The sequence below is a fragment of the Spongiivirga citrea genome, assembly GCF_010671565.1.
Taxonomy (GTDB): Bacteria; Bacteroidota; Bacteroidia; order Flavobacteriales; family Flavobacteriaceae; genus Spongiivirga; species Spongiivirga citrea.
Genome location: NZ_JAABOQ010000003.1, coordinates 346,029 through 576,714, shown reverse-complemented (window position 1 = coordinate 576,714; position 230,686 = coordinate 346,029). Strand labels below are relative to the sequence as shown.

205 protein-coding genes and 3 tRNA genes (2 of these 208 only partly in view) are annotated in these 230,686 nt (G+C 36.0%); 95 read left to right on the top strand and 113 right to left on the bottom strand.

What is annotated here, in order from left to right; all coding sequences use genetic code 11:
* Positions 1–359, top strand: the 3' portion of a protein-coding gene (locus tag GWK10_RS09250; protein WP_164031848.1) for an OmpH family outer membrane protein. Its footprint begins 151 nt before the window's first position; only the last 359 of its 510 coding nucleotides appear in the window; the start codon falls outside the window, past its left edge; it ends in the stop codon at positions 357–359.
* A gap of 1 nt (position 360) precedes the next feature.
* Here GWK10_RS09250 and GWK10_RS09245 read toward each other — a convergent pair whose 3' ends face one another.
* The gene (locus GWK10_RS09245) at positions 361–759 is read right to left on the bottom strand and encodes a DoxX family protein (RefSeq protein WP_164031846.1); all 399 of its coding nucleotides are present in this window, start codon (positions 757–759) and stop codon (positions 361–363) included.
* Between the two features lie 3 nt (positions 760–762).
* On the bottom strand, positions 763–1,911 hold the full coding sequence (locus GWK10_RS09240; RefSeq protein WP_164031844.1) for a DNA polymerase III subunit: 1,149 nt from the start codon (positions 1,909–1,911) through the stop codon (positions 763–765).
* Positions 1,912–2,007: 96 nt separating this feature from the next.
* Between GWK10_RS09240 and GWK10_RS09235 the strand changes: the two genes are divergently transcribed.
* Positions 2,008–3,198, top strand: coding sequence for a phosphoglycerate kinase (locus GWK10_RS09235; protein WP_164031843.1), 1,191 nt, complete (start codon positions 2,008–2,010; stop codon positions 3,196–3,198).
* A gap of 83 nt (positions 3,199–3,281) precedes the next feature.
* Here the strand turns inward: GWK10_RS09235 and GWK10_RS09230 are convergent, their stop codons facing one another.
* Both GWK10_RS09230 and rnr read right to left on the bottom strand, forming a co-directional pair.
* Positions 3,282–3,572, bottom strand: coding sequence for a GIY-YIG nuclease family protein (locus GWK10_RS09230; protein ID WP_164031841.1), 291 nt, complete (start codon positions 3,570–3,572; stop codon positions 3,282–3,284).
* A gap of 156 nt (positions 3,573–3,728) precedes the next feature.
* Positions 3,729–5,936, bottom strand: coding sequence for a ribonuclease R (rnr, locus tag GWK10_RS09225; RefSeq protein WP_164031838.1), 2,208 nt, complete (start codon positions 5,934–5,936; stop codon positions 3,729–3,731).
* Positions 5,937–6,189: 253 nt separating this feature from the next.
* On the opposite strand from rnr, the gene GWK10_RS09220 reads away from it, so the two are divergent.
* The 6 genes from GWK10_RS09220 (at position 6,190) to GWK10_RS09195 (ending at position 10,786) form a co-directional block, all read left to right on the top strand.
* Positions 6,190–6,369: a hypothetical protein gene (locus tag GWK10_RS09220; RefSeq protein WP_164031836.1), complete on the top strand. Its 180-nt coding sequence runs from the start codon at positions 6,190–6,192 to the stop codon at positions 6,367–6,369.
* Positions 6,370–6,399: 30 nt separating this feature from the next.
* Positions 6,400–6,639, top strand: a complete 240-nt coding sequence (locus tag GWK10_RS09215; protein ID WP_164031834.1) for a DUF2007 domain-containing protein — start codon at positions 6,400–6,402, stop codon at positions 6,637–6,639.
* 759 nt (positions 6,640–7,398) lie between these two features.
* Positions 7,399–7,836 (top strand): ribose 5-phosphate isomerase B, encoded by a 438-nt coding sequence (gene rpiB, locus GWK10_RS09210; protein WP_164031832.1) that lies wholly within the window; start codon positions 7,399–7,401, stop codon positions 7,834–7,836.
* 56 nt (positions 7,837–7,892) lie between these two features.
* Entirely contained in the window at positions 7,893–8,816 is a 924-nt protein-coding gene (locus GWK10_RS09205; RefSeq protein WP_164031830.1) for a cation diffusion facilitator family transporter, read from the top strand.
* Positions 8,817–9,275, top strand: a complete 459-nt coding sequence (locus GWK10_RS09200) for a GNAT family N-acetyltransferase (RefSeq protein ID WP_204263110.1) — start codon at positions 8,817–8,819, stop codon at positions 9,273–9,275. It abuts the gene before it with no gap.
* On the top strand, positions 9,272–10,786 hold the full coding sequence (locus GWK10_RS09195; protein WP_164031828.1) for an FG-GAP repeat domain-containing protein: 1,515 nt from the start codon (positions 9,272–9,274) through the stop codon (positions 10,784–10,786). The genes GWK10_RS09200 and GWK10_RS09195 overlap by 4 nt, the downstream gene beginning before the upstream one ends.
* A 104-nt stretch (positions 10,787–10,890) precedes the next feature.
* On the opposite strand, the gene GWK10_RS09190 is transcribed toward GWK10_RS09195, so the two are convergent.
* From GWK10_RS09190 to GWK10_RS09165, 6 genes are all read right to left on the bottom strand, one after another.
* Positions 10,891–12,528, bottom strand: coding sequence for a S41 family peptidase (locus tag GWK10_RS09190; protein ID WP_164031826.1), 1,638 nt, complete (start codon positions 12,526–12,528; stop codon positions 10,891–10,893).
* Positions 12,495–13,328 carry a DUF4349 domain-containing protein gene (locus tag GWK10_RS09185; RefSeq protein ID WP_164031824.1) on the bottom strand — a complete coding sequence of 278 codons (834 nt, stop codon included), beginning with the start codon at positions 13,326–13,328 and terminating at the stop codon, positions 12,495–12,497. The genes GWK10_RS09190 and GWK10_RS09185 overlap by 34 nt, the downstream gene beginning before the upstream one ends.
* Positions 13,329–13,356: 28 nt before the next feature.
* Positions 13,357–13,743 (bottom strand): ribonuclease P protein component, encoded by a 387-nt coding sequence (gene rnpA, locus GWK10_RS09180; RefSeq protein WP_164031822.1) that lies wholly within the window; start codon positions 13,741–13,743, stop codon positions 13,357–13,359.
* Positions 13,744–13,818: 75 nt separating this feature from the next.
* Positions 13,819–15,693 (bottom strand): M1 family metallopeptidase, encoded by a 1,875-nt coding sequence (locus GWK10_RS09175; protein ID WP_164031819.1) that lies wholly within the window; start codon positions 15,691–15,693, stop codon positions 13,819–13,821.
* A 17-nt stretch (positions 15,694–15,710) separates the two neighbouring features.
* Positions 15,711–17,297: a S8 family peptidase gene (locus GWK10_RS09170; RefSeq protein ID WP_164031817.1), complete on the bottom strand. Its 1,587-nt coding sequence runs from the start codon at positions 17,295–17,297 to the stop codon at positions 15,711–15,713.
* A 6-nt stretch (positions 17,298–17,303) separates the two neighbouring features.
* Positions 17,304–18,164 (bottom strand): MBL fold metallo-hydrolase, encoded by an 861-nt coding sequence (locus GWK10_RS09165; RefSeq protein ID WP_164031815.1) that lies wholly within the window; start codon positions 18,162–18,164, stop codon positions 17,304–17,306.
* Positions 18,165–18,324: 160 nt separating this feature from the next.
* Between GWK10_RS09165 and GWK10_RS09160 the strand changes: the two genes are divergently transcribed.
* A complete protein-coding gene (locus GWK10_RS09160) occupies positions 18,325–20,184 on the top strand; it encodes a cation:proton antiporter (RefSeq protein WP_164031813.1) in 1,860 nt (619 codons plus the stop codon).
* A 96-nt stretch (positions 20,185–20,280) separates the two neighbouring features.
* On the opposite strand, the gene lepA is transcribed toward GWK10_RS09160, so the two are convergent.
* Together lepA and GWK10_RS09150 are read right to left on the bottom strand one after the other, a co-directional pair.
* Positions 20,281–22,077: a translation elongation factor 4 gene (gene lepA, locus GWK10_RS09155; protein ID WP_164031811.1), complete on the bottom strand. Its 1,797-nt coding sequence runs from the start codon at positions 22,075–22,077 to the stop codon at positions 20,281–20,283.
* Between the two features lie 96 nt (positions 22,078–22,173).
* Positions 22,174–23,277: a TolB family protein gene (locus tag GWK10_RS09150; protein WP_164031809.1), complete on the bottom strand. Its 1,104-nt coding sequence runs from the start codon at positions 23,275–23,277 to the stop codon at positions 22,174–22,176.
* 35 nt (positions 23,278–23,312) lie between these two features.
* Here GWK10_RS09150 and GWK10_RS09145 point away from each other — a divergent pair, with 35 nt between their 5' ends.
* The gene (locus tag GWK10_RS09145; protein ID WP_164031807.1) at positions 23,313–24,548 is read left to right on the top strand and encodes a M28 family peptidase; all 1,236 of its coding nucleotides are present in this window, start codon (positions 23,313–23,315) and stop codon (positions 24,546–24,548) included.
* 131 nt (positions 24,549–24,679) lie between these two features.
* Positions 24,680–25,672, top strand: coding sequence for a tRNA dihydrouridine synthase DusB (gene dusB, locus GWK10_RS09140; protein WP_164031805.1), 993 nt, complete (start codon positions 24,680–24,682; stop codon positions 25,670–25,672).
* Here dusB and GWK10_RS09135 read toward each other — a convergent pair.
* Both GWK10_RS09135 and rbfA read right to left on the bottom strand, forming a co-directional pair.
* Entirely contained in the window at positions 25,669–26,880 is a 1,212-nt protein-coding gene (locus GWK10_RS09135) for an ABC transporter permease (RefSeq protein WP_164031802.1), read from the bottom strand. The genes dusB and GWK10_RS09135 overlap by 4 nt on opposite strands.
* Positions 26,881–26,882: 2 nt before the next feature.
* On the bottom strand, positions 26,883–27,275 hold the full coding sequence (rbfA, locus tag GWK10_RS09130) for a 30S ribosome-binding factor RbfA (protein WP_164031800.1): 393 nt from the start codon (positions 27,273–27,275) through the stop codon (positions 26,883–26,885).
* A gap of 129 nt (positions 27,276–27,404) precedes the next feature.
* On the opposite strand from rbfA, the gene mce reads away from it, so the two are divergent.
* Complete coding sequence (gene mce / locus GWK10_RS09125; protein ID WP_164031798.1) at positions 27,405–27,824, top strand: methylmalonyl-CoA epimerase; 420 nt, start codon at positions 27,405–27,407, stop codon at positions 27,822–27,824.
* A gap of 113 nt (positions 27,825–27,937) precedes the next feature.
* Positions 27,938–28,011 (top strand) — tRNA-Ile (locus tag GWK10_RS09120).
* Between the two features lie 341 nt (positions 28,012–28,352).
* On the opposite strand, the gene GWK10_RS09115 is transcribed toward GWK10_RS09120, so the two are convergent.
* The 11 genes from GWK10_RS09115 to GWK10_RS09065 form a co-directional block, all read right to left on the bottom strand.
* Positions 28,353–28,577: a hypothetical protein gene (locus GWK10_RS09115; RefSeq protein WP_164031796.1), complete on the bottom strand. Its 225-nt coding sequence runs from the start codon at positions 28,575–28,577 to the stop codon at positions 28,353–28,355.
* 116 nt (positions 28,578–28,693) lie between these two features.
* Positions 28,694–30,013 carry a glycosyltransferase family 2 protein gene (locus GWK10_RS09110; protein ID WP_164031794.1) on the bottom strand — a complete coding sequence of 440 codons (1,320 nt, stop codon included), beginning with the start codon at positions 30,011–30,013 and terminating at the stop codon, positions 28,694–28,696.
* 1 nt (position 30,014) lies between these two features.
* On the bottom strand, positions 30,015–31,400 hold the full coding sequence (locus tag GWK10_RS09105; RefSeq protein WP_164031792.1) for a TackOD1 domain-containing metal-binding protein: 1,386 nt from the start codon (positions 31,398–31,400) through the stop codon (positions 30,015–30,017).
* A gap of 33 nt (positions 31,401–31,433) precedes the next feature.
* On the bottom strand, positions 31,434–32,798 hold the full coding sequence (locus GWK10_RS09100; protein ID WP_164031789.1) for a nucleotide sugar dehydrogenase: 1,365 nt from the start codon (positions 32,796–32,798) through the stop codon (positions 31,434–31,436).
* Between the two features lie 128 nt (positions 32,799–32,926).
* Positions 32,927–33,979: an HlyD family secretion protein gene (locus GWK10_RS09095; protein WP_164031787.1), complete on the bottom strand. Its 1,053-nt coding sequence runs from the start codon at positions 33,977–33,979 to the stop codon at positions 32,927–32,929.
* A gap of 5 nt (positions 33,980–33,984) precedes the next feature.
* Complete coding sequence (locus GWK10_RS09090; RefSeq protein WP_164031785.1) at positions 33,985–35,511, bottom strand: hypothetical protein; 1,527 nt, start codon at positions 35,509–35,511, stop codon at positions 33,985–33,987.
* Positions 35,512–35,606: 95 nt separating this feature from the next.
* A complete protein-coding gene (locus GWK10_RS09085) occupies positions 35,607–36,308 on the bottom strand; it encodes a LytR/AlgR family response regulator transcription factor (protein ID WP_164031783.1) in 702 nt (233 codons plus the stop codon).
* A gap of 8 nt (positions 36,309–36,316) precedes the next feature.
* Positions 36,317–36,637 carry an Hpt domain-containing protein gene (locus GWK10_RS09080; protein ID WP_164031780.1) on the bottom strand — a complete coding sequence of 107 codons (321 nt, stop codon included), beginning with the start codon at positions 36,635–36,637 and terminating at the stop codon, positions 36,317–36,319.
* The gene (locus GWK10_RS09075) at positions 36,634–38,223 is read right to left on the bottom strand and encodes a PAS domain-containing sensor histidine kinase (protein WP_164031777.1); all 1,590 of its coding nucleotides are present in this window, start codon (positions 38,221–38,223) and stop codon (positions 36,634–36,636) included. The genes GWK10_RS09080 and GWK10_RS09075 overlap by 4 nt, the downstream gene beginning before the upstream one ends.
* Entirely contained in the window at positions 38,223–38,762 is a 540-nt protein-coding gene (locus GWK10_RS09070; RefSeq protein WP_164031775.1) for a heme NO-binding domain-containing protein, read from the bottom strand. Before GWK10_RS09070 ends, GWK10_RS09075 begins: the two co-directional genes overlap by 1 nt.
* Positions 38,763–39,173 (bottom strand): response regulator, encoded by a 411-nt coding sequence (locus tag GWK10_RS09065; RefSeq protein ID WP_164031774.1) that lies wholly within the window; start codon positions 39,171–39,173, stop codon positions 38,763–38,765.
* Positions 39,174–39,351: 178 nt separating this feature from the next.
* Here GWK10_RS09065 and GWK10_RS09060 point away from each other — a divergent pair, with 178 nt between their 5' ends.
* On the top strand, positions 39,352–40,119 hold the full coding sequence (locus tag GWK10_RS09060; RefSeq protein ID WP_164031770.1) for a LuxR C-terminal-related transcriptional regulator: 768 nt from the start codon (positions 39,352–39,354) through the stop codon (positions 40,117–40,119).
* A 393-nt stretch (positions 40,120–40,512) separates the two neighbouring features.
* Here the strand turns inward: GWK10_RS09060 and GWK10_RS09055 are convergent, their stop codons facing one another.
* The 3 genes from GWK10_RS09055 to GWK10_RS09045 all read right to left on the bottom strand — a co-directional run bounded on the left by GWK10_RS09055 (position 40,513) and on the right by GWK10_RS09045 (position 43,476).
* Positions 40,513–41,613, bottom strand: a complete 1,101-nt coding sequence (locus GWK10_RS09055; RefSeq protein ID WP_164031768.1) for a slipin family protein — start codon at positions 41,611–41,613, stop codon at positions 40,513–40,515.
* A gap of 1,264 nt (positions 41,614–42,877) precedes the next feature.
* A tRNA-Gln gene (locus tag GWK10_RS09050) sits at positions 42,878–42,949 on the bottom strand.
* 5 nt (positions 42,950–42,954) lie between these two features.
* Positions 42,955–43,476: a tetratricopeptide repeat protein gene (locus tag GWK10_RS09045; RefSeq protein ID WP_164031766.1), complete on the bottom strand. Its 522-nt coding sequence runs from the start codon at positions 43,474–43,476 to the stop codon at positions 42,955–42,957.
* A gap of 236 nt (positions 43,477–43,712) precedes the next feature.
* Between GWK10_RS09045 and GWK10_RS09040 the strand changes: the two genes are divergently transcribed.
* Positions 43,713–43,868, top strand: coding sequence for a hypothetical protein (locus GWK10_RS09040; protein WP_164031764.1), 156 nt, complete (start codon positions 43,713–43,715; stop codon positions 43,866–43,868).
* A gap of 644 nt (positions 43,869–44,512) precedes the next feature.
* Here the strand turns inward: GWK10_RS09040 and GWK10_RS09035 are convergent.
* Positions 44,513–45,898 (bottom strand): RtcB family protein, encoded by a 1,386-nt coding sequence (locus tag GWK10_RS09035; protein WP_164031762.1) that lies wholly within the window; start codon positions 45,896–45,898, stop codon positions 44,513–44,515.
* On the bottom strand, positions 45,895–46,395 hold the full coding sequence (locus GWK10_RS09030) for a barstar family protein (protein ID WP_164031760.1): 501 nt from the start codon (positions 46,393–46,395) through the stop codon (positions 45,895–45,897). Before GWK10_RS09030 ends, GWK10_RS09035 begins: the two co-directional genes overlap by 4 nt.
* 182 nt (positions 46,396–46,577) lie before the next feature.
* On the opposite strand from GWK10_RS09030, the gene GWK10_RS09025 reads away from it, so the two are divergent.
* Both GWK10_RS09025 and GWK10_RS09020 read left to right on the top strand, forming a co-directional pair.
* On the top strand, positions 46,578–47,192 hold the full coding sequence (locus GWK10_RS09025; RefSeq protein ID WP_164031758.1) for an HD domain-containing protein: 615 nt from the start codon (positions 46,578–46,580) through the stop codon (positions 47,190–47,192).
* Positions 47,193–48,209 carry a helix-turn-helix transcriptional regulator gene (locus GWK10_RS09020; RefSeq protein WP_164031755.1) on the top strand — a complete coding sequence of 339 codons (1,017 nt, stop codon included), beginning with the start codon at positions 47,193–47,195 and terminating at the stop codon, positions 48,207–48,209. It begins immediately after the preceding gene.
* 139 nt (positions 48,210–48,348) lie between these two features.
* On the opposite strand, the gene GWK10_RS09015 is transcribed toward GWK10_RS09020, so the two are convergent.
* Positions 48,349–49,698: a sensor histidine kinase gene (locus GWK10_RS09015; RefSeq protein WP_164031753.1), complete on the bottom strand. Its 1,350-nt coding sequence runs from the start codon at positions 49,696–49,698 to the stop codon at positions 48,349–48,351.
* Positions 49,695–51,062, bottom strand: a complete 1,368-nt coding sequence (locus GWK10_RS09010; protein ID WP_164031751.1) for a sigma-54-dependent transcriptional regulator — start codon at positions 51,060–51,062, stop codon at positions 49,695–49,697. Before GWK10_RS09010 ends, GWK10_RS09015 begins: the two co-directional genes overlap by 4 nt.
* A gap of 397 nt (positions 51,063–51,459) precedes the next feature.
* Here GWK10_RS09010 and GWK10_RS09005 point away from each other — a divergent pair, with 397 nt between their 5' ends.
* From GWK10_RS09005 to GWK10_RS08925, 17 genes are all read left to right on the top strand, one after another.
* Positions 51,460–52,818 (top strand): TolC family protein, encoded by a 1,359-nt coding sequence (locus GWK10_RS09005; protein WP_164031749.1) that lies wholly within the window; start codon positions 51,460–51,462, stop codon positions 52,816–52,818.
* On the top strand, positions 52,818–54,068 hold the full coding sequence (locus GWK10_RS09000; RefSeq protein ID WP_164031747.1) for an efflux RND transporter periplasmic adaptor subunit: 1,251 nt from the start codon (positions 52,818–52,820) through the stop codon (positions 54,066–54,068). Before GWK10_RS09005 ends, GWK10_RS09000 begins: the two co-directional genes overlap by 1 nt.
* 16 nt (positions 54,069–54,084) lie before the next feature.
* Positions 54,085–54,747, top strand: a complete 663-nt coding sequence (locus GWK10_RS08995; protein WP_204263109.1) for a hypothetical protein — start codon at positions 54,085–54,087, stop codon at positions 54,745–54,747.
* Positions 54,744–55,448: an ABC transporter ATP-binding protein gene (locus tag GWK10_RS08990; RefSeq protein ID WP_164031743.1), complete on the top strand. Its 705-nt coding sequence runs from the start codon at positions 54,744–54,746 to the stop codon at positions 55,446–55,448. Before GWK10_RS08995 ends, GWK10_RS08990 begins: the two co-directional genes overlap by 4 nt.
* A gap of 229 nt (positions 55,449–55,677) precedes the next feature.
* On the top strand, positions 55,678–58,068 hold the full coding sequence (locus GWK10_RS08985) for an ABC transporter permease (protein WP_164031740.1): 2,391 nt from the start codon (positions 55,678–55,680) through the stop codon (positions 58,066–58,068).
* A 21-nt stretch (positions 58,069–58,089) separates the two neighbouring features.
* Positions 58,090–60,504, top strand: a complete 2,415-nt coding sequence (locus tag GWK10_RS08980) for an ABC transporter permease (protein WP_164031738.1) — start codon at positions 58,090–58,092, stop codon at positions 60,502–60,504.
* Positions 60,505–60,558: 54 nt separating this feature from the next.
* Positions 60,559–62,943 carry an ABC transporter permease gene (locus GWK10_RS08975; RefSeq protein ID WP_164031736.1) on the top strand — a complete coding sequence of 795 codons (2,385 nt, stop codon included), beginning with the start codon at positions 60,559–60,561 and terminating at the stop codon, positions 62,941–62,943.
* Between the two features lie 71 nt (positions 62,944–63,014).
* Positions 63,015–65,450 carry an ABC transporter permease gene (locus tag GWK10_RS08970; RefSeq protein ID WP_164031734.1) on the top strand — a complete coding sequence of 812 codons (2,436 nt, stop codon included), beginning with the start codon at positions 63,015–63,017 and terminating at the stop codon, positions 65,448–65,450.
* Positions 65,451–65,478: 28 nt separating this feature from the next.
* Positions 65,479–67,839: an ABC transporter permease gene (locus tag GWK10_RS08965; RefSeq protein ID WP_164031732.1), complete on the top strand. Its 2,361-nt coding sequence runs from the start codon at positions 65,479–65,481 to the stop codon at positions 67,837–67,839.
* Between the two features lie 25 nt (positions 67,840–67,864).
* Positions 67,865–70,282 carry an ABC transporter permease gene (locus GWK10_RS08960; protein ID WP_164031730.1) on the top strand — a complete coding sequence of 806 codons (2,418 nt, stop codon included), beginning with the start codon at positions 67,865–67,867 and terminating at the stop codon, positions 70,280–70,282.
* A 45-nt stretch (positions 70,283–70,327) separates the two neighbouring features.
* The gene (locus GWK10_RS08955; RefSeq protein WP_164031728.1) at positions 70,328–72,751 is read left to right on the top strand and encodes an ABC transporter permease; all 2,424 of its coding nucleotides are present in this window, start codon (positions 70,328–70,330) and stop codon (positions 72,749–72,751) included.
* Between the two features lie 32 nt (positions 72,752–72,783).
* A complete protein-coding gene (locus GWK10_RS08950; RefSeq protein WP_164031726.1) occupies positions 72,784–75,168 on the top strand; it encodes an ABC transporter permease in 2,385 nt (794 codons plus the stop codon).
* A 205-nt stretch (positions 75,169–75,373) separates the two neighbouring features.
* Positions 75,374–77,824 (top strand): ABC transporter permease, encoded by a 2,451-nt coding sequence (locus GWK10_RS08945; protein WP_164031724.1) that lies wholly within the window; start codon positions 75,374–75,376, stop codon positions 77,822–77,824.
* 30 nt (positions 77,825–77,854) lie between these two features.
* The gene (locus GWK10_RS08940; protein WP_164031723.1) at positions 77,855–80,266 is read left to right on the top strand and encodes an FtsX-like permease family protein; all 2,412 of its coding nucleotides are present in this window, start codon (positions 77,855–77,857) and stop codon (positions 80,264–80,266) included.
* A 37-nt stretch (positions 80,267–80,303) separates the two neighbouring features.
* Positions 80,304–82,673, top strand: a complete 2,370-nt coding sequence (locus GWK10_RS08935) for an ABC transporter permease (protein ID WP_164031721.1) — start codon at positions 80,304–80,306, stop codon at positions 82,671–82,673.
* 64 nt (positions 82,674–82,737) lie between these two features.
* Positions 82,738–85,140, top strand: a complete 2,403-nt coding sequence (locus GWK10_RS08930; RefSeq protein WP_164031719.1) for an ABC transporter permease — start codon at positions 82,738–82,740, stop codon at positions 85,138–85,140.
* A 68-nt stretch (positions 85,141–85,208) separates the two neighbouring features.
* A complete protein-coding gene (locus GWK10_RS08925; protein WP_164031717.1) occupies positions 85,209–85,871 on the top strand; it encodes an ABC transporter ATP-binding protein in 663 nt (220 codons plus the stop codon).
* A 68-nt stretch (positions 85,872–85,939) separates the two neighbouring features.
* On the opposite strand, the gene GWK10_RS08920 is transcribed toward GWK10_RS08925, so the two are convergent.
* The 3 genes from GWK10_RS08920 to trxA form a co-directional block, all read right to left on the bottom strand.
* A complete protein-coding gene (locus GWK10_RS08920) occupies positions 85,940–87,016 on the bottom strand; it encodes a hypothetical protein (protein ID WP_164031715.1) in 1,077 nt (358 codons plus the stop codon).
* Between the two features lie 127 nt (positions 87,017–87,143).
* The gene (locus tag GWK10_RS08915) at positions 87,144–87,380 is read right to left on the bottom strand and encodes a hypothetical protein (RefSeq protein WP_164031713.1); all 237 of its coding nucleotides are present in this window, start codon (positions 87,378–87,380) and stop codon (positions 87,144–87,146) included.
* A complete protein-coding gene (trxA, locus tag GWK10_RS08910; protein WP_164031711.1) occupies positions 87,380–87,676 on the bottom strand; it encodes a thioredoxin in 297 nt (98 codons plus the stop codon). Before trxA ends, GWK10_RS08915 begins: the two co-directional genes overlap by 1 nt.
* A gap of 742 nt (positions 87,677–88,418) precedes the next feature.
* Between trxA and GWK10_RS08905 the strand changes: the two genes are divergently transcribed.
* The 3 genes from GWK10_RS08905 to GWK10_RS08895 all read left to right on the top strand — a co-directional run bounded on the left by GWK10_RS08905 (position 88,419) and on the right by GWK10_RS08895 (position 91,284).
* The gene (locus GWK10_RS08905; RefSeq protein ID WP_164031709.1) at positions 88,419–89,093 is read left to right on the top strand and encodes a response regulator; all 675 of its coding nucleotides are present in this window, start codon (positions 88,419–88,421) and stop codon (positions 89,091–89,093) included.
* 152 nt (positions 89,094–89,245) lie between these two features.
* Positions 89,246–89,917 carry a response regulator gene (locus GWK10_RS08900; protein ID WP_164031707.1) on the top strand — a complete coding sequence of 224 codons (672 nt, stop codon included), beginning with the start codon at positions 89,246–89,248 and terminating at the stop codon, positions 89,915–89,917.
* A 299-nt stretch (positions 89,918–90,216) separates the two neighbouring features.
* The gene (locus tag GWK10_RS08895; RefSeq protein WP_164031705.1) at positions 90,217–91,284 is read left to right on the top strand and encodes a gliding motility-associated C-terminal domain-containing protein; all 1,068 of its coding nucleotides are present in this window, start codon (positions 90,217–90,219) and stop codon (positions 91,282–91,284) included.
* A gap of 478 nt (positions 91,285–91,762) precedes the next feature.
* Here the strand turns inward: GWK10_RS08895 and GWK10_RS08890 are convergent, their stop codons facing one another.
* Complete coding sequence (locus GWK10_RS08890; protein ID WP_164031703.1) at positions 91,763–92,233, bottom strand: succinylglutamate desuccinylase/aspartoacylase family protein; 471 nt, start codon at positions 92,231–92,233, stop codon at positions 91,763–91,765.
* A gap of 158 nt (positions 92,234–92,391) precedes the next feature.
* Between GWK10_RS08890 and GWK10_RS08885 the strand changes: the two genes are divergently transcribed.
* Positions 92,392–92,883, top strand: coding sequence for a hypothetical protein (locus tag GWK10_RS08885; protein ID WP_164031701.1), 492 nt, complete (start codon positions 92,392–92,394; stop codon positions 92,881–92,883).
* A gap of 142 nt (positions 92,884–93,025) precedes the next feature.
* Here the strand turns inward: GWK10_RS08885 and GWK10_RS08880 are convergent, their stop codons facing one another.
* From GWK10_RS08880 to GWK10_RS08865, 4 genes are all read right to left on the bottom strand, one after another.
* Positions 93,026–93,778 carry a 3-keto-disaccharide hydrolase gene (locus GWK10_RS08880; protein WP_164031699.1) on the bottom strand — a complete coding sequence of 251 codons (753 nt, stop codon included), beginning with the start codon at positions 93,776–93,778 and terminating at the stop codon, positions 93,026–93,028.
* Positions 93,779–93,839: 61 nt separating this feature from the next.
* Positions 93,840–95,189, bottom strand: coding sequence for a Gfo/Idh/MocA family protein (locus GWK10_RS08875; RefSeq protein WP_164031697.1), 1,350 nt, complete (start codon positions 95,187–95,189; stop codon positions 93,840–93,842).
* Complete coding sequence (locus tag GWK10_RS08870; RefSeq protein ID WP_164031695.1) at positions 95,186–95,800, bottom strand: 3-keto-disaccharide hydrolase; 615 nt, start codon at positions 95,798–95,800, stop codon at positions 95,186–95,188. The genes GWK10_RS08875 and GWK10_RS08870 overlap by 4 nt, the downstream gene beginning before the upstream one ends.
* Positions 95,801–95,948: 148 nt before the next feature.
* Entirely contained in the window at positions 95,949–96,788 is an 840-nt protein-coding gene (locus GWK10_RS08865) for a M57 family metalloprotease (RefSeq protein ID WP_164031692.1), read from the bottom strand.
* 337 nt (positions 96,789–97,125) lie between these two features.
* Here GWK10_RS08865 and GWK10_RS08860 point away from each other — a divergent pair, with 337 nt between their 5' ends.
* Positions 97,126–99,945: a S8 family serine peptidase gene (locus GWK10_RS08860; protein WP_164031691.1), complete on the top strand. Its 2,820-nt coding sequence runs from the start codon at positions 97,126–97,128 to the stop codon at positions 99,943–99,945.
* 105 nt (positions 99,946–100,050) lie between these two features.
* Here the strand turns inward: GWK10_RS08860 and GWK10_RS08855 are convergent, their stop codons facing one another.
* Both GWK10_RS08855 and GWK10_RS08850 read right to left on the bottom strand, forming a co-directional pair.
* Complete coding sequence (locus GWK10_RS08855; protein ID WP_204263108.1) at positions 100,051–100,431, bottom strand: hypothetical protein; 381 nt, start codon at positions 100,429–100,431, stop codon at positions 100,051–100,053.
* 210 nt (positions 100,432–100,641) lie between these two features.
* The gene (locus GWK10_RS08850; RefSeq protein WP_164031686.1) at positions 100,642–101,229 is read right to left on the bottom strand and encodes a riboflavin synthase; all 588 of its coding nucleotides are present in this window, start codon (positions 101,227–101,229) and stop codon (positions 100,642–100,644) included.
* A 62-nt stretch (positions 101,230–101,291) separates the two neighbouring features.
* Here GWK10_RS08850 and pdxA point away from each other — a divergent pair, with 62 nt between their 5' ends.
* From pdxA to GWK10_RS08775, 15 genes are all read left to right on the top strand, one after another.
* A complete protein-coding gene (gene pdxA, locus GWK10_RS08845; RefSeq protein WP_164031684.1) occupies positions 101,292–102,344 on the top strand; it encodes a 4-hydroxythreonine-4-phosphate dehydrogenase PdxA in 1,053 nt (350 codons plus the stop codon).
* Between the two features lie 29 nt (positions 102,345–102,373).
* Entirely contained in the window at positions 102,374–103,513 is a 1,140-nt protein-coding gene (locus GWK10_RS08840) for a hypothetical protein (protein WP_164031683.1), read from the top strand.
* A 175-nt stretch (positions 103,514–103,688) separates the two neighbouring features.
* Positions 103,689–103,853: a hypothetical protein gene (locus GWK10_RS08835; RefSeq protein ID WP_164031681.1), complete on the top strand. Its 165-nt coding sequence runs from the start codon at positions 103,689–103,691 to the stop codon at positions 103,851–103,853.
* 116 nt (positions 103,854–103,969) lie between these two features.
* On the top strand, positions 103,970–105,181 hold the full coding sequence (locus GWK10_RS08830) for a carboxypeptidase-like regulatory domain-containing protein (protein ID WP_164031679.1): 1,212 nt from the start codon (positions 103,970–103,972) through the stop codon (positions 105,179–105,181).
* Positions 105,182–105,277: 96 nt separating this feature from the next.
* Positions 105,278–105,694 carry a hypothetical protein gene (locus GWK10_RS08825; protein WP_164031677.1) on the top strand — a complete coding sequence of 139 codons (417 nt, stop codon included), beginning with the start codon at positions 105,278–105,280 and terminating at the stop codon, positions 105,692–105,694.
* Between the two features lie 141 nt (positions 105,695–105,835).
* Positions 105,836–106,369 carry a YceD family protein gene (locus GWK10_RS08820; protein WP_164031675.1) on the top strand — a complete coding sequence of 178 codons (534 nt, stop codon included), beginning with the start codon at positions 105,836–105,838 and terminating at the stop codon, positions 106,367–106,369.
* Positions 106,370–106,378: 9 nt separating this feature from the next.
* Positions 106,379–106,576: a 50S ribosomal protein L32 gene (gene rpmF / locus GWK10_RS08815; RefSeq protein ID WP_164031674.1), complete on the top strand. Its 198-nt coding sequence runs from the start codon at positions 106,379–106,381 to the stop codon at positions 106,574–106,576.
* A gap of 221 nt (positions 106,577–106,797) precedes the next feature.
* Entirely contained in the window at positions 106,798–107,793 is a 996-nt protein-coding gene (locus tag GWK10_RS08810) for a beta-ketoacyl-ACP synthase III (RefSeq protein ID WP_164031672.1), read from the top strand.
* Between the two features lie 30 nt (positions 107,794–107,823).
* Positions 107,824–108,318, top strand: coding sequence for an acetyl-CoA carboxylase biotin carboxyl carrier protein (accB, locus tag GWK10_RS08805; protein ID WP_164031670.1), 495 nt, complete (start codon positions 107,824–107,826; stop codon positions 108,316–108,318).
* Between the two features lie 75 nt (positions 108,319–108,393).
* Positions 108,394–109,746 (top strand): acetyl-CoA carboxylase biotin carboxylase subunit, encoded by a 1,353-nt coding sequence (gene accC, locus GWK10_RS08800; protein ID WP_164031668.1) that lies wholly within the window; start codon positions 108,394–108,396, stop codon positions 109,744–109,746.
* Positions 109,747–109,877: 131 nt separating this feature from the next.
* A complete protein-coding gene (locus GWK10_RS08795; protein ID WP_164031667.1) occupies positions 109,878–110,993 on the top strand; it encodes an NAD(P)/FAD-dependent oxidoreductase in 1,116 nt (371 codons plus the stop codon).
* A gap of 41 nt (positions 110,994–111,034) precedes the next feature.
* Positions 111,035–111,391: a hypothetical protein gene (locus tag GWK10_RS08790; RefSeq protein ID WP_164031665.1), complete on the top strand. Its 357-nt coding sequence runs from the start codon at positions 111,035–111,037 to the stop codon at positions 111,389–111,391.
* 123 nt (positions 111,392–111,514) lie between these two features.
* Positions 111,515–112,177 carry a hypothetical protein gene (locus GWK10_RS08785; RefSeq protein WP_164031663.1) on the top strand — a complete coding sequence of 221 codons (663 nt, stop codon included), beginning with the start codon at positions 111,515–111,517 and terminating at the stop codon, positions 112,175–112,177.
* A gap of 112 nt (positions 112,178–112,289) precedes the next feature.
* Positions 112,290–113,309 (top strand): phenylalanine--tRNA ligase subunit alpha, encoded by a 1,020-nt coding sequence (pheS, locus tag GWK10_RS08780; protein WP_164031922.1) that lies wholly within the window; start codon positions 112,290–112,292, stop codon positions 113,307–113,309.
* A gap of 1 nt (position 113,310) precedes the next feature.
* Positions 113,311–113,706: a hypothetical protein gene (locus GWK10_RS08775; RefSeq protein ID WP_164031661.1), complete on the top strand. Its 396-nt coding sequence runs from the start codon at positions 113,311–113,313 to the stop codon at positions 113,704–113,706.
* A 1-nt stretch (position 113,707) separates the two neighbouring features.
* Here GWK10_RS08775 and GWK10_RS08770 read toward each other — a convergent pair whose 3' ends face one another.
* The 3 genes from GWK10_RS08770 to GWK10_RS08760 form a co-directional block, all read right to left on the bottom strand.
* Positions 113,708–116,224, bottom strand: coding sequence for a hypothetical protein (locus tag GWK10_RS08770; protein WP_164031659.1), 2,517 nt, complete (start codon positions 116,222–116,224; stop codon positions 113,708–113,710).
* A gap of 220 nt (positions 116,225–116,444) precedes the next feature.
* Positions 116,445–118,883 carry a hypothetical protein gene (locus GWK10_RS08765; protein ID WP_164031657.1) on the bottom strand — a complete coding sequence of 813 codons (2,439 nt, stop codon included), beginning with the start codon at positions 118,881–118,883 and terminating at the stop codon, positions 116,445–116,447.
* 116 nt (positions 118,884–118,999) lie between these two features.
* A complete protein-coding gene (locus tag GWK10_RS08760) occupies positions 119,000–119,995 on the bottom strand; it encodes an NAD(P)H-dependent glycerol-3-phosphate dehydrogenase (protein ID WP_164031655.1) in 996 nt (331 codons plus the stop codon).
* Positions 119,996–120,119: 124 nt separating this feature from the next.
* Here GWK10_RS08760 and GWK10_RS08755 point away from each other — a divergent pair, with 124 nt between their 5' ends.
* A complete protein-coding gene (locus GWK10_RS08755) occupies positions 120,120–121,064 on the top strand; it encodes a nicotinic acid mononucleotide adenyltransferase (RefSeq protein ID WP_164031653.1) in 945 nt (314 codons plus the stop codon).
* Between the two features lie 70 nt (positions 121,065–121,134).
* Here GWK10_RS08755 and GWK10_RS08750 read toward each other — a convergent pair whose 3' ends face one another.
* The 8 genes from GWK10_RS08750 to GWK10_RS18635 all read right to left on the bottom strand — a co-directional run bounded on the left by GWK10_RS08750 (position 121,135) and on the right by GWK10_RS18635 (position 129,357).
* Entirely contained in the window at positions 121,135–121,485 is a 351-nt protein-coding gene (locus tag GWK10_RS08750; protein ID WP_164031651.1) for a hypothetical protein, read from the bottom strand.
* 89 nt (positions 121,486–121,574) lie between these two features.
* The gene (locus tag GWK10_RS08745) at positions 121,575–123,479 is read right to left on the bottom strand and encodes a T9SS type B sorting domain-containing protein (protein WP_164031649.1); all 1,905 of its coding nucleotides are present in this window, start codon (positions 123,477–123,479) and stop codon (positions 121,575–121,577) included.
* 24 nt (positions 123,480–123,503) lie between these two features.
* Positions 123,504–125,192 (bottom strand): single-stranded-DNA-specific exonuclease RecJ, encoded by a 1,689-nt coding sequence (gene recJ, locus GWK10_RS08740; protein ID WP_164031647.1) that lies wholly within the window; start codon positions 125,190–125,192, stop codon positions 123,504–123,506.
* 176 nt (positions 125,193–125,368) lie between these two features.
* Positions 125,369–126,178 carry a hypothetical protein gene (locus tag GWK10_RS08735; RefSeq protein ID WP_164031645.1) on the bottom strand — a complete coding sequence of 270 codons (810 nt, stop codon included), beginning with the start codon at positions 126,176–126,178 and terminating at the stop codon, positions 125,369–125,371.
* Positions 126,175–126,582: a DUF6326 family protein gene (locus GWK10_RS08730; protein ID WP_164031643.1), complete on the bottom strand. Its 408-nt coding sequence runs from the start codon at positions 126,580–126,582 to the stop codon at positions 126,175–126,177. The genes GWK10_RS08735 and GWK10_RS08730 overlap by 4 nt, the downstream gene beginning before the upstream one ends.
* Before the next feature lie 35 nt (positions 126,583–126,617).
* On the bottom strand, positions 126,618–127,250 hold the full coding sequence (locus GWK10_RS08725) for a hypothetical protein (protein WP_164031641.1): 633 nt from the start codon (positions 127,248–127,250) through the stop codon (positions 126,618–126,620).
* A 359-nt stretch (positions 127,251–127,609) separates the two neighbouring features.
* Positions 127,610–128,308, bottom strand: coding sequence for a LytR/AlgR family response regulator transcription factor (locus GWK10_RS08720; protein ID WP_164031639.1), 699 nt, complete (start codon positions 128,306–128,308; stop codon positions 127,610–127,612).
* Positions 128,309–128,331: 23 nt separating this feature from the next.
* Positions 128,332–129,357, bottom strand: a complete 1,026-nt coding sequence (locus GWK10_RS18635) for a sensor histidine kinase (RefSeq protein ID WP_164031637.1) — start codon at positions 129,355–129,357, stop codon at positions 128,332–128,334.
* 384 nt (positions 129,358–129,741) lie between these two features.
* Here GWK10_RS18635 and GWK10_RS08710 point away from each other — a divergent pair, with 384 nt between their 5' ends.
* A complete protein-coding gene (locus GWK10_RS08710) occupies positions 129,742–130,344 on the top strand; it encodes a carboxymuconolactone decarboxylase family protein (RefSeq protein ID WP_164031635.1) in 603 nt (200 codons plus the stop codon).
* Positions 130,345–130,385: 41 nt separating this feature from the next.
* Here GWK10_RS08710 and GWK10_RS08705 read toward each other — a convergent pair whose 3' ends face one another.
* The 5 genes from GWK10_RS08705 to GWK10_RS08685 all read right to left on the bottom strand — a co-directional run bounded on the left by GWK10_RS08705 (position 130,386) and on the right by GWK10_RS08685 (position 133,590).
* Positions 130,386–130,970, bottom strand: a complete 585-nt coding sequence (locus GWK10_RS08705; protein WP_164031634.1) for a uracil-DNA glycosylase family protein — start codon at positions 130,968–130,970, stop codon at positions 130,386–130,388.
* The gene (locus tag GWK10_RS08700) at positions 130,971–131,690 is read right to left on the bottom strand and encodes a M50 family metallopeptidase (protein WP_164031632.1); all 720 of its coding nucleotides are present in this window, start codon (positions 131,688–131,690) and stop codon (positions 130,971–130,973) included.
* Between the two features lie 165 nt (positions 131,691–131,855).
* Positions 131,856–132,530, bottom strand: coding sequence for a 16S rRNA (cytidine(1402)-2'-O)-methyltransferase (gene rsmI, locus GWK10_RS08695; protein WP_164031630.1), 675 nt, complete (start codon positions 132,528–132,530; stop codon positions 131,856–131,858).
* Positions 132,523–132,894 carry a DoxX family protein gene (locus tag GWK10_RS08690; protein WP_164031628.1) on the bottom strand — a complete coding sequence of 124 codons (372 nt, stop codon included), beginning with the start codon at positions 132,892–132,894 and terminating at the stop codon, positions 132,523–132,525. The genes rsmI and GWK10_RS08690 overlap by 8 nt, the downstream gene beginning before the upstream one ends.
* Before the next feature lie 24 nt (positions 132,895–132,918).
* Positions 132,919–133,590 carry a hypothetical protein gene (locus GWK10_RS08685; RefSeq protein ID WP_164031626.1) on the bottom strand — a complete coding sequence of 224 codons (672 nt, stop codon included), beginning with the start codon at positions 133,588–133,590 and terminating at the stop codon, positions 132,919–132,921.
* An 83-nt stretch (positions 133,591–133,673) separates the two neighbouring features.
* Between GWK10_RS08685 and GWK10_RS08680 the strand changes: the two genes are divergently transcribed.
* The 3 genes from GWK10_RS08680 to mscL all read left to right on the top strand — a co-directional run bounded on the left by GWK10_RS08680 (position 133,674) and on the right by mscL (position 135,919).
* Complete coding sequence (locus GWK10_RS08680) at positions 133,674–134,321, top strand: thymidine kinase (protein WP_164031624.1); 648 nt, start codon at positions 133,674–133,676, stop codon at positions 134,319–134,321.
* The gene (gene alr, locus GWK10_RS08675; RefSeq protein WP_164031622.1) at positions 134,321–135,427 is read left to right on the top strand and encodes an alanine racemase; all 1,107 of its coding nucleotides are present in this window, start codon (positions 134,321–134,323) and stop codon (positions 135,425–135,427) included. Before GWK10_RS08680 ends, alr begins: the two co-directional genes overlap by 1 nt.
* A 90-nt stretch (positions 135,428–135,517) precedes the next feature.
* Positions 135,518–135,919, top strand: coding sequence for a large conductance mechanosensitive channel protein MscL (gene mscL, locus GWK10_RS08670; protein ID WP_164031620.1), 402 nt, complete (start codon positions 135,518–135,520; stop codon positions 135,917–135,919).
* Between the two features lie 71 nt (positions 135,920–135,990).
* Here mscL and pbpC read toward each other — a convergent pair whose 3' ends face one another.
* Entirely contained in the window at positions 135,991–138,285 is a 2,295-nt protein-coding gene (gene pbpC / locus GWK10_RS08665) for a penicillin-binding protein 1C (protein WP_394351655.1), read from the bottom strand.
* A 65-nt stretch (positions 138,286–138,350) separates the two neighbouring features.
* Positions 138,351–138,923, bottom strand: a complete 573-nt coding sequence (locus GWK10_RS08660) for a hypothetical protein (protein ID WP_164031616.1) — start codon at positions 138,921–138,923, stop codon at positions 138,351–138,353.
* 48 nt (positions 138,924–138,971) lie between these two features.
* Here GWK10_RS08660 and GWK10_RS08655 point away from each other — a divergent pair, with 48 nt between their 5' ends.
* A complete protein-coding gene (locus GWK10_RS08655; RefSeq protein WP_164031613.1) occupies positions 138,972–139,256 on the top strand; it encodes a hypothetical protein in 285 nt (94 codons plus the stop codon).
* 84 nt (positions 139,257–139,340) lie between these two features.
* Here the strand turns inward: GWK10_RS08655 and GWK10_RS08650 are convergent, their stop codons facing one another.
* Positions 139,341–144,857, bottom strand: a complete 5,517-nt coding sequence (locus tag GWK10_RS08650; RefSeq protein ID WP_164031611.1) for an alpha-2-macroglobulin family protein — start codon at positions 144,855–144,857, stop codon at positions 139,341–139,343.
* 356 nt (positions 144,858–145,213) lie between these two features.
* On the opposite strand from GWK10_RS08650, the gene GWK10_RS08645 reads away from it, so the two are divergent.
* On the top strand, positions 145,214–147,601 hold the full coding sequence (locus GWK10_RS08645; RefSeq protein WP_164031609.1) for a hypothetical protein: 2,388 nt from the start codon (positions 145,214–145,216) through the stop codon (positions 147,599–147,601).
* Between the two features lie 54 nt (positions 147,602–147,655).
* Here the strand turns inward: GWK10_RS08645 and GWK10_RS08640 are convergent, their stop codons facing one another.
* Entirely contained in the window at positions 147,656–148,309 is a 654-nt protein-coding gene (locus GWK10_RS08640; RefSeq protein ID WP_164031607.1) for a DUF2461 domain-containing protein, read from the bottom strand.
* A gap of 6 nt (positions 148,310–148,315) precedes the next feature.
* Positions 148,316–149,392: an isoaspartyl peptidase/L-asparaginase family protein gene (locus tag GWK10_RS08635; protein WP_164031605.1), complete on the bottom strand. Its 1,077-nt coding sequence runs from the start codon at positions 149,390–149,392 to the stop codon at positions 148,316–148,318.
* Positions 149,393–149,582: 190 nt separating this feature from the next.
* Between GWK10_RS08635 and GWK10_RS08630 the strand changes: the two genes are divergently transcribed.
* The 4 genes from GWK10_RS08630 to GWK10_RS08615 all read left to right on the top strand — a co-directional run bounded on the left by GWK10_RS08630 (position 149,583) and on the right by GWK10_RS08615 (position 154,070).
* Complete coding sequence (locus GWK10_RS08630; protein ID WP_164031603.1) at positions 149,583–150,077, top strand: CAP domain-containing protein; 495 nt, start codon at positions 149,583–149,585, stop codon at positions 150,075–150,077.
* Positions 150,078–150,132: 55 nt separating this feature from the next.
* The gene (locus GWK10_RS08625; protein WP_164031601.1) at positions 150,133–150,669 is read left to right on the top strand and encodes a 3-hydroxyanthranilate 3,4-dioxygenase; all 537 of its coding nucleotides are present in this window, start codon (positions 150,133–150,135) and stop codon (positions 150,667–150,669) included.
* Positions 150,670–150,676: 7 nt separating this feature from the next.
* On the top strand, positions 150,677–151,111 hold the full coding sequence (locus tag GWK10_RS08620) for a DUF3995 domain-containing protein (RefSeq protein ID WP_164031599.1): 435 nt from the start codon (positions 150,677–150,679) through the stop codon (positions 151,109–151,111).
* Positions 151,112–151,229: 118 nt separating this feature from the next.
* On the top strand, positions 151,230–154,070 hold the full coding sequence (locus tag GWK10_RS08615; protein WP_164031596.1) for a leucine-rich repeat domain-containing protein: 2,841 nt from the start codon (positions 151,230–151,232) through the stop codon (positions 154,068–154,070).
* Positions 154,071–154,140: 70 nt separating this feature from the next.
* On the opposite strand, the gene GWK10_RS08610 is transcribed toward GWK10_RS08615, so the two are convergent.
* From GWK10_RS08610 to GWK10_RS08580, 7 genes are all read right to left on the bottom strand, one after another.
* A complete protein-coding gene (locus GWK10_RS08610; protein WP_164031594.1) occupies positions 154,141–154,635 on the bottom strand; it encodes a hypothetical protein in 495 nt (164 codons plus the stop codon).
* A 44-nt stretch (positions 154,636–154,679) separates the two neighbouring features.
* Positions 154,680–155,645, bottom strand: coding sequence for an alpha/beta hydrolase family esterase (locus GWK10_RS08605; protein WP_164031592.1), 966 nt, complete (start codon positions 155,643–155,645; stop codon positions 154,680–154,682).
* Positions 155,646–155,665: 20 nt separating this feature from the next.
* The gene (locus tag GWK10_RS08600) at positions 155,666–156,274 is read right to left on the bottom strand and encodes a DUF6515 family protein (protein WP_164031590.1); all 609 of its coding nucleotides are present in this window, start codon (positions 156,272–156,274) and stop codon (positions 155,666–155,668) included.
* Between the two features lie 11 nt (positions 156,275–156,285).
* Positions 156,286–157,725 (bottom strand): leucine-rich repeat domain-containing protein, encoded by a 1,440-nt coding sequence (locus GWK10_RS08595; RefSeq protein ID WP_164031588.1) that lies wholly within the window; start codon positions 157,723–157,725, stop codon positions 156,286–156,288.
* Positions 157,726–157,833: 108 nt separating this feature from the next.
* Positions 157,834–158,028, bottom strand: a complete 195-nt coding sequence (locus GWK10_RS08590) for a hypothetical protein (RefSeq protein WP_164031586.1) — start codon at positions 158,026–158,028, stop codon at positions 157,834–157,836.
* Positions 158,029–158,146: 118 nt separating this feature from the next.
* On the bottom strand, positions 158,147–158,893 hold the full coding sequence (locus GWK10_RS08585) for a LytR/AlgR family response regulator transcription factor (RefSeq protein WP_164031584.1): 747 nt from the start codon (positions 158,891–158,893) through the stop codon (positions 158,147–158,149).
* The gene (locus GWK10_RS08580) at positions 158,890–160,878 is read right to left on the bottom strand and encodes a tetratricopeptide repeat-containing sensor histidine kinase (protein ID WP_164031581.1); all 1,989 of its coding nucleotides are present in this window, start codon (positions 160,876–160,878) and stop codon (positions 158,890–158,892) included. Before GWK10_RS08580 ends, GWK10_RS08585 begins: the two co-directional genes overlap by 4 nt.
* Before the next feature lie 247 nt (positions 160,879–161,125).
* Here GWK10_RS08580 and amaB point away from each other — a divergent pair, with 247 nt between their 5' ends.
* A complete protein-coding gene (gene amaB, locus GWK10_RS08575) occupies positions 161,126–162,679 on the top strand; it encodes an L-piperidine-6-carboxylate dehydrogenase (RefSeq protein WP_164031578.1) in 1,554 nt (517 codons plus the stop codon).
* A gap of 55 nt (positions 162,680–162,734) precedes the next feature.
* On the opposite strand, the gene GWK10_RS08570 is transcribed toward amaB, so the two are convergent.
* The 10 genes from GWK10_RS08570 to GWK10_RS08530 all read right to left on the bottom strand — a co-directional run bounded on the left by GWK10_RS08570 (position 162,735) and on the right by GWK10_RS08530 (position 170,890).
* Positions 162,735–163,286 carry a hypothetical protein gene (locus GWK10_RS08570; protein ID WP_164031576.1) on the bottom strand — a complete coding sequence of 184 codons (552 nt, stop codon included), beginning with the start codon at positions 163,284–163,286 and terminating at the stop codon, positions 162,735–162,737.
* Between the two features lie 190 nt (positions 163,287–163,476).
* Positions 163,477–163,608 (bottom strand): hypothetical protein, encoded by a 132-nt coding sequence (locus GWK10_RS18565; RefSeq protein WP_262886646.1) that lies wholly within the window; start codon positions 163,606–163,608, stop codon positions 163,477–163,479.
* A 226-nt stretch (positions 163,609–163,834) separates the two neighbouring features.
* Positions 163,835–164,173 carry a n-acetylglutamate synthase gene (locus tag GWK10_RS08565; protein ID WP_164031574.1) on the bottom strand — a complete coding sequence of 113 codons (339 nt, stop codon included), beginning with the start codon at positions 164,171–164,173 and terminating at the stop codon, positions 163,835–163,837.
* 15 nt (positions 164,174–164,188) lie between these two features.
* Positions 164,189–164,917 carry a metallophosphoesterase family protein gene (locus GWK10_RS08560; protein WP_164031572.1) on the bottom strand — a complete coding sequence of 243 codons (729 nt, stop codon included), beginning with the start codon at positions 164,915–164,917 and terminating at the stop codon, positions 164,189–164,191.
* A complete protein-coding gene (locus GWK10_RS08555) occupies positions 164,914–166,002 on the bottom strand; it encodes a DNA helicase PriA (protein ID WP_164031920.1) in 1,089 nt (362 codons plus the stop codon). The genes GWK10_RS08560 and GWK10_RS08555 overlap by 4 nt, the downstream gene beginning before the upstream one ends.
* Before the next feature lie 117 nt (positions 166,003–166,119).
* Positions 166,120–167,259: an SPFH domain-containing protein gene (locus GWK10_RS08550; protein ID WP_164031570.1), complete on the bottom strand. Its 1,140-nt coding sequence runs from the start codon at positions 167,257–167,259 to the stop codon at positions 166,120–166,122.
* Between the two features lie 97 nt (positions 167,260–167,356).
* Positions 167,357–168,490: an ATP-binding protein gene (locus GWK10_RS08545; protein ID WP_164031568.1), complete on the bottom strand. Its 1,134-nt coding sequence runs from the start codon at positions 168,488–168,490 to the stop codon at positions 167,357–167,359.
* A gap of 16 nt (positions 168,491–168,506) precedes the next feature.
* Positions 168,507–169,181 carry a DUF4253 domain-containing protein gene (locus GWK10_RS08540; RefSeq protein WP_164031566.1) on the bottom strand — a complete coding sequence of 225 codons (675 nt, stop codon included), beginning with the start codon at positions 169,179–169,181 and terminating at the stop codon, positions 168,507–168,509.
* Between the two features lie 9 nt (positions 169,182–169,190).
* A complete protein-coding gene (locus GWK10_RS08535; protein WP_164031563.1) occupies positions 169,191–169,943 on the bottom strand; it encodes an SDR family NAD(P)-dependent oxidoreductase in 753 nt (250 codons plus the stop codon).
* Between the two features lie 83 nt (positions 169,944–170,026).
* Positions 170,027–170,890 carry an aldo/keto reductase gene (locus GWK10_RS08530; RefSeq protein WP_164031561.1) on the bottom strand — a complete coding sequence of 288 codons (864 nt, stop codon included), beginning with the start codon at positions 170,888–170,890 and terminating at the stop codon, positions 170,027–170,029.
* A gap of 104 nt (positions 170,891–170,994) precedes the next feature.
* On the opposite strand from GWK10_RS08530, the gene GWK10_RS08525 reads away from it, so the two are divergent.
* The 9 genes from GWK10_RS08525 (at position 170,995) to GWK10_RS08485 (ending at position 181,272) form a co-directional block, all read left to right on the top strand.
* On the top strand, positions 170,995–171,825 hold the full coding sequence (locus tag GWK10_RS08525) for a DUF4382 domain-containing protein (RefSeq protein ID WP_164031559.1): 831 nt from the start codon (positions 170,995–170,997) through the stop codon (positions 171,823–171,825).
* A gap of 184 nt (positions 171,826–172,009) precedes the next feature.
* Positions 172,010–173,011 carry an AAA family ATPase gene (locus GWK10_RS08520; protein ID WP_164031557.1) on the top strand — a complete coding sequence of 334 codons (1,002 nt, stop codon included), beginning with the start codon at positions 172,010–172,012 and terminating at the stop codon, positions 173,009–173,011.
* 82 nt (positions 173,012–173,093) lie between these two features.
* The gene (locus tag GWK10_RS08515; protein WP_164031555.1) at positions 173,094–173,960 is read left to right on the top strand and encodes a DUF58 domain-containing protein; all 867 of its coding nucleotides are present in this window, start codon (positions 173,094–173,096) and stop codon (positions 173,958–173,960) included.
* 151 nt (positions 173,961–174,111) lie between these two features.
* Positions 174,112–175,752, top strand: a complete 1,641-nt coding sequence (locus GWK10_RS08510) for a hypothetical protein (protein ID WP_164031553.1) — start codon at positions 174,112–174,114, stop codon at positions 175,750–175,752.
* On the top strand, positions 175,752–176,756 hold the full coding sequence (locus tag GWK10_RS08505) for a vWA domain-containing protein (protein ID WP_164031552.1): 1,005 nt from the start codon (positions 175,752–175,754) through the stop codon (positions 176,754–176,756). Before GWK10_RS08510 ends, GWK10_RS08505 begins: the two co-directional genes overlap by 1 nt.
* The gene (locus GWK10_RS08500; protein ID WP_164031549.1) at positions 176,757–177,791 is read left to right on the top strand and encodes a VWA domain-containing protein; all 1,035 of its coding nucleotides are present in this window, start codon (positions 176,757–176,759) and stop codon (positions 177,789–177,791) included.
* The gene (locus GWK10_RS08495) at positions 177,781–178,689 is read left to right on the top strand and encodes a tetratricopeptide repeat protein (RefSeq protein ID WP_239540731.1); all 909 of its coding nucleotides are present in this window, start codon (positions 177,781–177,783) and stop codon (positions 178,687–178,689) included. The genes GWK10_RS08500 and GWK10_RS08495 overlap by 11 nt, the downstream gene beginning before the upstream one ends.
* Positions 178,690–178,754: 65 nt before the next feature.
* Entirely contained in the window at positions 178,755–180,521 is a 1,767-nt protein-coding gene (locus tag GWK10_RS08490; protein ID WP_164031546.1) for a BatD family protein, read from the top strand.
* Position 180,522: 1 nt separating this feature from the next.
* Positions 180,523–181,272, top strand: coding sequence for an SH3 domain-containing protein (locus tag GWK10_RS08485; RefSeq protein ID WP_164031544.1), 750 nt, complete (start codon positions 180,523–180,525; stop codon positions 181,270–181,272).
* Between the two features lie 33 nt (positions 181,273–181,305).
* Here the strand turns inward: GWK10_RS08485 and GWK10_RS08480 are convergent, their stop codons facing one another.
* Complete coding sequence (locus GWK10_RS08480; protein ID WP_164031542.1) at positions 181,306–181,824, bottom strand: CvpA family protein; 519 nt, start codon at positions 181,822–181,824, stop codon at positions 181,306–181,308.
* A gap of 79 nt (positions 181,825–181,903) precedes the next feature.
* Here GWK10_RS08480 and GWK10_RS08475 point away from each other — a divergent pair, with 79 nt between their 5' ends.
* Positions 181,904–182,365, top strand: coding sequence for a 3-oxoacyl-ACP synthase (locus GWK10_RS08475; protein ID WP_164031539.1), 462 nt, complete (start codon positions 181,904–181,906; stop codon positions 182,363–182,365).
* Here the strand turns inward: GWK10_RS08475 and GWK10_RS08470 are convergent.
* The 7 genes from GWK10_RS08470 to GWK10_RS08440 all read right to left on the bottom strand — a co-directional run bounded on the left by GWK10_RS08470 (position 182,362) and on the right by GWK10_RS08440 (position 188,671).
* Positions 182,362–182,646, bottom strand: a complete 285-nt coding sequence (locus tag GWK10_RS08470; protein WP_164031536.1) for a hypothetical protein — start codon at positions 182,644–182,646, stop codon at positions 182,362–182,364. The genes GWK10_RS08475 and GWK10_RS08470 overlap by 4 nt on opposite strands.
* A 21-nt stretch (positions 182,647–182,667) precedes the next feature.
* A complete protein-coding gene (locus GWK10_RS08465) occupies positions 182,668–183,651 on the bottom strand; it encodes an ABC transporter ATP-binding protein (RefSeq protein ID WP_164031534.1) in 984 nt (327 codons plus the stop codon).
* 145 nt (positions 183,652–183,796) lie between these two features.
* Positions 183,797–185,947, bottom strand: a complete 2,151-nt coding sequence (locus GWK10_RS08460; protein WP_164031532.1) for a prolyl oligopeptidase family serine peptidase — start codon at positions 185,945–185,947, stop codon at positions 183,797–183,799.
* A 93-nt stretch (positions 185,948–186,040) separates the two neighbouring features.
* Positions 186,041–186,418: a DoxX family membrane protein gene (locus GWK10_RS08455; protein ID WP_164031530.1), complete on the bottom strand. Its 378-nt coding sequence runs from the start codon at positions 186,416–186,418 to the stop codon at positions 186,041–186,043.
* Positions 186,419–186,518: 100 nt separating this feature from the next.
* Positions 186,519–187,523, bottom strand: coding sequence for an aspartate-semialdehyde dehydrogenase (locus tag GWK10_RS08450; RefSeq protein WP_164031528.1), 1,005 nt, complete (start codon positions 187,521–187,523; stop codon positions 186,519–186,521).
* Positions 187,524–187,701: 178 nt separating this feature from the next.
* Positions 187,702–188,199 carry a YciI family protein gene (locus tag GWK10_RS08445; protein WP_164031526.1) on the bottom strand — a complete coding sequence of 166 codons (498 nt, stop codon included), beginning with the start codon at positions 188,197–188,199 and terminating at the stop codon, positions 187,702–187,704.
* A 1-nt stretch (position 188,200) separates the two neighbouring features.
* The gene (locus tag GWK10_RS08440) at positions 188,201–188,671 is read right to left on the bottom strand and encodes a CYTH domain-containing protein (RefSeq protein WP_164031524.1); all 471 of its coding nucleotides are present in this window, start codon (positions 188,669–188,671) and stop codon (positions 188,201–188,203) included.
* A gap of 107 nt (positions 188,672–188,778) precedes the next feature.
* On the opposite strand from GWK10_RS08440, the gene GWK10_RS08435 reads away from it, so the two are divergent.
* Positions 188,779–188,852 (top strand) — tRNA-Ala (locus tag GWK10_RS08435).
* 35 nt (positions 188,853–188,887) lie between these two features.
* Here the strand turns inward: GWK10_RS08435 and GWK10_RS08430 are convergent.
* Positions 188,888–189,562, bottom strand: coding sequence for an SGNH/GDSL hydrolase family protein (locus GWK10_RS08430; RefSeq protein WP_239540730.1), 675 nt, complete (start codon positions 189,560–189,562; stop codon positions 188,888–188,890).
* 385 nt (positions 189,563–189,947) lie between these two features.
* Here GWK10_RS08430 and GWK10_RS08425 point away from each other — a divergent pair, with 385 nt between their 5' ends.
* The gene (locus GWK10_RS08425; RefSeq protein WP_164031522.1) at positions 189,948–190,118 is read left to right on the top strand and encodes a DUF6747 family protein; all 171 of its coding nucleotides are present in this window, start codon (positions 189,948–189,950) and stop codon (positions 190,116–190,118) included.
* Positions 190,119–190,195: 77 nt separating this feature from the next.
* Here the strand turns inward: GWK10_RS08425 and GWK10_RS08420 are convergent, their stop codons facing one another.
* The 10 genes from GWK10_RS08420 to GWK10_RS08375 form a co-directional block, all read right to left on the bottom strand.
* Positions 190,196–190,669, bottom strand: a complete 474-nt coding sequence (locus tag GWK10_RS08420; RefSeq protein ID WP_164031520.1) for a hypothetical protein — start codon at positions 190,667–190,669, stop codon at positions 190,196–190,198.
* A 66-nt stretch (positions 190,670–190,735) separates the two neighbouring features.
* Positions 190,736–191,152 (bottom strand): hypothetical protein, encoded by a 417-nt coding sequence (locus GWK10_RS08415; protein ID WP_164031518.1) that lies wholly within the window; start codon positions 191,150–191,152, stop codon positions 190,736–190,738.
* Between the two features lie 18 nt (positions 191,153–191,170).
* Entirely contained in the window at positions 191,171–191,575 is a 405-nt protein-coding gene (locus GWK10_RS08410) for a DoxX family protein (protein WP_164031515.1), read from the bottom strand.
* A complete protein-coding gene (locus GWK10_RS08405; protein WP_164031513.1) occupies positions 191,568–191,957 on the bottom strand; it encodes an alkyl hydroperoxide reductase in 390 nt (129 codons plus the stop codon). Before GWK10_RS08405 ends, GWK10_RS08410 begins: the two co-directional genes overlap by 8 nt.
* A gap of 6 nt (positions 191,958–191,963) precedes the next feature.
* Positions 191,964–193,457, bottom strand: a complete 1,494-nt coding sequence (locus tag GWK10_RS08400; RefSeq protein ID WP_164031511.1) for a cryptochrome/photolyase family protein — start codon at positions 193,455–193,457, stop codon at positions 191,964–191,966.
* Positions 193,458–193,589, bottom strand: coding sequence for a DUF2256 domain-containing protein (locus GWK10_RS08395; protein WP_164031508.1), 132 nt, complete (start codon positions 193,587–193,589; stop codon positions 193,458–193,460).
* The gene (locus GWK10_RS08390) at positions 193,586–194,221 is read right to left on the bottom strand and encodes a flavin reductase family protein (RefSeq protein ID WP_164031507.1); all 636 of its coding nucleotides are present in this window, start codon (positions 194,219–194,221) and stop codon (positions 193,586–193,588) included. The genes GWK10_RS08395 and GWK10_RS08390 overlap by 4 nt, the downstream gene beginning before the upstream one ends.
* A 57-nt stretch (positions 194,222–194,278) precedes the next feature.
* On the bottom strand, positions 194,279–195,397 hold the full coding sequence (locus GWK10_RS08385) for an FAD-binding domain-containing protein (RefSeq protein WP_164031503.1): 1,119 nt from the start codon (positions 195,395–195,397) through the stop codon (positions 194,279–194,281).
* Positions 195,394–195,675 carry a TIGR03643 family protein gene (locus GWK10_RS08380; RefSeq protein WP_164031500.1) on the bottom strand — a complete coding sequence of 94 codons (282 nt, stop codon included), beginning with the start codon at positions 195,673–195,675 and terminating at the stop codon, positions 195,394–195,396. The genes GWK10_RS08385 and GWK10_RS08380 overlap by 4 nt, the downstream gene beginning before the upstream one ends.
* A gap of 2 nt (positions 195,676–195,677) precedes the next feature.
* Positions 195,678–195,848 carry a Lacal_2735 family protein gene (locus GWK10_RS08375; RefSeq protein ID WP_164031497.1) on the bottom strand — a complete coding sequence of 57 codons (171 nt, stop codon included), beginning with the start codon at positions 195,846–195,848 and terminating at the stop codon, positions 195,678–195,680.
* Between the two features lie 130 nt (positions 195,849–195,978).
* Between GWK10_RS08375 and GWK10_RS08370 the strand changes: the two genes are divergently transcribed.
* Positions 195,979–196,692 (top strand): SDR family oxidoreductase, encoded by a 714-nt coding sequence (locus tag GWK10_RS08370; RefSeq protein ID WP_164031494.1) that lies wholly within the window; start codon positions 195,979–195,981, stop codon positions 196,690–196,692.
* A 128-nt stretch (positions 196,693–196,820) separates the two neighbouring features.
* Here the strand turns inward: GWK10_RS08370 and GWK10_RS08365 are convergent, their stop codons facing one another.
* The 6 genes from GWK10_RS08365 to GWK10_RS08340 all read right to left on the bottom strand — a co-directional run bounded on the left by GWK10_RS08365 (position 196,821) and on the right by GWK10_RS08340 (position 207,191).
* Positions 196,821–197,558 carry an HNH endonuclease gene (locus tag GWK10_RS08365; RefSeq protein ID WP_164031491.1) on the bottom strand — a complete coding sequence of 246 codons (738 nt, stop codon included), beginning with the start codon at positions 197,556–197,558 and terminating at the stop codon, positions 196,821–196,823.
* Positions 197,559–197,618: 60 nt separating this feature from the next.
* The gene (locus tag GWK10_RS08360) at positions 197,619–198,458 is read right to left on the bottom strand and encodes an alpha/beta hydrolase family protein (RefSeq protein WP_164031489.1); all 840 of its coding nucleotides are present in this window, start codon (positions 198,456–198,458) and stop codon (positions 197,619–197,621) included.
* A complete protein-coding gene (locus GWK10_RS08355) occupies positions 198,448–201,228 on the bottom strand; it encodes a PD-(D/E)XK nuclease family protein (protein WP_164031486.1) in 2,781 nt (926 codons plus the stop codon). Before GWK10_RS08355 ends, GWK10_RS08360 begins: the two co-directional genes overlap by 11 nt.
* 98 nt (positions 201,229–201,326) lie before the next feature.
* Positions 201,327–202,679: an OmpA family protein gene (locus GWK10_RS08350; protein ID WP_164031484.1), complete on the bottom strand. Its 1,353-nt coding sequence runs from the start codon at positions 202,677–202,679 to the stop codon at positions 201,327–201,329.
* Positions 202,680–202,802: 123 nt separating this feature from the next.
* Positions 202,803–203,996 (bottom strand): glycine C-acetyltransferase, encoded by a 1,194-nt coding sequence (gene kbl / locus GWK10_RS08345; protein WP_164031481.1) that lies wholly within the window; start codon positions 203,994–203,996, stop codon positions 202,803–202,805.
* Between the two features lie 51 nt (positions 203,997–204,047).
* Entirely contained in the window at positions 204,048–207,191 is a 3,144-nt protein-coding gene (locus GWK10_RS08340; RefSeq protein ID WP_164031479.1) for a UvrD-helicase domain-containing protein, read from the bottom strand.
* A gap of 105 nt (positions 207,192–207,296) precedes the next feature.
* Here GWK10_RS08340 and GWK10_RS08335 point away from each other — a divergent pair, with 105 nt between their 5' ends.
* Positions 207,297–207,905: a superoxide dismutase gene (locus GWK10_RS08335; protein WP_164031477.1), complete on the top strand. Its 609-nt coding sequence runs from the start codon at positions 207,297–207,299 to the stop codon at positions 207,903–207,905.
* Between the two features lie 638 nt (positions 207,906–208,543).
* Here GWK10_RS08335 and GWK10_RS08330 read toward each other — a convergent pair.
* Genes GWK10_RS08330 through GWK10_RS08320 form a run of 3 tightly spaced genes read right to left on the bottom strand, consistent with a single transcriptional unit; the run spans position 208,544 to position 211,985 of the window.
* Positions 208,544–210,442, bottom strand: coding sequence for an amidophosphoribosyltransferase (locus GWK10_RS08330; protein WP_164031475.1), 1,899 nt, complete (start codon positions 210,440–210,442; stop codon positions 208,544–208,546).
* Positions 210,443–210,500: 58 nt separating this feature from the next.
* On the bottom strand, positions 210,501–211,427 hold the full coding sequence (locus tag GWK10_RS08325; protein WP_164031473.1) for a PfkB family carbohydrate kinase: 927 nt from the start codon (positions 211,425–211,427) through the stop codon (positions 210,501–210,503).
* A 60-nt stretch (positions 211,428–211,487) separates the two neighbouring features.
* On the bottom strand, positions 211,488–211,985 hold the full coding sequence (locus GWK10_RS08320) for an START domain-containing protein (protein ID WP_164031471.1): 498 nt from the start codon (positions 211,983–211,985) through the stop codon (positions 211,488–211,490).
* Between the two features lie 682 nt (positions 211,986–212,667).
* Between GWK10_RS08320 and GWK10_RS08315 the strand changes: the two genes are divergently transcribed.
* The 3 genes from GWK10_RS08315 (at position 212,668) to GWK10_RS08305 (ending at position 216,489) form a co-directional block, all read left to right on the top strand.
* Positions 212,668–212,964, top strand: a complete 297-nt coding sequence (locus GWK10_RS08315; protein WP_164031469.1) for a hypothetical protein — start codon at positions 212,668–212,670, stop codon at positions 212,962–212,964.
* Between the two features lie 61 nt (positions 212,965–213,025).
* Positions 213,026–213,793 carry a GLPGLI family protein gene (locus tag GWK10_RS08310; protein ID WP_164031467.1) on the top strand — a complete coding sequence of 256 codons (768 nt, stop codon included), beginning with the start codon at positions 213,026–213,028 and terminating at the stop codon, positions 213,791–213,793.
* Positions 213,794–213,831: 38 nt separating this feature from the next.
* Complete coding sequence (locus tag GWK10_RS08305; RefSeq protein WP_164031465.1) at positions 213,832–216,489, top strand: carboxypeptidase-like regulatory domain-containing protein; 2,658 nt, start codon at positions 213,832–213,834, stop codon at positions 216,487–216,489.
* A gap of 51 nt (positions 216,490–216,540) precedes the next feature.
* Here the strand turns inward: GWK10_RS08305 and GWK10_RS08300 are convergent, their stop codons facing one another.
* Positions 216,541–217,182: a ribonuclease H1 domain-containing protein gene (locus GWK10_RS08300; protein ID WP_164031463.1), complete on the bottom strand. Its 642-nt coding sequence runs from the start codon at positions 217,180–217,182 to the stop codon at positions 216,541–216,543.
* The gene (purN, locus tag GWK10_RS08295; protein WP_164031461.1) at positions 217,175–217,747 is read right to left on the bottom strand and encodes a phosphoribosylglycinamide formyltransferase; all 573 of its coding nucleotides are present in this window, start codon (positions 217,745–217,747) and stop codon (positions 217,175–217,177) included. The genes GWK10_RS08300 and purN overlap by 8 nt, the downstream gene beginning before the upstream one ends.
* Positions 217,748–217,921: 174 nt before the next feature.
* Here purN and GWK10_RS08290 point away from each other — a divergent pair, with 174 nt between their 5' ends.
* The 6 genes from GWK10_RS08290 to pyk all read left to right on the top strand — a co-directional run bounded on the left by GWK10_RS08290 (position 217,922) and on the right by pyk (position 223,855).
* Entirely contained in the window at positions 217,922–218,155 is a 234-nt protein-coding gene (locus tag GWK10_RS08290; protein WP_068590783.1) for an acyl carrier protein, read from the top strand.
* Positions 218,156–218,168: 13 nt separating this feature from the next.
* Positions 218,169–219,422 carry a beta-ketoacyl-ACP synthase II gene (gene fabF, locus GWK10_RS08285; protein ID WP_164031459.1) on the top strand — a complete coding sequence of 418 codons (1,254 nt, stop codon included), beginning with the start codon at positions 218,169–218,171 and terminating at the stop codon, positions 219,420–219,422.
* Between the two features lie 4 nt (positions 219,423–219,426).
* Complete coding sequence (rnc, locus tag GWK10_RS08280) at positions 219,427–220,164, top strand: ribonuclease III (RefSeq protein WP_164031457.1); 738 nt, start codon at positions 219,427–219,429, stop codon at positions 220,162–220,164.
* A gap of 17 nt (positions 220,165–220,181) precedes the next feature.
* A complete protein-coding gene (locus GWK10_RS08275) occupies positions 220,182–221,822 on the top strand; it encodes a sensor histidine kinase (protein WP_164031455.1) in 1,641 nt (546 codons plus the stop codon).
* A gap of 110 nt (positions 221,823–221,932) precedes the next feature.
* Positions 221,933–222,412, top strand: coding sequence for an IPExxxVDY family protein (locus tag GWK10_RS08270; RefSeq protein WP_164031453.1), 480 nt, complete (start codon positions 221,933–221,935; stop codon positions 222,410–222,412).
* Positions 222,413–223,855 (top strand): pyruvate kinase, encoded by a 1,443-nt coding sequence (gene pyk, locus GWK10_RS08265; RefSeq protein WP_164031451.1) that lies wholly within the window; start codon positions 222,413–222,415, stop codon positions 223,853–223,855.
* Positions 223,856–223,872: 17 nt separating this feature from the next.
* Here the strand turns inward: pyk and GWK10_RS08260 are convergent, their stop codons facing one another.
* On the bottom strand, positions 223,873–224,337 hold the full coding sequence (locus GWK10_RS08260; protein ID WP_164031449.1) for a PAS domain-containing protein: 465 nt from the start codon (positions 224,335–224,337) through the stop codon (positions 223,873–223,875).
* A 166-nt stretch (positions 224,338–224,503) separates the two neighbouring features.
* Positions 224,504–225,610 (bottom strand): DNA polymerase IV, encoded by a 1,107-nt coding sequence (dinB, locus tag GWK10_RS08255; RefSeq protein ID WP_164031447.1) that lies wholly within the window; start codon positions 225,608–225,610, stop codon positions 224,504–224,506.
* A 30-nt stretch (positions 225,611–225,640) separates the two neighbouring features.
* Between dinB and GWK10_RS08250 the strand changes: the two genes are divergently transcribed.
* Positions 225,641–226,306, top strand: coding sequence for an NAD(P)H-binding protein (locus tag GWK10_RS08250; protein WP_204263107.1), 666 nt, complete (start codon positions 225,641–225,643; stop codon positions 226,304–226,306).
* Here GWK10_RS08250 and GWK10_RS08245 read toward each other — a convergent pair.
* Entirely contained in the window at positions 226,303–227,094 is a 792-nt protein-coding gene (locus GWK10_RS08245) for a universal stress protein (RefSeq protein WP_164031444.1), read from the bottom strand. The genes GWK10_RS08250 and GWK10_RS08245 overlap by 4 nt on opposite strands.
* Positions 227,095–227,162: 68 nt before the next feature.
* Here GWK10_RS08245 and GWK10_RS08240 point away from each other — a divergent pair, with 68 nt between their 5' ends.
* From GWK10_RS08240 to GWK10_RS08220, 5 genes are all read left to right on the top strand, one after another.
* Complete coding sequence (locus GWK10_RS08240; RefSeq protein WP_164031442.1) at positions 227,163–227,666, top strand: GNAT family N-acetyltransferase; 504 nt, start codon at positions 227,163–227,165, stop codon at positions 227,664–227,666.
* Positions 227,663–228,994, top strand: a complete 1,332-nt coding sequence (locus tag GWK10_RS08235) for an MATE family efflux transporter (protein ID WP_164031441.1) — start codon at positions 227,663–227,665, stop codon at positions 228,992–228,994. The genes GWK10_RS08240 and GWK10_RS08235 overlap by 4 nt, the downstream gene beginning before the upstream one ends.
* Positions 228,995–229,038: 44 nt before the next feature.
* On the top strand, positions 229,039–229,809 hold the full coding sequence (locus GWK10_RS08230) for an enoyl-CoA hydratase/isomerase family protein (RefSeq protein WP_164031439.1): 771 nt from the start codon (positions 229,039–229,041) through the stop codon (positions 229,807–229,809).
* A 157-nt stretch (positions 229,810–229,966) separates the two neighbouring features.
* Entirely contained in the window at positions 229,967–230,416 is a 450-nt protein-coding gene (locus GWK10_RS08225) for a 6-pyruvoyl trahydropterin synthase family protein (protein WP_164031436.1), read from the top strand.
* Positions 230,417–230,484: 68 nt separating this feature from the next.
* On the top strand, positions 230,485–230,686 hold the 5' portion of the coding sequence (locus GWK10_RS08220; RefSeq protein WP_164031434.1) for a UDP-2,3-diacylglucosamine diphosphatase. The gene runs 554 nt beyond the window's last position; only the first 202 of its 756 coding nucleotides appear in the window; it begins with the start codon at positions 230,485–230,487; its stop codon lies beyond the right edge, outside the window.

Below are 230,686 nucleotides of genomic sequence, written 5' to 3'. Positions count from 1 at the left end.
CAAAAAGAAGAGATAGTGTTGTTCAAGCATATCAACTTGAAGAACAAGATTTCCGAATTAAAGCTCAAAAGATGAGCCAGAAACAGCAACAAGAAAATTATCAGTTGCTTGCACAGAAAGGTCAGATTCTTGGTCAGCAGTTTCAAAACGAACAACAACAAATACAATTAGAAGGGCAGCAACAAATTGATTCTTTAGTTAAAAAGGTTAAAGACTTTATTAAGGACTACGGTAAAACGAATGGTTATACCTATATATATGGTTCTAACCAAACCGGAAGTGTCTTATATGGTGTTGAAGAAAATGACCTTACTGCCGCACTACTAGTTGAGTTGAATAAGGCTTACAAGAAAGAGTAGTCTAACTCCTGAGTACAAACAAACCGATTACAATTACCATAAAATAACATACTATGGTAAGTGCACCCGCATAGTCTTTTGCGACTCGTTGTCCGAATAGCAACATAAGTAATGTAAGTCCAGATAATAAACTTGCATACACTGCCATAGTACTATCCCCTGCGCTTAGCAATTGATATATTCCTACAATCGCTAGTAGACCACAAATCAATTCTAGCACCAAAACAATTCCGAGCAATAACGGAACCGTTCCCGCTAGAATAGATTTAGAGAAATGCTCATTTAACCAACTTAGGTTTCCTTTCCAATCTACCACTTTATCAATACCTGATTGTAGAAATGTAATGATGATAAATAGCATTAGTAACAGTTCGATTCCGTTGTTCAGAATAGTATCCATATTCTATTGTTTTGCGTGAAGTAATCTAGTTAGTTTAATTGAAAGGTCAGTTAAAATAATTTTCGCATTGCCATTCCCTTGTACGTGATAAACAGCTTCTTCTAAATGAGCAATTAGTTCAACAATATTTCCATTATGAATAAATGGAGCAAACTTCTTCAGGTCAAAATCATTTCCTTCGAAATCAAAATACGACAAGGTTTCAACACCATAATTAATAAGCATTGCCTGCCTAAAAACTTCAGTACTATATATCAAGAATTCCTTTTGTGCTTGGCGTCCAGATGTGGCGATGCTTTCGCTCCAATCCACCAGATCATTAATCACTGACTTATTTCCTTTTGCTCTAAACGCATTACGAACCCAGGTGATAAACCATTCCTCGAACATAGAATCTTCTGAACGTCCTTCAACCAAATCAAGTGCTTTGTTAAAGTTTCCAGCTGATTGATGCGCTATTTTATTAGCCTTCATTTCAGGCACTCCTCTATTTACAAGTTCCTTTGTGATGCTTACTTCCGGCAATCCATTTAAGTGAATAACCTGACATCTAGATCGTATGGTACCAATCACATTTTCTTCAGATTTGGCAAGCAAAATAATTACTGTATTATCTGGTGGCTCCTCAATCGACTTTAATAGTTTATTAGCAGCCGCCTCGTTCATCGTATCCGCCATCCACATAATAACCACCTTATATCCCCCTTCATAGGGTTTCATACTCAAAAAATGATCAACACTCTTTGCTTCGTGAACATTGATAATTGTTTGCTTTTTCTCGACACCCATAAACCGTTGCCAATCCAATAAATTACCATACGGTTCTTCTTTAAGAAACTGAAGGAATTCCTGGTTAAAATCAGCCGACTTCGGATCTTTTTTTATTGCTGAAGTTGTTGTTACTGGAAATGAAAAATGTACATCAGGATGTGCGAACTTTTTGAACATCAAATTACAGTTATCCTTGCCTCCTTTATTATCATCACCCGTATTGGCACAAACCAAATATTGTGCATAGGCAATTGCCAGTGGCAATTTACCACAACCCTCTGGTCCTACGAACATCTGGGCATGAGGAACACGGCCATTATGCACACTTTTTATTAGGTGCTTTTTTACTATATCATGTCCTATTACTTGAGCAAACATCATGTAACAAATATAACTTATTTATAGGCACATGATTTTAAACATTGCCCTATCTTTGCGCCTCATTAATTAACAACTTACTACTAAATTACTTGACAAATGGCAACCATAGAAAACTTCAACTTTAAAGATAAAAAAGCACTAATTCGTGTCGACTTTAATGTTCCTTTAAACGACGAACAAGAAGTCACAGACACTACTAGAATTCGTGCTGCTAAACCAACTATTATTAAAGTTCTTGAAGATGGTGGAAGTGCAATTTTAATGTCGCATTTAGGTCGACCAAAGGGACAGGTAAATGCTGATCTTTCGCTTAGTCATATTGCCGATGCTGTATCCGAAATTATTGGTGTAAACGTCTTGTTTGTTGATGATTGCATTGGTGAAAAAGCTGAAGAGGCTGCCGCAAATTTAGAACCTGGTCAAATACTATTATTAGAAAATCTTCGTTTTTATAGTGAAGAAACTTCAGGTGATGAGCAATTTGCTCAGTCTCTTTCAAAACTAGGTGATGTTTATATAAATGATGCTTTTGGTACCGCACACAGAGCACATGCTTCAACCACAGTAGTTGCTAAATTTTTTGAAGGAAATAAATGTTTTGGTGATCTTTTAGCAAAAGAAATTGAAGCTATTGATAAGGTAATGACTAGTGGTGAAAAACCAGTTTTAGCAATTCTTGGTGGCGCAAAAGTATCTTCTAAAATTACCATTATTGAAAACATTTTAAGTAAGATTGACCACCTAATTATTGGTGGTGGTATGACCTATACATTTGTAAAAGCGCAAGGTGGAAAAGTTGGTGATTCTATTTGTGAAGATGATAAACAACAACTTGCTTTAGACATCTTACAAAAGGCTGAAGAATTAGGTGTAAAAATTCATTTACCTGTTGATGTTTTGGCGGCTGATTCATTTTCAAATGATGCCAATACCCAAGTGGTTGATGTAACCAATATTCCAGATGGTTGGCAAGGTCTAGATGCTGGTCCAGTTTCTATGCAGCGCTTTAAAGATGTTGTACTAGAAAGCAAAACAATTTTATGGAATGGTCCTTTGGGTGTTTTTGAAATGGAGAACTTTGCTAAAGGAACTATTGAGCTGGGTAACTTTATTGCTGAGGCTACTAAAAATGGGGCTTTCTCTTTAGTTGGTGGTGGTGATTCTGTTGCCGCTGTTAAGCAATTTGGCTTTGCTGATAAAGTAAGTTATGTTAGCACTGGTGGTGGCGCAATGCTAGAAAGTCTTGAAGGAAAAACCTTACCTGGGATTGCTGCTATTAGGTCTTAATATTTGAGGTAGGCTTTTATAAGGTTCTCGATACATTTCTATTTTCCCTCTCGGTTAAATAGAAACACTCGAATTGACACTTGTTATTTGAATTTCTTTTTAGCAAGATTAGGCAGCTTATCATATTCACTATTGATCAATGCTTCTTTCTTTGCTTTAGACCATTTTTTAATTTGTTTTTCAGTATCAATAGCAAAACCAACTTCTGTAAATTCACAATAATAAACTAATTCAATCGGTCTCCTATGGTAAGTGTAACTGTCAGCATTTTCTCCCGAATTATGCTCGAACAATCTTTTATTAAGATTAGAGGTTATTCCGGTGTAATAGGTTTCATCTGAACATAATAAGATATAGACATAATATATTTTCATAAATCAGATATCTAGCCAATTGTCAGTTCAAGTGGTTTTTCTGAGGTACGAAAGAAAAATTGTATCGAGAACCTTGTTATTATCTATTTGTTCTCGATACAATTTCATTTTCCTTGTCATTCAAATGAAACCACTCGAACTGACATTAGCAATAAATTAATCCTCCTTCTTTCCAATCAACGTAAAGTCCAAATGCCTTTTTATTAAATCGGCGTTTTTGACTTTTACATATACTTCATCTCCTAATTGATAGGTGTTTTTTGTTCGCTCTCCTACTAAGGCATATTGGCGTTCGTCGAAACTATAATAGTCATCTTTGATCTCACGAATTCTGACCATACCTTCGCACTTATTAGATATAATCTCTACATAAATTCCCCATTCAGTAACTCCAGAAATAACACCTAAGAATTCTTCATCCTGGTGATTTTGCATGAACTTTACCTGCATATATTTTATTGAATCTCTTTCTGCCCTAGCAGCTAGATTTTCCATATTTGAAGAATGCTGGCACTTTTCTTCAAATACTTTCTCGTTAGCGGTCTTATTTCCGTCTAAATAGTACTGAAGCAATCGATGTACCATTACATCGGGATAACGTCGTATAGGCGATGTAAAGTGGGTGTAGTAATCAAAAGCAAGGCCATAATGACCAATATTATGTGTAGTATACTCTGCCTTACTCATACTTCGTATGGCTAAAGTGTCTACTAAATTCTGCTCTTTTTTCCCATTTACTTCTTGTAAAAGGTCATTTAATGAAGAAGTAATTGTCTTACGAGATTTCATATTAACGCTATATCCAAAACGGGATATGACGTTATTCAGATTCATTAATTTTTCTTCATCTGGTTCGTCGTGCGTACGATATACAAATGTCTTTGGCTTACCTTCTTTTCCTTTTTTCTTACCTATAAATTCTGCTACTTTTCTGTTGGCCAGTAGCATAAATTCTTCAATAAGTTTATTGGCATCTTTTGATGTTTTAAAGAAAATTCCTGCTGGTTCATTTTCTTTATCTAACATGAATTTTACTTCAACTTTATCAAAAGAAATAGCACCTGCACCCATACGCTGCGATCGCATTTTTTTTGCAAGACGATCTAGAGTCAAAGTCGCATTTTTTATGTCATCACTTACTTCATATCCTCCACCTTCTCTAATAGAAATTTCTTCTGATATCTTATTTCCTTCAGTTTCTATGATATGCTGAGCTTCTTCATAAGCAAAACGCTCATCAGAATAGGTAACTGTTCTACCAAACCACTGATCCAGCACCTTTGCATTTTTATCCATTTCAAACACAGCAGAAAAGGTATACTTTTCTTCATGTGGTCTTAAGGAGCAGGCTCCGTTTGAAAGAATTTCTGGAAGCATTGGCACTACCCTATCAACCAAATAAACTGAGGTTGCACGATCATAAGCTTCATCATCTAAGATGGTGCCTTCTTTTAAATAATGAGATACATCTGCAATGTGAATTCCTATTTCATAATTCCCATTTTCTAGTTCTTTAAATGAGAGAGCATCATCAAAATCTTTCGCATCTTTCGGATCGATTGTAAAGGTTAATGTATCGCGCATATCGCGACGTTTTGCAATTTCATCTACAGTAATACTTGTATCTAGTTTATCAGCAAACAATTGTACATCATCCGGAAATTCGTAAGGTAGCCCATACTCAGCTAAAATGGAATGAATCTCTGTATGATGTTCTCCAGGTTTTCCTAGTACTTGTATTACTTTACCAAAAGGTGAATCAGCTTTTTCAGGCCAATCTTCCAATCGAACTACTACTTTATCTCCGTCTTCAGCATCACCTATCTTATTCTTAGGAACAAAAACATCGGTATACATCTTCGGACTTGATATGTTGACAAATCCGTAGTTCTTTGTAAGCTGAAGTACGCCAACAAATTCCGTTTTATTTCGTTTTATTATTTGAACAATTTCACCTTGAAGTTTATCGCTTCGGCGGCGCTTATATACATAGACTTCTACTTCATCACCATTTAGTGCTTTATTGATATTGTTACTTGTTATAAAAATATCCGAATCAAAAGCATCAGTAATTACATAACCATTACCATTGCTGGTAAGATCTAAAATTCCACGATAATACTCTGTTGAAATTATTGCTTTGAACTTTCCTCGTTCAACCTCTTCTATTTGTTTCTTTTCTTTTAACTGCTGAAGTTTTTTAATAATTTGATTTCTTCCGCTAGCATCGGTAACACCTAGTTTAGCTGCAATCTGTTTGTAGTTAAAAGTTTGATTTCTATCTTTTTTAAGAATACTAAAGATAGTGGCAGTGAGGTTGGATATCTTATTATTACTGCCTTTTCGTTTTTTTCTTTTTGCCATTTTCTATAGCTGCACCTACCATCTTCTCATAATTCATGGGGCTTACAAAGTAGGTTTTCATTTCTAAATTTTAGTAAAGGTACTGTTTAATAACTAAATAGATACTAGAAGCTATTTAACTTTCGTTAACTAGTAAGGATACCGAAATGCTAACGTCTACTTAAAAAAAGTTAAAAAAAATATAATTTTTGTGTAACAAAAGCGAAAATCGAACGTCTTTATATAACAATCATCAATCAATCAATCTCAAATCGTGAAACGAGTTCATAAAATAATCGTCTTATTTGTCATCATTTTCTTGATAGGTCTCGGCGTGTTTGTGTCCTACATAAACACTTCACTTACCGACGAAACCAATACGCATAAGGAAAATGTCATCAAACAATCGGAAAAAGTAACCTTGCAAAAAGTAGTTCTTCCAAAAATTTCATAACTTCCTTTTTGAATATTACAAAATCCTGTTATGCAAAACTTTATAGTTGTTGCCACCTACACATATCCTTTTGAATATGTGCTACTAAAAGCGCGTTTACAAGAAGAAGCTATTCCTCATATTTTTCAAAATGAAACAATGATTCAAGTAGCACCTTTTTATTCAAATGCATTAGGAGGTATTCATCTAAAAGTACACAAGGACTACGCAGACTATGTAAAGCAACTTATCACAGATTTTGAGAATAGCTCTCCACTAAATATTGTTTAGGTTTTATTAGAAGCAAGAAAAAAGAGCAAAGAGAATAGATTTTCTTTTTTAAAGTTTCCCCTCAAAAGAAGTGAATAAGAACATATTAGTTAAGAATCAGATTAAGTAGTATACAATTAGCAATTTGTTATTCATCTTTCAAAAGACACAAAGGTTATCAACACTATTAAATATCAATTCATTTTTTCTTTTTAAAATTTAAAATAAAATGATGGTTATTATAGGGTGTTCATATGTGGCATATCTTTTCTAGAATAAGCTTGATAGTTTCACTTATTAAAAAAGGTAAACAGTAATTAACAAGATATTTATAATTTAACTGCTTGGTTTTAGGTAGATTTCAAATCCTATCAACAATTGTTCACAACCAAATTGAACAATTAAAATTTAATAAAAAACCAGATTTTTTTAGTTGATAAAATGGTGGTTTAATGCTCATTTCGAACTCATAAATAAGCATTAAAAAATTTGGAAGCAGCTTATAGAAGCCTGCTTATAAATATTCCTTTAAAATCAAAAAATACTTTTCCAAATTCATCATTAAATATAAACAATGGGCTGTCCTTAGTTATTAACTAACTATTAACTGTGGGTAAAATAATTACTTTTTAAGAATTATATAATTGGTTAAAAAGTACCTTTGTTGTTCACAACTAGAGCATAAAAAAATGAAATGAGCCATAGCAGTTAAGTTGATATCAACCGAAATGCTCCATGGCGAATTACATCTGACAAATAAAAAATAATAAAAAAGAACAGATGAAAATAGCTATTGGTAACGATCACGCGGGTACTGAGTACAAATTAACCATTGTTGAAAAGTTGAAAGAACAAGGTTATGAAATAACGAACTACGGTACGAACGAAAATAGTAGTGTTGATTATCCTGATTTTGTACACCCAGTAGCTAGTGATGTACATGAGGGGAAAGCGGATTTTGGTATTCTTATTTGTGGTAGTGGTAACGGTGTTGCTATGACAGCCAATAAATATGCAAAAGTACGAGCAGGTTTATGTTGGACGAAGGAAATCGTTGAACTTACTAGACAGCATAACAACGCAAATATATTATGTGTTCCCGCTAGGTATACTTCTTTACCTCAAGCAGTAGCAATGGTCGAAACATTTTTTAAAACGAACTTTGAAGGTGGTCGACACGAAAATCGCGTAAAAAAAATCAGCGAACTTTCTTGCTAGAAAAATGACTAGTAACGTCATAATTAAGCCGTTTTATCCTAATTTTAGAGGATACTATGGCTCACACCCACGAACATAATCACGGTCACTCACATCGTCATGGAGATCTAAAGGGTAGAAACCTATTAATCTCCATTTTCTTGAATATTCTTATTACTGCAGCTCAAGTAGTAGGCGGAATTATTTCAGGAAGTTTGGCGCTGTTATCTGATGCACTACATAATTTTAGCGATGTTCTTTCCTTAATTATTAGTTATATAGCTAATAAACTTTCCGGGAAAAAGGCATCAACTAACAAGACTTTTGGATATAAACGGGCCGAGATTATTGCGGCTTTTGTAAATGCCGCCACATTAGTTGTGGTTGCTGTTTTATTAATTATTGAAGCAATAAAAAGGTTTCAAAACCCTGAAGAAATAGGCTCAAACCTAGTGATATGGTTAGCGTTACTGGGAATCATAGCTAACGGATTTAGTGTATTATTGATAAAAAAGGATGCTGATGTTAATATGAATATGAAATCGGCCTATCTTCATTTATTAACCGATATGATGGCCTCAGTTGCAGTTTTGATTGGTGGAGTACTCATGAAGTTTTTTGGTGTTTTCTGGATCGATAGTTTGTTGACATTGTTAATAGGTGTTTATCTTATTTATATGGGATATGATCTGCTACGCTCATCTACTAGAGTATTAATGTTATTCACGCCAGAGGATATCAATATTAAGAAGATTGTTGCAGCCGTTGTTAATATTCCATCAGTAAAGAACATGCATCATATTCACGTTTGGCAGCTTAATGAAGATGAAGTACACCTAGAAGCACATATCGATTTTGAAGAAGATATTAACTTGTCAGAATTTGATCGCATTTTAAATACCATTGAAGAGCTATTGTTTCACGATTTCGATATTAACCATGTAAACATTCAGCCAGAGTTTGGTAAATGCGACGCAAAAGATGTTATTGTACAAGATTAGATGGGTACAACTATAAATTTTAAGGTTAAACGTTTCGACGAGCTTAGCTTGAACGAACTATATGCAATACTTCGATTAAGAGCTGAAGTTTTTGTGGTCGAACAAGATTGTGTGTATCAAGATGTCGATGGAAAAGATGAGAAGGCATTGCACCTTATAGGATATAAGAACGAAAAAATAATCGCATATACACGCATTTTTAAAGGCGGAGATTATTTTGAATGTCCGAGTTTTGGTCGTGTTGTGGTTCAAGAAAATGAGCGAAAGTATGGCTATGGTCACGATTTGGTTAAAGAGAGCGTAAAGGCTATTAAAGATCATTTCGGTAAGTCGACTATTAAAATATCAGCACAAACCTATTTAAAGAAGTTTTATAGTACCCACGGTTTTCATCAAGAAGGAGACGAATATCTAGAAGATGGAATACCGCATATAGCAATGACCAAACAAATTACATGATAAAATTTACAATTCGCCATTTAGTGGTAATGATTCTCATTACCTCCTGCCAGCAACCAGACCAAACCAAAAACCAACAAGCTTTATACAAAACCTATTGTGCTAGTTGCCATATAGCACCCTCAATACAATCACTTCCAAAAGACCTTTGGGCAAATGCTATTTTACCTGATATGGGTGCAAGAATGGGAATAAAAGATAGCACCTATAATAAGTATGAAGGATTATCTTTTGCCGATATAGAAGCTGTAATGAAAACGGGAATCTATCCGCTTAAACCGATGTTGTCTAATGAAGATTGGGATTTGTTAAAGGATTATATCATCGAAAACGCGCCGGATTCTCTAGTGTCAACAGCACCGGAAATAACGACTTCTGAATTGAATTTATTTGAGCCAAAACCAATTGCTTTAGATGAAAATCCGGGAACATTTATTACTCATTTAGAATACAACATTTCAGATAATACTTTGAAGAATGGAACGATCATGGGCGGTTTATTTGAGTATGATTTTGAAGAAGAGACCAACACTAGGCTTGGTAATTTTCAAACAGGAGTAGTAGATTATGACATAAAAGATGATGTGGCCTATGTTACCGAAGTTGGAAAGCTAGATCCGTCCGATATCCCGACCGGCGCTATAATAAAAAAGAAAGGGCCTTCGGAAATTCGGCTTAAAAACGTATTACACAGACCTGTACATACCAGTCTGTATGACTTAAATAAGAATGGAAAAGATGAGCTTGTGGTCTGTGAATTTGGGAACTTGGTCGGTGAATTATCTGTTTTAGTTGAAAATGAACAAGGCGAATACGACAAACAAACACTTTTAGCACAACCAGGTTCGATACGAACAATTCTAGAAGACATAGACAATAATGGTTGGGTTGATATTGTTGCGATTACCTCTCAGGGTGATGAATCAATCACAATTATTTACCAAGATGGGCCACTGGATTTCCGACCGGAAAAAGTAATTCGCTTTAGTCCGATATACGGCAGCAGTTGGTTCGAGCTAGTTGATTATAATGGTGACGGATTTAAGGACATTATTACAGTTAATGGTGATAATGCTGATAAATCATACGTTCATAAGCCTTATCACGGAATGCGCATTCATATTAATGATGGAAAGGGCCATTTTGAAGAAACCTATTTCTATCCACTCAATGGTGCTACACGGCTTTTAGCTCGAGATTTTGATCAAGACCAAGATATTGACATAGCACTTATTTCTACTTTTCCTGATTATGACAATAAACCTGAGCTGTCTTTTGTGTATTTAGAAAATGAGAACGCTGCCAATTACCAATTTAAAAGTTACACCTTAAAAGACCACGCTCTAGGCCGATGGTTTTTAATGGATGCTGGTGATGTTGATCAAGATGGTGATCAAGATATTATTTTAAGTTCTTTTTCTTATGTGTTTACACCTGTACCAGATGCGCTTTCAAAACAGTGGAACGAGGGCAAGGTTGACCTGATGTTACTAGAAAACAAGCTTTTTTAACTTTTGTGAAGTATTCTAAAACCTGTTTGAGTTATTCTTTAAATAGAAAAGCCTTAAAGTAGCTAAGACCTTAAGGGTTTGATTTTCTATTTATTTCGACCTGATTACTCTAAAATCGCTAAATACTTGCTTTCATCACTTAAAAGCTCCGCAGCCTTACTAACGGTTTCGTCGTTTTTAAGGTGGTAGCTAAAAAGCCCTTCACGATATTCATACCGCTTCACGATTTCATCAGTCAACTCTTTTTTAATGACTTTTTTGTAATCATCTAAGGCATTAATTTTACTGCTTGCTAAACTGCTAAGCATATCTTTATAATCCTTTTTTACCGCAGACTCCAGCTTTTCCGCTTTTGCGGACTCTAATAAGGCTTTTAATCGCTTTTCAGTAACTGTTTCATAGTCGATACCCTTATTAGCTACAAAGGTTTTAAAAGCAGCATAATCAGCATCAGTAAACACAAAACTATTCATATTCTTGGACGGATTGTCATAATAGAACTTGGTCGCATAATCGAATATCACATAATTAGCAATTAACGACTTCACCAAAGGAGAGGTTTCTGAACTTATCATTTTTACATCAGGCTCAATTCCTCCACCATCGTAAACAGACCTGCCCTTTTTTGTTTTAAAGGCTTTGTAGTCTTTTTCATCAGTTCTAGTTGCATTACCAAACTCATCACGATTCCAATAGTCTAATGCTTGAATACATCTTCCTGACGGTGTGTAGTACCTAGAGATAGTTACTTTAAGTTGTGTGCCATAAGTAAGTTTTTTTGGCCGTTGCACGAGCCCTTTTCCAAAACTTCTATTACCAACGACTACCGCTCGATCAAGATCTTGTAAAGCACCTGAAACAATCTCAGAAGCCGAGGCACTTCGATCATTTACCAACACGACCAATGGAATCTCAGTATCTAATGGCTGCATTTTACTTTTATATTCTTTGTTGTACTTTTTAATATGCGATTGCGTGCTCACAATAACCTGACCTTTATCGACAAATAAGTTGACAATTTTAATGGCTTCATTTAATAATCCGCCGGGGTTGCTACGTAAGTCTAATACCAATTTTTTAGCGCCATCTTCTTTCAAAGTGATAACGGCCTCTTTGGTCTGTGCGAATGCTTTTCTATTAAATTTAGCCAGCACAATATAACCCGTGTCATCATTCATCATTTTATAAAATGGGACGGCGTCGATCTCAATATCACTGCGTTTAAGCGATGTTGTTTGTGTTTTTCCTTGACGCTTGTAGGTTATTTGAACCTCGCTATTGGTTGCACCTTTTAAAAGCTCGCTTGTCTCATCTTTAAAATCGGCAATTACAACATCACCCACTTTTATGACCTCATCACCGGCCTTTAATCCCGCTTTATCTGCTGGGTAGTTTTTGTAAGGCTCAACAATCATCATCTTGTTGTTAAAACGCCTTACCAACGCACCAATACCGGAATATTCTCCGCTATTTCTAATCTTACTAGCTTCAACATCCTGCTCATTATAGTACTGCGTATACGGATCGAGATTACCCAGCATCCCTTTAATGGCATTATCCATCAACTCAGCCGGATTAGTCTCATCGACATAGTTCATATTAAGTTCCTTGAACAGAGTTGTGAAGATTTCTATCTGTTTAGCGATCTCAAAAAAGTCTGATTTAAATGAGGAACCAGTAAAGAGAATTACGACGGCAAGAACCGGAACTACGATTCTTTTTTTGAACGAGATTTTTTCCATTTTTTTCTGATATAATAGGTTAAGATAGTAACAATAATAAGGAATGGCCAGATGTTTAACAAAAACAGGAAGAAAGTTGAGATACCATCAAAGCCTGATTTGATAGCATTCCACATTTTTGAACCATAAGAAACAGTAACGCCTGTTTCGCTTGTTATTTTGTAAAATTCAATGGTAAGCGTACTCATTGAAACTTTATTTTCAAGGTATTTTAGTCGACCATGTTTTGCTTCTATTTCTTCTCTGATCTTTGAGAGTTCACGCTCGATATCCAGAATTTCTTTGACGTTTTTAGCTTTTGAAAGTATCTGCAGATAACGCTCTTCCAAGGTTCTTTTTGCTTTTAACCGAGCTTCTAAATCAATAAATTCTTCGGTGACATCTTTAGAGGAAATATTTTTAGAATCGAAATACTCAACATCATTATCAATATCATTTACAACGGTATTAAAGTTTTTGACAGGTATGCGAACAATGAGTGTTCGAGTGAGCTGATTGTAACTTTTATCTGAGCGATCACTTTGTATAAAGCCACCACTTCGCTTTACGTAGGATGCAATGTTTTGAAATGTCGTATCGATATTTAGGGTTTGAAATCGAAGGTAGGCTTCGCGGATCAACTTTGGAGGAATTGGTTTGGCTGCCATTTCCTGCGATGAGGCTATATCATATTCGGCTTCTTCAGAAAAATTGTTTAAAAGCCCAGATACTCTAGAATTTTCAGGAACGGGCTCTTTAGAATATTCCCCCTCACAAGAGAAAACGAATAATAGCAGAACGAACCAAACGCACTTTTTCATAAAACAATAGATTTTAAAGTTGATATAACTAGCCTGGTTGGTCCGACTTTTCTTTTTCTAAAAACTTTGTAAAAAGCTTTTGTGTTGTTATTTGAAGAGCCCCAAAATCAGGTTCTTCTTTGCCAATATACAAAATCATACAAGCGTAGGATGTTGGCAAGTTGTTAAAAATAAGATGCTTATTTAAGCGATAGGATTCACGCATTAATCTTTTTATCCGATTTCGGGTAACAGCATTTTTGAATTTTCGCTTTGGTGCTGATACGCCAACTTGAAGAGGACTATCACTATTTAATTCTACAGGCAAATACACCATTTTTAAAGGAAACTGACTCACAGATTTTCCTTCAGCAAAGATTTTTTCGATGAGCTTACGACTCTTGAGTTTTTCTTTATGTGGGTATTTTTGGTTCAATAGAAATTAAGGATATGGTCAAAAATAAGAAATCCGCCACTAGGCGGATTCTTATTCTTATTGAATTAGTAATTACTATTGTTGGATAAAGTTGTTTCGTTTATCAATATCTGCCATTAGTTCTGATGGGTCAATAACAATGGTTGCAATGCTGCTTTTAGGCTTGTTTATTTCAAAAGAATAGGTTGGGTACGCCCATGGCCAATCTTCTAAAACAGTTCGACTAATCGCGGGATATGGATTTTCTTTTTCTCCGCGCATCATTCGCAATGGTGCGTAAAAAGATTCTCTTGTTCCGTCTTTATAAATAACAACCACATCTATTGGCATTGGCATTAGGCCTATACGCTCTAAAGTAACCTTCGTTTTGCCATTTATATCATCTAATGATTTAATTCCGTAGTCAATAGTGTTAGTGGTCTGAGTCCAATCAGTTAAATACCAGTCTAAATGAATTCCAGAAACCTTTTCCGCAGTTCGCTTAATATCGTTTGGTGTTGGATGCTTGAATTTGAAGTCATTGTAATATTTCTGTAGTGTCTTCATCAAGTTTTCCTGACCAATAACATAGCCTAACTGAGCAAGAAAGACAGCTCCTTTACTGTAGGCTGATCTACCGTATGCAAAGTTATTTTCAAAACGATCGGCATGGGTCGTTTGTGGCATTTCCTTACCAGATGCTACAAGACTAAAGTAGCCGCGGTAAGTTCCTTCAAAGGGGTTTGATTTGTTAGCTCCAGTAATTTTATCTTCGGCTAATTCAGATATAAACGAAGTGAAACCCTCATCCATCCACTCGTGTTTTGACTCGTTAGTTGCCAAAACAAATTGAAACCAGGAGTGGGCCATTTCATGAGCCGTAACACCAAATAGACTTCCGTATCTGCGTTCTCCGGTTATTAATGTGCACATGCCATATTCCATACCGCCATCACCACCTTGAATAACCGAATATTGTTTGTATGGATATTCACCTACGTTCTTATTAAAAAAGTCAAGCAACTTGGCAGTATCCGGCTGTAGCTTCTTCCAGTTAGCTGTAAAAGAGGTATCGTCTTTCTTGTTTTTATAAAAGAAATGAAGCACAACTCCGTTAGACGCAGTTAGTCTATCATGCACATATTCTGGGTCTGCCGCCCAGGTAAAATCGTGTACATTGGGTGCTTTAAAATGCCAAGTCAAGGTTTTACCCCTGCGCTTTTTCACTTTTACACCTTCATCTTCGTAACCGTGACCAATTTCATTTGGGTTTTGAAGGTATCCAGTACCTCCAATTGTATAATTCTTATCCAAGGTGATTTTCACATCGAAATCGCCCCAAACACCATGAAACTCTCTCGCGATATAAGGTGAAGTATGCCACCCCTCGAAATCATATTCGGCCAGTTTAGGGTACCATTGCGCCATTGATAATGCGACCCCTTCTTTATTATTTCTACCAGCGCGACGAATATGTGTAGGCACTTGTCCTTTGAATTCCATATTCAATTTTGTCGATTCTCCTGGATTAATTGGAGTCGCTAGGTCGACCTCTAAAACGGTTCCCGCCTCTTCAAACTGCACTTTTTGCCCGTCTTGTGTAAGACCAACAGCATGCATATATCCGGTTTCTTCAGGAGATAGTTTACTAATACGACTTACTTTATTTGGGTTCTCTTTGGTTCCAAGATTTTCAGTCATCCGCCCGTCAGGATCGGCAATATTTTGAAGCCTAATATCCATTTCACTGCCCGGCTGAAAGGCATTATAGTACAAATGATAATATACTTTATTCAATACGTCAGGCGAGTTATTAGTATACACCAATTCTTGCGTTCCTGTATATTGAAAGGTTTTCACATCCATCTTCACATCCATTTTATAGTCAACATGTTGCTGCCAATAAGTTGTTTGTGCATTAGTCCCAATTGTTGTGATAACAAAAACCGCTAAAAGAATTTTTTTGATCATTCTGATTTTTTTAAATACTATTTTGTTTTGCTTGCTAATACAAGTGCATTATATGCATTGACCATTTTTCCTGAAGATGAAATATCAGAAAACGGTTTTGCTTCTTTTGCTTCACCCACAACCACTTTGGTCGCAACAGGAAGCCCCGATCGCATAATAATATCTTTTACCTGTGAAGCTTTTAACTTAGGGTAATGCGAGCGTATTAAAGCAGCCACACCCGCGGTTGCAGGAGCTGCCATTGAGGTTCCGCCTTGATACTCATATTCATTTTCTGGCATGGTTGAATATATATCATCTCCTGGCGCAAAAACATCAACATTAATTTTTCCGTAATTAGAAAAACTAGCAACCATTTCACCACCATATTTATTTGCTAATGCGCCTACACTTAAAAAGTTATTTGCAATTTCCTTGCCATTTGCCACCTGATCATTTGGGAAAACCGTTTTAGAGGTGTCGTCTAAATCATAAGATTCATTTCCTGCGGCATTAACAATAAGCACATCTTTAGATGCTGCATATTTAATTGCGTCGTATACCCATTCGGCATTTGGCGAAAAGTATTTTCCGAAACTCGTATTAATCACTTTTGCTCCATTATCAGCGGCATAGCGAATTGCTAACGCGATATCTTTATCATATTCGTCCCCATTCGGTACTGCGCGAATTGCCATAATTTCAACATTATTTGCAACGCCGTTTACGCCCTTTCCGTTATTTCGTTCTGCAGCGATAATACCAGCAACATGAGTCCCGTGACTTTCGGTTCTTTTTACTGGTTTTACATTCCCATTTCCGTAGCTAGTATCATTAAAATCATAGGGGTTGTCGCCAACTGGAGTACGGCCGTTAAATTCTTTTTTAAGGTTGTAGTTTAATCTATCAGCAAAGTCAGTAGCCGCATCTAATAGTTTTTGACGATTCAATCCGTTTTCATATAAAAACATATAGAACCCCTTTGACTGCATGACCGCTTGATCAGTAGAAGTGATCTTTTTTACTTCTTCTTCTGTAAAATTATCTTTGCCAAGATGTTTTTTTAAGACAGCCGAAGCTTGTGGTTCAATTTGAACCAACTGATCAACATTTTGTTTAATCTGAACAGCTTCATTATAATCTTCATTATAGGCTGTTTGCGCTTTTTGAAAATTAGGATCGGTAGTCGACCCTTTAGCTAAAATGCGAACATGCTCTAGTTGTTCATCATAGGAGTCTCCTAAAAAATTCCAACCGTGAATATCATCAACAAATCCATTGTTGTCATCGTCTTTACCGTTATTAGGAATCTCGTCAGTATTGGTCCAAATAACACCATCAAGGTCTTCATGATCGATATCGATACCAGAATCGATAACCGCTACGATTACCTTAGTTCCTTTTTTATTCTTTAATAACTCATTGTACGCCTTGTCAACGCTCATCCCTGGAATGGTATCACTTACAAGATCGAGATGCCCCCAAGTTTGTTCCTGTTGTTCTGTTAGATCAGTAACTTTTAGCGGAGTATTATCAATATTTTCAATAGGAGTTGAAACAATATTGGTGCTTCCGCATGCAGATAACAATAGCATAGAGGCTATTGAGTAAATGGTCTTTTTCATAGTACTTTATTTAAAAATATCTTCACAACGATACGTTTCATTTAAACGCACGCCTTTATCAGTATGTTTTACGGTAATTATTTGATTGTGAGCATCGTGTTCTAAAAACAAATACAAGTTTTCTTTTGCGGCCATGTTTAAAAACTGCTCTTTTTCTGATAATGTTAGCAGTGGGCGTGTATCATAACCCATAACATAGGGCACAGGAATATGACCAACTGTTGGTAATAGATCACCCATAAATACAACGGTTTTGTCCTTGTATTTTATCATAGGTAGCATTTGCTTTTCGGTATGTCCATCAGCAAAGAAAATTCCGAAATTGAGTTCAGAAGTCGATGCAATATTGCTCTCCTTTCCCTTAATAAAATTTAGCTGACCACTTTCGTGCATGGGCGATAAATTTTCTTTTAAGAATGATGCTTTTTCACGTTTGTTGGGTTCGATTGCCCATTTCCAGTGGTTTTCGTTAGTCCAGTATTTAGCGTTTTTAAATGCGACTTGATAGCCAGTTCTATCGGCATTCCACTCGACACTGCCACCGCAATGATCGAAGTGCAAGTGGGTCATAAAAACATCGGTAATATCATCTCGATGAAAGCCAGCTTTTTTAAGCGAACTATCTAATGAATAATCTCCCCACAAATAGTAATACCCAAAAAACTTATCAGACTGCTTATTTCCCATTCCAGTATCGATCAAGATAAGTCGATTACTATCTTCAATTAGCAAACAACGTGTTGCTAGCTCGATCATATTATTAGCATCTGCCGGATTGGTCTTTTGCCAAATAGTCTTCGGGACCACACCAAACATGGCACCACCATCTAGCTTAAAATTCCCAGCCTCAATAGGGTATAAATTCATTTGAATTTTATAAAGCGAAGCAAATTACTAAAACGAATCAATATTGTTTTCAAATGAACAATTTAATTATGGGGATTTTAACAGAATTTATAACTTGCCCGTAACACTATTTTTTCAGGGTGAACAGCTAAAAAGTAGTATTTTAACCAAAATTTACAGTATGTTAGAACTGGGTGGCATCATCATATTAGGAATATTAGCACAGTGGGTAGCATGGAAGTTTAAAATACCAGCTATTTTACCACTAATCTTAATAGGCTTGTTAGTTGGCCCTTTTTCTACCCTGTTTTCCGTTGATGGCACAAAATGGATCGAGCCTATTTGGGATGGCAACAAAGGATTGTTTCCTGGTGAGGGACTATTTCATTTTGTTTCACTCGCAATCGGAATTATATTGTTTGAAGGAGGCCTCACCCTAAAAAGAAGCGAAATATCGAAGGTAGGCCCCGTTATTGTTAAACTCATTAGCCTAGGAAGCCTAATTACTTTTATCGGTTCTGGTGTGGCTGCTCATTACATTTTTGGATTAAACTGGCAAATTTCGCTGCTCTTTGCAGGACTCATTATCGTAACGGGCCCTACTGTAATTTCACCAATTCTTAGAAATATTCCTCTTAAAAAAGATGTTTCGGCAGTTTTAAAATGGGAAGGAATTTTGATTGACCCCATAGGTGCTTTAGTAGCTGTTTTGGTATTTGAATTTATTAGCGTAGGTGACGAAGGCGGATTCACAAAACAAGCATTTATCGAATTTGGTAAGATCGTGCTTATCGGTTTTTCCTTCGGAATTTCAGCTGGATATGCCCTGTACTGGTTTATAAAGAAAAAATGGATTCCACATTACCTCTTAAATGTTGCAACGCTGTCGGTAGTGCTTTTGGTGTTTGTAGAATCTGATCTTTTTGCACACGAATCAGGTTTATTAGCAGTGGTGGTTATGGGAATGTTTTTGGGTAATAGTGATGTACCAAGTTTAAAAGAGCTTCTTTATTTTAAAGAGTCGCTTAGCGTACTGTTAATCTCTATTTTATTCATCCTTTTGGCAGCTAATATTAATATTGAGGATCTGCTTTTGGTATATAATTGGAATACAGCCATCTTATTAGCTGTCGTTATTTTTATAATTAGGCCGATAGGCGTTTTTTTAAGCACACAAGGATCTGGATTAAAGTTTAACGAAAAACTATTTATAAGCTGGGTAGGTCCCCGTGGTATTGTAGCCGCTGGTATCGCGTCTTTATTTGGTAGCAAACTGGTTGACCGAGGTGAAGTGGGTGCTGAATATATCACCCCATTGGTGTTTACCATGGTATTAGGAACGGTATTATTAAATGCTACAACAGCCCGCTTGTTTGCAAAATTGGTTGGAGTATTTTTAACAAAGTCAGAAGGCATTTTGATTGTTGGTGCCTCGAATGTTTCACGTTTAATAGGAAAATATTTAAACGACAATGATAGGCATGTTGTGCTCATAGATAGTAACAACGATAATATCGAACGCGCAAAGGCAATGGGTTTAGATGCTGCGGCCGCCAATGTGTTTTCTGACGATCTTCAAAATGATATTGAGCTTAGTGATATTGGATATTTACTGGCGCTTACTGGGAGCGCCGAGGTGAATAAATATGCTATTAATCGTTTTGCCGAAAGTCTTGGAGAACATGGCGCATTTAGGTTAGTAACTGATGCCGAGATGAAAAGTAACGAGCCTATACCGGAAGAAGGTTTGTTTTGTTGTACTGATGATTATTTGAATTTAAGCGAAGTTGCTCGTGATTATCCTAAAATCACAGAGCTAGCTGTTGGCAATCAGCAGGAGTATAGTGAATTTATGCTCAAGCTGAATAATACTCGCGAATCAATCCCTCTTTTTATAATGGATGACGAAGGGGTGCTTCACATCATTTCTTCGAGCGCAGTAAAGGAACTTACGATTAAAAAGGGCTTTAAAATTGTGTATTTAGGAATGCCGTTGGAAATAGAGGTTAAAGAGGAAGAAACCGCAGAGATATCCGAATAAATTCCACTTCTAAAATAGAACCAGCTAGTGTTATTTGTGGTTTCCTTAATTGGAATTTTTTCTGGTAATGGAAAATCTTAGTATCCCTGCGTTATTTTAATCATTCAACTTCAACACAGCCATAAACGCTTGTTGAGGTATTTCGACATTCCCAACCTGACGCATGCGTTTTTTACCTTTTTTCTGTTTTTCTAGTAGTTTACGCTTACGTGAGATATCTCCACCATAACATTTTGCGGTTACATCTTTACGTAATGCTTTTACAGTTTCTCTGGATATTATTTTTGCGCCAATTGCTGCTTGAATTGGAATATCAAATTGTTGACGTGGAATTAATTCTTTCAGTTTTTCGCACATTTTTTTACCAATAGTATGCGCATTGTCCGCATGTATTAAGGCGGAAAGTGCGTCTACTGGTTGTCCGTTTAATAAGACATCTAAGCGCACAAGTTTTGAAACTCGCATCCCTATAGGCGAATAATCAAAAGAAGCATATCCTTTAGAAACTGTTTTTAGGCGATCATAAAAATCGAATACAATTTCGGCCAAAGGCATATCAAACGTAAGCTCGACCCGTTCAGTCGTTAAATAGGTTTGATTAGTAATCATACCGCGTTTTTCGATACATAGCGACATTACATTTCCAACGAAGTCAGATTTTGTAATAATGGTCGCTTTAATATAAGGCTCTTCAACACGATTCACAGTCGACGGATCTGGTAAATCTGAAGGGTTATTTACAATAAAAGCATCATCAGGATTTTTATTGGTATACGCATGGTATGACACATTAGGTACCGTTGTGATAACGGTCATATCAAATTCACGTTCTAAACGCTCTTGAATAATTTCCATGTGCAACATTCCTAAGAATCCACAACGAAAACCAAAACCTAAAGCCGCAGAACTTTCTGGTTGAAAAACTAAAGAGGCATCATTTAGTTGTAGTTTTTCCATGGAGTTTCTCAGCTCCTCGTAATCTTCTGTATCAACCGGATAAATTCCTGCAAATACCATAGGTTTCACATCCTCAAAACCCTCAACAATATTGGTTGTTGGGTTTGCGAAATCGGTAATGGTATCACCAACCTTAACTTCTTTAGCGGTTTTAATACCCGTAATTAAATAACCAACATCTCCTGTTTTAACACTTGATTTTACGACTTGGTTCAGCTTTAAAGTACCAACTTCGTCCGCAAAATATTCTTTACCAGTAGCGACGAATTTAATTTTTTGTCCTTTCTTAATTTCACCATTAAAGACCCTGAAGTAAGTTTCTACACCTCTAAAGGTATTGTAAACTGAATCGAAAATCAAAGCTTGCAAAGGAGCATCTGGGTCTCCTTCTGGTGCCGGAACACGCTCAATAATTGCTTGTAAGATGTTTTCCACCCCAAAACCAGTTTTTCCACTGGCGTGTATTACTTCACTTGGGTCGCATCCTAACAAATCAACAATATCGTCGGTAACCTCTTCAGGATTTGCACTAGGTAAGTCAACCTTGTTAAGTACAGGAATAATCTCTAAATCATTCTCTAATGCTAAATATAAATTGGATATGGTCTGCGCTTGTATGCTTTGTGCAGCATCTACGATAAGCAAAGCACCTTCGCAAGCGGCAATAGATCGAGATACTTCATATGAAAAATCGACATGACCAGGAGTGTCAATTAGGTTTAGAATGTATTGCTCTCCTTCATATTCATAATCCATTTGTATGGCATGCGACTTAATGGTAATACCACGCTCTCGTTCCAAATCCATACTGTCCAAAAGCTGCTCTTGTTTTTCACGCTCGGTAACCGACCCTGTGAAATCTAACAGCCTATCGGCCAAGGTGCTTTTACCGTGGTCGATATGGGCAATAATGCAAAAATTCCTGATGTTCTTCATAGCACATTTTGTGGTTTGCAAATATAGTGCAATAATCAGGGAATAAAAGTGTAAAAATTGGAAGGGTGACGGCTTAGTTAAGACTGCTATCGCCTGCTAATCTGTCCACTCCGCCACGAACAAATTGGTATCGCGCCCACCTCCGTTATTTCTGTTAGAAGAAAAGAGCAGTTTTTTTCCATCATTAGAAAATACAGGGAAAGCATCAAAAGTTTCACCATGAGTGACACGTTCAAGATTTTTTCCATCAATATCAATTAAATAAAGATTGAAAGGAAAACCTCTTTCGGCTTCATAGTTTGATGAAAACAAGATTTTTTCTCCTGAAGGATGAAAAAACGGACTCCAATTCGCATTACCTAAAAACGTAAGCTGTTTCAGGTCGCTTCCATCGGCATTGCAGATGTATAACTCCATATCGGTAGGCTCAACTAAACCTTGAGCTAGCAGATCTTTGTAGGCTTTAATCTCCTCATCAGTTTTTGGTCTTGATGAACGGAATATAAGTTTAGTCCCGTCAGGACTAAAGAACGCACCACCGTCATATCCAAGTTCGTCTGTAATTTGTTTTACATCAGTTCCATCAATATTCATTGTGTACAATTCCAAATCACCACTTCTAGTTGAGGTAAATACAATTTTATCTCCTTTTGGTGAAACTGTTGCCTCGGCATCATAGCCTTTTTCGGTAGTTAGTTGCTTGACGATATTTCCCTCCAGATCCGACACAAAAATGTCAAAATCGTCATATACCGGCCAGACGTATTTTCCATTTTTACGCAAAGGCACTTCAGGACATTCTTTATCACCTAAATGCGTTGAAGCATATACAAAATGCTTATTGTCAGGTAGAAAATAGGCACAAGTAGTTCTTCCCATTCCAGTACTTACCATATGCGGTTTTGTGCCGTTAAAAGTTTCATCAGCATTCATTAAGAACATCTGATCACAGTTTACGCCCCAATCCTTAAAATTCGATTGAAACACGATTTGCTTATCGTCAAAACTCCAATATGCCTCAGCATTATCACCACCAAAAGTGATCTGTTTAATCGATTTAAAATGTGTTTCTTCAGGATAAATTAATGAATCTTTAGCAACCTCAACGGCGTTTTCTGCGGGAGCAGACTTCTTTTCTTTTTCAGATTTACATCCGATAAAAACAAGTAAAATAAGCAGTGCGTAAATCGACTTCGTCATTTGAATATTGGTTATTTTTATGCAAAAATAAGGTAATGAGAGCATTATTAGGAGCATTCAGTTTTTTACTGATTTTAAGTAGTTGTAAAAAGGAAGTTGTCATTCCCGAAAACAGTATTAAAGAAGATGTTTTTGTATTGGCTAGTGACTCTCTTGGAGGTCGACAAACAGGCTCGGAGTATGAGTTAAAGGCTGCGGCATTTATTGCTGAACGATTTAAAAACCTGGGTTTAGCACCCAAAGGAAATGCGAACACTTATTTGCAGACATTTAGTTTCAAACCAAAGACCGATCCTCATCAAGAAATTAAGTACACCACATCTGGAGGCGATAGCATTACCACAGGTACTAATGTAATAGGGTTTTTAGATAACAAGGCCGATAAAACTATTGTTATTGGTGCGCACTATGACCATTTAGGTTTGGGAGGTGAAGGCTCATTGCATCGAGAAGGCTCAGCTATACACAATGGAGCTGATGACAATGCGAGTGGTGTTGCGGTGATGATGCATTTAGCAAAACACCTTCAGGGAATAAACACCAAAAACAACTATTTGTTTATGGCATTTTCTGGAGAAGAAATGGGGTTACTGGGTAGTAATTTCTTTGTAAAGAACAGTACGATTCCTTTGGAAAGCATCAATTATATGATCAATATGGATATGGTGGGCCGCTTAAAAAATGAGAATACTTTGGCTGTATATGGTGTTGGTACTTCGCCTGTTTTTAATCAAACAATCAATGCTAGTAATACTGATTTTAAATTGGTGATTAATGAGTCGGGTGTTGGCCCTTCAGACCACACTTCTTTTTATTTAGGAGACATTCCTGTTCTGCACTTTTTTACAGGACAGCATGAAGATTACCACAAACCAGGAGATGATGCCGAGAAGTTAAACTACGAGGGTATGAAAATGATAGCAGATTATATTACAAGCATCATTCAAGATCTTGATGACAATGGAAAATTAGCTTTCAGAAAAACGAAAAATGAAAGTGAAGATGTACCCAGGTTTAAAGTCGCACTTGGTGTTGTTCCAGATTACTTATTTGATGGAAAAGGGATGCGTATTGATGGCGTAAGTGAGGATAAGCCAGCACAAAAAGCAGGTTTACAAAAGGGTGATGTGGTTGTTAAGCTAGGTGATAGTACAGTGGTGGATATGATGAGTTATATGCGCGCACTTTCCATTTTTGAAGAAGGAGATAAAACAAAAGTCGTTGTAGATAGAAATGGTGAAGAGGTTGAAGCTGATATTGAGTTCAAATAAAACATCCCATGCGTGAGTAGAAAAAAACTCCAATAGGGTTTTCAATTACAAATATCAAACTCCTGTTAATAATCTCATTTTTGCGAATATCAGAAGGATATATGTAATTTTGCAACATCAAATTCAACACCTTGGTAAAAATTGCTGACATAGAACTTCCCGATTTCCCATTACTTCTTGCTCCTATGGAAGATGTAAGCGACCCACCTTTTCGTGCTTTGTGCAAAGAAAATGGCGCCGATGTGGTGTATACAGAATTCATATCGAGCGAAGGCCTAATACGGGATGCGGCAAAAAGCACTATGAAACTGGATATTTATGAAAAGGAGCGTCCGGTAGGTATTCAGATATTCGGAGCGAATTTGGATAGCATGTTAGAGGCAACTGACATTGTGGAAAAATCGAATCCGGATATCATCGATATCAACTTTGGCTGCCCAGTGAAAAAAGTGGTAAGTAAAGGAGCAGGTGCAGGTATTTTGAAGGACATCTGTCTGATGGAAAAATTGACCGCTGAAATTGTAAAACGAACTAATCTTCCGGTTACGGTTAAAACTCGACTTGGTTGGGATCATGATTCCATTAAAATTGTTGAGGTTGCAGAGCGGCTTCAAGATGTTGGTATCAAAGCCATTTCAATCCACGGCCGCACTCGAGCGCAAATGTATAAAGGCGAAGCCGATTGGAAACCGATTGCAGCTGTAAAGAATAATCCTAGAATGCATATTCCTGTTTTTGGAAATGGAGACGTGAATACTCCTGAAAAAGCAATGGAAATGAGGGATTCGTATGGACTTGATGGTGCAATGATCGGTCGCGCATGCATTGGTTACCCTTGGTTTTTTAACGAAGTAAAACACTTTTTTGAAACAGGAGAACACCTAGCAGGGCCAACTTTAGAACAGCGAGTTGAAGTTGCAAGACGACACCTAGAAATGTCGATTGCCTGGAAAGGCGAAAAACTCGGTGTTTTTGAAACAAGACGCCACTATACCAACTACTTTAAAGGTATTCGTGACTTTAAACCTTACCGAATGAAAATGGTTACTAGCGACCAACCGGAGGGTGTTTTTGCAGCTTTTGATGAGGTTTTGGAGAAGTTTGCGGGCTATGAGTTTGCCTAGTTCTCAATCAATTTTTTCCCCACCGCACTCGATGCAATTTTAGAAGCAATTACCCCTAACACAGTAATGGTGAGAAACACGATGAGGTAGTTTTCTAATCGTAATTCCATCGGATATGGTAAGTTTGTCCCTGGCACGGCAATTAAACCAAATATCATTTGAAGTCCGACTACCACAGAGCCTACAGCAATTCCTAAGAGCCCACCAAAAACTGATAGTAATGTACCTTGTAAAAAGAATACGCGCCGTATTTGTTTAATAGTTGCACCCATGCTAAATAAGGTTTTTAAATTCCCTTTTTTATCGAGGATTGTCATAATGGTGCTGCCAACTACGTTGAATAATGCTATGATTAATATCAATGTAAAAATGAGATATATGGCTATGTTTTCAGTATTTAGCATTTTGTAGAGTGAGTCATTTAGTTCTGCCCGGTTTTTTACAAGTACATCTTTTCCCAAAATACGAGCAACCTGCGTTCTTACTATTTCTTCATCTACGTTTGAATCGAGTTTGAATTCAACGCCACTTATTTGATCTGGTTTTAGTTTTAATAAATTTTGTGCGAGCTCAAGATCAGAAAACACATATTTTCCATTATTATCTACATCAATATTAAACATGCCTACAGGCACGACTAATTTGTTGTAATAAAGTCTCGTGTCTTGAAGATTAATCGCTGATGCTTTTCCTAGTTTTGGAACAATAATTTCAAGCAAATCGCTGTAATCGTTAATAACAATTCCAAGTTGCGCGGCAATAGTTTGACCGACCACCACTTCATTTTGGTTTGGTTGTAGCCAACTTCCTAAACGTATGATGCTATCAATACCCGTAACCTTATTAAAATTGGTATCCACACCTTTTAGAAATGGTGTGTAGTTTTTATTGTTATAGTTAAGGAAAACACGTTCTTCTAGCACTTTGCTGTAATGAACAACGCCACCTATTGCGGTTAATTTTTGTTCTTGTTCAGCAGTTATATTGAAAATTTTACCAGTGGCTGGAACTGCCTTCAAATCTGGATCAAAAGCATTACTAAATGATAAGCTAAAGGTCTTTAGTCCAGCGAAACCTGCCAGCACAATAAATAAAGCAAGAGCTCCCACAACAACTACAGCTGCTGTAATAAAATTGATAATATTAATGGCATTTTGACTACTCTTGGTAAAGAGATATCGCTTCGCTATATAAAGGGAGAAATTCAATGTTACAACATCTTTCTTTTGTCGAGCAGGTCTCTATTTTTAACTGGATCCTCGGTGCCTTTTAACGACTTTTCAATGTTTTCGATATATTCTAATGAATCATCTACATAAAAAATTAGATCCGGAACCTTACGCAACTGATGTTTTACCCTTTGAGCCAGATCGTGTTTGATCAATGATTTGTTTGAAGTAATTCCCTCAAGTAATTCCTGAGCTTTATCATTGGGGAAAATACTAAGGAACACTTTAGCAATAGAAAGATCAACAGTAACACTTACTTTGCTAACTGATATAATCACATTTTTTAGTCCACCTTCACGCACTGCTCCCTGCAAAATATCGACGAGGTCTTTTTGAATAACACTTCCGATCTTTTTCTGTCTATTACTTTCCATGGCGCAAAGGTACATTTTTTAGGCGGATAGTCTTTATATTTACATTAGTTGGAAACAAGATAAAAGAAGCTGGAAAAAAGAGACATACGGTCTTGATTCTTGGTTCATGCATCTTTATTCTTAAAAAACATGAATAAGATTGAACATATAGGGATTGCGGTAAAGAGTATTGAAAAATCGAACACTCTTTTTGCTAAGCTTTTCGGAGAGCCACATTACAAGATTGAAGATGTGTTAAGTGAAGGGGTAAACACTTCATTTTTCATGGTGGGGCCTAATAAAATAGAATTATTAGAGGCAACAAAAGAAGACAGTCCGATTGCCAAGTTTATAGAAAAGAAAGGCGAAGGCATTCACCATATCGCTTTTGCTGTGGATGATATCGAAGCGGAAATATCCCGTTTAAAAGGAGAAGGGTTTACAGTTTTAAATGAGACTCCGAAAAAGGGAGCGGATAATAAACTGGTAGCATTTCTACATCCTAAGACAACTAATGGTGTATTGGTTGAGTTGTGCCAAGAGGCTCTAAACGAGGTATTAAAGGAGTAGAAGGAGTTACAACGCTTAAGAAGGATGTTATGTTGCTTTTACTAAAAGCGAGAATTTGTTTGTGCTTAAGTGTACAAATATGTAAATTTGCCGACTGTTTTGAAGAAAAACGGGGTCCTATAGCTCAGCTGGTTAGAGCACCTGACTCATAATCAGGGGGTCCATGGTTCGAGCCCATGTGGGACCACATATATTTTGAAAAGACGTTAGTAATTGGGCTAGCGTCTTTTTTGTTTGTATTCGATATAGGCGAGAAGTTTATCCCGATCGAGGGACGAGTATCGGGAAGTCTATGTGGGACCTCAGAATTAAAATGAGCCTTTTGAGAAATTGGGAGGCTTTTTTAATGAACCAAAAGGCGCCAATATTTCTACTGACGCCACCTTGAGTAAGCAAGGGGAACGGTTGGTTGGACCAACCGCTTTATTTATGGGGACAATACGTTTAAGCTGTACATGATAATCAGGTGGAGTATTTACAAAACCTAAATCTTCATAACATATAGCAGTTAAAGATCTTATCCGTTATTTAACCAGATGTTTTTTTAATGTGATGAATCATTGATAACTGTGCTCTTTTTTGTGCCATTATTAATGAAGGTTCAAGATCATTTTCGTTTCTTGATACACGTACTATTTCATTGCCTTTATAGACAATCCACCAAAATTTTGAGGGTCTTAAAAATTCAGCTTTTAAATGATATCCATCTCCGGTTTTAACGTGTTTCCAATTTTTATTTCCAATCCATTTCATAAGATTCGGGTTTTAAGTTCATGACTAAAATTAGCTGTAAGTGTCTTTTATGACACTTGTTTTTCGTTGGATGGACGTTTACTGTAGATGGATGGAAGTAAGAATTTGTTTATTGGTTACAAGCCTGCCTTTTTTGCTTGAGCAGATGATTTATAGGGATTCCATGTATCTTCAAAAGATCGTTTAAAAAAGAACTCTTTATAATAAGCAGCGGTGCGTACAATACGAAGGTACGTGCCGGTGTAAATGCTCATTAAGGATACATAAGGCCAAAGGTATAATTCTTCTTTTCTTCGTTCTGAAAAGACATAGATGCTACACATCTGTACATAACTCATTACAAAATAGAGGGTAAAGTTCATGGGGATGACAAATTGTAGCTGACTGCTATAATTGATGATGATATCAATGATGTAAAACCACCACAAAATGTCAAGGACTACATTGTAAAAAACATTTTCAGCAAGCGCAAAAAAAGTAGACCAACTAAAATTAGCATTAGGGAAATACACGTCTTTATGCTTACGAACCCTAAATCGTATGATAGATTTATCCCAGCGCAAACGCTGCTTGGTTAGTACTTTAAATTTTGAAGGTGCATTTGTAAGGCAAATTGCACTAGGTTCAAAACAAACTTTATATCCTGATTTTCTAATTTTAACCGTAATGTCGCCATCTAATCCAGGACCTATATCCCAACCCCCGATAGCATCAATAACATCGGCCCTAAAGGCACCAAAAGCACCCGATATTATTTTGTAAATTCCAAGATAGGAAGTGATAATTCTACCTACCGAAACAGTCTTTAAATATTCTATTGCTTGTAATTTGGAACACAAACTTTCCTTATAGTTTCTAACTTTAACATTACCTCCTACAGCAGCAATTTTTGGGCTCATATAAAATGGAACCAATACATTTTCAATTGCATCATAATCAAAGGAACAATCAGCATCTAGATGTACTATGAATTTTCCACTACTATATCGCAAAGCCAGATTAGCAGCAGAAGCTTTACCTCCTCGCATTTCATTTCTGATAAACTTATCAATTAAACCCAAGCGTTCTAAGTTTTTTCCAATTATTGGAGTGTCGTCATCAGAGCCATCATCCACAATGATAAGCTCAAAATTAGAAAAAGTTTGTTCTGCTAATGATCTTGTAAGTTTAAACAGATGTTTACCTTCATTCTTTCCAGGGATAATTACCGACACAAATGGATTTTCAAGACGCAGTAGTTGTCGCGCTTTTTCGAATTTTTCAGCCCGTTTTTTTTTATTAGCCCCGAATATAAATGCGATGATATAATCAATAACTATATATCGAGTAAACTCAAACAAAATAAAATACCAGAATACTCTTATAAACTTTGACAAACCTACTTCATGCCAATAGTTAATATATTCAGGGACTATATTTTCTATATGGAACGACATACTATTTATGGAATTGTTTTATAATACTATCAACTGTTTCCTTTTCTATTAGTTGGTGAGTTTGGATCTTAATATCTAACAATCGCTCTTGCAAATTATCTCCTAAAAGTTTCCCAAGATTATATTGAATGGTTTCCAAACGTTTTGGGAACTGTTCTTTGGTTTCTGGGAGTAATAGATAGTAAGAATTGTAATTGTCGGCGGCCATCACATCGCTAGGTAATAGATACGATTTAATGATTGCACCGATTTCTTTCACTAATAACTTTTTTGTAGCATCATCAAACGTATCAAGACGTTCATTTACAAATAGTATATGTGCAATTTGGCTTGTTGATTTACTTATTGTTATTCTTTTTAATTCCTGGCTAGCAATGATTTTGAATAAAGACAGCGTCATTACCCCATCATTTAATAACGAAACTTGACTACTTTGTTCTTCACCTCCTCTTAACCATTCTTCACCGGCTGATGTGATACTATAAGAGCCTATGGCTTTTTTTATTAAAGCTGAAAGCTCATTTTCTGCATTACAATCAATACATTTAGCTATCATCTTTGCTGTTTGAAATTCATGGTTACAGCAATTACAGCTATACATAGAAGAGGGCTTGTCATAATCTATTCCAATATGTCTTAACTGTTTATCACACTTTGGACAAGCTAAACCATCTTTTGTTTTAAAGTCTTTTTCGGGAGCTACGTGGGCGCACACAAAATGATGTACAATATCTTGTGCTTTGATATCGATGCTATCGCATTTAGGACAGGCTTCTACGAAATTAAGATAGTTACCATGACAACGCTTACACAAATGAACAAAGTCCTTTAGGTTAGTACTCAGGTGACCGCATTCAACACTTTTTTCAAGCATTGATAATTTAGACATGACCTCTTCTTCTTTATAAAAAAGATCAATAAAAGGGAAGCTATATCCAATTAAACTTGCCCTGTTGGTAATGGGTACAATCGTACTATTTCTTGTAAATAAAAAAGCTAATATTTTTTGCTTTACCTGATAATCATGACCTACAGTATTTTTGTGAGAAATTCTTTTGGACCGTTTAGTGATAATATCAACACGATTAATAGCTATAGAAAGCTCATTAAGATCGATATAACCGTCGGTATGTATTTCAAATGTTTTGTTTAGTTGGCAAGTGTTATTTATAAAAATTGGCTTTAAGGCAATAGCTAAATCTGCATTTTTACGAATAAAAAAAACCAAGTCAGTTGCATGTTCATTATTTTCCGTATCGATTATAATAGCGTCAACAAAAGTTAGTGACTCTTGCTGTATTGATGAGATATGATCAACTCTCAACAGGGTATAACCAGAAAACTGAATCTTGTTAGTACGGTCATTATGTCTTAGAACATTTAACATGACTTGGTTTGTTGTTAGGGGGCTTGTTTATTATTAAAGCGACATATATACACTAGCAGGGATTTTGTCTTTCATGTTCCCTTTAATGTCAAAGATTATTGCATCTTCTTTGGCGTTTTTCAATAAATCGAAATATGCTAAGTGCTGATAATCTGTATGATCTACAGCAAGTACTACTGCATCAAAACGTTCTGATGTACTTTTAGTTAGTTTAATTCCATAATGTTGTTTTACCTCGTCAGCATTAGCCATGTAGTCTTGAACACATACCTTAAACCCTTTTTCTTTAAGTGAAAGACAAAGTTCAGCTGCTTTTGAATTACGTATATCATTTACATTTTCCTTAAAAGTTATTCCTTTTACAAGAATTGAACGTTGCTTCTTCTGTAAACCGTTTCTATATAAACGTTTGCTGATTTCATTAACAATATGAGGAACCATGCTTTCATTAACCTTACGAACTTGCTGGAGTAATTTAGGCTCGATCTTATGTTGTTTTGCTTTGTGGATTAGATAGTAAGGATCTACTCCTATACAGTGACCACCAACCAATCCTGGATAATAATTATGAAAATTCCATTTGCTCCCCGCAGCTTCTAAAACTTCCTTCGTGTTAATATCTAGCTTATTAAAGATTTGAGAAAGCTCATTCATTAAACCAATATTTACATCACGTTGAATGTTTTCAACAACCTTAGCTGCTTCAGCAACTCGAATGTTGGAAGCTTTATAAATACCAGCTTCTACGGCAGTTCCATAAACATCAGCAATCACTTCCAGCGCTTCTGGTGTGCTACCTGACACTATTTTTTTAATACTTGTAAATGTATGTTGTGTATCCCCTGGATTAATTCGTTCAGGAGAATAACCAATAGTAAAGTCTTCATTATATTTTAATCGAGAAATGCGTTCTAGTATGGGTACACAAACTTCTTCTGTGCAACCAGGGTATACAGTGGATTCAAAAACTACACAGTCTCCCTTTTTCAAATGGTTAGCCACAGTAGCTGTAGCAGCCATAATAGGTCTTAAGTTTGGTTTTTTCAAATGATCTATAGGAGACGGAACAGCTACGATATAAAACTTTGCCTTGGCTAGCACTTTTTCATTGGCACTAAAAACAATATCTTTTCCTTTGAACTCATCGGATGATAATTCGCCGCAAGGATCTTGATGTTGAGCAATTTGTATTACTTTTTCATCACTAATATCAAACCCGGCCACCTTAAAGTGATTGGCCATGTGCACAGCTAAGGGAAGACCAACATACCCTAAGCCGACTACAGCGATTTGTTCTTCTTTGCTTTTTAATTTCTTGAAAAGATCACTTTGTTTGTAACCAATAGTAGGTTGATTTTTCGAACGTACTTGTAGGTTATATTTTAATTGCGTGTTCATAATATAAAGATTTAATGGGTTATTATTTCTGAGACTAAAGTAGTTTTGATATTGATGTAAGGCTTAGGTTTTTAGTTTGATAGAGAGCCACTGTAGACGAATGGACATTATCCTACGACCGGTGGTTTTTAATCCAACACCTTATTTAGTGAAATAGAAACATTAAGCATATGATATGCGCTCCAGCTGGGCTTTTGATTATCTTGTATAGGGAGTACTTCAGCTAGAATATTACGTTGTGTAGGTTCATACTTGTTTTGAAACTCGGTAGGCGCGGTGTATGTTGATACATATAATTTACTGATAACACCTTTCCCCTTTCGGTTATCAGGAAATGTAACATTAACAATATCCCCTTCCTTAATTTCGGAAATATCTTTTATTTCAAAGTAAGCTTTTATAAAGACTTTTTCAGTGTTGTGTATGGTCATTACCTGTTCACCCTTGTAGCAAGATTCTTCTTTATTCTTATGAATTTGCCCGATAATACCATTGATGGGAGATCGGTAATTACTTCTATAACTAGAAGCCCCTTCTTTGTCGTCAAGAAGTTTGTTAGGGTTTGATGATGAACTACCATTATTTATTAAAAGTTTAGTTTGCGAATTCAAGAAACTGATCTCATTGTTAAGTAGTGAAATCTTGTTTTTAACTAATAAGATCTGATTTTTGAGCCCATCTAATTTTTCTTTCGTATAGACATCTAATAAAACCAACTTGATCATTTTATCAAGCTGTTGCTCAAGTTGATTTATGTGATTATACAGATTGTTACGCTCTATTCTTTTTTGAGCTATTTTAAAATGTAAATTTTGTATGTGGCTGTTTTTTTTATCGGTTTTCTCCTGAGACCTCAATATTACTGCGGCTTCATTATCAAACTCATGCTGTTGGTATGAGAATAAATTTTGACCTATTAAAACAGAATCCCCCTCTTGTACCTGTAATCTTTTAAGCCTTATGTCCTGTGTAAAATTCACATCTATCTTGTCCATAACCACCATCCCGTTCGCCTCAATAATTGCAACTTTGGTGTATAGATACTTTGCTAAAAAGCCAAATGCTATTAAAACAAGAATAAAATAGATCAATCGGTCAAAATTGAATCTCTTTTTTTTAACTACCGGTTCTTTAAGAGTTCGAATCTTTGCGGTTTCTTTTTGATAAGAAAATGTCCTCATGGATATTATTTTTTAGCGATTATTTTTAATTCGTCTGAAATCAGTTTTTCTAAAAAAATGGCATTAGGAGCTGGTTTTGTGAATGATATTTCGACACCTTCTTTTTTAAGTAAATCTTCAAATGAATGATCTCGAAATGTCATTTGTACACGTTCTATCTTTTTTGCTTTAAGGAATTGAAATTGCAGTTTTTGTGAAAAGGAATTTTTTGTAATAACTACATTATTCAAAGTATTATCTTGATTAAATGAAATCGACGAGATTAAATGCCGAACATCTTGTTTTTGATTAAGCTCAACAATGTGTGAAACCACAGTGTATAATTGTTTTTTTAGTTGTAGTACATTTTCAATGACATCATATTGTTCCTTTGTATACTGCAGCATCAATAATCCACAGTTACTTACTCCGAGTTCCTCTCTTACAATTTGAGCTATTCTTTTTCGTTGCTCGAGTATTAACCACTGCTTGTAGAGTGTATGTATATCTTTTATTTTTTCTTGATGTGCACTCAAATAGGTAACAAGCTGATTTTGTTTACCTATCAGATTATCTTCTTGTTTAGCTTCTGCTTGTTGTATTTTGGTTTGAATTATTTTTTTTCGATTATTGAAACGGATAGGAGCACTAAATCTGGCACCTATTACCGGGCTGCTAAATTGCCTTGTCATAGTTTCAGTCCAGTTGTAATTAGCATATAATGAAAATTTGATGTCTTTAAAAGCTCGATTTTCTCGCTGGATTATGTTTTTTTGAAGTGTTGTTTTAATCTCGTTTTCTATTGATTTAGAGATATCAATTTCACTTAACTGAAGTTTTATTAAAGGGAGTTGCTTATTTAAGAAAAAAGGGGGGATACTATCCGAAATGTTTTCTTGATAAAACTTTATTTGATTGTACTGCTCACGACTCTTTAATAGTTCGTTAGAGATATTGATGATCTCTTCTCTTTTGATCATTTTTTTTACATAAAGAGTATTTAGGATGTCGAAGTATCGTTCCAGAAATTTATTTTTTCTTTCGAAGTGATTTAATAATTCTTGATTTATAGAATAGTTATAATGCAAGCGAAATTGTCTACGCCAAATGATTCTATTTTCTTGATCTAAAGCATCATCTAATAGTTGTTTTTCAAGTAATGTGGCAGTTGCTCTTGATCTGTTTGCAACAAATCCTCCTTTTAGAATATTCCACTCAAGTTCAGCGCTAAATCTCGATACTGTTATGTTATTCGTTTCTTCATCAAGCACTCCCCTAAAGTTGTAATAGCTGTTGGCTTTAATTTGTAGCCCCCAATCTTTTTTATATGAGTTAGATTCTAGCTCTTTTAATTTGATTTCATATAAAGTAGGGCTGCTTTTGGCTGCGATTGAAAAGATATTAATATCGATATCATCCTTTGAATTCGGGAAGTGAAGTAAGGTGTCCGCATTCTTATATATATCGTAACTCTGCAATAGCAACGAATCAATTTCTTGTGTTTTAGCTATTGTAGATATTAATAATAGAACTATGAAAATTGGGGCTTTCATACGGCCAAACTAGCCCCATAAAGTCGTTTATGTCAGATTAATCGACAGAAGGTTAAATTACTGTCGACGAATGGAATTGATGGTTCGATGAGTAATTACAAGAAATTAAGCCTTCTCATTAATTCTGGTCGATTTGCGCGGCTTACTGGTATTATATCTTGTTTAATTAGAACACTATTGTCTTCAATATCAATAATTTTTTTTGTGTTGATAATGTAAGACCTATGCACTTTTAGGAAGAGCGTATCAGGTAGTTTCTCCTCTATTTTCTTTAAGGTTGAATGAACAATATAATTTTTTAATTCTGTTTTGATATTTATATAATCTCCTTTTGCTTCAACTAGATAAATATCAGGAATGTTTATTTTAACTAACCTTCGATCAATATTAACGAAAAGGTCATTGTTCCCGTCTTGTTTTTGAACTGAAGTTTTTTCCTCGACAATCGTCATTTGTTCTGCTTTTTCAATTGCTTTTTGAAATCGGGTTAATTGAATAGGTTTTACTAAATAGTCAACAATACAATCGTATTCAAAAGCTTGAATTGCAAAATTAGTATCAGAAGTAGTCAATATGATTTTAGGAGGATTCTTAAGCGTTTGTATAAAATCAAAACCTGTAAAATCAGGCATATGAATATCGAGAAAAACTAAATCAATCTCATTTTGGTTTAAGAACTTTATAGCCTCTATTGCATTTGGAAATTCAGAAACAACATTTAATTGTGGGGTTTGATTACATAAATGGTTAATAATAGCTCTGGCAGTTGCCTCATCATCGATAATAATACAATTCATAATGTAGGTTACAAAGTATTTAGGTAGTTTTCTATAGTGTCCAGCAATTTACTAAAACCTTTGTTTAAAGAGATAATATTCTTCTTAAGGTCGTTTTCAAAGCTCTTAGCCAGAACGTAACCTTCCTGTAAACCAAGAATGTTGATTTTATGTTTTAGCTTATGAACCTGCTCGGATGCTTTAGTATAATTCGCGGATTGCATATAAAGCATAAATTCGGCTCGTTCTTCTGGAAACTCCTTTTTCATTATGCTAATTAATTTTGTCTTGATGCTAGAATCTCCAGCAGCTAGTTCATTTACATAGTTCAGATTGGGTGTTTCTTTCATTTTTTTAAGGTAAAGTAGAAAGTACTTCCTTCTCCTAATTGCGAGGTTAGCCAAATTGCGCCACCATAAAAATCGACAATTTTTTTTACAATTGACAACCCTATTCCAGTTGAATTATTCTCACTTTCCAGGCTTTGAAACACATTGAAGATTTTTTTAAAATATTTATGCTCAACACCAATACCATTATCTTTTATAGAAAACTCCCAGAACTGCTCTTTTTCCTTGCAGCCAATTTCTACTACACCCTTTTTTTTGTCATTGTATTTTATGGCGTTGCTTATTAAATTTTGAAATAGCTGTTGTAACCTAAATTCATCACCTCGAACGGTTGGTAGTTTGTTGGTTATGGTTATAGATGCGTGCTCTGGAATATAAATAACCTCAATAATATCTTGTACAATCTGGTTCAGGTTAATATCATAAACTTTCTTCTCAATTCTATCAATACTTGCATATTGTAATACCCCGTTAATTAATTGGTCCATTTTATCCACTTTTTTATGAAGCATGTCAAAAGTGGTGCTGGCTTTTTCGTCAAACACTTGAGCATAATCCTCTTGTAGCCAAGAAATCAAGCTACTAATACTGCGCAAAGGTGATTTTAGGTCATGAGAAACAATATGGGCATAATCATTCAATTCTTGATTACTTTTTTCTAGATCGTTCAACAGCTTTTTTTCCTTTAATTGTTGTTTTAGCTGTTCAGTCATATCTTCAATGATCGCAACTTGATACTTTACGTTTCCCATGTCATCCCAAACAGCACTTACATTAGTTTTGGCGGTTAGGACACCGCCATTTTTTTTCCGGTATTTTTTTTGAATACTAAAACTATCAATGTCCCCATTATTCAAAGCTTCCATTTTTTCTTTTGAAGTATGGTATTCATCTTTAACAGAGATATCCTGCACATTCATTGTAACTAGCTCATCTGCGGTAAACCCTAACAACTGTTGGAAAGCACCATTAGTTTGTACAATTTTTCCGTATTGTGTCAATACAATTCCTAACGAAGAGTTTTCTACAATGACACTTAGCTGTTTCTTTTGCTCTTCAAAAATTTGTTGGTTTTTAACCTGGTCTGTTGTATCTCTTACAATTCCTTGGGCGGCAATAGGTTCTTTTTTAACATTGAAAATAAGGCTGGCATTTATTTGTACATTCTTAACTTCCCTATGTTTTGTATATACTCGAGCATTGTAATTTGTAAACGCACCTTCTTTAACCAATTCCTGATATGATTGCATGGCGTACGGAATGTCTTCTTTATAAATAAGACTAAGTACATTTAGAGGCTCTTTATCAATATCGTAGCCGAATAATTCTTTTGCCGCATCATTCATTTTAAGAACATCACCTGACAAGTTCATGACAACATATGAGTCGATTATGTTTTCGAAAACACCTTCTAACTCCGATGTTCTTTCGCTAACCAAGCCCTCAAGTTTTTCATTCGCCGTGCGCAGATCGGTTGTAAGTTGAAACAAATCGGAAGCCTTTTCCTCCAGAATTTTTTCGGCTTGTTTTCTAGCCTCCTTTTCACGTGCTAAAGCACGTTTTAATATCTCAATTTCTTTGGTCATTAAAGTCTTTGAATATTAAACCTCACCTCAGTACCATCGTCAATTATATTTTCGGTTTCAATACTTCCTTTTTCATCAAAATGAAGAAATGTTTTGCGCATTAATCCTAGCCCAAACTGATGTAATGCTCTGCTTGAGCGGTAAATCATTATTAGAGAATTTTCTTTTTTCTCTATGATTTCAAAAGTAGGTAGCTCGGCATCTGGATATATTTTTCGTACCTCAACATGAATATGATCTTCAATAGAAGATAACATCTCAAGAGGGTCAGTATACAAAGCAATAAACTGAGGATAGTCTCTTTTAAGAACATCAAAAAAATGTTCTCCATAAACACAAAGTAGCTGGTCAACTGTAATTGAAGTATTTTTACTTAGATTAGAAACTAAACGTAACATTTCGGCAAATTCGTAAGTGCCAACAGCGGTATATATACCTTTTGATGCTAGGTCAGATTCTTGAATAAGCTGATCGACCATTTCTATGCCAAACTTATCTTCAACAAGTTCTAAAAACTCTGTGAATACAATTCCTTTCATCTATAATTTTATTAATTCATTATGCGACCAATACTCAACAGCAACTTGTATTTTTTCCTTATAATCTTCGTACCTCAAAGGTTTTAGAATATAACCAGCAATTCCAACAGCATAACACTCTAAAATATCTGCTCGATTATTGGATGTAGTTAAAATCATCGCCGGTATATATTTTAGCGCTGTATCATTCTTTAGAATTTTTAGAAATTCCGTGCCGTTCATTTTAGGCATGTTAAGATCTAAGAAGATAACATCAGGGATTTTATTTTCCTCTTGTACCAATATCAGAGCCTCTTCCCCATTTTTTGCAAGAGTTAGATTGTATTTTATTACCATAGTATCTAGTACTCTTTTGAATTTAATAGATTCTATTTCATCGTCTTCAATGAGTAAAATTGATAGTGTTTTCATTGCTAAGGAGACATTAAGTTTTTATAAAGATGCTCATTGTTCCAATATTTTTTATCAAGTTTCGGTGAATAGAAGGTTTAGTGTCGACGAATGGTACTTCCTGGACGTTTAATAAAATTAAGAAAATTCTCTAATTTTTCGTAGCTTTCACTCGCAAACTAATCCCCTAAGTGCCTAAATGAAGTTAAAAAGCATACGTGAGATCTATAGAGACATCTTTAAATCATATGGAGGAGTCACCCTAGAAAAACACATTCAAAACATGCGCGCACTTGACGTGCTACTACCGCACAGTGCGACCTTTTTCTGTATCACCAACACTCACAAATTATCATTTGAATATGTAAGTAAGAACTTGCCGATAAGTCTTGGTTTTGATTCAGATATGTTAAAAGAAAAAGGCATGAATTTTTTCTGGAGTCGCATTCATCCAGATGATCAGCAACCTTGGTTAAATGCCTTGAAGGGATTAATGGTATATACTTTAGGTGAGATTCCAGTGGAGGATCGACTACGGATGAACTATACTTGGAATTACAGACTAAAAAATAAGAATGACGAGTATGTAAACATCATTCAAAACACGACACCTTTGGAGCTAGATGGCGACCATAAACCCATTATCGGACTAGCGCATTATACCGCTTTAAACGCAAACATGAAGTTAGATGTATGTGCATCGGCCAAGCAATTAAATCAAAATGGGGAGTATGAAACCAAATATTATAACAACTACTCGCAAAAACTCATAGAGCAGGATATAAGCAATCGCGAAAGGGATATTATTAGACTACTTATTCTAAAAAAATCCAGCCGCGAAATAGCAGAAAAGCTATTTATTAGCCCACATACTGTTGATACGCATCGCAGAAATATCATTAAAAAGCTAAAACTAACATCCACTGCAGAGCTAGCCAGCTACTTTAAACATAATGGAATTTATTAAGAGGGTTTCGACTTGATTTTGAAAATGTTAAATTAGAAAAATACTCAAATTGAGTATTTACTTCCAACCGTTTACCAAATACATTTGTAGAAGAAGAATGGGCTATTTCTTTTATTAAATTCGTTAAGTGAGAGGTAAAATCATCCTTATAATTATCCTCGTTGTTGGTTTCTTTAAAATGAATCCGCAAGAACACATTATAAAGAACACCACTCATTTTTCAAGCAGAGTAACCATTAAAAAAATTGAGGAAAAGAAAACACTCCAAAAAAGTCTTAAACGAAAAAGGCATTTGGGTTTTCTAAAGCAAACTACATAACGTCTGGGGGGATAAGTTCCTGGTGGTTCATCAGGATTGTGTAGTATAAAACAAGCCGGCATTTGCCGGCTTGTTTATTTATTGACAGAAAAAATCTCCTTTAACTGTTTGACCATACCACCGTTTCCGGCAACCGTAATTTCGCCAATCTTATCGGCGATTTTTTCTACATACTCCATTTCCTTTAACTTAAAGAGCATCTCGTTTTCTTCCATCAACTTTGCTGTATTCAACAAACTTCTGGTAGAAGCGGTCTCTTCACGTCGGGTAATGATGTTGGCCTGTGCTCTTTTTTGAGCCACAAGCACCTGGTTCATAATATCCTTCATCTCACCCGTAAGGATGACATCTCGAATACCGATACTCAATAAGCTAACACCCAATTTTCCGATGTCTTTTTGAACAGTCTCTAATACCGCATTAGCAATACCTTCTTTCTGTTCTAACAATTCATCCAAGGTGTAACCGCCTATATAAGCACGCAATACCAATTGCAATGCAACATATAATTGCTTTTCGTAATCCTTGTTACTCAACAAGGCTTTCTCAATATCGACAACCTTGTATTGTGCATACAAACTCATTCTAATTGCAGCTTTGTCTTTGGTCAACAATTCCTGACCAGCAATTTCTAATTGTTGCATACGCAAGTCGGCTTTCGCAATCTTAATCGATGTACTATTTTTCCAAAACCTATAGACACCAGGGCCAAGTGTTTTTTCATATTTGTCATCAATTATAAGCACCGCTTTTTCATAAGCAGCAACCTCGAACATACGTACATATTGGTTTACTTTATAAGCACCCAAAGTCGTCTTATCAATTTGCTCGGTGATGTAAATTTTATTCAAATCGGCAATCACATAACTGTGATCAATAAGACCTTTCCAGAAAAAGTATCTACCAGCGGTAAGTACATCTTTAAAGTTGTCGTTTTCAAAACGCAATGCGATGTTACCATCCTTTACTTCTATAATTTCAAGCATGGCCTCCAACTCCGTATCTTTTAATAAGAGCTCGATGGCAATTGGCGCTAAAAATTCTTTCGCCATATTAAACACAAATACACGGTTTGTAAACCACATCCAGTGCGTACCGGCTGAAATTACATTGCGGTAGTTTCCTTTTCTAAAAACCAAACCGACTTTACCTGCATTAATTCTTACTCGTTTCATCGTTTTCATTTTTTGGTTCGTTGTACCGAACCTGTTACACAATTAATTAAAAGACATTCCCGTAACAGAGGCGATGTCATATTTTTGGGCGTTGCCATGACTGAAAAAGTCATGGCCGGGCTTTCGCCAGTCGCTTTTTTGTGAAAAACAAAAAGAGCTCCAACAATGGCTCAATCCCTAACGCGGTCATATTTCAATTCAAAAACAGCATAAACAACCCATCTTTCCAATGCGGAAATCTCTTTTTTTGTATGGTCGCCACAGCCAGTTTTTAATAGTTGAGTTTGCAGCAGATATCAAATTAAAATCCCATATCGTTTGCAAAGCCGCATATTAAAAAGTAATTGCTTACACCATCGATAAAATGGTTATTTCAAGCATTTTCAAGACTGTTCTTAAAGTGTCTCCACCCTTAAAACCGAGTCATAAATGCTGTTTTTTACCTTTTTTGAGCCTGGTATGGCTTGGTGATCAGTTTTATAAGATGATCGGCTTAGTTATGGATTTTGAGTCCATACCCTACATTAAAAGTGTAGTGCTCTTGCCTACTGAGCTACAAAGCGAAATGGTTGCTTTGACAGGATTCGAACCTGTGCATGCCAATTGTTCTAACCAGACTGAATTATCTCAATTTCTTGAGAGTGGGATTCGAACCCACGACCCATTGGTTAAATGACCGTTTGTTAAACAGTCACGGTATCAAGCCTCGTTGTACATAAAACCATCATACGAAACCGCAATGTTTTATACATCGGTGCTATACAGAAACACCTAACTAGACTTAACTTGATAATTTCCGCGAAAGCGTAAATCTCTTCACGTTTTACACGATATTTATTTCTACACTAGTAGAAATCTCATTATTTTATTCAAAGAACTCTTTTCAAAATCCCTGCAACACGCCTCGTTGCTGCAGGGAACTCCTAGTAAACCCTTTTCAGCTGGGGTTTACCCTAACAACACCACAAACCTCTACATCAACTACGCAATAATTATGCGTAGTAAATTTTGTTTCTTTCCTTTTTATGAAGTCTCCCCTTGAGGTGTCCCGATAGCTATCGGGATAGAGGGGTGTTCTTTAGTAAATAAGACCAGGTTTTCTAACTTGACATTATTATTCGATAATACTAACACCCATCTCCGGCCCTTCCCTCAAGGGAAGGGAGCAAGTTAGCTTGATATAGGGCGTCTATGGGGAATCGAACCCGTTCATCTTAGAGGATATACCCCTTGAGCTAGCCAGTACACTATAGACACCATGAAGAAAACCTGATAGGACTCGAACCCATACCTCAGGAGTCAAATTCCTGTATGCTACCAATTACAACACTGGTCTAAGAATCACTTCTTTTTCTTCTTTCTGCGCTTCCTTTTTTTCTTAGCCCCTAACTTCTCCTTCACACGGCTTATCTCATCATTGACAAATCGCTTAAAGTTGTTGTTTAAAGCTGACTTTTTAGTCTTTTTAAACTGTACCAAGGCGAGTTTAAATTGCTTTTGCACTTCAAAAAGCTGGCCTTGTATCAACATTAAGTAAACTTTGTCAACCCCTTTGATTTTCATCGCAAAGTCTAGTAGCCTTTGAGCCTCTTTCAAATCTTCATTGCGGATTAAGGTGTATAGATAATCCGGATAAATACTTGGAATTTCTAGGTTGCTCGCCATGGCTTTTTCAAAGCATGATTTTGCTTGTTCATATTCATTTAAGTGGTATGCATAGACTTTACCCAACAAGCAAAGTGCTTGTACATTTTGATCGTCATAGGACAACGCATAGTTTAATGCTTCCATGGTTTCCTCTAGATCGTAAGGGTAGGCTGCTAACGCCTTAAATAAATATGGGTTATGTATTAAATTTTCCATTTTTGTTCTTCTTGCGGGAAGTAACCACACGGATTTATTCCCTTTAATTTCTTTTAATACTAAGTTGATTGAAATCTTACGTTAAAGATGCGCAGTTGCTTTTTTCTTATTCGATGCCGAAGAACGTTTGCATAGCATTAGCTACGGAAATTTTCTTCAAAGAAGAATAGGGAAAAATGAACAAGCAGATTGGCGCAATATTTCGGTCGACTTAGTATAAGTTTCAGAAATGAATTATGTTCAAAAAGGACATAAAAAAGTCCGAAACATTCGCTTGGAACACTTCGGACTTTCTATTACCAGAGATTCTGGTTATGGAAGATGCCGAAGTATCGATCTTGACGTTTTGTCATTTTCTTGTATGTGATAAAATCGCATTACTTCGTTATTAATTACTATTTGTTTTTTGTTGAATTTTCAACGGTGCAAATATGAAATGCATTTTTTAATTATTCAAATAAAATTTGAATTTAATTTATTGATAATCAATTAGTTATGTTAAATTTAGATAATAGAATCCCTGTCCGCTTTTCAGCAGATATTGGCTTTTTTGGTATTGTTTTGATCATCAATTAATTGACTATGCAAAAGCCTTTTTGTTTATGTTTTAAATTACGCTTCAGATAACTCGTTTTATTTTCATTTTATTCTAGTCAAGGAGGGAATCCCTTCATTTTATCATTCTTAATTCTCTTTTTGTTGCCTCAGACAAATGTCAGTTCGAGTGGTTTTTCAGAGGTACGAATGAAAAACTGTATCGAGAACCTTTCGTCTGAACCAAGCTTCTCGATACTATCCCGATTACCATCGGGATCACTCGAAGTGACACTGTGCTAAAAACAAAAAAAGCGCCCAATTTCTTGGACGCTTTGCAACTATAATGGTTGGTTTACATTGTATTTAACTACACTCCAATACGGTTACATAACGTCCTAACCCATCAGTAAATACCGACGGAAAATCGTTCAAGCAATAGGCCTTTCGTTCAATGCTATGTAATTGTATTGTTTTCATTTTTGCTGGTGCAAATATGCAATTATTTTCGCTTTCTTTTACGCCAAGGCGCATTCTTTTCCCAATCACCTGCCATGATACAACCATATGGCATGATCTCGTCAATAACAGTTCCTAATCCAAACTCATCCATTTGGTTACGAACAGCCTTAGCATTTTTATAGGCACTCGGCAATTCAGACACGTCAATTTCATTTGAGAAAAAGCGAACATCTAATTCAGCTGTTTCTTCAGCAAAAATTGCATCATTGGTCTGATGCGCTTTGTACTTTTTATGCTGTGTTCGGCTCATATTTCGACCGGCTCCGTGCGGAGCAAATCCTAAATTGGTTGCAGTGGTATCACCTTCTACAATTAAAACCGGTTCCGCCATATTTAATGGTATTAAACGTGGACCTGTAATATCTGGCATAAACTTCGCATCAAGTGGCGTTGCGCCCTTAGCGTGATAAAACAAATCACCGTCTTTGAAAACAAAATTGTGTTCGTTCCAAAATCGGTTTTCCAATTCTAAATGCAAACGCTTTAAAGTAGCATTGTGAATCACTTCATGATTGGTCTTTGTCCATTGACGAATGACTTGTAATGCCTCCCAATAAGACTTGCCTTCTTCTGTTTCAAAAGGAATCCACGCATTTTGTTTTAATGTTTTAGGAGACAAATCCTTCCGAAAACGTTCGGCAATTTGCATTCCTTTTTTATACAATTTTGCACCGGGAGCTCGAGAACCATGATGTGTGATCAACATGGTATTTCCTGTCGCTTTCGATTTCCCAACAAATAAAAAATGGTTACCATCACCTTGTGTACCCAAATGTGCTCGTGCTGCTTGAATTAATTGCTTGTCATTTAATAAAGCGTTCGCTTCAAATTGCTTCAATAATTCCGCAGGAAATCGATATTGCTCATTTCTATCTCTACCACCAGGACCAAAATGAGTACTAGCATGAGCGGCGTCTAAAACAGTTTTAGGATCGGCATTACCAAAATCCGTCAACATCACACTACAGCAAATATCAGCACTATGCATTCCTGGGTGAATGGCATTTTTTGCAACCGCCACCCCACCTACAGGAATGGTTCCCATAGGACCTGCTGGACAAGCATCAGGCATGACGGCGCCATCAACAAGTGTTGGTGTCTTCATCAAGCTTTCCATGGTTTGCATTACCGTATTTACATTTGATTCCTCTAGCTCACTTTCCGCTTTAATATTTACGGCAAATGGGATTTCAGTTGTATGCAATTCCATTTCTGGTGGAAGACGAAACTGCTCTAAATAATTAAGCATGTCGACTCCATTTAACTGTTGTTGATTAATATAATCGATTGCTTCTGCAAACCACTTTGCTGGTTTGTAGCCCAAATCAATTAATGTTTGTCCGTTTATGTGTATTGTATTTTTCATTTCTTTCTGTTTTTATCGAACCATTCTTTTGTATTCCAACTTGGAGATGTTCCTCCAATTTCTGGAAAAGTCAAATTCGGGTCGTCAGATTGTATTAGTCCGATTAATTTCTGTCCGTTTAAAAGCCATATTCTTGATTCTTTGGCCATAATATCAAGTATTGCTTCGGCTATATTACCGTCCTCTTCTACAAAATTATTGTAATACCTAAACACCAAAATAAGACCACGATATTTTTTATCATACATATCAGATAGGCAGTCGGCAAAAGCATTTAGATTTTCTCCATAATAGTCAGGAAAACTCAACGCATTCTTTAAATTTTTATGAAGATTTTTTCTGTTCCATTTCCGACAATTTATGTCTATAATTTCGAATCGATTCCTATTGAACCAATCTAAGTCTTCGTTAAGAATACCATTTTTGAAATACATACATATCGGCCCGTCTCTCAAAATTTCAATATCTTTTGTTATGGTAGTGTCTTTATGTTTCATTGAATTTCATTAATGGCTTATCTACTGTATTATTCTAAGGATAATTTATATAAGTCCCGCCGACTCCCTGTTCGGCGAGACACTGCTTTTAAAGTCTTTTTAATCGACTTATTTATAATTCCGATACAAATGTTATCTTTATGTACGCAATAATTTTGCGTAGTTAAGCAAAGCTCTTTCTTATGGATTTAAAAGATAGATATTATTCATTGCTTTTTAATAGTAATGTGCCAGACGATCTAATAACTAAGCTATGGAATGAACTAAAGCTAGCATATACCGAAGCTTTCAGAAAATACCATAATCTAGACCATTTAAGCGAGTTGTTTTCTTACTATGAAATCTATAAAAATGAGATAGAACACCAGGAAGAGCTTCAATGGGCGATTTTTTATCATGACATCGTTTACAATATCTGGAAAAAGGATAATGAGCTAAAAAGCGCTGAAAAAGCTGAGCAAATTCTTAGACGTAGCCTCCATTATTCCACGGGAGTCGGTCGAATTTATAATTTAATACTCAGCACTAAAACTCATGAAGCCAAAACCAATGACGAAGCCTATATGATTGATTTTGATCTTGCAATTTTAGGGCAGTCAGCAGAAGTATATAACAAATATGCCAATAAAATCCGTAAGGAATATTCAATGGTACCAATGCCTTTATACCGAAAAGGAAGGAAAAGAGTATTAAAACAGTTTTTAGAAAAGCAACAGATTTATCAAACCGAAATGTTCATTTCTAAATATGAAGAACAAGCAAAAGTTAACCTCAATCAAGAATTAAACACCCTATAAATGGCATTAAATAAAAATGCATTAATCCGCTACAAGACCATTGATAAATGCTTACAAAATGGCTATCGAAAGTGGACTTTAGATGATTTAATCACCGCTTGTTCTGATGCCTTATATGAATACGAAGGGCGTGAAATAAATGTGAGTAAACGTACCGTTCAACTAGATATTCAGCTAATGCGAAGTGACAAATTGGGCTATAACGCTCCTATTGAAGTATACCGAAAAAAGTACTATCGCTATGAAGATCCAGAGTATTCAATAACTGATATCCCTATCACAGAAAACGACATGAATGTGCTGTCAGAAACGGTAGAAATGCTTAAACAGTTCAAAGATTTTTCCTTGTTTTCGGAGTTAGGCGGAATCATTCAACGACTGGAGGATAAGGTGTATACAGAAAAAACGCATCAATCTTCAATCATTCATTTAGATAAGAATGATGGCTTAAAGGGATTGGAACATTTAGATGTTTTGTATCAGGCCATTTTGAAAAAGCTTGTGCTCAAAGTTTCATATCAATCTTTCAAGGCAAGACATCCGTCTATTTTAGTATTCCATCCTTTTATTTTAAAGGAGTTTAATAATCGATGGTTTTTGGTTGGAAAAAACGCCGCAAACAAACCTATTATCACATTGGCTTTAGACCGAATAATTTCAATTGACTATGATCTTGAAATTCCATTTTTAAACGAAGATTTTGATGGAGATACTTTTTACGAAAATACTATTGGTGTAACTGTTCTTAATGAAGAACAACTGCAAGAAGTGATCATCAAAGTAGATCATAAGAATGCTCCATATGTGTTGACAAAACCATTTCATAGCTCGCAAGAATTAGTGGAACGAGCTTCGGATAATGGAATGATTTTCAAGATGAAAGTCCATCTTAATTTCGAGCTAGAGCGATTAATTCTTGGCTTTGGTGATAGTATTGAAGTATTGGAGCCTAAGCAATTACGAAAGCGAATTAGAAAGAAGTTGGAGCGAGCTTTGGGGCAATATGAAGTTGATTAAGAAGATTTTTTATAAATCCTGAAAACATAGAATCCAAAGGTCAATTTCAATCGTATATAAAACTCTTACGGATCTTAACCTACATGATGTACAAAAATAAGAACGCCAACTAGCTATAGTTGGCGTTTTCTTTTTTCATTTAAAAAACAAGCCTGAATACAGTTTCCTTATTTGGAATAGAGTATACGTTTAGACTCCCGCCATGTAACTGCATAATTTGTTTTGAAAGACTAAGACCAATACCCGTTCCTTGTTCCTTTGTCGTAAAAAATGGAATAAAAATTTGATCTAAAACATCTTGAGGAATTCCCGGACCGTTGTCTTTAATAGCAATAAATTTATAGCCTTCGCTACTCATTCCCGATTCAATATGAAGTTGAGCATTTTCGGTTGCTAACATTGATTGAATGGCGTTTTTACAAAGATTTAGAAGCACCTGGGAGAGTTGTTTTTCATCAGCAAAAAGCTCTAATTCCGGATGATGATTGGTAATTGTACAGGCATCGTTATCAAAACCAACTTCTTGTATGGCAAGCATTTTAATTCGCTCAAGCAAATCTTTTACTAAAATGATCTTTTTGTCAGGTTTTGGGACACTTAAAAAGCTTCGATATGACTGTACAAAGTTCATTAAATCATTTCCTTGATCTTTAATTACCTGTAACCCTTTTGCAGTGTTATTTAATTTGGTCTGATCAAAATTCTCAATGGTCGTTGCATCCTCTCCTTCTTTATAATAGCTTAGGATAGATTCTGATATCGAGGTAATTGGCGCTACGGTATTCATGATCTCATGAGTCAATACACGAATTAATTTTATCCACGAGTCCGTTTCTTTTTCTTCTAATTCACTTTTAATATCCTGAACGGTAATCAAGCGAAGAACCTCTTTGTTTAAGTTAATTTCGGTTGATTTAATTGCTAATTGAACAGTTTCACGTTCATTGGTAAGTTGAAACAACTTTCGCTCAAAAGGTTTCATTTCGTCAAACAGCTCATATAGTTCATTATCTACTTTTTTAAGCTGTTTTATATGATTTAAAGGAGTGTAATTTAAAAGCTGTTCCACCCGAGGATTTACAAACATAATGTGTCCTTTTTTATTATGAGTTAGTACTCCTATTTGCGCTTGCTTTAAGATTTCTAAATAATACTGTTCTTGCTCTTGTTTTTTAATATGAACTTCTTGTACCAATGCATTAAGCCGGTTAATACTTTTGTTTAGTTCTTTGAAGCTGGTAACGTTTTTTTGATCTGGAAATTTAAGCGTGAAATCCTCGTTTTTAATTGCATTAAAAAAGTAGGCTATTTTACGATTGGTGCTATCAATATATTTAATGAGTGATACAGTTTGTACTACTACAATGGTCAACAATATTGCTAGAAATAGGTACTCCGCTTTATTAAAAAAATAGGCGGCGAAAAATATAGTCGCTACCATAAATAGTACTCTGAATGTAATTTGTGTATAAAAGTTTTTTCCGATCATGACATTCCCCATTTTTTAAGTTTGTTATACAAGGTTTGTCTTGAAACTCCTAATTGTTCAGCGGCAGCGCTATAATTACCATCATGTTTTTGAAGGGCATTTTTTACCATTTGTTTTTCCATCTCATCCAAAGTGGCGAGGCTGTTATCGGGCATATTATTGTTAGATGGAGTTAGGAGAAAGTCTTCTGGTTTCAGCACATTTCCATCAGATAGAATTACAGCACGTTCCATAGTATGTTGCAGTTCTCGAACATTACCAGGCCAACGATAGTTAAGTAACTTTTCTTGTGCTGATTGATTCATTCTTAGCTGCGGTTTGCCGTATTTGTTGCTAAACTTATCCAAGAAGAACTCTGCTAAAACAATGACATCATTTTCACGCTCTCGTAGAGAAGGGACTTCAATATGAATCGTATTAATACGATACAATAAATCCTCTCTAAAAATACCATTTGCGACCATTTCGGGAAGGTTACAGTTGGTAGCACAAACTAATCTAATATCAACAGGAATGTTTTTGTTGGACCCAACCCGAACTATTGATCTATTTTGAATTGCAGACAACAACTTAGCTTGTGTTTGTAACGAAAGGTTTCCCATTTCGTCGAGGAACAAGGTTCCTGAATTGGCTGCTTCAAACTTCCCAGCGCGATCTTCTTTGGCATCGGTAAATGAGCCTTTGGTATGACCAAATAGTTCGCTTTCAAAAAGCGTTTCGGAAATTGATCCCATATCAACGCCAATAAATACTTCATTTTGTCGGGTTGATGCTCTATGAAGTTCACGAGCAATAAGTTCTTTACCTGTACCGTTTTCACCTGTAATCAAAACATTGACATCGGTTTTTGCAACTTTTCTTACAAGATTAAGCACATCATGTAATGCTTTGGAGTTGCCAACAATTAGGTTTTTATCCTGATTAATAACTTGTTTTAAATTCTTCTCGCTACTTTTTAACTGCTGTACTTCTTTTTTTGATTTACGAAGCTCGATAGCCGACTTAATTGTAAGGAGTAACTTTTCATTTTTCCAAGGTTTTAAAATGAAATCGGACGCACCTTGTTTTACGGCAGTAACAGCAAGGTCAATAGCACCGTATGCCGTCATCATAATGACAGATGTGGAAGGTGCTTTTTTCTTGATTTCTTTTAACCAGAACAAGCCTTCATTTCCGGTATTTACCCCAGCAGAAAAGTTCATGTCGAGTAGCACAATATCAAACTCTTCTAATTTAGGATACGATGATATCTGATTAGGGTTAGATATGGCTTCTACACTTTCATACTCAAATTGAAGCAAGATTTCCAAAGCGCTTAACACACTTTTATTATCGTCTATTATTAAGATTTTGGCTTTTTGCATCTATCTAATTTTTATTGCAATTCCCTCGATAAAGGTCCTTAACAAGTAGGTCTCTCCTTGAGGAGATTTAGAGGGGTGTAACATTTAAGAGAATTAATATTTTTACGTTTAACACCCATCCCCAACCCTTCCCTCAATGGAAGGGGGCTTGTTAGCCTCTCAGAATAGTTTGACTTTGCTGAAGAAAGGAGCTTTTTTATTCTCTTTCTCCCAATAAAACTAAAACATCTTTCTCATCTTCTTTCTAAACTGTAAAAAAAATTGACACTATTTGTATAAAAATTTTACACAATTATTTTTAATCTCAATCTCGTGTACTCACAAACATTTGATAATCAAACACTTAATTTTATGGCACGCGGATAGTATATAGTTTGGCATCATATACAATCAATAAATGAACAACAAGTATTTTTTCACGATCATCCTAACCCTACTCACAATCACTGCTGGGTTTTCTCAGCAAGCGTGGAGTTTGGATGATTGTGTTTCTTATGCGTTATCGCATAACCTTCAATTAAAGGATTTCGAATACAATAAGGATTCGGGTAAAGAAACCTATAGACAATCATTTCGAAATTTATTACCAACAGTAGATGCTTCTTCTAATTATTTTGTTCGTTATGGTCGCTCAATTGACCCAAACAATAATGCAATTGTATTTACTGATTTCTTCTCAAACAACTATTCTGTAGACGCCAACTTAGATTTGTTTAGGGGTTTTCAAAAACTCAATACTATAAAGGCATCAAAGCTTATTTATAAAGCGACACAAGAAGAAGTGCTACAACAAAAATATCTATTAGCTTTTAGAGTGATGGCTGCTTTTTATGATATTCAATTTATGGAGGGCTTACTAGAAATTTCTAAGGAACAGGTTGAGGTATCTCAAACAAATTATAATCTTGTAAAAAGACAAGTTGAACTTGGGCAACGAGCCGGCGCTGACTTATACGAAGCAGAATCTGCCTTATTAGCAGATAAATTATTGGTGACACAAAATGAGAATACTTTAAAAACAGCCCGCCTAACCTTAATGCAAGAAATGAATTTGAAAGAGGAATCGACTATCGAAATTAATTCGCTTTCAGGTTACGATCCGGATAGGAAAGCACAAGAAAAAATTGTAGATCAAGATTCTATTTTTACTAAGGCAAAAGAGTTTATTCCAATTGTAAAAGCGCAAGAACTAAGAGCAAAAGCGGCTAAAAAACAATTAGCGGCAGAAAGAGGAAACCTGTATCCATCATTAAGACTTTTTGCAGGTTACGGCACTGGTTTTTTTGAAACAAATACAAACGACGATGGAAGTGTAATCCCTTTCAATACACAGATCACAGACAATGCTTCTCAATTTGTAGGAGTCGCGCTTAATATTCCAATAAGCAACGGTTGGTCAGCTAGATCAAGAGTGAAGCAGCAAAAAGTGGAATTAATGCGTGCCGAGAATAATTATGAAGTTCAAAAACAAGAACTTTTTCAACTTATACAACAATTGGTGCAAGAAGGCAATGCATTACAAACAGAATTCGAACAAAGCGAACAACGTGTTAAATCACAAGAGTTGTCGTTTAAAATAGGACAAAAACGCTACGAAAAAGGACTAATAAATGCGATTGAATTAAATCAAGCAAAGAACCTTTTTGCAACCGCACAGAATGAAAATTTGCAAGTAAAATTGCGTTTAAAAGTAAATAAAAGCACGTTGGATTTTTACAACGGACTACCAGTGTTTAATATTGATAATACAAAGTAATGGATATAAAAATTGAAAAGAAAAAAGGACTTAGGCCAAAGCACTATTTATACATAGGTATTGGAGCTCTCGTGCTTTTTGCTGTGTGGAAATTAGCTTCAGGAGGTTCTGGATCTACCTATAGAGCGGATAAAGAGAAGGTTTCTATTGCTGCCGTTTCTTTTGGAAAATTTGATGACTATATCACCATAAATGGATCGGTTGCACCAATAAGTACTATTTATATGGATGCCTATGAAGGAGGTCGCGTAAGCGAAAAACTCATTGAAGAAGGTGCGATGGTTAAAAAAGGAGATATTATTTTAAAACTAGAGAATAGTAGTTTATATGAGCAGATTTTAGCAAGCGAAAGTAACCTTGCATTAAAGCAAAATGATTTACGTTCTACCAAATTAAATTTTGATTCTAGACAGGTTGAAGGAAGACGATCATTGGCTACTGCTGAATACGACTTGCAACGAAATAAAAGAGCCTATGATCAAAACAAAACCTTATTTGATGAAGAGCTGATCTCTAAGGAAGTGTACTTAACATCAAAAGAGAATTACGAGTTGTCTCAAAAGCAATACGAAATTGCCAAGCTACAAACTGAGCAGGATAACAAACTCCGTAAAACCTCATTAGCTGGTCTTGATACAGATCTCAATAGAATGCAGAAAACATTATCGATGGTGTATGAGCGTTTGGATCATTTAAATGTTCGTGCTCCAGCCGATGGTCAGTTAGGATTTTTAGATGCAGAAATCGGTCAAAATATCGGTCAAGGACAACGTATTGGTCAGGTAAATGTATTGACCAATTATAAGATTGAAGCAGAGATTGATGAGCACTATATCGATCGTGTAAAACGAGAGTTAAATGCTTCGTTCGAGCGAAACGGTAAAGAATATAAACTTCGAGTTCGTAAGGTATATCCAGAAGTTAGAAACGGAAGATTTAAAGTGGATCTTGTTTTTACCGATGAGAAACCAGAAACAATAAGAACAGGACAAAGTTATAATATCAAGCTACAATTAGGCGCTTCAAATGAAGCTTTACTCCTACCAAAAGGAAGTTTCTTTCAAAGTACAGGAGGGCAATGGATTTTTGTAGTGGATGGCGCCGGAGGTGAAGCCTATAAAAGACCTATTAGAATAGGAAAACAAAACTCAAGATATTACGAGTTATTAGAAGGAGTCGAAGCTGGCGAGCAGGTAATTACATCAGGCTATGATAGCTTTGGTGATGCGGAAAGAATCGTTTTAAAGTAATGTAAACAAAAGAAGAGTGATGTATAAATCAGGTCAATTTTTAATACTAGTGTTTTTAATGGTGTTGGAATCAAATGCATTGATGGCCCAAACAATTAATATTGGTACTAAACAAAATGAAAAGAAAATTAGAGCCGTTAACCGAACTATTAATATTGATAAAACGGATAAGGAAGCAATAGTATTTAATGCTCAGGAAGGAGATGGTCTTGGGGTTTTGGAAGATCAATCATTCAAACATGGGACATTAACGCTGTCAATAAAAGGAGAAAACAAACCAGGGAGAAGTTTTGTTGGCTTTGCATTCAACATTCAAAATGACTCTGTTTATGAAGCCATTTATTTTCGGCCATTCAATTTTGTCGCTAAAGAACCAGTAAGAAAATCACATATGGTTCAATACATATACCATCCTGAGTTTACTTGGAGAAAATTAAGAGAGGAAAGAACGGACGAGTTTGAAAATGAGATAATGAATCCGCCAAATCCGGAAGAATGGTTTAAGACCATGATTAAAATTGAAGAGAATCATGTAACGGTTTTTGTAAACGATTCAAAAGAACCATCACTTAAAGTAAAGAGATTAACCAAAACAAAATCGGATAAAGTTGGACTATGGACTGGCTTTAACTCAGCAGGAAAATTTAAAGATTTAGAATTCATAACAATCAAGAAATGATACAGACAAAAAACTTAAAAAAGAGTTTTAGAACCGAAGAAGTCGAAACCTTAGCGCTTAATAATGTGAACCTTAGTGTTGCTGAAGGTGAGTTCGTCGCCATTATGGGCCCTTCAGGATGTGGAAAATCTACGCTTCTAAATATCATCGGTATGTTAGATAACCCAACGGAAGGGACCTACCACTTTGCCAATCACGAAGTAGGCGGATTGAAAGAAAATCAGCGTACTGGAATTAGAAAAGGAAATCTCGGCTTCGTCTTTCAAAGTTTTAACCTTATCGATGAACTAACAGTCTTCGAAAATGTCGAATTGCCACTTATTTACCTCAACATGAAAAAAAGTGAGCGTAAAGAGAAAGTGATGAAGGTTCTGGAACGAATGAAAATAGCACATCGTGAGAAGCATTTTCCACAGCAGTTATCCGGTGGTCAGCAACAACGTGTGGCAATTGCCAGAGCTGTAGTAACTAATCCGAAACTAATTCTTGCGGATGAGCCTACAGGAAATTTAGATTCCAAAAATGGGATCGAAGTAATGAATTTATTAACTGAACTCAATCAAGAAGGAACGACCATTGTAATGGTAACACACTCCGATCGCGATTCACATTACGCGCATAGAGTGATCAATCTTTTTGACGGACAAATTGTAACCGAAAGCCAGAATAAACCATTTGCAGCAGCGGCCCCATCAGCCTAGCAGGATCTCCTGACCTGCAAGGTATCATCCCAAAGTGAAACGTAGGGATTTCCTTGTAGGTCTGAGCAACATATATTATAAGAATAAGAGCAACCAAAAAAAATCAATCAACCATTAATTCAAGACTTACAAGGTTTTTAAAAACATAATCAATCAAAAATCAATCAACCAAAACCACAAACCTTGTAGGTCTTTAACCAATCAATCATCAACCAAAAAACAAACAGTAATGTTTAGAAACTATATCAAAATCGCTTTTAGAAACTTGTGGAGACGAAGAGGTTTTTCTGCAATAAACATTGTTGGACTTGCAGTTGGTCTAAGCGCAACTTTTTTAATTGTGCTTTACATCAGTTTCGAATTGAGTTATGACAACTTCCACTCAAAAAAAGACAATATCTATCGCTTGATAGCCGATGTCGAGGTGCCAAATGATGTTCTAGAAATTGACCGACCTGCACTTGCCGTTCCACCGCATGTAAAAGAAGATTTCGCTGAGGTGGAAGATGCTGTTCGAATTATGGGTCTTTCATTAGCGGTTAGAAATGATGACTTAAAGTTTAAGGAAGAAAATGCCATAGCAGCGGACGAGACGTTTTTTGACATGTTTGATTATACCTTATTACAGGGTGATGAAACAACAGTGTTAAAGGAACCATATTCCGTTGTACTTACGCCGGCGCTTGCAAAGCGATATTTCGGCAATGAAAATAGTATTGGAAAAACCTTAAAAATTAAGAATGAGGATATAAATGATATCACATTTACCGTAACGGGTATTATGGAAGAGGCGCCTCAAAATTCTCGCTTTAGACCTGAATTAGTTATTTCTTTTTCCACCTATTTTAACGGGGTGATGACCCATATTAATGACATGTGGGGCACTTATGACCCTGAGGCTTTTGTTAGGCTTAATTCGAATGTGGATGTTGCCGCATTGGAATCAAAATTTATAGGCTTTCTAGAAAAATATACTGGTGAGCAAATGCGAAACGACAAGTCAATAGTCACATTAAAAATGGAGCCATTTCAAGACGTGTATCTGCATTCCGATCGAAATCAGGGTATGAGTGGTGATATTAATTCAATTTATATATTTTCAATAATAGCCATTTTTATATTGCTCATTGCTTGCATCAATTTTATCAATTTAACCACAGCACGATCTGTAGAGCGGGCAAAAGAAGTTGGTGTTAGAAAGGTAATAGGAGCCGAAAAGAATCAGTTATCTAGACAGTTCATAGGTGAATCAATTATCATTGCTATACTAGCATTTTTAGTATCAGTTGTTCTTTCTGTAATTGCCTTGCCAGCTTTTAAAGAATTAGTTGGAAAGGAAATCAGCGAGGGGATTTTTTCAAACCCTAGCTACATACTTATTCTATTCATCACCTCATTGTTAATTGGTGCGTTAGCTGGAATCTATCCTGCATTTGTACTTTCTTCTTTTAAACCTGTAAACGTTTTAAAGGGTAATTTCTCCACAGGAACTCGAGGTATTTTATTACGAAAAGGCCTAGTAATTGCTCAGTTCACCATTTCTATCGCATTGATAATAGGGACTATTGTGATCTATAATCAAATGGAATATATGAGTAATCAGGAGCTAGGGTTCAATAAAGAGCATATGGTGATTTTAGAAACAGGATATGTTCCTGAACGAAAAATGCTTCAGCAAAAATTAGAGGGGATTTCGGGTATAAAATCAACTAGTTACACTTCGAGCGTACCCGGAGTACAAGGCAATGTTGCATATTCGCTTTTAGAAGACAGTAATAAAGAGGAACTGGCCGTACATCTCGATGCGTTTTTTATCGACTATGATTTTATCAATCAATATGGGTTAAAAGTCGTTGCTGGAAGAGAGTTTTCAAGAGATTTTTCGAGCGACTCTGTGGCGGCCATGCTTATAAACGAACGGGCAGTATCATTATTAGGATACACTTCGCCTGAAGAAGCTTTGGGCGCTAACTTTTCGCAATGGGGTAAAAAAGGGAAGATTGTAGGTGTTGTGCAAGATTTTCATTTCAAGTCACTTCAAGAAAATATAAGACCATTAAGTATGACGGTTTCTGAACAAGGAGGTGATTTTTTATCAGTGACTTTATCATCAAACAATATGGCTCAAACCATGGCTAGCATAGAAAAAGAATGGAATGAAGTAATGCCAACAAACCCATTTAACTATTACTTTTTAGATGAAGCTTTTGACAGGCAATACAGAACGCAACAACGTTTCGGTAAGATCTTCGTGAATTTTGCAGTTCTCGCAATTTTTATCTCGTGCCTTGGTTTATTAGGCCTCGCTGCATATAGTATGCTTCAGCGTCGTCGCGAAATAGGAATCCGAAAAGTACTAGGTGCTTCGGTTAGCACGGTGGTCAATTTACTGTCATTAGATTTTATGAAACTAGTTGGTATTGCATTTTTAATTGCAGCACCTATTGCTTGGTTTACAATGAAATCATGGCTAGACAACTTTGCCTATAAAATAGATTTACATTGGTGGATTTTTGCCCTTGCAGGAATTACAGCATCCATTATAGCGTTAGCAACCGTCGGTTTTCATGCGGTAAAAGCATCATTAGCAAACCCTGTAAAAAGTTTGCGTACGGAATAATCATCATCAAAATAATCAATCATGTTTAAAAGTTATCTAAAAATTGCATGGAGAAGCCTCTTAAAAAATAAGGGGTTTACCTTCCTTAATATTATCGGACTTTCGGTTGCTTTTGGTGCCGCTATACTACTAAGTATGGCTGCACTTTTTGAGTTATCATACAATCAGTTTCATGAAAATATTGATGACATACACCAAGTATATATAACCACACAACGCACTAAAGGAACCGAGGCGAATACTTCACATCCAATTCCACTTGCTCCTACTTTAAAAGATGAAGTTCCTGGAATAGCTAAGATAACACGGCATTTAGAAGAAAACACATTACTAGTGTATAAAGACAAAGAGTTAGGAGCTGATCTTACATGGGTTGATCCTGATTTCTTTTCTATTTTTTCATTTCCAGTTATCAAAGGAAATGAGCAAGAACCTTTTGAAGAGGGGAATACAGCTGTAGTAGCAAAAGAAATTGCAAGCGCGGTTTTTGGTGATGAAAATGCCATTGGAAGTACCATCAATTTAATGATTGAGGGAGAAGCAAGACCATTTAAGGTAACTGCTATTATTGAAGACGCTCCGCGAAACAGCACCATGGATTTTGAGATTTTGCTCAATTTCGAGAATTATCCTGGTCATGACGAAGCAATGGAAGATTGGGGGTCAAGTAATCATCAGGTATTTTTAATGTTGGAAGACGGAGTCGCAACATCTCAATTTGAGACTGCAACAAATTCATTTACCAATTTGCATTATGCAGAAGAAGTAGACAATGCGAAACGCGATGGTGCTTCAGTTGATGCTGATGGCCAGTACATTAATTTAAGCCTATCGCCTTTTAAAGACGCTTACTTTACAGGCTATTCAAGAGGGACTGCGACCACCAATAAAAGCCTACCCTATATTGTATTAGGTATTGCCTTCTTAATTCTTTTTATCGCTTGTGTCAACTTCATTAACATGAGCATTGCCAAGAATACCGGACGATTACAGGAAATCGGCATGCGTAAAACATTAGGTGCCGCAAAACGCCATGTTTTTCTTCAGTTTTGGAATGAAAGTGTTCTGATATTTCTAGCGACAATCATCATTGGAACATTACTAAGCGCCTTGTTATTGGAAGATTTTAAAGTGCTATTTAGAACTGGAGCAACCTATAGCAACACTTTTTCACCAGCTTTATTAATAGGCTCTTTTTTCATCTTTTTCATAATAACATTAATCGCAGGCGGATATCCTGCATTACTATTAACTAAGCTAGGAACACTACAAGCACTAAAAGGAAAATTAGAAGTTAAAAGTGGTAATGCTTTACGAAATGTATTGATGGTCGTGCAGTTCGCTATTGCCATTTTATTGATCAGTGGGACGTTCGTTTTATGGGGGCAGTTAGAGTATATGCGGACAAAAGATCTTGGTTATAATAAAGAACAAGTAGTATCAGTACCATTAATAGGAAAGAAAAACTCATATACCGCAGTACAATTATTACGCGAAGAATTATCAGGGAATGGGAATATTCTCAGCATTTCGGGATCAGATAACGCATTAGGTCGGGGTAAAGACGGAAGTGCATATATAAGCCGACTAGGTTTTGACTATAAAGATCGAGTAGTGAAAACCCATATGTTGGTGGTTGATTATGATTACCCTGAAACACTGGACCTTGAAATAGTTGATGGTAGAACTTTCAATAGAGATTTTGCTGCAGATAGTTTATCGGTTGTAATTAATGAAGCGATGGCTAAAGAGCTTGGCGAGCAAGACCCTGTAGGAAAGCGATTTGTTTTAAGTGACAGCATTAATTATACGATTGTTGGATTGGTTAAAGACTATCATTTTAGCAAACTAGACAAAGCTATTGAGCCTCTTACTCTTTTCATGAATGATGATTGGGATTTGTATTATGCCTATATCAAAGTAGCACCAGAAAATCTTGCTTCATCTTTTAGTGCCATTGAAACAGCATGGAAAACCATTGAACCAAATGCCGAGTTTTTAGGCTCTTTTTTAGATGAAAATATTGACCGGGCCTTACGACGGGAAAAAATAATGATTACCATAATTACCAGTGGGGCTATTGTAGCAATTATACTTAGCTGCATAGGCTTGTTGGCAATTTCGCTTTTGGTGGTGAATCAGCGAACCAAAGAAATTGGAGTTAGAAAAGTAGTAGGTGCTAGTGTGGTATCATTAGCAGTACTGTTGGCAAAAGATTTTGTAAAACTAGTCGTAATCGGATTCGTAATCATAGTGCCTTTTGCTTGGCTTGCGGCTAAAAACTGGCTCGAAGGATATACCTATCATGTAGACCTGTCGGTTTGGTTTTTTGTAGCAGCGGGTATATTGGCTGTCATCATCGCTTTAGCAACAATCAGTACCGGAACAATTAGAGCCGCATTGCAAAACCCCGTAAAAAACTTGCGTACGGAATAAGATCAATCAATCAACCGATACTGAATTTGTATCAGTATCAAAAAACGAACAGTTATGTTTAAAAATTATCTAAAAATAGCATGGAGAAACCTTCGCAAGCGAAAGGTTTTCGCCTTTATTAATATTTTCGGATTGGCCATTGGGTTTGGGAGTGCTATCCTTATTTATCTATTCCTTAATTATCATCTTTCTTTTGATAAGTTCCATGAGAACTCTGATAGGATTTATAGGGTAAATACTGAAGAACATCGCGATGAGGTTGAATATGAAGCCAGCGTTCCTCCAGCCTTCGCAAAGGTCTTTAGGGAGGATTACGAATATGCCGAAAAAGTTGCCAAAATTGTGTTTCAAGATGGACTTCTTATTGACGCAAAAGCGAATGGAAGAACGGTAAAACTAAAAGAAGATATCGCATTTGTAGAAGCCGCCTTTTTTCAAATTTTCAACTTTCCCCTTTCCAATGGACAAAAAGTTGCTGGACTTGATGCTCCCAATACAGGAGTTTTAACCGAGAAAGCCGCAGCAAGAATTTTTGGTAAAACCAATGTCGTTGGCGAAACTTTTGTGCTTAATAATAACAAAACAATTGAGGTTGTCGGGGTATTAAAAGACCTTCCTAAAACGACATTTTTAAATTCTGAGATGTTTGTTTCTTTTCAGAATATAAATGACATTTTTCAGTTTGCTGGTAGCGAAAATTGGGGCGGTATTAGCAGTAATTTACAATGTTACACACTACTTAATCCTAGTCAGAATGTTGGCGCGATTGAAAAGGCACTTGAAGAACTTCCGGCTAAGCATAGACCAAAAAGCAAGAATCGTCATGTGTATAAATTGCAATCTATTGCAGACATACATTTAAATCCTGAATATACTGGCATTGATCCGGTGATTCTATGGGTTTTTGGAATCATTGGCTTGTTTTTATTGGCGATAGCATGTATCAATTTTGTGAATATCTCTACCGCGCAAACGTTCTATCGTTCAAAAGAAATTGGAGTTCGAAAAGTATTAGGAAGCTTTAAAACACATTTGTTTTGGCAATTTTTATCGGAGACCTTTGTCATCAGCCTATTTGCTGTGCTTGTCGGCGCAGGTCTTGCTCTAGTATTTTTACCCTCGTTTAATAGTCTTTTTGAGCTTGAACTGGCCTTTCAGGACGTTTTAAGTTTAAAATTCTTTGGGTTCTTATTTGGAGCTTTACTATTGGTTTCATTTTTATCAGGGAGTTATCCTGGAATTATTATGTCTCGTATTGCTCCTGTTTTAGCTCTTAAAGGAAAAGTGAACCACAATGATACTGGAGGATCATCTACACGAAAGTTTTTGGTAGTTGCTCAATTTGCTATTTCTATAGTTTTAATTGTATCTACTCTAATAATTTCCAGGCAAATAGACTATGCAATAAATACTAATCTGGGTTTTGATAAAGAGTCAATTGTAATGTCTGAAATTCCTGCGGACATTGAACCTGCCAAGTTTGAAAGTTTAAAGCTAAGGTTAGCAGGAATTCCCGGAGTCGAGAATGTTTCTGCATGTCTGAGCAGTCCTGGAGGAGCGGTAAATAATTGGGGTACTGGCGTAAAATATAATAATAGACCTGAGGCGGAGGAATTTAATATTCAGGCAAAGATTGCCGATGAAAATTACCTTGAGACTTTTGATATAGAATTGGCTACGGGGCGAAATTTTTTCAAAAGCGATTCGATTACCGAAGTCTTAGTGAACGAAAAATTCGGTAAGAAAATAGGCGTGGCATCTTCCGAAGAATTATTAGGAAAAAAAATAGAAGCCAATGGCGGGGATATTAATGCCACCATTGTAGGCGTCGTTAAAGATTTTCATGATACCAATTTCACTCAGGAAATTAGACCTGTAATGATTGTGGCAAATCAGAATTGGTATGGAGAGATCGGGCTAAAAATAAATCATAATAGTATTAAGTCAACTTTGGGAGCTATCGAAAAAGAGTGGCTTAGCGCATTCCCTGACTATATTTTTGATTACCGGTTTTTAGATGAGCGCGTAGCTGAACAGTATGAAACAGAGCAACGCTACCTTTCTCTTTCCAAAATTTTCGCAGGACTGGCTATTTTTATTGGTTGTCTGGGTCTTTACGGATTGATCTTATTTTTTGTCGGACAACGCACCAAGGAAATCGGCATTCGAAAGGTTTTAGGAAGTAATGTGATGAGTATTTTGACGCTTTTTACGGCCGACTTTTTCAAACTTATTCTTATCGCGGGGGCACTTGCTACTCCATTTGCCTGGTACTTTATGGAACAGTGGCTTCAAGGCTATGCTTACCGAACCAAAATACATTGGTGGTTTTTCGTATTAGCAATTGTAGCAGTAATGATCATCACATTAATAACAATAAGCTATCAAACATTAAAAGCAGCAACAACAAGTCCTGTGAAAAGTTTACGAACTGAATAGTCAACTGGAACCTTGTAGGTTTAAATCATCAACCAGCACTGAACTTGTTTCAGTATCAAAAAAAGAAAATCATGTTTAAAAATTATATAAAAATAGCCTGGAGAAGCCTTAGAAAACAGCCGTTTTTTACCTTCTTAAATACCTTTGGTCTTGCTATTGGTATTGCAGGAGGACTTCTTATTTCTCTTTATATCTACGACGAATTAAGTTTCGACAAAATGTTTAAAGATGCAGAGCGGATTCACCGAGTGAATGTCGATGTCAAATTTGGTGGTACCGAAAGTGTCATGGCTGAAGTATCTGCTCCTATGGCAGAAACGATGATGGCTGACTTTCCACAAGTCGAACTAGCCACAAGGTTTAATAGCACAGGTAATATGTTCATCAGGAAAGAAAATACTCAGAAAAATACCAATGAGCAATTTTCAACATTTGTTGACGCTTCTTTTTTTGAAATGCTGGGTCTAGATTTACTCAGTGGTGACAAAAAAACAGCACTTAAAGAACCCAATACTGTTGTTTTAACACGCACGGCCGCTCAAAAACATTTTGGAATAAATGATGCAATTGGTCAAACTGTAATTCTAGATAATACTGACACCTATACAGTAACTGGAGTAATAGAAGACCTACCAAAGAACTCATTTCTTAGAGATTATTCAGTTTTTATGGCAATGGCTGGTCTTGAAGATGCTTCTGATACAGAATGGACCAGTCATAACTACTACACATTAGTAAAGCTTTTGCCAAACACCAATATGGACGATTTTCAAGTTGCCTTGCAATCGATGTTTGGTACATATGTTATTCCCTATGCTCAAAACTTTTTTCCAGGCATTACTGCTGAACAATTTGAAGCTTCAGGCAATCACCTTTATTTTGGTAGCACACCCTTAACCGATATTCACTTACACTCTGATATAGACGGAGAAATGAGTGCCAATAGCACGATTAAAAATGTGTATATATTGTCATTTATTGGGTTGTTTTTACTGGTGTTGGCTAGTGTTAATTTTATGAATCTTTCTACCGCACATTCTTTAAAAAGAGGTAAGGAAGTGGGTATTCGTAAGACCTTAGGCTCCACTAAAACAAGTTTGATTAAACAGTTTTTACTAGAGTCTGGCCTTATTACATTCATCTCTTTGGTTTTTGCTTTGGTAATTGCATTTCTTGCACTGCCTTTTTTCAATGCCCTAGCTGGTAAAGCAATAGAGCTTCCATTTTTCAATCCGATCTTCTGGGTTATTTTGTTAGTCGCTACTGCTATTTTAGGGCTTTTTTCAGGCTGGTACCCCGCATTTTTTATGACCCGGTTTATTCCCGCAAAAGTGCTAAAAGGATTAGGTGCAAAAAATATGGGTGACTCTAAAGTACGTAATACACTGGTCGTCTTTCAATTTGCTATTTCGGTATTTCTAATTATTAGCACATTAATTGTATTTCAGCAATTAAGCTTTATTCAAAGTAAAGAATTGGGCTTTACTAAAGATCAGGTTCTTATTATTGAAGATGCTTATGCAATAGGAGATAAAGCAAGTTCATTTAAACAACAAGTAGGGCAACTGGCTCAGGTTGAAAGCGTTTCATTAACTAGTTACTTGCCAACCCCTTCTTCGAGAAGCAATACCAGTTTCGCAAGGGAAGGTCAGATGAACCAAGAGGATGCGATTAACATGCAAATTTGGGTAGTCGACCACGATTATATCCCAACCATGAACATGGAAATTGTTGCTGGCAGAGATTTTAACAACGATTTTGCGGCCGATTCAACTGCTATGATTATTAACGAATCTGCCCTAGCAATTATAGGCAAATCAGCTGAAGATGTGCTGGGTATGCGCCTGTCAAGAAACTTAGGCCCTCAGCAAGACATGCAATTCTTAAATGTTATTGGTGTTGTAAAAGACTTCCATTTTGAAACACTTCGCAAAGACATCGGGGCACTTAGTTTAACTATCGGTGACTCTAGAGGTTCTATGGCGATTAAGTTGAATGCAGGAGATTTTTCAAATTCAATTGCTGCAGTTGAAAATATTTGGAATGACTTGGCACCGGGGCAACCATTCGCTTATCGATTTATGGACGATGCTTTTAATACAACCTATCAAGCAGAGCAAAACTTAGGAAGAATATTTGTGGTGTTCACCATACTCTCGATTTTAATTGCGTGCTTAGGATTATTCGGTCTTGCAGCTTTCAATGCTGAAAAACGAACAAAGGAAATTGGTGTTCGAAAAGTCTTAGGCGCAAGTGTTTCTCAAATAGCATTTAAATTAACTATTGACTTTTTAAAACTAGTAGGTATTGCCATTCTTATCTCACTTCCGTTTGGTTGGTACGCCATGAGTAAGTGGTTAGAAGATTTTTCATATAAAATAGATATTGGCTGGCAGGTATTTGTACTAGCTGCTTTGGCTGCAATTATTATTTCAATACTTACGGTTAGCTATCAAAGTATAAAAGCGGCTATCGTTAATCCAGTAAAAAGCTTGCGTACCGAGTAGTTTCAGTCATCATTCAAAAATAGAAATCATGTTTAAAAATTATCTCAAAATAGCCTGGAGGAATCTTGTACAAAATAAAAGTTTTTCAATACTAAATATTGTAGGGCTTGCTCTAGGACTGGCAGTTACCACCCTGATTATGTTGTGGATCAATCATGAACTTCACTTCGATAAATTTCATCAAAATATTGATCGAATTTATGAGGCAAATAATCAATTAGCCGTTAATGGCGAAATTCAAACATGGAATACGACTCCGCAGCCAATGGCAGCAGCAATCAAGAAAGATTATCCAGAGGTTGAACGTGTCGCGAGATTAAATTGGGATAACACGGTGTTATTTTCAAAAGATGAAAAACGTATCAAAGGTATCGGTCACGCTGTTGATACTGACTTTTTGAAAATATTTGATTTCCCCCTTGTAAAAGGAGATCAAGAAAATATTTTTAGTGATGCTTATTCAATGATTATTACCGAAGATTTTTCAAAAAAACTATTTGGTGCTGAAAACCCTGTGGGCAAAACAATAAAGGTTGATAATTCAGAAACATTTACTATTACTGGCGTTCTTAAAAATTTGCCAACCAATACGCGGTTTCAGTTTGAGTATTTAATTCCTTGGTCTTACCTCAAACAACGGGGTTGGGTTAGCGATTATTGGGGCAACAACAATACGACAACTTTTGTCATGTTAAAACAAGGAATTGATTATGCTGCATTCGCTGCAAAAATTAAAGATTTGCGTAAAAATTACGATAAGGAAGGGGCTGACATGATTACTTATCTACAACCTTTCTCACGAACCTATTTATATTCAAAGTTTAAAAATGGACTAGAATCAGGTGGACGAATTGATACAATTAGACTGTTTGGTATCATTGCAATTATTGTGCTGGTAATGGCATGTATAAATTTTATGAACTTAAGCACAGCGCGTAGCCAAAAAAGAGCAAAAGAAGTAGGTGTTCGTAAAGTAATAGGTGCCAGAAAAAAAACGTTGATAACGCAATTTTTAGGAGAATCTATACTTATCTCATTTATTGCGGCTTTGGTCGCTCTTATTATCGTATTTATTGTTCTGCCTTCATTTAACTCGCTAGTCGGCAAAGAACTTTCGTTAGATTTTTCGAATAAGTGGTTTTGGTTCATCGCAGTTGGTGTTATTCTGTTTACAGGAATCTTAGCAGGCAGCTATCCTGCTTGGTATTTATCCGCTTTTCAACCTTCAGCTGTGCTAAAAGGCACATTTCAAAAAATAAATGCCTTTATCACTCCGCGAAAAGTATTAGTGGTTACCCAGTTTACAGTAGCAATCGTACTTATTACCGCTACGATAATCGTAAGAGAACAAATTGAAAATGCGCAGGACCGATCTCTTGGCTACAATCAAAACAATTTGGTGTTTTCCTGGGCAGAAGGTGATTTAAGTAAGAACTATTCGCTTTTAAAAAATGAATTATTGGCTTCTGGAGCTGCAACATCGGTTACAAGAATGACCTCGCCAATTACTTCTAGAAATAGTGATACATGGGGATTGATTTGGAAAGGGAAAGATGAAAATGACAAAACAACTATCACACGTATGGGTACTGATCAAAACATAGTAAAAACAATGGGCTTTGAGTTAGTTGCGGGTCGTGATATCGATTTACAAAAATTTCCTACTGATTCTTCAGCTATGATTTTAAACGAAACAGCTGTAAAACATATGGGTTTTGAAGAGCCTTTAGGGCAAATTGTAATTGATGACGGTAAGAAGTGGACTGTAGTAGGTGTAATTAAAGATTATATTTATGAGTCGCCCTACCAAAAAGTAGTGCCAATGGTTATTGAAGCCGCTACACCTTGGGCCAGAGTTATTCATATTAAATTTAATAATGATAATCCTATTAAAGAAAATTTGGCTAAGACCGAAGCGATATTTAAAAAGTTTAATCCAGAATATCCGTTTGAATATTACTTTGCAGATGAGCAATATGCTAGAAAGTTTAGAAGTACGCAGCGTGTCGGTAGCTTAGCAAGTTTATTCACCATTTTAACCATATTTATTTCTTGCTTGGGCCTATTCGGACTTGCAAGTTACATGGCTGAAAACAGAAAAAAAGAGATAGGGGTGCGTAAAGTATTGGGTGCATCTGTACAAAGTATAGCAGCCTTGTTATCTAAAGATTTTTTCAAACTCATTCTAATCTCATTTTTGGTTGCAGTACCCATCTCATGGTATACTATGCAAAACTGGCTGGAAGATTTTTCATATCGAATAGATATTAGTTGGGGGGTTTTTGTATTAGTAGCCTTTTTAGTCACAGTTATTTCCATATTAACAGTCAGCTATCAAAGTATTAAAGCAGCAATTACTAATCCAGTAAAAAGCTTGCGTACAGAATAATCAATCATCATAAATCAATCAGAATATGTTCAAAAATCACTTAAAAATAGCTTGGAGGAGTATCTTAAAAGATAAACTGTTTACCAGTATCAAGATTGGAGGATTCGCAGTTGGTATTGCCGCCTGTTTGTTAATTGCTTTTTTCATAAAAGATGAATTGAGTTACGACAAACACTACGAGAAAAAAGACCGGATTTATCGAGTAGTCTTGCAGGGTATGTTTAATGGTGAAGTAATGAAAAGTGTACACTTTCCATTACCATTTGCTGGGGCTCTTCAAAACGATTTTCCTGAGATCGTAAAAGCAGGAAAGGTCAATGCCTCAGAATTGTTTGGAGCAGGGAAGCGATCCTTAAAGGTTAGTGGTGAGTCTAGAAATAATCTAGAAGATGGCTTTTTACTTGCAGATCAAAATGCATTAGAAGTATTAGAAATATCATTGGCAGAGGGAGATCTTAAAAATGCAATGACACAACCAAATAGCATGGTATTGTCGCATGAAAAAGCAAAAATTTACTTCCCAAATGGAAATGCTGTTGGAAAAACTGTGGTTTTAGATGAAGATACTGAGAAGACCTACACGGTAACAGGGGTGATGAAACCAACATTACGTAAATCGCACCTCAATTTTGATTTCTTATTGAGAATTGAGGATCAAAATATGAACTGGACACACCAAAACTACTTCACCTATATCGAAGTAGACCCCAATGCGAATGTGGCTGCACTTGAGAAAAAGATGTTCGCCATTATGGAAGATTATATAATTCCAGCTCAAATTGAACGTAGCAGATCTGCTGATTTTATTGAGGTGTTAAAAACAATAGAGTATAAATTACAACCAATAACCGATGTTCACTTGAAGTCTGATTTGAAAATGAATGACGGACTACAACATGGCGACATACGTTTCATTTGGTTATTTGCCGCAATTGCCATTTTTATATTGTTGTTGGCTTGTATCAACTTTATTAATCTATCAACCGCCAAATCGGCTAACCGAGCTAAAGAGGTAGGATTACGAAAAACTGTTGGAGCCTTCAAGCGTAATCTAGTCACCCAGTTTTTAACGGAGTCGGTATTGTTTAGTATCGCTTCGTTTGTACTGGGGGTTTTATTAACCTGGTTACTACTTCCTACCTTCAATAACATCGCGGCAAAGTCTATTAATATGCCTTGGGCTGAAGGCTGGTTTCTTACAGTCATTTTTATATCTGCTTTGGTAGTAGGCCTAATTGCTGGCTTATATCCAGCATTTTATCTATCGGCTTTTAGACCAGTAAATGTTTTAAAAGGCAGCTTAAAAGTAGGTGCAAAAAGCGGTAGACTGCGAAGTGGCTTGGTCGTATTTCAATTTGCAACTTCTGTCATTCTTATCATCAGCACACTAGTAATTTACAAGCAAATGGACTTTATTCTCCAAAAAGAACTTGGGTATAATAAGGAGCAAGTATTGGTGATTAATGGTGCCGAATCACTTGGGAATAAAGCTGAAAGTTTTAAAAATCAATTAAGCGAATTGTCATTTGTAAACGCTATTTCTCAAAGTGCGTATTTACCAGTAGACGGATACGAACGAAACGGAAACACCTTTAAAAAAGAAGGCGAAGGAGCTGAAGAAAGAGGAGTTCCAGGTCAAATATGGAGAGTTGATTATAACTACCTAAACACTTTAGGAATTAAGGTAAAGCAGGGCCGAAATTTTTCAAAAGAATACGGGTCTGATGTTTCGGAGTCAATTATCATCAACGAGAAAATGGCAAGTCAACTAGGCCTTAAAGATCCTATTGGCAAAATCATCAATAACAATTACGCCACTTGGAAGATCGTTGGTGTCATCGAGGATTTTCACTTCAAATCATTAAAAGAGGATATCGAACCGTTATCATTAGTTATCGGCCGAAATTATGGTGCCATCATGGCTAAATTATCCGGTGGCGATATTAGTGAATCTATTGCTTCAATAGCAAAAGTATGGAGCGCTAATATGCCCAATCAAGACTTTAACTATACATTTTTAGACCAAGATTTTGCTAGTATGCACCAAGATGTAAAACGTATGGGTATCATCTTTAACAGCTTTGCATTCTTTGCAATTTTTGTGGCTTGTTTAGGACTATTTGCGCTGTCTGCTTTTATGGTAGAGCAACGCAAAAAAGAAATCAGTATTCGCATGGTATTAGGAGCACCTTTTAAAAGTATTTATAAGCTGCTAACCTTGAGCTATATGAAACTCATTCTCATTTCTATTGCAATTGCAGGTCCTATTGGTGCATATATTATGTCTAAGTGGTTAGAAGATTTTGCTTACAAAATAGAGATAGGCTGGCAGGTTTTTGCATTGTCGGCTATTATAGCAATCGGTATTGCTTTATTGACAATTAGTTATCAATCAATAAGTGCAGCCTTTATAAAACCATTAAAAAGTTTAAGAAGTGAATAGTTAATCACACTTACTGAATTTATTTCAGTACAAAAACAAACAACTATGTACACACTATACGTCAAAATTGCCATTAGATATCTCCTAAAAAACAAACTGTATTCTTTCATTAATATAGGCGGACTTGCAGTTGGTGTTGCCTCGTTCATATTAATTATGGTATATGTGAATTACGAGCGCAGCTATGACAAGTTTGAAGGCTCTGAACAAGTGTATCGAACATATATGGATTATTTGGAAGGAGACACTTTCGTTCCAGGTGATGCTATGACTTACAATGTAACAGGTCCCACTTTAAAAGAGAAATATCCTGAAATATTAGACTATGTTCGGTTTTTCTATTTCGAGAAGGTGACATTTCAGGTGGGAGAGAATATTCTTGAACAGTCTAGAGGTTCAATGGCTGATGATAGTTTCTTTAATATATTCAATTATAAACTCCTTCAAGGCACTAAAGAAAGTGCTTTAAAAGAACCAAACACCATAGTACTTACTGAAAGTTTGAAGAACAAACTATTTGGCAATCAAGATCCCATGGGTAAATCGGTTAAAATGGTATGGGATGGTGATGATCTTACACTAAAGGTTAGGGGTGTAATGCAGGATATTCCTAAAACTTCTCATTTTAAAAACGCATATCTAATTTCATTTAGCACTCAAAAAGCTTGGGATATTTTTGGCCCACGGCATACCGATCTTAACTGGAATATGAATAATTATTACACCTATTTTAAGGTTGATAATAATACCAACGTTGCCCAATTACGTCAAAAAATCATCACTGACGATATCGAAGATGATCCAGATGAGCGTCACAATATCCAGGCAATTCAAGACATTCATTTACAATCAAACATGCCATTCGAAATTGAAGCAAATGGCAGTTCCACCCGAGTAAAATTTCTGATTGCTATTGCATTTATCATTCTTATTTTGTCCTGGTTAAACTATATTAATTTATCTACTACTAAGTCATTAGAGCGTGCAAAAGAAATAGGTATACGGAAAGTTGCCGGAGCACAAAAACGACAACTTATCGTGCAATCACTTTTAGAGTCGATTGTACTTAATGCCTTAGCAATAGTTATTGCGTTAGGAGCAGCACTCATTTTATTACCGATTTATAATAATCTTACAGGAAGTGAGCTTGGTATTGGTCTAACCAACCTTAAGCAGTTTGCACCCGTTTTAGGTGTTGTACTATTAGGTATGGTACTTGCAGGTTTGTACCCGGCAATTTTACTAAGCAGCTATTCGCCATCAAAAGCCTTAAAAGGAAAAGTTCGAGCTTCAGCGGGCGGACTCAATATTAGAAAAGGTTTAATCATTACTCAGTTTTTAGCCACCATTATTCTTATCATAGGAACTTTTGTTGTAACTAAGCAAATAGACTATATCCAAAATCAACCTACAGGGGTTGACTTAAATCAAATTGTATCTATTCAAGGAAGTGTTATATCGGCCAAGAAAGATTCACTATTGCAACAAGAATTTAACGTATTGCAAACTGAGTTGGCAAAACTTCCCTTTGTTGAAAAGGTTACCAACTCTAAAACAATTCCCGGAGCAAGTTTTGATCAACTTTCTTCATCTGTTGGTATAATACTTCCAGAAGGAATGGAAAATGACAAGCAAATTTTTTATCAATACTACGCGCAACACGATTACTTTGAATTGTTGGGAATTGATTTTGTCGCCGGTAAAACCTTTATAGAAACACCACGTAAAACCAGTAATAATGTAGTATTAAACGAAGCCTTTTTAAAGGTTATGAATATTCCTGAAGCAAATGCTATAGTTGATAAAACAATCCGATTTTGGGGTAACGATTGGTTGGTTACAGGAGTTGTAAAGGACTACCACCATTTTGGATTAAAAAATCCCGTTTTGCCTATGGTTATTACGCATGGACAATCGGATAATAACATCTTACTAAAATTGGATGAAAAGGCATCATCAATAGCAGGGTTTTCAGGAGCAATTTCTCAGATTGAAAGCACTTGGAAAGACCTATTTCCATATAGTACTTTTAACTACACTTTTTTAGACTCAAAGTTTGAAGCGCAGTACGCTGAGGATAAAAAATTCAGCACGGCCTTCAGTATTTTCACTATGCTGGCAATTTTCATAGCCTGTTTAGGCCTTTTCGGATTGACATCTTATACCTGTATTCAACGTAAAAAAGAGATTGGAATTCGTAAAGTAAATGGAGCCTCCGTATTTAAAATCTTGCAATTACTAAATGTTGATTTTGTGAAATGGGTAGGAATTGCATTTATAGTTGCAGTGCCGTTAGGCTGGTACTTTATGAATAACTGGCTACAGAATTTTGCAGTAAAAACCAGTATTAGCTGGTGGATTTTTGTTCTTGCTGGAATTAGCACATTACTAATCACACTGCTAACCGTAAGTTGGCAAAGTTTTACAGCTGCCAATGGAAACCCTATTGAGGCATTGAAAGACGAATAATAGTAGCATCATCAATCATAAAACTAGAAATCATGTTTAAGAATCATTTAAAAATTGCCTGGAGGAGTTTTCAATATAATAAGCTGTTTTCAACGATTAACATTTTGGGATTATCGCTAGGTCTAGCGTTAACCATTCTGCTATTACTCTTCATTAACTACGAACGTAGTCATGATTTAATGTACAGTAAAAAAGACCAGCTTCACCGTATTCTTTTAAATGTTGATGATGACGGAACAAAAGAAATTTGGTGCTCAAGTCCATCAGCAGTAGGTCCTGAAATGAAAGATGTTATTCCAGGAATAAAAGAGTCAACCCGCCTCTTACAGCATGATTTTGGAGGCACCGCTGCCGTTAATGTAAATAAGCAAAGTTATATTGAAAGTAAGTTGTATTGGGTAGACCCTTCAATTGTTGAATTGTTTGATGTTACGATTACTCAAGGAGCAAAACAAAATCAGCTGGAAAAACCTAAAACAGTAATGATTTCTCAAAGTACGGCTAATAAGTATTTTGGTAGTAGTAATCCTATCGGAGAAGTGTTGACGGTTGATAAAGAAATATCTTTAGAAATAACAGGCGTTTTTGAGGATTTTGCTTCAAATAGTTCATTACAATGTGATATTCTAGGATCGTTTTCCTCTACCTGGGCAGCCAATAGTCTTACTTGGGATAACGCCAGTTTTGAAACCTATGTATTACTAGATGAATCATCCAATGCTGGAGAAGTAGAAACTCAAATGCAATTGGTGCTTGATAAGAATATTGAAAAACAGGATCAGTGGTTTTCATTTTCATTACAACCACTCACAGATATTCATTTGTATTCTTCTAGCTATACAGATACATACACCAACAATATTGGCAATATTGCTGAAGTTCGAAGCATGTTGTTGTTGGCAATTCTAATTCTTGTGATTGCTTGTATCAACTATATGAATCTTACAACTGCTAAAACCCAAAAAAGAAATACTGATGTTGGTATTAGTAAAACCTTAGGAGCGACTAAAAAGAATTTAATTATCCGTTTTTATACCGAAACTGCTTTAGTTACATGTATTGCGATAGCAATTGGCTTATTTATGGCGATGTTGCTGGTTCCTTTGTTCAACCAATTAACTAGCAATACCCTGGATATTAATACAGCCCTAACCGTAGAGTTTGGGTTAGGTTTGGCGTTGGTGTTTTTTGTAACAACCTTAGTTTCTGGATCGTATCCGGCACTTTTTATGGCAGGATTTTCTCCTAAAAACATCTTGAGTCCAACATTTAATCAAAACAAGAATAGCATTTTTGTCCGCAAGGGGTTAGTAGTGACCCAGTTCGTAGCGTCCTCTATATTGATTATTGGAGTGTTAGTAATTTATATGCAATTAAATTATGTAAAGGGAAAAGACCTCGGATTTCAACCAGAAAATGTTATTGCCATTTCAACAGCAGGTATTGGTAAAGCAGAAAAACAGAACGCACTGCAAAAAGAATTAAGTCGCCTAAGCTATGTGTCATCTGTTTCGCAAGCACAAGGCTTTCCTGGTGTTGGAGTTAGTGGCCGTTCTGTATTTAAAAGTGATAGCGATGAGGAAGGGTATAATGTACGCAGCAATAGGACGGATGCTTCTATTATTAACTCTTTAGGATTAAAATTACTTGCTGGAAAGACTCTACCTGAAAATAAAAATATAACTGATACTATTGTTGATGTTGTTGTCAACAAAAAGGTAGTCGATTATTTGGGTCTTACTCCAGAACAAGCGATAGGCGAAAGGATAAATATGATGCTAGGCAACAATGCCTATATCGTCGGAGTAGTTGATAATTTTAATTTCCGGTCTTTACGAGAGCCTATAGGAGGTTATGCGTTTCATAACCGTAGGACAGAATATTTGTCCTATCTATTAGTTCGATACAATTCAGGCAGTTCAAATTCTCTTGCTGGATTGGAAAGAACGTATAGAAAAATAGCTCCCGACGCGGTGTTTGACTATTCGTTTGTAGATAATAAAGTGCAGCAGTTTTATAATAAAGAGGCAAAGACCGCTCAAATTGGACTCATTTTTTGTAGTCTGGCAATTTTTATTGCTGCCCTAGGCCTTTTTGGCTTAGCTGCATTTACCATCGAACGCCGTAATAAGGAAATTGGTATAAGAAAAGTTTTAGGCGCAAGTATCCCACAAATTGTCACCATGATTTCTAAAGATTTTGTTCAGTTAACCTTAATTGCTTTGGCAATTGCATCTCCTATCGCTTGGTTTTTTATGAAACGATGGCTAGAAGGTTTTGCATATAAAATTGATGTGCCAATATCAGTGTTTGTTTTTACTGGTTTAGGCGCAATAGTAATTGCCCTAATTACAGTTTCATTCCAAAGTATTAAAGCTGCGATGACAAATCCTGTAAATAGCTTACGAACTGAATAAAGCCTAGCACTAAGATTTGGTGTACAATTTTTGGACACTTTTTGTAAAAATATTTTACAGTATTGGTTGTCATTTCTGTGACAAATCGACGCAACATACTGATTTTAAATTACTTGAAAATGTGGCATAGAATTAGACTTTCAAATGATGATCTTCGGGGTTCAATACCTTTAATGTCAAAATCATCAATCAAAATACGGACCTTATGTTCAAGAATTATCTAAAAATAGCATGGAGAAACCTCCAAAAAAATAAGCTCTTCACTGCTATTAATATCATTAGCCTTTCAATAGGATTAAGTGCGTCATTCGTAATCGGGATGATGATTTATCACGACATGACTTTTGATCGTTTTCACAAAGACGGTGATCGTATTTTTCGGGTGACTACTAGTTTTAGTTTTGGAAGCGGAGGTCAATTCTATAATTCGGGAGTTACTGCACCCCTTGGTGAAACTTTGAAGGATGGTATTCAAGAAATAGGAACCACAGCTGCTTTTTTTACGATCTATCCTGTAAAAGTTACTTCAGAACAAGTTAATCAAGCGTTTAGAAATCCTCAAGGAGTAATGCTTTCTAATGGCGATTATTTCGACATGTTTTCCTATAACTGGCTAGCTGGAAACAAGAAAAGCGCATTGAAAGAACCAAATGCTGTGGTTTTATCTGAAAAACGTGCGGGAAAATATTTTCCTGGATTATTACCAGAAGAAGTAGTGGGTATGACCACAATATACAACGATTCTATTGTTGTAACAGTATTGGGTGTGGTCGAGAATTTTAAAGAACGATCAGATCTGTTTTTTGAAGAATTTATATCATTAGAAACAGCCAATGCCTTTGGCATGCAAGATCAGGTGTTCAGTACTAATTGGGGCGGCACCAATTCTAACTCACAGTTATTTGTAAAGGTGAATGATCTTGAAATGACTGCATCTGTACAACAGCAATTAGATGCACTTGCTCTTGAGCATGAAGACGAGGAGTCGAAACAAGATGGGGATATCACCAGTTTTCATTTACAACCCCTAAACGACATTCATTTTAGCCCTACATATGCTGCCTATGATTATAGCCAACCACAAGCAAGTAAGTCAACCTTAAAAGGATTATTTTTTATTGCGCTTTTTCTATTGCTGTTGGGCTGTGTAAACTTTATTAACCTTAACACCGCTCAAGGCTTTAAACGATCAAAAGAAGTGGGAGTTCGTAAAACACTTGGAGGATCAAAAAGCCAAATAAGATACCAGTTCTTAACGGAGACATTTTTACTTACGATAGCCTCTGCTTTAGTCTCAATACTTTTGTCAATGTGGTTGCTGCAGTTGTTCTCAGACTTTGTTCCTGCATCATTAACTGCTAATGTATTTACAGAACCTATGGTCATTGCAGGAATACTAGCATTATTAATTACAGTAACTTTTATCGCTGGCTTTTATCCAGCAATGATCTTGTCAAAATTCAAGCCAGCTAGCGCTATTAGAAATCAGTTAGCCGTTAGTAATGGTAGGATTCCACTTCGTAAGTACTTAACGGTTTTTCAATTTGCTATTGCTCAAATTTTTGTCATTGCAACGCTTTTGGTAGGTAAGCAAATTAATTTTATGATGAGCCAAGATATGGGCATCAAAACGGATGCAGTCGTATATGTTGATATGCCATGGCACGAAAAATCTATTGAGAAAAAAGAACGCTTTCTCAATGCAGTGAAAAGTTTACCACAAATACAAACTGCAAGTATCGGCGGCAGGCCACCAGCATCCTTTGGTTATAATTCTGCTGGAATTTCGTATTTCAACGATCAAGAAGAGGTAAAATTAGACCTTCAACAGTTATTTGGTGATACACAATATGCAGATGTATATGGTATTGAGTTGTTAGCAGGAAGATCAAGATTAAACGATACCATTAAAGAGTTTGTTATTAATGAAAAGGCTATGAAATTATTGGGTTTTACAAAGCCTGAAGATGCCTTAAATGTTCAACTTAAAATTAGCGATGAAGTTTTTCCTGTTGTAGGTGTTATGAAAGACTTTCATCAACGATCATTGAAATCGGGAATCGAGCCAATGGCTTTGGTTGGCGATGGTTATCGCAATATAGGTTTTTCACAGTTTAACTCAGTTCACTTTTCTTTATCTGGTGGCTCAGAAACCTGGGAAAATACGCTTGTCTCAGTAGAGAAGGAATTCGAAAATGCATTTCCGGATGCTGAGTTCAAGTTAAATTTTATGGATGACATGGTTAGTCGGTTTTATTTGCAAGAACGTAAAACAGCCAAGCTACTAAAATGGGCAATGGGCCTATCATTATTGATTAGTTGTTTGGGGCTATTTGGGCTGGTTATTTACACTACGGAAAAGCGCACTAAAGAAATAGGAATTAGAAAAATATTGGGTGCTAGTTTATCGCAATTAAACTTCTTGTTGTGCAAAGAATTTTTAATTCTAATCGGGATTGGATTTTTAATCGCGGCGCCGGTTGCATGGTACGGTCTTGATAATTGGTTGCAAGATTTTGCAAATAAAACTACACTAAGCTGGTGGATTTTCGGTATAAGCGGCATTGCAATGATAGCACTAGCACTAGTAATTATGAGCGCAAAAACGATTGCTGCAGCAAATAGTAACCCGGTAGAAAGTTTGCGAACGGAGTAAAAGCGTGACAATCAATCAAAACATCAAACCATGATTAAAAACTATATAAAAATAGCCTGGAGAAATCTCCTTAAAAACAAGCTTTTCTCATCTATCAACATTTTCGGATTAGCAGTTGGCCTAGCTACCTGCTTACTATTAATTCTATACATTTTAGACGAGACTAGTTATGACAAACATCACGTCGATGGAGATAGAATCTATCGTGTTTATATGGAGTCTGAAGACAATTCTTTAGCGACGACGGCTGGGCCAATGTCAACAGAACTTAAAAATGAATTTCCAGAAATTGAACAGATAGCAACCTTTTTAAAGTTTCCAAACGTTGATAAATTTCTTTTAAAAGATAAATCGTTAGAAAAGAAACTTTATGAAACAAATGGCTACTATGTAGACTCTACTTTCTTTCAGGTTTTAAGCTATGATTTTAAGTACGGAAATGCCAACACTGCACTTAAAAAACCAAATACTATCGTTTTATCTGAAGAAACCGCCTTCAAGTTTTTTGGAGATGTAAATCCGATAAGTAAGACTATTGAAGTTGAAACGCCGTACGGATCCGAAATATATACTATCGATGGCGTTTTTAAAACTGATAACAAATCACACATTAATGCCAAGCTACTAATCTCCATGAAAAACGGAGGTATTGGTAATTGGGTAGACTCTCAAGAAGGGATATGGGGGAATAATCTTTTTCACACCTATTTAAAGTTGAAAAAAGGAAGTAGTGAGTTGGTTTTTGAAGAAAAATTGCCAGCTTTTGTTGATCGTCATATAGGAGAACAATTGGCAGCAATGAATGTAGAAAGGCGCTATCTACTTCAGCCTATAAAGGACATTTACTTAAAGTCAAATATGATGTGGGAAATAGACCAAAATGGCAGCATGACCTACATTTATATTTTTAGTGCTATAGCGGCTTTTTTACTAATTATTGCCTGCATAAACTTCATGAACTTGTCCACTGCTCGATCAGAAAAAAGGGCTAAAGAAGTTGGTATGCGAAAAGTACTAGGAGCGAACAAAAATTCGTTGGTTTTTCAATTTTTAGGAGAATCGTTGCTGCTATGTTTAATCTCATTGGTAATTGCAATTGTACTAGTTATGCTTTTCATGCCGTTTTTTAACGACATTACCAATAAAGAATTAGTACTTACCCAATATCCAAGTCTTTTAATTTTTATAGGAGGTTTAGCCTTAATAACAGGATTGCTTTCAGGCCTATATCCCGCCTTTTACTTATCATCTTTTAAACCTATAACTGTTTTAAAAGGCAAATTGATTAACACAATTTCTGCTAAAAACATTCGTAAAGGATTGGTTGTATTTCAGTTTACCATATCAGCAGCACTAATTCTAGTAGGCGGTGTAATATGGCAACAAATGGAGTTTTTGCAAAACAAAGACATGGGTTTTAAAAAAGAACGACAATTACTAATCCCATACAGTAACCCAAATGCAGCAGAAAATTATTCAACTTTAAAAAACGAGCTTTTAAAAGATCCTAATATCCTATCTGCAACAGCAGGAGATGCATATCCCGGTATTCAAATATTAAGTGACACCTCATTTTATGGTGAAGAACAAACCAATGAAAATGCTACTTGGACGCGTTATGCACAAGTACTGGACGACTATACTCAAACGCTTGGTTACACTTTAATAGCTGGGCGTGATTTTACTAAAAACAATACGGTAGATTCACTTTCATTAATCTTAAATGAAACTGCGGTCAGAAAAGTAGGATACACAGCTGAAACAGCGATAGGCAAAAGAGTCTTTTACGAGCGAGGGGCTATTAAAAGTGAAATGGAAATTATAGGTGTGGTAAAAGACTTTAATTTTAAAAGTCTACACGAACCTATTGACGCTTATGCCCTAGCAAGTCTTGGCGATAATCAGCCAAGCTATTTTATTGCGACTTTAAACGATCAAAATTTAGCAGCAACCATTAAAAGTATTGAAAGTGTTTGGAACAAAGTAAATCCAGATACACCCTTTGAATATACTTTTTTAGATGAGCGATTTAACACCAATTACAAGGCAGAAAAACAAACTTCAACTGTTGTATATGGATTCATGTTAATTGCCATTTTCATCGCTTGTATTGGTTTATTTGGGCTTGCTTCTTTCACGACAGAACAGCGCAAAAAGGAAGTTGGAATAAGACGTGTTCTGGGAGCATCAATATTTAGTATTACCTCAATGCAACTAAAAGACTTTTTAAGGCTAGTAATGTTGGCAATGTTGGTTGCGAGTCCGTTAGCATGGTTTTTAGGAAATCGATGGCTTGAGAATTTTGCATACCGAATTAGTATAGGGTGGCAATTATTTGTCGCTGCCGCATTTGTTGCCATTCTTATTGCATTTATTACGGTCGGAGCGCAGGTTTTTAAAGCGGCAATTGCAAATCCTGTGAAAAGTTTACGAGCGGAATAACAAAATCATCAATCACTATAAATAAATCAAAAAACTAATGTTTAAGAACTATATCAAAATCGCTTGGAGGAACCTTGTTAAGAGTAAATCTTTTTCTATTCTTAATGTTCTTGGCCTATCAACTGGTATGGCCTGTAGTATTCTTATTTTATTATGGGTACAAAATGAAGTAAGCTATGATCAATTTCATATAGACTCTGAAAGAACATACCGATTTATTGTCAATTCTGGAGATTTTAAGACAGCAGTTTCTTCCGCCGGAATGGGACCTGATCTAAGAGATGAACTGTCAGAAATTGAATCTATAGTTAGAATTACAAAATTTCAAGATGTACTTTTTAACGTGGATGATACTGTATATGAAGAGAAAAACTTCATGTACGTTGATAATAATTTTCTTTCTTTTTTTGATTTTCCTTTGGTACGAGGGGCAAAAAGTACAGCTCTTAAAGATCCTAATACCATAGTATTGACAGAGTCTATGGCCAAAAAGTATTTTGGTGAAGAAGATGCTTTGGGTCAAACAATCAAATTTAATGATTCAAAAAACTGGAAGGTTACAGGTGTACTCAAAGATTTACCGCCTAATTCACATTTCAAATTTGATTTTATAGCTCCTACGGCAACCATTGCCAAGGAAAATAAAAATTTCGTAAATAAAACTTGGGGGAATTTTGATTATTACTCTTATTTTAAATTAAACAAAAATGTAGCGCTTTCTGATACAGGAGTAAGCGATTTAGAAGCAAAGATTAATGCTATTGCAGATGAGCGGTTAGACAATGACATTTTTAATTTTCGACTTCAACCCTTAGCAGATATTCATTTATATTCGGATTTGCAGTTAGATGTTGCTGGACACGGAAACATTCAATATGTTAATATATTTTTTATTGTTGCTCTTTTCATTTTAGTGGTGGCCTGTATCAATTTTATGAATCTTTCAACAGCCCGTTCTGCAAAAAGAGCTAAAGAAGTTGGTATGCGGAAAGCGATTGGCGCCCATAGAGGTCAACTAATACTTCAGTTTTTAAGTGAGTCTATGTTGCTGTCTTGTATTTCCTTACTAATTGCTGTTGGCTTGGTCTTATTGGCTTTACCATTTTTTAATGAAATTTCAGGAAAAGTATTGAGTATTGATATTACTGATGGCTATTTATGGCTGGGTCTTTTAGTCATCGTTTTAGTAACGGGCTTTTTTGCAGGTAGCTATCCAGCATTATATTTATCAGGATTTAATCCGATTAAAGTACTTCAAGGCAACCTAAAAAAAACGGGAGGGAATTTGTTTTTCAGAAACGGCCTGGTGACTATGCAATTTGTTATTTCAACTGTTTTAATAGTGGGTACGGCGGTGGTCTATAATCAACTAAATTTTATTAAAGATAAGAATCTGGGCTTTGACAAAAGTAATATGATTATAATTCCTTTTAGAGGCGAAATGCGTGAAAAGCAAGATGCTTTGAAGGCAACTTTACAGCAAAATCCGCTTTTAAAAAATTATTCAGTTTTTAGTAATATGCCAACAGACTTGGATACGGGTACGACTGATATATCTTGGGAAGGAAAAGATGAAAATGATGGTCTGGTGGTTCCTGATTTAAGAATGGATGATAGATTTATAGATTTATTTGGTATTGAATTATTGGCAGGGAGAGGTTTCAATGATCAATTTAACATCAACGGTAAAAACCTTGTAATCAATGAGACGTTGATGAAGTTAATGGGTAAAAACCTCGACAATATTATTGGCGAAAAATTTGCCTTTAATGACATCGATGCACAAGTTATAGGTGTTGTTAAAGACTTTCATTTTAAACCGTTGCAATACGATATTGAACCACTGGTTTTGACACAACGCAATAATGACGCTCGGTTTTTAGCGATACGCACCACGATAAACCAGACCCAAGCGAGTATTGAGGCTCTTGAAAATATTTATACAGAGTTAAACCCTGCTTTCCCATTTACGTATTCTTTCTTAGACACTGATTTAGAAAACATGTATAACGGGGAACAAAAAATGGGTATGATATTTAATATGTTAGCCATCCTTGCTATTTTCATTTCATGCCTGGGTATTTACGGTTTGTCTGCTTTTATGGCGGAGCAAAGAATCAAAGAAATAGGAATTAGAAAAGTGTTGGGAGCTACCACAATAAGTTTGGTAAACCTCTTGTCAAAAGATTTCTTTAAGCTGGTTTTACTTGCCCTTGTAATCGCTATTCCATTATCATGGTATTATTTGAATGAATGGTTACAGGTATTTGCGTACCATATCAATATTTCATGGTGGATGTTTGCAATAGCAGCTATTACCGTTTTCTTAATTACACTTACAACAGTTAGTTATCAAAGTATTACAACCGCCTTGTCTAACCCCATAAAAAACTTACGAACAGAATAAAATGATGTACGGTAAATGATTACAAGAAAGTGTAAATAGAAAAGAATAGATTAAATCAAAAAGCATGCTTAAAAACTATCTAAAAATAGCCTGGAGGAGTCTAAGAAAGAGACCTCTATATGCATGCATTAACATTTTAGGTCTTTTTGCAGGCATTGCTTTTGTGTTATTAATTGGTGCTTATGTTTGGCAAGAATATCATGTAAATAGAAGTCTTAAAAACGCAGATAATCAATACATACTAACCAGTAAGTGGACAGACCAAAATATGGGACCTGATTTTGTGTCTTTAGGACCTCCTGCTGCAATACTAAAAGAAACATATCCGCATTTAGTTGCTAATTACTATAGATGGGATGGAATTCGATCAGTCGTTGTTAAAGAAAATACAAAGTTAAGAGAAGGAATTCAGATTGGAGATCCATCTTTACTCGATCAATTTGGTTTTGAATTGCTACAAGGCGATGCGTCTACAGTTTTTAACGAGCCATTCTCACTAGTAATAACTGAAGAAAAAGCCATTAAATATTTTGGTAAGGTACAAGTAGTAGGTGAAACAGTTGCCATTGAAAATTTTTCAGGAGCACTTCAAGATTTTAAAATCACTGGAGTTTTAGCTGACTTAAATGAGAATTCAATCTCTTACATTAACGATGCCTATAACGGATTTTTCATCGCAAAAAACTCATCTCAATTTTTTGATCGCGCCGACTTTGATAATTGGGAGTTGCCCATTTTTTTGTCTTATGTAGAGCTACAACCTAGTGTTACACCAAAAGATTTAGAACAGCCACTACGAAATATTTTAAATGACCACGCTTCCGAAGGAACAAGAAATAACCTAACCATCGTCCCAGTAAAACTAACCGATTATTATTTGAACAAGAATAGTGGGTTGGTAAAGCGAATGCTCTACACGTTAGGTTTTATAGGACTGTTTATTATTGGTATGGCGATTATTAATTTTATAAACATTGCGGTAAGCTTTTCAAGTGACCGTATGCGAGAAATAGGTATCCGTAAAGTCTTAGGTGGAAAAAAGAAACAACTTGTTTTTCAATTTTTAGCTGAGTCAATAATACTAGTTAGCATTGCGACTTTTTTGGCGGTTGGTGCTTATCCTTTTTTAGGGGGTTTATTTGAGCAGGTTATAGGTAAAGAAATTATTCCACTTTCCGCATTTCCGGGCTATTTTATTGCTATACCATTTTTTATTGCCTTGACTATTGGATTAGTTGCTGGAGTGTATCCTGCATTTATTCTTTCTGCTCTGCAACCCATTCAATCTTTAAAAGGAAAATTGCAAATATCAAGCAAGACGATTTTTGTACGAAAGCTACTTGTAGGCTTTCAATTTACGCTAGCCTTAGTCGTTTTAATAGCCGCTTTTTTAATCACCAAACAAATCGATTTCTTTTTTGAAAAAGATCTTGGCTACCAAAAAGAATACCTTGTTTCGGCGGCTACACCACGAGATTGGACAGAAGATGGGGTGAAGAAAATGATCACAATCAGAAATGAGTTTGAAACTTTGCCTGAGGTGTCGAATGCAAGTCTATCCTATGAAATTCCGAATGGCAATAACGGATTCCAACTTCAATTGTACAGATCAGATGCATCATCTGAATCTAAAGTAGTATCACAGGGTATGATGATCGATGAAAATTACCTTGACACATATCAAATCCCCTTATTAGCAGGAGCAGTTTTTGAAAAAGGAGTACCAAATGCCGATGCTGTTTTAATTAATGAGCAAGCTGTAAAATCTTTAGGTTTTGAAAGCCCTGAAATGGCAATCGGGAAGCAGCTAAAAAATGTCAATCAAGAAGAACCACTTACGGTAGTAGGCGTAATCGGTAATATTCATTTTGAATCCTTACATACGCCTATAAAACCACAAGTATATGTTGATGTAAAAGCAGCACTGTATTACCGTTATTTTACTTTTAAGCTAAGACCGGGAAATATGCAGGGTCAATTGGCAATGATAAAATCAAAATGGCAAGAATTAATGCCCAACGCACCGTTCAAGTTTGACTTTTTTGATGAAACTTTAGCGACGCTATATACCAATGAATTGCAATTACGAAAAGCGTCATATAGTGCTTCTGTGTTAGCTTTTATAATTGTGTTACTCGGGGTATTTGGTTTGGTATCACTCAGCATTCAAAAGCGAATAAAAGAAATAGGAGTACGTAAAGTCTTAGGTGCTTCTAAACGTAATATTAGTCAGTTATTTGTTAAGGAGTTTGCGGTAGTAATGGTGTTTGCAATCGTATTTGCTATTCCACTATCGTACTATATAATTACGCTTTGGCTTCAAAATTATGTGTATAAAATCACTATCGGATTTTCAGCTTTCTTTTGGGGAATTTTGATTGTAGCGGGAACTAGCTTGATGCTTATTTTTATACAAACCCTAAAGGCTTCAAATAATAAAGTAATTGATAATTTAAAGACGGAATAGTTATATCATTATAATAAGTATACTCAGAAAAATAAAGAATCAATCAAATAGATAAAAGAAACAACATTATGTTACTACAATTAAACAACATATTTAAATGGGTCAAAACAGGAGGCCAGCAAACATTCTTGTTAAAAGACATAAATTTTAATGTCGAAGAGGGGGAGTTTATATCAATTATGGGACCTTCTGGCTCAGGTAAAACCACTTTACTAAATGTCATAGGAATGCTTGATGGTTTTAATGAAGGTGAATACAATTTTATGGATGAATCAGTTCATGATCTAAAAGAAAAGCATCGAGCTGATCTCTACAAAAGATACATTGGCTTTGTATTTCAATCCTATCATTTACTAGATGAATTGACTGTGCAGGAAAACCTAGAAATGCCGTTGCTTTATAAAAAACTAAAAGGTTCTGAACGCAAAGCTATGGTGGCTGATATGTTAGACCGATTCAACATCGTTGGTAAAAAAGACCTTTTTCCAACTCAATTAAGCGGAGGGCAACAACAGCTGGTTGGTATTGCAAGAGCATTGATATCGAACCCTAAACTTATTTTGGCTGATGAACCTACCGGGAACTTAAACTCAAGTCAAGGGGAAGAGATTATGGGAATTTTTAAGGAATTAAATGAGGAAGGTGTGACGATTATTCAAGTAACACATTCAGAAAAAAATGCTGAGTACGGTACCCGAACGATCAACTTATTAGACGGGAGAATGGTGTAATACTTTTGATATAATTTAAAATCCACCTGCCTGAAGCAAGTGGATTTCGAACTTGATAAATAATCTCATTAAATTCTGCGTCTTTTTAGCTTGATATAGTAGGAAAGATCTTTCGAGATCCTTCCTTTCTTAATTTCATTTTCGATAAAATCTGACGTGACATGATGAATTTTGGCTTTCTTGATTTGTGAAGCACTGGGTTTATCAATTGAAGTATTGACTAATGATTTAATATAGTCAATATCGATATGATGAGTTGCAAGGTTCTTCAAGTCATTTGGCGACAAGTTGTTATACCCAGCAGCGGAAAGACTTTTAATATAAGCAGGGCTTACATCATGAATCTTAAATTTTTTGATCATGTCAGCATCAAGATCACTATAGCCTGCTGCTGCAAGTTGCTTAATATAATCAATACTAATCTTATGAACTGCAAACTTTTTGAGCATGTTAGCTTGGATATCACCATAACCTATTTTATTCAACGCATTGATGTAGTCTATAGTAACACCGTGTATTGCAAACTTGTAGATCATATCTAAATCGACATCACGGTATTTTGTTTTCGATATGGCTTCGATATAATCTAAACTAACACTATGCAAACCTAGTTTAGCAAGTTGTTTAATAGAAGGCGAAGGGTAATCAAACTTTTTTAAGCCGGTTACATACGATTTAGTAACATCCCCAAGAAAAAGCTTAAAAAAAGAATAGTCGTCATTACCACTCATCAATATTCCTTGATGTTTTAGAAAACTACGGAAATCATCGTTTATTGAAAGTTGGTAAGTGCCCATAGCTTGTTTTTCATTAAAACTGCCATTTAAAACCATGGTCCCACTTTCTCGTTTCCAGATAAAACGGTCTTTAGATTCACCAAAATTGGCAAACGATGCTTGAGGATAACAAATGTTGATATTAAAAGAGCCTTGGTTTCCCTTTCTTTTAGTCAGTTGAAAACAGATTTCCCCATTTTCAATGGTAGCAAACCATTGTCCTGAAGTAACATCAGGATTGTTTCCATACATACTAAAAGACACCATATGTACTCCAGTATCTTTCTTGTTGGGTTTTTGAGCATTTAAGCCGATTGTAAAAATTACGAGACAGCCAATAAGCCAGTTTTTTTTGATTGATTGTGACATGATTGTGGTATTAATATTTTATAGAAATACCACGGTTTGTCGAAAGTGTTACAAAATTTTTTCAGGCCCTCTGCTTTGCTACAGCGGAGAATGAATTCCGAATTATCGCCAGCAAGTGAAAATTGTCTTATTCTTTATAGCGAATACATATGAGTGTATCATCAATATTAGCCGGGGGTGTGGCTATTTTATATAAAATAGTTCTAGAAACTCGGGCTTTGAATTCCGAGATGGTCTCTTCAAATTCATCAGTAATATAACCAACCTTTTCTCCTTTTTTAACGATGTCTCCAGCTTCAAAAATTTGATGTAACACATCAATTTCATTCTCGCCCGTTTCTTCGGGCGAAATAAGAATTATCATTAATTTCCTTTAATAATCTGAATTAATTGATGTTTTGGGATAACCCCTGACTGGCGCCATACTTGCTTTCCATCTTTATAAAGTATCAGTGTAGGCACACCTTGAACTTGATAAGTAGCAGCTAACGGCTGATTTTTATCAACATCAATTTTTACAATTTTAATATCATCACCAAGCTCATCTTTTACTTGTTTTAAAATAGGAGCTAAAGATTTACAAGGTCCACACCAATCAGCATAAAAATCGACTAGTACTGTTGGTGCGCTTTTAAGTATATCGGAAAAACTTGATTTCATAAAACGAAGATTATTTATATTTTAGTCGTTGCCACATTAATAGAATTACACACTTCTTTTTTCCATTTTATATATCCACGGAGCATTAGTAAAAAATTAATGGCATGTATAATCGAAAGAAACCATAAAGAAGTCATTAAACAAACAATTGTAGCTAATAATTGACCAACTGCCCTAGTAGAAAAAGCCTTGATGCTTTTTCTGTTCATCAATTCGAAAGGGATAAGAATAAGGGTTGCCGAGATTATCTCGATGATGATGTTAGGGAATTCGAATTGTTCGGAGCATAATTAGGGAAAAGAAATGATTCCCGTTAAGTAACCTCTCACAAACAAATTATATAGCCCCCTATTATTTCATAACTAAAAAAGGTAATACTAGTACGAGATCATAGGTGTTCGTGAGAGGGTTTACTACCTTAACCTTGAGACCACAAATGTAGCAGCTAGTTTTCTTGACACCTTACGGTTAATCCGTAAAAAAGATGGGTGCGATTGTGCCTTTTTAATTCAAATTATTCGAAACTCCACTTCATAAATCCGTACTTTCAATTTTGTTTAACCTTACAAGAGGGTGTTCATTTCTTCTTAAAAACATTAGAAAAAGCATTTAAACTGATTTTTATTACATTTTAACGATATAGTTGATACAATTATTTCAAAAATCTCTTTTATTTTGTCAAGTGTTAATAAGTTTACACGTTTAATAATGTTAAACAGAATTTCAATAACCAACCCAGACAATGAAGAGAGAAATATGTGTTTTAATAGTGGATAGTCTCCCCATGTGTGTTGATGCTTGTAAGAAAGTTATAAAAGCATTTAGACTTAGGGGAAACCCAAAAGTTTCAATAAATGCAGCTTACTCCATAAAAGAAGGACTCGATTGTATAGCAAGTAGAAAGAATTCGAAACCGTATGATCTAATTATTAGCGATATTCACTTTCCATCTGAAAAAACAGAAGTTTTAACCACAGGTTTTGAGTTCGTTTCTAAATTAAAAGAATCATTTCCTAGTGCAAGACTAGTCATACTCAGTTCTATAAATGATGGTCCTACTATTAGAGAAACGATTAAAAATATTGACCCGGAATCATTAATTATTAAAACTGGACTTACACCAGATATTCTTTATGCGTGCTTTTTAGCATTGGCTCAAAAGCAGACATTTTATTGTGGTAAGGTAAATGAAATATTAAAAAAACGGATTCAAAATGAATTCTTGCTAGACGATATAAACCTTAAGATCTTACTCGGAATATCTAAGGGAATAAGGACTAAAGATCTTTCAGATCATATTAACTTATCACTTAGTGCAATTGAAAAGAGAAAAAACAAGATAAAGGCTTTTTTTGATATTGAAAGTGGTGGTGACGATAAGTTAATTGAAGAAGCTCGAACCAGAGGATTTATTTAGTACATTACCTAATCACTACGGCAACTTCATAATTACGGTTTTACCATAATTTTCATATTGAACCACTGTACTTGGGTATTTATTGTAGCATGTAATTTTCGCAACTCTAGAATTTAACATATTTTAACATACTTTAATGATAAGTGGAAAAAATGAAAAGCAGGATAAATGTATTAATAACAGAAGACCACCCCCTAGTCGTAGATAGTTATAAAAGAATATTAAATGATACTTTTTCGGAAGATTATGAGCTCCATATTGATGTAGCGACTAATGGTGATAATGCAAGGAAAAAGCTTATCCAAGCAGAGAAACTATCTCCATATAATCTTCTTCTTATCGATATTAGAATACCAGAGTCGGTAGATGGGAAAATAACATCTGGTGAGGACGTGGCATTTAGGGCAAAACACTGGTTTCCGGACAGCAGAATTGTTTTTATTACTTCTTTAAGTGACAACTTGTTAATAAACAGATTGATAAAGAAGATTAACCCAGACGGTTTGCTTGTTAAGAGTGATGTAACCCCCGAAATGCTTCAAACGGCATTAAAAACTATTTTAAATAATCAAACTTATTATAGTAGCACAATACATCGCTATTTAAGAAATCGTATACATAACAATGAATTGTTAGATGAGGTTAATTTGAAAATCCTTAGTTATCTTTCAAAAGGGATAAAAACGAAAAATCTTCCTCAATATATTAACCTCTCACTTAGTGCTATAGAAAAGCGCAAAAATAACATCAAAACACTTTTAGGAATTGAAAAAAGCGACAATGAAGAATTACTAAAAGTGGCGAGAGAAAAGGAATTGATTTAACAATTACGGCTTTTCCACACGCTTTTTGACGGCATCCCACAACCTAAAAGTACTCTTCAAAATTATATTGCAGAATTAAATATTGGCAGTATAAACCTTCTGACAATCAATGCGCAAATATTAAATATCTGTGAATCTGTGATATAGGCAAAAGCCACGAATACCCAAAGCGTCTAAGGGCATAACCCCTGGAATGCGAATACTAAATTTTATAAAAACAATTAATTATTAGTCATTTCTCATTTTTAAGATTTAAAAAGAGCTGTTCGCTTTTATTTTTTGTAATCTGTTACCAATCAATGTTTTCGCAAACTGCAATTACTGATTATATAACATCCTACAAGGGGAATTCTATAGAGTCATTAGGAATTAATGCAGGTCTTGAGTTTTCTGCTAAGAATTATAGTGCAGTAGCTCAAGCGATGAGCCCTGGCGATTTTTTAAGCAGATTTAATACTTTAGGAGACACCATTTTTAGGTTACCTGCAGCTATTGGAACAAACCTACGATGGTATAGTGATGCCAAATTGACTAGGCCAATTTCTACTACAGATCCCGACAATTCAACAAATTCTGACTTTAGGGTTACAAGTACAGATGATGTAACTACTACAGTATCTGTGACAGAAACTATAAACAGCTATGAAAGTGCGGTAGCAGTAGTAACACTAACTGTTGATAATACAGAAAATAGTTATGACCAAGATAATGATGGATTGACCAATGCAGAAGAAGCTATAGTCGGAACCGATCCATTAAGGGCTGATAGTGATGGTGACGGGATATACGATGGGGATGAAATAATCAACGGAACCAATCCAACGGATTCAGATTCAGATGCAGACGGGCTTGATAATGAAGAAGAACAGATTTTAGGTACCGATCTCAATAATAACGACACCGATGGTGATGGAATAGATGATGGACTGGAAGTAGATCTAGGATCTGATCCTAGAAATGCCGATAGTGATGGAGACGGAAGCTCAGATAGTGAAGAAAATCTAGATGAAAACGGGAATGTACATAATGGAGATTGTGATAATGATGGAATTTTGGATTTGTTAGACCCAGATTTATGTGGAGTTAGGGTGTTGAAAGCATTTTCTCCAGATGGTGATGGCATTAATGATACCTGGGTCATAGAAAACATCACCCTTTTTCCAAATAATAATGTTCAACTCTTTAATAGGTGGGGGCATGAAGTATTTAGTGCAAAGGGGTATTCAAATAATTGGGAAGGAACTTCGACGAGTAAACATGTTATTGGGATAGGATCAAAACTTCCCGTTGGGACTTATTATTATGTAATAGACCTCGGTCAAGAAAGAACCTCTCGACTAGCGGGATGGATATATATTAACTATTAGAATTAGTAGGCCCTAATTAATAGGATAAGATTATGAATAGTCATAAAAGTAGATGTTTAAAGAAGCAAGTTGGTCTGGGTGCTTCTTTAAAAGCAGAGAAAAGTATCAGTGAAATAGCAATTTAGAATATGTCAAACTGAATGAATTTTAGCCATATTTTGGCATAGATCCCCTAGGATTATTACAGAAGTAGTGAGTTATGAGATAGTAGAGTAACTATACATTTAACAACCCCCACTTACTCAAGCAGGTGGCTTAATTATCGTTTAGGCCGCCTGTTTTTTTTAAAGATTGATAAGTGATCACTATTCCATACACCTCCTACGGCATAAAAAAACTTGAAACCTTCATGCGACGCCTTTGGAGTTGTTTATGTATTTATACCTCTCCCTCCTATAACGAATTTGGAACACCTCGAGCTTCTTTCACATCAGAGATTTAGATGGCTTAGAAAAAGAGTAATTAAAGCAATAACTAATCATTCTTTATAGCTAATACACATAATTGTATCATCAATATTAACTGGTGGTATTGCTATTTTGTATAAAACGATTCCCGAAACTGGCGCTTTTTGTCTAGAAATGACTTTTCCAAATTCATCTGTAATATAACCCACTCGATCACCTTTTTTTACGGCATCACCAGCTTTAAGATCACTATAAAATATGCCACTAACATCGGCATCAATATATTTTTGGTTATTCAGACTCGCAAAACTAGTACTTGCACTTTCAACAGATTTCGGATACATCGTCAATTCTTCTAGCATGCGATACACACCATCAGTAATCAAGATAACCGCTTCTTTTTGAACATTACCTAGTTTTCCGCTCTCATAACTCAATGCTATTTTACCATCTTTACATGCTTGTTTAAATACATATTTGGCAGGATCGTTTTCCTGTAGGGTATAAGCATAAGATACCACATGATGTTTCTTTTTAATCATGTCATTGAGTATTGACAAAATCTTTAGCAACATCTAGTTGGTCGATTAGGACGTATATCCTAAAGAGATAATCAATTACTTAATATTCATTTGTAGCTTAAGATGTAAGTTGCACAAATAGCAAGTAATAGTTACACATAAACTAAATAATTATCAATATGAAAGCACCAATCAAATTAGTACTTTTTGCTGCAGTTTTATTTGCTTTTTCCTGTAAACAAAACCCAGCCGAAACACCGGAGCACAAGGCAATGGTTGAGGAGCATAAGTTAATGGAAGCATCTCATGATGCGATGAGCAAAACACATGACGCCATGAGTGATAGCCACGAAAAAATGCTAGCAGCGCATCAGACAATAGAAAATGATTCCATCCATTTAGAGATGGAAAAAGCGCACAGTGCAATACTAGCTAAACATAAACAGCTAATTACATCGCACGAATCACTAATCCTAAACCATGCTGAGTTAGAAACTAAACACGGTTCAGGAGAAATGTCGTTAGAAGAAATGACTAGCGAACACGAAGCAATGAAAGCTGAACATGAAACAATGGAGCAAGAACATGAAAAAATCAAAGCTGAACATGAACGTGTTTTGAAAGAGGATGAAAAAATGATGGCAGAAGATAAAGACAAAGCCTCGGAATAAAGCAATTGCAACAATTAAACAGAATAATTCTTAAACTAAAAACCCTCGTCATATTTATTTGACGAGGGTTTTATTTGTTATAAATAAGCAAAAAACTATTTACCTTTAATATGTATCAAGGATCACTAAAGAACGAGATAAACTAAAGCTCCTTTATCTTAATATTCTTGTACCAAATAAAACTTCCATGGTCTTGTAGTCCGATCAATCCTTTTTTGGCAACACCATAATCAGGATAATCCTTCCATTTGCCTTCGGCTTTTCGTTCGTTCCAGTCGTCTGACCAAGGATCAAACTGTACGACCTTTTTCCCATTTAACCAATACTCAACATTATCAGTCGTGAAGACAATTTTAGAGGTATTCCATTCACCCGCCGGTTTTACAATCTTTTGAGTTGTATCTGCAGGGTACATCGCATAATCAGCGCCTAGTTTTTGCCAATCTTCTAAGGGAGGAGGGAAACCAATATCATCTAAGACTTGATATTCTGGCGCATTTTGATATGGCGACTCGTACTGTTCACCTTCCTGTACATGATAAAAAATACCACTATTGCCTGCCTCTGAAATTTTCCATTCCATTTTTAGAATAAAATTTTCAAATTCTTTAGCACCATAAACGATGTCACCACCAAGATCCCCACCTGTGCCTAACGATTTTAAACAGCCGTCTTCAATCACCCAACTTTTAGGTAATGTTTCTGAGTTGAAACCGCGCCAGCCATCTGTTGAGGTGCCATCAAAAAGAGCGATCCATGTTTGTTCGGGTTCGACCTTTTCTTCGGCAATAGGAACCTCTTCTTTTTTTGGTTTTTCCTTACAAGAAAAAGCCAATAGACCAAGAACAATAAGGGATAGTCCGAATTTGGAAATTTTAAAGAAATTATGAGACATAACTTTTAATATTGGAACCTGCCTATCGGCAGGCAGGTTTGTTTTATAAGAATTTCAATGGCTAAATTACTTTCATGTTTTCAGGATCCCATTTCATAAATTGGTCATTAAAGTAGCTGTCGTTACACAATAAGGCAGGAGCAGCAGCTCTAAATCCGAAAATAGGGTCTTCGATAACGCTGCCGTTATTTCTAATGGCATTCATCATATTACCATGATGATCGTAATGAGCTCCTTTATACCCTTCTTCCGCCTTAAAAACAGTTTCAGTTGGTGGTAATATCTTCTTGCGTTGGGTTGGTTGAATTCCTTTTTCTTTCATTTTAGCCAATTCGAAAGGATCGTCAGTCGATACATTATTAGTGCGTAAAACAACCTCTCGCCATTTTACATCCATAGAGCCTTTGCTTCCTACAATTCGTAAGTAAGTGGTACCACTAGTGCCGTCTACAAAATTACACCGTAGCGATAGATTAAATCCTGGATGTTCTTTTGCTTCAGGATAGCTAAATGAACCTAAAAGAACATCGGGTACTTCACGCCCGTCTTTCCAATAACGTAATCCCCCAAGCGCACTTATTTTGTTCGGCCCTTTTGAGTTTGTAATGAAGTGTAGACTGGAGAATAAATGAACAAACAAATCTCCTGACATTCCTGTTCCATAATCCAAATAATTACGCCACCTAAAAAAGCGCATGGCATCAAAAGGTCTGTCAGTAGTATTGGAAATATATTTTTTCCATCGCACAGTTTTTAACGAAGCATCATCAGGAATAGCATATTGCCATGCCCCAACGGGCGAATGCCGCGCCCAGAAACCTTCAGCATAATTTAGTTCTCCTATGGCGCCAGCGGCCAAAAGCTCTTTTGCTTTTTCATTTCCTAGTGATGATAAACCTTGACTTCCTACCATCATGATTTTGCCCGACTTTTTCCAAGCATTAATCAAATCCATTCCTTCTTTAACACTATGCACCATTGGTTTTTCGCAATACACATGCTTACCGGCATTCAGCGCATCAATTGCTATTTGTTTGTGCCAATGATCCGGTGTCCCAATGATAACAACATCAACATCTTTTCGTTTTAAAATATCTTTATAGTCATAGGATGAATATATGTTTTTACCATATTCTTTTTTAATATCAGCAATCCTTCCTTCATATAAATCACATACAGCAACAAAGTTGACACCCTCATGCATCAGGGCGGTCTTAAGGTTTTCCATACCCATTATTCCTGCGCCTATAACCGCATAATTAAGGGTAGCTTTGCTCGTAAAATTGGTCGCCCTTTTTAGTAATTGAAAAGTACTGTTGTCAGCCGCTGAGCTAAGTATTGGTGTTGACATAGCCCCTAAGCTTGCAAGTCCAGCTTTTTTGATGAAACTTCTTCGGTTGTTTGAACTCATAGTTGTTGTATATAGATATTTTTCCACTTTACTTTTATACCTCCGCCATCATGAATTTGTAATGCGATACTCCCTTTTCCTTCTCCTATTTTATTGTCCGATAGTTGAATCATTTCTATCCCATTTAGCCAAGTAGTGACCACAGGACCTTCAACTCGTATTTCCATTGTATTCCATTCACCCATTTTCAAGGCTCGTTCTTTATAAGACTCTGGTTTAATAAGCCAACCACGACCATACGATTCGTAAATACCTCCTGTAGCCTTATTTGGTGGTGCCACTTCAACTTGCCATCCACTCACTTTCGTTCCTTCTATAGTAGAACGAAAGAACACTCCGCTATTACCATCAGCTTCTTGTTTAAATTCAAGAGAAAGCACAAAATTGTCGTAGAATTCAGTAGTAGCTAAGTAACCGTATTGCGCATCAGAACCACTTTCACATATAAGTTCACCATCTTGCACATACCATTTTTCTGTACCATAGGCCTTCCAGCCGTCGAGGTTTTTGCCATTAAATAAGGATTCTTTTTTTGGTTCGCATCCAGTTAAAGCGAATGCACTTATGCAAATGAGGAAAAGGCTTAACCTCTTTAGAAAAAGAAGGAACATGGCAGTTGGTGTTAAGGTTGATTATTAGCCTTTTAAAAGTAGCAATTTTTTTAAACACCAGTAAAATAGTATTTTGTCAAATACCCATAAAAAAAGCGCAGCCATTTGGCTGCGCTTTGATTCTTTAAAATATATACTGTTTAATTGATTAGTACAAGAAATTTAATGCAATAATATCATTGTTGTTCCACTCGCCGTCTGTACTGTTACTAAAGCAAGCTAACATAATAGATCCTGGGTCAAAACCGGCAGGTGTTCCAGGAATACGTACCGCACCAACTCCAGCTTGTCCTTCGTTTACGTTTTGACCACAACTTTGACGACTAAAGTAGTCGGTGTGTCTAAACCCAACAGAGTGACCAATTTCATGAGCAATTACATGTTCATTTACATTGTTGCTAGATCCACTAAGGCCATAAATTTGTACAAACTTATTTGGGTTTCCGTTTGAAGGAAAACCAGCAGAACCACCTGAACCACTTTGGTTCGGATTATTATAAACTACTATATCGTAAGATTGATAGTTAGTTCCGAAATCTAATTGAAAATTAAGTTCAAGATTTTCACGGTTATAATTATTAATTGCCCATTGCAATCCAGTGCGTCCACTTTGGCTAAGCCCGAAACCACCACCACCGGTGTAACCAATTACACGAAGTGTTCTTGGTGCGCTAACTAAATTGTTGGTTCTATATTGCTCACTTGTTACTCCGCCATTTAGTTCCATAGTTTCGATATACTCTTTAGAAAGGGCAATATCTCCTTCTACTAGGTAACGTTTTTCTGTTGAACCGTCTGGTAAAACAAAATCAGTTACTTGTACATCGGACGGATTGAAAGCCAATGAGGTTAATTTGGCTTTAATTTCTTCGGAGACTTCGATACTCGCGTCGTCTTCGATAAGGTCTGTGTTTTCTTTTTCACATGAAGTTGTAAATAATCCTATAGATAATAAGGACAATACAACCAGTTTACTAACTTTTTTCATCGCTAAGTTAATTTTGGTTAATGTTTGATTTTTAAAATTGAAGCATATATTTAAAAGAACCCTATAAAGATAAGGAAGAATAGATATTTTTCAAATAATTAGTTAAAATGTCACAAAAAAATAGAGATTTCTTAGTTTTTTAATTGAAAAACTGTAAAATCATCAATTACGTTCATCGATCAGCAATGATGTTCAGAGGGCTGATCGACGAATTGCACTATTCGCAATACCGAAGGGTATTTTCCTAATTAATTGTAGGAAATTTAGTATTTAACTAAATTTGATGCTCTTTTTTCATAAATTGTGTTGAATTAATAAAAATTACTCATTAAACAAAATGAAGTATTTCTTCTCGTTCGTATGTCTTTTTTGTGCGATCTGGTCAAGCATCGGACAGCAACTTTCTAGCTGTAAAAAATGGGATTATTTGGCGGATATAGAATCTGCTTCCAAGGATAAGAAAGAACCGTCAAATTATTATTTAATTCACCTCCATAATGATGAAAAGGGGGCTGATCATGAAGTTATAAGACGTCTAGATAAAAATCATCATATTGTATTTTCAGAAATAATGCATTCTGAATTTACTCCTGTTAATAATAACTGGAAATTATCTAACAACTTCTCGTTTAATAATAACAGCAAAAGGATCTTCATCATAAAATCAAAAGCGAATACTAGAACTATTGCTAACACTCTAAGAGCATACAATGCAGATATTATAAAACAACAAAATGGAAGATTGGTAGTCAAAACAAATATTGAAGTCATTAATAAGGCGGTTTTAAATAACCCCGATGTAATTTATGTGGGGAATGAGGCTATTTATCCAAAGCAAGAGTCAGTAGTTAATGATTTTAATACAACCATAAACGGCATAAATACCTTAAAAAATGCTTTTCCCGAACTTAAAGGAAGTACTAAGACAATTGGGGTAAAAGACAATCAATCTAGACAGGAAGATATAGATCTAATTGGGAAAAATGTCGATTCACCTATCATTTCTGAAATTGTGGATGATCACGCTACCGATATGTCAACGATTATCAGCGGCTTAGGAAATAGTTCTGCAACGAGCCTTGGGGTTTCTTCTGAGGCAACCATCTTTTTATCCGATTTTAACGAAGTGTTTCCCGATTCTCAAATGATCTTAGACAACGCTCAAGTGCGTATTCAAAATCATTCGTATGGCACTGAGATCGAGAATTTTTATGGCGAACTCGCTTTTGAATATGACAATTTAGTAGCTCAAAACCCACAAATGCTACATGTTTTCTCTTCAGGAAATAGCGGATTGGAAACTTCAGAAAACGGAGCGTATTCTGGGATTGCTGGCTTCGCGAATATCACAGGGAATTTTAAAATGTCTAAAAACACCTTGCTAGTTGGTGCAATGGACGAGTTGAATCAGGTAACTGATTTCTCATCAAAAGGGCCTGCATATGATGGCCGGATTAAACCCGAATTAGTTGGCTATAGTTTTGAAGGCACATCGAATACAGCGGCTATGGTTTCTGGTGCTGCAAACTTAGTACAGGAAGCCTATGAAAATGAGACAGGGAGTTTACCAGCCGCTTCCCTAATAAAAGCAGTACTTATAAATGCTGCTGATGATATTGGTCCTCAAGGACCCGATTTTTCATCAGGTTACGGCAGTTTAAATGCGAAAAAGGCTGTTGATATCGTTAAGGAGGGATCGTATATTAATGATGTTATTTCCTCCAATCAAACCAAAACATTTATCATTGATATTCCCGAAAGTGCCACAAACTTAAAGATCACTTTAGCTTGGACCGATCCTGCCGCCAACGTTAATGATAATATGGCATTGATTAATGATCTGGATTTAAAGCTTACGAGTCCAACCAGCCAAGAAACGCTTCCATGGGTATTAAATATTGAAGCAAATGCAAGCGCAATTCAAAATCCCGCAACAAGGGGGGTTGATGCGTTAAATAATATCGAACAGATAGGATTGGAAACGATTACACCAGGAAATTATACAATAAGCGTAATAGGAAATACTTTGGTTAGCGACCAAGCTTTTTCGCTTGCGTATAGTTGGGAGGAAACCGATCAATTTTCTTGGACATATCCACTAGAAAATGAGAATTATCCTTACAATGGCGAGTTCGTTTATGCCTTGCGCTGGGCTCAGTCTTTTTCAGAAAATACTATAGGAATTTTGTCTGTTCAATATAATAATGAAGGTGTCTGGCAACCAATTAATGCTGAAGTGAATATTGATGCTGGTTTTTATCAATGGAATCCACCAGAGGATTTTACTGGGACTGCCCAATTACGAATGACGGTTGGTAATGTTGACTATCTGTCTTCGCCATTTACAATTACCAAGGCTTTTAATCTTCGGGTTCCGTTAAATTGTGAAGGCGTGGTTGAACTAAGTTGGCCTAAAAATGATGCAATAAGCAACTATCGTATTTATAATTTACAAGGTCGTCAGCTAGAAGAAGTGGCGCAGGTAGCAGACACGCTTTTCACTTTTCAAAAAACCGCTTATGAAAGTCCGTTTTTTGCTGTGTCTCCTATTTTAAACGAAACTACTGATGGAATCAGGAGTCCAACAATAAATCATCAAAATTTTACTGAAAACTGTTATTTTACTATCGCCTTTGCCGAGTTAACTGAGGATAAAAGTGCCGTTTTGTTAACAAGCGAGTTAGGCAGTCTAAGTAATATTGAAAGCATATCGGTATATAGAATTTTGGCTGGCGGACAAGAACAATTAATTGAAACACTGACTGATCTTTCAAGTGCTTTTATCACTGTGCAAGATGATGATCCTAGTTTGGGTCAAAACAACTATCAATTCCGAATTAATACGGTAGCAGGAAGTATTATTAACTCAGATATTTTAAGTGCGTTTTATTTTACAGATAAAGAGCCTTATTTACTTTTTCCAAACCCGATAATTGACAAAGGGTTTAATGTTTATAGTAGTAAAGAAGATGAAGAGGTTGTCATTCTTGAACTGTATGATTTAAAAGGGCGATTACTTCTACGCCAAGAAATTACGTCTGATCGCGATTTTGTTGATATCCAATCATTACAGTCAGGAATTTATCTATATAATATCGAATCATCAAAGAAAAACTATAAAAGCGGAAAGTTGCTCGTAAATACCCAAGCTCGATAATCATTTGGACCGAATTAAAAACCCCTTTTCGTAAGAAAAGGGGTTCTCTTTGTTTTAGGTACGGTTCTTAAAAATGTTAATTAACAGATTAAGGGCAGGGGGCTGTTATAGGTTAAAAACAGTAACGGTAAAGAAAACCAACATTGGCACAACAAGTGCAATTGTTAAGGCATTGTTTAGGCTTCTTTCATCTTCATTTTCATTTAGATTCAGTCGTTCAAGCTGTTTCTCTCTACCGTCGTTGTTATAATATGTATAGCATATAAATAGGCTAAGGGGACATAACAATAATGTTATAAGCTGTGCTGTAGGGTTAAGTTCAAATGGTAACAAGTTGATGGCTTGTTGTAAATAATAACAGAGGGTTGCTGTTACTATTAATGATGACTGCAAGTGTGGGTTCACTTCAGTAATACCAGCGTAGGTTATGTATGTATAGATTTTAGAGTAAAAAAAGGTAACCGGGTTGATCATTTTAATTTTCAATATTATGTTTAATGTTAAGTAAGATGGTCTTTCGATTTGGTGGTACAAATATATGGCGATGTGGAGGATAAAGTTGTTATGTACGCATAGTGTATTTCGATAAAAAACATTTTTTACCGATTAAACACACAAATTAAACCAAAATAATACTGTTTTGAGACTATTGTTTGCAACAACAATAGAAGTGATTTTAAGCAAAAGTGTTGAAAATCAACGCAGTTGATGAAGTCTTGCAACGTACTTTCCAATTACATCAAATTCTAAATTGACGATAGTACCCTGTTTAAAGTTTTTAAAATTTGTGTGTTCGTACGTAAAAGGAATAATGGCGACACTAAATCCGTTCGCTTTTGAGTCAACAACAGTTAAACTCGTTCCGTTTATAGTAATCGATCCTTTCTCGATAGTAATGTTATTAAGTGAGGGATCGTATTCAAAGCTAAAAACCCAGCTGCCGTTTTCATCTTTTATATTAGTGCAGGTTGCTATTTGGTCAACGTGACCTTGTACAATATGACCATCTAATCTGGCTCCCAATTGCATCGCACGTTCAAGATTTACAATATCACCAATCTTTAAAGTACCTATATTAGTTTTTTCCAGCGTTTCTTTTATTGCGGTAACCGTGTACTCGTCATTATTAATAGCCACAACGGTCAAGCACACGCCGTTATGCATAACACTTTGATCAATTTTTAGTTCATGAGCCAGCTTGTTATTTATGGTGATATGAAGATTCTCTTTTTCATTTTCAAGACGGCTTACAACTCCTAGGGCTTCGACAATACCAGTAAACATAATTCTATATAATTAAAGTACATTTGCAGTATCAAAAGTAGTACAAAAAGCAGATCAACTTTATGCAAAGTAAAGAAAAGATAAAAGTGGGGATTTCTATAGGAGATCTAAATGGAATAGGTAGTGAAGTCGTTTTGAAAACTTTTCAAGATAGGCGTATGCTCGAGTTGTGTACTCCAGTGATCTTTGCATCAGCAAAAATTCTTTCGTACATAAAGAAACACCTGAATCTTCAAGTTGACATTTTTGGAGTTGATGATGCTACAAAGGCAGTACATAATAAGGTTAATGTCGTTAATGTTTGGCGAGAAAGTGTCGATATTAATTTTGGACAAGAAGATGAGAAAATTGGTGCGTATGCGATTAAATCGTTGAAAGCAGCGACCAAGGCTTTGAAGAATAATGAGATTGATGTGTTAGTGACTGCACCAATTAGTAAGTCAAATATTCAAGCTGATGATTTTAAGTTCCCTGGGCATACTGATTATTTAGACCAGGAACTTGAAGGTGATAGTCTTATGTTCATGATCACAAATTCGCTTCGAGTAGGATTGTTAACCGACCATGTTGCTGTAAAAGATGTTTCTAGTAATATAACCGAAGAATTGATTACCAAGAAATTAAGCACAATCAATAAATCATTACAGGTTGATTTTGGTATTCGTAAACCTAAGATTGCCGTTTTGGGAATCAACCCACATGTTGGTGATAATGGTGTTATAGGTAAAGAAGATGATGAGGTTTTAAAACCTACGCTTAAAAGCCTTAATGAAAAAGGGATGTTGACCTATGGCCCTTATGCCGCTGATAGTTTTTTTGGATCGGACAATTATAAGAAGTTTGATGCTGTTATTGCCGCCTATCACGACCAAGGCTTAATTCCTTTTAAAACCCTTTCTTTTGGTCAAGGTGTTAACTACACAGCGGGGTTAAGTCATGTGCGTACCTCACCCGATCACGGCACTGCTTATGAGATTGCGGGAAAAGGACAAGCCGATCATAGCTCGTTTGAAGAGGCGGTTTTTAAAGCAATATCAATTTATAAAAAGCGTTCTGAGTATAAGGAGCTTAGTGCAAACCCTTTGAGAAAGTTTAAAAGGGAACAAAAACGCTAGTAGCCTCACGACCTCAAAACCCAACATCAATGAACCGAAAAAACCTACAGCTAAAGCTCAGCTTTCTTGTTGCGCCACTACTTTTAATAATAATGCTGGTAATTTCTTGCGACAAAGATGAGCCAACAACATCAGATCCTGATGGAATGACAGAAGAGCCTGATGATCCAGGAGATGGTAACGGTGGCGATCATGGTTCTGGTGATCCAGGGCCGACAACAGGTACAATTACTTTTGAAGATGGTTTTACTTTAGATGAAGATCGACGGTTTACAAATCTTATTTTGTCAGAGGTAGATTACAATTCATATCTAGATGAGACGGGTAATGTTCAAGATATCACTAAAAAGGTATATGAGTATTTCGATGATGACTTCGATTTTATAATTATTCTATCAAACGAAGCCGACCAACCGCCAGGACTTTATTTTGGTCGACATACACCAGCTAAGTTAGACGTACAAGGATTAGGGGGTAATACGTATAATAATACACAAGCTTTTGGTTCTACCGCTACCCTTAAAGGAGTTTTGCATATGCCACGAACTCGGTATATTAGGAACGGTCCTTTTTTACACGAAATAGTACACTATTGGGCAAATAAGAACTTTATTCCGACAACAGTTGGAGGGCATTGGGGCTTTTCGAGTGCTGGAGGCCAGTTAGGGGGTTTTAGTACCTTAACCAGTCTAGGAAATAACACCTATCAAGCAAGTATGTCAGGCTCTAATAATTTTGGAACCTTTGCTAATGGGGGAAATTCAGTTCCTTATGGAAATGTTGAACTATATTTAATGGGACTTATTACTACTGATGAGCTGGAGGATTTACAGGTAGCTGAAAACCCCGAACGAACTACTAATGCAGGAGAATTTACAGCAACAGCAATAACTACCTATACAGCCGAAGACTTGATTACCACTCATGGTGAACGTATTCCTAACAGTCAAGATTCTCAAAAAGACTTTAATGGCTTAGTTGTGGTAATCTCAAAAGCAGTATTGACAGATGACGAAATAACTTCGTTAAATGATGATCTTGAAAATTTTACCAGAGCCGCTGCGCCTGATGCAAACACCTGGGGTAACTCTAGCAATTTTTGGAGAGCTACGGGAGGTCGAGCATCTTTTAATGTGACGGTAGTAGATGGAAATATTAAGGGCAATTAAAATTTTTAGAAAATAGCTGGTTCTATATCCGATTTTTGGCACACATAAACCCAATTTGTGTTTTTCATATCCATTTACTGGTAGTTAACCGAAAAGAGGTAGGGTCAACGTATTATCTAAGTTAGGTTTGCGTCATATTTTTTAAAGGAATTATTAACTAAATCCCTCAAACATCATGCAAGCAGTTTTAGTATTTAAAGAGGCCTACAAAAGAAAATTAAGTAATGTAAAAGGTGTCGAAGCAGTTACTGTGAAGACATTTACTTGGGCATATCTTACAATCATTGCTTTAGGCTTGACAACTTTTGCGTACAACGCAATAGTTTCTTTATTAGGATAATTTAGACAAACACGTCTTTTTCATATACAACCTCTTTGCGATAAGCAAGGAGGTTTTTTATTTTGACAGCTAAGGGAACGATGTAACAAAACTATGCCTAAATCGTTTCAATAAATATGAAAAACCTTATTAGACTTCATTTTTTAATTATCATAGTCTTCAAATTTTCTGTATCATTTGCTCAGGAAAATATAAGTACACTTACCGGCCAAATTTTAGACAAGAAAACATCAGAGCCAATTCCCTTTGTTTCCATTTATATTGAAGGGCAGCCAATAGGAACAACTACAAACGACGATGGATTTTTCATATTTCATATACCTCACGGTTATGAAGCTAGCAATGTCATAATATCTATAATTGGCTATCAAACTATTTCAAAGCAGCTAGACACCTTCATCGAAAACGAACAACTGTTTTTATCTTCCGAAACCGTGAACCTCGATGAGGTTACAATTACAGTTTCAAAAAAGAAAAAACTTAGTGCCAAGCAAATTGTAAAAAAAGCATATTCCCAAATCAAAAACAACTACCCTACCCGGCCCTACCTTCTAGAAGGTTATGTCCGCGATCTTCAAAAAGAAGATAAAAGGCATGTTGAGTATTTAGAGTGCGCAGCTAAATTTTTATACCAAGGCAATTCCGTAAAAAGAGAACCCTTAATTGAGTTGGTTGAAGTAAAGTCCAACTACCTTTCTCAAAAAAATAAATGGAACGAACAATGGGATCGTAAAAACTCACTAATCGATCTAGTTGAAGACGATTTTATCCGATTTGATTATGGGCCTATCAAAGGGAAGAAAGGCTGGAAATATGAAATTGAAGCTGTTTTACCCTATGATGACGGTTTCGTGTATAAAATAAAAGGCATCGACAAACCTTATCAAAATGCCACTTTATTTATAGACACTAAAACCTTCGCATTCGTACGAATGGAGTTAACACGACAGTCGGTAAACGGTAGGTCATGGTCTAGAAAGTTGTCAAATGGCGCTTTGCAAGTATATTATAATGTCATTTTCGAATATCAGGAATATAAAGGAAAGATGTATCTCAAATATCAAAAGGAAGAGGATACTTGGAAAATTTATGATGGCTTGGAATCAACTAAATTGCTATTTACAAAGTATCCTAAAAAGGAGCTTTTCATTAACAACATAATTATTGATACTAAAGACTATCCATTTAACAGAAATATGGATAGTAATACAAGTATTGAAAATCAAGCAAAGAGTTTTAATACTAAATTTTGGTGGACATATAATATTCCTAAACAAACTGAAGAGCAGAGTAAGATTATTTCCGAATTGAAAAAGCAGCAAGATTGAAGCAACTTTCAATTTGTTTCGAATATGTAGTTGCATTAAAAATTGATTTATCATCGAAGAATATTAATATATTTTTGCGGGGCAAATTATATATAAATGAGTGAAACCGACAGACCGAATTACACTATAAAATACCTGTTAGAAAATCGAATGTTTTTTCTAACGTTAGTTACCTATGTCTTGCTAAGCTTAATTTCGGGGACATTCGATTTAAAACCAGGCTACAACCAAACCGTAAACTATGCTGTCGACCTTAGTTTCTGGATCACACTCTTCGCCTTAATATGCCCTATAATTGCATTGCTGTCTTATCTCATTATTCAAATAGTAAAAAGAAAGACGTCAGTAATATTGTCTTCTATTCATTTAGGAGCAATTGTATTAACTGCAGTGGTGTCATTTTATTTTTATAACATACAGTTAATTGTGCTATCGCTATTTATTGCTCAAATACTGGCTTTCATACTAAACTTGCTATTTGTTTTTGGCCTTTTTAAGAAAAGACAGGTTTAAATTATAACCGAAAAAGATGCCGAATAGAAGATATAAATTTATCAACACAAAAAAGTTGATAACCAGCATTAAAACTTATTATTTTTTATATCTTTGCACCCGCCTTTAAGTAAGGTGTTTTTTTGAACTTGATGTTGCGATATGAAGCAGTTGAAGGAATATAATATCCCATTTGTTGGGTTGAAAGTAGGAAAACATCAGTTTGAATATCAAATAGGCAAGACGTTCTTTGAGACTTTTGAATATGATGATTTTAATGATGTAGCTATTAAAGTCGATGTATTGCTTGAAAAGAAAAGCAATATGCTCGAGTTAGAATTTACATCAAATGGCTTGGTAAATATCAATTGCGATAGTACCAATGAGCCGTATGATCAAGATACCACAGGGTCACTTAGTTTGGTAGTAAAGTTTGGTGATGAGTACAATGATGAAAATGAAGAGTTACTCGTTTTACCACATGGCGAATATCAAATTAATATTGCACAATATATTTATGAAATGATTGTGCTAAGCATTCCAACAAAAAGAGTGCATCCTGGTATTGAAGACGGTAGTTTAAAATCAGAAATATTAGAAAAGTTAGAAGAGCTTCAGCCAAAACAAACTGATGAAAATTCAGGGGAAATAGATCCCCGGTGGAATACATTAAAAAAACTATTAACGGATAAATAATTAAGTACAATGGCACATCCTAAAAGAAAAATCTCTAAAACGAGAAGAGACAAAAGACGTACTCATTACAAAGCCACTGCACCTCAAATTGCAATTGATAAAACGACTGGAGAAGCGCACCTATATCATAGAGCGCACTGGCACGAAGGAAAATTGTACTACCGAGGCAAAGTGCTAATCGATAATACTGAGGAAGCAGCAGCTTAATTTTTTAAGCTTTGTAACAGCATAACTCTCACTTAGGTGGGAGTTTTTTTATGCTGCTATATCCGTTTTCATCTAATTTCTTGAAAATAACGAGTTTAGGCAAAAAACGCACTTTCTTGTTAAAAATGCTGCGTTTTTGGCTCGTTTAGTCATATTTTTAGTAATTTTCCACACTTTTTTGAATGTTTTGGACTCTAAAAGAACCCAACTAAAACGATGATATGAGTAAAACCAAGGCAGCTATTACCGCTGTAGGAGCTTATCTTCCGGAATACCGGTTAACCAACCAGATTTTGGAAACCATGGTAGATACCAACGATGAATGGATTACTTCCAGAACAGGAATCAAAGAACGTCGCATTCTTAAAGACAAGGATAAAGGAGCTTCCTTTATGGCCATCAAAGCTGCTCAAGATTTACTCTCTAAAAGTGGCACCGATCCCAAAGAAATAGACATGGTTATTGTAGCAACAGCTACACCCGACATGCAAGCTGCAGCTACAGCGGTATATGTTGCATCAGAAATTGGTGCAGATAATGCATTTGGGTTCGACCTTGAAGCGGCTTGCTCTAGTTTTTTATATGGTATGTCTACAGCATCCAGTTATATTGAATCGGGGCGCTATAAAAAGGTACTACTCATTGGGGCAGATAAAATGTCCTCAATCATAAATTATAAAGACAGAACCACCTGCATCATCTTTGGAGATGGTGCAGGTGCTGTTCTTTTTGAGCCAAATGAAGAAGGTTTTGGCTTACAAGATGAATATTTAAGAGGGAATGGTGTAGGCCGCGAATTCTTAAACGTTGCAGCAGGAGGATCGGTTATGCCGGCTACTGAAGAAACAGTTCGCGAAGGGAAACACTTCGTGAAGCAAGACGGGAAAACCGTTTTCAAATTTGCTGTTTCTAATATGGCCGATGTAAGCGAAAAGATCATGCAACGTAACGATCTTACAAAAGATGATGTAAACTGGCTTGTCCCACATCAGGCAAACATGCGTATTATCGATGCTACTGCCAAAAGAGCAGGGTTATCAGATGATAAGGTGATGAAGAATATTGAGAACTATGGCAATACGACCTCTGCTACCTTGCCATTATTATTATTCGATTACGAAAAGAAACTAAAAAAAGGTGATAAGCTGGTTTTTGCAGCTTTCGGTGGTGGCTTCACATGGGGCGCTATCTATCTAACCTGGGCTTATAACTCTTAAAACCAACAAGTACTCCTAACTAAACACTATATGGAACTAAAAGAAATTCAAAACCTGATCAAGTTCGTAGCAAAATCTGGCGCGAGCGAAGTTAAGTTAGAAATGGATGATATTAAGATCACCATTAAAACAGGAACAGAAGGTGACAGCCGTGGAGGCGAAACCACTATTTTACAACAAGTACCAGTTGCTGCGGCAATGCCACAAGCACCAGCTGCTCCGGCTGCTGCGCCAGCACCAGCTGCTCCTGCCGCCGCTGAGACCCCGCAATCCGACGATTCAAAGTATGTAACTATTAAATCGCCAATTATCGGTACTTTCTACAGAAAACCATCACCAGATAAGCCATCTTTTGTTGAGGTGGGTAAAAGTATTTCTGAAGGCGATGTACTTTGTGTAATCGAAGCGATGAAGCTATTTAATGAAATCGAATCAGAGATTTCAGGTAAGATTGTAAAAATATTGGTAGACGACTCTTCACCAGTGGAGTTTGATCAACCTTTATTCCTTGTAGATCCATCTTAAGTTAAATTCCAATGTCCAATATCCGGCACCCAGTAATTGGGGTTCGGGATTTGGAGTTTGATTATTTATATCGATATGTTTAAGAAGATATTAATTGCCAACCGAGGCGAGATTGCACTTCGTATTATCCGTACTTGTAAAGAGATGGGTATCCAAACTGTAGCAGTTTATTCTACAGCTGATGCCGAAAGTTTACACGTTCGTTTTGCAGATGAAGCTGTTTGTATCGGTCCTGCACCAAGTAGTGAATCCTATTTAAAAGTATCAAATATTATAGCTGCGGCAGAGATTACCAATGCCGATGCTATTCACCCAGGATATGGATTTTTATCCGAGAATTCTAAGTTCTCAAAAATCTGTGAAGAGCACGATATTAAATTTATCGGAGCGTCTGCCGAGATGATCGAAAAAATGGGAGACAAAGCTACGGCTAAGGCAACCATGAAAGCAGCAAAAGTGCCAACCGTTCCAGGTTCTGATGGAATTATCAAGGACTTTAAAGAATGTGAAAAGCTAGCTGAAAAAACAGGATATCCCGTAATGCTTAAAGCTACTGCTGGAGGTGGTGGTAAAGGAATGCGTGCTGTTTGGAAAAAGGAAGATCTAAAAAAGGCTTGGGATAGCGCTAGACAAGAATCAGCTGCAGCATTTGGAAATGACGGTATGTATATGGAAAAGCTTATTGAAGAGCCACGCCATATAGAAATTCAGATTGTAGGTGATTCAAGAGGAAAAGCTTGTCATTTATCAGAAAGAGACTGCTCAGTACAACGTCGTCACCAGAAATTAACCGAAGAAACTCCATCTCCATTTATGACGGACAAGCTTCGTAAGAAAATGGGAGATGCGGCGGTAAAAGCTTCAGAATTTATTAAATATGAAGGTGCTGGTACAGTAGAATTTTTGGTAGATAAACACAGAAACTTCTACTTTATGGAAATGAATACACGTATTCAAGTAGAACACCCGATTACTGAACAGGTAATTGACTTCGATTTAATTCGTGAGCAGATTTTAGTTGCTGCTGGAGTACCAATTTCTGGAAAAAACTATACGCCAAAATTACATTCTATCGAGTGTCGCATTAATGCTGAAGATCCGTATAACAACTTTAGACCTTCACCGGGCAGAATTACCAATATGCATGCGCCAGGAGGTCATGGTATTCGTTTAGATACCCATGTGTATTCAGGATATATTATTCCGCCTAACTACGATTCTATGATAGCTAAGTTGATTACAACTGCGCAAACACGTGAAGAGGCAATCAACAAAATGAAGCGGGCTTTAGATGAATTCGTTATCGAAGGGATTAAAACGACAATTCCGTTCCATCGTCAACTAATGGACCATCCTGATTATGTGTCAGGAAATTATACCACAGCATTTATGGATGATTTTGAAATGGAACCACAAAAAGAAGACTAAAGAATATTTAAATTATTAAAAAGCCTCGAATTTTTTCGAGGCTTTTTAAGTTAGCATCAATTCTTATTGCAATATTAGGTTTATGATAGCGGTCAATCTAAAATCGTAATTTGTAAATCTAAATTTGGACTATGCAACTAAGCTACTGGGAACATAAAACTTGGCTTTCTAATATCGACTTCACCATTGTAGGTAGCGGAATTGTGGGTTTGAGTTGCGCGCTTCAACTAAAGGAGCAATATCCTACTAGTAAAGTACTGATTCTAGAAAAAGGAGTTTTGCCACAAGGTGCAAGCACCAAAAATGCAGGGTTTGCATGCTTCGGTAGTGCGTCAGAATTATTAGATGACCTTAACTCGCATACAGAAGATGAAGTGGTAAAATTGGTTGAAAAGCGATGGAAGGGTCTTGCCGCGTTGCGGAAAACCATCGGTGACACAAATCTCAATTTTGAATCCAATGGCGGATATGAACTGTTTACCGATACAGATACCGAGTTACAAGAAATGTGTCTGGATAAAATTCCATATCTCAACGAACTTCTAAACCCCATTTTTAATGAGGAAGTTTTTTCAATTAGGAAGAATGAGTTTGGATTTGAAAAAGTAGAACCGAATCTTATTTTCAATCAGTTTGAAGGGCAGATCGATACGGGAAAAATGATGAGTTCATTGCTTGAGAAAGCGCGCAAAAATGGCATTTTTATCTTGAACAATGTATTGGTACAAGATTACCAAGATCAAGAAGAACGGGTACATGTAAATACAGATCAGTTTCAATTAACCACAAGAAAACTGCTAATTGCCACAAACGGTTTTTCATCAAAACTAGGTATACATAAAGTAAAGCCGGCTAGAGCGCAAGTATTGATCACAAAGCCGATAAAAGATTTGCATATAAAAGGCACTTTTCATCTGGATAGAGGCTACTATTATTTTAGAAATGTCGATAATCGAATCTTGTTTGGCGGTGGCCGGAATCTTGATTTTAAAGGAGAAACAACAACTGATTTGGAGGTCACAACTCAGATTCAAAATAAGTTGGAAGAACTACTTCGAACAACAATATTGCCCAATGACGACTTCGAAATAGATAGGCGTTGGAGCGGCATAATGGGAGTAGAAAACCAAAAAGAAGCAATTGTAAAGCCGGTTAGCGATAATGTTTTATGCGGAGTCAGACTTGGTGGAATGGGCGTAGCTATTGGAAGCTTGATAGGACGAGAATTGGCCGAATTAGTCAGCTAAATTGGCTGTTAGAAGTGCTGCAAATACTACTTTTGTAAACTATGACGAGAGATGAAGAATTAAAAGAACGGTGGGAGCTATTGGTCAACAAATTATCCGATCAGTTTTCGGAAGGAGAAGACCTCGACCTCGACGGCATTATATATTTAGTGGGTGTACAAGAACTGGGGCAATTACACCGCAGTTTCAAGAAGGATGAAAAGCTAAACCTGATGCATATTGCCATATGCCGATTGTTAGAACCCTATGGGTTTTATGAGTTTGATTTTTTTGATGATGATGGTTGGCCTCACTACAAAGTAAAAGAGCAATTACCGAGTCTAAAAGCAGGTGAGCAATCGATCTTAATGAAAGAGGCGATTGTTGGATATTTTTTAGAGCGGGAGTACATTTCCTAACAAATTCAATTTTATATCTAAAATTCTTTGGGTCAATCCCTTATAGGTTGTTGTTCATGTTAGTTAACAACTAATAGAAAATATTCCTATATTTAGTCGCAACTAACCTAAAATAAATTAGAAATGACTAAAGAAGAGCAACTAGGCTTTTGTAAAAAATGTTTGAATAGAAGATTAGATTTCAATATTGGACTTGTTTGTAACCTAACAGGCAGAGTGGCTGATTTTGAAAACGAATGTAAGGACTACAATTATGACAAATCTATTGTTGAAAAATTAGACGATGAAGAGCCCGTTCAGCATGAAGATGTAATCCACAATTTATCTGAAGAGAATTTAACACGGTTTAGAGCTGAACAAAATTATCCTGCTGCACTAATTGTAGGTATTGTTGTAGGGCTTCTAGGCGCAGTATTATGGGGAGTAATTACTGTAGCTACAGGATACCAAATTGGATATATGGCTATAGCAATTGGTGCAGGTGTCGGTTTGTCAATGCGCTTTGCGGGGAAAGGAATTGATCCAATTTTTGGAATTACTGGTGGCCTAATAGCAATATTGAGCTGCTTGTTAGGCAACTTTTTTAGCATAGTTGGATATTTAGGAAGTATTGAAGGAATGGGTGTTTTTGAAGTTTTAGGTGTTTTTGATTATGGTCAATTAATACCTATTATGACTGAGACTTTTAGTTTTATGGATATTGTATTCTACGGAATCGCCGCTTACGAAGGTTTTAAGTTTGCCTTTAGAACTTTTACTGAAAAGGATATTCATGAGCTACGTTAGTAAATTTGGATGCCTATTAATAAAGTTCAACAAATATTCTCTTATATAACTACGTATATAGCATCTTATGCCCAAAAAATAGCTAAATTTGGCGCTCGAAATAACGTTGACGATGCTCGATACGATTAAAGAACATATTGCAGAGGTTGAACAGTTTACTGCTGACACCAAGGAAAAAGTAGAAGAATTCCGTATAAAATATTTGGGTAGAAAGGGATTAATCAAAGACTTTTTTACTGAATTTAAAAACGTTCCGGCTGACCAGAAAAAAGATTTTGGCCAGGTAGTGAATACGCTACAGAATCTTGTAAAAAATAAGATTGAAGAGGCGAAATCTTCGTTAGAAACTTCTACCGAGCAATCTGGTTTATATGGTGATTTAACCCGACCTGGAAATCCTATTGAGATCGGAGCACGCCATCCAATTTCTATCGTAAAAAATCAGATCATCGATATCTTTTCTCGTATTGGATTCAACGTATCTGAAGGGCCAGAAATCGAAGATGACTGGCATAACTTTACTGCACTTAACTTGCCGGAATATCACCCGGCTAGAGATATGCAGGACACGTTTTTCGTGCAAACTAATCCAGATATTTTATTGCGTACCCACACCTCATCTGTTCAGGTGCGTTATATGGAAAATAACAAACCACCTATTCGTACAATCTCACCAGGACGTGTATATCGTAATGAAGCTATTTCAGCGCGTTCACACTGCTTTTTTCATCAAGTAGAAGGATTGTACATAGACAAGGATGTATCATTTGCTGATCTTAAGCAGACACTACAATATTTTACAACGGAGATGTTTGGCAAGTCGAAAATTAGACTACGTCCATCATATTTCCCGTTTACAGAACCAAGCGCAGAAGTTGATGTATACTGGGGCCTGGAAACAGAAACTGACTACAAAATGACCAAAGGTACTGGTTGGTTAGAAATTATGGGCTGTGGTATGGTAGATCCTCAAGTATTAGAAAATTGCGGAATTGATTCAAAAGAATACTCAGGTTTCGCTTTCGGTATGGGAATCGATCGAATAGCCCTATTACTTCATCAAATACCGGATATTCGTTTGCTAAGCGAAAATGACATTCGATTTCTAGAGCAGTTTAAGTCGGCTTTATAAGGTGAGAAAAGACATTCAAATACCTGAAGTAAAACATGTGTATGTTGCCGTTGTGCAAGAGTACAATGCCGAGTTTGAGTGGAATGATTGGAATGCCTATATAATTAATGACCGTACTGATGCTGTTGAAACTGTCTTAGTAGTTTCTAAAGGCTATGATGAAAACAAAAAGACATCAACGATGCGTCATAGCTTTCCAAGAATTGAAGGAAAGTCATTCGCCAAGATCGAGTTGATGCAAGAAGAAGTACTAGCACTTAACAATGAATTTCAAGTCACTTTTTTTGCAGGTGGAATGTTATATGATAAGAAATTCTTATTCAGAAAAAACACCATCAATGTCCAAGCTTTGCAGAACATCCCCACTATGAAACTTCGAGGGGTATTGGTTAAATGAATTAGTATACGTTAATACTAAACTCATAAACACCGAATTGTCCGTCATCTGTATAAACATCGACAATTCCTTTATATTTACCTCTATTGTCTGAGGTATAAAAGGAAAGATCGATATTACCATTTTGGTCTGCTTGAATACCGCTCTCCCAGAATAAAGTTTTTCGGTTATCCAATTCTAACTCGTCCTCTTGATTAATGTATTGAGGTTGTTTAAAATTCTTTTTAGGGTAAAATGATTGAATAATAACATAATCCTTCGGTTTATTTATATTGGGACTCACACTCTTTGCCTTTGAGGCTCGGAAGACTATTCTTCTACCATAATTATCTCTATAGACCTTACCAAATTCTGGAGGTCTTCCTGATCTGTGATTGACACAATTGAATACATTATATTCATAACAAACGTAATTCCCACCTGTTCCAACATATTCAACAATATCTTGCTCATCCTTTACCCTATTTTTATGCTTGGCTTTAACCACGACTTCATCCAGAAAATTAATGCTATTAATATCAAAATAACGTATTTGATCTTCGAGCATTTCTGTTGATTCGTTTTTAGACGCATATTGTAGCTGAATTGGAAATTGATTTCTCACCGCTTCATCATTGAAAATAGTATTGTCGTTTTTTAATAGTTCAATAATAGTATTTGGTTGAAGGCTTTTTACAAAAAGTCGTTCCCCACGTGACGAAATGAGGAGTTCTTTAGGAATTTTAAACATGCCCGTTTCGTCAGTATTTAAAGCAGTTATAGCTTTTGGGCTAAATAATTGAACTTCGCCAAACGCGACAGGAACCAAAGTTCCATTTTCGGTACGTTTCATAAGCTTCCCCACCACAGTTTCTTGAATGTGGAATTTACCATGGTTCGTAGCTTGTTCGTTAATTGACCAAATGTAATTTTTGGCAGGAATGGTATTCACCAGTTGAACTATTAAATCGTTGTTTGCTTCAGGTAAAAAATAAGTTCCTGCGTTGTAAATAGGTTCATTTAAAACACTTTCCAGATGATAGAATGAAGCAATATTTCGATCTATATGGTCGACATTATAGAGATGATCATATACGCGAATGTTAAACTTTGCACTTAAAGGGCGATTACGTTGATCAGTAACTCTTAATTGTAATCGCACTTTTGATTTTGTGTAATACTGATTTTCTAAACTATTTTGTTGAGTTATATAAAGCTTTTGTTCTGGGTGTACATAAACTAATCTATTAAATAATGAATTCATTTCTTTGTCTACAATAGATACTTCTGCGATACCAGAGGGAAGTTTGCCAATGGGTATTTTAATGCGTTGATTTGTTTTAATAAATTCTCCCTTTCCTATATAATGAATAAAACCGCGGGATTGCAATCGAACATAAAAGTTTCCCTTGTACTCTTTCAAGGAGTTCGTTTTAAATTGTAATTCTAATAATTGCCTACTTACATTCTCAACAGTAAAAATGGCCCCTTTACTTTCGATTTTGGGAAATTGGTAATCAAGTATTTCTTCTCCACGTGGTAGCAGTTGATATTGTGTTTTTAATTTTGGGGTGATTTGAAATTGACCCAATCCGTTTAGGTTTGTTTTTAGCGTATCAATTACTTTATTATTTTCCAATAATATTGCTTCTAGACTTGTGGGAACGCCATTTCGGTCATGACATTGAAATGAAATTGTTTGCGAAATTCCATCGATCAGCGAACTGTTTTGGGTATAAAACTTAATCGTTTTTTTGGATTCCCGCCCAAGATTTAATTGAAACGGATCGACCTGCTTTTCTTGCTGCTTCGCTATTGTCTCTAAAAAATAGTTTGAGAAGGGTATCGCTTCGTCATGATTTACCAGCAACCTCACATTTCCTTGTTGATCGGTATTACCTTTTCCTAGTATAGTGCTTTTATTTCCTTTTGTACCAATCAATCGCACCTTAATATTTTTGGTAGACAACCCAGTTCGAGGCAACACCTCTAGGTCAAGTTGTGTTTGATTATTAATAACCAAAGCATTTTGTTGCTTGTATAAAATTTTAGGAATGATATGCTCTTTTATTTCTATTTGTTTAGTGGTATGATAAAGTTGGGAGCGATCCCTAATTGAACGGTTTGTGTAACCTACCAAATTGTAAAATCCTGGTTGTAAAACCTCTTTTAAAAAAAGATATCCATCAACCTGACCATCTATAATTGGATATTTAGCATTTATAATTGGTTTTTTATTTTCATCAATAATTGACAAATAAAAAATAGAAGAATTAGTATCATTTTTGAGTGTAACAGCGTTCTTTATGATTGCATTAAACCAGAGGTTCTCCTGTGTTTCATAAATATCTTTGTCAGTTTGTAAATAAATAGATTGTTCAGGAATAGTTTGATTGTGTTTTACCTGAGGTATAATAAGAGTTTGTTCTTCTTTTTCAGTGAGATGAATCTGCGTCTGTGCTAAAAAAGGAATAGCTACTAAACAAAAAAATACGAAAGGCCTCAAATATTTTTTGAATATAGTATTCGGGGTCATCATATAAAACACAGTTTAGCATTCTAAAAATACTAAACAACAGCTTGAGGAGCTGTTAATTTTAATCCAATTTTTGAGATAGCTTTTTAAACACCTTTTCGCCGATGGAATGCTATATGACAAGAAATTCCTTTTTAGAAAAAATACCATCAACGTAAGAGCATTGCAAAATATCCCAAATATGAAACTTCGAGGGGTTTTGGTTCAATAAGTCAATACGTATTCAATAAACATTAATAATAAACTCATATACGCCAAATAACCCATCATCGGTATACACGTCTACAAAACCTTTGTAAACTCCTCGATTATCTGAAGTGAAGAAAGTAATAGTCGCTTTGCCATCATCATCTGTCGTTATATTGGTATCCCAATACAGGGTTTTGCGATTATCAAAATCTAGACGGTCTTCCGAGTTTTTATAGATGACTTCTTCAAATGATTTTTCAGGATAAAAAGAGTTGATCGCAACAAAATCTTTAGGCTTGTTATTGCTAGTTACTTCCTTATCCTTCTCTGGAGCATAATAAACTTTTCGGTTTCCAAGGTTATCAGAATAAATTTCACCGTCAACAGGTGGATAACCTTGCTTATGATTTGTACAGTTTAATATATTATACTCTACACAAACGTAGTCAAAAATTCGCCCCATAAACACCCCGTAAATAACGGCGTTTTTATTGCGACTGGTGTATTGTGCCTTAACCACAACTTCGTCGAGATAGTTCATGCTGTTCAAGTTAAAACTCCTAATCTGATCTTCCAAACTGCTGTTTTTTTCAAAATTCTTTAGAGTATAAAACTGCGGTAAACTCAATTCAATTTTCTCATTTTGAAAAATATTATTGTCATTTTTCAATATTTGTATAATCTCCTTGGGCGTGGTTGTTTTTATAAAGAGCGTTTCTCCTTTAAAATGATTTAGAACCTCTTTCGTGATTCGAAACATTCCTTTCTCATTCGTTTTAAAAAGAATAACACCGCGAGTAGTAAATAGTTGAATTTCACTAGAGCCACTGGGTATTAAAGTTCCTGTTTTTGATGTAACCATTACTTTGCCAACAACATTTTCTTGAATATTAAATGTCCCGTGTTTTCTGGCGGTATCAGAACTCCATAGATAAGAATCTCTTTCTGTGTTTAGCAATAGTAAATTTAGAGAATCAGCCTTTGTAGTCGTATTCCTAAAGTAAATTCCTGGTTTCAAAGTTTGATCTTTCAACTGACTTTCCAGTTGAAAAAAGGATGACATATTTCGATCATCAACTACATTATCATATAAATGATCTAGTACTCGGACATTTAGCTTGGCTTTCTTTGGCAACCCATGATGATCCTTTACCTTTAGTTGCACAACAACCTTCGATTTTGGCTTATAGGACTTTTCTAAATTATTCAGTTGATGAACATATAAATGATGATTTGCTTTCAGATAAATTAGTCGTGTGTATAGTTTTTCCAGCTGTTTATTAAACACCGTCAATTCAATGATTCCCGTTGGAGCTTTATCTATTGGAATAGAAAAAGTCTGTTTTTGTTTCATTAACTTTCCCTTTCCCATCCAGTATATGTAACCTTTCGACTGTAGTCTGATAAAAATCTCTCCTCCATAATTAGATAGGTCATTAGTACTGAAATCTAACTTCATATAATTAGCACCTATACTGTCTAACTGAAAAAGAAAACCTGTTTTTTCAACAACTGGAAGCTCATAAAAATGGTTGTCACTGCTTAACGATCGAAGGCGATATCGCTTTTCTTTTTTCGGATGTAACCAAAAAGAACCCATACCATAAAAGTTAGTGCTAATAGTGTCTAGTACCAGATCATCTTCTAGTAAAACACCTTTAAAATCTGTAGGTTTCCCGCTTTTTTTTATTGCTTTGAATCCAACCCTTTGATTTAACGAATTCAATAGAGAACCAGATTCTGGGTAAAACCTAATTTCAGGTGCTTTGTCATTTTCTAACGTTAGGAAAAGTGGAGCTCTTTGTTTAAGGTTTTTCTTCCCAATTAGTTCATATACGACTTTTTTATGCTGAGATACTTTTTCAGGGTCAACAACAAGAGTAGCTTTACCTAAACTATCTGTTGTTGCTCTGGTAAGTATTTTCTCTTTGAGATTTGTTATTCCTTTTAACCGAATTTTAATATCGGTAGCTGCAGCTCCGGATCGAGTTTTGAGATCGAAATACAATTGGAGTTGACCATTTTCGTTAGCCTCTTCTTTAAAGGATACCAGTACTTTTGGTATTAAAGTTTCTTTAATTTCTAGTTGCTTAATGGTTTTATAAAATCGGAGATCCCGATTAATAGATTCTTTCGTATAGCCTACCAAGTGATACGCCCCCGAATTTAAGAAATCCTGAATATAAAGATTACCCTTAGCAACTCCATTATTTATAGAAAATTTCGCATTGGTAACTACTTCATTCTCACTATTAATTAATAAAAGAAAAAATACATCAGCGGAAGTATCAGATTCTAAACTTTGCGCATTTTTAAGCAATGCATGAAACCAAATATTCTCTTGGGTTTCGTAAATGTCTTTATCCGTTTGCAAATAAATCAGCTGGCTTGGTACCTCGTCAGCATATTCTAAAACAGATAGTACCAATTGATTTTCTTGGTCTTCTGTAAGCAATGAATTTTGAGAACTCATTCTTGGGGAAAAAGAAAGCCATAATATTATGCACAGTACCCTTAAATTAGTTGTAGTATGCATTCTATTCAATTTTTTGAAATTTGTTTCACTTCTCGAAGGAAAGTGATGATTTGTCAATCCAACTTCTGAGACAATTTTTTAAACACCTTTTTAGGTTCTTTATGTTGATATAAAATGGCATTTACCGCATCAATAATTGGAGTATCTGCGCCATTTTTTTGATTCAGTTTATAAGCGCTTTTTACTGCGTAATATCCTTCTGCAATCATATTCATTTCCATTTGCGCCGATTTTACAGTGTAGCCTTTTCCGATCATATTACCGAACAAACGGTTTCTACTAAAAACGGAGTATCCGGTTACCAAAAGGTCTCCCAAATAAGCGGAGTTATTAATGTTTCGTTTCATTTTATGCACTTTTTTAATGAACCGACTCATCTCTCTTATAGCATTACTCATTAAAACACTTTGAAAATTATCGCCATAGCCCAAACCATGAGCAATCCCTGCGGCAATGGCATATATATTCTTTAAAACAGCAGCATATTCTGTACCGATAATATCTTCAGTTACTTTGGTTTTAATGTATTTACTTGCTAGAGCATTTGCAATAATTTTTGCTTTTTTCTCGTCATCACAAGCAATCGTTAAGTAAGATAAACGCTCTAAAGCCACCTCCTCTGCATGACAAGGTCCAGTAATAACCCCAATATTTTCAAAAGGGATATTGTATATATCGTGAAAATGTTCCCCCACAATCTTACTGGTTTCAGGAACAATACCTTTAATTGCAGAAAAGATGATTTTATCATCTAATGATTCAGTTAATTTTTCCAATTCCGCATTCAAGAACGCAGAAGGAATGGCAAAAATTAGATAATCAGCATAGGCGACAATCTCATTAATATCATTACTTAGTTTTAGCTTATCAGTATTAAACTCGACGGCGCTTAAATAATTAGGATTATGCTGTTCATTAATCAGATGTTCTTTAGCATAAACACTGCGCATATACCATCCTATTTCATCTAAATTTTCTGATAGCATTTTAACAATTGCAGTAGCCCAGCTACCACCGCCCAATACGGCAATTTTAGGAAAATCACTCATCCTTTAGTTTTAATTCTTACAAAATTAAGCAACTCTAAGTTAACTTAAAATATTGATTATTAGACACTTATATTTTTGGCATGCTGTTTGAAATACATCTATCAAATCAAAAAACGAATAGATCATGAAGATAGCTAAATTACTTACGGTTTTTGCAATGACGAGCTTATTATTTAGCTCATGTGTTGCTATCATAGAAGATGACGATTTTGTGGTTGTACCTGATGTTACTTTAGGTGAACTTCTTATTTCATATGATTTATGGTATGTAAATATAAACGAGACACGAGGTAATGGCGAAGTGCCATTTTTACAAAGAGCCTTTACGGTTTCTTTTGATAACAACTATACAATGTATGCCAACAACAACTTAGTCGGTATCGGAAATCGTGGTAACGGTTTAGGAATAGATATTGGTAGTTACGATACCTATAGCAAATTTGTGGAGATCGATCATGACATTGATGGACTTTGGAAACTGGAGATTTTTCAGAGAGGTGATAACAGAATAGAGATCTATGATCGCTCAAGTAATACAAGCTATTATTTAACTGGATACCAGGAATACAACTTTGATTATGACTTTGTATTCTATGACAATATTCGGTATTTCTTACAAGAATATAATGCTTGGGAAAAGACATTTGTAAGCGAAGAAGGCGCCTTAAATGATTTTGATGATGAGAACTTTTTAGCCTTTTTAGGCGATGGTAATGGAGATACTTTTTTATCGTCTACAGATAGAAGTGGTACACCTTTAAGCAACGTACAATACGATTATGAAGGTATTTATGAAGTGTTTGATATTGCAGGCGAAGCCAAGATTAAAACCTTAACACTAGATTATGATTTTCTAGGCAATGACTACTTCGAATTGTACGTTATTAATGACAACACAATCGAATTGTACCACCCGGATTCAGAAACGATCTATGAGTTTAAAGGCAGAGGATATACACCTTTCTTAAAACAAGAATCAAAGACGGGGGCAACAACAAGTAAAAAACGTAAAAAGACCGTTAACAAGACTATGAAAGTTAAGGTCAAAAGAAATAAGAATAAGAGTTAAAAATTTTGGTTGGTTATTTAGTTTGGAAAACCGCTCCTACTACTTCAAAAAGGGGGCGGTTTTTTTATGTTTAGTTCTTACAAATACCATCCATTAATTGTTGCATTTCAATCTTGAACAGGACTCCTTTTACCAAATCAAGTACTCCATGTAACTCAGTTTTGTTAACAGCGAGTTCTATGAAAGATGCCGGTGTTTTAAGCAAAATACTTCTACAATTGGTGTGAGGGCAATTCGTACAAGCATCATTTTTAGTGGTATGTTCTATGATAGAGGAAAACTCCTTTAATTGAGAAAGGGTTAAGTAGAAGCCCGTATCTCTAAACACTAGTTGTACTTTCTTTTGAGAGGAATTCTCCTCTTTTTTCCAATAAAACCCTATTCCGATGTCATTGTGATATATCTTTTTAATCTCTTGCATAGTAGTGATGATTGATGAGATAAAGATATTAATTTTATTTAGACTAAATATAAATAATATTTAATTAAAGAACCATTTCCCCAAAGAGTTTAGCGTTTCAAACTGAAATGTCCCTGGAAGATGCTATCCTCAATAGTAAGATAATACCAGTAATCATCTGCCGGAAGAGGTTGTCCTAAATAGTTCCCATTCCATTCGAAAGAATTACCATTACTGGATTTAATAAGCTTGCCGTACCGATTAAAAATTGAAACACTATATGATGTGAAAAAATCTAAACCACCGATGCTAAAAGTATCATGAAAGCCATCATTATTGGGAGTGAAAAATTTCGGGATTTGAAGATGATGAAATTCTCTGGTAGTTATTTCACACCCATTTTTGTTTCTGGCATAGGCGGTATAAACTCCGCCAGGGACAAACTGGAAAAAATTAGAATCTTGGTAAAACGATCCGTCTAAAGAATACTCAAAATCTCCCTCATTTTCTGTCTTTAGTATTACAGAATCAACATCGGAAAAGCTGTCATCGCTAAAAATAGGAGACTCTATTCCCGTTACAATAAAACGCTTCGTTGCAGAGCATTGTGCGGCATTGGTAACGGTAACAGAATATTCACCAGGAGTATCAACACTAATAGCCGAAGTATTTTCACCTGTGCTCCAAACATAGCTTACATTATTCAAAAATGCATCTAACAACACCGATTCTTGATCAATGCATATACTGAGTTGTTCTTCATCAACATCAAAAACAGGTAGGTCTTCTATTGCCAGCGCAACTGCAGTTCTATTTGGGCTTGAACAGCCGGACCCGTTTACAAATGCTTCGGCATAAAAAGTACCAGCTTCGGTAGGAATGAAGCTTGTGCCTGTTGCTAACATGTTACCACCAGCTGCGGCATCAAACCACCTAATTTGTTCACGTGCTTGTCCGGTTACAGATAGGCCCGTAATTACCCCGTCTTCGCAAATTGTTAGATCGCCATTGCTTACGGGAGCAACAGGTTGTGGGATAATTTCAACAACGAATGGTTGCGATACCGATGAACAAAACGGACTACCAAGATTGACAACATCCGTCGCAACGTTAACGCGATAATAGGTAGTTTCTACTGCGCTTGCTGTATAGGTATTTGTTGTTGCTCCGGGGATATCTGTCCACAACTCTTGGTCAAGACTTTGTTGCCATTGAAATACATGGGTTGAAAAAACTGAAAAATCGGGAGTAGCGGTAAAAGTAGCGGTAACAGGAATATTGACATTGCAGGTTACAAATTCGCTTTCTGTGGTGATGTCTGCCGTAATGTTTGTGGTATCTCCGCAAGAAGCAAAAGCAATATCATCAATAGCAAGGTCATTACCACAACCACCATCACCATTATTTATCATTTTTAAAATGACTGTTTCTTGGCCTGATGCTGTTTGAAATACCAATCCGTATTGATCCCAAACAGGGTTACCAGTGGAATCAATATTTCCCGTATCTCCGCTAGCTAGCAAATTGGTATCTGTTTCATCCCATATTTCAAATCGTACATTCACTGGGATTCCGTTATTCGGACAGAAACCAAAATCGCGATCATACAAATTCATGAGCCAAGCTGAAAATTCATAAAAGGTATTTTCACATAAGCCGGTAATGGGTCTTCTAAAAAATTCATCAGCGGTAAAACTTGCATTCACTATAAATGCCTTTCCGTTGGTATCATCTGGCGTGTGATCAGGAGTATTGAGATGCCAAGAGTCTAATTGCCCCACATTATTCGAAATGGTGTAAAAGCCATCTTCTGGGGCGGCAGGCACATAAGTGTAAGTGGTAAAACCTGCTGGAAGAGCTGGACCATTTATCATGCCAGTTCCGAAGTCTTCTTCAAAAATGGGATCGCCTTTATCTCCTGAACAAAAACCTAATTGAGCTTGAGCGGAAGAAACAACTAAAAAAAATAGGAGAAAAACCCCGTAATTTAATTGTTGACGGCCCTGTCTGTTCATTTTATAAATATACTAGTAATGAATTTACTTAATATCCTTAATCTTCAACTGCAAACTCACATTCCCGTTCCATTCATTTTCATCAATGGTATAAGCAACATCAAAAGGCTTTCGTTTTGTTATAAGATCTTTTTTATCTCCTAAGCCAAAACCGATTCCCACGATAGGTTGTGACTGATTTTGCGACATGGTAAGTCTTAAATGACTTTCGTCTGCCCCGACACATTTACCATAACCGGTATCCTGCACTTGTTGACTCATAAAAACAGGCGTCATATTTCCAGGTCCGAAGGGTGCAAACTGTTTTAAAATGCGATAGAATTTTGGTGTGATATGCTCTAATTTTAACTCTTGGATGATTGACAATTCTGGAGTCAGTAGCTGTTTGTCAATCGTATTGCTTACCACTTCCTCGAACTTGTTTTTAAAACCTTCGTACTGTTCTGGCAATAAGGTTAGGCCCGCTGCGTATTTATGTCCGCCAAATTGTTCGATGTATTCTGAGCACTCATGTAATGCATTGTATACATCAAACCCTTTTACCGATCTTGCTGAAGCGGCCAGCTTATCGCCACTTTTGGTAAATACCAAAGTGGGCCGGTAGTAGGTCTCGGTTAACCTAGAAGCTACTATACCAATAACTCCTTTATGCCAGGTTTCATGATATACGACAGTAGTTAGTCTCTCTTGTTCCTTATTTTCTTCAATTTGCAACAAGGCTTGAGCAGTAATTTCTTTATCGGCTGATCGTCTGTCGGTGTTATAGGTTTCAATTTGAGAAGCATAATCCATTGCCGTTTCAATATTGGTTTCGGTCAATAATTCTACCGCGTGTAAACCGTGCTTCATTCTACCAGCGGCATTAATTCGCGGAGCGATAATAAAAACAACATCGGTAATGGTGAGTCTTTCTTTTTTAATCTGATTAATAATGGCTTTAAAGCCTAGTCTAGGATTGGAGTTAATCACCTGCAAACCAAAATGCGCTAAAACTCGATTTTCGCCGGTAATAGGAACAATATCGGCTCCTATAGCAGTGGCAACCAAATCTAAATATGGGATTAGATCTTCAATAGTTTGTTCGAATAATGGTGCCAACCCCTGTATCAATTTAAAACCTACACCACAACCACATAGCTCATCGTATGGATAGTTGCAATCTTCTTGCTTAGCATCCAAAACAGCAACGGCATCAGGAATGGTATCGCCTGGCCTGTGATGATCGCAAATGATAAAATCGATTCCTTTTTCTTTTGCATACGCCACTTTTTCAATGGCTTTTATACCGCAGTCTAGTGCAATTATTAAGCTAATTCCATTGTCATCAGCATAATCAATACCTTTATATGAAACACCATAACCTTCATCATATCGATCTGGAATATAGGTAGTCACATTTGGGTACACTGATTGTAAATAGGAAGATACCAATGCAACAGAAGTAGTACCATCAACATCATAATCACCATAAACCATGACCGCTTCTCCAGAGGTCATTGCCTTTTCAATCCGGTCGACTGCTTTTTGCATATCCTTCATTAAAAAAGGATCGTGAAGATCATCTAAAGTTGGGCGAAAAAACTGCTTGGCTTCTTCATAGGTTTCAATGCCGCGCTGCACCAAAAGCGATGCCACAATCTCATCAACGCCCAGGGATTTTTTAAGAACAGTAACTTTTTCTGATGAGGGTTTAGCTTGTAATGTCCAGCGCATAATTTTTAAAGAAATTCCAAAAATTCAATGTACAAATTCCAAATTAGAAATTAAGTAGAAGATTAAAAAACTGTTTTTCGAGAACATTGAAAAAAGAAGATAGACGTAAATTTTTATTATGAATAACCCCTTATTAGTACAATTACTACTATATCTAGATAATCAATCTTCAATAATCAGTTTGAATTATTTTCTGAGATATAAATTGCTTGAATGGGAGTGCCAAATTTTAATTCATTGCTATTTGAGTAAGGCATTGCTGTAATAACGTAGTGTTTACTTTTAGAACATTTTTTGTCTTCACATACAAATTCATAGTACACGTGATTATCCGAAACCCAAGTAAGTTGGCTTTGGTCATTTAAAAATGCGTAATGTGGATTTTCATAATCTAATGTTCCTTTTGCATTAAAATGATATACGTGGCCCAAGATGATTGCCTCTTCCCCTTTCCGAATCAAATAATTCCACCCAAAGCCATCTCCGGTAAAACAAGTTTGAAAACCGATTATTTTAGATACCTCATTAATTTTAAAATTAACTTCTTTGAACGGAAGCCAAAGATGCCTTGCATTCATCGATTTCCACTTGCCACTCCATTGACCAGAAAATGTATTTAAAACATCCGAACTTTTTAAGCTTTTGGAATTACTCTTAGATGGTTTTTTCAATGGGTGTTTTATGTCTTGGTGGTGAATGAGTTTCTTTTCAATCATTCGATTTACGTCAGACTGTTTAATATAATGAGATGACTGATGAAAATTGAAAGACTCCATAGCTCCCTTCTGAAAAAAGATTTCAAATTTTTTTTGCGTGACTCCATAGAGCTTCATTTTTTCAGAAAATTCAAAAATTTCTTGAAAGTCCATTGCTAATTGCTCACTAAGCCTTGTATAATTTGACTTGCTATTTACAGTTTCAAATTGACTATTCAAAAAACAGGTCATTAGTACTACTAATCCCTTCAAATAGATTTTAGTAATCATAGCTTATTTTTAGAGGTGATAATTTTTTCAGATGGTGGCAATTTCCAAGCTATTCGCAGAATTATGAGAAGAAGAATATTTTCAACTACCACAAAGAAAATGTCATCCATATCGGCTGTTGGCAAGGTGCTTAGAATTCCCAGAGAAGCAATAGTAGCAGCAACTGTATTGTACCATTTGTTAGCCTTGTTTTTCAATGTTCTTGACAAGAGTATCATAAGAATGGGAATTTGAGCTATAAAGCCATAAAGTAGCATTGTAGTTTGAGGTATATTGAGGGTCATCATTTGTTCTATATAGCCTTCACGTAAAAACTCGTGCAGGTCTCTAATTATCATATTAAATAGAATGACAATCCATAAGGTGGATAGAAGTACTCTTGGATCTGTATTTTGTGTGTTCATAATGAAATATTTTATAGTTTGTTAGATAAATTCCTTTAATCTATCTGCGTTAAGTTTTGAATGGTTATAAATTTTAAATCATCTAGTACGGCATTAGACTGTCCCCAATAGTAACTATCATCGCTACCAGATTTAAGTTGAATGATGATGGTTAGATAATTGTTCTTTTGAATTTTGTTTACATCAAGATGAAACCATTCGAATTGTGCTTTTGGAGTAGTTATATTTAAAGCCACTGCCTTTTCCGGAAGTGTATCAGAAACAGTTTTTATTGGCCTTTCAGAAGAAAAAACCGTAATACATAAGGTATCCTTCGCAGTATCAATATCTGAGCCTGAAAATTTATAGCGCCCAACCAATCGGAGGTTTTCTTTGTTTTCAGGAATTAAAAAACTTGTAAGTATTGCATTGGTTTGGACAAAATACTCCCTATGTAAAGCAAGGGCATTTCCGTTTGCATCTGGTAAATCGTATTTGTACGCAAAACCGCGTCCATTGTCTTGTCTCCATGCGTCATTTTTTTGATGCTCTTTCCAACCTTTAGGTACATCATAAACGTGTTTATTAGTACTAATGGTTTCAAATTGATTGAAGTTGCCATTTGGTACTTTTATTTGTGCTGTCACTTCTAATGACGCGCAGAGAATGAAAACTATTAATTTAGTCATAACAAAATATTTTTAGTTAATTAAACATTTGATTATGAGACAAATGTGAGCATATCCAAACAACTAAAAAACTTTACTATGCAAGGTGGGTATAGCTATCTGCGAACTGGTATTTTTAGTCTGCAAAATATTTTGCTTTGAGCTCTATTTTTGAAGAAAACAGTAAGGAAATTTGAAGTGATTATTGTGAATCACTTAGCTGCAACGTCATTAGTGTCATTTTAATATCCATATTTTGTTGTGAAGAGTTGACTGGGCATTTACCAATAAAAAAAGCGATTCGTTTTTAATTTAAAACGAATCGCTTTGTACGTCAGAACCTATTTTTGCAGGCTTTATCTTGTCCTTATGCTATGAATTTACCATTTACTGTTACTTATTTGCTGAAAAAAACTGGTCTTATAGGTTTCCGAAATGGGAATAAGTTCATTAACAATCCGTATCCTATTTCGTTCTATAGATTCTATTTTACTCAACGAAACCATATACGATTTATGCACTCTACACACAATATTAGAGGGAATAATTTCTTCAAATTCCTTAAAGTTTTGCAGTGTCATAATTCTTTTATTTGTAGTATGAATTCTTCGGTAGTCTCGCATTCCTTCAATGTATAAAATATCATTAAGATTAATTTTTTCTAGACGATTTTCTGTTTTTACAAAAATAAATTCGGGTAGTTTCTTTTCTGTTTTTTGCTCTAAACTATCTTGTACTTTATTGACAGCTTGTATAAAACGATTGAACGTAAACGGTTTTAATAAATAGTCGGTCACATTGAGTTCAAAGCTTTTTAAGGCATACTCTTGATAGGCCGTAGTAATAATTACGTGACTGTCTATTTTTGAACTTTCCAATAATTCGATTCCTGTTAACTCATCCATATTAATATCCAAAAATAGTACATCCACTTTGTTAGTTTTTAAGTAGGCAAGACCGTCAAGAGCATTATCGAATGTGGCAGATAGCTCAAGAAAGGGTATTTTTTGAGTAAATTCTTTAGTCCTGTCTAGTGCTAAAGGTTCGTCTTCGATGATGATGCATTTATATAGTTCCATTAATGATTATATTCTTTATTATTCTATTGAGTAATTAGTAGGCTTACGATATATTCCTCATTTCTTTTATCTACTTCTAGAATGTGTTTTTCAGGATAAAGAAGTCTCAGTCGTTTTTCAATAAGTGTATTACCCAAACCATTATGTTCCTGTTTCAATTTTCGATTAGGGTTGAACTTATTCTTGCATTCAAATTGTATACTGTCCTTTTGAATTAGGATAGTAATATGTATGGCATTATCCAATTTCTTATTTGTGGTGTGTTTAAAGGCATTTTCAATAAAAGGAAGAAATACCATTGGCGCAATGGTCTGACCGTTTGGAGAACCCTTAACTTCAAAATTGATATAATTCTTATTCGTCGTTCTAATTTTTTGTAAAGCGATGTACTTTTCAATGTACTCGATTTCTTTGGACAGAAAAATTTTATCTGTTTTTGTTTCAAATAACATAAAACGCATTATATCAGACAATTTGTTCAAATAATTAGAAGCCTGAGTTGCGTCTTTTAAAATTAAGATGTCAATATTATTGAGAGTGTTGAACAAAAAGTGTGGGTCTAGTTGTGATTTAACCAAAGCCATTTCCATTTCGTGGTTCTTTTGCTTGAGCTCCTCTTTCAATTTTAATTCTTCATACCAACTTATAAAGCCTTTAGTAACCAGAGCCACAACACCTGTCGCAAAACAAACAAAAGAGCTGAAAATGATACCAACGGTCATAGATTGCTCTCGTACCGTCAAGTTCTCCATTCCTAAAAAAATATAAATTAAAAGATTTCCTATCAAAGATGCCCCAATAGCAAAAGACAGAGCATAAATAGAGGACAGTAGAAATTGCTTTTCACGAATTCTTGGAAATACAAGAAAATAGAACAAATAATAGGAAATAAAAGATGGAATTACTGTAAAATATAGGACCCTTTCCGTTGTTTCATCTACAATAACATTCTCTTCTCCTTCTAATGAAAGAACAACTAAAACAATGGTTAAGACCAAATAGCAAAGCCAAAACCCAATATGCAACCCAATAATTATTGATTTTTTCACAATTTTAAATTACTTAATAAATTTTTGCAAAAATCAATTATATCATTATTCGTGCAAAAAGTATTCTGCAAATTAGAAGTATTTGTCTGCTAAATTTCTCTATTTAATCGACTGCTGGAAAGGAGTTCTCAATAATGGCGCACGACTTTCTCTTTATTGTCAATTTAAGTATGGTCACAAATGGAAATTAATAAACTAGTTATAAGCAAAAAGGTTCTCATTAATATGGTGAAGATTCTAAAATAATGCTGTTACAAATTCGGCTTAGTTTTTTGCAATTTGGAATTTCAAAAATTGGAATTTCCCTCTGCGAAGTTGTACCTTGCTCACCGATCAAAAAAACACCACATTAATTCTTCATTATACATTTTTAATTAAAGAAATATGGCATTAGTAACACCATTAGACCCATCACACGATCCGGAAACCAGAGAGCTGGCGGAATTTTTTAATGAGACTTTGGGCTTTTGCCCAAACTCTGTTTTAACCATGCAACGTCGTCCAGCCATCAGTAAAGCGTTTATTAATTTAAACAAGGCTGTGATGGCTAATGAAGGTCGTGTTACCTCAGCTTTAAAACGAATGATCGCTTGGGTAAGCAGCAACGCAACAGGTTGTCGCTATTGCCAAGCACATGCCATTCGCGCAGCAGAGCGATACGGAGCTGAACAAGAACAACTAGACAATATTTGGGAATATAGAACACATCCTGCGTTTAGCGAAGCAGAGCGTGTAGCCCTTGATTTTTCACTACAAGCCTCGATGGTGCCAAATGCAGTTGATCAAGAAATAAAAGATCGTTTATACAAGCATTGGGATGAAGGCGAAATCGTAGAAATGCTAGGCGTAATCTCATTATTTGGTTACCTAAACCGTTGGAATGATAGTATGGGAACCAATGTTGAAGAGGGTGCTATTGAAAGTGGAGAACAATACCTTGGAAAACATGGTTGGAATGAGGGGAAGCACAATGGCTCTCAGTATTAGATCATAATATATATATTCAAATCCATGGATAATACGAAATATTATTCGTGGATTTGTTGTTTTATAATCTCTTGAACTCGTTTTTGAAGCTTCGGTATAACCTCCAATTCAAACCAAGGATTTTTAGCTCGCCAAAATCGATTTACAGGTGAAGGATGTGGTAGTATCCAGTGGTTTGGTAAATACTTGTGATAGTCTTTTACTTTTTCGGTAAGATTGTTTTTTTCATTGGGTAAATAATAGGATGTAGAATAACTACCAATAAGCAATGTCAACTTTACATTTTCAAACTGTTTTAGTATCTGTGGATGCCATTTTGGGGCGCATTCTTTTCTAGGAGGAAGATCACCAGTTTTTGCTTTTCCGGGGAAGCAAAACCCCATGGGAATAATGGCAAAATTCTCAGTATTATAAAACTCATCTTCTGTAACACCTAACCAATTTCTTAATCGTTTCCCACTAGGATCTTTCCAAGCAATATGGTTATCGTGTGCCATTTTACCCGGTGCTTGGGCAATAATTACAATTTTTGATTTTGGGGATATGCTAAAAATCGGACGAGGCTCTAGTGGCAAATGGGCTTTGCAGAGATCGCAAGATGATATTTCGTTTGATAATAGGTCCATTTATTCAGAATGAATGAGATAATAACGATAACTTCTCCAAAGAATCAGAATACTAATCATGATAATGACAACTCCCCACATCCAATAACTCCCGAAAAGGGATTCCGCTATATTTTGAGTGTCTGATTTCATCGTGTTACCTGCCATTATGAATTCTCCAGTAAACAGATAATCTAATTGCAAATACGTACTTAAGGTACTTTGAATTCCCAAGAACAAAAGGGTTAATTGGGTTAACTTCTTGTTTTTAATAAATGAGATCAGTCCGAGTAAAGCGCTAATAATTAAAAGAACCCAAACTCCAGTGGATGATCGTACATAAAGAAAAACCGAAGTAACCATTACAACAATAAGAAACCGCATTCCCCACCTCGCTGAGTTTGGTTTTGATGACAATACTACCAAAACACCTCCGGCAATCGCAGGGCCTAAAAGTCCGCCTGCAGCAACCAAAGCTCGACCAAACTTCATAGGTATCCAAGCATCTGAATAATAAGTTGTGTATGCAATGCCACTTCCGTTTGAGAATATTTCAAGTCTGTCGAAGTGAGCACCAACCAAAACACTTGTTAACCCATGTCCCATTTCATGAAACCAAGTGCCTAATAACATAAAAGGATATCGAATAAGACCGAGTTGTGGGAAATACCAAATAACTAAGACAACTATACTGGTAAGAACCAGAATGAGTATTTGTTTATTTCGGTTTGATATTGTCATTTATTTAGAAGGTATTTCACTTGTATGAGGTTATTTAAGTTAAATTTTAGCTCCCTTCCCTTGAGGGAAGGGCTGGGGATGGGTGTAATTTGTTCAGAGATTTATCTTTTAGGTTAACACCCCTCTAAATCTCGCCTCAAGGGGAGACTTATTTGTGGTTTGAAATCACTTTCCTTTTCCAGCAACCACCATTACGATCTCTCCTTTCGGTGGATGTTGTTCAAAGTGTGCTAGCACTTCATTTATTGTTCCACGTACGTTCTCTTCATGCATTTTTGATAGCTCCCTGCATATACAGACCTGTCTGTTCTCAGAAAAATATTCTTTGAAGTTTCCCAGTGTTTTCAATAGTTTGTGGGGAGATTCGTAAAAAACCATGGTCCGCGTTTCTTCGGCTAGTAATTGCAGTCTTGTTTGACGCCCTTTTTTAACTGGAAGGAAACCTTCGAACACAAATTTGTCATTTGGAAGTCCACTATTTACCAATGCCGGTACAAAAGCGGTCGCTCCTGGAAGGCATTCTACCTCAATGTCATTTTCAATACAGGCACGGGTCAATAAAAACCCAGGGTCAGATATTGCAGGTGTGCCGGCATCGCTAATTAATGCGACTTGGTCTCCGTCTTTTATGCGCTTTACAATGGTGTCAACTGTTTTATGTTCGTTGTGCATATGGTGTGATTGCATATGCGTTCCGATTTCGTAATGCTTTAGTAATTTTCCGCTAGTCCTAGTGTCCTCTGCTAAAATAAGATCAACCTCTTTCAGCACTTCAATAGCACGAAAGGTCATGTCTTTTAAATTACCAATTGGGGTAGGAACAATGTATAGTTTAGACATTGTTTGTGGGATAAGGGCGTACTAGATTGCCTAGAAAAAATGAAACAAAAAGCATCACTATTCCAACTATTACAAAAAGTAAATCCTCTTTATGGACATAATGCACTCCACCTGCCAAGACCAAATCAAAAAAGAAACCAGCATAAGCCCAATCTGTCAACCAACGCACCTTTCGCGTAAGCAACATAATAATTCCTAATATTTTGGCAATAGCCAAAGGGATTACGATATAACTCGGGTATCCGTGACTTTCAAAATAGCCTTGTATCATTTCAGTATTACTAAAGTACATACTGGCGGAATAGGTCATGAGCGCACATAGCAATATAGTGGCAACCCAGTAAATAATAGTTTTGGTTTTCATTTAGGTGTAGTTAGTTTCTAGATTTTAAGCAAATCGACTTTCGACAACTTCCATAAATCGGTCGGCGTAGTCTTCTTTACCTAACCAATAATTGTATTTTGGTTTTAGGGTGATCTTGATGTAAGACTCTGCATCATCAAAAGAATCTTTCTTATTAATTGCCGCTACTGCTTCATCATAAGCTTCGCTTTTCCCTTCGAACAAATGCTTGATAAAAGCAATTTTATCGTTAAGTCCAATATTTAATTCCTTTTTAAAACTATCGTTAATAGACTGCACCCTTTTTTCTGCAATAATATCACTAGCCGTTGGCGTCACTTCGGTCATATCGCTTTTCTCGAAAACAGGTGGTGGTACAATATCTTTTAAAATATCATCTAAGGTTTCTTCTTTTGGCATTTCGGTAACCATATCTTTAATGGTATCCATCATATGGTAATTTCGTATGTCTTCTTGATTTGGGTTTTCTTCAGGCACATTCATCTTTTCACTTAATCGACCCAAAGCCTCTTTTTTATTCACCTTTGTCAGATCTAATTCATCCTCCGAAAAATTAGTTTCTAAAAACCGCATAACGGTCAGTTTTTCATAAATACGCTTTGCCTCTTTTTGCAAGATCACAATATCCGTTTCATCTTTCATTTTCAAAATTCGCACTGCGAGATCATTCAACTCTTTTTCCAACTTCCGCTTCATCGCTTTTGTATTTTATTTATGTATGTTTGTGTCACTTATAATGAAACGTAACTTCTGTACGTTTTCGTCTAGAAAATTACAAAATGTTTCTCGAAAACACCGTAAATCATAAAGAGCAATTTGGCTGGATCGAAGTGATCTGCGGCTCGATGTTTTCTGGAAAGACCGAAGAATTGATACGAAGGTTAAAACGAGCGCAATTCGCACGACAGAAAGTTGAGATTTTTAAGCCTGCGATTGATGTGCGTTATGATGATGAAAAAGTAGTTTCTCATGATGATAATGAAATACGCTCAACACCAGTTCCGGCTGCGGCGAATATTCGTTTGTTAGCTGATAATTGTGATGTTGTTGGTATTGACGAAGCGCAGTTTTTTGATGATGAGATTGTCTCGGTTTGCAATGACCTCGCCAATAAAGGTATTCGGGTGATTGTTGCTGGATTAGATATGGATTTTAAAGGAAATCCGTTTGGACCCATGCCAAATCTTATGGCTACAGCCGAATACGTAACCAAAGTACACGCCGTTTGTACGCGAACAGGGAATTTAGCACAGTACAGTTTTAGAAAAGCAGAAAATGATAAGTTGGTGATGCTAGGTGAGACCGAAGAGTATGAGCCACTAAGTCGGGCTGCCTACTATAAAGCAATGCTTCGCCAAAAAGTGCGAAATATGGAAGTGAAAGATGCCGAGCAAGTCGATTCTGAAAACAAAAAGTCCGCTAATTAATGGCTGCTGCACAAGAGACAGTACTGCAAATCGATTTAAATGCGATGGCCCACAATTATCGATTTATTCGATCGCTTTTAAAACCAGAAACTAAGTTACTGGCTGTCGTTAAGGCCTTTGGTTATGGTAGCGATGCAGCTGAAGTAGCTAAGTTTTTGGAGGAATTAGGAGCCGATTATTTGGCGGTTGCTTATACAAATGAAGGCGTTGCTTTGCGAAATGCAGGAATCGAGACTCCCATTCTAGTCCTTCACCCACAACCCATTAATTTTAAAGAGATCATAGACCGTTGTCTAGAACCTAGTTTGTATTCTCCAAGAATTCTAAGAGCGTTTGCAAAAGTTGCAAAAGATCAAAACCAGAAAAACTATCCTGTTCATATAAAATTTAATACTGGATTAAATCGACTTGGTTTTTGGGAAAATGATGTTGATTTTATTGTTGAGGTCCTGAAACCTGCACCAGAATTAAAAGTAAAATCCATTTTTTCCCATTTAGCCGCTTCTGAAGATGAAAATGAAAGAGAATTCACATTAGGTCAAATTTCTAATTTCAAGAAAATTGCATCAGAGATTAAATCTAAACTGGGTTATGAAATGATGATGCATCAACTAAATTCATCGGGGGTTTTAAATTATCCCGAGGCGCAATTTGATATGGTGCGTTGCGGAATTTCTTTATACGGGTATGGAAATGACCCCAAATTCAATAAAGAGTTGAAACCAGTTGCGAGTTTAAGATCGGTAATTTCGCAAATTCACATGATCGAACCTAATGAAACGGTGGGCTACAACCGGGCGTATGTTTCAAAAGGATATGAAAAAACAGCAACTATCCCAATTGGTCATGCGGATGGCATTAGTCGAAACTTTGGTAATGAAAAAGGTTTTGTCATCATCAATAATCAAAAAGCTTCGATAATTGGTAATGTCTGTATGGATATGATCATGGTCAATATTTCTGGTATTGATTGTAAGGAAGGCGATGAGGTCATCATATTTGATAAAGATCACACTGCTGAAGATGCTGCGAACTTAATCGGGACTATTTCTTATGAACTGCTAACAATGGTATCTCAACGAGTAAAACGAACATTTCTTCGATAAGATAAAGCTTCTTTTTTCAAAAATTTTGTTAAAGGAGTCGTTTTTTGACTACATTTATTGTCATATAAACCAATTAACATTAAAATAATTATGGGATTTTTAAGCGAGTTTAAAGATTTCGCCATGAAAGGAAACCTGGTAGATATTGCCGTTGGTTTCGTCATGGGTGCCGCTTTTAACAAGTTGGTAGCTTCGTTTACCGGAGGAATCGTTTCACCATTAATCGGACTACTTTTCGATGCAGATTTTAAAGATTTACGTATGAAACTCAAAGATGGTACCGCCAATGAAGCCGGCGAAATGGTCGGAGAAGTTTGGCTGGAATATGGAACTTTCCTTACCAACGTAATCGATTTTATCATTGTAGCTTTTGTAATGTTTATGATCGTAAAAGCTGTCAATAAAATGAAGAAGCCAGAGCCGCCAGCTGCTCCAGCAGGTCCTTCTGACAATGATTTATTAAAAGACATCCTAGAGGCATTGAAAAAATAAAAATTTCGCAGCCGCTACGCTGCTTATTCTATATGTCTAATTTAAACCGCTCCTACTATGGGGCGGTTTTTTTATTCCCCAATCTCAATTCGTCTCTTAGCTTCATTACCAAATTCATCAACGACAGTAATTAAATGTTTACCAGGTTTTGGTTTTACTGCAAAATCATGAATCCCTTTCGTGCTGCCGACAAATTGCTCATCGACATACCAAAAAACGGTTGCTTCCGATTGTGAATGGGCAAGTTTAAAGACAACTTCATTTGTTTCACCCGAGAAGTCTTTAGGCAAGAATACTTTGCTATTTGTTTTTGGATAAATAAAATCCATCGTCAATGTATTTTCACCCAAACAATCATTTCTAAAATTAGGTAGCCGTTTGTAATATGGATTTTTTCGTTGATAGTAATATTCCATTAATGGTGGTAATACAAACCATGATTTATTGGTCATATTGGTCAACGGTTCGCAGGAAGAATTTATCTGATATTGTTCTTCTTTATCCAAATGTACCCAGACATGATAAGGACAAGGTTTTGTTTTAAGTCCGCTTAGTTGTACAAAACGTTGTTGCGTTTCTTCGCATAATTCACTTGCACGATAGCCACTTTTGGTACAGATAGGGACTTCTCTCATTTCATCATAAGGTTTCGAAAACCATCGACTATTAGGAAGCAAGTCGAATACGTCAAATAAAATTGGTGCTGCAGCTTGAACACCGACTAAACCTGGTCGACCCTCCCCATCAGCATTACCAACCCACACACCAACTACATAATCTTTAGTAGTGCCAATAGCCCAAGCATCGCGAAACCCAAAACTGGTTCCCGTTTTCCAGGCGATTCGTTTGCTAGCATCAAAAAATTCCCAATTTTCATCCTCCTCGGGCCGGTTTACTTCTTTCATCGATTCATAAGTCAGGTAAATTGACCCGGCATCGAAAATGGTCTTTTCTCTGGATAAGGAACCAAAATCTATTTCCTCCTCTGCTAAAAAACTTGGCTCGCAAAACTCATTGCTATAGTAGTTGCTCGATTCTTGATTAAAGTGATTTAGAGTTGATGAAAATGCCGCATAGGTTTTGCATAAATCCCATAAATTACTTTCGGCTCCGCCTAAGATTAACGATAGGCCATAATGATTGGCATTGTATTTAATATCACGTAGTTCTAGTTTTTTTAGGTAGTGATAAAATCGATCTAATCCGAAGCTTTGCAACATTCTTACTGATGGAACATTTAATGAACGCGACAAGGCTTTACTGGCAGAAACAGCACCGTCAAATTCTTTATTAAAGTTCTCGGGATTGTAACCTGCAATTTGAGTCGGAACATCAGCAACAAGGGTATTTGGCAGCATATCACCCGCGTCTAAAACCGATGTGAATAGAAATGGTTTCATAATGCTCCCTGTGCTTCTTGCTTTGTCGATAACGTCAACATCTTTTTGATGTGCTTTGTCGGTTGGTGCGTTGCCTACATAGCTAAGCACTTTTCTCGTTTTTACATCAAGCACTAAAACGGCAATGTTATATATTTCATTTTGCTTTAAGCTATTGTAATTATTTTTTACCACCTCATTAGTCTGATATTGTAAAGCAGACTTAATTGAGGTTTTTACGCGTTTTCCTTTATTCTTTCGGGCGATTTTTTGTAATAAATGAGGCGCCAACTGCGGAATAGGATATGGTTTTTGAGGTAATGTTTCTAAAACAGACAATTCATAAGTCAGGCTATCGATAACCTTTTTGTCGAGTAATTTTTTGAGCAATCGGTTTCTTTTTTTAAGCAGTCTATCCTGATTTTTCCCAGGATAAATAAGGCTGGGCGCATTTGGTAAAACAGCTAAGGTCGCATTCTCTGCCCAAGAAAGATCATGGGTATTTCTGCCAAAATAACGCCATGCAGCCGCATCTAAACCAACCACATTTCCGCCGAAAGGTGCGTTCGAGGCATAAAGCGATAAAATCTTGTCTTTCGAGTGTCTAATTTCCAATCGAGTTGCCATAACTAGCTCGATTCCCTTTTCAAAATAGGTTCGGCTTTTTCCTTTTCTAGCCAATCGGATGGTTTGTTGTGTTAAGGTACTACCACCTCGTTTTACTTTGCCGGAAGAGACGTTTTCTGAAAGTGCTTTGGCTATTGAAATAGGATTAAACCCAGGATGTTTGTAAAAATATTCGTCTTCAAAATGAACTATACATTCTTTAAATTTTTGTGGAACAGAATCGTTGGAAGGAAATCGCCATTGTCCATCATCAGCAATTAAGGCTCCCAGAAGCGCTCCATCTTCACTATCGATTACTGTTGCAGTTGGATCTTTAAATAGAGGTTCAGGTAAGCAAAAGGCATAGGCGATTAAGCTCATAAGTAAAAGAATGCTTTTGAGCTTATTTTTTGCTATGTACTTTTTAATTTTATTCATTCATCTTGTTACATACATGCTATAAATCCAGCAATTCCTCCATAGGCAAGCTTCCATTCTCCCATTACTTTTTTTAAAATCCGAACATCTCCTCCTGATGGGCTAGCTGTATAAATAATAGCTACTTTTCTGTCGATTGAAAAAAGAGGAAAGGACACACTTTTTGATTTGCTAATGTTTCTACTGAGAGCTACCTTAGAAGAAAGTCTGTTTTTGTCCCATTGCTTAAGTTGTTTTTGGCTGGCCTGTTTTCTCATATAATTGAGATCCTGTTGTGAAAGGAGTTTTTCGCTTTCAAGCGGGACGGAATCAAGGATCGGTAATGCTCCTGTTAATGCTTCATGATATAAGATGTCATTCCAATTTAAGTGAAAGGAATTATCTGATTTTCCCTTATCTAAAATGATATTCTTGTATAGCGTTCCTTTTATTGGTTTTCCGTTTCTATTAAAGGTGGCATTAACAACCTCATAAATATCACCACTTGCTATATTAGTATGAGTTGCGCAACTTGTAAAAAAGCTGAATAGCAAAAATGATACTATCTTCATATAAATACCACATTCGTATTTTGCGTTCATTTTATTATGTATTAATTTTACTATTGATAATTTTTAATGCTTCAAATTATGAAATACGCAATTTTATCAATTTCGCTTCTAATAGGTTCTTTCGCATTTGCCCAAGATAAAAAACTAACGGGCCCAGCTTATAAAAATGCACATCCTTCAGTTAAATATGATTCTAATAACACGGTTGTTGTTGCCGAAAAGCCAAGTCCGCTAACTGGACCTGCATTCAAGAATCAAAAACCATGGGATAAAAAGAACGTGACTACTAAAAAGGTTTCTTTTATCAAGAGAAAACCTTTACAAGGGCCGAAGGCTAAAAACAAGAAGCCTTGGGATAATTAGTTAAACTGTCAGGTTGAGCGCAGCCGAAACCTATCTTAGACAAGTCGAGGTAGTTCTCGACTGCGCTCGAACGGACAATCTTTTTTATTTCTCAATCTCCACCCATTGCCCTTTATTCCTTACAAAATAATCATTGTCGTACATGGCTTCGGCCTGAGTGCCTGGTAAATAATACTTTCCTAAGTAAGCAGCATTTAACAATACACTAAACTTTTTAGTAGAGGCAGTAGAACCACTTCTACTTAAATCGAAATAGAAATTAACGCGATCATCTCTTATATCAGTGTAACGAGCTTGATTCGTTGTGTTATTTCCATAAGCTGTAAATCGTGTATTTACAATTTCCCAACCAGATGGGAATATTTGGGTCAATGCGATATCTTTTACTGATTCTCTCTTCAAATTAGAAACTGTAATATTGGCTAAAATATCTGTTCCTTGAGACAGTTTAGTAACATCAATGGGGCTTCCTTTTGCATCGCTATAAGTTACCGATAAGCTTAGGCCTCGTTTTTCAACAGTCTCTTCTCCCAGTGGTAATTTTCCTGCTGTTACCACCCGAGCGTACACAATATTGGCTTTTTTATTGGTAATTGTTATGGTGTTTGTTCCCATTTTAATTCCAAGTTCGCGTTGCGCAATGGCACTTTTGGTGCTAATAGCTTCGCTTTTCCCTTCATTTAGCACATATGTAAAGTTAAGGTCTTTTCCACCGTTTTTCTTTACCATTTTTGCCATTGCTAGCAAGCTGTATGCTGTGGTTTGTGTACTCATCCAACGATTTGTTGATAGCTCTTTCGCAATATATTCTGCAACTTCTCTGGCTTTACTATTTCCTGAAATAACCATTGTTTCTAATGCCATTGCACGGTTTCTGTCAACAGAGCCATAGGTGTAATAGTCACCTTTAACAGGCTTAAAATTGATATTTGCCTTTGCCATGAGTTTGTCGGCTGCTTCTTTTTGCCCGGCTAGGGCATAGGCTGCTGCTAATCGCCATTTAGCATCGTTCGATATTTCAGAAAACTCTCTTAAACGGTTCATCGATACTAAGTCAGGATTTCCTGAAAGTGCTAAGGTGTATAGACGATATGCCTGAGCAACATCAGATCTGTAGTACTTATAACTTGGTCTCCAATCGCGGGCAGCTTGTTTTTGGTATTTGATCCAATTACTCATAAAAGTAAGTGGTAATGTATAACCTTTCTTTTCCGCTTCAATCATGAAATGCCCAGAATAACTGGTGCCCCAATCATTTGCCGAATTCTCCCCAATCCAATAGCTCATGCCGCCATTAGGTTGTTGAAAATGAGCCAGGCGATTAATTCCGTTCTTAATATTCTTATCCATTTTCTGTTTTTTCTCATAGGTGAGATCGAAAATATCTGCTAGAAACAGTTGTGGAAATACACTACTCGTCGTTTGCTCAACGCATCCATGTGGATATTGAATAAGATATTCCATACGACGGGTAAAATCCATCGGAGGTAAGGTCGAGAATTCTACTTGAGCAGCATTCGTTCCTATCACCCCAAAAGTATCGAACGAAATATTTTGAGAGGCATTCGCTTCTAATACAACATCTTTAAATTTAGTAGTAACAGGATTCGGATTTATCACATCGATCTCCACTTCATAGGTGGATTTTTCACCATTTCCGGAAGCGATTACTTGCACGGTATTAATGCCTTTTGCTTTGCTTACATCTAAGTCGAAAAACACCATTTTCTCATCGGGCCGTGCAAACGAAACATTTTGAGTTTTTTCACCTACTACTGCAATACCATCACTTAATTTTAGACTAATATTGACGTTTTTCACCTTGTCTTCCATTGCAAATACACTAATTGGAAGGCTTACTTTTTCACCCGGACTCAATTTCCTTGGTAAGGTTGCCAATACCATTAATGGTTTTTTCACCGGGGTTGTTTTTTGCGCATTTCCATAGGCCGACTTGGTAGCATCACCTGCCACCACCATGGTACGAACTGAACCTACATAATTAGGCATCGTGATAGTATGACTTTTGGTTTCTCCCTTTTTCAAATTGAAAGGACCTAAATACTTCACGACGGGTTTAAAGCGATTGGCCTTTTTCTTTTTACCATCACCTGAGCCATCGCCACCACCAATGGCAAAAACCTGTTCAATACTGCCACCATAAGCACCGATGACATGATCAAAAATATCCCATGTTTTTACGCCTAAGGCCTCACGAGCATAAAAATCATCCCAAGCATTTGGCGTTTTAAATCGAGTAAGATCCAACAACCCATCATCAACAACGGCAACCGTATAAGTCATTGCTTTCTTGCTTTTTTCACTCACTTTAACCGTAAATTTTTGCTCAGGTTGTAGTGCATCTGGCATAGAAATTTCAGGCTCTAGCCTAGTATTTGTATCTTCAACTAAAATGGGAATTACACCATATAAGCGTAGGGGTAAATCATTACTGGTAACTGCATGTGGTTGTAATAATGATAGATTGATAAATACATTTGGCGCCATTTCCTTGGTGATAGGAATCGTAGCCTTTGTCTCTCCTTCTTTCGTTTTGATCCATTTTGTTTCTAATACTTCAGTCCCGTTTTCTATGCTTAACAAAGCACGGCCTTCAGTTCCGGAAGGGAAAGTAACCGTAGCGGTTTCGCCAACATTATATTTTTCCTTGTCTGTTGAAAAAACAAGCATGCTTGCTGCATCTTTATCTGCCGACCAGTCACTTTTCCACCAGTTTTTGTAGAAGTAAGTTGTTCGCCCGGTTGCATGACCGCTTTTTGGATCGGATATGCGAATTAAATACCGTCCGCGATTTTCGTCTGGAACATTAATGGTAAAGCTCGCTTCACCCTTACTATTGGTATTGACTTTTTTAGTAATAAAAGGTCTGTGATAATTATTAGATGCGTATGAAGAAAGATTATCATACGAAGAGCTCCACCACCAGCGCCATTTTACTTGATACACTCTTATTTCAACACCATTGCGCTGCACTGGTTTCCCATTTTCATCGACTACAACAATATCAAAAGTGGTGTCTTCGTCAGTATAATACGAACCATAGGCTTGACTTTTTGGTGAGCGTAAGCCGATATATGATTCATAGGGGGAATATTTTTTACTAAATGCATCAATTGAGAAATCACCACCTTTTTCGAAAGCTCTGGTTAAGAACGCAATGTTTAGCATTCCAGGAGCATTACTTCCTACATTCAGCTCTTTATTTACTTTGGCTTTACCTTCTTCATTCAATTCACCATCAAAAACCACAATTTCCTGAGAGGAGAATTTTCTAGAAGGATCGTTAAATACGTATTTGGGGTATTTTTCAAAACTGGTATAGCTAGATGAAAAATTAGCTTTTACTTCAGCCCGAATATTTTTAGCCGGAGCACCATGCAACCATTGCACATTTAAATCTGCATTTATCGGATTTTTATTAGACAGCACTTCATCTTCAAAATCGAATTTAATTTTTAGTCGATTGGGTTTTACTGTTTCAACTTTTAAACTTTTATAAAATCGCGCTCCACCTACTGAGACTGTTGCATTCCAATTTCCTGTTTTGTCTTCACTAGCAGTTGGGACTGTAAATCGGTAGAAATTATTTACTCCTTGGGTAAGAACCTTTTTGTAAGTGAGTTTTCCACTAGGGTCCGTTATTTCCATTCTAACTGGGTGTTTTTTAGGCAGTTTGTTTGCATTGTCATTTAACATAAAGGTCAAATGCAATGAATCACCTGGTCTCCAAACACCGCGCTCACCATAAATAAATCCTTTTAGCCCGCGTTGTAGTGTTCTACCCGAAACATTGAACTTACTTAGCGATAATGAATTCCCATCATCAAGTTTAATATAGGTAGTATTACTGCCTTTTTTAGCAATTGCAAATGAAGCATAATTGTCAGCATCGAAGATTGCCAGGCCTTCGGCATCAGTAGTAGTCGATCCTATTTCTTGTTGCTGATAATTAAATAGCTTAATCGTTGTGCTTGCTTCTGGCTCGGTGGTCAGAATATTGGTTACTGCGAAATAATAGGACTTGTTTGTACCTCTTTTAGCAATGACACCAAGATTAGATGCCAATAAATTATTAGTTACAACACGATCTTCATGGTAGTAGGCTTCATGACAAGGATTCTCTCGTTGATTCCAGTTATATCTGTAGTTGCGATAATTATATCGTACGTTATCCCAGTATTCTTCTTCAGTTAAGTCTTCGTCATAGTCTGCGCTATCTTGGTCATCTTCTGTTTGATCGTCAGCACATGCATACAAAGAATATTTCTTTTTAAAGCTGAGTTCGACTCGATACAGGGCTCCAGGATCGGCATTAAAAATAGAGGCGAGATCTATGCTATAGGCTTTCCATTTTCCTGAATTAATCTCACCTTCATTTACCAATTGAATGGTCTTTTTGGCAATGCGACGCCCTACACGCTTAATACCGTTTGAATAACCACCATTCAAATTATTATCCTGTAGAAATTGAAGTACATTATTTTCATAGATCTTAATAATACGCACATCAACAGCCTTTAAACTAACAGCTTCAAAATTGAATTTTAGGTTTTGAGAATCGGGGAGAATAACACCATTTGTTACTAGTCTTACCTGAGGTTTTAATTCCTCGAACGAGATCGTTTCGGAAAATGCTTTTTTAAGTCGATAGTTGTCGGAGTTTTTTATTCCTTGAAAGACATCGACCTGTACATTGCCTACCACGCGAGTGTCAGGGTATACTTTGAGTACATTACCCTCAACGGTATAATTGGGATTTTTTACTCCCGAAATTGACACCAACCCATCAAAATTTTGTTGTTTTTTTAGTTGATCGGAGAAATTAATACTCAAGTATTGTTCTGGACTTTGAATTACATCGACGTCGACAATAGTGAAGTTATTGATGCCTGGAATCGTTACCGAATTTTCACCCTCGTTTTCGGCATTAATTGCTTTTCCATCCCATTTTACATTGATTTTTGAATCCGCTACCTCACGTTTTATGCTGTCAATTTTAAAGTCGAATACATTCGATTTTTGGATTGATTCGTCAAATTTAATTGAAAGTCCTTTTTTGTTTTGCGAAGCGCTTACCAGTTTTTTGGCATTTTCTAAACTAATAACATCAGATGCTTTGATAACACCTTCTAAATACTGCCACTGTTTGCTATATGACTGCAGATTATTGGTAACAATATTGAAATTCGGTTCAATTGTTTTGAATTTGAAAGCATAGTTTTTGAACTCCGATGGAAGGTCTTTGTATATTTTTCCTAGGTTTAATGAAACTGAGTATTCCGTATCAGATTGTAAACTAGCTGTAGGCGTGAAAATAAGCGAGCGTTTATTAGCAGCTTTTAATGTGCCTTCTACCGATGGACTAATTTTTACAATACCGCTTTCAAGTGTTTGTCCCGTTTCCCATCCTTCTACTTCCTTTGCAAGATCTATTTGAATGGGTTGCTCCACGGATATTCTACCAGATGTAGTATAATGTATATAGTCTTTAAATTGAAAAAGATTATCAGTTTCGCTTGACTTCTCTTTACAGGAAAAAATGGTTGCAACGAGCAACACTAAGGCTAGGATTCGCTTCATGGGTTGTTTGTTAAGTAGCTGATGAACAGATGTAGAAAACCACAAAAGTATATCAAGCTGAAAGTTACGCTTTTCGTTAAAATGAATGTAAAATTATCGCGAAATATTACGGTGCACATCCCTACTTTCAGGGATTTGACCATTTTTTATTTCACTAACATGTAGATGGAGAGGTGTAACTATTAACTAGCTACACTTAAATATACTGAGTAAAGCATGGTTTTAGTTTTTTGTTGGGAAAATTTTAGGATTTAAGAGTTTAAAAATGACATAATTTTACTAAAACATGTATAGCTATGATTTCTATTTTTATTGTTAAAAGAGTTGTGCATCCATTTTCTTTAACTCTATAAATAATGAATAGGTTTAGGTTGCCGATTAACCAAAGGCTAGTCCAGTGGTTGTTGTTTTTCGCTTTCCATATTACTGTCGCACAACAAAATGATTTGCACCCTCTATCAATTAAACACGCAAACTACTTCGATAATCTTCGAGAGAATGTTTTTTTACATTTAAATAAAACCGCTTTTTACAAGGGAGAACAATTGTGGTTTACCGCTTATGTTTTTGATCAGAAAGAAGAAAAACCATCAATTAAAAGTTCTAATTTACATGTTGGAATTTTTGATAATAGCGGAAAGCTTCAGGGAAGAAAAATGATTTACATTGAGAATGGAGTAGGTTACGGCAATTTTGCAATAGATTCTAGTTTTGCACATAAAGATTACTATATAAAGGCCGAAACAAGCTGGATGAGAAATTTTAAGGAATCAAAACCTTTTATCCAAAATTTCAAAATCCTTGATCAACCAGCCTTTTCATATGGAATTAGTAATAAGGAGGAGTCTAGTGCTTTTTCAATATATCCCGAAGGTGGATACCTTGTAAGTAATTTAAGAAATACAATAGCTTTTAAGGTAAGTGATAGTTTGGGAAGGGGCTATCAGCTAAACAATATTCAATTGGTAAATGATAAGGGTGAAGTAGTCAAAAACAATATATCAACGAGTAAAAGCGGATTAGGGAAAATAAGTTTCTATTTAAGAGATGGTAGAGACTACTTCCTAAGACTAAAAAAAGAGAAGGAGTTTTTAATTACTACGGCCTTACCTGTGGCAAGGAAAAAAGGTTTATTGCTTAGTCTTAATCAAGTTGATGATACAATGATTGGGAAACTTTTGGTAAATAAACCTGAATTAGAACAGTGGATTAACAAACCGATATCTCTTGCTATCCATAGAAACGGCCAATTATCAATTCAAGAAATTGTAATTGAATCAGAAGAGACTGTTTTTAGTCTGGATAAATATGAAATACCATTTGGGGTAAATGCAATTACAATTCTTGACAGTTTACAAGAGCCCATTTTAAGCCGACTATTTTTTAATGATCTTGGAATAGAAGATAGAATAGCTGATGATGTCCTGGTAGATTATCAAATAAATGATTCAAAAGATTCATTAATAATTGAATTGAGAAAAAAGGAACCACTTACAGCCCCTATATCTTTAAGTATCTCAGTTCTGCCCAAAGAATCATTAGCATACTCGCCAAAGAATTCTGTAACTACATCTTTTTTGACGTCTACTTATATTGATGATTCCCATCTGTCCTCGGATTTAAATTTTGACAATTTGAGCAGAGGAGACCTGTTTGAATTAGATATTTTAATGATACTAAACAAGCAAGGAAGATTTAAATGGAATTCAATAGGGCAAGGAATTCAAGTACCTAAGTACCCATTCGAGTCAGGAATTGAAATAACAGGTAAGATATTAGATGCTGACCCTGCTAAAGAAAAACAAATTTGGGGTTCGGGGGATAGGACAAAAACGTTTTTTTTCTCAGAAATAAAATCAGATAAAAGTATTAGGGCTAATACAATATTGTACGAAAAGGATTCGCTAAGGATTACGGTATTAGATAAAAAAGGAAAACTTCGAAAACCAAAAGCAGAAATTAGCTTTCAAAAGCTTCTGGAAATGAAGGCAGAGGAACAAGCACCATTTCAATACATCTATTTTAGTGACGAAAACGATAATGACTGGAATAGTGATTTTTTAAATTCTGAAAAAGGAAAGGGTTTAACCAAAGAAGCCACAAAATTAGATGAAGTTGTGTTGACTGCAAGCCGAATACCTAAGGCTGATATCCCGATTAACGATGCAGATGTTAGTGGAAAACGAATCACTGACGAGGATATAAAAAGAAGAGGAACTCTACAAAATTATCTCATAAAATTAGGTTACCGTATTTCAATTAATGGCGGTAGTGTGACAGTGCTATCTCGAACACCTACACCAACATCAATGGGTCAACGCGTACCTATTCCTGTATATGTTGGAGGCATGATTTCTAATGGGTCTGATTTATTAAATAAGCCTTTAAGTCAAGTTCAAGCAATTTATTATGATGGTTTTGGAAATAAATTTATCTCTATTGTACCACGATATGATTTTTATTCATCAAAAACTAATAGAGGGTTTAAACTATTCTCGGTAAAGAATGGTTTTTCCCGTCCGGAAGAATACTACGATCCCGGTTATTATAACTATCAAACTGGGGCGTTTAAATATTTTGGAGTAATAGATTGGTTGCCAAAGGTTATTCTTGATTATGAACCAAAAACAATTAAAATACCTATACTCGATCAACAAAAAGTGCAGTTAAAAATAGAAGGTATGAGTTCTAGTGGGAGGTTAATTTCCGTTTCAAAACAGTTAGATATTGATAATATTGACTAGTTGTTTCTAGGTTTATGCAGTTCGAAAGAAAGAGGGATTGCTTATGTTTATAAATTAAACACTAACAGCCTCATTCAAATAGTTCCTAAACGGCAAAACTTCCTTATAAACAGCAATCAAAAATTCCATAAAATCATCCTGTAAGACCTGTTCTCGTGTTATAGGGTGCGCGACGGCAAAACTTTTAAGCCTTAGCAAATCGATATGGGGATGATCTTTGGCAAAACCTTTTGGAGCGGTCTTTAATATATCGTCTTGCATGAGTTCAGGGAAGTATTTTTTAAAAGATTTTTTGTTGAGGATTTTCTTTAATTCTTCACCATTATAATCAATAGCATCACGAATACTTTTTAAGGTTTTAGGCTCAGGTTTGTAGAAACCGCTGGCAAGAAAACATTCATTTATTCCAAGATGAATATAAAAATCACATTCACCCCTTACCATATCAACACCAGCGCCAAAATGATCTTTATAAACAGGTTTATTGGGATGAAACATTAAGTTGTTATTAATGCGGTTAATCGCTTTTTTAGAAGGTGTATGGGAATAATTTGGATCAATTTTTGCCAATTCAGAATCCAACGCTTCCAGCCAATTTTTATACCAATCTCGAACGGCGTGATACTCTTTTCGGTGTGCATCCATCCATTCCTTGTGATTATTTTTGTTGAGGTCGTGAAGGAAATAGAATAGGTTTTGGAAACTCATTTATAATTACTTCTCATAAATCCCAATAACTAATTCTCCATCGGCATTCATATGCGCTCGATACATGCCGGCGGTATTAAATTCCATTGCGATATTTCCTTTATTATCGATTGCCACGATACCACCGTCACCACCAAGTCTGCCAACTTTATCGTGAATAACTTCACGTGCGGCATCTTGAATAGTCATTCCTTTATAATTCATTAACGCAGAGATGTCATGGGCAACCATAGCGCGAATGAAATATTCACCCCACCCTGTTGATGACACTGCACAAGTAGCATTATTTGCATAGGTTCCCGCTCCGATTATTGGAGCATCACCCACACGCCCCCAGCGCTTATTGGTCATGCCTCCGGTTGAGGTTCCGGCCGCTAAATTCCCATTTTTGTCAAGAGCTGCACAGCCTACGGTGCCGAATTTATAATCTTTAATATCCTCATCATAAAATGAAGTTTTTTCATCATGGTCAAGCTCGATTTGTTCTCGCTTTTGAGCGTTTTTGAGTGAATTCATCCTACGCTCAGTAAAAAAGTATTTAGGATCAACGATTTCTAATCCTTGTTCTTTTGCAAAGGTATCAGCACCTTCGCCAGAAAGCATTACGTGTGGAGAGTCATTCATTACTGCTCTGGCTAGATTAATGGGATTTTTAACTGTTTTTACTCCAGCTGCCGCCCCAGCATTTAGGGTTTTACCATCCATGATAGATGCATCTAATTCATTGGTGCCCGCATTGGTGAATACAGCTCCAACGCCCGCATTAAATAATGGAGAATCCTCCATTATATTTATTGTTTTTTCTACGGCTTCTAAACTTGTACCTCCATTTTTAAGAATCTCGTGCCCAACTCGTATGGCTTCTTCTAATTTGGCTTTATAAGCAGCTTCTTTTTCTGGGGTCATATTCTTTTTCAGGATGGTTCCGGCACCTCCATGAATAACAATTCCGAAATTATTTTCAGGATTTATTTCATTTTTTTCTACTGTAGTGTTCTGAACAATAGTCGTTTTTGACTCATTTGTGTTTTTACATGATAATCCTATAAAAATCAGTGAGATAAGGACAGCTATTTTTTTCATTGCTTTTGGTGTGAATTAAAACTGAGCTCTAATGTACCACTTTTCCTAAAGTTTTTTATCCGACAAAGGGTAGGGTTTTTTAGTTAACGGTTGTTTTATAAACGTACATCAACTAAAACAACATGGATAACATGACCTAAAAAAACACCACCTAAAACAAACCCATTTTTTTCACCTAAATCACCTACTCATGACTAATCTATTTACACGATTGGCACTACTATGCCTTTTACTGACAACTGCACCTATCTTTTTTTCTTGTAGCACTGATGATGCTCCTTTCGAAGAAGAGTCAATAAATTTTACTGAAGATCAACGTTTGGCTTTAGAAGTACACCAGCGCGTGAATGCTTTTCGTGTTGAAAATGATTTATCACAACTTACATTTGATTTAGAAGTAAGTGAAATTGCAAAAGAACATTCAGTACAAATGTTATCTGAGCGATCTGCTACACACAAGAGTTTTGATGCACGCCATTTAAAAGTAGAAGATATGACAGATGCGCAGGTTACTGGTGAAAATGTAGCTAAGGGATACAAAACTGCTGATGGTGTTATTCACGCTTGGATAAATAGTAAGGAACACCACGATAACATGATTAATGATTATACACATACTGGTATTGGGGTGGTAAAAGGAGATGACGGAGAGGCATACTACACACAAATTTTTTACAAAAAATAAAGGTTTTACATATTAGTTGAATGCCGTAACTTTAAGGTTTCTAAACCTTTTAGTTATGGCTATCAGCGCACCATTCAATTTGCAAAAATGGATTGAGGAAAACCGAGACACTCTTAAACCTCCGGTTGGCAATAAAAACCTCTACAAAGATGCAGGCGATTATATCGTAATGATCGTAGCTGGCCCAAATGCCAGAAAAGACTACCACTATAATGAAACGGAAGAGCTTTTTTATCAACTAGAAGGCAATATCGAAGTTCATATCCAGGAAAACGGTGAGAAAAGAACAATGAAACTAGGGCCGGGAGACATGTATTTACATCCTGCTAAAGTTCCACACTCGCCAGTTCGGCACGAAGGTTCTATAGGTTTGGTAATTGAACGAAAACGAGTTGATCTGGAAGGAGAAGACGGTTTACTTTGGTTTTGCGACAACTGCAACAACAAACTACATGATGTGTACTTTCCTTTAAATGACATTGAAAAAGATTTTCTCAAACACTTCAAAGATTTTTACGGCTCTAAAGAAAAACGCACTTGTGCTAAATGTGGGGAGGTGATGGATGCCGATAAACGTTTTGTAGGCGAATAAAATATATATGACACTATTCGTTATTTTTAAAACGATACTCGGGTTAGTATTTTTGTTTTTAGGATTGCTTCATTTTTATTGGCTCTTTGGAGGAAAATGGGCACTTAAAACTACAGTGCCAACTAAAACCAATATAAAAAATCAGTTTAAACCTCCCGTTCTAGCAACAATCTTAGTTGGGTTAGGCTTATTATTTTTTGGCTTCTTTTTCTGGTATAGAATTGATACCTCTTTTAATTGGCCAACCTTAGTTAACGACTATCTAGGTTGGATTATCGCAGGAATATTTTTATTAAGAGCGATAGGGGAGTTCAACTATTTGGGAATTTTCAAGCGCGTAAAAGGTACCGACTTTGCCAAAATGGATACTCATGTATACATACCACTTTGCTTAATGATAGTAATAATGATCACGATTATTGAATTGTTGATTGGGCTATAGGTTCTCAACCATTTATCTACAAAGCATGACCACTTAGTCAGGCCTCGTTCCCATATACTTATTTAGTATTTTCTTCACTGGGGTTTACTAGTAAGTTTGATGATAAAACATATTTATCATGAAAACTACAAGACTTTTTTTACGCTTAATCTCCCCCATGATATTTCTAGTATTTATCCTTATAGCATGCGACAAGGATGATGATATTATTGATGAAGGCATACAACAATTCCCCGCAGATTATTTGGTATTAAAGTCCGTTTATGATGCTAACAATGGCAATAGCTTGAACTGGAATTTTGATGACCTAAGCATGAAAAGCTGGGAAGGCGTTACCACTTCGGGAGAAAAAGTAACCAAGCTTGATCTCTTTAAAAAAGGCCTTAAAACCATACCTGCAAAGATCGGAGAGCTTGATGAACTAACTTCTTTTAAAGCTGATAGTAATGTAATCACTTCTTTTCCTTCTGACATTAGCAAGAACCTTAAACTAACCGAACTCTCATTTGTTGGAAATGAAATAGCAAGCATACCAGCTAGTGTTAGTGGTTTAACTGCACTTGCTAAAATCAATTTTAAAGGGAATAAAATTAGCACGATTCCCACGGAAATTGGACAGCTTATAAACTTAGTAGAGCTCGATCTTAGTCAGAATGAAATTACTGACATCCCTTTTCAAATAGAGGGATTAGCCAAATTAATTCGCCTTGACTTGAGCAGTAACTTAATTTCAGCAGTGCCCTCACGAATCAATAAACTGGTTGCCGTTGAGAAAATTGATTTAAGTAATAATCAACTTTTAGGGTTACCCGCTAGTATTGGACAACTTCAAAATATTAAACAGCTTGATTTAAGTGATAATGAACTAGTTATTGTCCCTGTAGAAATAGGTAATATGACGAGTTTAGATAGTTTAGACTTTACAAAAAATGAAATAGGAGTCTTACCACAGCAAATATGCGATCTCGAAACCATTGGGACGACTATCAAAAGAGATGCGACCACAGTTTGTGGAACCTTATATCCAAACTATGTTGCATTATATAATTTATTACTTCAAAATCCTGATAATACGGTTAATTGGGATCTTGCAGATGGCACTATGAAAAGTTGGGAAGGAGTAACGGTAACTGATGACGGTGTTGTTATTGGCCTCGACATTTCAGGCAAAAAGTTCCCCAATATTACTAGTGAAATAGGCTCATTAATAGGTTTACAATCACTTAATTTATCCGATAATGTCATAACGGAATTACCAATAGAAATGGGACAGCTTGATAAGTTAACGAGTTTAAACTTAGACAACAATCAACTCAGTTCTTTACCAGATGAAATTGTATCAATGACGTTAGCTCTAAGTTTATCATTAGCTAATAATAATTTAATTGAAATTCCTTCAGTGTTGACCACTATGAAGAACATACTGTCTTTAAATTTTGAAGGTAACGAGATTACTGAAATCCCAATTTCGATAGCCAATATTGAAAATTTAAACAGCTTGTTATTAAGAAATAACCAGATTACCAGCATTCCTGTTGAATTAGCAAACCTTCTTTCACTAAATACACTCGATTTGCGAGAGAACGATATCACAGAAATACCTGAAGAAGTATGCTCACAAGAAGTCAACGGTGTTCCCATAACTATTTTAGTAGATGATGACTCATTATGTACTGACGATACTCCTGTTTTACAAAGTGATTATGAAGTTTTAAAAGATCTTTATGAGCAAAACCCTAACAATAGACTTGATTGGGACATTACAGATGAAACCATGGCTAGTTGGGGGGGAGTTTTTATTGATGCAGGAAGGGTAGTACAATTAGACGCCCGTTATATGAATATTGATCTATTACCTTCAACTTTTGGTCAATTAGATGGACTGCAAGTTTTACAGTTGACGGGGAATGAAATGTCTTTACTTCCAAAAGAGATCGGCCAACTTTCTTCGCTTAAAGCTATTTACGTTGACGAGAACGTACTTCAGGAATTACCAGATGAAATTGGAAATTTAACCGCCTTAGAAATTCTTAAAGTCGGAGGCAATAATTTTGAATATCTTCCTAATAGCGTTTCGCAATTAACCAATTTGGTTCAGCTTAGTTCTAGAGGTGCGCCCTCTTTTACTGGAAAGAAATTGTTACTTGAGCTTCCTGCAGATTTAGGAAACTTGCAAAACCTAGAGAACCTAAATGTGTATGGAAATAAATTGGCAACCCTACCCAACAGCTTTGGCAATCTTGGTAAATTAGTGTATTGCGATCTATCAAATAATAAGATTGTAGCGATTCCGGATACATTAACTGGTTTGACAAGCCTGGAAACGTTTTTGATTTCTGAAAATGAGCTGAACACATTGCCACCAAGCATAGTCGGTTTGACAGGCGTGAAAAACCTATGGCTCCTAAATAATAATTTCACCAGTATTCCAGATGTTGTAGGTAATATGGTTTGGCTTGAAGAACTATCCCTCTTTAATAACCAATTAGAAGGAGAAGTCAATATCGTTCTTGGCAATCTCAAAAATTTGAGGGAGTTAATATTGTCTAATAATAAACTTACTGAAGCCGATTTCCCCTCTGGGAGTATGGCTACACGCCTGGTTGCTTTGGAGGAACTGTATATTCGAGAAAACAAGCTGGAAGAAATACCGGTTTCATTCAGTAATTTCCCGAGTCTTTTAATTCTTGATGTAAGCCGCAACCTATTAAAAAAGAAGGATGCAATACCAAATGAAATAGGCACTATAGAAAGTTTAACAGAGCTGCACCTAAACAATAACAGTGATCTTCAAGAATTACCAGGCGCTCTTGATGGATTGATCAACTTAGCGTTGCTGGATTTGCGTCTTACTAATGTAACTGATTTACCAGGCCGTATATGTGATATGCGTACCGGAGGTAGTGTCAATACTACAATTAGAATTGATGGAGACATTGACGCCATCTGTTCCCAATAAGAACAGTGTATTAACGCTAAAGCAAGAAATAGAAAGCCGATACAAAATAAGTATCGGCTTTTTATTTTAACTAATTAGGGGTTGTATTTTTAGTTTCTATAATTCGGATGATTTCCAAACATTGCGATTCGAAATCATTAGGAATAAGCAAACAAAAGATATCTTCGACAGTTAAATATTTATAGCTAGTAGAAGTAGTTTTTAAGTGCAGATCCCATTGGTCATCATTTATAAGATCGATCATAGCTACCATATTATCATGCCCTTTTATAAATAGTTTAATTAAACAATGAAAACTATTAGAAGTGCAAAGTGACTGAATGTGAAAGTAATATAACTGCTCTAGTTTTAGCTGAATTCCGGAGAGTGTTTTGTGTTCAAGTACTTTTCTTAGAAGAGAAGGATAGTGGGTGTTTAGATCTGCGATATAGCTTATTAGAAGCGACTTCGCTCTTTTATGCCGCTGGCTTTTATTTTGATTCTGTAAATAGTCAACAACATCCATAAAATCGGATAAAAGGATATCGAGATGCTTTTTAGCTCTATTTTTTCGATGGTTAGACATTAGAAAGGAAATTTTTTAAGGAGGTTGGAGGAGGACTTAAAGAATTAAAGCGAGTACTGCTGAAAAAACTTCCAGAATATATCTGCGGCTCCGGCTTCTATTGGCGGGTTTGGAAACACATGAGTAACATCTTTTAGCAATGAAAAGAGCATTACATTTTCTGGAGCTCCTGAGTTACCTTCAAAGCGATAGGTTCTTCCGCTTGCAGAACTATGTATAAGAGTGTAATTAGGGTCAAGGTTATAGCTGGCTATATAGGTTTTAAGGATATCTTTTAAGCCAGGGTCATCTAACATTTCATCTAAATCAAACGGAATTTCAGTATTGAATATGGTTTGGGAAGCAATTTTCTCATCCAGCGTGCCCAACATAATATGAATAGGTAGTTTTCGTTGTGGAGTGTAAATGGTATCACCAGGTAAAAACCCAGCTAAGCCACCAACAGCAGTTATCTTATTTGATAATTCAATTCCCAACCTATTTACCATTCCTGAACCACGTGAAAATCCGGCCATATATATCCGACTTTCATCAATAGTATAACTAGCTTTTACCTCGTTAATGACTTGGTTTAAAAAGTTAGTTTCATCTCTTAGGTCATTCACATTGCAAACTTCACTAGGTAAATTGTAATTATTCCAATGCGTCACACGATTATTACCACAGCCATTATTTTTCATATCGTAGGCAAATGAAGTAGGATATACGATAATTAACCCATTCTCCTCGGCAATATCGTTCCATCCGGATATGTTGTAAAACTTTTCACCATTACCTGAACCCCCATGTAATTGAAATACAAGAGGGTGTTCTTTTTCAGGATTATAAGTACTGGGTATATAAATGATGTAGGTGCGTTCATCACCATTATTCATAGTAGTAATATCTATACGGCTGCCTACATTATTTATAACTGTATTTACTTTAGAAGAGTCATCTTTATTGCATCCAAAGCAAAGGCTAAATATTATCGGCAAGAATAGATAGGATATAGGTGTTATTTTATTCATTAGTCCTAAGTTTTATTGAATTATCTGGTAGGGTCAGCCACTACGACATAATATTCATTTTCGTTATCATCGATGTGTGCTTCGTAATAAGTGTTTTCAAGTTTATAGTATTCTTGTCCATTAACTTCGACAATCTTATATCCGTCAGGAAGCGCATCGATTTCCGCACCTATTGGTGGTTCAACAACTTGGTATTCATCGGTTCCATCGACTTTTGTGTAAAAAGTTCCGTAATAATAAAAGTAGGGGCGTAGTCCGATAACAAATCGGCTATAGCCTACAGGTAATACCTTTACACGGACACCAAAAGGTGCTCGTGCAACAACAAGTCGTCGCCCACTTGGTCGATACCAAATGCCTTTATAAAACCTAAAACCGACCCCTCTGTAAGCGATTGTTCGATAGCCAAAGCCAATTCGTCTTACAGTAGCACCCCATCTTGGCAAATGTCGGTAGCGAACATGAGCGACACGTCGTACTTTAACCGGTCTTTTTCTTATAACTCCGCGTTTTACAGTGGTTTGTTTTACCACCGTAGTTTTTCTTAGTTGTGCCTCGACTCTATTTGGTAAGAAGAAACATATAGATATTATCATCGCAATTCTGGAGATATTTTTGAAATTTTTCATTACTGTAGTATTTATGGTGTAGGGCAGCCTGAGGTAGTAAGTTGATCTGCATCTAAGTACAATATTCCCTGAATGTGAAGATCACAGAGCTCTATTGTTAATGGACCTTGTAGTGGATTTCCAGAAAACGAAAACACTCTTAACGTGGCTAGTTGCGTTATCTCTTGTGGCAGTATTGCGATTTTATTATTTTCTAAGTTTATTACATCAATACTTTGTAAATCTTTAATACTTTGTGGGATTAGCTCTATGTTATTATCTTCTAAATCTAGGTTCTGTAAATTTTGAAGATCACCAATTGAAATTGGAATAATCTCTAAGGCATTATTATCCGCATCAAGACTTCTTAGCATTGACAAATTGGTTATTGACTCAGGAAGTTTCTTCAATAAATTTTCTGTAAGATCAATTGTTTCAAGATTCCGAATAATTCCTATTGATTCTGGCAATGACACCAATAGGTTTTCTGAAAGGTCTAGTTCAATTAGGTTATTTAACTTTCCAAATGCATTAGGAAGGCCAGACAGACTGTTTTCTTCCATATCTAGAACCATTAAACTCGTAAGCCTCGTAAATTCATCAGGAAGTTGAGTTATCCCATTGCTTGTTAGGTTAAGGTATTTTAAGCCGAGTAAATTTCCGATTTCTTTAGGGATAGTTGATAAGCCCTTTGATTGTAGGTCAAGTTCTTCAACTATTCCTTCGTTCGCAAGAATTATGTCGGCCCAACTAGCCATAGTCGTATCATTTAAATCCCAACTTAATATGTTATTTGGGTTTGCATCATTCAAGGCTTTTAGGCCCCTATAATGGTAGTTGACTAAATCACATTCTGTTCTTGGATTCTTAATCACGTTAGTCCCGTTTTCTTCAAGAATACATATTTCATATGGAATTTTAATCAGCACGTTATCTTCAATATCAAGTACTGCAAGTGCGGTCAATTCGTCCATATCGTATGGTAAATCTCTTAGTTGGTTGCTTTTTAAACTAAGGAACTTCAAGCTTGTCATCTGACTAATTTCTGGAAGTAAACCTTCTAATTTATTTCCTTCTAAATTCAACACCTCTAGTTTTTTTAGTGCCACTATAGTGGCTGGAATTACCGAGATAGTGTTGTCCAATAATCCGAGTACTTTTAATTCGCTGATAGTGCCAATAGCTGGAGGTAATTTGTCTATTCCTTTTGTGGGAATTCGAATTTCAGTCACGCGATCATTTACAAGGGTCAAACCTTCCCAGCTTTTTAAGGTTTTGTCGTCTAAGTCCCAATCGAGATTATTATTTGGGTTGGCATTGTACAGTGCCTTAAGCGCTTCATAATCTTCAGCAATTTCCTCGGCCACAGGTGGATTATTAGGAATATCTAAAGGAGAATCGTCGTCTTTCTTGCAAGAAGCAAGGGCTAAAATGAAAATAAAACCAACTAAAATATGTTTTGAATGTTTCATGATTGTTTTGTTTTTAGATAAAGCAATGAGGAGGTTTTTACCAAAAAAGAATACTCTTCTTAGCGTTGAAAACAACGGCATAAAACCTCCCTTTTGTTAAACAGCATATTAGCAGTAAAACAACATTGCATTATTGTTTAAATTTTTTAGGCCAACGGAACCTTCTGTTGGTGGCGGATCTTGATTAGGGTCTTGTTGCGGTATGGCATCATCATCTTCACATGACATGCATATTGCCAGAATAATTGCAGCGAGAATTAATGATACACTAAATGATAAATTGATTCGTCGATAGTTTTTCATGATCTTGTTTGTAATTGATTAACAGGATCAAAACTATATTGATATCGAAGCAGTTACTATGGGAAACTAGTAAGTGGAGGTTAAAAAGGGATAAGTGTAATTTAGTCCGAAGTACAAGCTACACTTTGGAAAGCATTTGAATGAAAGACTCTTTTTTTCGACGAGAAACGTTGAGATGCTGCCCGTTGGAAACGATTACATAACCACCTTCTCCCTTTATATACTTAGAAACATGTTCAATGTTAACCAAGGTTCCATGATGAATCCGGCAAAATTTCGTTTCTGGAAGAATGATCTCAAATTCCTTTAAGGTTTTTGACACCGTCAACTTTTTATCATTTGCAATATGAATAGTGGTATAACTACTATCAGCTTCACAATAAACAATATCTTTAACTTCTTGCATGATAATCTCATTATCTGAGGGGATTGCCAGTCGGGTAAGCTCATCTTGTATCTGACTCATATTATTCAACAATGATTGAAAACCTGCCTGCTGTTTCTGAAACTGTTTTTGTTGTACTTTTTGTACTGATTTGATTAGATCATCTATATCGACCGGTTTTAACAGGTAATCAAGTGCGCTAAACTTAATTGCTTTAATGGCATATTTATCATATGCCGTCACAAAAATGATCTCAAAATCGATGTTACCAAGTGTTTCCAGCATTTGAAAACCAGACATTCCTGGCATTTGTACATCAAGAAAAACAAGTTCGGGTTTATAGGTATGAATTGCTTCTATACCTTGTTTGCCCCCATTGCACAGGGCCAATATTTCTACATCAGCACAATACTTTTGCATTAAAAGGCTGAGGCCCTCACGAGCGCCCTCTTCGTCGTCTATTATGATCGCTCTAGTCATGAAGTTGGGATTGCAATATTAACTTTAGTTCCAAGGGCATTGTTGTTTTCATCTTTTAGATCGATGATATTAACAAGTTCATTCATTTTTTGCTGAGTCAGTATTTTTAGACGTTCTGTCGTAATCTTAATGCCCATTGATTTTTTCTTGAGATGTTCTTGCTTTTCAAGACTTAATGATTTTTCACGCCCAATACCATTGTCAATAATTTCACAGAGTAGATCGTCATTGTTTTCTTTTATATTGATGGTTAACAAGCCCTTTTTCTCTTTATGCAGTAGTCCATGCCATATTCCATTTTCAACAAAAGGTTGCAATACCATAGAAGGAATAAAGGTATTGAACTGATCAATAGACTCGTCTACATTAATATCATAATCCATTTTGTTGTTAAAACGGATAGCCTCTAATTGAATATACGATTCCAACATGTCTAGCTCATCTTTTAATGATACTTTCTGCTGTTCCGAATTTTCAAGAATAAGCCGGACCAATTTTGAGAATTTAGCCAGATACCGTGAGGCATTGTCGCCATCATTTTGAAGAATCATCGTGTTGATTGCATTTAAACAATTAAACAAAAAGTGCGGATTCATTTGTGCACGCAGGGCTTTCATCTCTAAATCTTGAAGCTGTTCTTTTAGTTTTGCATTTTTAAGTTGTTCATTTTTTGCAAGGAGAAGTTTTTGCGATTTCAAACGCTGTCGCAAGTTGTAAATAATCAATCCAGCGATAATGCCTATTAAGAATATCCCCCCTATAACAGCATTTTTTATGGTAGTTTGTGTATCGGCTTTGACCTGTTGAATTTCATTTTCTCTTGTTAGAGTCAGGATTTCTTTGTCTTTTTGTTCCGTTTCGTACTTGGTTTGTAAATCAGCGATTTGATGGGCTTTGGTTTTATCATAAATGCTGTCTTTTAATATCATTTGGGCAGTTCTTGCTTCAAAGGCCGCTTTATAGTTGTTCATTGCGGCAAAAGTTTCGCTCATTCGAAATTGAATATCTCTCATTAATGATTTAGAGTCCGTTTCTTTAGCCGTTTTTTTTGCCCTATTAAAATACTCCAATGCCTTGTTGTACTCTTTGTCGTGATGATGAACAACTCCAACAGCCAATAAACTTCTTGTAAGGAGTTCTTTATTTGGAAGAGATTCTCGGATTTTTAAAGCCTTTAGATGATTGCTTTTTGAATCGTTAAAATTTCCCGTTTTTTCATTTAAGTGACCAATATTAGATTGGGTTAAAGCAATACCCCATGGCGAATTAATTTTTTTGAAATTTCTTAGGGCTTGCTCGTAATTTTCTTTTGCATCTTCAATATTACTCATTTGGGTATATACATTGCCAAGAGTAACATGGACATTGGCCTGACCACCAAGACGATTTAGTTTTTTATAGAGGGCTAATGCTTCATTTAAATATACCAGTGCTTCATTATGACGTTGGGTTTCAAACAGTGCAATCCCAATACCTTGTTTAGTGTAGGCAATCCCATTTTGATCATTATTCTGTTCTTCAATTGACAACACTCTGTAATGAGTAGCAATTGCTTTCTCATAGACTCCCATTGCTGATTGCATAGCTGCTATCTGAAACAAACCTCCAGCAACTCTTGAAGAGTCACCTTGCCTTTTGTTGTACGCAACATATTTGTTCATATGGTAAATCCCAGAATTATTCTTGCCTTCTAATCGATCGACTACACCGTAATAGAAATTGTATCTAGCAATATAATATTGGTCTTGGGTGCGCTCGGCTATAAGTCTAATGCTGTCAGCATAAGTTCTTGCTTCTGCTGTTTGTATTCTTGTACTCGCATAGGCCCAAGCTATTTGCCCATATAGCTGAACTTTGGCAGAGTCGGTTGCTGAAGTAGTTAAAACTTGTTTCAGACTATCAATTTTGGGATTGATCTGACCCACTACTTTGGATGAACTAATTAAGAAGATAATGACTGTTAAGGAGGAAATGATGTTTCTCATGACACAAAGTCTTAGTCAGCTGCATTGGTGCAACATATTAAGATACGAAATATTAAAGTTCGGACCTTCAATTTGAATTAATTAGGGGGATTTTCCTATGCCCACACTTTAGTTGGTATCTAACAAACTTTAAGTGGAGGTTTTACAGGAATAAGTGGTGCTAAATTTCGAGATGAATTATCTTTATTTGAAATACCATTTACTACTTTAGCAAAACATAACAATAACACCATAAAAAGTTATAAATATGACAACAGTCGCAACTGATTTTGGAATGGATACAGCCCTAAGAGAACTGGGGTTACACACAATAAATAATGGGACTTCAACAGGTTCTAATTGGTTTTCTAATGGAGAGGAAATTTCTTCGTACTCGCCAGTGGATGGTGAACTAATTGGAAAAGTAAAAACAACTACTAAGGAAGATTACGAAAAGGTAATGCAGTCGGCTACTTTGGCATTTAAAAGTTGGAGAACAAAACCAGCTCCCCTAAGAGGAGAGATTGTACGTCAGTTTGGTGAGAAATTACGCGAGTTGAAAGAACCTCTTGGAAAATTGGTTTCTTATGAAATGGGAAAATCATATCAAGAGGGTCTAGGTGAGGTTCAGGAGATGATTGATATCTGTGATTTTGCTGTTGGACTTTCACGTCAACTACATGGTCTGACTATGCACTCAGAACGACCTGGACATAGAATGTATGAGCAGTACCATCCGCTGGGTGTTGTTGGAATAATTTCTGCCTTTAACTTCCCAGTAGCAGTTTGGGCATGGAATACTGCTTTAGCTTGGATTTGTGGTGATGTGTGTGTTTGGAAACCGAGTGAAAAAACACCGTTATGTGGTGTTGCTTGTCAAAATATAATAGCACAAGTTTTAAAGGATAACGATTTACCAGAGGGTATCTCATGCCTAATTAATGGTGATTATCGTGTTGGTGAAATGATGACAACAGATAAGCGTATTCCATTAGTATCTGCAACAGGATCCACTAGAATGGGAAAAATTGTAGCTAAAACGGTTGGTGAGCGTTTAGGGAAGTCACTTTTAGAACTAGGTGGAAATAATGCCATTATAGTTACTCCAGATGCTGATATTAAAATGACTGTAATAGGAGCTGTTTTTGGAGCAGTAGGTACTGCTGGACAACGTTGTACTTCTACAAGAAGATTGATCATTCATGAAAGTATTTATGATCAAGTAAAAAACGCAGTGGTTGATGCATATGATCAATTAAGAATCGGGAATCCGCTTGATGAGAATAATCATGTTGGACCTTTAATTGACACTGATGCTGTAAATGGTTACCAAAATGCACTTGAGAAAGTGGTACAAGAAGGTGGTAAAGTAGTTGTCGAGGGAGGAGTGCTTTCAGGTGAAGGTTATGAAAGTGGTTGCTATGTAAAACCAGCAATTGCCGAAGCTGATAACTCATTTGAGATTGTACAACACGAGACTTTCGCTCCGGTATTATACCTATTAAAATATTCTGGTGATGTAGAAAATGCCATCGATACTCAGAATGGAGTGGCGCAAGGATTATCATCTGCAATTATGACCAACAATTTAAGAGAGGCAGAACGCTTTTTAAGTCATGCAGGATCAGATTGTGGTATTGCCAATGTAAATATTGGTACTAGTGGTGCTGAAATTGGTGGTGCTTTTGGTGGTGAAAAAGAAACTGGTGGTGGTCGCGAATCTGGTTCAGATGCTTGGAAAGTATATATGAGAAGACAAACTAATACAATTAATTATACAACAGAGTTACCGTTGGCACAAGGAATTAAGTTTGATCTTTAAAGATCTTACAGAGTAAAAGTAAAACCACTTCCTATTAGGAAGTAGTTTTTATTTTCTAATATGTTAAGCCAAAGTAATCCATCACTTCTTCATAACTCATTTTTGAAAAGTCTGGAGAGCTGCCTTTTCCAGTGGAATTGTTAGATGGGATAATGACAAATCTAAATTGGGCATAATCATCAAAAATAAACTGTGTTGTCTTATCAACAGATTCTGCTCTAAAGAATATTCTATTGGTCTGAGGAAATAACTCATAAAAATAGGTTCTTTCGTCATCTGTTACTGGAAGCTGCACAATAATGTCGGTTCCACCCAGCGTAAACCGTTTACCGTATACCAAAAATGCAGCTGCATTGGCAACATCTTGATCAATTGCAGTATCTGTTCTGTTAAAAGATGCCGAGGTTGATGCAGTATTAGGAAACTCCTCATCAAACCACGGGCTTGCCACTACGTTTGCGTTACCGTCAGTACCATCCTGTCCGTCTTGGCCAGCTACACCTTGAGAACCTTGTTCACCATCTCTACCATCTTCGGGAGAACAAGAGATTGAAATTAATGCTATCACGAGAAATGCCAGTTTCATAAAATTGAATGTTCTTTTCATTAGTCGGTTGTTTAAGATTAATTGTGTGATTGTTTTTAGACATATTTATAATGCCCCAATTTAATAAGGTATGTTTTCCTATTTGCTGAAGACTAGCCCGCTAAGAAAAAAACCTTGACATTATCGTCAAGGTTTTTCAAATTCTAACTAACCAAAATTATATGAAGAATATGTGAACTCGTATATATTGTTATTGGTTGACAACTTCAACTGTTGCCAGATCATTTGCTTGTTTATCTTCATCTGTTGCAGTAGAAACTAAATAGAAGGTTTCAATTGCAAGCACCAGCAAGATCAAAAAAATGCGTAAATACCTTTTCATGTTGTTAGGTTGTTTAGCAAAAATCAAAAGTAAATATGACTAGGTGGTTCCGTTTATGTCAACTTTACATTATCGATTAATAGCTTTACAAAGATGCATGTAAAGTATGTGTTATGTAAGAGGTATATTGAGGATTGTATACGGGAAAATTCCCCCTGCTAAATGTTAAGGTGTGCGGTTTGTCCTGTTTTGTTTCCTGTTTATCTTCGTTCAGGATAAATGTCCGCTAGATTTCCTCCAAAACTGAACTCCCTCTAGATAAATCTCCAGATGTCCATTGCCATACTTCATGCAACTTAATTTTACCGTTTGCCAGAATTTCAGGAGTCGATTTACAAATTCCAGACATTAGTTCACCTTTATAGTTTACCTGATGATACCGCATATCTATAATTCCGTTTTTATCAACAGTGCCGATGAGGTGTCCTTTTGTAATTTGGTTGCCTTGATAAGTTGAAGTAACAATATTTCCTTCCTGCTTATACACAAATTCAGTTTCCGAGTCAGTTTCAGAATTGTCAGAATTACTAATTGGACGGAATTTTTTGTTATTGTAATTAATCATGAGAGATATAAATTGTCAATTCCGTCCATTCTCTAAAGGATACAATTTATATACAGGATCACTCTGCCAAAACTCTTTGGTATCTACATTAAGAATAGTGAGCGGACCTTTAAATGCAGCGCCAGTATCAATATTCCAAACATTCGCAGCTTTTACAGGCGTTGTTTTTCCTATTCTGGTAACTGGAGTATGTCCAATATATATTTCCTCATATTGTAACAATCGTTGGGGAAAATTCTGATCTTCTTTTGTCAATAATGGATCGATCGACAAAGCCATTTCCCACAACGTGCGATCCCAATAGAATAGCTTTGAAAAGTATTCGAACTTCACCCCTTTTAAGTTCGTAAAGCCAGCATGAAGGAAAAGCCGATTCTTATCATCTAAATAATAGTGTTCCAGAGTGTCGTTAAATTGTATATGAATATTACGTGTTTCGGGGTCGTATGGTTTGTAACTCTCTACGGTTGTCTGACCACCATGCATTAACCAAGTCTGATTATTTTTGCCTTTCTTTAACCAATCATTCGCCAACTCATCATGGTTTCCTTTTATAAATGTACAGTTATGAGTAGATTTTAATTGAATTAAATAATCAATTGTTTCAGCTGCATCGCTCCATCCGTCGACATAATCCCCTAAAAAAATAAGATGGTCTTGTGGCGTAACTTGTGCTCGATCTAAGATTTGAATAAGCGCTTTTAACGCTCCATGGATATCTCCAATTACCAATGTTCTGCTCATTGCGAATAAACTACAATTAAGCTGACAATAATAATGACTAATAAGATAAGAAAAAATACTTTCCAGAATGAAATGGGATATTTACCAGCAATTTGGCCAGTCTGCCCATTAACATAAAAATGATAATCCTTTCCATTATAGATATATGAACTTATATAAACAGGAAGCAAAATGTGCTTAAAAGTCTCATCCGATAGATTAATATCAGCATGACTTACTCTTTGCGTATCGCCGCCGATATCTTGTCGAATCCAGTTATAAGCAACGTCTTTAGCTTTTTGGAAAGAGTGATGATGTCCATCTTTTAAAGAGATGGTATATTTTTCAGTTACAAAACCAGATAAATATTCTTCAGTAAAAGGAACTAGTTTTTTTAAATCCCAACGTGAGATTTTCGTGGGGATTTCTCGTCTTTTTTTCTCAGAAGCATTGATTAAAATATCATCTATAAAACCGCTTACATTTCCAGATGCATGCGACCATCGTGTTTTTCGGACTTGCTGGGTTCGCACACCATTTTTTGTTCTTACTTTTCTAGTTTCATAATAATAGACACCGCGTTGCCCTTGGTAAGAAGCGTATAAATTACAATCAAATGTCCAATACGGAATATACAACCCATGCAGACCTTCAGCATCTAGAGCAGCTCTCTTAAGTTTATTTGGAGCAAACCAAATGCCACCAACCCATTTTTTAAAAACTTGTCTTGCCTTGTTTTTATCAAATTGAAAGGGAACTACTGCCCCAGGAAATATCCAAGACTCATCTTGTTGATCTTCTAAAATAAGTGGCTCGTTACAATATACACAGGCAAGCGATTTATAATTTTCTTCAACATGCTGATTGGCGCCACAATTCTTACAATTAATGACACTAATTGTTTGCGTATGCGCTTCGTTGCCTACAGTATTTAAATAATGGGATAATTCGAGTTCCTCAAAGCTCGTTTTATCATTTTCTATAAACTCTTCGTACCCACAATAGTCGCATTTTAACTGGTCGGATCCTGGCTTAAAATTGAGCTCGGCACCGCAGTTAGCACATGCTTTTTTTTGATTGGATTTTTTAATGGTTTGTTCTTCCATGGATACATCCTCACCAACCCTCTCCTTCAAAGCAGAGGGCTTTGTGTCTGACCTATTAGTTAATTGAATTCATAAATAAAGTCTCCCTTTAAAGAGAGATTTAGAGAGATATTATTTCTAGCTTGTAGGTAACGGCGGTGGGGTACTTCCGCCTAAAAACGATTTCAACTCTTCTACATCCTTAAGAGCTTTCCATCCATCCATACCTTGTTTCCATACAAGCGAATCTTTATTCACCGTTCGACTGGCAAATAAATTTCTTAAAGCATCGACCGTAACTGGACCCTGTTGAGCACCATTTACTGCATAGTAATATGTAACCGCTGTTGGCATTGGTGGCGGTACGGCTGCAGCTTGTGGTTGTTGTGCGCCTTTTTGTGCGCCCAGCATTCCTGGATTCATCATACCGCCCATTTGTTGAGCAAGTACAAAGCCCATTCCCATTCCCATTCCAGCTCCTGCAGTACCACCTTCATTTTTAGCAGCAGCTTCCATTGCTTTTGCTGCTTTAAACTGAGCAAGTTTGCCCATGTCTAATTTATCTAGCCTACTGTACTCCATGATCTCTTTTTTGAGATCTTCAGGCATCGAGACATTTTCGATATAGAAACGCTCAAGTTCTATACCCACTCGATCAAACTCTGGCTGCATGACTTCGCGACAAGTTTCTGATAATTCAGTCGCATTACTTGCATACATTTCAATGGGTAAGTTAGCTTCGCCAATAGTGTCTGTAAACTTGGTAGCTATAAGACTTTTAAGGTGCTCGTTGACTTCAAAATTGGTAAAATGCCCATCAGTTCCAACTACGTCAACGACAAATTTTCCAGGATCCGATATTCTAAATGAATATGTACCGAATGCGCGTATTTCAGTTAAACCAAAACGTTCGTCGCTTAAAATAACGGCATTTTTTGTTCCCCATTTTTCGTCAGTAAATAAATGGGTATTTACAAAATAAACTTCCGCTTTAAATGGGCTATTAAATCCGTATTTCCAACCTTTAAGGGTTGCCAATATTGGGAGGTTTTTTGTTTCAAGATCGTATGTGCCTGGTGTAAAAACGTCTGCCAATCGTCCTTCGCTAACAAATACTGCTGCCTGCCCTTCACGAACGATTAGTTTGGCTCCATTTTTTATTTCATTTTGATAGCGTTCAAATCGATGAACGATGGTATTATCTGTATTGTCTAGCCACTCAACAATATCAATAAATTCATGGCTTAGTTTCTTCTTTATCTCATCAAAAAGTCCCATTCGTAGTTGTTTTTTGGTTGTGGTTTAAAGATAGTAAAAGTTAGTTGGCTTCAAATAATTGGAAACTAACTTTTCGAGCTGATACCTAAAATTACTATTAGTTGTAGCGTATTTTACGAAGTATTCGCATCGCCTCTTTAAAAGCAGATTTAGTCTGGTTATTGTATTCTTTTAAATATGATTTTGCCTCTACAAGTTTGTCAATTGCTTCATGAAATAAATTCAAATAACAAATCATATACGTACTCGGCAAATTGATTAAATCTTGTTCTTCACTTGGAGTCAAAGCCTGTCCTTTTTTTAGTTTATCTATTAAGGTATTATTTGCATTATAAATGTGATGAAGTACTTTTTTGTCGAATTGTGGGGGGTTGAAAACTAGTTCACTATCTATACTGTAACTGGCATTGTCGTTAAATGTGATTGTGACTTCTTCTAACGGATAATATTGAAAATTGTCATTTACGCCTAAATGCACATATTCAAGTATTTTAAAAGTGTCGTCGCTTACCTGAATTGAGACTTCATCTAGAGCGGAGTAAAACAATTTTACTTGTTCGTTTATTAATTCGATATCAACACGCGAAAAGTAAGATTGTCCTTTTATTTTTTTTTCATTTCCCGCCCAGCAAACCACAAAATACTCTTTAAAAACACGGTATTGTGGGTTATAATCACCTCGGGTTTTCATAAAATCCATCACTCCATCCAACGTATGTGAAATATTGTTTTGAGCATGTGATTCAATGGCGGCAACGATCTTCGAATTTGTATCTTTTATATCGGATTGAAATACTTTAGAAATGGATGTACTTCCCTCCCTAAAGAAGATAGAACCACCATAGTATTTCCAGATATTTTTACGGAGTGAGGTAAGTTTTTCGTTTGGCCTAATAGTTACTAAACCCACTACTTTTCCTTCTGGTAGATGCGGAAATGGGATGTTTTCATACGAAACGATCGGCGGATTTGTAAAATAGGCATTGATGAGGTTTTGAATTTTACTGTCATCAAAAAAGTCGACTCCCATGATCTTATTGTCCTCATCTTCTACACCAATTACGATATAACTGTTGTTCTTTGGATTGCTATTTGACAAAGCGCAAACATGCTTTAGAAATTTTGCTTTTCCTTCTTTTAATGAGATATTGATCTTACGTTTCTTATCATAAAAACTGTTCTCGTCATTATGTGCGAGAAGGTTTTTAATAAGAAGGCGTTTGTTGATCATTTTTTACAAATACGAATTAATCCCACCAAAGAAAAAGTCTTTTTTCCTGTTGAAGTATCTGCTCAAGAATTGTAATTTCACCAACTCCTTGATCTACTGAATCTGGACAAAAATCGTACACTTCTTGAGCGAATTCTGAAGGGTTTTTAATGTCTTTTATAAAAATAAAATCAACCCAATCATAATCTGCCCCAAGTATTTCAATGCCATAGGTTTCATCCCAAATTTTGAGTCTCTTGATGATATCGTCATTCTCTAAATCGAAATTGATCCCATCTGTTTTCTGAATTCTTAAAATATCGAATTTGTCTTCAGCTTTAATGATAGAAATAATAGATGGACTTTCGTAACCACTTTCGGATAAAAAAATCAAATACCCATTTTGTTTGAGATAATCCTTGTGATTAAGAATTACCTTATCAGACTGTTTTTCGGGAACTTTAAATGAAATCCCATTTTTCTTTTCTACGCCAGTTTTTTCCTTTTCTCCATCTGAGCGTATGATGTAACCTGGGTCTGATATTTCAAATTGTGTAAATTCCGTATGAATGTCCTGCTTTAAATTGGATAATACCCCTTGTTCAAATTGAAGGTTTTTGAGTAAGGATAATTCCGATTCTGAAAAATTAGAAGGTGATGGGCCGCAGCTTAAAAAAACTATTATCAACAAGAGCCAGTTTAATGTTTTCATTATAAATAGTTACCTTTTATTAATCACATAAGCCGATGCCTGGGCAGTTGGCACAACAACTAAATCAGCAATATTTACATGATACGGTCTTGTTACTACAAAGTGGATGATGTCTGCAATATCATCTGCTTGTAAAGCATCCAACGGACTGTAAACTCCAGCCGCACGATCTGAGTCTCCTTTAAAACGGACTTCGCTAAATTCAGTTTCTACCAAACCTGGGTTGACAGCACCTACTCGGATTCCGTGTTCATTAAGATCAATACGCATCGCATTATTCAGTGCATCAACTGCGAATTTAGATGCGCAATACACATTGCCTTTTGGATACACTTCTTTTCCAGCAATCGACCCAATATTAATAATATGACCGCTTTTCTGTTCGATCATTCTGGGCATAATAGCCTTACTCACATATAAAAGTCCCTTTACATTAATATCGATCATCGCATCCCAATCATCGACGCTGCCATCTTGCATAAGATCAAGGCCATGGGCATTGCCTGCATTATTTACAAGAATGTCGATTTTTTGAAATGACTCTGGCAGGCCTTCAATTGTTCTAAAGACTTCTTCTCGATCGCGCACATCGAAGGTCAATGTATGCACATCAACTTTGGATGCTAATTCATTTTTTAATTTATCAAGGCGTTCTTGTCTTCTCCCACAAAGTATGAGATTGATTTTGTTTTGAGCAAAAAGCTTGGCAGTTGCCATACCAATCCCGCTAGTCGCTCCAGTTATAAATGCTGTTTTTCTCATGTTCAAGTCTTATTTTATGAAATTTAATCTTGGAGAGACACCTCCCTTAATTCCTCCTAAAGGAGGGAGACTAAATTGTCATTTTATGGAACTTTGTGTCCTTGACTGGCTACTAATAATTCAAACCAATCTTGTAATTCTAATTCAATATCAAGCGCTTCTACTGCTTTTTTAAGACGAACTTCATTTGTGGTACCCACTACTGGATGAATTCCTGATGGGTGATGGAGTAGCCAAGCTAATATCAACTGATCTTCACCAGTTTCATATTTTTCGGACAGCTTCGTTAAAACAGGTTTTATCCTAGAGGTAGTTTCATTTTCCTCCTTAAAATAAGAACCTAAAGGGCTCCAAGCCATCGGTATAATGTCATTAGCCATCATATGGTCTAGACTCCCGTTAAACATAGCTTCAATAGTAGTCAATGAAAATTCAATTTGATTGACTTGCACGGTCGCTTTTGAATCTATAAGATCGGTTTGTGAAGGTGTAAAGTTAGAAACACCAAAATCTAGAATTTTTCCACTAGTTTGTAATTCGTCAATAGCCTCAGCAATTTCATCAGGGTGCATTAACGGACTAGGGCGATGTAATAACAAGAGGTCTAGGTAATCTGTATGGAGATTTTTAAGCGATGTTTCCACTGACCAAATGATATATTCTTTATCATATTGGTAGTGTTTCACTCTATTTTCTCTAGTATCAGCAGGGTATTGAATTCCGCATTTAGAAATGAATTGAACTGCATCACGACCTACTTCACTTTGAGTGAATGCTTTACCAAAGCTAGCTTCTGTGGTATAACCTCCATAAATATCGGCATGATCGAAAGTGGTAACCCCCAATGACAGGCAATGGTTAATTAAAGAGGCTTGTTGGTTTGTGTTTAAGTTTTTACTCCAGACGCCCCAGTTCATGGCGCCTGCAATAATTCGAGAATAACCCATCTTTTTAGTATCTTGTTTAAAGGTATTATTGATAAGACAAACATCTAACAAATCCGAAGATAGCGTATATATTCAAATCTTTACTAAACCAAATTTATATAAAAATGAAAAATTTAATAAGATCGTTTCTAGTGCTACTTACTATAGCAACTATTACAGCATGTACTGATAATGATGATAAGCAAGAAGGAACAGCAAGTATAGCTGTTAGGCTAACAGATAAGCCAGGAGATTATGATAAGGTGAATATTGAAGTGACTGATGTCCTAATCAAACGAGCTAAGGCCGATGGAGATGAAAGCTTGAATGACGAAGAATTTGGTTGGGAATCTATTGGTACAGTCAATACGGGAATTTACGATTTACTTGAGCTAACAGGAGGTATTGATACACTTTTGGTTAGTGGAGATATTTCCGCAGGTAAAATTGAACAAATAAGATTGGTGTTGGGCGATAATAATACCGTTGAAAAGGATGGTTCTGTGTATGATTTGAAAACACCAAGTGCAGAGCAATCAGGATTAAAAATTAAAATTGATGATATTTTTGAACCGGGATCTACTCATAACTTTTTGCTTGATTTTGATGTTAGCAGGTCAATAATCGATGCTGGAAATTCTGGCAACTTAATACTTAAACCTGTTATTAGAGCAAGTGATGAATCTAATAGCGGAAAAATAGAGGGTATGGTTTCTCCATCTACCTTTCAATCTATAGTAACTGCAACTAATGGAGAAATCACAGTTTCTGCTTATGTTGATAAAAGAGGAAAGTTTGTATTAAACGGAATGCCCGAGGGTTCATACGAAATAACAGTCACCCCTGCAACCGATTCTGGTTACCAAGAAAAGACGGTTGAAAATGTTGAAGTATTAGTCCGAAAAAGTGCGGATTTAGGTATTATTGAATTAGAGGAGCTTCCTGTAACAGGATAAGCCCGTAAACTTCAAAAAGAAGATAGTTTTATTAATACTTCTTATAGTATTGTTAAAAGCAGTTCAAAGTGTTGGGCTGCTTTTTCTTTTTAACCATCTATTAACATTAACAAAGTGATTAAATTAACAATTTGCGAACCTTTAAAGACATTACTATATTCACGCCACTAAAATAAAGGCTTGCATGGAAGAAAATACTACTATAGATATTGCTGCAATTAACGAGAAAATTGAAAAAGAAAGCGCATTTATCGATCTGCTAACAGCAGAAATGAATAAAGTAATTGTTGGCCAAAATCATATGGTCGAACGATTGTTAATTGGTCTTTTAGGACAAGGACATATTTTATTAGAAGGTGTGCCTGGTCTAGCAAAAACTCTTGCTATTAATACGCTTGCACAAGCAGTAAAAGGCTCATTTTCTAGAATACAATTCACGCCAGACTTGCTACCTGCCGATGTTGTAGGTACCATGATCTACAATATTAAAGAGAACGATTTCACAATTAAAAAAGGACCGATTTTTGCGAATTTCGTACTGGCAGATGAGATTAACCGTGCTCCAGCTAAAGTGCAATCAGCTTTATTAGAAGCAATGCAGGAAAAGCAAGTTACCATTGGTGATGAGACTTTTATTTTAGACAAACCATTTTTAGTAATGGCAACGCAAAACCCGGTAGAGCAAGAAGGGACATATCCGCTACCAGAAGCGCAGGTTGACCGTTTTATGTTGAAAACAGTAATCGATTATCCTAAGGTTGATGAAGAACAACAAATAGTTCGAGCCAATTTAAAAGGAGCTTTTGAAAAAGTGAATGCAGTGGTAAGTACCGCTCAAATAAAAAAAGCGCAGGAAGCCGTACGCGAAGTGTATATGGATGAAAAAATCGAGAAGTATATTCTTGACATCATTTTCGCAACACGTTATCCAGAAAAATTTAATCTTTCCAACCTTAAACCATTAATAAGTTTCGGAGCCTCTCCTCGAGGAAGTATAAACTTAGCAAATGCTTCTAAATGTTACGCATTTATTAAGCGTCGTGGCTATGTAATTCCTGAAGATGTTCGTGCGGTAGTACATGATGTGCTAAGACACCGTATTGGGATTACCTATGAAGCCGAAGCTGAGAATGTGACCTCAGAGGATATTATTAATAAGATCGTAAACGAGATCGAGGTACCTTAATCAGTATGCAGTAGCCGGTATGCAGTCTTCAGTAAAAATGACTTGACTGCCACTGTCAACTGCGGACTGCCGACTGAGCAGAATGGATACAAAAGAACTTTTAAAGAAAGTACGTAAGATCGAGATTAAGACGCGCCGTCTGTCTGACCACATTTTTGGTGGTGAGTATCACAGTACGTTTAAAGGTCGTGGTATGACATTTAGCGAGGTGAGACAGTATCAATATGGCGATGATGTTCGTAATATCGACTGGAATGTAACAGCACGATATAATGAGCCATATATAAAAGTTTTTGAAGAAGAGCGTGAGTTAACGATGATGCTTATTGCTGATGTAAGTGGGTCGAAGTTTTTCGGTACCAAGGAGCAGTTTAAAGATGAGATCGTAACCGAGATCGCAGCAACCTTATCGTTCTCTGCGATGCAAAATAACGACAAGATTGGTCTAATTTTATTTTCTGATCAGATAGAGCTGTTTATTCCACCTAAAAAGGGAAAGTCTCATGTATTGCGGATCATTCGTGAACTCATCGAGTTTAAACCAAAAAGTAAAAAGACAGATGTTAGTCAGGCACTACGATTTTTAAGTAGTGTGATGAAAAAGAAAGCAATCGTTTTTGTGCTATCTGATTTTATTGCAGATGATTACGAGCAAACATTGCGAATTGTTGGAAAGAAACATGACGTTACTGGAATAAGAATTTACGACAAAGCTGAAGAAGAGATACCAAATATAGGAATGGTACAAATGCAAGATGAAGAGACTGGCGAATTGCAATTGGTAAATACGGCAAGTAAATCAGTTAGAAACGAGTACGCCAAATTTTATCGTGATAAAGTAGCTTATTTTGAAAATGCCTTCACCAAAAGTGGATCAGGAGTTTTGAGCAGTCGGGTTGATGAAAGCTATGTGAAGAAATTACTTGGGTATTTTAAGCGAAGAGGCTAATGAGAGTTAAGAGTTATGAGTGAAGAGTGAATAGTTGAAAGAGAATGGAGCAAAGAAAATTGAATTTAAATAGTATAATTTTTAAAACTGATTTAAGTTCCTCTCCCTTGAGGGAGAAGTTAGGTGAGGGTGTAAACCTATGTATGTCAAAATGAACAAAACAAACAACATAAAAAATTGGATATCAAACAGCTTATTAGTTGTATTGATGCTGTTTGTATATGGAATTGTTAACGCTCAATCTCAACCCAAAGTCTCGGCAACCGTTGACACTTTTCAAATTAAGATCGGAGAAGAAATTAAACTAAGCATTCGTGTAGAAGTTGATAGTACAGACCTTGTTATTTTCCCAGAAGGACAAAGTTTTAGTCCGATGGAAACGATTGAATCCTACCCAGTAGATACAGCCGTAATAGGTTCGAAATTCGAGTTGATCAAAAAATATGGGGTAACGCAGTTTGATTCCGGCTTTTGGTATGTCCCAAAACAGCGAATTTCAATAAACGAAAAGCCTTTTTTTACTGATTCTATTCCAATTCGGGTAAATGATGTTGTGGTTGATACCACCAAGCAAGCCATGTTCGAGATTAAACCGCTCATCAGCGTCAAAAAACCAAAAAGCAATTGGTTGCAATGGCTACTTATCGGCTTGGGGGTTTTGCTGTTTGCCGCTATAGTCATCTACTTTTTGTTTCTTAGAAAAAAGCCAGAAACCGAAGAAGAACGGGTTGCCAATTTAACCCCTTTTGATCGTGCTTTAGAAAAATTGAAAGCCCTCGAGGAATCACAGTATTTAATAAGATCAGAACATAAAAAATACTACTCGGAGTTAACTGACATTGTTAGAATATATATTGAAGAAGATGTACATCTTTCAGCCATGGAAAGTACTTCGGACGAGTTGATAGCAAAGTTAGAAATGCTAAAAGATGCAGATAAGCTTCCACTAGAAAATGAAACCATTTCTAATTTTAAACAAGTATTAAAAACTGCTGATTTAGTAAAATTTGCTCGTTTAAGACCGGAAGAAACTCAGGTGAAAACGGATACCACAGTTGTCGAACAAATGGTTACTGAAACAAAGGAAGTGCTTCCTGAAGATACCGAAGATGAGAAATTGGCGGACGAATTATATGCAGCTGAAGTTGCTAGAAAACGCAGAAATCGAATGATTCGAAATACTGTAATCATCACAACTTCGGTACTGCTAATAGCAGGATTTATCTACTCGTATATCAATGGCTTTCAAAAAACCTATGATACTGTTTTCGGTCATCCTACCAAGCCTTTGTTAGAACAAGAATGGATTAGTAGTACATATGGTGCTCCGGGAATAGCCCTAAGCACTCCAGAGGTTCTTGTCAGGCAAGATAGTGTTAGTGTGGCAGCGGTTTCTGATGAAATAAAACAGGAAGGCACCTTTTTACACGAAGTCAAAGAGGCAGCCTTTAAAGTATCGTTACATTCTGTAGTATATAAAGAACAAAAGGAAATTGATATCCCTAAAGTAGTCGATAAGGCTATAAAAGATCTAGAGAAAGAAGGTGTTCAAAACATCATTGTAAAAACAGAGAAATTTAATACACCGGCAGGTGCTGAAGGATTGAAAACCCATGGTAGCGCATCGTTTAAAATTGATAATGAATTGATTGCGGGTGAATATGCACTTTTCACTTTCGCTGCACAGGGTGTAACACAACAGCTACTAATTACTTGGGCAGATAATGATGTATATGCCCAGGAAATTGTCGACTTGATTATTAATTCAATTGAACTTAAAACGACCATCTAATGTTTAAAGGAATTGAATTTGCACATCCGTATTTTTTCTGGCTACTATTGCTAGTTCCTCTTGCTATTCTTTGGTATGTTTTTAAAAGGAAAAAGGAAACAGCCCCTTTGAAAATTTCAAGCTTACAGGGCTTTAAAGTCAAGTCATCAATATTACCAAAACTAAAACCATTGCTTTTCGCTTTTAGAGTGTTAGGTCTCGCTGCTTTAATAACAGCAATGGCAAGACCACAAACGGTAGATATTTCTACCAAAACAAAAACCAATAAGGGTATTGATATCGTCATGGCAATTGATGTGTCTTCAAGTATGTTGGCGCGTGACCTAGAACCATATCGATTAGAAGCATTGAAAGAAGTAGCAATCGATTTTGTAAATGGTCGACCTAGCGATCGAATAGGTGTGGTTATTTATGCCGGAGAGAGTTTTACAAAAACGCCAATAACAAGTGATAAACGTATCGTACAACGGGGGCTACGTGATATTTCCTTTGATGGAATTATCGAAGATGGTACTGCGATTGGAATGGGATTGGCGACCTCAGTAAACCGACTTAAAGAAAGTCGAGCAGAAAGTAAAGTGATTATTTTATTGACGGACGGAGTTAATAATTCCGGTTTCATTGACCCAAAGATTGCCGCTGAACTTGCTGTTGAATTTGGCATTAAAGTATACACTATTGGTATAGGAACAAATGGACTTGCATTAGCACCAATCGGGATATTGCCAAATGGTAAGTTCCGTTACGGTCAAAAACAAGTAGAGATAGATGAAAAGCTATTACAAGAAATAGCAGATGAAACAGGCGGACTGTATTTTAGAGCTACCGATAATGAGAAGTTAGAGGAAATCTATGACGAGATTAACAAGCTTGAAAAAACAGAGATAGAAGAATTTAAATACACCAATTACGAAGAAAAATACCGCTCATGGGTACTATTGGCAATTGGCTTTTTAGTGTTTGAATGGTTATTGCGAATAACAATTTTTAGAGGCTTTATTTAGATGTATCAACTAGAAGAAAAAATGTGGTTTTACCTACTGGCATTAATTCCAATAATGCTTGTCATTTTCTTGTTTGTACAAATCTGGAAAAGTAGCAAACAAAAACGATTTGCAGACAAAACCCTTTTTAGTAGGCTGGTTCCTGATAAATCCAAGTTTAAACCTTTGTTAAAGTTGATTGTATTACTATTAGCTTTTATTAGTTTGACCATTGCTTTGGTGAACCCGAAAATTGGAACAAAATTAGAGACTATCAAACGCGAAGGGGTTGATATTGTTTTTGCTGTCGATGTCTCGAAAAGTATGCTGGCTGAGGATATTGCTCCCAATCGCATGGAAAAATCCAAGCGCTTAGTGTCAGAGATTATTAGTCAATTGGCAAGTGATCGTGTGGGGATTATTGCATATGCTGGAACAGCATTTCCGCAGTTACCAATTACAACAGATTTTGCCTCGGCAAAAATGTTCTTGCAAGGTATGAACACCAATATGCTATCGTCACAAGGTACAGCGATCGATGAGGCAATTAAGCTTGCTAAGAGTTATTATGATGATGAAGAGCAAACCAATCGAGTATTATTTATTATTTCTGATGGCGAAGATCATTCAGAGAATTCAGCATCAATAGCCGAAGAAGCAAAGAGTGAAGGAATAAAGATATTTACCATTGGAGTAGGAACTTCAAAAGGAGGTCCAATTCCAATTAAAAGAAATGGTATTATTCAAACCTATAAAAAAAATCAGGCAGGCGAGGTTGTCATCACAAGATTAGATGAAAAAACGCTACAGGACATTGCCAATGAAGCTAGTGGAACATACATTAATGGCAATAACACACAAGAGGTGGTCGATTTTGTAAAAGACACCCTTGACGAGATGGATAGAACTGAGTTTGAAGCGAAAGAAGTTTCGGATTATAAAGATCAGTTTCAATGGTTCTTAGGAATTGGCATATTTTTGATATTCGTCGATGTGTTCTTGTTAGAGAGAAAAACAAATTGGCTACGAAAATTGAATTTATTTAATGAAGCTTAAAACAATGAAAGCGATTATTGGAATCTTATCATTATTGTGCTTCAATATAATGCTCGCACAAGAGCAGGATGAAGCAAAGGCCGACGCTGCTGCTAAGGAGTTAGAAAAACAAAAGCAGAAGGCGCAAACCTATACTTATCAAGGTAACAACAAACTGCAAAGCAACAAGTTTGTAGATGCTGAGGCAGATTACCGACGTGCCATTTCTACCAATCCCGATAGCGGAGCTGCTAAATACAATCTTGGTAATGCATATTACAACCGCCAAAGTTTAGCTGAGGCTTTTGACCGATTTAAACAAGCTGCTGAGGTTACCACGGGGAAACCTGATAAGCATAAAGCATTTCATAATATGGGAAATGTATTTATGAAAGAAAAGCAATACGACAAGGCAGTAGAAGCTTATAAAAATGCCTTAAGAAACAATCCAACTGATGATGAGACCCGTTATAATCTTGCTTTAGCAAAACAGAAGAAAGAAGAACAAGATAAAAACGGCGGTGGTGGAGACAATAAAGATGATAAAAACAAAGACCAAAAGGATAATAAGGACGATAAGAAAGAGGGCGACAACGAGAAAGAAAACGATAAGGAAGGCGATAAAAAGGACGAAAACAAAGAAGGTGATGGTGAAAATGAAAAGAAACCTGAAGAGCCTAAGGATAATGAAGGAGATAAAAAACCTGAGGATCAAAAAGATCAGAAAGATAAAAATAAGGGAGGTGATCAGCCTAAAGATAAAAACAAGAAACCACCCAAACCTCGCCCTGGTCAGTTGTCACCACAACAAATAAAAAACTTGCTGCAAGCGATGAATAATGAAGAGAAAAAAGTACAGCAAAAAATAAACGCCAAAAAAGCAAAAGGCGCAAAAGTTAAAAACGAAAAAGATTGGTAGGCAAATAACCTAAATTGAAAATGTCGCCTCGAGTCCGGAGTATTCGGGAAGAGGTTTCTAGATAAATGAATACACTTAAAAACTACATACTACTTTTCGTATTGTTAACCTCGGCTTCGACGATAGCTCAAGTTCAATTTGAAGCGAAAGTTAGCAAGAAAACCCTCGGGGTTAACGAGCGTATTCGTGTTGATTTCGAAATGAATGTAGACGGCGATAATTTTAGTATTGCCGATTTTGCAGGTTTTCAAGTGGTAGCGGGACCTAATCATTCTATAAGTAGATCGTGGTCAAACGGGAAGCGATCGTTCTCTAAGAAGTTTACCTATATATTACAACCAACCTCCAAAGGAAACAAAAAAATCAAGCAAGCGACGATGCAGTATCAGGGGGAGACCTATAAATCTATACCCATTAATATTGTAGTAACCGACGCAGTTGATGTCCCTAAAGACCCCAATGATCCTACCAACATTATTAATGATAATATGTTTTTTGTTGCGGAGATTTCGAATGCGAGTCCGTATTTAAATGAGCCCATTAGCATCACCTATAAACTATACTTTTCCAAAAATATAGCCGTTCGTAATTATGATATTTTAGATACTCCTAAGTACAATGATTTTTGGAGTAATGATATTCCAATCAAAGGCTATCCATTACAACAAGGCACATTTAGAGGGAAGCCTTTTTACTATTACGTATTCAAAAAGATCGTTTTATACCCACAGAAATCGGGTAACTTGACTATCAAACCATATTCTATTAATGTATTTGTGGATGTTCCGACAAATCGTCGAGATATCTTCGGGCAACGTATGTACAAAAAGGCAGAAAAGTCTTTAACTGCTGGAAGCCGAAAAATTAACGTGAAAGCACTACCTGATGAAGGTAAGCCTGAAAGTTTTACGGGTGCTGTTGGTAATTTTGATTTTACAGTAGATGTTAGCCGAAATAGTCTTAGTGCATCAGAATCATTACAAGCAAAAGTACAGGTAAAAGGAAATGGAAATTTAAAGTTGTTTGAACTGCCTAAATTAAACGTTCCTAATTCGTTAGAAGCATATGACCCTGAGCGAGATACCAAAGTAGCAACTAGCCTGCGTGGAATGCGTGGTAGTGTTAGCGATAACTACACATTGGTACCCCAATATCAAGGAAAATATCCAATTCCCGCCTTAAGTTTCTCATATTTTGATCCAAAATCTGAAACCTATAAAACTATCAATTCTGATGAAATTGTTATAGATGTTATTGACGGGCCAACAAATAATTCTTTAGCAAATACCAGCGTTGCAGGCACTACAAAGCAAGCGGTTAATCTAAACCCAAATCAATTTAGAGGGTTTAAGGTAAATGCTAATCTAGTGTCGATGCAGACTACAGATTTCTTTGAGTCTAAGCTGTTTTATTGGTTGTTGTTAGCCCCATTATTACTTATTCCTATTACGATGATCGTAATGAAAAAGAAAAGGCAAATAGACAATGATGTAGAAGGCTCTAGAATAAGAAAGGCAAATAGGCTAGCTAAAAAATATCTGAGCACTGCCAAGAAAAACCTAGGTGATCAGGAAGCATTTTATGTGTCTTTAGAAAAGGCACTCCACAATTACCTAAAGGCAAAATTGAATATTGAAACAAGCGATTTTAGTAAGGAAAAAATTGTTTCATTATTACAAGATAGAAATGTTAATGATGCTGCAATTGATCAATTTATAAGTTTATTAAAAGCATGTGAATTTGCGAGATACACTCCATCATCTACCGATGCCATGAAACAAGATTATGATAATGCAGTGGCAACAGTATCAACAATAGATAAACAGTTTTAAGATGAAGAAGGGACTATTATTACTTGTTTTTCTTATTTCTGCAGGGCTTTTTGCTCAAAACGATGCTGCTTTTGAAAAAGGTAATCAGTTATACAATCAAGGAAAATATATTGAAGCGATTGAGCAGTATCAGGCTATTTTAGATAGTGGAAATCATTCTGCGGCATTGTATTATAATATGGCAAATGCCAATTATAAGCTAAATAAAATTGCACCAACGGTATATTATTACGAAAAGGCATTGCAATTAGCGCCTAATGATGATGATATTAAAAGTAATCTAGCTTTTGCGCAAAACATGACCATCGATGCTATCGACGTGCTGCCTGAAGCTGGTTTTTCAAAAATATTTAATGGGTGGATCGCCAAGCTAAGCTACAATAGTTGGGCACGAATTGCAGTAATTTGTACTTTCATATTTGTACTAGCATTCATCACATATTACTTTTCCCATAGAGCAAATCAGAAGCGTTATTTTTTTATACTTAGTTTTATTGCGCTTGCATGTTTGATATTGAGTGTTGTATTTGCTTTTCAGCAAAAAGCAATGCAAGCAAAAGACAAACCGGCGATTGTTTTTGCAACAGAAACACAAGCAAAGACTGACCCTAATTTCACTAGTGAACCCGTTTTTGTTTTACATGAGGGGACCAAGGTACAAGTACTTGAAACTTTTGAAGACTGGAAGAAAATTCAAATTGCCAATGGCACCGAAGGCTGGATTCCTGCTGCCGATATTAAGGAGTTGTAATAAAAAGCCTTCTTTTAATCGAAATATTTAAAGTTATTGATTGGTTGTTTGAGCATCAATCTCCTCAGGTTTCTGTTCAAGCACCCATTGAAACACAAAATTTCCAAGGTTTCGAACAGGTTTATATAAAACAGATTCTTCGATCGTTTCTTCACTTATTAACTTAATCGTATTATTCGTACGATCAAAAAACACAAGTACAGCGCCTAAAATAATAGCAAATTTCAGTCCGCCAAAAGCTGCACCAAGTAACTTATTTAAAATGCCTAAAGCGGCGAAGTCGGCTACTTTAGTCAATAATTTGCCCAGCATCGTCACCGCGATAATAATAATGATGAAGGTGATAATAAAAGCCGTAAGGTTTACGTATTTCTCATTCCAATTCACACGATCTCCAAGATAGTCTCCTACAAAATATGAGAAATGAATAGCACCATAAATACCAGCAATTAACGAAACAAGTGCCGCTACTTCTAAAAAAAGGCCTTTGGTAAATCCGCGATACAAGCCAAATGCAATAATAGCTCCGAGAAATATGTCGATGAAGTTCATATGTTAAAAATAATCAATTCCTCTAAGATCATTCAATATTAATTTACACTACATTTATTAGTAGAACAACACTTACGATTTGAACGAAGAGCAACATATAAAAAGACAATTGCACAACAAATGCCAAGAGTTCGTTACTGAACGATTACAACGCATTCAAAAACGCATTGATGACATTGAAGCGTCTCTACTTTCTGAAACAAAATCAAGTGCAGGTGACAAGCATGAAACAGGCCGAGCTATGCTACAGTTAGAGAGGGAAAAATCAGGAGCGCAGTTAGCACAAGTGCAAGCTTTACTGGAATTGCTAACGAAAGTCAACATAGACAACACAACTACTAATGTTGGTTTAGGAAGTTTGGTAATTACTAATCAGGCCAATTATTTTATTGCAATTAGCGCTGGAGAAATAGTGGTGGATAATACTACCTATTTTGCTGTTGCTGCAAATACGCCAATTGGGAAATTACTACTTGGTAAAAAGGTTGGAGATGAGATCGTTTTTAATGAGAATGCGATTCGAATAACTCAAGTAGTTTAAAAGAAAGAACCAAGGGTAAAAAGTGCGCAAACACCAAGCAAGATTACGCTGATTAATAATAATTTATTTGTTGTCTGTGATTTAGTAATTGTTACTATTCCTATTACAAGAAAAACGATTTGGGCGATTAAGAATGGGATGGTACTGAGCTCTCTAATTACTCCTATAAATACCGCATCAATTTTAAAAACATGGAGTATATAGGTCATTAAAAAGTATGCGATAATTATTAGATTAATTAAAACAAGTCTATTGGAATTTCTAGAAACAGCTGTACCCATATTACTCGGTGTTTGTTTAGCTTAATTTACAATTCTTTTTGCAATTGTTTCTTTGGAGATAAATAATGAAACTTCCAATCCTGTTTTCAATAGGTTTTTATGAAAAAAGAACACCGTTTTTTTATTAGATCTGGACTTGACGAGATAGCGATCACCACGATAATATGATTGTACTACATTAACCTTTAGCGTTCCTATTTTAGATTTTCGTAGATCATGTGGATAGCAAAAAAAACTTTTATTTTTTAGTTCACTGGGGATTTCCCCTTTCCATACATCACTCACATTTAGGTCGTTTACCTCACCAAATAGTAAGGCGATATAACGATCATTCGGTTTTTCGTAGAGCTTCTTAGGGGAGTTGTTCGCTTTAATTTCTCCATCTTTTAGGACAATCGTTGTGTCCGAATATGATAATGCATCAGTCATATCATGTGTAGCGACAAAACACATAATCTTCTCTTTTTTTAAATAAGCAAATAAAGCTCGTCGAAGACTGTTTTTTAAAAAATGATCAACCTGATTAAATGGCTCGTCAAGCAGCAATACCTCAGGTTTTGTAGCTAGTGCTTTGGCCAGAGCAACACGTTGTTGTTGGCCACCACTGAGGTTTTTTACTTTGGTGTCAGCAAAATCTTCTAACTGCATAATTTCAATTAATTCCTTAACGCGATCTTCTCCTTTTTTATCACCTCTTGCAAAGTAAGTACCCACATTTTCGGCTACCGTAGTAAATGGCATTAACTCAAAATCTTGGGCGACATATTTCATGAAAAGATGGCCAGGAATCAAATTAAAATCTGGACCAAGAAGTTCTTCACCATTCCACGTAATTTTGCCTTCATTTAGTTGAAGTAATCCGTAAATTGATTTTAGTAAGGTGCTTTTTCCTGATCCGCTTTCACCAATAATAGAAATATGTTCTCCCTTTTTAGCCTTAAAATTGATGTTTTTTAATGTGATTTTCTCTTGGTAAGAAAAGGAAACATGATCTACAACCAGCATAAAAGATGAAGTTTATAAAATCAAAAATAAGATGTAGACATAGCTTTTTTGGTTTGAAATTAAAATAGAATGAACAAAGTTGTTAGCAAAAAAAAGACCCCTTACAGTTAGGAAAGGAGTCTTTGTTGATCTTAGTAAGGAAGGCTTATCCTTTTACTTTCTCATCTACTTTATTCGGCAAAACCTTGAAGCCCATATTGTATAGGGTAAAGCCATAAATATCAGCATATTGTTCAATGGTTTTACTAATAGGTGTTCCAGCGCCGTGACCCGCATCTGTTTCTATGCGAATTAAAGTCGGATTTTTCCCTGTTTGTTTGTCTTGCAATGCGGCTGCAAACTTAAAACTATGTGCCGGTACCACGCGATCATCATGATCTCCAGTGGTAACTAAAGTGGCTGGATATTGGGTGTCGGCATCGACATTATGTACGGGTGAATATCCTTTTAAATACTCAAACATTTCCTTAGATTCTTCCGCTGTACCATAATCATAATCCCATCCTGCACCAGCTGTAAATGTATGATAACGTAGCATATCTAAAACGCCAACAGCAGGTAAAGCTACTTTCATTAAATCTGGTCGTTGCGTCATTGTTGCTCCTACTAAAAGACCACCGTTAGAACCACCTCGTATTGCTAAAAACTCTGGTGAAGTATAATTTTCTTGAATAAGATATTCGGCAGCGGCTATGAAATCATCAAACACATTTTGCTTTTGCATTTTGGTCCCTGCATCATGCCATTTTTTACCATATTCGCCACCACCTCTAAGGTTAGGAACGGCATATACTCCACCTTGCTCCATCCAAACAGCATTTATCGGACTAAACCCTGGAGTAAGGCTAACATCAAACCCACCATATCCATAAAGAATTGTAGGATTTTTACCATCGAGCTCAACACCTTTTTTATGAGTAATGATCATAGGAACTTTCGTACCATCTTTTGAAGTATAAAATACTTGAGTTGACTCAAAGTTCGATCCGTCAAAATCGATTTCTGGTTTCCAATAAACTTCATATTCCCCGCTTTTTGGATCAAATTTAAATGTGGTTCCAGGAGTGTGGTAGTTAGAAAATGAAAAATAGAGCTCGGTATCTTCTTTTTTTCCACCAAAACCTCCTGCGCTGCCAATACCTGGTAGTTTTACTTCTCGTAATAGTTTACCATCATAATCGTACTGTAATACTTTTGAAATAGCATCAACCATATATTCCGCAAAGAAATAACCGCCACCAGTACTTGGACTTAGTACATTATCCGTTTCAGGAATAAGGTCTACCCAATTTTCTGGTGCAGGATTCGAAGCATCAACAGTAACAATTTTTTGATTTGGTGCATTCAAGTTTGTAACCAGAAACAATTTAGAACCATCATTGTCTATATAATAGGTATCACTATCTGTATGATCAAGAACTGTAATAAAATCGGAATTTGGTTTTGACAAATCTTTGATCAATAGCTTATTTCCGGAAGTGGACACTCGAGGATAAACAATTAAATAACGATCATCTTCAGTTACTCCTGCTCCTATATAACGATGTTTTTCGTCTGGAGTTCCTCCATATATTAACTGGTCGTCTTTTTGTGAAGTTCCTAGCTTATGGTAGTACACTTTATGCTGATCGGTTTTAGCAGAAAGCTCGCTTCCTTCTGGTTTGTCATAACTTGAATAGTAAAATCCCTCATTACCTTTCCATGAAACACCACTAAATTTCACATCTACCAAAGTATCTTCTTTTTGTTCGAGTGTTTCCACATCAAACACAATAACCTTTCTCCAGTCGCTGCCACCTTCGGATATCGAATAGGTGCCAATTTTACTATTTTTGGAAAAACTTAGTCCTGCTAATGAGATCGTTCCATCGTCCGTAAACTTATTAGGGTCTATAAAAACCGTCGCCTCATCGTCGCCTTTTTTGCGGTAATAAACACTTTGGTTTTGTAGTCCGTCATTCTTGCTGTAGTAAGTATAATCACCTTCAGTAAAAGGAGCAGAAATACGTTCATAATTTAAGATGTTTTCTAATCGTGCTTTTAGTTCATCTCGATATGGAATTTTATTCAAATAATCAAAGGTTACTTCATTTTGAGACTTAACCCAATTCCCAGTTTCCTTGCTCATGTCATCTTCCAGCCAGCGATACGGATCAGCCACCTTGGTCTCAAAATAAGTATCAATAACGGTGTCTTTTTTTGTCTCGGGATAATTTACAGCCACTTGTTTGTTAGAGTTTGAATTACAGGAAAATAATAAGGCAGTAAGTCCACCTAGGAGAATTGTATGTTTCATCGTGTATTGGATTGGTGTTTTTTCAAAAGTATCATAAAAAAAAGCCCTACGCTGTAATAGCGTAGGGCTTTTAACAATTATTTAAGTGGATTGTTACGAGAACAAACCTTTAAACTTATCCCAGTGAGCATACATTAATGCGATTTGCAAGATTGCAACAAGCGTTGATGGTCCTACAAGTCCTGCAGGATCTAACACTGCGTGGAACAAGAAGATATTTACCACCATAGGCGCCAATAATACCAGCGCAAAAGGCACTGCTTTGTTAACAATAAGCAACAAACCAGCTATTATGTAAATTACTCCCATTACTTCCCACATGAAGCCTGAATTAATGATTGCACCAATTAGACTACCTGCACTTTCTCCTAGTTCAGGGTTTGGCAAAAAACCACCAAATTTGTTGGCTCCAAATACTACGAAAATCAGTCCCATTAAAATACGTAGGACCATTGTTAACTTCGAATTCATAATTTATTTTAAATTTTGGTTAATACCACAAGTTAGACGAAAATTATGAATTGAACTTTCAGTAGGCCATTAAAGCACCTTCTTTATGAAGAAAAATTATTTAACTAACTAGAGTCTTTACCAGCTGTTTTTCTACCAAATATTCTGCTATTTGAACTGCATTAGTAGCAGCTCCTTTTCGAAGATTATCAGATACTATCCACATATTTAATGTGTTCGGTTGTGTTTCATCACGACGAATACGACCTACAAATACATCATCTTTGTCATGTGCATAAATAGGCATTGGGTAGGTATTTGTAGCTGGGTTATCTTGAACAACGATACCTGGTGTTTCATGCAATAACTTACGAACTTGAGCAAGGTCAAAATCATTTTCAAATTCGACATTAACAGATTCTGAATGACCTCCTGCAGTTGGAATACGCACAGCTGTAGCACTTACAGAAAATGTTTTGTCATTCAATATTTTTTGAGGCTCACGGGCAAGTTTCATTTCTTCTTTTGTATACCCATTTTCTTCAAACACATCGCAGTGAGGTAATGCATTTCTGTTTATAGGATACGGATATGCCATTTCGCCTTTAATTCCTGCGATCTCATTATCTAATTGTTGGACCGCCTTAACTCCAGTACCGGAAACTGATTGATAAGTAGAAACAATCACACGCCTCATCGTGTATTTTTTATGTAAAGGCGCTAATGCCAAAACCATTTGAATAGTCGAACAGTTTGGATTTGCTATTATCTTGTCTTCTGGTGTTAACTCATTCGCATTAATCTCGGGAACAACCAATTTTTTCGTCGGATCCATTCTCCATGCCGATGAGTTATCGATTACAGTAGTGCCAACTTCTGCAAATTTCGGAGCCCACTCTAATGATGTATCTCCACCTGCTGAAAATATAGCGATATCGGGCTGCATATCGATAGCAGTTTGCATTCCAACAATGGTATAAGGATCGTTTTTATAAACAACCTGTTTTCCAATGGATCGCTCGGACGCAACAGGAATTAACTCAGTGATTGGAAAATTACGTTCTGCTAATACTTTTAACATTACTTCACCTACCATACCGGTGGCGCCAACAACAGCTACTTTCATATTCTTATACTCTTTTAAGGAGTTTGATCTTAATTTTGAGGGTCAAAGTTACATATTAATAACGTCTCCCTAATAGAAAATATTAGAATTATCAATTTTATAACAAGTTGTTATATTTTTGAAATAATTGATAATTTAGGTGCGGTTTTAAGTGGTAATTATTCCAGATTCACAGTTACTATCTTAAAGGAAATCCTTTTCCAGCCCACCACGGTTTTACTTCAATAACTAGCCGACCTGCCTTTACCATAGGGTCGGAGTTGGCCAGACTATCGGCCATTTGAAGCGTAGGAACATTATAAATGGTAATACCTCGTAATTCTCCATCATCGCCCATAGGTCCTGAAATATCCGCATAACCCATTTCATACATTTTACCAAGATGAGCCATGTGAAGTCCTTGAAGACTATCAGCTACTTCTTTGGTTTGAGAGCGATTAGGGCCACTTTTTAAGAATGCAATGAAGTATTGTTGCATGATCACCGTATCTTTTGTTTCCTCATCGATATAATCAAAAACTTGGAAGCCCTTATCAATGAGTTTTTGCTTTTCTTTTGCAACAGATTTCTTTTGAGCACTGCGTACTTCAATTGGTTTTCGGGCTGAATCTGTTTGCTGATTTGTACAACTGGCTATTAAAAATATGACCAATAGTGAGAAAAATATTGTTTTCATTTTACCAGTTTTTGTATGGATGTTCGCTCAATTGCGAATTATAGTATTTTGAATCTCCTGTAACTTCTTTACCCAACCACTTAGGTTTTTGGAAGGAGTCATTTTCATTTTCTAATTCAACTTCGGCAATTACCAATCCTTCATTGTCTCCTTCAAAAACATCGACTTCATAAAGATGTTTCCATATTGGGATTTCATATCTCGTTTTGTCGATTATTCCCGGAAGACATAATTTTAATAATGATTCGGCGTCATTAATTGGAATCTTTTTTTCCCATTCAAATCGCGTTGTTCCATTTTCGTTAGATATTCCTTTGATTGTAATAAAACCTTCATCTCCTTTTATTCGAATACGAACGACACGGTTAGGATCTTTAGTTAAAAAGCCTTGAACTATTCGCACTTTACTGGAAGCTTCTTTAATAAATGCTTCTGAATTGACTAAAAATTTTCGTTCTATTTCTAGGCTCAAATTCTTTGATTTTTGCTTAAATATAGGACAATCTTGATTTAGGCATGATGAAGTATATTTATATTGGATATTAATCAGGATAATAATACATTTGAGCAGCTAAGAATGGGGATGTAGCTCAGTTGGCTAGAGCGCTTGACTGGCAGTCAAGAGGTCGTCGGTTCGAGCCCGATCTTCTCCACAAAGCCATTATCTAAAAGATAATGGCTTTTTCCTTTATTTAAAGGCCTTATTAATAGCAGCCTCTACCAAAGGTTCCATTACTAAATACCCATCTTTATTAGGGTGTACGCCGTCGTAGGTAAGTGCATCCTTTAATCCGTTTTTATCGTTGACCATTGCAGAAAAGTAATCTAAGTAAGTAATACCGTTACTTTTTGCATAAACTTTAATCATGTCGTTTAGTTCGGGTATTTTTTTATCAGGATTAAGACCAGGCTTCCAAGAATAATCGGCAGCGGGTAATACGGATGATAAGATTACCTTTATGTTATTAGTTCTAGCCAGTTCACACATACTTTTTAAATTATTAAGTATTTGACCCAGGGTCATTGGGCCTGTGTTTTGAGCAATATCATTGGTGCCTGCTAAAATGACTACTGCTTTTGGTTTTAATTCAATTACATCTGCACGAAAACGTAATAACATTTGGGGTGTTGTTTGACCACTAATACCTCGATTAATGTAAGATGAATTGTTAAAGAAATCTGCATGGTGATTACTCCAACCTTCAGTGATGGAGTTTCCCATAAAAACAATACGATTTTCTGTTGCTTCAGGTTCACCTAGAACTGAATTTTCTTCCTCATACCGACCAAGGTTGGCCCAATCTTGAGCATGCGAGAGTTCAGACATAAATAGTGCGATTACAATCCATAAAAGTCTAGTCATTTTGAAAGTGATTTAGAACAATTAAGCTGTTCAAGTATAAAGGTATCATATTTATGAGAAATCGTTAAAAATTAAATTGAAACACTGAATATTTCTTATTTTTTAGAATAAAAACTTGTCATATTCTAGGTGAGTAAAATATAAAAAACTGTTTTACAGACAGTTGTCTTTAGTATAAAAAGCACTAAAGCTAATTTTTGTTTAAGATGTGTTTTTTGTCGATGTATAGCATTGTCCTTGTTTTACAACCGATTTTTAGCTGCTATAAACGAGTATTTCGTCGATGAGGGTATGTAAACAGTGATCTGTCTTATATTTGTATCACCATCCATTATACCTAATTGTTTAAGAACTATATTAACGTTTAACATTAAACAATTTGAGTATGAGTACACTATTACTTTTTAAGAATCTTTATTCACAAGCTTTTGAAGCATTAAAAACGTATCAATTATACGTATTAAAAGCATTTTCGTATGCTGTGATGGGATTCATCGCATTAGGTATTTTCGCATTTATTTACCGCGTATTTACCGGATTTTTTATGATCGGATAAACTAGTACATCTAGTATTTAGAAAAGCCCTGACAAATGTGTCAGGGCTTTTTATTTTTTGGTGAATATTACAGATTGCTATTCCAAATCAGTAATCATCATATTAAAATCATATTGCAAATCTTCATGCAGCAATAGAATCCGTTTTTTGGCTAAAGCAAGTTGACGGTTGTACAAATTCATCAATGTTGTATTCCTTTTAATTGAAGGATTTAATTCTCCTAGTTTTTGGCAGTAATACAACAGCAAGGCCACTTCTGTTTCCTTATTTAATGAATAGCGGATGTACTTTTTGACATTGCGCAGTATTTTTCGAGCGCTCTTTTTAATATAGAAATAGGATGAGGTATTAATCTCATCAAATTGCTCATCAATTTCATTTTTGATCGTTTCTATATATCCCTCTTCGTTAGAAGCTTCGAAAAGTAAATAGGTTAGTAATTCTTTATTTTCTTTTTTGAATTTAGAAAGGCGTAAACAAAGTGCGATTAATTCAGTTTGGGAAAGATGTTTTAATTCATCTTTTAACTGCTTCACGGTGACGGCTTTCATAAAGTATATAGTTGTTTTTCAAAAATACAACGCAACTATCAAATGATTCCAAGAATCAGAAAGCTTTTATCTAAAATAGTATTGAAGGAAATTCCAAATAAATAGAAAGGTCCAACCAGCAGTTCGCAGCCAGTTAAATTTCACAAGTTTTGCACAAATTTCATCATCTACTTCTTCCGATGTGATCTTGTTGTGGGTTGGCACAAAAATGAAAAAGGTAAGCAGCCACATACCGACAATAATAATCAAGCTAAGAACAGCAAAGAGGTCTTGATCTTTTGCCAATTGAAAAATAGCAGTAAGCAATTGTCCCGCCATTAATGGGAAAACCATTAGTGTAATTCGCGGCGTATAAAGCTGGTGCCAATTAATTAATTCTTGTTTCGAGAAATAAGAAAAAGATGGATATACCACCAATTGAACCATCCAAATAAGGACGAAAAGGCCAAAATCTACCAATAAACGAATTAGATCGATCTGCATGTTGTATCTGCTTCTAATTTAGGAATTAGCGTTTGCAATATTATGCTTTTTTATAGGTGTAATACATACTTTAGCGACCCATATCATTAATATTGGATGAACTACCAATAAGCGTATATAGCTAATCCATTCAGGTATGCAAAGTCCGTCCTGAATACAAGAGCCTAGCTTTGTAAAATGGACATGAGAAGCGATGAATATTATTAGCATTGCGATTAATAGTATTCCAGCTATTTTTCTCGTTTTAGGAAAAAGTACCAAAAGGCCCAGGACAATTTCAACAATACCACTTACCACATTTAGTGCGTTTTGGTAAGGCAAATAATCAGGGATGAGTCCGCTATAAAAACCTGGATCTATAAAATGACAACTACCGGCAACTAAGAAAAAGAGGGCGAGTATGTATTTTGAGATATTATGCATCGGTTAAGCGCCATTTCTGTATTATATGAACCTTTTTCATAATTATAAAAAAGGGAATCCACCAAATAAAATCATTGGTAATTAGGGTATAGATAAACTCGAAAGGCACAATATCTCGCAAGTAATTAAATAGAAATCCGAGCGGGCCAAATATTTTTCCTAAAAATCCAACGGCAACAATGGGCCAATGACGCAGTGGATCGTAACTAGCCCACCAATAACCCAATCCGTATACGCCAATAACCATTCCCATACCTTGCCAAACCATAGAATGATTAAGCGGTTGCATTCCTACGAGCTCAAAAAAATGATTTGGGAACAATACAACCCAAACACCCCATAGTATGTTATAGATGGCCGCAAGTTTTAGTGTTAATTTCATAAGGGTTTATTTTAACAAAGTATCTAGTTTTTCTAGGTAGCTGTTGGCATTTGTTAGATGCAGCTCTTTCTTTTCAACTGGCATTTTATCGAACATACGCACCAGCATACTCAATCGTGGGTTTTTTAAAAAGAAACTCCTATTCACATCCATAAATCTCCAGAAGAGACCGTCCCAACTGGCTTGCCAATCTCCTTTTTTGTAATTACTCATTTTCATGATATAATTACTTCCGCTTATGTAAGGCTTGGATGCCATTAATCCACCATCTGCAAATTGACTCATTCCATATACATTAGGTACCATAACCCAATCATAGGCATCAATAAATAGTTCCATAAACCATTTGTAGACTTCATCGGGATCAAATTCGCACAACAACATAAAATTCCCTAAAACCATCAATCTTTCAATATGATGTGCATAACCCGATTTTAATACTTTTTTAATCGTGTCATCTACCGGCTGTATGCCTGTTGTACCACTATAAAATGTGGCAGGTATTTTTCTGTTAAAGCCCCAATAATTTGCGGTACGTTCTTTAGTTCCTATTGCAATATATAGGCCGCGCATAAACTCACGCCAGCCTATTATTTGACGTATAAAACCTTCTAATGAGTTAAGTGGAATGTTATGTAATTTTCCATAAGAAATGGCTTTGTCAATAATTTCTTTTGGTGTAATCAAACCAATATTTAGCATTGGCGTCAATACGCTATGATGCAAAATGGAATGCTCCTTAACGATTGCATCCTCATAGGGTCCAAATTCCATAAACCTATTTTCGAAAAACTGATCGAGCCAACTTTTGGTATCCTTAAAAGTCACCGGATATAAAGGTTGATTGCTGAGTTTACCGTAGTTCTCTTTAAAGTTATTTTGGGTATATGTTATGGCTTCCTCAAAATAGGAATTGCTATCAGGAAATTGAATAAAGGGCGGTTCCTTTTTACTGGGATACTTTTTTCTATTGTCAACATCATAGGTCCATTTACCTCCTTCGGGTTCATTGTAACTATCTAGTAAAATGTGGCGCTTTTTGCGTTCTTTTTTATAAAAGTCGGTTTGAAAAAACTTCTTTTTATCGGGTTTAAAGTATTCATTTATTTCATCTCGTGAATTTAAAAATAAGGGAGTATCGTACCAATTAACGCTAATGTTATGCTTTGTACAAGTACTTTCAATTCGCCTAGAAAGCCAATTGTCAACAACATCTAAACAATGAACTTCTTGGAAACCTTCAAGTGCCAGTTCCTTGATTAAATTCCTAGAATCGCACTTAGGAGTTAGCGCTTCTACATATGTTAGGTGCTTGCCCTTTTCTTTTAAATAAAATTCATAAAATTTCATTGTTGCATGGTGGAATGCAATTTTTTGCTTGTGAAATTTTAAGTGATTAAAAAACAGATGCTCTTCGATTAAATATATTGGGCACTCAGTATCTAATAATGGATGTTGTTCAAATAGCTGATGTGGATAAATTAAAACACAAGACTTCATTTAATTTTTATTTCGTCTGCATCGTTCGCTGCAGTATTTAACTTCACCCCAATTCTTTTCCCATTTTTTGCGCCAAGAGAAAGGACGTTCGCAGACAACACATATTTTTTGTGGTAAATGCCGTTTTTTCATTTTTTCAAATGATCTTCAACTTCATGTACGCGTGCATATGGATACCTGTCAATTTTTTCTAAAGCGTAATAGGTGTTCAAGCCCGAAATACCAACATTGTTTACCATTGCTAAATCAATATCATCGTTTGCCCAGCAATCATCATGAATAATCAACTCTTCTATCTGGCCAATAATCATTTTCGTACTGTTAATCGCGATATCAATTTCTTGCACAAAGCGCATTCCCATTTTAAAATGACTTTCTTTTACAAAAGGAGCTTTAAATTGATTGTTATACTCTGCTGTTAAATAACAGGTGTCAAATTCTGATTCATTTTCATCGAACTTAGCTGATGTAAAATGCGCTTTTTTGGCAAAGGCCTTATGAATATGATTTATGGTGTACACCCGTGTGCTTTTTATGTTGTTATAGGTATGCCTGGGCACAGTATCCGACGGGCGCATTATAAACCCTAGCAAAGCGGGATTACTTCCTAAATGAACTACTGAACTAAACACGGCCACATTTTCTTGTCCACTTTCTGAGGCAGTAGCAATTAGATTAGCGGGTTTAATACCAGAAACGGAGTTGATTATTTTAAGTCGCTTAACGCGATCCATCTGCTCAATATCACTTTTTGTAAAATGCATAGTATCGATTGCTATTTGAATAGTTGCTTGCTTCTTCTCTATTTATCTAAATCGTATTCAAGCCTTCTTTAATTCCTTTTTACATTGTTTCCAAAAGCCAAAAAAGGAAGGATAATATCCTGTAACATCAAACATCCAATCCCTGTCGTGCTCTGTGCCTTTGTAATGTTTATTTAGTGGATGTTCTTTATAGTGTGTGTTGGTGGGTTGATGTTCATTTATAAACGTTTCAAATTCTCCAACATAGACTTGAATGTTGGAGATATTCTTGCTCAAATCGAGCATAAAATTCATCGAATTATCCGAAATGGGGTAGTGTTCGAAATGTGATGGCTCGATTAGTAAAATGTTATTAGTTTGTGTACTCGATAACCAATTCGGATCTAGATTATAATAATTATAAAAACAAGTAGGAACGTCATTTTGTAAAGTGATCTCATCCGACTTTGGTAAGTTGGTTTGCAATGCAGGATTAATGGTTTCTTGTAAAACTGTAGGTGTGTCAAAATTGCCAAACGCATCGTAGGGTACATCTAAAAAGGTTTCTTGATCGTTTGTAAAACAGTATTTATTAATATTTTCTTGATTGGCTACATACTTTTTGTTTGCGCTGGCACCGGCCACCCACTGCCAACTAAGTGCATTACTTGCCCAATCACCGTCAATTAAATGGTAGTACATCCATCGAGCAGGAGTTAGCCAATGGCTTTTGGCCATATTACATGCAATTGCAGCTGTGTACATACGAATATGATTATGCATATAACCAGATTCGTACAGCTCCTTAATGGCTATATCGATTGCAGTAATGCCTGTTTGCCCTTCAATAACGGCATGTGCAAGTTCATGATTGGTGACGTCTTCTTGTGGTCTTTTTAAATCGGTATTAATTTTATTCCCCTTTGCAATCCAGACTTGTTGCCAATAGTCTCGCCAAGCTAGTTCCTGAATGAACTTTTCGATATCGTAGGTCTTATATCCCTTTTCTAACACATTTGCTAAAACTTGCTTTGTACTGATGACGCCCCGAGAAATATAGGGTGATAAGTAGGTGACGGCACCATTAATAAAATTTCGCGTTTTCCCATATTTAATGGGATCAATCAGATCAATTCTATTTAAAATAGCTTCAATAGAGATTGGGAATTCGTATTGTATTTCGCGAACACTATTCATCGTCTTTTACTAATCTTATTATTAGAAATTTGACGTTGTCTACTGCATTTAAATCGGTCGATATCTGAGCTCCGTTTTTTAAGGTGTTTTTGACTTACGCCACTGTTCACCCGTTTGCGCCATAATTTGAAACTACTTTCTTTAAGTGTTTTACGCATTAGTTTAATCACCTCTTTTTCTGGTAGACCAAATTGATATTCGATGGCCTCAAAAGGAGTACGATCTTCCCATGCCATTTCGATAATACGATCGAGTTCTCTTTCGGTAAAATCTGGCATGTTTAAGACTGTGGAAGGGCTTCTATTTGTTTTAATACCTGATCAGCTTCCCAAGTTTTTTGGTCGCTTTGTTTGCGATCTACTGTAGAAAGGGAATGCGCCTCTTTTAAAAGCTTTGCGTATTGAGCTTCAAGCTGCTCTTTTTCTGTTTTCTTTTTAAACAAACCAAACATAGAATAATTTTTGTTTAAAGATAATACAATATGTTTAAACAAAATGAATTTACAACATACAAATGTTTCTTAAAAATGGAATGAAATAAACCCGATTGGTTTTACCTTTATCAAAAATTTGAAAACGATCATGAGCACATTACAAGATAAAGTAGTTTATATAACGGGAGGTACTAAAGGAATAGGGTATGGTGTTGCGCAAACATTAATTGCAGCCGGAATGAAAGTGGCAATAAGCGGTCGTCATTTAGAATCGGCTCAAAAAGCAGCTTCAAGTCTTGGTGATAGTGATCGTGTGTTGGGTTTAGCCTCGGATGTGGCTAATTTACAGGATGAGAATAATGCAGTAAAGCAAATATTAGAGAAATGGGGGCAGTTAGATGTTGTACTAGCCAATGCAGGTGTTGGTAATTTCGGCCCGGTCGATGCACTTTCGGAAGAAGCGTGGAATCAGATGATGGATACCAATTTAACTGGAGCGTTTTATACGTTGAAGGCAAGTGTAGAGGCGCTAAAAAAATCAGAAGGATACTACATCACGTTAGCTAGTTTGGCGGGGACTAATTTCTTCGCGCAAGGGGCAGGATACAATGCCTCAAAATTTGGATTGGTTGGTTTTACACAGGCGGCAATGTTGGATTTAAGACCGTATGGAATTAAAGTATCGACCATTATGCCGGGGTCGGTAGCGACCTATTTTAATAATCATACACCTAATGATAAAGACGCCTGGAAAATTCAACCAGAGGATATCGGTAAGTTAGTGCTCGATTTATTGACCATGCATCCTAGGACGTTGCCTAGTAAGATCGAAGTGAGGCCGACTAGGCCAGATTTGAAGTAGTGGACTAGATTTTGATGTTTAGTATCTGACAAATAGGGCAGAAAATAACTGATTTTTTAGGATTAGCAACAAGCGAAATAAATAAGCCCTTTTGGATAAACACTAATCGACCTATTCATTATATAGCGCTATGAGGTGCTTTTTTTACTACTAACCCATCTATTATTAGCTGCTAAATAAATTTGATATTCATCATCAGATTTAATTATTTCAGATACGCTCTCAGGATTATCCTGAAAAATCTTTAGTCCTTCAGGAATATCTTTTCTTTGAGGTTTAGTGTTTTTAACAGATAACAAAGGTGTATAAAATTCACTTAAAAAGGGTAAGATTATATTGGGTATGAAATGGCATTGTAATTCAAACATATCATGGTCAAATCCTCCTTTTTCATTTAAGTGATCTTCAATATCCAGGAATAAAACTCTTTTTTTATTTGGAGAATCTTTAATTGAATGCGAAACAAGCCGAAATAATATATCTGCTGATTTTTCGAAACTTTCTTCTTTAAAAATATTATGATAAATCACAGAATGCTTGGTGTGTAGTTGATTAATTCTATCGGGGTCTTCATCTATTAAACAATAATCTTTAAAATCGGGATTTGTTGATAGCTTTTCTTGCCTTTTGGACATTAATGACCACCAATAATCTCGCATTTCTCTTATTTGCTTTCTTTTTTCTGGATTACCTCCAAAAAGATCGTGACAAGAAGAGCAAAGAGGAGCCGCATTTTCAATATCATCCGAACCTCCCTTAGCTTGAGGGGTAATATGATGAATTTCCACAAATAATTTATGACAGATACAGCATCTAAAAGCAGATCTTTTTTTGGCTTCTAATTTGGTTTTTTCTGAAAATGCCATTTTTATTTTGTTTTAATAACTCATAATCTCCAGAAAACAAGATATTACATAATCATTTAATCACCCCAAAAATCGAACACTCTCACTGATCACTTCCTGCAAATGTTCTGGTAATTCATCACTTTCCCAAGGGTGCTTACCTCCAAAAACGTGATTCGCGCCTTCAATCCACTTGATTTGACTTAATGGATACCACCAATGCAAATCAGCTGCGTCGTTGGTAGAGACCGATTCGTCGGCTGTACCATGAATAATGAGCTGAGGGATTTTTAATTGCTGTGATGCTGTTTTTATAGTGAGTTTTTCTTCGTTTTCAATAAAATCTTCGAAGTATTGAAAGTAGTGTGGCATCTCTTGTTTTGTTCTGCCATTCAATACATAATAAACACCATCTTTTTCCCATTTTTCAAAAGCTTCACCTTGCGGGAAACGTTTTTTATAATCGCTAACCCCGGCCCAAGTAATGACTTTGGTAACACGACGATCTTGTGCTGCTTTTAAGGTTACAATTCCTCCACCTCGAGAATGCCCTATGAGTGAAATGGCATTTGTATCAATCTCATTTTGTATTTCTGTATAATCAACAATCAAATCAATGACGTCGCCTAGATCTTTTAGTTCTTGGCTGTAATTGTTATTTGCGAATGCTTCCAGATCGGGAAAATCGATGGGCTGTTCTATGGTCCCCCCATTGTGCGAAAAATTAAATTTCAGAAAGAAAAAACCATTTTCAGCAAATGCCTTCGCGACCAAATCCCAACAACCCCAATCTTTAAAACCTTTATAACCATGGCAAAAAATGACAATGGGTTTTGGCTGGCTATTTTCCTGATAAAAGAAATCGGCAAGCATTGGTTTTTCGTCAGCTCTTTCGATAACAATATTCTTCTTAATAATCATACTCAATGCGTTTTTCTACAAATGGTTTCGATAGATCGAATAGCTCTTTAATCAAAGCTTTTAATTGAATTGAAAATTCAGAGAGCACCTCTGGAGTGATTTCTGTATCTGCTTTCGTGGAACGAGGCGTGGGTTTTACTCCGAACTTTAAAAAACCATCTTTTTGGTTTTTAAATGAGATAATTCCAGCTTCTGCCTTACCAGTAAATGGCTTTTTATAATGCAGCATATAGGCATAGCATAGCACCTGAAAACTTTTGCTGTACTTGTCATAATCCGTATTGATTAAATCCCAATCATACAGTCTTACTTTTCCCGGAAGTACTTTTCCGGTTTTATAGTCGATGATACGCATCGTTCCATTATACTCGTCTACCCGATCTACTTGGCCATGTACATTGATTGGAAAATCAAAGCCTTCAATGGTCACGGGAGCACTAAAATCTTCTTCAATATGTAGTATTTTAATAGTACTGCCGTTTTTGACTTCTTCTAATTCACTTCGTAAAAAATTCTCGACATAGCGTTTAGCGATATTGAATATAATAAGGTTCATTCCTTCATTAATCGTATCGCTTTGATATTCCTTTTTGAAATATCGGGTAACTGTTTTATCTATTTGTTGCTGCATTGTTGTAATGTGGGTCTCGGTTAAAATCACATTAATTAATGGGAGATAAAATTCTTTTAAGGTTTCATGAACTATCGTTCCCAAAGTATTGGCGGCAACTGTTTCTTCAACTTCATCATAGGTTTGAATTCTAAGTATTTTCTTGTTGAAGAAATCAATCGGATTCCGGATGTAGCTTGTCAAAGCAGAAGGAGAAAATCCTTTAGCAGCGATTTCTTTTAAACGGTTGAGAACATCTTTATTTTTATCAATGCTTTGTAGGGCATTATCGATCTTAGGAACATTTGCATTTATCAACTCATGCGTGATTGTATGTTCAGGCTGCCTTTCAATTTCTAGCTGATTAATAAATCGACTTTTTTCACCTGCATTTAAAGCATCAGCCTCCGTGTTGTAAAGCAAATAGATATTTTTTGCACGTTGCAATTGCTTGTAAAAGTGATAGGTGTAAATAGCATCTTTTTCCTGATAGGTGGGTAATTTATATTGCAATTTCAACTCAAAAGGAAGAAAGGAGTTTTGTGTTTTACCTGAAGGAAATACGCCCTCATTAACATTGGTGATAATAACAGTTTCAAAGTCCAAAACACGAGATTCTAGAACTCCCATAAGTTGTAATCCCTCCAATGGTTCGCCCTGAAAATCTAAGGTTTCGATACTAAGTAACTCCTTATATATTTTATGAAGCCCCTTAGTGGATTTTAAATATTGATAGGTTTCATTTAGTTGCTGTAACTGATTGAATAATTGATGAAATCGATAGAGATATTCTAGCAACAAATTATCGGTATGCGGACTTTCTTGAGTCTGTCTTTTTAATAGAAGAATAAGTTGTTGCAATTGATGAATGGCATTTTTTGGACTATTCTTCCAACCATCAAATAACAATTGAATGGTCAATTTAGTCTCAGAAGTGACCAAGTCTGTCAATTGCGTAAGCGAACTAAAAATGATGTTGTTTTTCTGTAAATGGTCAATGATACGTTGGGACTGATCTGACTCATTTAAAGAAAGCAACTGCCGAATGTTCGGATGCGAAACAATATGGATGATATCCTGATAATACAGCTGTTCTTGCTCTTTACTATGAAGGTTGAATAATAATTCGAATATGGTCGCAATAGGCGCAGCGTGTAATGGGAATCCCATGGTAATATTCATATTTTGAATAGTAGCGGGAACGGCATTTAAAATGGGAATTAATAATTGCTCATCACCTAAAATAACTGCGGTTTTTTGAAGTGATGCATCGTTATCAACAAGCTTGCTTAAAAGATGGCCCACATATTTAGCCTGACCAATGTTTTTTGGGATGCCTTTTATTTGAATATTCTTAGTGCCGGCAAAAGTGTCAAACTCCCAGTTGAAGGAATTGGATTGATAATAGTGCCACGACTTTTTATAATTGCGCAGAAATATGGAGGCTGCATGGATATCGTCATTCATAAAAGTACTATCGGTATCCCAATAGACACTTGCTTTGTTTTCAGTTAAAAGCTCTTGGAAAATAGTTTGCTCAGCATTATTTAAGGCATTGAAACCAGCAAAAATATGATGATGCTTGGTCATCTTTGCGTAGCCCGAAACTTGATTAGCAGCTTCTCTATAAATTAATCCCTGATACGCTTTTTTTTGCTCAAGTAGGCTTTTGGCGTAGTTGTCATAATAGGTGTATAATCTACTCCAAAAAATGAGATAATTTTTTACCATCTCTGACTTTTCAGGTTTCAAGGACCAATGCTCCAAGTCTTTTATTTCACTTAAATAGTTCAGTATTTCATAAGGCGGAACTAGATAGCGATCTATCTCATTAAAATCTTGTAAAAGTATTTGCGCCCAGGTCGAGAAGGCCTCAAAAGAGTCTTGACTTCCGGGCGGTGTTAGATCGGAATAAACGCGATAAAATTCAAATAGCAATTGTGCATTATCCGCAGACTGAAGACCTGATAATTCACATATAAATTCTTCAATACTAATAATCTTGGGGGCGAAGGTGGTCTTCGCTATTTGCTTTTTGAGTTCATGCAGCAAAAATACCCCAGCCCGTTTACTTGGGAGTATAAATACCAGCTTATCAATCGTTTGATGTTTAGAAAGTACGTCAGCGATAAGCGTTTTAATAAAAGTATCTTGAAACATGAACTAACAAGGCAGAGATTCATGTTAAAAGTAGGGATAAGAAATGAAAAAGTCCTGAAGAAACCTTCAGGACTTTTTAAAATTATGTGTGGTGAAAATTACTTCACTAAGTTAATTTCTACACGACGGTTGTTAGCACGTCCCGCTCTAGTTTTGTTAGAAGCGATTGGCTTGTCTTCACCGAATCCTTGTGCAGACAGACGATTAGAAGCAATTCCGTTAGTGATCAAGTAGTTCATTACAGAGTTAGCTCTTTCGTCAGAAAGACGTTGGTTAGTAGAAGCTCTACCTACGCTGTCAGTATGACCTTCGATTGTAAACTTAGCATTAGGATACTCATTAAGAATCTTGATGATATCACCTAATACAGTTTCAGACTGCGATTTGATTGAAGATTTACCAGTATCAAATAAGATAGTTTTAGCGTAATCGTTCAATTGCTTCTGAACTTCTTCAGTTACTTCAGGACAACCGTTATTTGCTACAGTACCTGCAACATCTGGACACTGATCGTCTTTGTCAAGAACGCTATCACCGTCTTTATCAGCCCAAGGACAACCTTTATTTTCAGATGGACCAGCTTCGTTAGGACAAGAATCGTCTTTATCAGCAACTCCGTCACCGTCAGCATCAGGACATCCGTTTAATTCTTTAGGACCTGCATCATTAGGACAAGCATCATCTTTATCAGCGATACCGTCACCATCAGTATCAGGGCAACCGTTAAGAGCTGCGATACCTGCTACATCAGGACAATCGTCTTTACTATCTTCGATGCCGTCACCGTCAGTATCAGGACATCCGTTGAAAGCTTCAAGACCAGCAACTTCTGGACAAGCATCGTCTTTGTCGTAGATACCGTCACCGTCAGTGTCAGATCCACCAAAACGAATAGCAAGACCTAATACGTGTTGGAAGTGCTCGAATCCGTAATCTTCGAATACGTGCTTATAGCTAGATTGAACATTTAAACCTAAGTTTTCAGTAAACCAGTAGTTAAAACCAAGTCCACCGTTAATTGTACCTGCACCGATATCATCAACCCAAGTATAACCACCACCAATTTCTACAAAAGGATCGAATTTTTTACCTTCCGTAAGATTGTACTTAATAGTACCATCAATTGCGTAGTGAGAAAGATCGTCAACGCGTACGTCTCCAGCGTTTTCGATTCTGTTTAAAGATCCTCTAGCTCCTAAAGAGAAACCGTCACCTACGTATTTAGATACAGCGATGGTAGAAATAGATGGTAAAATGTTCCAGTGATCAGATACATTGAAGTACTCATCAAACCATGGTCCTGCAAATGCTTTGTCAGAATTGGTTGGGTAGAGGTCAATGGCGTTCACACCAAAGCTAAATTGCCACGGGTTGTTTTTGTCTTGTGCGCTCACATTGCTGATGCCTGCAAAAAGCATTACAGCAATTAGTAATCTGCTAAGATGTTTCATGTTCAATTTGTTTAATTTAAAGTTTTAATTAGAGACAAATGTAAGTTGTTAAAGTTTATTAACAAAGGTAAATATATTAAAAATTTAATAGAATATAAGAAATAACGGCTAGTGCCGAACGATTTAGAGTACTCCTAATTCCTTTCCTACTTTCGTAAAAGCGTTAACAGCTTTATCAATGTGTTCCTTAGTATGTGCTGCTGATAATTGCACGCGTATTCGTGCTTTTCCTTTTGGTACGACAGGGAAAAAGAAGCCAATAACATAAATACCCTCTTCTAATAATTTATCGGCCATTACTTGAGACAGCTTGGCATCATATAGCATTACGGGCACTATTGCCGAATCTCCGTCTATGATGTCAAAGCCTGCATCAATCATTCCTTTCTTAAAATAAGCGGTATTGTCACTAAGCTTATCCCGTAACCTTGTGTCATTGCTTAACATATCGAATACCTTAATGGATGCACCTACAATAGCGGGTGCTAGAGAATTGGAAAATAAATAGGGTCTTGAACGTTGTCTTAAGATCTCAATAATCTCTTTTTTACCAGTTGTATAACCGCCCATTGCACCACCAAGCGCTTTGCCCAAGGTTCCTGTTATAATGTCAATACGCCCAATTACTTTTTTATCTTCTAGAGTGCCACGACCAGTACTACCTATAAAGCCAGCTGCATGACATTCGTCAATCATTACCATTGCGTCATATTTATCGGCCAGATCGCATATTTTATCTAAAGGGGCTACAAGACCATCCATAGAAAATACACCATCGGTTACAATGATCTTAAAACGGGCACCGTCTTCATTAGCTTTTTGAAGTTGGGCTTCAAGATCAGTCATATCATTATTTTGATAGCGATAACGAGCAGCTTTACATAAACGAACACCGTCTATAATAGATGCATGATTCAATGAATCGGATATAATAGCATCTTCCTTACTCAAAAGTGGTTCGAAAACACCGCCGTTCGCATCAAAAGCAGCGGCATATAAAATGGTGTCTTCGGTATGGTAGAATTCAGCTATTTTTTCTTCCAGCTCTTTATGAATATCCTGAGTTCCGCAAATAAAACGTACCGACGACATTCCGAAACCATGAGAATCTAAGGTATCTTTTGCCGCTTGAATTACATCAGGATGTGATGACAAGCCCAAATAATTATTAGCACAAAAGTTAATGACTTCTTCTCCGGTACTAATTTTAATAACCGCATCTTGTTTAGAGGTTATGATCCGTTCTTTTTTAAAAAGACCTTGTTCCTTTATATCCTGAATTTCAGCTTGCAGGTGTTCTTGTATTTTTCCGTACATGATTGGTGTGTGTTTAATACTGTAAAATTAGCTGATTTTTAGTGGAAATAATCAAGCAGCAACAATATTAATCGTGTCATTAATATAGACTAACAGTTTTGTAGTTACTGTAAAGCCCATCTCTTTTAAAATATCTTCATAGCCAACGAGCTGTTGCTTATGTTCTTTATGTATTGCACCAGTTTTATAGTCGATTAAAATGGCATGGTTATTAGCATCAATACATACGCGATCTGGTCTTAGCAGCATTCCAGTTTCACTAATAATATCACGTTCATTATATATGGTATAGGTTTTATTATAGTAATTACTAAGTTCTTCGTGCTCGGTAATACTAATTAAAGATTGGAGCACTTCCTGTTTTTCATCCGTCGTAATCATACCTTGATCGATGGCTTTTTGCACTGCAGCTTCCACATCTTCTGAATAGGTTACGAACGATAATATATTGTGAATAATATTCCCTTTTTCAATAGCACTTGCTTGCTTCGTATTCCACAATAGACCAGATTTGGTAAGAATGTTTAAATTTTTAGTGTCCCGAGCATTAAATTCGAATAGATATGAGGGCTTTTTACTTTTATCATCTTTAGTTTGGGGTAATGCAGCATCGGCATTTCCAAATTCATATATTAATTGACCATCGTTCCAAGCTTGTCTTTCCATCAAAAAACTAACTAGTAGCGTTGAATAGGTTTTTGATGCGTTAAAGTTTTTAGTGCTCGGTTTTTGACTTATGATAAAAATTTGATGCTCAGCACGAGTAAGTGCTACATATAAAATATTGATAGCATCTAACTGGTTTTGTTCCTTTTTTAGTTGAAGAATTTGAGATGCCGTTTCATTTAAATTATTAAGATCATCGTTGACCTTTACATGAGCATATTCAAAACCATAGGTGTCTTGATCGATCGGAACCCAAGCCATATCTTTTTTATGATCTATAATGGTATCATCTACATGTGGGTAGATTACGATCGGAAACGCCAATCCTTTTGATTTATGAACCGACATAATTTGAACGGCATGCTCACTTTTGGTACTTACAATGCTTAAAGAATTCTCTTTTTTCTCCCAATACGAAATGAACCCTGCAAACCCAGCTTGATTTCGTTGTAAATATTCGTAGACAACATCTAGATAAAATTGAATGTAAGCATCGGCATTTTTTGACAGTGCAAAAACATCAATAACCAACTCTGCGGCTTCGTATAAATTGCGATTAATGAATTCATTAAAATTGAAGTGAATATCAAATTCTTTTAAGCCGGCGAATAAGTCCTGTGGTATTTTATTTAAATGCGTTTTATAAAAGAGATATTCATTGTCTATATTTAAAAGATGATTTGCTAGAAAGCTGAGGATATTGATCTTTAACTCGGCATTTTCTGGTTGGTAGGCCAGTTTAATCAGGTTATTTATAAATTGAACCTTAGGATTATTTTTTAACAATAAACTTTCTGAGGATACCACATCAATCCCAACTTCTGACAATGCTTCTGCCAAAGCGACCCCCTGTTTATTTTTGCGCACCAAAATACAGATGTCCCCTAATGGCACGTTTTTTTGCTGTAAGTCTTGTATTGTTTGAATAACCGAATTGGCATATTGTTCGGCTACTTTTTCGTCATCGTTTTTTTCTAAAAATTGAATATTGACATAGCCTTCTTCTGGATTATTTGATCGTTGCTCATTTCCTACCTTATATATATAGGTATGATCCTGATTTAAAAAAATAGATTTAGCATGAGTAAAAAGGCTATTGCAAAAATCGACGATGGTTTGATTACTTCGAAAGTTGGTTGGTAAATTTTGAATATGTGCATTTGCTCTTGAAAAAGGTGTTTCACCATTTATGAGTCCTATAAATTGTTCGGGGTCGCCACCGCGCCACCGGTAAATTGCTTGCTTAGGGTCACCTACTAAAAGGACATTGTTTTTTTCGTTTGACGATAATGCGTTATCGACCAACGGAATTAGATTATGCCATTGTAAGGTGGACGTATCTTGAAACTCATCAATAAAATAATGATGGTACTTTTCACCTAAGCGCTCATAAATAAAAGGCGCAGGCTGATTTTTTATTTCATTACTAATAATCTGGTTGAATTCTGATATTGGCAATAGACCTTCTTCGTCTTTGATGGTTTTTACTTCTTCATAAATAGCTTTTAAAACAGATAAGGGCGTTATATTGAGATAAAAATTATCCAGGAATTTTAATCTTGACATCCCTTTTTTAGTCTTTGTAAAAGCATCTGCCAATGTTGGTTGAATAGAATCAATGGTTGCTTTTAAGTCATCATGCAATCCTTTATTATAAAGTTCTTCGCCATTGATCAATTTTTCCTGCCATTGTGCTCCAAACTTAGGATTTAGATCGTTATTGGCTAATTTTTCAAAATATCCCGGTACTGATCCTCTAGAAAAATCTTTAAATTCTAATCCACTTTCCGAAATAAGCTCAAGTACTTGTTTAGCAGTTTGGACGATCTCATTTTTCAAAGTTGCTTTTTCCTGACCTAAAATCTTTTTTAACTGGTTGAAATCGGATAAATTTTTCTGACGTAATAGTTCGACATACTTAATTTCATCTTCCTTCGTGAGTAATTTTGAAGTGGTGTTTAAGTCGCGTTGTATATCCCAACTTTTGTCATCGTCAGCCTTATCTAATGCAAAATCAACCAAAGTCTGTGTCAGTTGTTCATCACTACCAGCTTTAGCCAGTAATCTATCTACAGCTTGGGCTAATAACAAATCGATATCTAGAGTCACCTCAAAATTCATTGGTAATTTAAGATCGTGAGCAAACGTGCGAATAAGTTTATGCGTAAAGCCATCGATGGTCTGCAAGTCGAATCCTGCATAATCATGAATTAGGTAGCGCAGTATATTTTGAGATCGCTTTTGTAACTCTTCTGGTTGTAGGCCTGTTTCCTTTAGTACATCAGTCCACATATCATCATCTTCATGCGATTGGTGATTGGCAAAATCTACTAGTTTTTTTACAATGCGTGCTTTCATTTCACTTACTGCTTTGTTAGTGAAAGTTATGGCGAGAATGTTGCGGTATTTTGTTGGAGATTTTGCGGTAATTAACGCCTTAATATATTCTTTAGTAAGGGTATGTGTCTTACCACTACCAGCCGAGGCATTGTAAATTAGAAAAGGATGATTGGTGGTTGTGCTAGCCATATTTAGTATAAAAATACTCAATCAGTGTATAACAACTTATTATTTTTAATTGAAACGGCTAATGCGTAACTTTGAAAGTAGAAATAATAACTAAAACCATAAACAATGGCTTTTCAATTACCAAAATTAGAATACGCGTACGATGCATTAGAACCGCATATCGATGCTCGTACAATGGAAATACATCACAGTAAACATCATAACGGATATACAAGCAAGTTAAACGCCGCAATAGAGGGTACTGATCTTGATGGATTGACGATCGAGAATATTTTAATCAATCTTGATATGAACAACGGTGCTGTTAGAAATAATGGCGGCGGATTTTACAATCACCGACTTTTTTGGGAAGTAATGAGCCCTAATGGTGGTGGTGAACCAAGTGGTGATCTTGCTAGTGCGATTAATGATGCATACGGATCTTTTGAAGCATTTAAAGAAGCTTTTTCAAAAGCTGCTGCAACGCGTTTTGGCTCAGGATGGGCTTGGTTATGTGTGCATGAAGGCGGAAAAGTTGAGGTATGTTCATCGCCAAACCAAGATAACCCTATTATGCCCGGTGTAGGCTGTGGCGGAACTCCTGTTTTAGGATTAGATGTTTGGGAACACGCCTATTACTTAAATTACCAAAATAGAAGACCGGATTATATCAACGCATTTTTTAATGTGATTAATTGGGAGAAAGTCTCTGCTCTATACGCGCAAGGCAAGTAAGATTAACTTGATTACTGAATATTAAAATCCGCCATTGGCGGATTTTTTTGTGCATAATTTTTTTAAGACAACTTGAACTTAATTCCTAGATCCCTTGTAGACCAAGCATTTAAAATTTATTTCTGAATCAATCGTCTTTTCAAGAGAGTAAATATTCAAAAGAATTTAGGCCCAAATAGGATACGTCAGAAAGTGTCTTAGAAGAGTTGACTTTAGTCCATAAAAAAAGGTGGAAGAATCCACCTTTTTTTGCCCCAAATCTTACCATGAACTTAACCTACTTATGCTATGGTTCTTCGAATATAGAGCAGATATTCATACTGCAAACAATTAGTTGATGAAAAGCATTTTTATCCGATGAAATGCAATTTTAGAAGTTTAATCGGTTTTTTTCACGATTAATTGCACTTTTTATAGAAAAGTCTAGACGTAAAAAAAGGCGGAATAATCCACCTTTTTTTGCCCCAAATCTTACCATGAACTTAACCTACTTATGCTATGGTGACACAAATATAGCTGGTGTTTGTTCAGCGATTATAATATTATAGTTAAACGACATCTTTATTAGTTAAATAACAATCGTTAACAGGAAATTAATAAGGAAACTCCTTTATGTCTTGTTTAATAGTGATTTACAATTAATAAGCACGCTGTTTATTACCCTCTACAAAGTTGATAAAAGCCCTATTTACAACACGATTTCCACCAGCAGTGGGGTAATCACCTGTAAAATACCAATCACCAAGATTGTCAGGACATGCTAGATGTAATTTGTCCACACTTTGAAAAATGATCTTTACTTCGGCATTAACATCCTCACTGGTAAGTAGTTCGCCAATTTTATCGGATATCTCCTCTTCAGTAAATGGTTCGTACAGTTCTTTTACAAAATTTTGAACTTCATCATCTTTAAGTTCGGTTTGAGCAAGACACTTTTTATATATTGAATCAATCAGGTCGTATTTGTTAGTTTCTTTTAAAAGTGCAACAGCAGCTTTAAAAGCAATAAAGTCTTCTATACGCGCCATATCAATACCGTAACAATCGGGATACCGTATTTGCGGTGCAGATGAAACGACTACAATCTTTTTAGGATTTAATCGATCCATCATTTTTATGATACTCTTCTTTAAGGTAGTACCTCTTACAACGCTATCATCAATAATTACAAGTGTATCTTCCGGTTTTATAACACCATATGTAATGTCATAAACATGGGCAACCAGGTCGTCTCGACTACTATCCTCAGTAATGAAGGTTCGTAGCTTGGCATCTTTTATCGCAATTTTTTCAGTGCGAAGACGGTGTGCTAATATTTCTTTTAGTCGCTCATCGGTTAAGGTGTCTTTTTCGGCAAGAATGGTTTCTGTTTTCTGTTTGTTCAGTTCATCTTGTGCTGCTTCAACCATTCCATAAAAAGAAGTCTCAGCGGTATTTGGTATAAATGAGAAGACTGTATTTACAGTATCATGATCGATGGCCTTTAAAACCTTTGGCATGATTAGCTTCCCGAGCATTTTTCGCTCTTTATATATTTCGGCATCACTTCCCCTAGAAAAATAGATCCGCTCAAACGAGCAGGCCTTTCTTTCGATTGGCGCTAAAATTTGTTTGATATTCGTTGTGCCATTTTTCTTGGTAATAATAGCATGCCCAGGCGCCAGTTCTTCTACCTTATCAAAAGGAACGTTGAATACGGTCTGAATCACAGGTCTTTCGGAAGCGACTACTACAACTTCATCATCTTTATAATAGTAAACAGGTCGAATACCTGCAGGATCCCGAAGCACAAATGAATCACCGTGACCCATCATTCCAGCCATGGCATAGCCACCATCAAAGTTTTTACAGGCACGTTTTAAGATCTTACCAACTCGTATACGTTTATGAATTTCGGCCGTCGCTTCTTTTTTATTGAAGCCTTCCTTCTTAAGATCTTTATAAATTTTAGCAACTTCATCATCTAAAAAGTGGCCAATTTTTTCCATTACAGTAATAGTATCCACCTTATCTTTCGGGTGCTGCCCTAAGTCGACTAAATTTTGGAATAACTCATTATTATTAGTCATATTAAAGTTACCCGCAACGATCAAGTTACGGTGCATCCAGTTATTTTGTCTTAGGAATGGGTGTACGCTCTCTACACTGTTCTTGCCAAAAGTACCATAGCGAACGTGGCCCAAAAGTAGTTCTCCTATATAAGGTATATTTTCTTTTTGCTTGTTTACATCATCGGCATATTCCGGATGCTTTTCTAATACAGTATTAATACGACTGTTTATTTGAGCAAAAATATCCTGAATGGGCTGTTGTTCAACCGATCGTACACGACTTATATAACGCTGTCCAGGCTCAACATCTAATTTAATACTTGCAAAACCGGCTCCATCTTGACCACGGTTGTGCTGTTTTTCCATCAATAAGTACATTTTTTGCACTCCGTAAAATGCACTCCCGTACTTTTCTTTATAATATGCTAAGGGTTTTAATAACCTAATTAGTGCAATACCGCACTCGTGCTTAATGGCGTCACTCATTATATATTGTAAAAGGTATCTATACTTAATAAAAGCGCCCTTAAAAAAGGGCGCGTTATTAATCTAATTCTATTTCAAATTGGGTCAAGGCTTTAAATTGCGTTAACCGTTGTTTTATTTCGTCTTTCGATAAATTGACCATTCGCTCTGTCCCAAACTTCTCTACACAAAAAGAAGCTAGATTACTACCTTGTATAATGGCATTTTTCATATTGTCGAATGAGATGTTTTTTGTGCTTGCAATATATCCAGAAAATCCTCCAGCAAAAGTGTCACCAGCTCCAGTTGGATCAAAAACCTCTTCTAAAGGTAAGGCGGGAGCAAAAAATACATTGTCGTTATTAAATAGTAAGGCTCCGTGTTCTCCTTTTTTAATTACCACATATTTCGGTCCCATTTCATGAATCTTGCGTGCGGCAGATACTAATGAATATTCACCTGATAATTGTCTTGCTTCTTCGTCATTAATAGTAATAACATCAACACGAGCGATTACTTTTTTAAGATCTTCAAGTGCACTGTCCATCCAGAAATTCATGGTATCTAGAACAGCTAGTTTGGGCTTTTCATCCATCTGGTCTAGTACACTAAGCTGTACTGCAGGATGAAGATTTCCTAGCATCACAATTTCTGCATCTTTATAATTAGCAGGCACTACTGGATTAAAATCGGCCAATGTATTTAGTTCGGTAACCAAGGTATCACGACTGTTCATGTCATTGTGATAGCGTCCGCTCCAGTAGAATGTCTTTCCGCCTTCAACAACTTCGATTCCCGAAATATCAATGTTTCTAGAAGAAAGTAAGTCTAAATATTCTTTTGGAAGATCATCGCCGACAATAGAAACGATTGCAGCGTCTACATTAAATTGTGAAGCAGCAAGACCAATAAAGGTGCCAGCACCGCCTAAAATTTTTCCTGTTTTTCCGAAAGGAGTTTCAATTTCATCAAAGGCAACTGTGCCAACAATAACTAACTTGCTCATGTGCTTTAAAGCTCTAAATTTTTTGCAAATATAGTTGATTAAACCAGTTAATAACTAAGATTAAATCTCAACCTCGCGTTTTAATGCTAAAAAGGTATTATAGGGCCCTTTATGCAATAGAGAATTTACAATAAAAGACGGAATACTACCTCCCGGATCTATAAACAATTCTTGCGAAACCATTGTATACCCATCCTTTTCTTCAAGCAACCAATAACCTTTTAAATTGTTTACACGAATTGTATTTTTTTCTTTAGGAATGGTCTCATCAATTGCATTAATATTACACCTTATTAAAGTATCACTAACTTTTTCTATTTCTACAATAGAGACATTGTCGCGATTGCGGATAGGCCAAGGCAGCTTGTTTTTAAAGTAATATATATGATGGGTAGAATCTATTTGTTTAACCTTATAGGTAACCGCACTTTTTACCTTGTCGATATCTAGCTGAGGTGCATCAATGATAACTTTAAGCACTTTGTCAATTGGTGCTTTTACCTTAGTTACTGCTTTAAAGCTATTTAATGTGGATGATTCAGTGTTTTTAATGTACACTTTTATCTCATTGGCCTCCTTACGAAGTTTCTATTGTTCCTGTGTAAAGATTGCTGTGGAAGCAAATAGTAATATGGTTAAAAGTTTGATTTTCATGGAGGCTTAGTAGCCATAATGGGGCTATCATTACAATTTGCTGGTTAAAAAATCAATTTACTTTTTATACAGCCTAATTAGTGAGTGCCTATTTGAAAGAAAATTTGAGACGTAACAGAGTCCAAATTCAATGTATTATTCTGCTTGGTTTAGTTTATTTTGATAAAACATAAGTATCCTTTAAAATTAATCTAGATTTAAAACGAGCTAAAACAGGCTATAAGAAATATTCATTGATAAAATACTACAGTATTTTGTATTATGAAGATATAAAGCATTTTATAAATGAAGAATAGAGCATATAATTTAATTTTTACATAAATTTTTTTCATATATTAGTTCACTGAAATAGATACATTAGTTTTGGCAAAGGCTTTTGTTTCAATTTCAATCAGGTATATGCCAAAACCAGCTGGTTTTTTATAGAGTATAGTTTTTGATCTTGCCAAATCGAAAACTATCTTTTTTAACGCCGTTTAGATAACGGTGTTTTATTCTATTTGCCAAAACTTCTATTTGCCAAAACTTTGCCGTTATCTTATTTATCAATCTGTCTTTAAATTTAAAAGACATAATATTTAAAATTATGAGAAATTTATTTTTGGTATTGGCATTAATGTTGTTTAGTGGCGTTGGTTTTGCTAATTCAGAAGCTGTTGACAAACTAGAAAATACGCTTGAAAATTCGATAAAAAAGGTCGATTACAAGTTAAATACTTCAGTCGAGGTTGTAGATGATATTTGCACTGTAACAGTAACTATTACACTCTCAAATGGTGTAGTAGCAAGAGGTAGAGCTACTAGTCATTCAGGAGATTGTGATGCCGCCGCAGCTGCTGCAGAAGCTTCAGCTCGTGCTACTCTTGCTTCAATTGGATACTAATAAGATCATTTTTAAGGGGTTATATTTTATGATATAACTCCTTTCTATTTTAATAATGTCTATGTTACATAAAATATTTTTTATTCTGCTTATAGGCAGCAATTTTTTAAATGCACAATCTAGTACGGGTTATGTGGAGTACGATTATAGTGTCATACATGTTGTAAATTACACTACCAAAAGTGTTTTGAAATTTGATTCAGAAAAGTCTGTATTTAGGACATTCAGAAACGAAAGCATGAACGATACTACACTTACACTTATTCCAAGTAAGGGTAGTGACAGATCATACTTAATGAGAAATGATTCTGGAAAAAAGCCAATTTATTTTCTTGACAAGAAGAAAAACATGCTGATTTCTAAAATTTGGAGTTTTAAAAAAAATTATTTGTTAACCGAAGATATACCCAAAATTCCCTGGAAAATAAAACAAGAGTTTAAAACCTTAGATGGATTACACTGTCAAAAAGCGGAGGGTTACTTTCGGGGTAGAACCTATGTTGTGTGGTTTACTCCAGATATTCCCATTAATCTCGGACCATGGAAACTACAAGGGTTGCCTGGCTTAATAGTTGATGCCCAAGATAGTCAAGGTATTTTTTTCTATAGGGCAACAAAAATTAAGTTAAATGCAGACGTGACCCTCGATATTCCAACCTTCGATAAGGCGGTATCTTTAAAAACATTTATTACTGAAATTAAGCCTAAAAAAATGGAAGAGATAAATAGTCGTTTAAATGCGCAACTAGATCGATCGATAACGATAGAATCTTCAGTGATTGACCGCTCATCTTTAAAAGAAATGCAATACGAATGGGAAGATAATTAGTGCCTTTTAACCATCTCACCTATCATAAAACCTACACTTTGAAGATTTCTTTTTTACTTATCATCTTCCTAACATTGGGTGTGTCTTGTTTCGCTCAAACGACCATAAAGGGTACGATATCAAGTAAAGGTAATAAGCCGTTGCCTTATGCAAGTGTTGTTGTAAAAGATAGCCTTAATCAAAAAATCATCAATTATGGGTTTAGTGACGACAAAGGGCAATACGTTGTCATTATTGAAACGGTTGGCACCTTTAACCTCAATGTGTCGTCATTAGGTTTTCAACCAAGTGTTATTCCCGTTGTAGTTTCACAAAATCCATCAGAAATTAATCAAAATATCGTCTTACAAGAAGCTGTAACGACCTTAGATGAAGTTGTCATATCTGCTGAAAAGCCTTTATCTATAGGTAAAGACACCATTAATATTAAGACTAAATTTTTTACCGACGGTACCGAAGAAACCGTTGAAGATTTGTTAAAAAAAATCCCCGGTTTAAATGTAGATGATAATGGTACCATAAAAGTCGGTAATCAGGAGATAGAGAAGCTAATGGTCGATGGTGATGACCTTTTTGAGCGCGGTTATAAGCTATTATCTAAAAATATGCCTGCCTACCCTATTGACGAGGTCGAAGTACTTAAACGCTTTTCTAATAACCGCTTACTTAAAAATATAGAAGAAAGTAATAAAGTAGCGCTAAACCTGAAATTAAATGAGAATGCCAAACGCATATGGTTTGGCAATATAAAAACAAGTATTGGAAATGACAGCTTTTATGAGCTTAAAGCCAACCTTATGAATTTTGGCAAAAAAAACAAGTACTACTTCTTTTCCAACCTTAATAGCATAGGTTATGATGCGATAGGAGATATTAATAGCCTTATACGTCCGTATCGCACAGAAAATGCTGGTATTATTGGCGATGATCAGCAAATACAATCCATACTTAATTTATCGACACCAATATTAGATTTTAAACGTAGCCGCACCAATTTTAATAATGCAGAATTGCTATCACTAAATGCCATTTTTAACCCAACGGAGAAACTGAAAATTAAAACCCTTGGCTTTTTTAATTGGGATGAAACCGATTTTTTTAGAAATGCTTTGGAAAACGTCAGCTTTAACAGCACAAATTTTACCAATACTGAAGATTACAAACTAAAAAACAAAAAGCATATTGCATTTGGTAAACTAGATTTTACCTACAATATTTCTAAAACCAAAATGCTTGAAGGCACTACAAAATATAATAATGGTGATTTTAATGATGTATCTAATTTACTTTTTAATGAAGCGTCTACCGTGCAAAGTTTAGAACATCAAAACACGCTTATTGACCAAAATATTACCTATACCAACAAAATCAATGATCGAAGGGCGTTACTGCTAACCGGTCGTTTTATTAATGAAAAAGCGCCGCAAAATTATCAGATAAATCGGTTTAATTACGAAGATTTATTTGCCAATACTACCGCTAATAACGTTGAACAGCAGATAGAAAGTAAACTTGAATATTTAGGACTTAATGCGCACTTATTAAATCGTACAAAGAACAACGATTTGTTCGAGTTACAGCTTGGTAACGAATATCGTAAAAATCTGCTAAATAGCAATTTTTCACTTTTTGAAGATGATAATCTCCTATTGTCACCCGATGGTTATCAAAATGAAACAACTTACAAGGTCAATGATTTATACATAAAATCAGCATACCGAAAAAAACTAAAAGATGTTGCTATTACAGGAAGGTTAAATGCGCATCAATTATTTAACACCTTAGTGAATAACACTACCGAGACTAACGAAAGCCCCTTTTTTATCAATCCAAGTGTGGGTTTTGATTGGAATATTGATAAGACAAATAAAGTTAATGCTGCTTTTTCGCACACAACAACCAATGCGCGTATTTTAGATGTGTATAGTGATTTTGTGTTGACTGGTTTTCGAACCTTAAGAAAAGGAACAGCTAGTTTTAATCAATTAGAAGCTTCATCATTTAATTTTAATTATCAATTTAGGGGTTGGGGTGACCGTTTTTTTGCAAGTACCTTTTTATTTTACACTGAAAATCATGATTTCTTTTCTACAAATAGCATCATAAATCAAAACGTGGTTACTGCTGAAAAAATTCTAATAAAGGATCGCAACTCTCTCACCCTAAGTTCAAGATTTGATTATTATTTCAAGTTCGTTAGATCGAACCTAAAATTAAAACTGGGTTATAACCGTAGTCAATTTAAAAACATCGTAAATAATTCAGATTTGAGGGAAATTACTTCAAGAAATTATAAGTACGGAGTCGAGTTACGTTCCGGATTTAGCGGTTTTTTTAATTACCATTTAGGCACTAATTGGATTACAAGATCAATTGAAACAACGTTTACAAATAACTTTACAGACAACACTACTTTTTTAGATTTAAACTTTGTATTTAATGAAAAAGTCAGCCTTATGATTCAAGGAGAGCATTACTATTTCGGAAATCTTGAAAACGACAATACTTATTCGTTTTTAGATTTTGACGGAAGATATACGGTGAAAAAAGATAAGCTTACCTTGGGTATTTCGGGTAAAAACTTGTTTAATACAACAACCTTTAGAAATTTTAATATAAGTGATATTGGTAGCACTGTAACGGAATATCGCTTATTGCCTAGGTATGTTTTGCTTAAAATTGAATATCGATTTTAATTTTTATTCCATAGCAAAAGATTGGATTCGTCAATCGTACTGAATATGTTTTTACTTCCTCCCAAAATCGGCTGGAATTTCACCCCATGCTTTTGTTTCCCATTTGACTATTTTGGTGGAGTAGCTATTGTTTTTTAGCCAATCTTCGGCGCGATGAACAAGCTCAAACATTTCGGCGTTTTTCTTGTTTTTAATCAGCTTAGTTTTGCATTTTTTTTGACGTACCCAACTCATAGCGATTTTACTATCAGTATAAATAAGTCGGTCGCTTCCTTTCTTTTTTAAATAGGCCAACCCATGTACAAGTGCTAAAAACTCACCCACGTTATTCGTACCTAGAGGAAAAACACCTTGATGAAATAACCTTTTTCCTGTTTGCGTATCAACACCCTGATATTCCATTTTCCCAGGATTTCCACTAGATGCAGCATCCACGGAAATAGAATATAAGTTAGGCTCACCATACTTGGCTTTTTCAACTGCAGTTAGTGCTTTTTTCTTTTTTGATTTTCCTTTCCCCCAATAGGCTTCAGGGCCATCATCGAATGCTTTTTTTGCTTCTTTTAATGTTTCGAAAGATTTGTATTTGGCAGAAGAGTAACCTTTTATGGCAAGTTGGCATTTCGTCCATGAATCGACAATGCCGATTTTATGACCCTCCCAAACCACATAATATTTTTGTTTTTTACTCATTCTTATCTAACAACTTCTCAATAACTTTAGGAAAATGTTCATATTCAAGCTCATGAATTTTAGCCGCTAAATCTTCAGCCGTATCATCAGTTTCAATGGAAGTCTTCGCCTGAAAAATAATAGCCCCTTCATCATATGCTTCATTTACGTAATGAATAGTAATGCCAGACGCTTTCTCCTTATTATTTATAACCGCTTGATGCACATTCATACCATACATTCCTTTTCCACCATAATTTGGTAATAATGCAGGATGTATATTAATGACTTTATTTGGGAATTGAGCTAAGATCTTCTTAGGAAATTTCCATAAAAACCCAGCTAATACAATTAGATCGGGTTTTGCAGCCATTACCAAATTTAACACATCATCGCTGTCATAGAAGGCAGTTCGGTTAAAATATAGGCTGCTAATTTTATGAGAATTAGACTTGTCTAAAACTTTGGCATCCCTTTTGTTAGAGAGTACTTGAACAACGGTCGCCCCGCCGGTATGATTAAAATACTTTATTATATTTTCGGCATTCGTACCTGAGCCGGAAGCAAAAATCACAATACGTTTCATAGATAGCTGGGTTATCCGAGTTCAAAAAAACAAATTATTATTTACAAAGGTTGAGAATGCAAAAATACTTTGACTTATTTTTCATAAATTACATTCACATTATTTATAGGAAGACAAGGTATTAAACCAAAGTTTTATATTTTTGCCAACAACTAAAATTAAAATTAAAAGATTATGTCAGACATTGCATCAAGAGTTAAAGCTATCATCGTAGATAAGTTAGGTGTAGACGAAAATGAAGTGGTAAATGAAGCGAGCTTCACTAACGATCTAGGAGCTGATTCTTTAGACACAGTTGAGCTGATCATGGAATTCGAAAAAGAATTTGATATTCAGATTCCAGATGATCAAGCGGAAAACATTGCAACAGTTGGCCAAGCGGTATCGTATATCGAAGAGGCAAAATAAGTAATACCTTTTTATGAAGTTGAAGCGAGTTGTAGTTACCGGCATGGGAGCATTGACTCCGATTGGTAATAATCTTAGTGAGTATTGGGATGGTTTGGTAAACGGCAAAAGCGGTTGTGCCCCTATCACTTATTTCGACACTGAGAAGTTTAAAACTAAATTCGCTTGCGAGGTTAAGAACTTCGTGGCAACAGATCATTTTGACAGAAAAGAAGCGCGTAAACTGGACAGATTTGCTCAGTACGCGCTTGTTTCGTCTGATGAGGCAATAAAAGATTCCGGTTTCGATCTAGAAGCCGTTGACAAATTTAGAGTAGGAGTTATTTGGGGAGCTGGAATTGGAGGGCTTGAAACCTTCCAAAATGAAGTATTAAACTTTGCGCAAGGTGATGGCACCCCGCGATTTAATCCATTCTTTATACCAAAAATGATAGCTGATATTGCTCCTGGAAACATTTCCATTAAACATGGATTTATGGGTCCTAATTATACAACAGTATCGGCCTGTGCATCATCAGCAAATGCTATGATTGATGCATTAAATTATATTCGTTTAGGACATTGTGATATTATTATTACTGGTGGAAGTGAAGCTGCTGTTACCATAGCTGGTATGGGTGGTTTTAATGCTATGCATGCACTTTCGACGCGTAATGACGATCCGCAAACAGCATCTAGACCTTTTGACGGAACCCGAGATGGTTTTGTGTTAGGAGAAGGTGGTGGTGCATTGGTTCTTGAAGAGTATGAACATGCAAAAGCACGTGGTGCACAAATTTATGCTGAGGTAATTGGTGGAGGTATGTCAAGTGATGCATATCATATGACGGCACCGCATCCTGAAGGAATTGGCGTAGAACGTGTAATGCTTAATTGTTTACGAGATGCTGGTGTAAAACCAGAAGAAGTAGATGCAATTAATACCCATGGTACATCAACCCCACTTGGTGATGTTGCCGAGTTAAAAGCAATTAAAAAAGTGTTTGGTGATCATGCACCAAATATCAATATCAACTCGACAAAATCAATGACTGGTCATTTGTTGGGTGCAGCTGGTGCTATTGAGGCTATTGCTTCTATTTTAGCCATGAAACATGGTGAGGTGCCACCGACAATAAATCACACTACAGTTGATGAGAACATCGATTCTTCATTAAACTTAACGCTCAATAAATCACAAAAACGCGATGTAAATATTGCAATGAGCAATACCTTCGGTTTTGGAGGGCATAATGCTTGTGTAATCTTCAAAAAAATCGACGCATAGCCCAATGGGACTTATGCCAAAAATATGGTATTCCCGATCAAAATCTGACGGGAAGTTTTCTATTCAATTAAAAAAAGTATTAGGGTTTAAACCTAAAAAATTAAAGTTCTACAAGAAAGCATTTACGCATCGATCTCTTAATAAAAAAGACAGTAAAGGGCGTCCTCTTAATTATGAGCGCCTTGAATTTTTAGGAGATGCTATGCTTGGAGCTGTTATCGCTTCACATCTTTTTAAAGAAGTGCCAAGAGGAGATGAAGGTTACCTCACCAAGATGCGATCAAAAGTGGTAAGCCGTGAACACTTAAACGAGCTAGGTAGAGATCTCGATTTATTAAGTATGATTCGCTCTCGCATTCCTAAAAACAGTTTTGGCGACAATATTTATGGAAACATTTTCGAATCTTTGGTCGGCGCTATTTTTTTAGACCGCGGATATAAATATTGCGAGCGATTCATTTACGAAAAAGTGATTGTGCCTTATGTCGATATCGAGCGTTTGGAAGGGAAGGTTATTAGCTACAAAAGTTTATTGATCGAGTGGTGTCAGAAAGAAAAGCGTACATTTAGATATGAAGTCTATGAAGATACTGGCAAAGATAAGTTGAAACACTTTGCGGTAAAACTTCATATTAATAACAAAGTAGTATCGAAAGCTCGTGCTACATCGAAGAAGAAAGCAGAAGAAATTGCCTCCAAACGAGCCTATTTTTCTTTTCAAGAACGAATAGAAAAAGCTTGATCTTTATAAAATAACACATGCTTAAATTTAGGTCTAACATTTTTTGGCTAATAGTTGCGGCAGCTGTGCTAATACTTGGAGGTGTACTGCTCTTTTTTGTACATGAAAAATACCAGGAAAAAGCTTTAAAAGAACGGCAGCAACGCCTTGAGAGTTTTAATGATGTCGCCAGATTTGAATTAGAAGAGGCATTAAGTAATTATAGTCTTTTGCTTGCGGGAATACGTTCTTACATCCATAACTCGGATGAGATGCCTACGGCAGAACAACTTCAGTCTTTTATAAAGCAACAAAACAAAGAGCTCGCAAATATGGAGACCTTTGTTATTTCATATGTCGATACCAGCCATGTATTCAAATATTCCTTCACCTTAAACGAGATTAACCCCACTAATCTCGTTGGAACCTCAATACGAAAAATCGTCGGTAATGCAGGTATTCGAAATTTAAATAAGGTGAAACAAAGTAGAGATTTTTTTGCTTTTAATCCTTTCAATACTGTCGAAGGCTTTGTGGGAATTCCTTTAGACTTTGGCATCGTGAAAAATGAAAAATCGCTGGGCTATATAACAGCCGTAACTGATTTTAAGCCGATTATAGATCGTGTGTATGATGCCAATTTGCAAGAGGAGTTCGTATTTAATTTTAGAACTGCAAGAGGGCATGATTTTGATAGAAAAAGGGTATATGATGGCAGTACTGTTCATAATACAATAAAGGACCCTGAGTATTATAAGAATTATGAGATAGATCCTGAAAGCTTCATTTATTCCGATGCCAGTTTCTATAACATTGGTTTAGAGATCGGATTGGCCTATAAAAATCCGTACAAACCGGATACATATATTACCTATCTATTATCAGCTTGGTATGGTGTCATGGTATTGTTACTTATTTTGGTTGTTAGCCAAATACAATACTATCGAAAAGTAAACCGTGCAATCGATAGGCAGCGACAAGAACTGGCAACTACAGTGGCCGATAAAAATAAGTTCTTCTCTATCATTGCTCATGATCTACGCAGTCCTCTTGCGTACATTATAGCTTTGATGAATATTTTAAAGACAGGGAGTGCAAATGAAGGCGAGCAAACCAATCTGTTACTGAAATTAAAGGACCATACTAAAAACACTCTCAATCTCCTTGATAACTTACTTACTTGGGCTAGAGTACAGACTTCGAGTATGAACTTTAATCCAGAGCCGTTTAACATTATTAAGCTTATTAAAGAAACCTGTGTTCTTTTTGACCCGGCCATACAAGAAAAAGAACTGCAACTACAATTTGAAGATACCGCTGAGGTTTTAGTAATGGCCGATCAGAATATGATTGCCACGGTACTTAGAAATATTCTTTCAAATGCCATTAAGTTCACACCCCAAAAGGGGCTTATTACAATTTCAATTCAGAAATTAAATAATAAGGTAACCGTTAGTATTCACGATAATGGTATTGGAGTCGAACAAGAGCATTTAGCTGCAATTTTTAATATTGCAACTAGCAAAACAAGATTGGGTACAAATGCCGAAAAAGGCACAGGTTTAGGCCTTGTGCTTTGCAAAGAATTTGTCGAAAAGAACAACGGCACGATCTGGGTAGAAAGCAAGGAGAATATCGGAAGCACTTTTAGTTTTTCGCTACCTATTACAGAAAAATAAATACAACACTACTACTTTAACGTTTTCGATTATGATAGCGTTAAGATTAGGCTTTCTATTCAAATTTTATAGATAAGAAGCCCTATCTTTACATTTAATTCAGTTGTCTCATGGCTGTACATAAGCTTTTTATCGAAGACTTTGAAGCCTCGTATTCCTTGTTTGCTTTACACAGTCCAGTTGAAGATTACAAGCTTGTTTACGAAATGAACAATCTTTTATCAAGTAAGTTTTATAGAGTACGAAACGATATTGATCTTATTCAACAAGGAGTGCGATTTTCTAGATTCGAATGGAATAATGAAAACATCGACACTATTTGGAATATCGTCACTAATAAGGTAGTTGTAAATGCTGTATCAAAGCCAGACCAATTATCATTATTTGACGGAGGTGACAATACAACCATTCAATATCATTTAATACCAGAACAACCTAAAGTAGACTATTTCTTAAAAATTGAAGGCGATTATAATCAATTCATGGTCAACCAGCTACTTCTAAAATTAAAGAGTATACCTCATTTAGAAACAGCGTATATGTTAGATCATGAATCGCTAAGATCACGCAGCAATTTAATATTTGAATAAATGCCAGGACAGAAAAAGACAAAAATAGTAGCAACCCTTGGGCCGGCTACTAGCACCAAAGAAGTTATAAAAGATATGTTAGACGCAGGAGCTAACGTATTCCGAATTAATTTTTCTCATGCCGATTACGATGATGTAAAGGAACGAATTACAATGATTCGCGAACTCAATAAAGAGTTTGGATATAATGCGGCTATTTTAGGAGACTTACAGGGGCCTAAATTGCGTGTTGGCGTTATGGCCGAAGATGTTATTGTAAATGATGGTGATGAAATAACGTTTGCAACTGGAAAATCATTCAAAGGAACATCTAAGAGGGTTTACATGAACTATGAAAGTTTTCCTAAGGATGTAAAAGCTGGTGAGCGTATTTTATTAGATGATGGAAAGTTGATTTTTGAAGTAGTAAGCACAAATAAAAAGAATGAAGTAGTTGCCAAGGTTGTTCAAGGTGGACCACTTCGCTCTAAAAAAGGGGTGAATCTACCTAATACCGATATTTCATTACCTGCCTTAACTGAAAAAGATGTAAAGGACGCACTTTTTGCCATAGAGCAAGAGGTCGATTGGATGGCATTGTCTTTCGTGCGTAATGCTGAAGATTTAATGGAATTGCAAACCTTGATCAAAGAGAATTCAGAGCATAAAATTCCGATTATTGCCAAGATCGAAAAGCCGGAAGGTGTAGCAAATATTGATAAAATCGTAGCGTATTGTGATGGTTTGATGGTTGCTCGTGGAGATTTAGGAGTAGAAGTTCCCGCTCATGAGGTTCCTTTAATTCAAAAGCAATTAGTTTTACGAGCGAAACGCGCTCGTATACCAGTGATTATTGCTACACAGATGATGGAGACTATGATTAATAGTCTTACGCCAACACGTGCAGAGGTAAATGATGTCGCTAACTCCGTGATGGATGGAGCTGATGCTGTAATGCTTTCTGGAGAAACATCTGTAGGGAATTATCCAGTACAGGTAATCGAAAAAATGACATCTATTTTAAAAAGTGTCGAAGATTCTGAGCTTATCAAAGTACCACAATCGCCTCCGCATATTAAGACAAAACGATACATTACCAAATCGGTTTGTTATCATGCGGCTCATATGGCTAATGAAATTCATGCCAAAGCCATTTCTACTCTAACCAATAGTGGCTATACGGCATTTCAAATTTCTGCTTGGCGACCAGAAGCACACATTTTGGTATTTACAAGCAATGAGCGTATACTAACTCAGCTGAGTTTGTTGTGGGGTGTAAAAGCATTTTACTATGATAAGTTTGTAAGCACAGATGAAACCATTGAAGATGTAAACAAAATTGCTTGTCAAAAAGGATTTTTAGATGTTGGAGATATGCTAATTAGTTTAGCTGCAATGCCAATTCAGGAAAAAGGTATGGTAAATACGCTAAGAGTAACTGAAATTACAAGCTGTACTTTCTAAAGTAAAGTGTTAGGTCGTTAAGCAACGTAACGTTCAAATGCTATAAAGTTTACTAGCTTTCCTTTGTAGTCGTGAACAGGTACTCCCTTGATCCAGCATTTGTAAGCGGAGCCATCTTTTTTGTAGTTTGTTAGTACTTCCTCAAAAGCTTGCTCATTTCTAATTGCAGTCCTGATCCGGGCTGAAGTGATTTGGCATGTATCTTTACCTTGAAAAATACTTGGCCTTTTTCCCAGTACTTCTTCATTAGTATAGCCGTTCATTTCAAGCATGTTATAAGTACTGTGTACAATCTTTAAATCGGCATTTGTAACAACGATTACATGGTCGTTAGAAACTAGTTCTTTTTTAAAATCAATTGATTGTTTCCACCTATTGGATTTAGCCAATTCGGTAAGTTTTAAAACATCTTCTGCAGCCTGATTAACACTTTCTAAAAAAGTGCTATAAATATCCCAGCAAGACAAGGGCGATACGAACATAATTTTCTTTTTTAAGGTTCAATTTTTTGCTGTGAAGATTTCAATATTAGAAATTATATGTACAACTAACAAGATAATAAGACAGTTTGTGACTTTTGTTTAATTCTTTTGTTTTAAGTAGGGTAAAAAGGGTAAAAAGACTAAACAAGAAATTATCAAAACTTGACTAAAAATCGAACTTTAACTGAACAGAGACGACTTTTTTATCAGGTTTTTCAGTTCCTTTTTTAGTGTTTAAATTCGCTAATGAAATACCTAAAAGACGTACAGAATTTTTTAGTTTTTCCTGATATAAAAGCTCTTTAGCCGTTTCAAAAATTAGACTTTTGGCGGACACAAAATAAGAAAGCGTTTTACTTCTTGTCTGTGTAGTAAAATCACTGTATTTTATTTTTAAAGTGATGGTCTTTCCTGCGATTGAATAGTTTTTTAATCTCCGTTCTAATTCTTCAGCAATATGATCTAACTTTTCTAGCATGAAGATCTCACTAGTCAAGTTATTTGAGAAGGTTCGTTCTGCTCCTACAGATTTTGCAATTCTATTCGGTTTTACTTCACTTAAATGAATACCGCGAACCACATTATAATAGAACTGTCCCGACTTGCCAAAACGCTCGTTTAAAAAGTCGAGGGTTTGGTCTTTCAAATCCTTCCCAGTAAAGATTCCTAATTGATACATTTTTTCGGCAGTCACTTTTCCAACACCATAAAATTTGCGAATATCCAGCGCTTCTAAAAAATCTAGTACCTCTTCTGGGTTTACTGTTTTTTGACCATTAGGTTTGTTGTAATCGCTAGCAACTTTTGCAATGAACTTATTAATTGAGATACCAGCAGAAGCAGTCAGCCCTACTTCATCAAAAATACGTTGCCGTATTTCTTCTGCTAACATACTGGCAGAAGGATGTCCTTTTTTATTTTGGGTAACATCAAGATAAGCTTCGTCCAATGACAGCGGTTCAACCAAGTCGGTATAATCAAAAAAGATGGCACGTATTTGTTTGGAAATCTCCTTGTAGCGATCAAAACGTGTTTTTACAAAAATGAGGTCTCGGCATTTCTGTCTAGCTAAGACACCACTCATGGCACTTCGAACGCCAAATTTTCGGGCTTCATAGCTCGCGGCAGATATTACTCCCCTGGTTCCACCACCACCGACTGCAATAGGTAGTCCTCTCAAGTCAGGATTGTCTAATTGCTCCACCGAAGCATAGAACGCATCCATATCAACATGGATGATTTTTCGCAGCGGTATATCTTTTAGATCGGTCATGAATACTCCAAAATTAATACCTTTAACTAAATGAACAACATCAAAAAAACCGCAATTGTCATTGGTGCTACTGGGTTAACTGGTGGTTACTTGTTAGATACTCTTCTTAACGATGATCGTTATGCAACTGTCAAGCTATTTTCAAGAAGTTCAGTTAAAAAAAAACATCCCAAGATCAAGGAATATTTTATAGATATGTTTGACTTACAAAGTGCGAAATCCGACTTTATGGCCGATGAGGTTTTTTGTTGCATTGGCACAACTGCCAAGAAAACCCCAGACAAAGAATTATACAAACAAATTGATTACGGAATTCCTGTAAATGCGGCTCGACTGGCAAAAGAAAATGGGATTTCAACCTTTATTGTCATGTCTTCTATGGGGGCGAATAGTAGGAGTACTGTTTTTTATAACAGGCTAAAAGGCACAATGGAAGATGATGTGCGAGCGACTGGAATTGCTAATACCTATATGGTAAGGCCATCGTTAATCGGAGGTGAACGAAATGAATCAAGGCCTGGCGAGTATTTCGGTAAACAGCTGTTTAAAATTTTGAATCCGCTAATGATTGGCAGCCTGAAAAAATACCGATTAATTCACCCTTCAAAAATAGCAAAGGCAATGGTGCGGCTAGCCAATGATCAGTTTGATAGCACTATTGTTGAGTCAGATGTTTTACAGAAACTAGGTGCTTAATCCGCTCCTTTTAAAACAAGCAAAGGAATACGACTTTCGAAGTCGATCTTTTTTACCGTATTATCATCCCAAAGTTTTTCAAAAAAACCTTGCTTCCTCTTAAATACACATAAAAGGTCAGGCTCATTTTCGTTGAGATGTTCTAATACTGCTTGAAAAATGGTGCTGTTTTCGGTAGTTTTTTCAGAATTAACTAAGGAGTGTAAAACCGGATTAATAGCAGCATCTTCATCCTTAAATGTTGCGGTTTTGACAAGAAAAAGTCGAATTTCGGCCTGTAGTTTGTCTTTAATTATTTCTAATACCTTAAGCTTTTGCGTTCGCTTAACCACCCCAGATTTTAGGGCCATTAAAATTCGTTTAATAGGCTTATATTCATAACCTCTTGGCACGATTAATACGGGAATTTGAGTACGTTTTACCACCGCACCTGCATGTTCCCCTAAATACAAGGTCTCATTAACGGAAAGGCCTTGTGGAGCAAGAATAATAAGATCAATATGTAGTTTTTGGTGCAGTAATTCGATAGATTCTTGAATATCATCGCCTTCAAGCGGAAGTGATTCTACACTTACATTTTTTTTGTCAACACTTTGAATACAACTATCTAATTGTTGTTTTGCAATAGCAGGAACAGAAACATCTTTCGGTAGATTTTTAGCTCGGGCTATTTTGAATAATGAAGTCACGTAAACATCACATCCAACCTGTGCCGCGAAATCGACAGCGTACTGTAGTGTTTGTTTATTATTTAAAGAAGACGATAAGGGTACAAGAATATTTTTCAATACATTATTGATTATTTATTGATGGGGCAAAGATACAATGTTAATTTTACAACGGTAAAATTCTTACAATGATTCGAAAAGCATCATGGGGTGATATTCCAACAATAATGAGTATGACCAAAGCATGTGCAAAGTACATGCAAGATCAGGGTATTTTTCAATGGAACGAGCATTATCCGTCTCAAAAGGCGTTTGAGAACGATATTAATAGAGATGAGTTATGGGTAATGGTGCTCGATGGTACTTTGGTGGGTTGTATCGTGATATCAACCTTAATGGATGAGGAGTATATCCTGATACAATGGTTGACAGAATCAGAAAACAGCTATTATATTCACAGGCTAGGTGTACATCCTGACTATCAAAAGAAAGGATATGCTCAAAAAATGATGGACTTTGCCGAGGATTTCGCCAAAAAACAAGGAGCTGTATCAGTGCGCTTAGATACGTTTAGCCAGAATAATCGGAATCAGAAATTTTATGAAAATAGAGGTTATCAACGTCTAGGAAATATCTTTTTCCCTAAACAGAGCGAGCATCCTTTTTACTGTTATGAGCTAGTGTTGGAATGAAACAAGAGATCAATCTAAAATCAATTAATAATCTTGCAATTCCTGCCATTATTTCCGGAATTGCGGAGCCTGTTTTATCTGCAACAGATACTGCTATTGTAGGCAACATTCCTGGGATAGGGACTGAGTCCTTGGCAGCAGTAGGCATCGTAGGGACATTTTTATCGATGTTAATTTGGGTATTAGCCCAAACACGAAGTGCAATTTCAGCCATTATCTCACAATACTTAGGCGCTGGAAAAATAGATGCTGTTAAGTCATTACCTATGCAAGCAATTGCATTTAATATTAGTCTAAGCATCATTGTTTTAGTGTCTACAATCCCTTTTATTTCTGAGATATTTCAATTTTTAGAAGCAAAAAATGAGGTGTTGGAATATTGTATTTCCTATTACAGCATACGCGTTTGGGGCTTTCCGTTAACCCTATTAGTCTTTGCTATTTTCGGCGTTTTTCGCGGGCTTCAAAATACTTTTTGGCCGATGATTATATCATTGGTAGGTGTAGTTGCGAATATTATTCTAGACTTTGTTTTGGTTTATGGAATTGAAGGATACATTCCAGCGATGAATTTGGAGGGAGCGGCATGGGCAAGTCTAATTTCGCAAATAATTATGGCGATTATGTCGGTTGTTTTATTGATTAGAAAAACAACTATTTCCTTTAAGCTTTCTAAACAATGGCATCCAGAAATGAGTCGTTTTCTGGTGATGAGCGGAAACTTATTTATTCGGGCAATTGCCTTAAATGTCGCACTAATTGTCGCAGTGCGACAAGCCACTAGTTTGGGTACGGACTATATTGCTGCACATACCATTGCTATGCAGTTATGGCTTTTTAGTGCTTTCTTTATTGATGGATATGGTGCGGCAGGTAATATTTTAGGCGGTAAATTACTTGGCGCCAAGGACTATAAGCAGTTGTTTATTCTTACAAAAAAGATTTGTCAATATGGTCTTGTGGTATCATTACTATTGATGCTGATTGGATTCCTTGGATATAATTTCGTTGGAACAATCTTTAGTGATGACCTTCAGGTATTGTCCGTTTTCAAAAGTTTTTTCTACTTAGCGATTCTAGCGCTACCCATAAATGCAATTGCCTTCGTCCTGGATGGATTGTTTAAAGGGATGGGGGAAACAAGTTACCTGAGAAATACGCTTTTAGGAGCTACGTTCTTTGCATTCGTACCTACTTTGGTGATAACTCAAAAAGCCGATATGGGTATACATGGTATATGGATTGCAATTATCGTTTGGATTGGCTTTCGAGCGGTATCACTCATTTATAAATACTGGAAGACGTATTATCCGCTGGCAATGGAATAATCTTGTTTAAAATTGAATATTTTTGATAAACTCATTTAAGCAACATGACCACAACAAGATCCAACGGTAGTTTATATACGAATGTTCAGAATAAGATTGCAACTATTGAGTTTGGCCATCCTGCCGGGAACTCTTTTCCAGGAGCATTATTAAGTCGGTTAACCCAAAAGCTAAATGAGTTAGCTAATGATGGTTCAGTTTTAGTTATAATTTTAAAATCTGAAGGAGAACGGGCTTTTTGTGCAGGCGCGTCTTTTGATGAATTGTTGAAGATTAGCAATTTAGAAGAGGGCAAGACATTTTTTAGCGGTTTCGCTAATGTTATTAATGCAATGCGAAGCTGTGGTAAGTTGATTATTGGTCGTGTACAAGGTAAGGCCGTTGGTGGTGGCGTTGGACTCGTATCAGCTTGTGATTATGTCTTTGCTACAGACCATGCAGCTATCAAATTATCAGAATTTACGATTGGTATCGGGCCTTTTGTGATCGCTCCGGCAGTAGAGCGAAAAATGGGAAAAGCCGCTTTGGCAGAATTAACCTTAGGGGCTGATCAATGGCAAAATGCCTACTGGGCAAAAGAAAAAGGCTTATTTGCAAAAGTTTTCGAATCGATTTCAGAAATGGATAATGCTATTGACATATTTGCTACCAAATTGGCATCTTATAACCCCGAAGCACTTGCTGCTATGAAGAAAGTTTTGTGGGAAGATACCGACCATTGGGATGAATTATTGAGTGAGCGTGCAGCATTATCAGGAAAATTAGTCCTTTCTGATTTTACAAAAACGGCACTAGCAAAAATTAAGACTAAATGAGAGCCATACTTGACTTTTTCAATAACGACCTACTGTTTCCTGCAGCACTCGCCATTGTTATTTTAATATTTGTAGCAAGAAGAGTGATTGCAAATAGGAAGTATAAACGATAGTACAAAATGGTAGCGCAAATGGTTTCAATTAGTACCTTTGTGTCATGAGTAGAATCAGGATCACCAAGCAATTTAGTTTTGAAACAGGACACGCCTTATATGGCTATGACGGCAAGTGCAAAAACGTTCATGGACACAGTTATAAATTGTCAGTTACGGTTATTGGCACACCAATATCAGATACATCACACGTTAAATTGGGAATGGTCATTGATTTTGGCGATTTGAAAAAGATCGTAAACTCAGAAATCGTCGATAAGTTTGACCATGCCACTGTTTTTAATAAGAATACACCACACGTCGAATTAGCAAAAGAGCTAGAAAGTCGAGGACATAATGTGCTGTTGGTAGACTATCAGCCAACTAGTGAAGAAATGGTCATCGATTTTGCTGAAAAAATCAAAGCTAGACTTCCAGAAGACATTCAGCTCCATTCCTTAAAACTACAAGAGACAGAGACTAGTTTTGCAGAATGGTTTGCATCTGAGAATTAAACCCTCCTGCTTTAAACCGTTACTAGAATCTCTATAAACAGCTTTTGCCTTTTGTTTATATTTACACTATGCAATTACCCAACGGTAAAAAAATATATTTCGCATCCGACAACCACTTAGGCGCACCTGATCGTGAAAAGAGTTTTCCGCGTGAACAAAAGTTCGTAAAATGGCTCGATGAGGTTAAAGAAGATGCCGCTGCAATCTTTCTGTTAGGTGATCTTTTTGATTTTTGGTTTGAATATAAAACGGTAGTTCCTAAAGGTTTTA

Bases quoted from the DNA above. Each gene is read 5' to 3' on its own strand.
- GWK10_RS09245 (WP_164031846.1), bottom strand. From the start codon at position 759: ATGGATACTATTCTGAACAACGGAATCGAACTGTTACTAATGCTATTT.
- GWK10_RS09240 (WP_164031844.1), bottom strand. From the start codon at position 1,911: ATGATGTTTGCTCAAGTAATAGGACATGATATAGTAAAAAAGCACCTA.
- GWK10_RS09235 (WP_164031843.1), top strand. From the start codon at position 2,008: ATGGCAACCATAGAAAACTTCAACTTTAAAGATAAAAAAGCACTAATT.
- GWK10_RS09230 (WP_164031841.1), bottom strand. From the start codon at position 3,572: ATGAAAATATATTATGTCTATATCTTATTATGTTCAGATGAAACCTAT.
- rnr (WP_164031838.1), bottom strand. From the start codon at position 5,936: ATGGCAAAAAGAAAAAAACGAAAAGGCAGTAATAATAAGATATCCAAC.
- GWK10_RS09215 (WP_164031834.1), top strand. From the start codon at position 6,400: ATGCAAAACTTTATAGTTGTTGCCACCTACACATATCCTTTTGAATAT.
- rpiB (WP_164031832.1), top strand. From the start codon at position 7,399: ATGAAAATAGCTATTGGTAACGATCACGCGGGTACTGAGTACAAATTA.
- GWK10_RS09205 (WP_164031830.1), top strand. From the start codon at position 7,893: ATGGCTCACACCCACGAACATAATCACGGTCACTCACATCGTCATGGA.
- GWK10_RS09200 (WP_204263110.1), top strand. From the start codon at position 8,817: ATGGGTACAACTATAAATTTTAAGGTTAAACGTTTCGACGAGCTTAGC.
- GWK10_RS09195 (WP_164031828.1), top strand. From the start codon at position 9,272: ATGATAAAATTTACAATTCGCCATTTAGTGGTAATGATTCTCATTACC.
- GWK10_RS09190 (WP_164031826.1), bottom strand. From the start codon at position 12,528: ATGGAAAAAATCTCGTTCAAAAAAAGAATCGTAGTTCCGGTTCTTGCC.
- GWK10_RS09185 (WP_164031824.1), bottom strand. From the start codon at position 13,328: ATGAAAAAGTGCGTTTGGTTCGTTCTGCTATTATTCGTTTTCTCTTGT.
- GWK10_RS09175 (WP_164031819.1), bottom strand. From the start codon at position 15,693: ATGATCAAAAAAATTCTTTTAGCGGTTTTTGTTATCACAACAATTGGG.
- GWK10_RS09170 (WP_164031817.1), bottom strand. From the start codon at position 17,297: ATGAAAAAGACCATTTACTCAATAGCCTCTATGCTATTGTTATCTGCA.
- GWK10_RS09165 (WP_164031815.1), bottom strand. From the start codon at position 18,164: ATGAATTTATACCCTATTGAGGCTGGGAATTTTAAGCTAGATGGTGGT.
- GWK10_RS09160 (WP_164031813.1), top strand. From the start codon at position 18,325: ATGTTAGAACTGGGTGGCATCATCATATTAGGAATATTAGCACAGTGG.
- lepA (WP_164031811.1), bottom strand. From the start codon at position 22,077: ATGAAGAACATCAGGAATTTTTGCATTATTGCCCATATCGACCACGGT.
- GWK10_RS09150 (WP_164031809.1), bottom strand. From the start codon at position 23,277: ATGACGAAGTCGATTTACGCACTGCTTATTTTACTTGTTTTTATCGGA.
- GWK10_RS09145 (WP_164031807.1), top strand. From the start codon at position 23,313: ATGAGAGCATTATTAGGAGCATTCAGTTTTTTACTGATTTTAAGTAGT.
- rbfA (WP_164031800.1), bottom strand. From the start codon at position 27,275: ATGGAAAGTAATAGACAGAAAAAGATCGGAAGTGTTATTCAAAAAGAC.
- mce (WP_164031798.1), top strand. From the start codon at position 27,405: ATGAATAAGATTGAACATATAGGGATTGCGGTAAAGAGTATTGAAAAA.
- GWK10_RS09115 (WP_164031796.1), bottom strand. From the start codon at position 28,577: ATGAAATGGATTGGAAATAAAAATTGGAAACACGTTAAAACCGGAGAT.
- GWK10_RS09110 (WP_164031794.1), bottom strand. From the start codon at position 30,013: ATGTCGTTCCATATAGAAAATATAGTCCCTGAATATATTAACTATTGG.
- GWK10_RS09105 (WP_164031792.1), bottom strand. From the start codon at position 31,400: ATGTTAAATGTTCTAAGACATAATGACCGTACTAACAAGATTCAGTTT.
- GWK10_RS09100 (WP_164031789.1), bottom strand. From the start codon at position 32,798: ATGAACACGCAATTAAAATATAACCTACAAGTACGTTCGAAAAATCAA.
- GWK10_RS09095 (WP_164031787.1), bottom strand. From the start codon at position 33,979: ATGAGGACATTTTCTTATCAAAAAGAAACCGCAAAGATTCGAACTCTT.
- GWK10_RS09090 (WP_164031785.1), bottom strand. From the start codon at position 35,511: ATGAAAGCCCCAATTTTCATAGTTCTATTATTAATATCTACAATAGCT.
- GWK10_RS09085 (WP_164031783.1), bottom strand. From the start codon at position 36,308: ATGAATTGTATTATTATCGATGATGAGGCAACTGCCAGAGCTATTATT.
- GWK10_RS09080 (WP_164031780.1), bottom strand. From the start codon at position 36,637: ATGAAAGAAACACCCAATCTGAACTATGTAAATGAACTAGCTGCTGGA.
- GWK10_RS09075 (WP_164031777.1), bottom strand. From the start codon at position 38,223: ATGACCAAAGAAATTGAGATATTAAAACGTGCTTTAGCACGTGAAAAG.
- GWK10_RS09070 (WP_164031775.1), bottom strand. From the start codon at position 38,762: ATGAAAGGAATTGTATTCACAGAGTTTTTAGAACTTGTTGAAGATAAG.
- GWK10_RS09065 (WP_164031774.1), bottom strand. From the start codon at position 39,173: ATGAAAACACTATCAATTTTACTCATTGAAGACGATGAAATAGAATCT.
- GWK10_RS09060 (WP_164031770.1), top strand. From the start codon at position 39,352: ATGAAGTTAAAAAGCATACGTGAGATCTATAGAGACATCTTTAAATCA.
- GWK10_RS09055 (WP_164031768.1), bottom strand. From the start codon at position 41,613: ATGAAACGAGTAAGAATTAATGCAGGTAAAGTCGGTTTGGTTTTTAGA.
- GWK10_RS09045 (WP_164031766.1), bottom strand. From the start codon at position 43,476: ATGGAAAATTTAATACATAACCCATATTTATTTAAGGCGTTAGCAGCC.
- GWK10_RS09040 (WP_164031764.1), top strand. From the start codon at position 43,713: ATGTTCAAAAAGGACATAAAAAAGTCCGAAACATTCGCTTGGAACACT.
- GWK10_RS09035 (WP_164031762.1), bottom strand. From the start codon at position 45,898: ATGAAAAATACAATACACATAAACGGACAAACATTAATTGATTTGGGC.
- GWK10_RS09030 (WP_164031760.1), bottom strand. From the start codon at position 46,395: ATGAAACATAAAGACACTACCATAACAAAAGATATTGAAATTTTGAGA.
- GWK10_RS09025 (WP_164031758.1), top strand. From the start codon at position 46,578: ATGGATTTAAAAGATAGATATTATTCATTGCTTTTTAATAGTAATGTG.
- GWK10_RS09020 (WP_164031755.1), top strand. From the start codon at position 47,193: ATGGCATTAAATAAAAATGCATTAATCCGCTACAAGACCATTGATAAA.
- GWK10_RS09015 (WP_164031753.1), bottom strand. From the start codon at position 49,698: ATGATCGGAAAAAACTTTTATACACAAATTACATTCAGAGTACTATTT.
- GWK10_RS09010 (WP_164031751.1), bottom strand. From the start codon at position 51,062: ATGCAAAAAGCCAAAATCTTAATAATAGACGATAATAAAAGTGTGTTA.
- GWK10_RS09005 (WP_164031749.1), top strand. From the start codon at position 51,460: ATGAACAACAAGTATTTTTTCACGATCATCCTAACCCTACTCACAATC.
- GWK10_RS09000 (WP_164031747.1), top strand. From the start codon at position 52,818: ATGGATATAAAAATTGAAAAGAAAAAAGGACTTAGGCCAAAGCACTAT.
- GWK10_RS08990 (WP_164031743.1), top strand. From the start codon at position 54,744: ATGATACAGACAAAAAACTTAAAAAAGAGTTTTAGAACCGAAGAAGTC.
- GWK10_RS08985 (WP_164031740.1), top strand. From the start codon at position 55,678: ATGTTTAGAAACTATATCAAAATCGCTTTTAGAAACTTGTGGAGACGA.
- GWK10_RS08980 (WP_164031738.1), top strand. From the start codon at position 58,090: ATGTTTAAAAGTTATCTAAAAATTGCATGGAGAAGCCTCTTAAAAAAT.
- GWK10_RS08975 (WP_164031736.1), top strand. From the start codon at position 60,559: ATGTTTAAAAATTATCTAAAAATAGCATGGAGAAACCTTCGCAAGCGA.
- GWK10_RS08970 (WP_164031734.1), top strand. From the start codon at position 63,015: ATGTTTAAAAATTATATAAAAATAGCCTGGAGAAGCCTTAGAAAACAG.
- GWK10_RS08965 (WP_164031732.1), top strand. From the start codon at position 65,479: ATGTTTAAAAATTATCTCAAAATAGCCTGGAGGAATCTTGTACAAAAT.
- GWK10_RS08960 (WP_164031730.1), top strand. From the start codon at position 67,865: ATGTTCAAAAATCACTTAAAAATAGCTTGGAGGAGTATCTTAAAAGAT.
- GWK10_RS08955 (WP_164031728.1), top strand. From the start codon at position 70,328: ATGTACACACTATACGTCAAAATTGCCATTAGATATCTCCTAAAAAAC.
- GWK10_RS08950 (WP_164031726.1), top strand. From the start codon at position 72,784: ATGTTTAAGAATCATTTAAAAATTGCCTGGAGGAGTTTTCAATATAAT.
- GWK10_RS08945 (WP_164031724.1), top strand. From the start codon at position 75,374: ATGTTCAAGAATTATCTAAAAATAGCATGGAGAAACCTCCAAAAAAAT.
- GWK10_RS08940 (WP_164031723.1), top strand. From the start codon at position 77,855: ATGATTAAAAACTATATAAAAATAGCCTGGAGAAATCTCCTTAAAAAC.
- GWK10_RS08935 (WP_164031721.1), top strand. From the start codon at position 80,304: ATGTTTAAGAACTATATCAAAATCGCTTGGAGGAACCTTGTTAAGAGT.
- GWK10_RS08930 (WP_164031719.1), top strand. From the start codon at position 82,738: ATGCTTAAAAACTATCTAAAAATAGCCTGGAGGAGTCTAAGAAAGAGA.
- GWK10_RS08925 (WP_164031717.1), top strand. From the start codon at position 85,209: ATGTTACTACAATTAAACAACATATTTAAATGGGTCAAAACAGGAGGC.
- GWK10_RS08920 (WP_164031715.1), bottom strand. From the start codon at position 87,016: ATGTCACAATCAATCAAAAAAAACTGGCTTATTGGCTGTCTCGTAATT.
- GWK10_RS08915 (WP_164031713.1), bottom strand. From the start codon at position 87,380: ATGATAATTCTTATTTCGCCCGAAGAAACGGGCGAGAATGAAATTGAT.
- trxA (WP_164031711.1), bottom strand. From the start codon at position 87,676: ATGAAATCAAGTTTTTCCGATATACTTAAAAGCGCACCAACAGTACTA.
- GWK10_RS08905 (WP_164031709.1), top strand. From the start codon at position 88,419: ATGAAGAGAGAAATATGTGTTTTAATAGTGGATAGTCTCCCCATGTGT.
- GWK10_RS08900 (WP_164031707.1), top strand. From the start codon at position 89,246: ATGAAAAGCAGGATAAATGTATTAATAACAGAAGACCACCCCCTAGTC.
- GWK10_RS08895 (WP_164031705.1), top strand. From the start codon at position 90,217: ATGTTTTCGCAAACTGCAATTACTGATTATATAACATCCTACAAGGGG.
- GWK10_RS08890 (WP_164031703.1), bottom strand. From the start codon at position 92,233: ATGATTAAAAAGAAACATCATGTGGTATCTTATGCTTATACCCTACAG.
- GWK10_RS08885 (WP_164031701.1), top strand. From the start codon at position 92,392: ATGAAAGCACCAATCAAATTAGTACTTTTTGCTGCAGTTTTATTTGCT.
- GWK10_RS08880 (WP_164031699.1), bottom strand. From the start codon at position 93,778: ATGTCTCATAATTTCTTTAAAATTTCCAAATTCGGACTATCCCTTATT.
- GWK10_RS08875 (WP_164031697.1), bottom strand. From the start codon at position 95,189: ATGAGTTCAAACAACCGAAGAAGTTTCATCAAAAAAGCTGGACTTGCA.
- GWK10_RS08870 (WP_164031695.1), bottom strand. From the start codon at position 95,800: ATGTTCCTTCTTTTTCTAAAGAGGTTAAGCCTTTTCCTCATTTGCATA.
- GWK10_RS08865 (WP_164031692.1), bottom strand. From the start codon at position 96,788: ATGAAAAAAGTTAGTAAACTGGTTGTATTGTCCTTATTATCTATAGGA.
- GWK10_RS08860 (WP_164031691.1), top strand. From the start codon at position 97,126: ATGAAGTATTTCTTCTCGTTCGTATGTCTTTTTTGTGCGATCTGGTCA.
- GWK10_RS08850 (WP_164031686.1), bottom strand. From the start codon at position 101,229: ATGTTTACTGGTATTGTCGAAGCCCTAGGAGTTGTAAGCCGTCTTGAA.
- pdxA (WP_164031684.1), top strand. From the start codon at position 101,292: ATGCAAAGTAAAGAAAAGATAAAAGTGGGGATTTCTATAGGAGATCTA.
- GWK10_RS08840 (WP_164031683.1), top strand. From the start codon at position 102,374: ATGAACCGAAAAAACCTACAGCTAAAGCTCAGCTTTCTTGTTGCGCCA.
- GWK10_RS08835 (WP_164031681.1), top strand. From the start codon at position 103,689: ATGCAAGCAGTTTTAGTATTTAAAGAGGCCTACAAAAGAAAATTAAGT.
- GWK10_RS08830 (WP_164031679.1), top strand. From the start codon at position 103,970: ATGAAAAACCTTATTAGACTTCATTTTTTAATTATCATAGTCTTCAAA.
- GWK10_RS08825 (WP_164031677.1), top strand. From the start codon at position 105,278: ATGAGTGAAACCGACAGACCGAATTACACTATAAAATACCTGTTAGAA.
- GWK10_RS08820 (WP_164031675.1), top strand. From the start codon at position 105,836: ATGAAGCAGTTGAAGGAATATAATATCCCATTTGTTGGGTTGAAAGTA.
- rpmF (WP_164031674.1), top strand. From the start codon at position 106,379: ATGGCACATCCTAAAAGAAAAATCTCTAAAACGAGAAGAGACAAAAGA.
- GWK10_RS08810 (WP_164031672.1), top strand. From the start codon at position 106,798: ATGAGTAAAACCAAGGCAGCTATTACCGCTGTAGGAGCTTATCTTCCG.
- accB (WP_164031670.1), top strand. From the start codon at position 107,824: ATGGAACTAAAAGAAATTCAAAACCTGATCAAGTTCGTAGCAAAATCT.
- accC (WP_164031668.1), top strand. From the start codon at position 108,394: ATGTTTAAGAAGATATTAATTGCCAACCGAGGCGAGATTGCACTTCGT.
- GWK10_RS08795 (WP_164031667.1), top strand. From the start codon at position 109,878: ATGCAACTAAGCTACTGGGAACATAAAACTTGGCTTTCTAATATCGAC.
- GWK10_RS08790 (WP_164031665.1), top strand. From the start codon at position 111,035: ATGACGAGAGATGAAGAATTAAAAGAACGGTGGGAGCTATTGGTCAAC.
- GWK10_RS08785 (WP_164031663.1), top strand. From the start codon at position 111,515: ATGACTAAAGAAGAGCAACTAGGCTTTTGTAAAAAATGTTTGAATAGA.
- pheS (WP_164031922.1), top strand. From the start codon at position 112,290: ATGCTCGATACGATTAAAGAACATATTGCAGAGGTTGAACAGTTTACT.
- GWK10_RS08770 (WP_164031659.1), bottom strand. From the start codon at position 116,224: ATGATGACCCCGAATACTATATTCAAAAAATATTTGAGGCCTTTCGTA.
- GWK10_RS08765 (WP_164031657.1), bottom strand. From the start codon at position 118,883: ATGAGTTCTCAAAATTCATTGCTTACAGAAGACCAAGAAAATCAATTG.
- GWK10_RS08760 (WP_164031655.1), bottom strand. From the start codon at position 119,995: ATGAGTGATTTTCCTAAAATTGCCGTATTGGGCGGTGGTAGCTGGGCT.
- GWK10_RS08755 (WP_164031653.1), top strand. From the start codon at position 120,120: ATGAAGATAGCTAAATTACTTACGGTTTTTGCAATGACGAGCTTATTA.
- GWK10_RS08750 (WP_164031651.1), bottom strand. From the start codon at position 121,485: ATGCAAGAGATTAAAAAGATATATCACAATGACATCGGAATAGGGTTT.
- GWK10_RS08745 (WP_164031649.1), bottom strand. From the start codon at position 123,479: ATGAACAGACAGGGCCGTCAACAATTAAATTACGGGGTTTTTCTCCTA.
- recJ (WP_164031647.1), bottom strand. From the start codon at position 125,192: ATGCGCTGGACATTACAAGCTAAACCCTCATCAGAAAAAGTTACTGTT.
- GWK10_RS08735 (WP_164031645.1), bottom strand. From the start codon at position 126,178: ATGATTACTAAAATCTATTTGAAGGGATTAGTAGTACTAATGACCTGT.
- GWK10_RS08730 (WP_164031643.1), bottom strand. From the start codon at position 126,582: ATGAACACACAAAATACAGATCCAAGAGTACTTCTATCCACCTTATGG.
- GWK10_RS08725 (WP_164031641.1), bottom strand. From the start codon at position 127,250: ATGACTAAATTAATAGTTTTCATTCTCTGCGCGTCATTAGAAGTGACA.
- GWK10_RS08720 (WP_164031639.1), bottom strand. From the start codon at position 128,308: ATGGAACTATATAAATGCATCATCATCGAAGACGAACCTTTAGCACTA.
- GWK10_RS08710 (WP_164031635.1), top strand. From the start codon at position 129,742: ATGGCATTAGTAACACCATTAGACCCATCACACGATCCGGAAACCAGA.
- GWK10_RS08705 (WP_164031634.1), bottom strand. From the start codon at position 130,970: ATGGACCTATTATCAAACGAAATATCATCTTGCGATCTCTGCAAAGCC.
- GWK10_RS08700 (WP_164031632.1), bottom strand. From the start codon at position 131,690: ATGACAATATCAAACCGAAATAAACAAATACTCATTCTGGTTCTTACC.
- rsmI (WP_164031630.1), bottom strand. From the start codon at position 132,530: ATGTCTAAACTATACATTGTTCCTACCCCAATTGGTAATTTAAAAGAC.
- GWK10_RS08690 (WP_164031628.1), bottom strand. From the start codon at position 132,894: ATGAAAACCAAAACTATTATTTACTGGGTTGCCACTATATTGCTATGT.
- GWK10_RS08685 (WP_164031626.1), bottom strand. From the start codon at position 133,590: ATGAAGCGGAAGTTGGAAAAAGAGTTGAATGATCTCGCAGTGCGAATT.
- GWK10_RS08680 (WP_164031624.1), top strand. From the start codon at position 133,674: ATGTTTCTCGAAAACACCGTAAATCATAAAGAGCAATTTGGCTGGATC.
- alr (WP_164031622.1), top strand. From the start codon at position 134,321: ATGGCTGCTGCACAAGAGACAGTACTGCAAATCGATTTAAATGCGATG.
- mscL (WP_164031620.1), top strand. From the start codon at position 135,518: ATGGGATTTTTAAGCGAGTTTAAAGATTTCGCCATGAAAGGAAACCTG.
- pbpC (WP_394351655.1), bottom strand. From the start codon at position 138,285: ATGAGCTTAATCGCCTATGCCTTTTGCTTACCTGAACCTCTATTTAAA.
- GWK10_RS08660 (WP_164031616.1), bottom strand. From the start codon at position 138,923: ATGAACGCAAAATACGAATGTGGTATTTATATGAAGATAGTATCATTT.
- GWK10_RS08655 (WP_164031613.1), top strand. From the start codon at position 138,972: ATGAAATACGCAATTTTATCAATTTCGCTTCTAATAGGTTCTTTCGCA.
- GWK10_RS08650 (WP_164031611.1), bottom strand. From the start codon at position 144,857: ATGAAGCGAATCCTAGCCTTAGTGTTGCTCGTTGCAACCATTTTTTCC.
- GWK10_RS08645 (WP_164031609.1), top strand. From the start codon at position 145,214: ATGAATAGGTTTAGGTTGCCGATTAACCAAAGGCTAGTCCAGTGGTTG.
- GWK10_RS08640 (WP_164031607.1), bottom strand. From the start codon at position 148,309: ATGAGTTTCCAAAACCTATTCTATTTCCTTCACGACCTCAACAAAAAT.
- GWK10_RS08635 (WP_164031605.1), bottom strand. From the start codon at position 149,392: ATGAAAAAAATAGCTGTCCTTATCTCACTGATTTTTATAGGATTATCA.
- GWK10_RS08630 (WP_164031603.1), top strand. From the start codon at position 149,583: ATGACTAATCTATTTACACGATTGGCACTACTATGCCTTTTACTGACA.
- GWK10_RS08625 (WP_164031601.1), top strand. From the start codon at position 150,133: ATGGCTATCAGCGCACCATTCAATTTGCAAAAATGGATTGAGGAAAAC.
- GWK10_RS08620 (WP_164031599.1), top strand. From the start codon at position 150,677: ATGACACTATTCGTTATTTTTAAAACGATACTCGGGTTAGTATTTTTG.
- GWK10_RS08615 (WP_164031596.1), top strand. From the start codon at position 151,230: ATGAAAACTACAAGACTTTTTTTACGCTTAATCTCCCCCATGATATTT.
- GWK10_RS08610 (WP_164031594.1), bottom strand. From the start codon at position 154,635: ATGTCTAACCATCGAAAAAATAGAGCTAAAAAGCATCTCGATATCCTT.
- GWK10_RS08605 (WP_164031592.1), bottom strand. From the start codon at position 155,645: ATGAATAAAATAACACCTATATCCTATCTATTCTTGCCGATAATATTT.
- GWK10_RS08600 (WP_164031590.1), bottom strand. From the start codon at position 156,274: ATGAAAAATTTCAAAAATATCTCCAGAATTGCGATGATAATATCTATA.
- GWK10_RS08595 (WP_164031588.1), bottom strand. From the start codon at position 157,725: ATGAAACATTCAAAACATATTTTAGTTGGTTTTATTTTCATTTTAGCC.
- GWK10_RS08590 (WP_164031586.1), bottom strand. From the start codon at position 158,028: ATGAAAAACTATCGACGAATCAATTTATCATTTAGTGTATCATTAATT.
- GWK10_RS08585 (WP_164031584.1), bottom strand. From the start codon at position 158,893: ATGACTAGAGCGATCATAATAGACGACGAAGAGGGCGCTCGTGAGGGC.
- GWK10_RS08580 (WP_164031581.1), bottom strand. From the start codon at position 160,878: ATGAGAAACATCATTTCCTCCTTAACAGTCATTATCTTCTTAATTAGT.
- amaB (WP_164031578.1), top strand. From the start codon at position 161,126: ATGACAACAGTCGCAACTGATTTTGGAATGGATACAGCCCTAAGAGAA.
- GWK10_RS08570 (WP_164031576.1), bottom strand. From the start codon at position 163,286: ATGAAAAGAACATTCAATTTTATGAAACTGGCATTTCTCGTGATAGCA.
- GWK10_RS18565 (WP_262886646.1), bottom strand. From the start codon at position 163,608: ATGAAAAGGTATTTACGCATTTTTTTGATCTTGCTGGTGCTTGCAATT.
- GWK10_RS08565 (WP_164031574.1), bottom strand. From the start codon at position 164,173: ATGATTAATTACAATAACAAAAAATTCCGTCCAATTAGTAATTCTGAC.
- GWK10_RS08560 (WP_164031572.1), bottom strand. From the start codon at position 164,917: ATGAGCAGAACATTGGTAATTGGAGATATCCATGGAGCGTTAAAAGCG.
- GWK10_RS08555 (WP_164031920.1), bottom strand. From the start codon at position 166,002: ATGGAAGAACAAACCATTAAAAAATCCAATCAAAAAAAAGCATGTGCT.
- GWK10_RS08550 (WP_164031570.1), bottom strand. From the start codon at position 167,259: ATGGGACTTTTTGATGAGATAAAGAAGAAACTAAGCCATGAATTTATT.
- GWK10_RS08545 (WP_164031568.1), bottom strand. From the start codon at position 168,490: ATGATCAACAAACGCCTTCTTATTAAAAACCTTCTCGCACATAATGAC.
- GWK10_RS08540 (WP_164031566.1), bottom strand. From the start codon at position 169,181: ATGAAAACATTAAACTGGCTCTTGTTGATAATAGTTTTTTTAAGCTGC.
- GWK10_RS08535 (WP_164031563.1), bottom strand. From the start codon at position 169,943: ATGAGAAAAACAGCATTTATAACTGGAGCGACTAGCGGGATTGGTATG.
- GWK10_RS08530 (WP_164031561.1), bottom strand. From the start codon at position 170,890: ATGGGTTATTCTCGAATTATTGCAGGCGCCATGAACTGGGGCGTCTGG.
- GWK10_RS08525 (WP_164031559.1), top strand. From the start codon at position 170,995: ATGAAAAATTTAATAAGATCGTTTCTAGTGCTACTTACTATAGCAACT.
- GWK10_RS08520 (WP_164031557.1), top strand. From the start codon at position 172,010: ATGGAAGAAAATACTACTATAGATATTGCTGCAATTAACGAGAAAATT.
- GWK10_RS08515 (WP_164031555.1), top strand. From the start codon at position 173,094: ATGGATACAAAAGAACTTTTAAAGAAAGTACGTAAGATCGAGATTAAG.
- GWK10_RS08510 (WP_164031553.1), top strand. From the start codon at position 174,112: ATGAACAAAACAAACAACATAAAAAATTGGATATCAAACAGCTTATTA.
- GWK10_RS08505 (WP_164031552.1), top strand. From the start codon at position 175,752: ATGTTTAAAGGAATTGAATTTGCACATCCGTATTTTTTCTGGCTACTA.
- GWK10_RS08500 (WP_164031549.1), top strand. From the start codon at position 176,757: ATGTATCAACTAGAAGAAAAAATGTGGTTTTACCTACTGGCATTAATT.
- GWK10_RS08495 (WP_239540731.1), top strand. From the start codon at position 177,781: ATGAAGCTTAAAACAATGAAAGCGATTATTGGAATCTTATCATTATTG.
- GWK10_RS08490 (WP_164031546.1), top strand. From the start codon at position 178,755: ATGAATACACTTAAAAACTACATACTACTTTTCGTATTGTTAACCTCG.
- GWK10_RS08485 (WP_164031544.1), top strand. From the start codon at position 180,523: ATGAAGAAGGGACTATTATTACTTGTTTTTCTTATTTCTGCAGGGCTT.
- GWK10_RS08480 (WP_164031542.1), bottom strand. From the start codon at position 181,824: ATGAACTTCATCGACATATTTCTCGGAGCTATTATTGCATTTGGCTTG.
- GWK10_RS08470 (WP_164031536.1), bottom strand. From the start codon at position 182,646: ATGGGTACAGCTGTTTCTAGAAATTCCAATAGACTTGTTTTAATTAAT.
- GWK10_RS08465 (WP_164031534.1), bottom strand. From the start codon at position 183,651: ATGCTGGTTGTAGATCATGTTTCCTTTTCTTACCAAGAGAAAATCACA.
- GWK10_RS08460 (WP_164031532.1), bottom strand. From the start codon at position 185,947: ATGAAACATACAATTCTCCTAGGTGGACTTACTGCCTTATTATTTTCC.
- GWK10_RS08455 (WP_164031530.1), bottom strand. From the start codon at position 186,418: ATGAATTCGAAGTTAACAATGGTCCTACGTATTTTAATGGGACTGATT.
- GWK10_RS08450 (WP_164031528.1), bottom strand. From the start codon at position 187,523: ATGAAAGTAGCTGTTGTTGGCGCCACCGGTATGGTAGGTGAAGTAATG.
- GWK10_RS08445 (WP_164031526.1), bottom strand. From the start codon at position 188,199: ATGAAAACAATATTTTTCTCACTATTGGTCATATTTTTAATAGCCAGT.
- GWK10_RS08430 (WP_239540730.1), bottom strand. From the start codon at position 189,562: ATGACTAGACTTTTATGGATTGTAATCGCACTATTTATGTCTGAACTC.
- GWK10_RS08425 (WP_164031522.1), top strand. From the start codon at position 189,948: ATGAGTACACTATTACTTTTTAAGAATCTTTATTCACAAGCTTTTGAA.
- GWK10_RS08420 (WP_164031520.1), bottom strand. From the start codon at position 190,669: ATGAAAGCCGTCACCGTGAAGCAGTTAAAAGATGAATTAAAACATCTT.
- GWK10_RS08415 (WP_164031518.1), bottom strand. From the start codon at position 191,152: ATGCAGATCGATCTAATTCGTTTATTGGTAGATTTTGGCCTTTTCGTC.
- GWK10_RS08410 (WP_164031515.1), bottom strand. From the start codon at position 191,575: ATGCATAATATCTCAAAATACATACTCGCCCTCTTTTTCTTAGTTGCC.
- GWK10_RS08405 (WP_164031513.1), bottom strand. From the start codon at position 191,957: ATGAAATTAACACTAAAACTTGCGGCCATCTATAACATACTATGGGGT.
- GWK10_RS08400 (WP_164031511.1), bottom strand. From the start codon at position 193,457: ATGAAGTCTTGTGTTTTAATTTATCCACATCAGCTATTTGAACAACAT.
- GWK10_RS08395 (WP_164031508.1), bottom strand. From the start codon at position 193,589: ATGAAAAAACGGCATTTACCACAAAAAATATGTGTTGTCTGCGAACGT.
- GWK10_RS08390 (WP_164031507.1), bottom strand. From the start codon at position 194,221: ATGCATTTTACAAAAAGTGATATTGAGCAGATGGATCGCGTTAAGCGA.
- GWK10_RS08385 (WP_164031503.1), bottom strand. From the start codon at position 195,397: ATGAATAGTGTTCGCGAAATACAATACGAATTCCCAATCTCTATTGAA.
- GWK10_RS08380 (WP_164031500.1), bottom strand. From the start codon at position 195,675: ATGCCAGATTTTACCGAAAGAGAACTCGATCGTATTATCGAAATGGCA.
- GWK10_RS08375 (WP_164031497.1), bottom strand. From the start codon at position 195,848: ATGTTTGGTTTGTTTAAAAAGAAAACAGAAAAAGAGCAGCTTGAAGCT.
- GWK10_RS08370 (WP_164031494.1), top strand. From the start codon at position 195,979: ATGAGCACATTACAAGATAAAGTAGTTTATATAACGGGAGGTACTAAA.
- GWK10_RS08365 (WP_164031491.1), bottom strand. From the start codon at position 197,558: ATGGCATTTTCAGAAAAAACCAAATTAGAAGCCAAAAAAAGATCTGCT.
- GWK10_RS08360 (WP_164031489.1), bottom strand. From the start codon at position 198,458: ATGATTATTAAGAAGAATATTGTTATCGAAAGAGCTGACGAAAAACCA.
- GWK10_RS08355 (WP_164031486.1), bottom strand. From the start codon at position 201,228: ATGTTTCAAGATACTTTTATTAAAACGCTTATCGCTGACGTACTTTCT.
- GWK10_RS08350 (WP_164031484.1), bottom strand. From the start codon at position 202,679: ATGAAACATCTTAGCAGATTACTAATTGCTGTAATGCTTTTTGCAGGC.
- kbl (WP_164031481.1), bottom strand. From the start codon at position 203,996: ATGTACGGAAAAATACAAGAACACCTGCAAGCTGAAATTCAGGATATA.
- GWK10_RS08340 (WP_164031479.1), bottom strand. From the start codon at position 207,191: ATGGCTAGCACAACCACCAATCATCCTTTTCTAATTTACAATGCCTCG.
- GWK10_RS08335 (WP_164031477.1), top strand. From the start codon at position 207,297: ATGGCTTTTCAATTACCAAAATTAGAATACGCGTACGATGCATTAGAA.
- GWK10_RS08330 (WP_164031475.1), bottom strand. From the start codon at position 210,442: ATGAGTGACGCCATTAAGCACGAGTGCGGTATTGCACTAATTAGGTTA.
- GWK10_RS08325 (WP_164031473.1), bottom strand. From the start codon at position 211,427: ATGAGCAAGTTAGTTATTGTTGGCACAGTTGCCTTTGATGAAATTGAA.
- GWK10_RS08315 (WP_164031469.1), top strand. From the start codon at position 212,668: ATGAGAAATTTATTTTTGGTATTGGCATTAATGTTGTTTAGTGGCGTT.
- GWK10_RS08310 (WP_164031467.1), top strand. From the start codon at position 213,026: ATGTTACATAAAATATTTTTTATTCTGCTTATAGGCAGCAATTTTTTA.
- GWK10_RS08300 (WP_164031463.1), bottom strand. From the start codon at position 217,182: ATGAGTAAAAAACAAAAATATTATGTGGTTTGGGAGGGTCATAAAATC.
- purN (WP_164031461.1), bottom strand. From the start codon at position 217,747: ATGAAACGTATTGTGATTTTTGCTTCCGGCTCAGGTACGAATGCCGAA.
- GWK10_RS08290 (WP_068590783.1), top strand. From the start codon at position 217,922: ATGTCAGACATTGCATCAAGAGTTAAAGCTATCATCGTAGATAAGTTA.
- fabF (WP_164031459.1), top strand. From the start codon at position 218,169: ATGAAGTTGAAGCGAGTTGTAGTTACCGGCATGGGAGCATTGACTCCG.
- rnc (WP_164031457.1), top strand. From the start codon at position 219,427: ATGGGACTTATGCCAAAAATATGGTATTCCCGATCAAAATCTGACGGG.
- GWK10_RS08275 (WP_164031455.1), top strand. From the start codon at position 220,182: ATGCTTAAATTTAGGTCTAACATTTTTTGGCTAATAGTTGCGGCAGCT.
- GWK10_RS08270 (WP_164031453.1), top strand. From the start codon at position 221,933: ATGGCTGTACATAAGCTTTTTATCGAAGACTTTGAAGCCTCGTATTCC.
- pyk (WP_164031451.1), top strand. From the start codon at position 222,413: ATGCCAGGACAGAAAAAGACAAAAATAGTAGCAACCCTTGGGCCGGCT.
- GWK10_RS08260 (WP_164031449.1), bottom strand. From the start codon at position 224,337: ATGTTCGTATCGCCCTTGTCTTGCTGGGATATTTATAGCACTTTTTTA.
- dinB (WP_164031447.1), bottom strand. From the start codon at position 225,610: ATGACCGATCTAAAAGATATACCGCTGCGAAAAATCATCCATGTTGAT.
- GWK10_RS08250 (WP_204263107.1), top strand. From the start codon at position 225,641: ATGAACAACATCAAAAAAACCGCAATTGTCATTGGTGCTACTGGGTTA.
- GWK10_RS08240 (WP_164031442.1), top strand. From the start codon at position 227,163: ATGATTCGAAAAGCATCATGGGGTGATATTCCAACAATAATGAGTATG.
- GWK10_RS08235 (WP_164031441.1), top strand. From the start codon at position 227,663: ATGAAACAAGAGATCAATCTAAAATCAATTAATAATCTTGCAATTCCT.
- GWK10_RS08230 (WP_164031439.1), top strand. From the start codon at position 229,039: ATGACCACAACAAGATCCAACGGTAGTTTATATACGAATGTTCAGAAT.
- GWK10_RS08225 (WP_164031436.1), top strand. From the start codon at position 229,967: ATGAGTAGAATCAGGATCACCAAGCAATTTAGTTTTGAAACAGGACAC.